Annotated in this window: 211 protein-coding genes, 2 pseudogenes and 1 riboswitch (2 of these 214 cut by a window edge); of the genes and pseudogenes, 53 read left to right on the top strand and 160 right to left on the bottom strand. The window is 71.6% G+C overall.

Annotation, left to right across the window (positions count from 1 at the left end):
* On the bottom strand, positions 1–412 hold the 5' end (the start) of the coding sequence (gene ade, locus caldi_RS13340; RefSeq protein ID WP_264842239.1) for an adenine deaminase. 1,364 nt of this gene lie to the left of the window's left edge; 412 of the gene's 1,776 nt are visible here — the first part of the coding sequence; the start codon lies at positions 410–412; the stop codon falls past the left edge of the window.
* A 711-nt stretch (positions 413–1,123) separates the two neighbouring features.
* Positions 1,124–3,667, bottom strand: coding sequence for a patatin-like protein (locus caldi_RS13345; RefSeq protein WP_264842240.1), 2,544 nt, complete (start codon positions 3,665–3,667; stop codon positions 1,124–1,126).
* 157 nt (positions 3,668–3,824) lie between these two features.
* Between caldi_RS13345 and caldi_RS13350 the strand changes: the two genes are divergently transcribed.
* From caldi_RS13350 to caldi_RS13360, 3 genes are all read left to right on the top strand, one after another.
* Positions 3,825–4,979, top strand: a complete 1,155-nt coding sequence (locus caldi_RS13350) for a cysteine desulfurase family protein (protein ID WP_264842241.1) — start codon at positions 3,825–3,827, stop codon at positions 4,977–4,979.
* 84 nt (positions 4,980–5,063) lie between these two features.
* Positions 5,064–6,332, top strand: coding sequence for a tRNA uracil 4-sulfurtransferase ThiI (gene thiI / locus caldi_RS13355; RefSeq protein WP_264842242.1), 1,269 nt, complete (start codon positions 5,064–5,066; stop codon positions 6,330–6,332).
* A gap of 94 nt (positions 6,333–6,426) precedes the next feature.
* The gene (locus caldi_RS13360) at positions 6,427–7,464 is read left to right on the top strand and encodes a GGDEF domain-containing protein (RefSeq protein WP_264842243.1); all 1,038 of its coding nucleotides are present in this window, start codon (positions 6,427–6,429) and stop codon (positions 7,462–7,464) included.
* 71 nt (positions 7,465–7,535) lie between these two features.
* On the opposite strand, the gene caldi_RS13365 is transcribed toward caldi_RS13360, so the two are convergent.
* From caldi_RS13365 to caldi_RS13405, 9 genes are all read right to left on the bottom strand, one after another.
* Positions 7,536–7,829, bottom strand: coding sequence for a DUF1294 domain-containing protein (locus tag caldi_RS13365; RefSeq protein WP_264842244.1), 294 nt, complete (start codon positions 7,827–7,829; stop codon positions 7,536–7,538).
* Entirely contained in the window at positions 7,829–8,719 is an 891-nt protein-coding gene (locus caldi_RS13370) for a hypothetical protein (protein WP_264842245.1), read from the bottom strand. Before caldi_RS13370 ends, caldi_RS13365 begins: the two co-directional genes overlap by 1 nt.
* Positions 8,697–10,010: a CaiB/BaiF CoA transferase family protein gene (locus tag caldi_RS13375; RefSeq protein ID WP_264842247.1), complete on the bottom strand. Its 1,314-nt coding sequence runs from the start codon at positions 10,008–10,010 to the stop codon at positions 8,697–8,699. The genes caldi_RS13370 and caldi_RS13375 overlap by 23 nt, the downstream gene beginning before the upstream one ends.
* Positions 9,991–11,163 (bottom strand): acyl-CoA dehydrogenase family protein, encoded by a 1,173-nt coding sequence (locus tag caldi_RS13380; RefSeq protein WP_406568131.1) that lies wholly within the window; start codon positions 11,161–11,163, stop codon positions 9,991–9,993. Before caldi_RS13380 ends, caldi_RS13375 begins: the two co-directional genes overlap by 20 nt.
* 214 nt (positions 11,164–11,377) lie before the next feature.
* Positions 11,378–13,081: a hypothetical protein gene (locus tag caldi_RS13385; RefSeq protein WP_264842250.1), complete on the bottom strand. Its 1,704-nt coding sequence runs from the start codon at positions 13,079–13,081 to the stop codon at positions 11,378–11,380.
* Between the two features lie 301 nt (positions 13,082–13,382).
* Positions 13,383–13,571 (bottom strand): hypothetical protein, encoded by a 189-nt coding sequence (locus caldi_RS13390; RefSeq protein ID WP_264842251.1) that lies wholly within the window; start codon positions 13,569–13,571, stop codon positions 13,383–13,385.
* A gap of 95 nt (positions 13,572–13,666) precedes the next feature.
* Entirely contained in the window at positions 13,667–14,599 is a 933-nt protein-coding gene (locus tag caldi_RS13395; protein ID WP_264842252.1) for a S1C family serine protease, read from the bottom strand.
* Positions 14,600–14,642: 43 nt separating this feature from the next.
* Positions 14,643–14,966 carry a cupin domain-containing protein gene (locus caldi_RS13400; RefSeq protein WP_264842253.1) on the bottom strand — a complete coding sequence of 108 codons (324 nt, stop codon included), beginning with the start codon at positions 14,964–14,966 and terminating at the stop codon, positions 14,643–14,645.
* Positions 14,967–15,105: 139 nt separating this feature from the next.
* Complete coding sequence (locus caldi_RS13405) at positions 15,106–15,816, bottom strand: helix-turn-helix transcriptional regulator (protein ID WP_264842254.1); 711 nt, start codon at positions 15,814–15,816, stop codon at positions 15,106–15,108.
* Between the two features lie 203 nt (positions 15,817–16,019).
* Between caldi_RS13405 and caldi_RS13410 the strand changes: the two genes are divergently transcribed.
* Positions 16,020–16,310, top strand: coding sequence for a hypothetical protein (locus caldi_RS13410; protein WP_264842255.1), 291 nt, complete (start codon positions 16,020–16,022; stop codon positions 16,308–16,310).
* A gap of 28 nt (positions 16,311–16,338) precedes the next feature.
* On the opposite strand, the gene lysS is transcribed toward caldi_RS13410, so the two are convergent.
* The 4 genes from lysS to caldi_RS13430 all read right to left on the bottom strand — a co-directional run bounded on the left by lysS (position 16,339) and on the right by caldi_RS13430 (position 21,378).
* Positions 16,339–17,862: a lysine--tRNA ligase gene (gene lysS, locus caldi_RS13415; RefSeq protein ID WP_264842256.1), complete on the bottom strand. Its 1,524-nt coding sequence runs from the start codon at positions 17,860–17,862 to the stop codon at positions 16,339–16,341.
* A gap of 66 nt (positions 17,863–17,928) precedes the next feature.
* Positions 17,929–19,866, bottom strand: a complete 1,938-nt coding sequence (locus caldi_RS13420) for a TRAP transporter permease (protein ID WP_264842257.1) — start codon at positions 19,864–19,866, stop codon at positions 17,929–17,931.
* Positions 19,821–20,369, bottom strand: coding sequence for a DUF1850 domain-containing protein (locus tag caldi_RS13425; protein ID WP_264842259.1), 549 nt, complete (start codon positions 20,367–20,369; stop codon positions 19,821–19,823). The genes caldi_RS13420 and caldi_RS13425 overlap by 46 nt, the downstream gene beginning before the upstream one ends.
* Positions 20,353–21,378 carry a TAXI family TRAP transporter solute-binding subunit gene (locus caldi_RS13430; RefSeq protein ID WP_264842261.1) on the bottom strand — a complete coding sequence of 342 codons (1,026 nt, stop codon included), beginning with the start codon at positions 21,376–21,378 and terminating at the stop codon, positions 20,353–20,355. The genes caldi_RS13425 and caldi_RS13430 overlap by 17 nt, the downstream gene beginning before the upstream one ends.
* 71 nt (positions 21,379–21,449) lie before the next feature.
* Here caldi_RS13430 and caldi_RS13435 point away from each other — a divergent pair, with 71 nt between their 5' ends.
* Positions 21,450–21,740: a hypothetical protein gene (locus tag caldi_RS13435; protein ID WP_264842262.1), complete on the top strand. Its 291-nt coding sequence runs from the start codon at positions 21,450–21,452 to the stop codon at positions 21,738–21,740.
* A 65-nt stretch (positions 21,741–21,805) separates the two neighbouring features.
* Positions 21,806–22,381: an RNA polymerase sigma factor gene (locus tag caldi_RS13440; protein WP_264842263.1), complete on the top strand. Its 576-nt coding sequence runs from the start codon at positions 21,806–21,808 to the stop codon at positions 22,379–22,381.
* Here the strand turns inward: caldi_RS13440 and caldi_RS13445 are convergent.
* The 4 genes from caldi_RS13445 to caldi_RS13460 all read right to left on the bottom strand — a co-directional run bounded on the left by caldi_RS13445 (position 22,371) and on the right by caldi_RS13460 (position 26,565).
* Positions 22,371–23,714: an alpha/beta hydrolase gene (locus caldi_RS13445; protein WP_264842264.1), complete on the bottom strand. Its 1,344-nt coding sequence runs from the start codon at positions 23,712–23,714 to the stop codon at positions 22,371–22,373. The two genes, caldi_RS13440 and caldi_RS13445, sit on opposite strands and share 11 nt — an antisense overlap.
* Before the next feature lie 72 nt (positions 23,715–23,786).
* Complete coding sequence (locus tag caldi_RS13450) at positions 23,787–25,067, bottom strand: M16 family metallopeptidase (RefSeq protein ID WP_264842265.1); 1,281 nt, start codon at positions 25,065–25,067, stop codon at positions 23,787–23,789.
* Between the two features lie 63 nt (positions 25,068–25,130).
* Positions 25,131–25,610 (bottom strand): transcription elongation factor GreA, encoded by a 480-nt coding sequence (greA, locus tag caldi_RS13455; protein WP_264842266.1) that lies wholly within the window; start codon positions 25,608–25,610, stop codon positions 25,131–25,133.
* 127 nt (positions 25,611–25,737) lie between these two features.
* On the bottom strand, positions 25,738–26,565 hold the full coding sequence (locus tag caldi_RS13460) for a metallophosphoesterase family protein (protein ID WP_264842267.1): 828 nt from the start codon (positions 26,563–26,565) through the stop codon (positions 25,738–25,740).
* A gap of 283 nt (positions 26,566–26,848) precedes the next feature.
* Between caldi_RS13460 and caldi_RS13465 the strand changes: the two genes are divergently transcribed.
* The 3 genes from caldi_RS13465 to ccsB are packed head-to-tail and all read left to right on the top strand — an operon-like array spanning position 26,849 to position 30,111.
* Positions 26,849–27,421 (top strand): TlpA family protein disulfide reductase, encoded by a 573-nt coding sequence (locus caldi_RS13465; protein ID WP_264842268.1) that lies wholly within the window; start codon positions 26,849–26,851, stop codon positions 27,419–27,421.
* Entirely contained in the window at positions 27,418–28,920 is a 1,503-nt protein-coding gene (locus caldi_RS13470; RefSeq protein WP_264842269.1) for a cytochrome c biogenesis protein ResB, read from the top strand. The genes caldi_RS13465 and caldi_RS13470 overlap by 4 nt, the downstream gene beginning before the upstream one ends.
* A 12-nt stretch (positions 28,921–28,932) precedes the next feature.
* Complete coding sequence (gene ccsB / locus caldi_RS13475; protein WP_264844810.1) at positions 28,933–30,111, top strand: c-type cytochrome biogenesis protein CcsB; 1,179 nt, start codon at positions 28,933–28,935, stop codon at positions 30,109–30,111.
* 118 nt (positions 30,112–30,229) lie between these two features.
* Here ccsB and caldi_RS13480 read toward each other — a convergent pair whose 3' ends face one another.
* Positions 30,230–30,442, bottom strand: a complete 213-nt coding sequence (locus tag caldi_RS13480; RefSeq protein WP_264842270.1) for an alpha/beta-type small acid-soluble spore protein — start codon at positions 30,440–30,442, stop codon at positions 30,230–30,232.
* A gap of 249 nt (positions 30,443–30,691) precedes the next feature.
* Here caldi_RS13480 and caldi_RS13485 point away from each other — a divergent pair, with 249 nt between their 5' ends.
* Both caldi_RS13485 and caldi_RS13490 read left to right on the top strand, forming a co-directional pair.
* Entirely contained in the window at positions 30,692–31,957 is a 1,266-nt protein-coding gene (locus caldi_RS13485) for a flagellar hook-length control protein FliK (protein WP_264842271.1), read from the top strand.
* A 41-nt stretch (positions 31,958–31,998) separates the two neighbouring features.
* Positions 31,999–32,346: an EscU/YscU/HrcU family type III secretion system export apparatus switch protein gene (locus caldi_RS13490; RefSeq protein WP_264842272.1), complete on the top strand. Its 348-nt coding sequence runs from the start codon at positions 31,999–32,001 to the stop codon at positions 32,344–32,346.
* A gap of 13 nt (positions 32,347–32,359) precedes the next feature.
* On the opposite strand, the gene caldi_RS13495 is transcribed toward caldi_RS13490, so the two are convergent.
* A complete protein-coding gene (locus caldi_RS13495) occupies positions 32,360–33,013 on the bottom strand; it encodes a hypothetical protein (protein WP_264842273.1) in 654 nt (217 codons plus the stop codon).
* Positions 33,014–33,256: 243 nt separating this feature from the next.
* Here caldi_RS13495 and caldi_RS13500 point away from each other — a divergent pair, with 243 nt between their 5' ends.
* The 3 genes from caldi_RS13500 (at position 33,257) to caldi_RS13510 (ending at position 34,552) form a co-directional block, all read left to right on the top strand.
* Positions 33,257–33,670: a DsrE/DsrF/DrsH-like family protein gene (locus caldi_RS13500; protein ID WP_264842274.1), complete on the top strand. Its 414-nt coding sequence runs from the start codon at positions 33,257–33,259 to the stop codon at positions 33,668–33,670.
* Between the two features lie 47 nt (positions 33,671–33,717).
* The gene (locus tag caldi_RS13505; protein ID WP_264842275.1) at positions 33,718–33,957 is read left to right on the top strand and encodes a sulfurtransferase TusA family protein; all 240 of its coding nucleotides are present in this window, start codon (positions 33,718–33,720) and stop codon (positions 33,955–33,957) included.
* A 163-nt stretch (positions 33,958–34,120) separates the two neighbouring features.
* The gene (locus tag caldi_RS13510; protein ID WP_264842276.1) at positions 34,121–34,552 is read left to right on the top strand and encodes a universal stress protein; all 432 of its coding nucleotides are present in this window, start codon (positions 34,121–34,123) and stop codon (positions 34,550–34,552) included.
* A gap of 69 nt (positions 34,553–34,621) precedes the next feature.
* Here the strand turns inward: caldi_RS13510 and caldi_RS13515 are convergent, their stop codons facing one another.
* From caldi_RS13515 to caldi_RS13530, 4 genes are all read right to left on the bottom strand, one after another.
* A complete protein-coding gene (locus caldi_RS13515; protein WP_264842277.1) occupies positions 34,622–35,530 on the bottom strand; it encodes an ABC transporter permease in 909 nt (302 codons plus the stop codon).
* Positions 35,530–36,489 carry an ABC transporter permease gene (locus tag caldi_RS13520; protein ID WP_264842278.1) on the bottom strand — a complete coding sequence of 320 codons (960 nt, stop codon included), beginning with the start codon at positions 36,487–36,489 and terminating at the stop codon, positions 35,530–35,532. Before caldi_RS13520 ends, caldi_RS13515 begins: the two co-directional genes overlap by 1 nt.
* A gap of 109 nt (positions 36,490–36,598) precedes the next feature.
* Positions 36,599–38,023, bottom strand: coding sequence for an ABC transporter substrate-binding protein (locus caldi_RS13525; protein ID WP_264842279.1), 1,425 nt, complete (start codon positions 38,021–38,023; stop codon positions 36,599–36,601).
* 208 nt (positions 38,024–38,231) lie between these two features.
* On the bottom strand, positions 38,232–38,894 hold the full coding sequence (locus caldi_RS13530) for a GntR family transcriptional regulator (RefSeq protein WP_264842280.1): 663 nt from the start codon (positions 38,892–38,894) through the stop codon (positions 38,232–38,234).
* A gap of 144 nt (positions 38,895–39,038) precedes the next feature.
* Between caldi_RS13530 and caldi_RS13535 the strand changes: the two genes are divergently transcribed.
* The 4 genes from caldi_RS13535 to caldi_RS13550 all read left to right on the top strand — a co-directional run bounded on the left by caldi_RS13535 (position 39,039) and on the right by caldi_RS13550 (position 42,889).
* A complete protein-coding gene (locus tag caldi_RS13535) occupies positions 39,039–39,593 on the top strand; it encodes a chromate transporter (protein ID WP_264842281.1) in 555 nt (184 codons plus the stop codon).
* A gap of 27 nt (positions 39,594–39,620) precedes the next feature.
* Positions 39,621–41,249 carry a gamma-glutamyltransferase gene (gene ggt, locus caldi_RS13540; RefSeq protein ID WP_264842282.1) on the top strand — a complete coding sequence of 543 codons (1,629 nt, stop codon included), beginning with the start codon at positions 39,621–39,623 and terminating at the stop codon, positions 41,247–41,249.
* A gap of 161 nt (positions 41,250–41,410) precedes the next feature.
* Entirely contained in the window at positions 41,411–41,926 is a 516-nt protein-coding gene (locus tag caldi_RS13545; RefSeq protein ID WP_264842283.1) for a hypothetical protein, read from the top strand.
* 33 nt (positions 41,927–41,959) lie between these two features.
* Positions 41,960–42,889, top strand: a complete 930-nt coding sequence (locus caldi_RS13550) for a hypothetical protein (RefSeq protein ID WP_264842284.1) — start codon at positions 41,960–41,962, stop codon at positions 42,887–42,889.
* 61 nt (positions 42,890–42,950) lie between these two features.
* Here caldi_RS13550 and glmS read toward each other — a convergent pair whose 3' ends face one another.
* Positions 42,951–44,801: a glutamine--fructose-6-phosphate transaminase (isomerizing) gene (gene glmS, locus caldi_RS13555; RefSeq protein ID WP_264842285.1), complete on the bottom strand. Its 1,851-nt coding sequence runs from the start codon at positions 44,799–44,801 to the stop codon at positions 42,951–42,953.
* 868 nt (positions 44,802–45,669) lie between these two features.
* Positions 45,670–47,619 (bottom strand): arginine--tRNA ligase, encoded by a 1,950-nt coding sequence (locus caldi_RS13560; protein WP_264842286.1) that lies wholly within the window; start codon positions 47,617–47,619, stop codon positions 45,670–45,672.
* Positions 47,620–47,850: 231 nt separating this feature from the next.
* Here caldi_RS13560 and caldi_RS13565 point away from each other — a divergent pair, with 231 nt between their 5' ends.
* Both caldi_RS13565 and caldi_RS13570 read left to right on the top strand, forming a co-directional pair.
* Positions 47,851–48,108 (top strand): YlcI/YnfO family protein, encoded by a 258-nt coding sequence (locus caldi_RS13565; RefSeq protein WP_264842287.1) that lies wholly within the window; start codon positions 47,851–47,853, stop codon positions 48,106–48,108.
* On the top strand, positions 48,101–48,553 hold the full coding sequence (locus caldi_RS13570) for a type II toxin-antitoxin system VapC family toxin (protein WP_264842288.1): 453 nt from the start codon (positions 48,101–48,103) through the stop codon (positions 48,551–48,553). The genes caldi_RS13565 and caldi_RS13570 overlap by 8 nt, the downstream gene beginning before the upstream one ends.
* A gap of 69 nt (positions 48,554–48,622) precedes the next feature.
* Here caldi_RS13570 and caldi_RS13575 read toward each other — a convergent pair whose 3' ends face one another.
* The 17 genes from caldi_RS13575 to caldi_RS13655 form a co-directional block, all read right to left on the bottom strand.
* Positions 48,623–50,695 carry a putative bifunctional diguanylate cyclase/phosphodiesterase gene (locus caldi_RS13575; RefSeq protein ID WP_264842289.1) on the bottom strand — a complete coding sequence of 691 codons (2,073 nt, stop codon included), beginning with the start codon at positions 50,693–50,695 and terminating at the stop codon, positions 48,623–48,625.
* Between the two features lie 108 nt (positions 50,696–50,803).
* A complete protein-coding gene (locus caldi_RS13580; protein WP_264844811.1) occupies positions 50,804–52,180 on the bottom strand; it encodes a sensor histidine kinase in 1,377 nt (458 codons plus the stop codon).
* 71 nt (positions 52,181–52,251) lie between these two features.
* Positions 52,252–52,914: a response regulator transcription factor gene (locus caldi_RS13585; RefSeq protein WP_264842290.1), complete on the bottom strand. Its 663-nt coding sequence runs from the start codon at positions 52,912–52,914 to the stop codon at positions 52,252–52,254.
* 29 nt (positions 52,915–52,943) lie between these two features.
* Positions 52,944–53,669 carry a ferric reductase-like transmembrane domain-containing protein gene (locus caldi_RS13590; RefSeq protein ID WP_264842291.1) on the bottom strand — a complete coding sequence of 242 codons (726 nt, stop codon included), beginning with the start codon at positions 53,667–53,669 and terminating at the stop codon, positions 52,944–52,946.
* Positions 53,656–54,657: an FAD:protein FMN transferase gene (locus caldi_RS13595; RefSeq protein ID WP_264842292.1), complete on the bottom strand. Its 1,002-nt coding sequence runs from the start codon at positions 54,655–54,657 to the stop codon at positions 53,656–53,658. Before caldi_RS13595 ends, caldi_RS13590 begins: the two co-directional genes overlap by 14 nt.
* Positions 54,654–55,166: a hypothetical protein gene (locus tag caldi_RS13600; protein WP_264842293.1), complete on the bottom strand. Its 513-nt coding sequence runs from the start codon at positions 55,164–55,166 to the stop codon at positions 54,654–54,656. The genes caldi_RS13595 and caldi_RS13600 overlap by 4 nt, the downstream gene beginning before the upstream one ends.
* A 153-nt stretch (positions 55,167–55,319) precedes the next feature.
* Positions 55,320–56,042, bottom strand: a complete 723-nt coding sequence (locus caldi_RS13605; protein ID WP_264842294.1) for a GerMN domain-containing protein — start codon at positions 56,040–56,042, stop codon at positions 55,320–55,322.
* Between the two features lie 85 nt (positions 56,043–56,127).
* Positions 56,128–57,483, bottom strand: coding sequence for a phosphoglucosamine mutase (gene glmM, locus caldi_RS13610; RefSeq protein WP_264842295.1), 1,356 nt, complete (start codon positions 57,481–57,483; stop codon positions 56,128–56,130).
* Between the two features lie 80 nt (positions 57,484–57,563).
* Positions 57,564–58,772, bottom strand: coding sequence for a CdaR family protein (locus caldi_RS13615; RefSeq protein WP_264842296.1), 1,209 nt, complete (start codon positions 58,770–58,772; stop codon positions 57,564–57,566).
* A 57-nt stretch (positions 58,773–58,829) separates the two neighbouring features.
* Positions 58,830–59,657, bottom strand: a complete 828-nt coding sequence (cdaA, locus tag caldi_RS13620) for a diadenylate cyclase CdaA (protein WP_264842297.1) — start codon at positions 59,655–59,657, stop codon at positions 58,830–58,832.
* Positions 59,658–59,745: 88 nt separating this feature from the next.
* On the bottom strand, positions 59,746–60,408 hold the full coding sequence (locus tag caldi_RS13625; RefSeq protein ID WP_264842298.1) for a redox-sensing transcriptional repressor Rex: 663 nt from the start codon (positions 60,406–60,408) through the stop codon (positions 59,746–59,748).
* Positions 60,409–60,495: 87 nt separating this feature from the next.
* A complete protein-coding gene (locus caldi_RS13630; RefSeq protein WP_264842299.1) occupies positions 60,496–61,491 on the bottom strand; it encodes a polyprenyl synthetase family protein in 996 nt (331 codons plus the stop codon).
* Between the two features lie 142 nt (positions 61,492–61,633).
* Positions 61,634–62,602, bottom strand: a complete 969-nt coding sequence (gene whiA, locus caldi_RS13635; RefSeq protein ID WP_264842300.1) for a DNA-binding protein WhiA — start codon at positions 62,600–62,602, stop codon at positions 61,634–61,636.
* Positions 62,599–64,059, bottom strand: coding sequence for a gluconeogenesis factor YvcK family protein (locus tag caldi_RS13640; RefSeq protein ID WP_264842301.1), 1,461 nt, complete (start codon positions 64,057–64,059; stop codon positions 62,599–62,601). The genes whiA and caldi_RS13640 overlap by 4 nt, the downstream gene beginning before the upstream one ends.
* Positions 64,056–64,949: an RNase adapter RapZ gene (rapZ, locus tag caldi_RS13645; RefSeq protein WP_264842302.1), complete on the bottom strand. Its 894-nt coding sequence runs from the start codon at positions 64,947–64,949 to the stop codon at positions 64,056–64,058. Before rapZ ends, caldi_RS13640 begins: the two co-directional genes overlap by 4 nt.
* Before the next feature lie 6 nt (positions 64,950–64,955).
* A complete protein-coding gene (locus tag caldi_RS13650) occupies positions 64,956–65,840 on the bottom strand; it encodes a PHP domain-containing protein (protein ID WP_264842303.1) in 885 nt (294 codons plus the stop codon).
* 26 nt (positions 65,841–65,866) lie between these two features.
* Positions 65,867–66,661 (bottom strand): glucose-6-phosphate isomerase family protein, encoded by a 795-nt coding sequence (locus caldi_RS13655; RefSeq protein ID WP_264842304.1) that lies wholly within the window; start codon positions 66,659–66,661, stop codon positions 65,867–65,869.
* A 376-nt stretch (positions 66,662–67,037) separates the two neighbouring features.
* On the opposite strand from caldi_RS13655, the gene caldi_RS13660 reads away from it, so the two are divergent.
* A complete protein-coding gene (locus tag caldi_RS13660) occupies positions 67,038–68,048 on the top strand; it encodes a CPBP family intramembrane glutamic endopeptidase (protein WP_264842305.1) in 1,011 nt (336 codons plus the stop codon).
* 27 nt (positions 68,049–68,075) lie between these two features.
* On the opposite strand, the gene caldi_RS13665 is transcribed toward caldi_RS13660, so the two are convergent.
* Positions 68,076–69,212, bottom strand: a complete 1,137-nt coding sequence (locus caldi_RS13665; protein WP_264842306.1) for a TIGR04053 family radical SAM/SPASM domain-containing protein — start codon at positions 69,210–69,212, stop codon at positions 68,076–68,078.
* A gap of 232 nt (positions 69,213–69,444) precedes the next feature.
* Here caldi_RS13665 and caldi_RS13670 point away from each other — a divergent pair, with 232 nt between their 5' ends.
* A complete protein-coding gene (locus caldi_RS13670) occupies positions 69,445–70,749 on the top strand; it encodes a TlpA family protein disulfide reductase (RefSeq protein ID WP_264842308.1) in 1,305 nt (434 codons plus the stop codon).
* On the opposite strand, the gene caldi_RS13675 is transcribed toward caldi_RS13670, so the two are convergent.
* The 3 genes from caldi_RS13675 to caldi_RS13685 form a co-directional block, all read right to left on the bottom strand.
* A complete protein-coding gene (locus tag caldi_RS13675; protein ID WP_264842309.1) occupies positions 70,722–71,651 on the bottom strand; it encodes a polysaccharide deacetylase family protein in 930 nt (309 codons plus the stop codon). The two genes, caldi_RS13670 and caldi_RS13675, sit on opposite strands and share 28 nt — an antisense overlap.
* A gap of 47 nt (positions 71,652–71,698) precedes the next feature.
* The gene (uvrC, locus tag caldi_RS13680) at positions 71,699–73,699 is read right to left on the bottom strand and encodes an excinuclease ABC subunit UvrC (protein WP_264842310.1); all 2,001 of its coding nucleotides are present in this window, start codon (positions 73,697–73,699) and stop codon (positions 71,699–71,701) included.
* 120 nt (positions 73,700–73,819) lie between these two features.
* On the bottom strand, positions 73,820–75,043 hold the full coding sequence (locus caldi_RS13685; RefSeq protein ID WP_264842311.1) for an MFS transporter: 1,224 nt from the start codon (positions 75,041–75,043) through the stop codon (positions 73,820–73,822).
* Between the two features lie 236 nt (positions 75,044–75,279).
* Between caldi_RS13685 and caldi_RS13690 the strand changes: the two genes are divergently transcribed.
* Both caldi_RS13690 and cimA read left to right on the top strand, forming a co-directional pair.
* Positions 75,280–76,743 (top strand): ISLre2 family transposase, encoded by a 1,464-nt coding sequence (locus tag caldi_RS13690; protein ID WP_264841566.1) that lies wholly within the window; start codon positions 75,280–75,282, stop codon positions 76,741–76,743.
* Between the two features lie 514 nt (positions 76,744–77,257).
* Positions 77,258–78,874: a citramalate synthase gene (gene cimA / locus caldi_RS13695; protein ID WP_264842312.1), complete on the top strand. Its 1,617-nt coding sequence runs from the start codon at positions 77,258–77,260 to the stop codon at positions 78,872–78,874.
* Positions 78,875–78,937: 63 nt separating this feature from the next.
* Here the strand turns inward: cimA and caldi_RS13700 are convergent, their stop codons facing one another.
* Both caldi_RS13700 and uvrA read right to left on the bottom strand, forming a co-directional pair.
* A complete protein-coding gene (locus caldi_RS13700) occupies positions 78,938–79,207 on the bottom strand; it encodes a 4Fe-4S dicluster domain-containing protein (RefSeq protein ID WP_264842313.1) in 270 nt (89 codons plus the stop codon).
* Between the two features lie 168 nt (positions 79,208–79,375).
* Entirely contained in the window at positions 79,376–82,255 is a 2,880-nt protein-coding gene (uvrA, locus tag caldi_RS13705) for an excinuclease ABC subunit UvrA (RefSeq protein WP_264844812.1), read from the bottom strand.
* A gap of 616 nt (positions 82,256–82,871) precedes the next feature.
* On the opposite strand from uvrA, the gene caldi_RS13710 reads away from it, so the two are divergent.
* The 3 genes from caldi_RS13710 to caldi_RS13720 all read left to right on the top strand — a co-directional run bounded on the left by caldi_RS13710 (position 82,872) and on the right by caldi_RS13720 (position 86,464).
* Positions 82,872–83,960 (top strand): AAA family ATPase, encoded by a 1,089-nt coding sequence (locus caldi_RS13710; RefSeq protein ID WP_264842314.1) that lies wholly within the window; start codon positions 82,872–82,874, stop codon positions 83,958–83,960.
* A gap of 234 nt (positions 83,961–84,194) precedes the next feature.
* Positions 84,195–85,799 (top strand): IS200/IS605 family accessory protein TnpB-related protein, encoded by a 1,605-nt coding sequence (locus tag caldi_RS13715; protein WP_264842315.1) that lies wholly within the window; start codon positions 84,195–84,197, stop codon positions 85,797–85,799.
* Positions 85,800–85,966: 167 nt separating this feature from the next.
* A complete protein-coding gene (locus caldi_RS13720; protein ID WP_264842316.1) occupies positions 85,967–86,464 on the top strand; it encodes an HNH endonuclease in 498 nt (165 codons plus the stop codon).
* Positions 86,465–86,471: 7 nt separating this feature from the next.
* Here caldi_RS13720 and uvrB read toward each other — a convergent pair whose 3' ends face one another.
* Complete coding sequence (gene uvrB, locus caldi_RS13725) at positions 86,472–88,454, bottom strand: excinuclease ABC subunit UvrB (RefSeq protein ID WP_264842317.1); 1,983 nt, start codon at positions 88,452–88,454, stop codon at positions 86,472–86,474.
* Positions 88,455–88,545: 91 nt separating this feature from the next.
* On the opposite strand from uvrB, the gene caldi_RS13730 reads away from it, so the two are divergent.
* On the top strand, positions 88,546–89,409 hold the full coding sequence (locus tag caldi_RS13730) for a heptaprenylglyceryl phosphate synthase (RefSeq protein ID WP_264842318.1): 864 nt from the start codon (positions 88,546–88,548) through the stop codon (positions 89,407–89,409).
* A gap of 49 nt (positions 89,410–89,458) precedes the next feature.
* Here caldi_RS13730 and caldi_RS13735 read toward each other — a convergent pair whose 3' ends face one another.
* A complete protein-coding gene (locus tag caldi_RS13735) occupies positions 89,459–89,710 on the bottom strand; it encodes a hypothetical protein (protein WP_264842319.1) in 252 nt (83 codons plus the stop codon).
* Between the two features lie 67 nt (positions 89,711–89,777).
* Complete coding sequence (locus caldi_RS13740) at positions 89,778–90,383, bottom strand: hypothetical protein (RefSeq protein WP_264842320.1); 606 nt, start codon at positions 90,381–90,383, stop codon at positions 89,778–89,780.
* 215 nt (positions 90,384–90,598) lie between these two features.
* Here caldi_RS13740 and caldi_RS13745 point away from each other — a divergent pair, with 215 nt between their 5' ends.
* Positions 90,599–92,092, top strand: a complete 1,494-nt coding sequence (locus caldi_RS13745; protein ID WP_264842321.1) for a hypothetical protein — start codon at positions 90,599–90,601, stop codon at positions 92,090–92,092.
* Positions 92,093–92,144: 52 nt separating this feature from the next.
* On the opposite strand, the gene caldi_RS13750 is transcribed toward caldi_RS13745, so the two are convergent.
* From caldi_RS13750 to prfB, 19 genes are all read right to left on the bottom strand, one after another.
* Entirely contained in the window at positions 92,145–93,008 is an 864-nt protein-coding gene (locus tag caldi_RS13750; RefSeq protein WP_264842322.1) for a protoheme IX farnesyltransferase, read from the bottom strand.
* 10 nt (positions 93,009–93,018) lie between these two features.
* The gene (locus caldi_RS13755; RefSeq protein WP_319951762.1) at positions 93,019–93,951 is read right to left on the bottom strand and encodes a formylglycine-generating enzyme family protein; all 933 of its coding nucleotides are present in this window, start codon (positions 93,949–93,951) and stop codon (positions 93,019–93,021) included.
* Positions 93,948–95,432 (bottom strand): hypothetical protein, encoded by a 1,485-nt coding sequence (locus tag caldi_RS13760; protein WP_264842325.1) that lies wholly within the window; start codon positions 95,430–95,432, stop codon positions 93,948–93,950. Before caldi_RS13760 ends, caldi_RS13755 begins: the two co-directional genes overlap by 4 nt.
* Positions 95,433–95,473: 41 nt before the next feature.
* The gene (locus caldi_RS13765) at positions 95,474–96,094 is read right to left on the bottom strand and encodes a hypothetical protein (RefSeq protein WP_264842326.1); all 621 of its coding nucleotides are present in this window, start codon (positions 96,092–96,094) and stop codon (positions 95,474–95,476) included.
* Positions 96,095–96,214: 120 nt separating this feature from the next.
* Positions 96,215–96,910: a Crp/Fnr family transcriptional regulator gene (locus caldi_RS13770; RefSeq protein ID WP_264842327.1), complete on the bottom strand. Its 696-nt coding sequence runs from the start codon at positions 96,908–96,910 to the stop codon at positions 96,215–96,217.
* 226 nt (positions 96,911–97,136) lie between these two features.
* The gene (locus caldi_RS13775; protein WP_264842328.1) at positions 97,137–98,435 is read right to left on the bottom strand and encodes a PDZ domain-containing protein; all 1,299 of its coding nucleotides are present in this window, start codon (positions 98,433–98,435) and stop codon (positions 97,137–97,139) included.
* An 18-nt stretch (positions 98,436–98,453) separates the two neighbouring features.
* Positions 98,454–99,689, bottom strand: coding sequence for a S41 family peptidase (locus caldi_RS13780; RefSeq protein ID WP_264842329.1), 1,236 nt, complete (start codon positions 99,687–99,689; stop codon positions 98,454–98,456).
* Between the two features lie 165 nt (positions 99,690–99,854).
* Positions 99,855–101,018: a peptidoglycan DD-metalloendopeptidase family protein gene (locus caldi_RS17675; protein ID WP_319951763.1), complete on the bottom strand. Its 1,164-nt coding sequence runs from the start codon at positions 101,016–101,018 to the stop codon at positions 99,855–99,857.
* Between the two features lie 44 nt (positions 101,019–101,062).
* Positions 101,063–101,941 carry a permease-like cell division protein FtsX gene (gene ftsX, locus caldi_RS13790; RefSeq protein ID WP_264842330.1) on the bottom strand — a complete coding sequence of 293 codons (879 nt, stop codon included), beginning with the start codon at positions 101,939–101,941 and terminating at the stop codon, positions 101,063–101,065.
* Positions 101,931–102,620, bottom strand: a complete 690-nt coding sequence (gene ftsE, locus caldi_RS13795; RefSeq protein WP_264842331.1) for a cell division ATP-binding protein FtsE — start codon at positions 102,618–102,620, stop codon at positions 101,931–101,933. Before ftsE ends, ftsX begins: the two co-directional genes overlap by 11 nt.
* A 216-nt stretch (positions 102,621–102,836) precedes the next feature.
* The gene (locus caldi_RS13800; protein ID WP_264842332.1) at positions 102,837–103,091 is read right to left on the bottom strand and encodes a DUF1657 domain-containing protein; all 255 of its coding nucleotides are present in this window, start codon (positions 103,089–103,091) and stop codon (positions 102,837–102,839) included.
* A gap of 113 nt (positions 103,092–103,204) precedes the next feature.
* A complete protein-coding gene (locus caldi_RS13805; RefSeq protein WP_264842333.1) occupies positions 103,205–104,173 on the bottom strand; it encodes a transketolase family protein in 969 nt (322 codons plus the stop codon).
* Positions 104,170–105,033, bottom strand: coding sequence for a transketolase (locus tag caldi_RS13810; protein WP_264842334.1), 864 nt, complete (start codon positions 105,031–105,033; stop codon positions 104,170–104,172). The genes caldi_RS13805 and caldi_RS13810 overlap by 4 nt, the downstream gene beginning before the upstream one ends.
* Complete coding sequence (locus caldi_RS13815; protein WP_264842335.1) at positions 105,009–105,830, bottom strand: WecB/TagA/CpsF family glycosyltransferase; 822 nt, start codon at positions 105,828–105,830, stop codon at positions 105,009–105,011. The genes caldi_RS13810 and caldi_RS13815 overlap by 25 nt, the downstream gene beginning before the upstream one ends.
* A 1-nt stretch (position 105,831) precedes the next feature.
* On the bottom strand, positions 105,832–106,986 hold the full coding sequence (gene csaB, locus caldi_RS13820) for a polysaccharide pyruvyl transferase CsaB (protein WP_264842336.1): 1,155 nt from the start codon (positions 106,984–106,986) through the stop codon (positions 105,832–105,834).
* Positions 106,983–109,097, bottom strand: a complete 2,115-nt coding sequence (locus caldi_RS13825; protein WP_264842337.1) for a DUF5693 family protein — start codon at positions 109,095–109,097, stop codon at positions 106,983–106,985. The genes csaB and caldi_RS13825 overlap by 4 nt, the downstream gene beginning before the upstream one ends.
* Positions 109,098–109,108: 11 nt before the next feature.
* Complete coding sequence (locus caldi_RS13830) at positions 109,109–111,247, bottom strand: DUF5693 family protein (RefSeq protein WP_264842338.1); 2,139 nt, start codon at positions 111,245–111,247, stop codon at positions 109,109–109,111.
* Positions 111,248–111,322: 75 nt separating this feature from the next.
* Entirely contained in the window at positions 111,323–111,847 is a 525-nt protein-coding gene (locus caldi_RS13835) for a hypothetical protein (RefSeq protein ID WP_264842339.1), read from the bottom strand.
* A gap of 16 nt (positions 111,848–111,863) precedes the next feature.
* Positions 111,864–112,977 (bottom strand): peptide chain release factor 2 gene (gene prfB, locus caldi_RS13840; protein WP_406568088.1). Its coding sequence is split into 2 segments (ribosomal slippage): positions 111,864–112,907 and positions 112,909–112,977, totalling 1,113 coding nucleotides; the frame shifts between segments, so codons are not numbered across the junction.
* A 668-nt stretch (positions 112,978–113,645) separates the two neighbouring features.
* Between prfB and caldi_RS13845 the strand changes: the two genes are divergently transcribed.
* From caldi_RS13845 to caldi_RS13875, 7 genes and pseudogenes are all read left to right on the top strand, one after another.
* Positions 113,646–114,350 carry an energy-coupling factor ABC transporter permease gene (locus tag caldi_RS13845; protein WP_264842340.1) on the top strand — a complete coding sequence of 235 codons (705 nt, stop codon included), beginning with the start codon at positions 113,646–113,648 and terminating at the stop codon, positions 114,348–114,350.
* A 12-nt stretch (positions 114,351–114,362) separates the two neighbouring features.
* Complete coding sequence (locus tag caldi_RS13850) at positions 114,363–115,073, top strand: energy-coupling factor transporter transmembrane component T family protein (protein WP_264842341.1); 711 nt, start codon at positions 114,363–114,365, stop codon at positions 115,071–115,073.
* A gap of 14 nt (positions 115,074–115,087) precedes the next feature.
* Complete coding sequence (locus caldi_RS13855) at positions 115,088–115,993, top strand: energy-coupling factor ABC transporter ATP-binding protein (RefSeq protein ID WP_264842343.1); 906 nt, start codon at positions 115,088–115,090, stop codon at positions 115,991–115,993.
* Positions 115,994–115,997: 4 nt separating this feature from the next.
* The gene (locus tag caldi_RS13860; protein WP_264842344.1) at positions 115,998–116,465 is read left to right on the top strand and encodes a Fur family transcriptional regulator; all 468 of its coding nucleotides are present in this window, start codon (positions 115,998–116,000) and stop codon (positions 116,463–116,465) included.
* 88 nt (positions 116,466–116,553) lie between these two features.
* Positions 116,554–117,363, top strand: a complete 810-nt coding sequence (locus tag caldi_RS13865; RefSeq protein ID WP_264842345.1) for a pyrroline-5-carboxylate reductase dimerization domain-containing protein — start codon at positions 116,554–116,556, stop codon at positions 117,361–117,363.
* A 175-nt stretch (positions 117,364–117,538) separates the two neighbouring features.
* A pseudogene (locus caldi_RS13870) lies at positions 117,539–117,760 on the top strand (SelT/SelW/SelH family protein); the annotation flags it as partial.
* Between the two features lie 4 nt (positions 117,761–117,764).
* A complete protein-coding gene (locus caldi_RS13875; RefSeq protein WP_264842346.1) occupies positions 117,765–118,382 on the top strand; it encodes a nucleotidyltransferase family protein in 618 nt (205 codons plus the stop codon).
* 786 nt (positions 118,383–119,168) lie between these two features.
* Here caldi_RS13875 and secA read toward each other — a convergent pair.
* From secA to pseC, 13 genes are all read right to left on the bottom strand, one after another.
* Positions 119,169–122,009, bottom strand: coding sequence for a preprotein translocase subunit SecA (gene secA, locus caldi_RS13880; RefSeq protein WP_319951765.1), 2,841 nt, complete (start codon positions 122,007–122,009; stop codon positions 119,169–119,171).
* A 268-nt stretch (positions 122,010–122,277) separates the two neighbouring features.
* The gene (locus caldi_RS13885) at positions 122,278–122,706 is read right to left on the bottom strand and encodes a coiled-coil domain-containing protein (protein WP_264842347.1); all 429 of its coding nucleotides are present in this window, start codon (positions 122,704–122,706) and stop codon (positions 122,278–122,280) included.
* Between the two features lie 161 nt (positions 122,707–122,867).
* Positions 122,868–123,992, bottom strand: coding sequence for a hypothetical protein (locus caldi_RS13890; protein WP_264842348.1), 1,125 nt, complete (start codon positions 123,990–123,992; stop codon positions 122,868–122,870).
* A gap of 9 nt (positions 123,993–124,001) precedes the next feature.
* On the bottom strand, positions 124,002–124,568 hold the full coding sequence (gene hpf / locus caldi_RS13895; protein ID WP_264842350.1) for a ribosome hibernation-promoting factor, HPF/YfiA family: 567 nt from the start codon (positions 124,566–124,568) through the stop codon (positions 124,002–124,004).
* Positions 124,569–124,682: 114 nt separating this feature from the next.
* The gene (locus caldi_RS13900; protein WP_264842351.1) at positions 124,683–125,003 is read right to left on the bottom strand and encodes a hypothetical protein; all 321 of its coding nucleotides are present in this window, start codon (positions 125,001–125,003) and stop codon (positions 124,683–124,685) included.
* 186 nt (positions 125,004–125,189) lie between these two features.
* Positions 125,190–126,131, bottom strand: coding sequence for a DUF4268 domain-containing protein (locus tag caldi_RS13905; RefSeq protein ID WP_264842352.1), 942 nt, complete (start codon positions 126,129–126,131; stop codon positions 125,190–125,192).
* A 6-nt stretch (positions 126,132–126,137) separates the two neighbouring features.
* Positions 126,138–127,217, bottom strand: coding sequence for a dTDP-glucose 4,6-dehydratase (rfbB, locus tag caldi_RS13910; protein ID WP_264842353.1), 1,080 nt, complete (start codon positions 127,215–127,217; stop codon positions 126,138–126,140).
* Between the two features lie 13 nt (positions 127,218–127,230).
* Positions 127,231–127,737 (bottom strand): dTDP-4-dehydrorhamnose 3,5-epimerase family protein, encoded by a 507-nt coding sequence (locus tag caldi_RS13915; RefSeq protein WP_264842354.1) that lies wholly within the window; start codon positions 127,735–127,737, stop codon positions 127,231–127,233.
* A 37-nt stretch (positions 127,738–127,774) separates the two neighbouring features.
* A complete protein-coding gene (locus tag caldi_RS13920) occupies positions 127,775–128,734 on the bottom strand; it encodes a glucose-1-phosphate thymidylyltransferase (protein WP_264842355.1) in 960 nt (319 codons plus the stop codon).
* A gap of 509 nt (positions 128,735–129,243) precedes the next feature.
* Positions 129,244–129,744 carry a GNAT family N-acetyltransferase gene (locus tag caldi_RS13925; protein ID WP_264842356.1) on the bottom strand — a complete coding sequence of 167 codons (501 nt, stop codon included), beginning with the start codon at positions 129,742–129,744 and terminating at the stop codon, positions 129,244–129,246.
* A complete protein-coding gene (locus tag caldi_RS13930) occupies positions 129,741–130,733 on the bottom strand; it encodes an N-acetylneuraminate synthase family protein (RefSeq protein ID WP_264842357.1) in 993 nt (330 codons plus the stop codon). The genes caldi_RS13925 and caldi_RS13930 overlap by 4 nt, the downstream gene beginning before the upstream one ends.
* 1,220 nt (positions 130,734–131,953) lie before the next feature.
* Positions 131,954–132,940 carry a glycosyltransferase family protein gene (locus caldi_RS13935; protein WP_319951766.1) on the bottom strand — a complete coding sequence of 329 codons (987 nt, stop codon included), beginning with the start codon at positions 132,938–132,940 and terminating at the stop codon, positions 131,954–131,956.
* Complete coding sequence (gene pseC / locus caldi_RS13940) at positions 132,844–133,983, bottom strand: UDP-4-amino-4,6-dideoxy-N-acetyl-beta-L-altrosamine transaminase (RefSeq protein ID WP_264844815.1); 1,140 nt, start codon at positions 133,981–133,983, stop codon at positions 132,844–132,846. The genes caldi_RS13935 and pseC overlap by 97 nt, the downstream gene beginning before the upstream one ends.
* A 185-nt stretch (positions 133,984–134,168) precedes the next feature.
* Here pseC and pseB point away from each other — a divergent pair, with 185 nt between their 5' ends.
* The 9 genes from pseB to caldi_RS13985 all read left to right on the top strand — a co-directional run bounded on the left by pseB (position 134,169) and on the right by caldi_RS13985 (position 142,944).
* Positions 134,169–135,161, top strand: a complete 993-nt coding sequence (gene pseB, locus caldi_RS13945) for a UDP-N-acetylglucosamine 4,6-dehydratase (inverting) (protein WP_264842359.1) — start codon at positions 134,169–134,171, stop codon at positions 135,159–135,161.
* 187 nt (positions 135,162–135,348) lie between these two features.
* Positions 135,349–136,185: a flagellin N-terminal helical domain-containing protein gene (locus caldi_RS13950; RefSeq protein ID WP_264842360.1), complete on the top strand. Its 837-nt coding sequence runs from the start codon at positions 135,349–135,351 to the stop codon at positions 136,183–136,185.
* Between the two features lie 134 nt (positions 136,186–136,319).
* The gene (locus caldi_RS13955; RefSeq protein WP_264842361.1) at positions 136,320–136,607 is read left to right on the top strand and encodes a flagellar protein FlaG; all 288 of its coding nucleotides are present in this window, start codon (positions 136,320–136,322) and stop codon (positions 136,605–136,607) included.
* Positions 136,608–136,626: 19 nt separating this feature from the next.
* On the top strand, positions 136,627–138,132 hold the full coding sequence (gene fliD, locus caldi_RS13960) for a flagellar filament capping protein FliD (protein ID WP_264842362.1): 1,506 nt from the start codon (positions 136,627–136,629) through the stop codon (positions 138,130–138,132).
* Positions 138,133–138,148: 16 nt separating this feature from the next.
* Positions 138,149–138,697, top strand: coding sequence for a hypothetical protein (locus tag caldi_RS13965; protein ID WP_264842363.1), 549 nt, complete (start codon positions 138,149–138,151; stop codon positions 138,695–138,697).
* Positions 138,698–138,706: 9 nt separating this feature from the next.
* Positions 138,707–140,044, top strand: a complete 1,338-nt coding sequence (locus caldi_RS13970; RefSeq protein WP_264842364.1) for a motility associated factor glycosyltransferase family protein — start codon at positions 138,707–138,709, stop codon at positions 140,042–140,044.
* Between the two features lies 1 nt (position 140,045).
* Positions 140,046–141,917: a motility associated factor glycosyltransferase family protein gene (locus tag caldi_RS13975; RefSeq protein WP_264842366.1), complete on the top strand. Its 1,872-nt coding sequence runs from the start codon at positions 140,046–140,048 to the stop codon at positions 141,915–141,917.
* A gap of 75 nt (positions 141,918–141,992) precedes the next feature.
* On the top strand, positions 141,993–142,424 hold the full coding sequence (gene fliS / locus caldi_RS13980) for a flagellar export chaperone FliS (RefSeq protein ID WP_264842367.1): 432 nt from the start codon (positions 141,993–141,995) through the stop codon (positions 142,422–142,424).
* Positions 142,425–142,509: 85 nt separating this feature from the next.
* On the top strand, positions 142,510–142,944 hold the full coding sequence (locus tag caldi_RS13985; RefSeq protein WP_264842368.1) for a hypothetical protein: 435 nt from the start codon (positions 142,510–142,512) through the stop codon (positions 142,942–142,944).
* On the opposite strand, the gene caldi_RS13990 is transcribed toward caldi_RS13985, so the two are convergent.
* The 13 genes from caldi_RS13990 to caldi_RS14050 form a co-directional block, all read right to left on the bottom strand.
* Positions 142,923–143,285 (bottom strand): carbon storage regulator, encoded by a 363-nt coding sequence (locus caldi_RS13990; RefSeq protein ID WP_264842369.1) that lies wholly within the window; start codon positions 143,283–143,285, stop codon positions 142,923–142,925. The genes caldi_RS13985 and caldi_RS13990 overlap by 22 nt on opposite strands.
* Positions 143,286–143,321: 36 nt before the next feature.
* Entirely contained in the window at positions 143,322–143,768 is a 447-nt protein-coding gene (gene fliW / locus caldi_RS13995) for a flagellar assembly protein FliW (RefSeq protein WP_264842370.1), read from the bottom strand.
* Between the two features lie 75 nt (positions 143,769–143,843).
* A complete protein-coding gene (gene flgL / locus caldi_RS14000; protein WP_264842371.1) occupies positions 143,844–144,740 on the bottom strand; it encodes a flagellar hook-associated protein FlgL in 897 nt (298 codons plus the stop codon).
* A 31-nt stretch (positions 144,741–144,771) separates the two neighbouring features.
* Entirely contained in the window at positions 144,772–146,217 is a 1,446-nt protein-coding gene (gene flgK, locus caldi_RS14005; RefSeq protein ID WP_264842372.1) for a flagellar hook-associated protein FlgK, read from the bottom strand.
* 48 nt (positions 146,218–146,265) lie between these two features.
* Positions 146,266–146,790, bottom strand: a complete 525-nt coding sequence (locus caldi_RS14010) for a flagellar protein FlgN (protein ID WP_264842373.1) — start codon at positions 146,788–146,790, stop codon at positions 146,266–146,268.
* 5 nt (positions 146,791–146,795) lie between these two features.
* Positions 146,796–147,089 (bottom strand): flagellar biosynthesis anti-sigma factor FlgM, encoded by a 294-nt coding sequence (flgM, locus tag caldi_RS14015; protein ID WP_264842374.1) that lies wholly within the window; start codon positions 147,087–147,089, stop codon positions 146,796–146,798.
* Positions 147,090–147,159: 70 nt separating this feature from the next.
* Positions 147,160–148,014 (bottom strand): ComF family protein, encoded by an 855-nt coding sequence (locus caldi_RS14020; protein ID WP_264842375.1) that lies wholly within the window; start codon positions 148,012–148,014, stop codon positions 147,160–147,162.
* A gap of 72 nt (positions 148,015–148,086) precedes the next feature.
* The gene (locus caldi_RS14025) at positions 148,087–148,590 is read right to left on the bottom strand and encodes a glycosyltransferase (protein ID WP_264842376.1); all 504 of its coding nucleotides are present in this window, start codon (positions 148,588–148,590) and stop codon (positions 148,087–148,089) included.
* Positions 148,591–148,753: 163 nt separating this feature from the next.
* Entirely contained in the window at positions 148,754–149,980 is a 1,227-nt protein-coding gene (metK, locus tag caldi_RS14030; protein ID WP_264842377.1) for a methionine adenosyltransferase, read from the bottom strand.
* 85 nt (positions 149,981–150,065) lie between these two features.
* Positions 150,066–150,200: riboswitch (SAM riboswitch) on the bottom strand.
* Positions 150,201–150,259: 59 nt separating this feature from the next.
* Positions 150,260–150,682: a 3-hydroxyacyl-ACP dehydratase FabZ gene (gene fabZ, locus caldi_RS14035; protein ID WP_264844816.1), complete on the bottom strand. Its 423-nt coding sequence runs from the start codon at positions 150,680–150,682 to the stop codon at positions 150,260–150,262.
* Between the two features lie 14 nt (positions 150,683–150,696).
* Positions 150,697–151,098 carry a rod-binding protein gene (locus caldi_RS14040; RefSeq protein WP_264842379.1) on the bottom strand — a complete coding sequence of 134 codons (402 nt, stop codon included), beginning with the start codon at positions 151,096–151,098 and terminating at the stop codon, positions 150,697–150,699.
* Positions 151,099–151,147: 49 nt separating this feature from the next.
* Positions 151,148–151,930 carry a flagellar basal-body rod protein FlgG gene (gene flgG / locus caldi_RS14045; protein ID WP_264842380.1) on the bottom strand — a complete coding sequence of 261 codons (783 nt, stop codon included), beginning with the start codon at positions 151,928–151,930 and terminating at the stop codon, positions 151,148–151,150.
* A 45-nt stretch (positions 151,931–151,975) separates the two neighbouring features.
* Positions 151,976–152,824, bottom strand: a complete 849-nt coding sequence (locus caldi_RS14050) for a flagellar hook-basal body protein (RefSeq protein WP_264842381.1) — start codon at positions 152,822–152,824, stop codon at positions 151,976–151,978.
* A 314-nt stretch (positions 152,825–153,138) separates the two neighbouring features.
* Here caldi_RS14050 and caldi_RS14055 point away from each other — a divergent pair, with 314 nt between their 5' ends.
* A complete protein-coding gene (locus caldi_RS14055; RefSeq protein WP_264842382.1) occupies positions 153,139–153,309 on the top strand; it encodes a hypothetical protein in 171 nt (56 codons plus the stop codon).
* Positions 153,309–153,821: a type II toxin-antitoxin system death-on-curing family toxin gene (locus caldi_RS14060; RefSeq protein ID WP_264842383.1), complete on the top strand. Its 513-nt coding sequence runs from the start codon at positions 153,309–153,311 to the stop codon at positions 153,819–153,821. Before caldi_RS14055 ends, caldi_RS14060 begins: the two co-directional genes overlap by 1 nt.
* 57 nt (positions 153,822–153,878) lie before the next feature.
* Here caldi_RS14060 and mreB read toward each other — a convergent pair whose 3' ends face one another.
* The 4 genes from mreB to spoIID all read right to left on the bottom strand — a co-directional run bounded on the left by mreB (position 153,879) and on the right by spoIID (position 157,336).
* Positions 153,879–154,898 carry a rod shape-determining protein MreB gene (gene mreB / locus caldi_RS14065; protein WP_264842384.1) on the bottom strand — a complete coding sequence of 340 codons (1,020 nt, stop codon included), beginning with the start codon at positions 154,896–154,898 and terminating at the stop codon, positions 153,879–153,881.
* A 151-nt stretch (positions 154,899–155,049) separates the two neighbouring features.
* Positions 155,050–155,298, bottom strand: a complete 249-nt coding sequence (gene spoIIID, locus caldi_RS14070; protein WP_264842385.1) for a sporulation transcriptional regulator SpoIIID — start codon at positions 155,296–155,298, stop codon at positions 155,050–155,052.
* Positions 155,299–155,390: 92 nt separating this feature from the next.
* A complete protein-coding gene (locus tag caldi_RS14075) occupies positions 155,391–156,278 on the bottom strand; it encodes a M23 family metallopeptidase (RefSeq protein ID WP_264842386.1) in 888 nt (295 codons plus the stop codon).
* Between the two features lie 80 nt (positions 156,279–156,358).
* The gene (spoIID, locus tag caldi_RS14080) at positions 156,359–157,336 is read right to left on the bottom strand and encodes a stage II sporulation protein D (protein WP_264842387.1); all 978 of its coding nucleotides are present in this window, start codon (positions 157,334–157,336) and stop codon (positions 156,359–156,361) included.
* A gap of 153 nt (positions 157,337–157,489) precedes the next feature.
* On the opposite strand from spoIID, the gene caldi_RS14085 reads away from it, so the two are divergent.
* Positions 157,490–158,530: an AAA family ATPase gene (locus caldi_RS14085; protein ID WP_264842388.1), complete on the top strand. Its 1,041-nt coding sequence runs from the start codon at positions 157,490–157,492 to the stop codon at positions 158,528–158,530.
* Entirely contained in the window at positions 158,500–159,861 is a 1,362-nt protein-coding gene (locus tag caldi_RS14090) for a VWA domain-containing protein (protein WP_264842389.1), read from the top strand. The genes caldi_RS14085 and caldi_RS14090 overlap by 31 nt, the downstream gene beginning before the upstream one ends.
* A gap of 15 nt (positions 159,862–159,876) precedes the next feature.
* Here the strand turns inward: caldi_RS14090 and caldi_RS14095 are convergent, their stop codons facing one another.
* The 46 genes and pseudogenes from caldi_RS14095 to caldi_RS14320 all read right to left on the bottom strand — a co-directional run bounded on the left by caldi_RS14095 (position 159,877) and on the right by caldi_RS14320 (position 206,441).
* The gene (locus tag caldi_RS14095) at positions 159,877–160,302 is read right to left on the bottom strand and encodes a F0F1 ATP synthase subunit epsilon (RefSeq protein WP_264842390.1); all 426 of its coding nucleotides are present in this window, start codon (positions 160,300–160,302) and stop codon (positions 159,877–159,879) included.
* 3 nt (positions 160,303–160,305) lie between these two features.
* Positions 160,306–161,712 carry a F0F1 ATP synthase subunit beta gene (atpD, locus tag caldi_RS14100; protein ID WP_264844817.1) on the bottom strand — a complete coding sequence of 469 codons (1,407 nt, stop codon included), beginning with the start codon at positions 161,710–161,712 and terminating at the stop codon, positions 160,306–160,308.
* A 39-nt stretch (positions 161,713–161,751) separates the two neighbouring features.
* Positions 161,752–162,627 (bottom strand): ATP synthase F1 subunit gamma, encoded by an 876-nt coding sequence (gene atpG, locus caldi_RS14105; RefSeq protein ID WP_264842391.1) that lies wholly within the window; start codon positions 162,625–162,627, stop codon positions 161,752–161,754.
* 13 nt (positions 162,628–162,640) lie between these two features.
* Entirely contained in the window at positions 162,641–164,185 is a 1,545-nt protein-coding gene (gene atpA, locus caldi_RS14110; protein WP_264842392.1) for a F0F1 ATP synthase subunit alpha, read from the bottom strand.
* A gap of 51 nt (positions 164,186–164,236) precedes the next feature.
* Positions 164,237–164,791, bottom strand: a complete 555-nt coding sequence (atpH, locus tag caldi_RS14115; RefSeq protein ID WP_264842393.1) for an ATP synthase F1 subunit delta — start codon at positions 164,789–164,791, stop codon at positions 164,237–164,239.
* Positions 164,791–165,351, bottom strand: a complete 561-nt coding sequence (gene atpF / locus caldi_RS14120; protein ID WP_264842394.1) for a F0F1 ATP synthase subunit B — start codon at positions 165,349–165,351, stop codon at positions 164,791–164,793. Before atpF ends, atpH begins: the two co-directional genes overlap by 1 nt.
* Before the next feature lie 72 nt (positions 165,352–165,423).
* Positions 165,424–165,660 (bottom strand): ATP synthase F0 subunit C, encoded by a 237-nt coding sequence (locus caldi_RS14125; RefSeq protein WP_264842395.1) that lies wholly within the window; start codon positions 165,658–165,660, stop codon positions 165,424–165,426.
* Positions 165,661–165,781: 121 nt separating this feature from the next.
* On the bottom strand, positions 165,782–166,579 hold the full coding sequence (gene atpB / locus caldi_RS14130) for a F0F1 ATP synthase subunit A (protein WP_264842396.1): 798 nt from the start codon (positions 166,577–166,579) through the stop codon (positions 165,782–165,784).
* Positions 166,576–166,902, bottom strand: coding sequence for a hypothetical protein (locus caldi_RS14135; protein ID WP_264842397.1), 327 nt, complete (start codon positions 166,900–166,902; stop codon positions 166,576–166,578). Before caldi_RS14135 ends, atpB begins: the two co-directional genes overlap by 4 nt.
* Entirely contained in the window at positions 166,877–167,167 is a 291-nt protein-coding gene (locus tag caldi_RS14140) for an AtpZ/AtpI family protein (RefSeq protein WP_264842398.1), read from the bottom strand. The genes caldi_RS14135 and caldi_RS14140 overlap by 26 nt, the downstream gene beginning before the upstream one ends.
* A gap of 199 nt (positions 167,168–167,366) precedes the next feature.
* On the bottom strand, positions 167,367–168,518 hold the full coding sequence (gene wecB, locus caldi_RS14145) for a non-hydrolyzing UDP-N-acetylglucosamine 2-epimerase (RefSeq protein ID WP_264842399.1): 1,152 nt from the start codon (positions 168,516–168,518) through the stop codon (positions 167,367–167,369).
* Positions 168,515–169,606, bottom strand: a complete 1,092-nt coding sequence (locus tag caldi_RS14150; protein WP_264842400.1) for an MraY family glycosyltransferase — start codon at positions 169,604–169,606, stop codon at positions 168,515–168,517. The genes wecB and caldi_RS14150 overlap by 4 nt, the downstream gene beginning before the upstream one ends.
* 83 nt (positions 169,607–169,689) lie before the next feature.
* Positions 169,690–170,076 (bottom strand): MazG nucleotide pyrophosphohydrolase domain-containing protein, encoded by a 387-nt coding sequence (locus tag caldi_RS14155; protein WP_319951767.1) that lies wholly within the window; start codon positions 170,074–170,076, stop codon positions 169,690–169,692.
* A gap of 18 nt (positions 170,077–170,094) precedes the next feature.
* A complete protein-coding gene (locus caldi_RS14160; protein WP_264842402.1) occupies positions 170,095–170,652 on the bottom strand; it encodes a deoxycytidylate deaminase in 558 nt (185 codons plus the stop codon).
* 17 nt (positions 170,653–170,669) lie between these two features.
* A complete protein-coding gene (upp, locus tag caldi_RS14165) occupies positions 170,670–171,299 on the bottom strand; it encodes a uracil phosphoribosyltransferase (RefSeq protein WP_264842403.1) in 630 nt (209 codons plus the stop codon).
* A 50-nt stretch (positions 171,300–171,349) separates the two neighbouring features.
* Entirely contained in the window at positions 171,350–171,937 is a 588-nt protein-coding gene (locus tag caldi_RS14170) for a TIGR01440 family protein (protein ID WP_264842404.1), read from the bottom strand.
* 5 nt (positions 171,938–171,942) lie between these two features.
* Complete coding sequence (gene rpiB, locus caldi_RS14175) at positions 171,943–172,422, bottom strand: ribose 5-phosphate isomerase B (RefSeq protein ID WP_264842405.1); 480 nt, start codon at positions 172,420–172,422, stop codon at positions 171,943–171,945.
* Entirely contained in the window at positions 172,419–172,901 is a 483-nt protein-coding gene (locus caldi_RS14180) for a low molecular weight protein arginine phosphatase (protein WP_264842407.1), read from the bottom strand. Before caldi_RS14180 ends, rpiB begins: the two co-directional genes overlap by 4 nt.
* Positions 172,898–173,947: an L-threonylcarbamoyladenylate synthase gene (locus caldi_RS14185; RefSeq protein WP_406568132.1), complete on the bottom strand. Its 1,050-nt coding sequence runs from the start codon at positions 173,945–173,947 to the stop codon at positions 172,898–172,900. Before caldi_RS14185 ends, caldi_RS14180 begins: the two co-directional genes overlap by 4 nt.
* A gap of 355 nt (positions 173,948–174,302) precedes the next feature.
* Positions 174,303–175,205 carry a peptide chain release factor N(5)-glutamine methyltransferase gene (gene prmC / locus caldi_RS14190; RefSeq protein WP_264842409.1) on the bottom strand — a complete coding sequence of 301 codons (903 nt, stop codon included), beginning with the start codon at positions 175,203–175,205 and terminating at the stop codon, positions 174,303–174,305.
* Positions 175,202–176,284 carry a peptide chain release factor 1 gene (gene prfA / locus caldi_RS14195; protein WP_264842410.1) on the bottom strand — a complete coding sequence of 361 codons (1,083 nt, stop codon included), beginning with the start codon at positions 176,282–176,284 and terminating at the stop codon, positions 175,202–175,204. Before prfA ends, prmC begins: the two co-directional genes overlap by 4 nt.
* 96 nt (positions 176,285–176,380) lie before the next feature.
* Positions 176,381–177,259: a DUF1385 domain-containing protein gene (locus tag caldi_RS14200; RefSeq protein ID WP_406568089.1), complete on the bottom strand. Its 879-nt coding sequence runs from the start codon at positions 177,257–177,259 to the stop codon at positions 176,381–176,383.
* A gap of 34 nt (positions 177,260–177,293) precedes the next feature.
* On the bottom strand, positions 177,294–177,500 hold the full coding sequence (gene rpmE, locus caldi_RS14205) for a 50S ribosomal protein L31 (RefSeq protein ID WP_264842412.1): 207 nt from the start codon (positions 177,498–177,500) through the stop codon (positions 177,294–177,296).
* Between the two features lie 209 nt (positions 177,501–177,709).
* Positions 177,710–179,173, bottom strand: coding sequence for an ISLre2 family transposase (locus tag caldi_RS14210; RefSeq protein WP_264841566.1), 1,464 nt, complete (start codon positions 179,171–179,173; stop codon positions 177,710–177,712).
* Positions 179,174–179,394: 221 nt separating this feature from the next.
* Positions 179,395–180,408 (bottom strand): peptidoglycan DD-metalloendopeptidase family protein, encoded by a 1,014-nt coding sequence (locus caldi_RS14215; RefSeq protein WP_264842413.1) that lies wholly within the window; start codon positions 180,406–180,408, stop codon positions 179,395–179,397.
* A gap of 121 nt (positions 180,409–180,529) precedes the next feature.
* Positions 180,530–181,774 carry a transcription termination factor Rho gene (rho, locus tag caldi_RS14220; protein WP_319951826.1) on the bottom strand — a complete coding sequence of 415 codons (1,245 nt, stop codon included), beginning with the start codon at positions 181,772–181,774 and terminating at the stop codon, positions 180,530–180,532.
* Positions 181,775–181,869: 95 nt separating this feature from the next.
* Positions 181,870–182,856, bottom strand: a complete 987-nt coding sequence (gene glpX / locus caldi_RS14225; protein WP_264842415.1) for a class II fructose-bisphosphatase — start codon at positions 182,854–182,856, stop codon at positions 181,870–181,872.
* A gap of 162 nt (positions 182,857–183,018) precedes the next feature.
* The gene (fsa, locus tag caldi_RS14230) at positions 183,019–183,696 is read right to left on the bottom strand and encodes a fructose-6-phosphate aldolase (RefSeq protein ID WP_264842416.1); all 678 of its coding nucleotides are present in this window, start codon (positions 183,694–183,696) and stop codon (positions 183,019–183,021) included.
* A gap of 46 nt (positions 183,697–183,742) precedes the next feature.
* A complete protein-coding gene (locus tag caldi_RS14235; protein WP_264842417.1) occupies positions 183,743–184,372 on the bottom strand; it encodes a hypothetical protein in 630 nt (209 codons plus the stop codon).
* A 138-nt stretch (positions 184,373–184,510) separates the two neighbouring features.
* A complete protein-coding gene (locus caldi_RS14240) occupies positions 184,511–188,080 on the bottom strand; it encodes a S8 family serine peptidase (protein WP_264842418.1) in 3,570 nt (1,189 codons plus the stop codon).
* 24 nt (positions 188,081–188,104) lie between these two features.
* Positions 188,105–189,433, bottom strand: a complete 1,329-nt coding sequence (locus tag caldi_RS14245; RefSeq protein WP_264842419.1) for an S-layer homology domain-containing protein — start codon at positions 189,431–189,433, stop codon at positions 188,105–188,107.
* A 168-nt stretch (positions 189,434–189,601) separates the two neighbouring features.
* Positions 189,602–191,311 carry an AAA family ATPase gene (locus caldi_RS14250; RefSeq protein WP_264842420.1) on the bottom strand — a complete coding sequence of 570 codons (1,710 nt, stop codon included), beginning with the start codon at positions 191,309–191,311 and terminating at the stop codon, positions 189,602–189,604.
* A gap of 168 nt (positions 191,312–191,479) precedes the next feature.
* The gene (locus caldi_RS14255) at positions 191,480–192,892 is read right to left on the bottom strand and encodes a S41 family peptidase (protein ID WP_264842422.1); all 1,413 of its coding nucleotides are present in this window, start codon (positions 192,890–192,892) and stop codon (positions 191,480–191,482) included.
* A gap of 36 nt (positions 192,893–192,928) precedes the next feature.
* Positions 192,929–193,483: a hypothetical protein gene (locus caldi_RS14260; RefSeq protein WP_264842423.1), complete on the bottom strand. Its 555-nt coding sequence runs from the start codon at positions 193,481–193,483 to the stop codon at positions 192,929–192,931.
* A gap of 201 nt (positions 193,484–193,684) precedes the next feature.
* Positions 193,685–194,485 (bottom strand): NYN domain-containing protein, encoded by an 801-nt coding sequence (locus tag caldi_RS14265; RefSeq protein ID WP_264842424.1) that lies wholly within the window; start codon positions 194,483–194,485, stop codon positions 193,685–193,687.
* A gap of 177 nt (positions 194,486–194,662) precedes the next feature.
* Positions 194,663–195,958, bottom strand: coding sequence for an HD domain-containing protein (locus caldi_RS14270; RefSeq protein WP_264842425.1), 1,296 nt, complete (start codon positions 195,956–195,958; stop codon positions 194,663–194,665).
* A 4-nt stretch (positions 195,959–195,962) separates the two neighbouring features.
* Positions 195,963–197,624: a CTP synthase gene (locus caldi_RS14275; RefSeq protein ID WP_264842426.1), complete on the bottom strand. Its 1,662-nt coding sequence runs from the start codon at positions 197,622–197,624 to the stop codon at positions 195,963–195,965.
* Between the two features lie 182 nt (positions 197,625–197,806).
* Positions 197,807–198,253, bottom strand: a complete 447-nt coding sequence (gene rpoE, locus caldi_RS14280; protein WP_264842427.1) for a DNA-directed RNA polymerase subunit delta — start codon at positions 198,251–198,253, stop codon at positions 197,807–197,809.
* 211 nt (positions 198,254–198,464) lie between these two features.
* Positions 198,465–199,277, bottom strand: coding sequence for a patatin-like phospholipase family protein (locus caldi_RS14285; RefSeq protein ID WP_264842428.1), 813 nt, complete (start codon positions 199,275–199,277; stop codon positions 198,465–198,467).
* Positions 199,278–199,446: 169 nt separating this feature from the next.
* On the bottom strand, positions 199,447–200,223 hold the full coding sequence (locus caldi_RS14290) for an anti-sigma factor family protein (protein WP_264842429.1): 777 nt from the start codon (positions 200,221–200,223) through the stop codon (positions 199,447–199,449).
* Positions 200,220–200,744 carry an RNA polymerase sigma factor gene (locus caldi_RS14295; protein WP_264842430.1) on the bottom strand — a complete coding sequence of 175 codons (525 nt, stop codon included), beginning with the start codon at positions 200,742–200,744 and terminating at the stop codon, positions 200,220–200,222. Before caldi_RS14295 ends, caldi_RS14290 begins: the two co-directional genes overlap by 4 nt.
* A 105-nt stretch (positions 200,745–200,849) precedes the next feature.
* Positions 200,850–201,734 (bottom strand): agmatinase, encoded by an 885-nt coding sequence (speB, locus tag caldi_RS14300; protein WP_264842431.1) that lies wholly within the window; start codon positions 201,732–201,734, stop codon positions 200,850–200,852.
* Positions 201,735–201,847: 113 nt separating this feature from the next.
* Positions 201,848–202,669: pseudogene (gene speE / locus caldi_RS14305) on the bottom strand (polyamine aminopropyltransferase); the annotation flags it as partial.
* Positions 202,670–202,779: 110 nt separating this feature from the next.
* Positions 202,780–203,673 carry a nickel transporter permease gene (gene nikC / locus caldi_RS14310; protein ID WP_264842432.1) on the bottom strand — a complete coding sequence of 298 codons (894 nt, stop codon included), beginning with the start codon at positions 203,671–203,673 and terminating at the stop codon, positions 202,780–202,782.
* 4 nt (positions 203,674–203,677) lie between these two features.
* Positions 203,678–204,682 (bottom strand): ABC transporter permease, encoded by a 1,005-nt coding sequence (locus caldi_RS14315; protein ID WP_264842433.1) that lies wholly within the window; start codon positions 204,680–204,682, stop codon positions 203,678–203,680.
* A 91-nt stretch (positions 204,683–204,773) separates the two neighbouring features.
* The gene (locus caldi_RS14320) at positions 204,774–206,441 is read right to left on the bottom strand and encodes an ABC transporter substrate-binding protein (protein ID WP_264842434.1); all 1,668 of its coding nucleotides are present in this window, start codon (positions 206,439–206,441) and stop codon (positions 204,774–204,776) included.
* Between the two features lie 1,407 nt (positions 206,442–207,848).
* Between caldi_RS14320 and aspS the strand changes: the two genes are divergently transcribed.
* Positions 207,849–209,159: an aspartate--tRNA(Asn) ligase gene (gene aspS / locus caldi_RS14325; RefSeq protein WP_264842435.1), complete on the top strand. Its 1,311-nt coding sequence runs from the start codon at positions 207,849–207,851 to the stop codon at positions 209,157–209,159.
* A 93-nt stretch (positions 209,160–209,252) separates the two neighbouring features.
* Positions 209,253–211,355 carry a transglycosylase domain-containing protein gene (locus caldi_RS14330; protein ID WP_264842436.1) on the top strand — a complete coding sequence of 701 codons (2,103 nt, stop codon included), beginning with the start codon at positions 209,253–209,255 and terminating at the stop codon, positions 211,353–211,355.
* 38 nt (positions 211,356–211,393) lie between these two features.
* Here caldi_RS14330 and caldi_RS14335 read toward each other — a convergent pair whose 3' ends face one another.
* The 5 genes from caldi_RS14335 to caldi_RS14355 form a co-directional block, all read right to left on the bottom strand.
* The gene (locus caldi_RS14335; protein ID WP_264842437.1) at positions 211,394–212,725 is read right to left on the bottom strand and encodes a germination protein YpeB; all 1,332 of its coding nucleotides are present in this window, start codon (positions 212,723–212,725) and stop codon (positions 211,394–211,396) included.
* Between the two features lie 14 nt (positions 212,726–212,739).
* Positions 212,740–213,198, bottom strand: coding sequence for a cell wall hydrolase (locus caldi_RS14340; protein ID WP_264842438.1), 459 nt, complete (start codon positions 213,196–213,198; stop codon positions 212,740–212,742).
* A 70-nt stretch (positions 213,199–213,268) separates the two neighbouring features.
* On the bottom strand, positions 213,269–214,654 hold the full coding sequence (locus tag caldi_RS14345; protein WP_264842439.1) for an outer membrane protein assembly factor BamB family protein: 1,386 nt from the start codon (positions 214,652–214,654) through the stop codon (positions 213,269–213,271).
* Positions 214,655–214,765: 111 nt separating this feature from the next.
* Positions 214,766–216,166: an RNA-guided endonuclease InsQ/TnpB family protein gene (locus caldi_RS14350; RefSeq protein WP_264842440.1), complete on the bottom strand. Its 1,401-nt coding sequence runs from the start codon at positions 216,164–216,166 to the stop codon at positions 214,766–214,768.
* Positions 216,138–216,776: an IS607 family transposase gene (locus caldi_RS14355; protein ID WP_264842441.1), complete on the bottom strand. Its 639-nt coding sequence runs from the start codon at positions 216,774–216,776 to the stop codon at positions 216,138–216,140. Before caldi_RS14355 ends, caldi_RS14350 begins: the two co-directional genes overlap by 29 nt.
* A 361-nt stretch (positions 216,777–217,137) precedes the next feature.
* Here caldi_RS14355 and caldi_RS14360 point away from each other — a divergent pair, with 361 nt between their 5' ends.
* The gene (locus caldi_RS14360) at positions 217,138–220,602 is read left to right on the top strand and encodes a pyruvate carboxylase (RefSeq protein WP_264842442.1); all 3,465 of its coding nucleotides are present in this window, start codon (positions 217,138–217,140) and stop codon (positions 220,600–220,602) included.
* Between the two features lie 10 nt (positions 220,603–220,612).
* Here the strand turns inward: caldi_RS14360 and caldi_RS14365 are convergent, their stop codons facing one another.
* From caldi_RS14365 to caldi_RS17680, 7 genes are all read right to left on the bottom strand, one after another.
* Positions 220,613–222,073, bottom strand: coding sequence for an aminotransferase class I/II-fold pyridoxal phosphate-dependent enzyme (locus caldi_RS14365; protein ID WP_264842443.1), 1,461 nt, complete (start codon positions 222,071–222,073; stop codon positions 220,613–220,615).
* A gap of 60 nt (positions 222,074–222,133) precedes the next feature.
* Positions 222,134–222,985 (bottom strand): hypothetical protein, encoded by an 852-nt coding sequence (locus caldi_RS14370; RefSeq protein ID WP_264842444.1) that lies wholly within the window; start codon positions 222,983–222,985, stop codon positions 222,134–222,136.
* Entirely contained in the window at positions 222,949–224,394 is a 1,446-nt protein-coding gene (locus tag caldi_RS14375) for a hypothetical protein (RefSeq protein WP_264842445.1), read from the bottom strand. Before caldi_RS14375 ends, caldi_RS14370 begins: the two co-directional genes overlap by 37 nt.
* Positions 224,391–226,262: a HAMP domain-containing sensor histidine kinase gene (locus caldi_RS14380; RefSeq protein WP_264842446.1), complete on the bottom strand. Its 1,872-nt coding sequence runs from the start codon at positions 226,260–226,262 to the stop codon at positions 224,391–224,393. The genes caldi_RS14375 and caldi_RS14380 overlap by 4 nt, the downstream gene beginning before the upstream one ends.
* Positions 226,263–226,298: 36 nt before the next feature.
* Positions 226,299–226,988: a response regulator transcription factor gene (locus caldi_RS14385; RefSeq protein WP_264842447.1), complete on the bottom strand. Its 690-nt coding sequence runs from the start codon at positions 226,986–226,988 to the stop codon at positions 226,299–226,301.
* A gap of 386 nt (positions 226,989–227,374) precedes the next feature.
* Positions 227,375–227,890 (bottom strand): YpiB family protein, encoded by a 516-nt coding sequence (locus caldi_RS14390; protein WP_264842448.1) that lies wholly within the window; start codon positions 227,888–227,890, stop codon positions 227,375–227,377.
* A 227-nt stretch (positions 227,891–228,117) separates the two neighbouring features.
* Positions 228,118–229,497: a M23 family metallopeptidase gene (locus caldi_RS17680; protein ID WP_319951768.1), complete on the bottom strand. Its 1,380-nt coding sequence runs from the start codon at positions 229,495–229,497 to the stop codon at positions 228,118–228,120.
* Positions 229,498–229,807: 310 nt separating this feature from the next.
* On the opposite strand from caldi_RS17680, the gene caldi_RS14405 reads away from it, so the two are divergent.
* Positions 229,808–230,686, top strand: the 5' portion of a protein-coding gene (locus tag caldi_RS14405; RefSeq protein WP_264842449.1) for a peptidoglycan DD-metalloendopeptidase family protein. It continues 141 nt past the right edge of the window; the window shows 879 of its 1,020 coding nt (coding positions 1–879); its start codon is at positions 229,808–229,810; the stop codon falls past the right edge of the window.

The raw sequence follows: 230,686 nt of genomic DNA on the forward strand, positions 1-230,686 counted from the left end.
GCAGGCCCCGCGTGGCGGCGAGGGCCGCCTCGAAGGCCACCGCCCCGACCACGTTCGCCCACTCGTGCGGGTCCCACACCACCGCCGTGACGCCCCGGGGGACCACCGCCCGGGCGTACTCGCGCGGCTCCACCAGGGACGACTCCAGGTGCACGTGGGCGTCCACGAAGCCGGGGACCACGAGGCCCCCGCCGAGGTCGAGCACTTCCCGGGCCTCCGCGCCCTCGACCGCCTCGCCGACCCCGGCGATCAGCCGCCCGGCCAGGAGCACGGGGCCGGGCAGGATCTCGCCGGTGAAGACGTTCACGACCCGCACCCCGCGCAGGAGCACCGTCCCGGGCTCCCGCCCCGCCGCCACCGCCACGGCGCGGCGGACCTCGTCGGGCTGAAGCGGTGTTCCGAAGTCGGCCATCGGCATGAGCCTCCCTGAGATAGCGATTGCGGGCGGTTCAGCCACGACGAGACCGTGTTCCGGCACCGGCAGCCCGCCGGCCTTCCCGCATCCGGTCCCTGGTGGCTCTTTCCGGTTCCACCAGTTCTACTTTACGCCTGCCGGCACGGAGTGCAAATGCCGGCCCCGGGCGCTTTTGCAAGGGGGTGCCCCAATCGGGTGCAGTCGATTCCTCCTGACGGGACGCCGTCGTCCCTGGTGGAACGAAACGCAGAACTTGACCGGGCAAGGTCTCTGTCGACTATCAATTTCTGCGCCGGACGGCCGGTATGGCGGCCGGAAAACACGGCGTTGGGCAAGAGAGCGAGGCCGAAGGTTACCGAAACTCCATATTCTGTCGACCGGAAGGGCAGTGGTCGCGGGCCGAAACGCAAAACTTGACAGGCAAACGCCCGTCTTGCCGCGCGAGTTGTGCGCCTTGGTGGCGCAGACGTCGTGCTCACGGCGTCACGCCCCTGGGCGGGCAGTCTTCTCCCCGGCCCTTGCGAGAAGCACCCGCGCGGTACCCCGGAGCGCCTCCGTGATGACGGCCCAGACGTACAGGATGGCGCAATCCGCCTTGTCCAGGGTGGCCACCCCATGAGCGCGTGGACGGCCGGACCCACGCCAGCCCCCGGCGCAACCGGAAGAGGAGCACGGTGTTGACGTCCGGCATCCGAGTCCGGACTCAGCTCAAGTCCGGGACCCACCTCCAGGCCGCATCGCCCTCCCGTCGCGCGCGACCTCCCCGGTACTGCCCCCCGAACCGGGATCCGCCCCCGGCGGACGCCGTCGTCCGAGCCACCGCGCTGCCCCCGCCGCCGCCAGGAGCCCCAGGCCGACGACCGGCCCGGCCAGCCAGAGGCCCAGTGCGACGGGGATCAGGAGGAACCGGCTTTGCCGCGGTCCCCCGCCCGCGGCGGCGACCGCCCGCGCCAGGTTGCGGATCGTGCGGTACCCGAGGCGGGCCAGCCGGGGGGCGGGCAGGTCGAGCACGCCTTCCTCCCCCACCCGGTGGTACCGCTCCAGGTACTCCCTCAGGACCTCGTAGGGCGCCCGGGCCACGAGGTCGGGCAGAGGGAGGCGATCGGCGTCCGGGGCGCAGAGCCCGCCCCCGGCCGGAAGCCGCCGCAGGAGCGCCCGGAGCGCCCGGCCGTCCAGCGCCTCCGCTTCCTCGACCAGGATCTCCCGGTGGGAGGCCGCGACGAGTTCCGGGACCTGCTGCGCCAGTGCGGCGGCCTCGGCGGGAGGCAGGTGCCTGGCGGCGGTCGCGGCGACCAGACGGATCAGGAGTTCGGCGGTGTCGAGGCGCCCCCACATGTGGTCGCTGCGCCGCCACCGCTCGTCCAGGAAGCCGCCGAAGTGGGCGAGGATCTCGCCGGCCAGCTTGCGCCGGGCCTGCACCCGGATGCTCGTGGGGGCGGCCGGAGACAGGCGGCCCACCTCGACCTCGTCCCACTCGCCGAGGCCCCCGTACTCGGCCAGCGGAAAGAGCAGGACATCCCGCTCGGCAAAGCCCGCCCAGGCCCGGACCAGGGTCGCCGCCAGCCCGTCCCGGGCGGCCGTGGCCCCACCCGGCAGCCCGGACGCGAACTGCCAGGCCTGCTCGAGCCGCTCCGCCGCCGCCCGCTCGCAGGCCTTGAGCCGGCGGCGCACTGCCGCGGCCAGTGCGCGGAGGGCCGGCACGCCGGACCCCGGCGAGGTGGCGGCAAGGGCCTCGAAGGCATCCCGGAGCGGGTCGCCGGGGGGCAGCGCGCCGGGGTGGAAGATCTCCCATTCCACCTGGCGCCAGAGTTCGTGGACCTCCCAGAGCATCGCCTCCAGCCTGCCGATGGCCGCCACGTCGCCGGGCGGGCCGCCGCGGGGATAGAAGGTCCCCACCAGGTGGATGAGGTACTGGAGCCGGCGCTGCTGGTACGGCGGATCGAGCCGGTCGAGGTCGGCGGGGGGTCCACCGTTCCGGTCCGTGCCGTCCAGCAGGGCGTCCAGGAAGGCCTCGGCGGGGACCAGGGCGGCCCCGAAGCCCGTCCGGTAGTACTCCTCCAGGCGCTGGCGCCGGAGCGCCCGGTAGGCGGTCATGCCGGCCGGGCCCGCCGCGGGTGGGCCACCGGCGGAGGCCTCCCCTTCGAGGAGCGCCCGGCGGTAGTGGCGGACGCGCCGGTTGTGCTCCCGTACCTCGGCGATGTACCGGCGGATGTCCTCGTTCCACGGCAGGCCGGCCACCGCCGCGAGCACGCGGTCGAGCCCCGGCCGTCCGCCGCGGGGCTCCGGCCCGGACGGTTCGGGATCCGGGTCGAGGTACAGGAGCACCCGCTCCACGGGCCGGTCCGCCACGCGTCCGAATACCGTGCGGATCACCGGAGGGAACGGCCGGTTCAGGAGCAGCCCGCCGTCGGTGAGCCAGCGCTCCCTCGGGCCGGCCGGGTCGTCCGGCCACAGGTCGGGCAGCCCGCCCCGCCGGACGGCGTCGCGCTGCAGCCGGACGGGCGGGAACGCCACCGGGAAGGCCGAGGTCGCTCGGCCGAGCCGGGCCAGGAGGCGGTCGCGGCGGCGCGCGAGGGCCGGCCTGGGGGCGGTGAAGTCGTTGCGCTCGTAGCCGAGGCGGGGCCCCCGGTCGTCCGGGAAGGCGCGGGGAAGCGGCGAGCGCTTGCGCAGGTGGAACAGGAGGAGGTTCTCGCGGCCCCGCACGGGCTGCCCGAAGACGTCCCGGACTCCGAGGTCGCGCCCCGCCTCCCAGCCGACCCCGCCGAGGTCGGTCGCGGTGAGGAACAGGTCGAGCACGGGCACCTGCATGGCCAGGCCGGGTTCGGCCCGCCGGTCCAGCCGGCGCAGCGCCCGCCAGAGCTGGCGCTCCAGGTACTCGCCGCGCAGGAGGGCCTCCGGGGAGGGCCGGTGCAGGAGCGCCTCCGCCCCGGCCTTCTCGATCCACAGCCGGCCGGCCTCCGCCAGGTCGGGCGCCCCGCAGGCCAGCGCCTTCGCCAGGATGAGGCCGTTCAGGCCGCCGGCCGATGTGCCGGCGATGATGTCGACCACCGGGCGCACGGAAGCCTGACGCAGGAGGGCGGCGTACGGCCCCTCACCGGCCCGGCCCGGCTCCGGCGCGGCAGCCGGCGGCCAGGACCGGACCAGCCGGAGGATCTCCTGCGCCGCGCCGGCCATGTAGATCGCCAGGGATACGCCCCCGTACAGGACGAGCCCGATCCGCAGCTCGCAGCGCGCCTCGCCGGTGCCCGCCACCTTCCCCACCCCCGCCCCGTCGCTGTCTTCTCTCTCGGCACACTCAACAGACGAATTCGCCCAACGTCCGGCCCGCCCCTGGCGCGGCTCGCACGCCCCCCGGGCTCATGCTACACTTGGGAGGGAGACCGACCACGCCGCAAAGGGGCGGGCCCGCGTGCACTATCTTGACAACGCCGCGACCACGCCCGTCCGGCCCGAGGCCGTGCGGGCCATCGAGGAAGCGCTGACGGAGAACTTCGGCAACCCGTCCTCCCTCCACGGACTGGGGGTGAAGGCCGAGCGCACCCTCAAGGCCGCCCGCGAGGCTGTGGCCCGCCTCGTGGAGGCGTCACCCGGGGAGATCGTCTTCACGTCGGGCGGGACGGAGGCCATCAACCTGGCGATCAAGGGGGCCGCGGGCCGGCCGGGCCGGCGCGGCAACCACATCGTCACCACCCGGGCGGAGCACCCGGCGACGCTCGAGGCCTGCCGGGCCCTCGAGGACGAGGGCTTCGAGGTCACCTACCTGCCCGTCACCCCGGCGGGCAACGTCGCCGTGGAGGCCGTGCAGGCGGCGCTGCGGCCCGACACCGTGCTCGTGACCCTGATGTACGTCAACAACGAGCTGGGCGCGGTGAACCCGGTCGCCGAGGTCGGCCGCCTCCTGCAGGGCCACCCCGCCCTCTTCCACGTCGACGCCGTGCAGGCCGCGGGGAAGCTGCCGGTGCGGGTGCGGGAGATCGGCTGCGATCTCCTGAGCGTGAGCGCCCACAAGATCCACGGCCCGAAGGGCGTGGGCGGCCTGTACATCCGCTCCGGGCTGAAGCTCCGGCCCCTCCTCCACGGGGGCGGGCAGGAAGGGGGCCTGCGCTCCGGCACCGAGAACCTGCCCGGCATCGCCGGGTTCGGCGCGGCGGCCGCCGCGGCGGCGGCCGAGCAGCCTGCCGGCCTGGAGCGCCTCCGGGAGTTGCGAGAGCGCCTCCTGGCGGGGCTGGCGGCCAGCGGCCTGGAATACTGGGTGAACGGCCCCGATCCGGCCGCCCCCGAGGCTGCGCCCCACATCCTGAACCTCAGCTTCCGCGGGGTGCCGCGGGGCGAGGTGCTGGTCCACGCGCTGGAGCAGCGGGGGATCTACGTCAGCACCGGCTCGGCTTGCCACAGCAGGCACCGGACCGTCAGCCACGTCCTCGAGGCCATCCGCCTCCCCCGGGAGCGGGCGGAGGGGGCCATCCGCGTCAGCCTCTCGCCCCTCAGCCGGCCGGAGGACGTGGACGCGTTCGTGGAGGCGGTGCGCCACATCGTCCCCGAACTCGGGGTCCTGTACCGCTGACGGGTCCCGACCGCCCTGCCGGGCCCCGGCGGCAGGGGCGCACCGGGGCGGGCGGCGGCGACGCGGGAGAGGGATGAGCAACGCGTGGAATCCGTGATCATCGTCCGGTACGGCGAGCTGAGCCTGAAGGGAAAGAACCGGCCGGAGTTCGAGGACCTGCTGGCCACGCGGCTGCGCCAGGCCCTGCGGGGCGATCCGGGCGTCCGGGTCCGCAAGGGATACGGCCGGTTCTTCGTCGAGCCGGCGCAGGACCCCGCAGCGGCCCTGGAGCGCGTGGTCCGCGTGTTCGGGGTCGTTTCGGCGAGCGCCGCCTGGCGGGTCCCGGCCGACCTCGACGCCATCCGCGCCGCGGCCCGGTCGGCCCTGGACGCCCGCCTCGGTCCGGGCGACGTCCCCGCGCGCTTCAGGGTCGACGCCCGCCGGGCGGACAAGCGCTTCCCCCTCAGCTCCCAGCAGCTCAACGAGACCCTGGGGGCAGACCTGCTCTCGGCCCGCCCGGGGCTGAAGGTCGACCTCCGTCATCCGGACGTGACGGTGTCGGTCGAGGTCCGGGAAGGGCAGGCCTACATCTTCACCGATACGCTGCCGGGCCCCGGCGGGCTCCCCTACGGCTCCGGCGGGCGCGCCCTCCTCCTCCTCTCGGGCGGCATCGACAGCCCGGTGGCCGGATGGCTCGCCATGCGGCGCGGGGTGGAGATCGAGCCCGTGCACTTCCACAGCTTCCCGTTCACCAGCCAGCGCTCCCAGGAGAAGGTCCTCGACCTCGCCCGCGTCCTGGCCGGCTGGGTCGGGCCGGTGCGGGTGCACATGGTCTCCGTCACCGAGGTCCAGAAGGCGATCCGGCTCCACTGCCCGGACAACCTTCACATCACGATCCTGCGGCGCTTCATGCTGCGGATCGCCGAGGCGATCGCCCGGAAACGGGGGGCGCTCGCGCTCGTCACCGGCGAGAGCGTGGGGCAGGTCGCCAGCCAGACGCTGGAGAGTCTCCGGACCATCGAGGCCGTGACCCGTCTGCCGGTGCTCAGGCCGGTGATCGCCATGGACAAGGCGGAGATCATCGCGCTGGCCCGGCGGATCGGCACTTACGACCTCTCGATCCTGCCCTACGAGGACTGCTGCAGCCTGTTCGTTCCCAAGAACCCGAAGACCCGCCCCAGACCGGAGCAGGCGGAGCGGGCCGAAGAGAAGCTGGACGTGGACGGGCTCGTGGCGGCCGCGGTGGAGGCGGCCGAGCTGGTCGAAGTGGACGCGCCGCAGGGAGGTCCGCCCGCCGGACCCGCCCCGGAACCGGCGGATGCGCCGTCCCGCGCTCCGGGCGTGTTCCTCCCCCTCACCCGCCTGGGCGAGTGAGTGGGGCGGGAAGCAGGAAGAGGCTGCCATGACGGAGAATTCCTTGCCGGAAGAAGTGTAACCGTCTGCCAACCCGGAGGAGGGGGGGATCCGGGTGCACGTGTTGCGCGTGGTGCGGGTCGCCGTACTGGCCGTGGCCGCGGGAGCGGTGGCGGTCGGGCTGGCGTCTCTCCCCTCCGCACCCTGGCACTGGCCGGCGGTCGCCCTGGCGGTCGCGGCCGTGGCCCTCGTCCCCCCGGTCCGGGTGCAGCGGATCTTGCCTGCCCTTCTGGCGGCGGCCCTCGCCGCGGTGGCCGCCGGCCTCCGGGCGACCCTGCGGGTCCCCCCGGCCCCCGGCCTGAGCGGATCGTCCCCTGGCGGCGCCCTCGGACCGGGGGCCTTGCACGTTCTGCTCTTTCACCTGCTCGCCGGTTACTCGGCGGCGGCCTTGCCGGCCTCCGTCTCCTGGGCGGCCGGTCCATTCGCCTTCCTCTTCCTCGCCGCTTCCATGGAGCGCTGGGGCCCCGGTCACGTCGACCTCTCCCCGGCCACCGCCCTCTACCTGGTGAGCCTGACGGCCCTGGCGCTCGGCGTGCGGTCCGCGGTGATCGCCGGCCAGCAGGTTCACCGCCACATGGAGCAGTTGCGGCGGCAGGCCGATACGGACTTCCTCACGGGGCTGGCCAACCACCGCAGCATCTACCGCCGCCTTCACAGTGAAGTCGAGCGGGCGCTGGCGTCCGGCCGGCCTCTGTCCGTGCTCCTCCTGGACCTCGACCGCTTCAAGTCCTACAACGACACGTACGGCCACCTGGCCGGGGACAGCGTGCTCCGCAGCGTCGGCCGGGCGCTGCGCGAGGCGTGCCGGGGCCCCGACGAGGTGCCCGGCCGCTACGGTGGGGACGAGTTCCTGGTCGTGCTCCCGGGCAAGGACGCGCAGGCCGCCCTGGAGGTCGCCGAGCGGATCGTCGCCCGGCTGGCTCAGGAGCGCCTGCCCACCGGCACCGGCCGCCTCGTGGCGCTGGGCGCCTCGGTGGGCGTGGCGGCCCTGCCGCGGGACGGCTCCACTGCCACGGAGCTCATCGCGGCCGCCGACGCGGCCATGTACGCGCAGAAGGCCCGCAGCCACGCCGGCGCGATCGCCCCGCCCTGACCGCTCCCCCAGGAGGCGCGAAGCAAGGCGGGACGGCGCGGCGCGCCGTCCCGCCTGCGCGAGACCCACTCTCACCAGCGAAGGAAGCGACCTGTAAGCCAGGCCTGGAGCAGCATGAGCGCCGGCAGGCCCCAGCCGAACAGCGCGTGCCGCGTCTTGTGCCGGAACAGGAGCATTCCCAGGACGACTCCGGGCGTGCCCCCGGCCAGCGCCACCGCCAGCAGCACCCGCTCCGGGACCCGCCGCCCCCCGCGCCGGGCCTGCCACTTGTCCCAGGCCATCAGGACGAGGCCGGCCAGACTGAACACGAGCACGACCCCGCCGAGCCGGTAGGGGGGTGGAACGATCCGGAGGGGCGGGCTCATCACAAGCCCTCGGACGCCACCCGGGCGTCACCGAGGTCCTCGTGGCCCAGGGCCCACGCCTGGACGAGGGCGGCCGCCTCCTCCGGACCGGGTGCCGCCTCCAGCGCTCGCACGAGCCGGTTCATCTCCTCTCCGACCCGCCGCACCCGGTCGCGGGCGCCAGCGTTCTTGCAGATGAACTGGATGGCGCTGTGGTATCCCTCGTCCTGGCCGTACTCGGCGTAGGCGAGGATCTCCACCTCCGCCGGCAACGCCCACACCGGGGTCTCCAGGCGCCCTCGGACCGTGATCGCCCGGGCGATCTCCTCCAGGGTGACGTCCGGACGCGCCGCGTAGAACCAGGTGCTGCGGACGGCGTTGTCGCGGCCCGTCCCCAGGGCGAGCTCCGCCAGCAGGTCCTCCCAGCGCGCCGGCGCCGCCAGGAGCACCTTCCCCGGCTGCCAGCGGGCCCGGCACGCCAGTGGCGTGCGGTCGGGCATCACCTGACCGGTCAGCTCGAAGGGGACCGTAAGCACCGGGAAACGGGACGCGATGCGCGCGATCTCCGCCGCCGGCCGTTGCCACACGGTGCCGTCGCCCAGCGGCCGTTCGGTATCCCACTCCTGGTGCTGCACGAACACGCGCCCGCCGGCCCGCAGCCGCCAGAGGAAGGCGTACCCCAGGCAGGCCTCCAGGGTGAAGGCGCCCCCGAGGTGAAGCACCTCCCTGAAGGGATCGGGGGGCTCCTCCGGGCGCCTGAGCCACGGGAGCGGCACCCGCTCCCGCACCCGCCCGTCCGGCCCCGGCTCGCCGGCGAAGTAGGGGCTGGAGCCCGGGGGGCCGTACATCTTCCACTCGAGCACGTGCGTCTTGCCCTTGCGGGTGATGTCAAGGGCCACGAAATCGGCCATCGATGTCCTCCAGCGCCTCAGGGTCGGGGGCGCGCGGCGCCTCCAGCGCACGCACGACCCCAGCGGCGACCAGCGCAGTCACCTCAGCGGGAGTATACCCGACCTCGGCGAGCACTTCCAGCGTGTGCTCGCCCAACCGGGGCGGGGGTCGCCGGACGCGTCCCGGGGTGTCGCCGAACTTGAACGGGATGCCCACGAGCTTGAGCGCTCCCGCCGCCGGGTGGTCCACCTCCACCAGCATCTCCCGGTGGCGCACCTGCGGGTCGTCGAAGACCTCCGGGATGGTCCGCACCGGACCGCCCGGGATGCCCATCTCCCGCATGCCTGCCAGCCAGTACCCTGCCGGCCGGGTTCGCAACACCTCGTCGAGGAGCGCAACCAGTTCGTCCCGGTGAAGCACCCGGGCCGCGTTGGTCGCGAAGCGGGGGTCGGAGGCGAGCTCCGGCCGCCCGAGCAGCATGACGAACCGCTCGAACTGCCGGTCGTTCCCCACGGCGACCACGAAGGGCCGGTCCTGCGCGTGCAGCACCTGGTAGGGGACGATGTTGGCGTGGGCGTTGCCGTAACGGCGCGGGGGCTTGCCCGTCACCAGGTAGTTCTGAGCCACGTTGGCCAGCCACCCGACCTGGGTCTCCAGAAGACTCAGGTCGACCCGCTGGCCCTGACCGGTGAGCTGGCGGCGCCAGAGGGCCGCCAGGATGGCGAAGGCGCAGAGCATGCCGGTGGTCAGGTCGCTCACGGCGACCCCGACCTTCATGGGCTCGCCGTCCGGCTCGCCGGTGATGCTCATCAGCCCTGCGGCCGCCTGGACCACGAAGTCGTAACCCGGAAGCTCCGCGTCGGGGCCGTCGCGGCCGAAGCCCGAGATGCTGGCGTACACGAGGCGGGGGTTGAGGGGCCGGAGGACGTCCTCGTACCCCAGCCCCCACCGCTCCATGGTCCCCAGCTTGAAGTTCTCGACCACCACGTCCGCCCGGGCGGCCAGGCGCCGGACGATCTCCTGGCCCTCGGGTGTGCGCAGGTCGACCGCGATCCCCCGCTTGTTGCGGTTGCAACTGGCGAAGTAGGCGCTGTCGCCGGGGTACCCCTCCCGGGGCTCACAGCCCGGCAAGTAGGGAGGTCCCCACGCGCGGGTGTCGTCCCCGGCCGGCGGTTCGACCTTGATCACGTCGGCCCCGGCGTCCGCAAGGAGCATGGTGCAGTAAGGACCCGCCAGCACCCGGGAGAGGTCCAGCACCCGGAGCCCGGTGAGCGGCCCCGCCGGGGCGGACTCACCACTTGAGGAGGCCATCCGCCAGGGCCCTCCCGATGATCGTCTTCTGGATCTGGCTCGTCCCCTCCACGATGGTCAGCTGCCGGGCGTCCCGGACGTACCGCGCCAGGGGATAGTCCTCCATGTACCCCACGGCGCCCATCATCTGGAGGCTGTCGTTGGCGGCCTTCACGGCGAGCTCCGTGGCCTTGAGCTTGGCCATGGAAAGGAAGTGCGCGTACTCCTTGCCGAACTTGCCCTCGTCCACCAGCGCCGCCGCCCGGTAGGTGAGCAGCCGGGCAGCCTCGATCTCGGCGGCCAGTTCGGCGGCCATCCACTGCAGCCCCTGGTGCTCGACGATGGGCCTGCCGAAGGTGTGCCGCTGGTGCGCGTAGTCCAGCCAGATCATGAGCGCCCCCTCGGCCAGGCCGATGCCGCGGGCGGCGACGACCGGCCGGACCGAGTTGAGGGTCTCCATGATGATCCGGAAGCCCTTGTTCTCCTCGCCCAGGCGGCTCGTGGCTGGCACCCGCGCCTCCTCGAAGATCACCTGGTTGACCGGCACGCCGCGGACGCCCATCTTCTTCTCCTTCCGGCCCACGGTCACGCCGGGGGTGTCGCGGTCGACCACGAAGACGCTGTACCCCTTCGAGCCGGGCGCCTCCGGGTCGGTCTTCGTCGCCACCACGAAGAAGTCGGCCACCGCGGCGCCGGAGATCCAGTTCTTCGTGCCGGTGATCACGTACTCGTCGCCCTTGCGGACCGCCCGGGTCCGGATGGCCTGGGTATCCGAGCCGGCGTCCGGCTCCGAAAGGCAGAAGGCCCCGCGGCGGCGGCCGGCGGCCGTTCCGCCCAGGTACTCCTTCTTCTGCTCCTCGGTCCCCGCCAGGAGGATGGACATGGTGGAGAGCCGGGTCAGGAGCAGCATGAGCCCGGCCGAGCAGTCGTACTTGGCGACCTCCTCGACAGCCAGGACCAGCCCCGTGCAGCCCAGCCCCGCCCCGCCGTACTGCTCCGGGATGGCGACGCCCAGGAGGCCCGTCTCCCGGAAGGCCTGGAAGTAGTCCTCGGGGTACTCGCCCTTCTCGTCGACCTCGGCGGCCCGGGGGGCGATGACATCCTTGGCGACCTGACGTGCGAGACCGATCAGCGCTTCCTGCTCCGGTGTGAAGTGAAAGTTCAACTGCCCCACCCCTTGTGACTGCATGGGCCGCAAGGCGGCCGGCCAGCCTCCTGCTGCCGGGCCGCGGCTTCTCCCTGGGCAATTCGCCAGACAGCGCGCCCGAACCTGCAAGGCAGCAGTTGGCCAGCCGCTGGGGAACGCCATGGGCCGGCAACACGGGAGGGGCACGGGACGGCCTTCCCGATCTCTAGGCGCAGACGGGCGGCGTGGGCTGCCGCGGGCCTCAGCGGCGGCGGCGGAGGCGCGCCCGCAGGCGCCGGGGGCCGGGCGGCGCGCTGCCGGGCTCGTCCTCGCCGGCCTGCGCGCGGCCCAGGGAGAGGATCTCCCCGGCTGCCCACGGGGAGTGTCCGAACAGCTCCCAGCGCGCGGTGTGGTTCCAGAGGTCCACCATCGCCTGCTTCAGGGTGTCGCCCATGGCCAGTCCCTGGTGGATCGCCTCCTCCAGCCACTGGCGGAAGGCCGTCAGGGCGTCTTCCGCGCCCCGCATGGCCATCTGCAGGCGGGCGATCCGCTCGGGCTGCGCCAGCGCCTCCGGGAGGAGCCCGAGGAGGCGGTCGGCTGCCTCCTCCTCCTGGGCCGTCCAGGCGAGGTGTGCCAGCCCGCGCGCGGCCAGCGCCATCGTACGCAGCGAGACGAGCGCGGGGGCCAGGCCCGTCTCCTCGCGGTGTTCGAGGATGAGATCGACGCGCTCCACCCCACTCAGCGCGCACACGCGCCCCGGGAACACCCGCAGCCGCGGGTCGGCCTCCAGCGCGGGCCACAGCTCCTCCTCCGGGGGCGGGGTCAGCCCGGCGAGAGCCAGCACCTGGCGCACCTCGCCGGCCCGCAGGGCGCCGTAGTAGTGGAGGGCCCCGTACGTGTAGTCGCGGTAGCGGGTCAGGCGGGGGCCGGTCCCGCGGCCGGAGAGCCTGTCGTCCAGTTCCAGCAGCTGCTCCCGGGCGTACCAGTCCACCGCGCCGGGGTCCGCACGCTCCTGGCGGGAGAGCGCCTCAAGCCCTTCCTGCACCCAGTCCGCGGCCTGCGCCTCCAGGCCCGCGCCCAGGAGCTCGCGGGCGCCCGCCGCCAGGTCGGCAGCCCACTCGGGGTCTTCCCGGGCGAGGGCCGGTGGGGCGGCAGTCCCGGCGGGCTGTCCCATCTGAAACAGGGCGATCCGGCACCGGGCCCAGGCCCGCCGGCCCGATGCGGCCGCGGCCTCCGCCCGCAGGAGCGGGGCGAACTCCGGGTCCCCGTAGGCGCCGAGGGCGCCGGCGAGCGGCCAGCGCGAGCCGGGCGGCAGCGCCTCCCAGGCGCTGCGCAGCGCCGCGGCGACGCCCGGGCCGCGGGGCGCGTGGGCCAGCGCCTCGGCCAGGGTGACGCGCAGGTCCGGGTCCTCCGTGCGGCGAAGCGCGCGGATGAGGGCGTCCGCGGCTGCCGCCCCCGAGCGGCCCAGAGCGATCCCCGCCTCCCGCCGGACCGCGGGCAGGTCGTGCACCAGGAGCGCCAGCAGGGCGGTGGCTGCCGCCGCGCCACCCCGGCCGGCGAGGAGGTCGATCACCGCCCGTGCTTCGGGCGGCACACCGCCGGACTCGTCCTCGGAGGCGGTGTCCCCCTGCAGCAGCTCGGCCGCCAGGGCCTGCGCGAGGGCCGCTCCGGCCGTGTCGGGGGCAGCCAGGCGGCGGTGCGCCTCCTCGACCACCAACCGTGCCGGGGCGCCGCCCCGCTCGCGCGCCGACTCGATGAGGAGCGCGGCCAGGTCCGGGTCGTCAAGCGCCCGGACGGCCTCCGCGGGGGCGGGTTCCGTCCCCGCAGCCGCCGTGTCCAGCGCCCAGCGGCGGTACAGGTCCTCGTCGCGCTCGGCAGCGGCCGGCTCGGCGTCCGGGCCCTCCCGGCCCGCGGCCAGGGCAGCCCGGTGCAGCGATTCGTCGAGGTCTCGTGCGCGGATGTCCACGCGAAACCGTTCTCCTTTCCATGGCCGAGTACCGTTCTGCAACTCATGGACAAATGTATCATCACACCTGCCCCGGTTGCTTCCTGCTTCATCCACCGGCACTGGCCTTGCGGCCTGTAACCCCCGATGTCCACAGGCGTCACGTCCCGACGAACTGGCGGTACCGACGCTCAGCCGGCCATCGCCAGGAGCTTCCTGGCGGCGTTCACGTCCCGGTCGTGCGGTGCGCCGCAGGCGGGCAATTCCCGCCCTGGACCACAGCCCACCGCCCCTGGGCCAGCAGGGCAGCCTCGACGCATGCCTACCGGCGCGGCACGGCCTGCTCCAGGAGGCGCCCGACCGCCCCGGTGAACCGGGACGGAAGCGACTTGTTCCCCCGCACCGCGCCGGTGAACCCCGCGAGGAGCACGACGACCAGGAGGCCGAGCGCCAGCCACTCCACGCTCTGGGCGCCCGCCTCACCCCCGAGCAGACGACGTTTCCCCGCCATGGGCAATCCCTCCCCGGCACCCCTTCTCCAGGGAGAGGAATTCTACCCGCGGGCGGGAATTCCTTGTTTTTCCTTGAAAGGATTTTTCGATCAGCTCAGCCGGATTTATTCAGCTTCGGGATCTCCTCGACCGGGAACCCCAGCTCCAGAAGCTCTCCGCCGCGGAGCACCGTGACCGGCACCCGTTCGCCGGGGCGGTGGGCCGCCAGCACCTGGCGCAACTGGCCCAGGTGGATCGCCGGCCGGTCGTCGATGCGGACGACCATGTCCATCGTCTCGAGGCCGGCGCGGGCCGCGGGCCCGTCGGGGTTCAGGGTCTGGACCACCACGCCCCGGTCGGCGGGCAGCTCGAGCGCCTGGACCACGGTGGGGTCGATCACCTCGGGCTGACCCGAAAACCCCAGCCAGGGATGGGTGGCGGACCCGTATTCGATGATCTGGTTGGCCAGGCGCGCGGCGACCGAGAAACGCACGGCCAGGCTCAGACCCTGCACCCAGGCCAGGCCGTTCAGTCCCACGATGCGGCCCTCCAGGTCGATGAGGGGACCGCCCACGTTGCCCGGGTGCACGGCGGCGTCGGTCACGATCAGCCCGTCCACCGGGAACCGCTCGGGCCGGTAGACCGTGTGGTCGCTGGCGCTGACGATGCCGGCGCTGGCCGTCAGTTCGACGCCGAGGGCGAAACCCACCGCCAGCACCACGCGGCCGACGACGATCTCGGAGTCGGGCGCCAGAGCCGGCGGTTCGACGGGAAGCCGCCCCTGCACCCGCAGGACCGAGACGAAGTAGAGCGGGTCGACCGCGATGCACTCGGCGCTGAACTTCCGCCCTTCGGGGGTGCGGACCGTGACCTCGTCTCCCATCCCGGCGATCTGCCCCGACGTCACCACGTGGTAGTTGTCGAGGATGACCCCCGTGCCCAGCGTCAGGCTCTTCTCCTGGGGGTCGAAGGCGGCCACGTGCATGACGGCGCTCCGCGCCCGCTCGAGCGCGCGGATGTGACTCTCCGACCACGCATCCATGGGCATAGACCTCAGCCCCGTCCCCAGTCACTTCATCGATTTTACCATTTTATCCGTACGCCTTCGGCGCCTGGAACACCAGGACGACGGCGGGCCCAGGCCCGTCGTTGGCAATCGCGTGCGGCACTCCGGGCCCGGCGAGGGCCGCCCAGCCGGGGCCCAGGACCCGTTCCTCCTCCCCGATCCGCACGCGCGCCTCTCCCTCCAGGATGACGTAGTACTTGTCCGTCTCCGCGTGGGTGTGTAGCCGCTGGCTCTGGCCGGGCAGGAGGCAGTAGACGTCGACGGCGCTGCGCTCGGTCGCCAGCAGCGTCACCTTCTGGTACTTGTCCGGGTCGAAGCGCCGGGCCGCGCGGCTGTCGGCGAAAGGCACGTGGGATCCCTCCCACCCGCATGGTACCGCGCCGGGTCCCCCAAACGCCAGAAGGAGAGGGCACCTCCCTCTCCTCCGCGGTGTGACGTTCATGCACCGGTGGCTCGCCGCCTGCCGTTTCGCGGATGGAAACCCGGCTTCAGTGGCCGTCTCGGGGGCCGGACTCCTCCGGGGTGGCCTCCGCAGCGTGCGGAGTGCGGATGACGTACTTGCAGGCGGGCTGGCCGTCGGCGATGCACTCGACACGCTCGACCTGATCGGTTCCGAGAACTGTCTTGAAGAACTTCAACTCATGCTTACACGCCTGTGGATACTTCCTTGAAACTGCGTGCACCGGGCAGTTGAATTCCCGTAGCACGAACTCCCCGGGGCCGTCGCCCTTCTCCCAGGAGGCGAGGTACCCGTTGGCCGCCTGGAGCTCGGCCAGCCGGGCTACCCGTTCCCGGACGTCCTTGCCCCGGGTCACCTGCGGCCCGTAGTTCTCCGTGAGGCGCTCCCAGCGGCGGGCGAAGAACTCGTCCACCATCCTCTGGTCCGGTGCCTGCTCCGCCATGAAGTCCACCATCTCCACGGCAAGGGTGCTGTACTTCTTGGGGAACAGGTCGTCCGCCGCCTCAGTGAGGGAGTAGAGCCGTGTGGGCCGGCCCATGGGCTGGCGCATCAGGGTGGACGTCACGAGATCGTCCCGCTCCAGGGCCGTCAGGTGGCGGCGTACGGCGACGTGGGTGATCCCGAGCCTCTCGCCCAGTTCGCTCACCGTAAGCGGACCGGCCGTCCGCAAAAGGTAGATGATCTCCCGCCGGGTGGAGCGGTCCTCGGAGGGTTCCACGTTGGAGACCACAGATCTCACGCTCCTTTCGCTACGTTGATTCTAACATAGTTAATCACTGGGGAAAGACCGCCACTTGAGCCATTTTGGCGGGTGCAGCATAGGTCATTCGTACTAGTACCGCCCTCCTCTCTCGCCCGGTGGGCGCCGGAGGCGCCCGCGCCTTGACGTGGCCTGAGCCCGCGGCTATCTTGAAGGCGAAATGCAACAGGGAGGCAAGCGGGATGTTCGTCTGCTCGGGCTGCGAACAGCAATACGAGGATCAGGAACTCAAGTATACGCTCTTACACCACAGCCGTGCGAGCCACCCGGCCCGGGAGATGTTTCTCCGCCGCTTCCACAGCGCTCGCTGTCTCGAGTCCTTCCTGCACCGTCTCGAACGCCACGCCGACCGGTACATCCTGACCGACCTGACCGGCCCGGAGCCGGTCACCCTGGGCCCGGCCCTGCCGGGCGACCTGCGTGAGCAGCTCTTCGGCCACCCCGCGGGGACCGGCGGACCCCGCGCCCGCTGAGCCGGGGGGAGGCCGATCCCTGCGAGGTTCAGCGGCCCGGCCGGGCCTGGTCGCGGGCCTGAGCGATGAGCTCGCGCACCCGGTCCTTCCCGATCAGCGTCACGAAGCCCCCGACCCGGGGGCCACTGTCACTCCCCAGGAGCACCCCGTACAGGATGCGGAACACGTCGCGCGCCGGCAATCCCCGGTCCCGGGCGATCTGGAACACGCCGCCCTGGATCCCGTCGGCGCTTTCTTCGCGGTCGAGGAGCGCCAGGAAGTCGTCCACCACGGCCCACTGCTCGGGCGTCAGGTCCGGCACCCGGCGGGTGGGCAGGACGAAGTCCTCGTGATAAGCGACGGCCTTCTCCAGGAGCTCCCGCACGTAGCCCCAGTGCTCCCCGACCTGCTTGTGGCCGAAGCTGCGCTCGAGATACGGGCGCAGGAGGTCGGGGTCGGTCACCCCGATCGCGTTCACCAGCCCGAGGAGGTCGCTGAAGCGCAGCCCGCCGAGGTCAGGGCGGTCGCCGTGGTAGTAGATGTAGCGGTACTGGGGGTCCTCCTTCGGCAGGGTGAGGACCTCGTCCATGTACCGGACCACCGTCTCCGGGCCCAGGCGCTTCTGCTCCCGCGGGTTCTTGAACATGAGGAGGTTCACCGCGTCCTGGGTGCCCCAGCGGTGGAAGTTCTCCAGGGAGATGCCCTCGCCCACGGACTTCGAGATCTTCCGGCCCTCTTCCGTGAGGAACATCTCGTAGAACATCTGCACGGGCGGCTCGCCGCCGGCCAGCCGCACGATCTCGCTGGAGATCCGGGCCGAGTCGATGAGGTCCTTCCCGTACATCTCGTAACGAACGGGGAAGTAGAGCCAGCGGGCCGCCCAGTCGATCTTCCATCCCAGCTTCCCCTTGCCGCCCAGGGCGTCCTGCTCGCCGGCGTACCCGCACCCCCGGACCCCCCGGAACGCCCCCGTGCAGGTGTAGCGCACGCGGGTGGTCTCCGGGTCCCACTCCCGGACGACCGTGGTGTTCACGCGCCCGCAGTTCTCGCACCGGGGCTGCCAGAAGAACCACCCTTCCCGGTTCTCCTCCCGGAGGGTCGGCAACATGAGGTCGAGGATCGCCTGGCCGTGGCGGAACAGGCGGCGGATCACGTCGTCGAAGTGGCCGCCCTGGTACATCGACGCCGAGGACACCAGGCGGTGGGGGATGCCCGTCCGGGCGAGCATCTCCGCCAGCTCGCGGTTCATGTGGGCCGAGTACGACGCGCAGCACCCGTACGGGTCCGGGATGCTGGAGACGGGCTTGCCCAGATGTTCCTCGAGCCACGGGGCGTCGATGTTCTTCGGGATCTTCCGGAGCCCATCCATGTCGTCCGAGAACACGACGATCTCCGGGTCCTTGCCGAGGTCCCGGAGCGCCATCGCCACGTAGTGCGTCCGGACGACCTCCCCCACCGTGCCCATGTGCGGGTGGCCGGACGGGCCGAACCCGGTCTCCAGCACCGGGCGCGCCTCGTCCGGCCAGCGCTCGACGATCCGTGCGGCCTCCCGTTCCGGCCACAGCGTTGCCATTCCCTATCCTCCCAGCGTCGCCCTCGCGGTTGCCTGCCGACAGTATAAGGATGCTGCCCGCCCGGTTCAAGCCGGCCGGGGCTGCCGCCGGGCCCGCAGGAACTGGACCGCGAACACCCCCACCACCACCGCGGCGCCGGCCAGGTCGGTCATCAGCCCGGGGTCGACAAGCAGGATACCCCCGACCGCCAGGGCCAGCCGTTCCAGGGCGCGCAGGGAGGTGCTCAGGTGGCCGGTCACCGCTGCCCCCAGGGCCGCCATCCCGGTGGTGGCGGTGAGAAGGATCAGCAGGATCTTGAGGGGCGTCGCCCCCACCAGCACGAGGCTCGGGGAGACGGCGAAGATGTAGGGCACCAGGAACGCTCCCAGGGCCAGCTTCACCGACTCGACGCCCGTCTTCATCGGGTTCGCCCCGGCGATCGCCGCCCCCGCGTAGGAGGCCAGCGCCACGGGCGGCGTGATGTCCGCGACGATCCCGAAGTAGAAGACGAAGAGATGGGCGGCGATGGGCGCCACCCCCAGCTTCTCCAGGGCCGGGGCGGCCATGGTGGCCAGCACGATGTACGTCGCTGTGGTGGGCAGCCCCATCCCCAGGACCAGCGAGGCGATCATGGTGAAGAAGAGCGCCACCCAGAGGTTCTGCCCCGCCAGGTCCAGCAGGTTGTTGGACAGCTTGAGGCCGATCCCGGTCAGGGTCACCACGCCGACGATGATGCCGGCGGTCGCGCAGGCCGCGATCACCCCGAGGGCGCTGCGGGCCGCTTCTTCCAGGGTCCGGAGGATCGCACGGATGCCCATCCGGGTCGCCGGCCGCAAGAGTCCGAAGACCCAGGCCAGGGCCATGCCGTAGACCGCGGCCCGGGCGGGGCTGAAGCCGGCGTCCATGAGCCAGAAGATCACCACCAGCGGGATCACCAGGTACCCCTGCTTCAGGACCACGTCCTTCAGCCGGGGCAACTGGTCGCGGGGAAGCCCCGTGAGACCGCTGCGCAGGGCCTCGAGGTGGACCATCAGGAAGACCCCGGTGAAGTAGAGGAGGGCGGGGATCGCCGCCGCCTTGGCGATCTCGATGTACGGGATGTTCAGGAACTCCACCATCACGAAGGCGGCGGCGCCCATGATCGGCGGCATCAGCTGCCCGCCCGTGGAGGCCGACGCCTCCACCGCCGCCGCGAACTCCGGCCGGTAGCCCAGTCGCTTCATCATCGGGATGGTGAAGGAGCCCGACCCCGCGGTGTTGGCGATCGAGGACCCCGAGATGGTCCCCTCCAGGGCGCTGGAGACCACGGCCACCTTGGCCGGCCCGCCCGGGCTCTGCCCCGTCAGCGCCATGGCAATGTCGACGAAGAACTGCCGGATGCCCGTCTTCTCCAGGAACTGGGCGAACAGCAGGTAGACGAAGATCACCGTGGCCGAGACGCCGAGAGGGATGCCGAAGATGCCCTCCAGGCCCAGGTAGGTGTGCTCCAGGAGCCTGGCCAGGGAGTAGCCGCGGTGGCGGAAGAGCCCGGGCAGCAGGTTGCCCCACAGGGCATAGGCCAGAAAGCCCAGGGCCACCAGCACCATCGGCCATCCGGCCACGCGCCGGGTGGCCTCCAGCACCAGGAGCGTCCCCACCGCCGCCACCGTCAGGTCGAGGGTCGTCACCAGCCCGGCCCGGGCCACCAGGTCCTCGTAGAACACGACCGGGTAGAAGCCCGCGGCCAGGCCGAGGATGGCCAGCAGCACGTCGTACCAGGGCACGCGGCCCTTGATGTCGCCCCTGCGGGCCGGGTAGAGCAGGAAGATCATGCCCAGCGCGATCGCCAGCTGGGTCGCCCGCTGCATCTGCGCCGGCAGCGGGAGCGTGGCGGCCGTGTACAGGTGGAAGAGGCCCAGGGCCACCCCCAGGAACGCGATGGCCACGGCCCACTTCCCGGTCAGCCGCCGGTACCCCGACTCCCGGTCGAGCTTCACCATCAGCTCCTCTTCGGCGTTCCGCGCAGGGGTCGGGTGTTGCGCCATTGCCACACCTCCGTCACGAGGATCCGGATGAAGGGCAGTCGCTCTGCGGCCAGCCGGACGGACCGGTCTGCCCCCGCCCCGGCGAGGAGGTCCCACTCCCGGCCCCCCACCTGCAGCCAGTGGCCGTAGGGCGCCACCCCCAGGTAGAGGCGGTCCAGCACCGTGTCGTAGCCGGTGACGACGATCCGGTCCCGCTCGATGCGCCAGGTCGTGCCCCCCTCGGGGCGATGGGGCAGGTTGGCGCCGAACTGGTCGAAGACCATCTCGACGAGGCGAAGGCGGCCGCCCGCGGTGACAGCGTAGGTTTCGGTGACCGGGCGCCGGGTGACGGTGTGGATCCAGGTGAGGCGGAACTCCTCGCCCGCCCGGACGGGCGCCGCCCAGATCAGGTCTCCGTCGCGGGCCCCTCGCACCGTCAGGGCCCGCGACGGGAACAGGAGGAGGGCGACGGCCGCCAGGGCCGCCGCCCCCACCGCGCAGCGACGCTTACTTGACGTCGACACCCTTCTCCTTCAGGTACTTCGCCGCGCCCGGGTGGAACGGAATGGTAACGCCGTCGGCTGCCTGCTTCACGTCGAACTCCTTCGCCTTGGCGTGGCCGATGTCGCCCGCCTTCTCGAAGAGCACCTTCGTCATCTGGTAGACCAGGTCCTCAGGCAGTTCGTCCCGGACCACCAGGGTCGCCTTGAGGGCGACCACGTCGGTGTCCTGGGTCATGCCCTTGTACGTGCCGGCCTTGACGGTGTACTTCACGAAGAACGGGTAGACCTGCTTCACCTTCTCCGCGTCGACCGGGAGGAGCCGGATGTTCGTCGCGGTCTCCAGGTCGGCCAGGGAGGCGGTGGGCACGCCGGAGACGATGACGAGGGCGTCGGCCTGCTTGTCCTTCATCGCCGCGGCGCCCTCGGCGAAGGAGAGGTAGAGCGGCTCGAGGTCCTTGCGGTCCTTGTAGTCCAGCCCGTAGGTACCGAAGATCTGGCGGGCGTTCAGCTCCGTGCCGGAACCGGCGGCGCCCACCACCACCCGCTTGCCCCTCAGGTCCTCGATCGTCTTGACGGGGCTGTCGGCCGGCACCACGATCTGGACGACCTCAGGATAGAGAGCGGCGACGGCGAGGTAGTTCGTGTACTTCTCGTTCTTCTCGGCGAAGGCTTCCTTGCCGCTCCTGCCGTAGTCCGCGGTGTCGTTCTGGATCAGGGCCAGGTCGGCTTCCTTCTTGCCCAGGGCCCGGATGTTGGCCACCGAAGCGCCGGTGGACTGGACCGTCACGTTCAGGCCGGGGATGTTGTCGGCCCACACCTTGGCCATGCCGCCGCCCAGAGGATAGTAAGTACCGCCGGTTCCGCCCGTGGCGAAGATGAGTTCGGTCTTCTGGGCCGGCTTCGAGGACTGCGCCTGGCTCGAGCCGCCGGCGCCGCCGGTCCCGCCCGTGCTCTGGGAGCCGCCGCAGCCCGCCAGCAGGCTGGCGCTCAGCAGGGCGGCGAGCAGGAGAACTCCGCTACGCTTGCGCAACAGAAAAGCCCCCTCTGTACGCGCTTCTGTCTGTCCGGCTAATAGTTCTGCGGTGAACCGGGCTTCCCCTCTTGGAAGGGAGCACCGCCTGTCCGGCGAATCGCGATCCGCACGGAGGTGACGGCCCATGCCGGTGGAACCGTTCCGTCCCCACCGGCTACAAGGTGATCGCCATCCCGTTCCGCGCCGGGCGGCCCGCAGGGCCCCCCGCCGACTTCCTCGCCGGGTTCCTCCGGGGCCGCGAGGCATGGGGGCGGCCGGTCGACGTGCTGGTGGCGCCGGACGGCGCTCTCCTGGTCACGGACGACCGCGCGGGGGCGATTTACCGGATCACCTGGGAAGGTTCGCCCGGCGCGCCGTAACCTTCCGGACGGCTCGGGCGTTCCGGATATGGAGTCACCGTTCGGGTACCGGGAGGGGAAGTCGGTTGGAGGTCGCCGAGCGGCCCAGCACGTCCGTCGACTTCGAGCACGAGGTCGCCCGCTGCGAGGGGCAGATGCTCCGCCTGGCCATGGGGCTGATGGGAAACGAGCCGGACGCCCTGGACGCCGTTCAGGAAGCGCTCATCCGCGCCTACACCCACCTCGGTCAGTTCCGGGGCGACTCCCAGTTCTCCACCTGGCTCTGCCGCATCGTCCACCGCACGTGCTATGATGAACTGCGCCGTCGCCGCCGGCGCCCGGTGCCCCTGGGCGATGGGGCGCCGGGCGCCGATCCGGTCGCGCCGGCCGCCGGCCCTGCGCCGGCCGTGCCGGTGCTGGCCGCCGAGTCACCCCCCGATCCGGCCGAGGTGGCGGAGCGCCGCGAGGTCCAGCGCTGCGTCCGCCGGGCCGTCAGCCTCCTGGAGCCGCCGTACCGGGAGGTCGTCATCCGCCGGGACCTGCGCGGGCAGTCGTACGTGGAGATCGCCCGGGCCCTGCGCGTCCCCGAGGGTACCGTCAAGTCCCGCCTCTTCCGGGCGCGCACTCGCCTGCGCCAGGAGATCGAGCGGGTCAGCGCCTAGCCCCCTCCGTGCTCCACGTCCACCGCAGGGCGGCGGGAAGGTCCCGCCGCCACATGGCCATCGTGTGTCCGGCCGGCCGCTCGCCGCCCGCCAGCGGGAAGCCCCCCACCCGGAGGTCGCGGTAGAGCCGGCGCGCGTCGGCGGCGATGTCCAGCCCGAAGATGTTCCGCTCGTAGCTGCCCCAGGTCAACCAGACCCGGGGGGGCGCTCCGCGAAGGCGCGCCACCGCCTCGGCGAGGACCGGGGGCAGGGAGGCCGGCGACTGCGCGATCACCCGGCCGAAGTCGTCCGGCCGGACGAGCGCGGCGTGGAGCATCCCCGCCGCCCCCGCCGAGAGGCCCAGCAGCGCCCGGTTCTCCCGGCCGCCGCGGACCGGGAGGCGGGTCTCCACGGCCGGAAGGAGCTCCTCGGCGAGAAACCGCGGCCAGGCGTCCCCCAGGACCCCCGGCAAGAGCTCGGCGGTGCGGCGGAAGGGGTCCGGGGGCGGGTCGATCGCCACCAGCACCAGCGCCGGCACCCGGCCTGCCGCCGCCTCGGCCGCCAGGATGGCGGGGAGGCGGCCTTCGCCGGTGTAATCGGGGCCGTCGGCCGCGTAGAGGACGGGACAGGGGGTGCGGCGGGAACACGCTCCGGGCACGTGGACGGCTGCCGTCACGGTGCGCTCCAGGTACCGGCTGCGAACTTCCAGGCGCGTGGCGGCGGTCCGTGCCGGAAGCCCCGCCGGGGGCTCCTCGCCGGGCGCGCGGGGGCCCATGATCACGGAGAAGTCGAGCCCCAGGCCGCGCGTGCGGCGGGGGTTCAGCGGATCGGCCTGGGAGCGGCCGTCCACGAGGAGGCGGTACGAGACGACCGCCGTGTCCGGCAGGTCCGCGCCGATGACCCAGAGGTCCGTGCCGGCAACGGGGCGGAGCGGGGCCGCGTGCCAGTCGGTGAAGTCGCCGGCGACCTCGACCTGCCGGGCCGTGCCGGCGAAGAACAGGTAGGCCCGCCCCGCCTCCCACACCGGGGTGCCGGCGCGGCGAAGATGCCCTGCCCAGGCGGCCGCCAGGGCGCGGCGGTCCTCCGGGGGGAGGGCTTCCAGTCGCGCGGCCACTCGGACCCAGGACCCGCCCGGGTCGGGGGAAGCGGGCGCCGCGGGCCGTTCGCCGGCCGACGCACCCGGCCCGGAAAGCGCGGGCGGATCCGGTCGGGCCCCGGACGGCCCCCGGACGGGCGCAGCGCCTGGGCCGAGCGTCACGGGGCCGCGCGGGACGGCGCCGTCCAGGCGAGGCCGCAAGACCAGGAAACCCACCGCCACCAGGGCGGCCAGGGCCAGGCCCTTGGGAAGGTGCAACGCCAGATCACCCGGGGAGCGCGGTTCGGTACCGATTCATCCTGCCCGGCAACCCCCGGTCCCATACCCCGGTCAGACGCCGGCGATGTCCGGCCGGCTCACCGGCCCCACGGCCGCCGTGACGAGCGGGCCCGCCCCCCAGATCGCCCGGGCGGCCGCCTGCACGTCTTCGGCGGTGACGGCGTCGATGCGCGCGATCAGCTCCTCCGGGTCCGTCACGCGCCCCAGGAGCAGGAGCTGCTCGCCCATGCGGTTCATCCGCTCGACCATCGACTCGAGGCCGAAGACCACGCTGCTCTTGAGCTGCATCCGGGCACGCTCGAGCTCCCCGGGATCGATCGGCCCCTGCGCGAGCCGCTCGAATTCCGCCCGGATGAGGGACGCAGCCCGGACGGCGCCGTCCGGGCGTACGGCCGCGTAGACGCCGGCCGCACCGCTGCCGCGGTACGCCTCGTGAAAGCTGTACACGGTGTACGCCAGCGCCTCGTCCTCGCGGATCCGCTGGAAGAGCCGGGAGCTCTGCCCGCCGCCGAGCAGGGTGCTGAGGACCAGGGCGGGGTACAGCTCCCGCGTGCCGAGCCCCGGCCCCGGCGAACCGAAGACCAGGTGGGCCTGGTCGAGGCGCCGGCGGCGCACCCCCACGCCGCCCACAGGCCTGGGCGGGCGCCCTGGCCGCCGGGCCCGGCGGCCGGTCCACCCGCCGAAGGCCGCGCGCACGGCCTCGACGGCGGCGTCCGGGTCGACGTTGCCGGCCAGGCTCACGACGGCGTTGTCCGGGGTGTACAGCTCTTCCTTGAGGCGCAGGAGCTGTTCCCGGGTCAGCCGCGAGGCGCTCCGCACCGTGCCGGCGATCGGCCGGCCGTAGGGATGCCGGCCCCAGAGCAGGCGGTCGAGGTCCATGAGGGCGCGGCTCTCGGGCGCCTCCTCCTCGCCCCGGATCTCCTCCAAGATGACCAGGCGCTCCTGCTCCACCGCCGCCGCGTCGATCCGGCTCTCCAGCAGGAGCTCGGCGAGGATCGAGACGGCGCGGGGCCACTGGTCGGCCAGGACCCAGCCGTAGTAGCACGTGGTCTCCCGGCCCGTGACCGCGTTGAACTCGCCGCCGGTGGCGTCCATCAGGTCGGCCAGGGCCCGGCCGCTCCGGCGGATGGTCCCCTTGAACAACATGTGCTCCAGGAAGTGGGCCGCGCCCGCCTCCCCGGGCCGTTCGTAGAGCGAGCCTGCTCCCAGCCACACCCCGACGGCCACCGACCGCGCGTGGTGCACACGTTCGACCGCCACCCGGAGCCCGTTGGGCAGGACCTCCACCCGGGGCCCGGCCGCCCTCGGTGGGTCGCGAAGCGTCTCCTGCACGTCGAGCCTCCTGTCGGCGCCGGCACGGGGCCCGCGGCGGCCGCCGCGGACCCCGGCGGGCGCTCAGTGCACGATTTCCACGATCTCGTACTTGATGGGGCCCATGGGCGCCTCGACGGTGACAACGGTGCCGGGCTTCTTGCCCAGGATCGCGCGCCCGACAGGCGACTCGTTGGAGATCCGCCTCTCCGCGGGACTGGCCTCGACCGAGCTGACGATGGTGTACTCCTCGATCTCGCCGAACTCCAGGTCACGCAGCTTGACCCGGGAGCCGAGGCGAACGACGTCCTCGCCGCCCTCCTCGGTGAGGGTCATCACCCGGGCGTTGCGCAGCGTCTTCTCCAGCTGCGCGATGCGGCCCTCGATGAAGCCCTGCTCGTTGCGGGCGTCGTCGTACTCGGCGTTCTCGCTGAGGTCGCCGAGCGACCGGGCCTCCTTGAGCCGCTGGGCGACTTCCTTCCGGCGAACGTTCTTGAGGTAGTCCAGCTCCTCCTGGATGCGGCGCAGGCCTTCCGGGGACAGGATGATCTCCCGTTCCTCCATCCGCGTGTCTCTCCCCAACCTTCCCGTGTGACAATGAAGCCGGAGCCCCTGCCGGTGCAGGTGCCCCGAGGCTCACATCATTTATACACCGCCACCCCGGGGCTGTCCAAGCCCCCGTCCCCGCCCGCTATCGTCGCTGCAGAAGGGTATGCTGCAGGGAACCTTCCGGGTCCTCGGTGTCCAGCAGCACCGCGTGCAGCGGCTCCCCCTGCCCCGGGTTGAGGCACAGCGTGCGGCCCACATGGTCCCAGTAACGCCCCGAGACCCACGGCGCCTCGTGGATGTGACCGAAGAGGGCGAGCGCGGGTTGCTCACGGGCCAGGAAGGCCCGCAGGGCCCGGCTCCCCACGGAGAGGCCGTCTCCCGTCCGGTCCAGGGCGGTCGCGTGGGGCGGGCCGTGCACGACGTACACCGACCGCGCCGGGTCGCGAGGGCGCGGGAGCGCCTCGAGCTCCTCGGCGATGCTGGGGAGCTCCCGCAGCCACCGGCGGGCGTCCACCTCCACCGCCCGGTTCGCACCGCTCACCCAGGCGCGGCCCTCGGGCAGGGCATCGTCCGGGAGGTCCCGCCGCTCGTGATCCTTCAGGGGGAACGGAGTCACCGGAACGCAGCTGTACCCGACCACCTGCCAGCCGTCGCCGAGGTCGGCGACGGCCCCGTCGATCAGCCGCAGGAGGCCCTGGCGCTCGAGCACGGCGAGGGCCGGCCGGGCGGCAGCCCAGTCGTGGTTGCCGAGGACGGCGAAGACCGGCACCCCGGCCTCGGCCTGGAAGGACGCCAGGAGCGAGCGGAACTCCCCCTGGACGTACTGGACCTGCCCCCACGGGCTGCGGGCCTGGGGGAGCAGGTCGCCGCCCAGGAGGACCGCTCCGGCCCGAGCCCTGCAGGCGAGCGTGAACATCGCCCGGTAGAGGGAGGTACGGCCGTGGAGATCGGTGGCAAAGAGGATCCGCATCCAGCCACCCCTCGCGGCGCCGCCGGGCCGCACTGGTCCGGCGGAATCACTTGTCGCTATTTCGAGGCGACGGAGACGGGATCCTCCACCGCACGAACAGTCTAACAGGGCTCCCGCCGCGTCCGCAGGCTTCTTTCGCGCGATTCCGGTCTAGACCGCCGCGTGGTTCGCCCGGGCACTAGACCTTTTTTTCATGGCGGAAAGAGCCGAATGGCGCATGGTGGCCCGCCGGGAGTTCCTGCTAGCGTGAAATCGGCGGACGTTTCACGGAGAGGTGGGATCGATGGCTCGCCCCAACCCGGCCATGACGGGTCCCGCCGTGCGGCCGCGGAGGCTGGCGGCTGCGGCGGCCCTCGCCCTCGGCCTGGCGGGGATCCTCTACCTGCTGGTGCGGCCGGCGCGCGCCCCGGGCCTGGGAAGCGGGTTGGCCGTGGGCAGCCCGGCCCCCGACTTCACGGCCACGACCCTGGACGGGAAGCCCGTCGCCCTGCGCCAGCTATCGGGCCGGCTCGTCGTGCTCAACTTCTGGGGCTCGTGGTGTCCCCCGTGCCGCGAGGAGATGCCGTACTTCGACGAGGCGTACCGCCGCTACCGCGACCGGGGACTCGTCATCCTGGGCGTCAACCTCGGCGAGAGCGAGGTGGCCGTCAAGGCCTTCCTGGAGCGGGTCGGGGTGAACTTCCCCGTGGTCATCGACCGCCGGGGCCAGCTCGCGCGCCTGTACGACGTGGTGCCGCTCCCGACCACGTACGTCATCGATGCGGAGGGGCGCATCCGGGCGCGGGTCGCCGGCATGGTCCCCCGGCAGCAGCTGGAGGCGTGGGTGGCACAGTACCTGGAGGCGGATCGGCCATGACGGTGAGCTGTATCTGCGGCCACGTGAGCGACGCCGGCGCGCGCTACTGCGCCAACTGCGGCCGGCCGCTGGCGGCCGCCCGGCCGGCGGAGAAGGCGCACGGCCCGAACGCGGCCCGCCGCCCGCGTGGGCTGCTGGACCGGGTGTGGGACTTCTTCGCCTCGGTACCGGTGGCCGTCGTGCTCCTGTTCCTCCTTGCGGCCGCGGCGGTGCTCGGCACCCTGATCGACCAGGAGGGGCAGTACAGCTCCTGGATGCCGCCGGACCAGTACTACCCGGCCCGGTACGGTCCGCTCTGGGGGCGGATCATCCTCGCCACCGGGCTGAGTCACGCCTACACGTCCTGGTGGTTCCTCACCCTGATGGGGATGCTGGGGCTGAGCCTCACGGTCTGCACCCTTCAGCGCGGCATCCCCCTGTACCGTGCGCTCCACCGCCCCACCGTCGCTCCGCCTCCGGGGTTCTTCCACCACGCGCCGCAGCGGTTCACCTTCCCGGCGGGCCCCGATCCGCTGGCCCCGCTGGCCGGCGCCCTCCGCCGCAGGCGCTACCGCGTGACGATCCTCGGTGACCGCCTCTTCGCCGAGCAGGGGCGGTGGGGGCGCTGGGGGCCGTACATCCTGCACGCCGGCCTCATCGTGGTCCTTCTCGGCGGGATGTCCCGGGCGATCCCCGGTTGGTACCGCGAGGACTTCCTCTGGGTGCGCGACGGGGAGACCGTCCCCGTGCCGGGCACGGGGTGGTCGGTCCACAGCCGGGGGTTCACCGCCGAGTTCTACCCCGACGGCCGCCCGAAGCTGTACGCCACCGACGCGGTGGTCATCGAGAACGGCCAGCCCGTCAAGGAGCACCGGATCCTCATGAACGAGCCGCTGGCCCACCGCGGGGTGGAGCTGTACCAGAGCAGCTACCGGACCGAACTCGACAAGGCGGTCATCCAGATCCGGGCCCGCGGGACCGAGAAGGTCCTCGGCGAGTTCTCCGTCGACCTCACCAATCCCGCCCCGCAGTACCGCGCCGGCGACCTCGAGGTGGCGGTGCTGGACTACTACCCGGACTTCGCCCTGGACGCCGCCAACCGTCCGACCACGCGCTCCCCCGACCCCCTCAACCCGGCCTTCGTCTTCCGGGTGACCGCGGCCGGCGGCACGGTGCACGGTCCTACCTGGTTCTTCCCCTTCTACCCCGACGTCCACTTCGACCAGAGCCTCCCCTTCGAGTTCGTGGTCCGCGAGCTCACCGAGGTGAACGTGACCGGCCTGCGCGTCAAGCAGGACCGGGGGGTACCCATCATCTACCTGGGCCTGGCGATCGCGACCGCGGGTGTGTTCCTGACCTTCTACCTGTCCCACCGGCGGATCTGGGCGATGGTCGACGGCTCCGAGGTGCACGTGGCCGGACAGGCCCACCGGGGCCGAGCGCTGTTCGCCCGCGAGTTCGCCCGCCTGGCCGCCAGCCTGGGGGCCACCCCCGCGGCGCCGGCCCCCGCAGGGAGGTGAGCGGCGGTGTCGATGCTCACGCTGAGCCGCACCCTGTTCCTCGTCGCCTTCGTGGCGTACGTGGTGTCCGCCGTGCTCTTCGTGTACCGGCTCGTCCGCCGGCGCGCCCGGGACAGCCGGCCGCTCGCCACCTGGGCGAACGGGTTCCTGGGAGCCGGGCTGGTGGCCCAGGCCGCGGGGATCGTCACCCGGTGGGTGGGCTCCGGCCAGGCCCCCCTCAGCAACATGTACGAGTACATGAGCTTCACCGGCTGGTCGGTGATGCTCTTCTACCTGCTCCTCAACGCCTGGTACCGGCTTCCGGCGCTGGGCGCCTTCGTGGCCCCGGTCGGCGTGATCGTGATCGCCTACGCCTCGGTGTTCCCCACCGACGTCCAGCCCCTGGTGCCCGCCCTCCAGAGCTACTGGCTCGTGCTCCACGTCAGCTTCGCCGCGCTGGGGGAAGGGGCGTTCGCGGTGTCCTTCGGGGCCGCGCTCATGTACCTCCTGCGGACCCGCAGCGAGGAGGAGCGGGCAGGCGAACGGGCGCTCGAGGCGATCCTCTTCTGCGGCCTCGTGCTCGTCGCCTTCATCGCCCTCGCCCTGGGCATGAAGCTGGCGGGCTACCGCGTGCCCGTGGCGGGCCCCTTCGGCGACGTGGTCGAGTACGGCCTGCCGCCCTTCGCCGGCCCGCAGGGCGTGGCGCCCGGGTCCCTGGGGACCTTCCTCGGGGTCCCGCTGCCCCTCTTCCAAACGCCAGCGTGGATGGCCGGGGCGAACGCGGCCCGCAAGCTCAACACCCTCCTGATCTCGCTGGCCGGGGGGCTGGTGCTGTACGGTGTCCTGCGCCTCGCCCTGCGGGTGCCGCTCCGGGTCGCCGCCGCGCGCACGGTCGCCACGCTCGACCCGGCGATCCTCGACGAGATCAGCTACCGCGGCGTGGCGGTCGGGTTCCCGCTCTTCACGCTCGGCGGGCTGGTGTTCGCCATGATCTGGGCGCAGAAGGCCTGGGGATCGTACTGGAGCTGGGACCCGAAGGAGACGTGGGCGCTCATCTCCTGGCTCTTCTACTCAGGGTACCTGCACATGCGGATCGTCCGGGGCTGGGAGGGCAGAAAGGCGGCCTGGGTCAACGCCCTCGGGTTCGTCGTCATCCTGTTCACCCTGGTGGGCGTCAACCTCCTCATCTCGGGCCTGCACGCGTACGTGTGAAGTGGGTATCGGACTCCACGGACGCGGGTTGCGGGTGCAAAAAGCCCGGCGGGTAGTTCCCCGCCGGGAATAGCCGGTTTCGGAGGGCGCCTGCCGGCGCCCGATGCCGCCGGGGAACTTACACGGTGCCGGTCCCGCCGGCGATCTGGGTCTCGGCCAGGCGGATCATCTTCCGCACCATGTTGCCCCCGACCGCACCGTTGATCTTCGAAGGCAGGTCGCCCTTGTAGCCCTGGTAGTTGGAGATCCCGAGCTCCTGGGCGGTCTCGAACTTCAGGTTCTCGAGGGCGCCCCGGGCCTGGGGAACCACGGCCTGATTCCGGTTCGGCATCGTTCGTCACCTCCTCGGCTGCTGCTGGCTATAGCATGGCGCGTTGACGGCGCGTTATGAAAACCAGTTGTTGGCGCCGCCGCGCGGCCGCTGGCGCCGGCGGGAGCGGATCCCTGCGCTGCCGCCGGCTTCGGCGCGCGTCGCGGCAGCAGGGCAGGGAGCGCAAGTCGCGAAGGAGAAATCTCCGTCGATTCCACAGCGCGCCGCCGTCACGGCGCCGCGCGCGCCGATCGGTCGTACGGGACGGGGGTGATCGCCACGCCGGTTCCTGGCGCCGGCCGGGCACCGCAGGCCGGCCTGACCCTGCTGCAAGACCTGCTGCCGGACCTGCCCTTGCAGGCGGGCGAGCGGGTCCGCGCCTGGGTCGCCGACGTGTCCGGCGACCTCGCGCTGCTCGTCCTCGGCGGCCGGCAGGTGCGCGCGCGGACCGAGGTGCCGCTCAGGCCCGGCCAGTCCCTCCTGCTCGAGGTGCGGCGGACGGAACCGCAGGTCCTCCTCCGGCCGGTCGCGGCCCGCCCGGCCGCTGACGTCGCGGCCGGACCTGCCTGGGGGCACGCCGAGCAGGCGGTTCGCCGTGCCCTGGTCTCACTTCGCCGTCCTCTGGACCCCCAGGCGGTCGGCGCCCTGACCGCGGTGGTCCGCCGGTTCCCGGCGGCACAGCAGGAGGCCGCCGCGGCGGCCGCCGCGTGGCTCCATGCGACCGGCGCCTCCGTCACGTTCGAGGAAGTGCTGAACCTCACCCGGGCGGGCGAACCGCCTGCCCCCTGGTCGCTGGCAGTGCGCCTGCGAGCCCTGGCGGACCGGCTCGCGGCGGCGGCCCGGGCGGCTGCGGGCCGGGGCGTCGGGGACAGCACGCCGCTCCTGGCCCTCGCCGGGCAGCTCCGGGCGTGGGGCTGGCGACCACCCGAAGACGGGCAACCACCCGGGCACGTGGGCGCGCAGAGAGGGGGCCCGGCGCCTGAACCCCTGCCCGGCGAGGCCCCTGCCGCCACCGATCTCCCGGCGGTGCTCGCCCGCGCGGAGGCACTTCTCTCCGGCGAGGCTGCCGGGGCGGCCGGCAGGCAGGCAAGCGAACTCCTCGGCGAGATCCGGGCCATCTTGCGGGCGGTCTCCGGCGGTGCCCGGGCGGACATCCCCGCGCCGCTGGTCGTCCCCCTGCCCGTGCTGCACCCTCACCTGGGGGACGAGGTCGTGGTGGTCCGCAAGCGGGATGGAAAGCGCAGGGTGTCCGCAGGAGAGAGCGAGGCGGAGGTCGAGCTGTTCCTGACCACCCCCAGTCTCGGGCCGCTCCGGATCCGGGTCCGGAGGGCAGACACGGTGTCCGTCACGGTGGTGGCAGCCGACCCTGGCGCCAGGGATTGGCTGGACGCCGCCCTGCCGGACCTGCGGCAGGGGCTCAGCGGCCGGGGGCTCCGCCCAGGCCGCCTCGAGGCCACCCTGGGCGACGCGGCGCCGCCATCCCTCGTCCCGGCCCCCGCTGCGGGCCTTCCCCCCGGGCTCGACCGGCGGGTATGAACCGGGCAGGACGGAGGGACCGGGGTAGCGAGGTGAGACGGGTGGCTGCACACCAGGACGCGGACCGGGAGCGAGGGAGCGAAGAACGCGCGGGTCACGGGGGAATGCCGCCGGCCAGGCGCGTGCGCGAGGCCGCCGCACTACGCTACGACCCGGGGCAGGAGGCGCCTCAGGTGGTCGCCGCGGGGCGGGGTCGTGTGGCCGATCGCATCGTGGAAACCGCGGCCGAGGCCGGGGTACCGATCCGCCGGGAGCCCGGCCTCGCGGCGGCGCTGGTAGCCCTCGGCGCGGGGGCGATCATCCCGCCGGCGCTCTACGAGGCGGTCGCCGAGGTGCTGCTGTGGGTCGCCCGGCAGGACGCCGAGCGCGCCCGGCGCTGGCTCGGCTGACCGTCACGACCTCTCAGCCTGCCGGCGTGAGCGAGCGGTACAGGTCTGCCCAGCGGAGCATCGCCTGGTCACCCACGTCGATGCCCCACCGCCACAGCACGAGGTCCACCTCGCGCCGGCGCTCGCCCACCAGGAGCCCGATCTCGTCGCACAGTTCCTCCGCGTCGTAACCGAAGAACTCCGCCAGGCGCACCACGGGCCCGCTGCGCGCGACCGTGTCCCAGCCCAGGTTCCGGGCCAGGTGGAAGGCGTTGGTCGGACCGATGAAGGGCCACTGCCGGAACCGTTCCAGCACCGGTGCCAGGGCGCCCTCGCGGGCCAGCGTGCCCATGATCCCGGGGCTTTCCGCCAAGACCCGGGCCAGCCACAGGATGGCCTCGACCTTCCTGCGGTTGCGGAGGACGGCGAGCGCAGGTTCCGGCCCGGCTTGCAGCGCGGCCTCCGGGTCCCAGCCGCCCAGGGCGGAGCCGAGCGCCTCCCAGCGGGGCTCGATCGCCCGCGCCGTCAGCCCGCACGTCGCCACGACCCAGCCGTACTCGCGCAGCAGGTCCCGGTCGTCCATCCGGTCCGGCGTCTCCCGGCGCCACCCCTCCAGCATGGCCTCCCCCTCCGGGTAACGGCGGAGGAGGTGCCCCTTCGCGTGCTCCCAGAGCCCCTCCAGATCCATGCCCTTCCGCAACCTCCTGCCCGGCCCCCGTCCGCCGCTGTCTCGGATCCCGGCGCTGGAGTGCCGGGGATTCCTGTTCATCCCATCTCTTACAACGAGGCCCTGCCCCCGCGGGTTCGGTCTCCCCGCGCCCGTACTAAGCGAAAAGTCTACGCCGGAATAGCCTCTATGTGGCTACCGGCCTAGATACCCATACCCGTATGATCAAGTTGTCACAAGGACATTCGAGGAGGGCATGGCGGCATGGCGAACCGGCTCTCGATGATCGTCTTCTCGGGCACGGTCGACAAGCTGTACCCCGTCGCGATCCTGGCGTCCGGCGCCGTCGCGATGGGGCAGGAGGTCCGCATCTTCCTGACCTTCTGGGGCCTCATGGCACTGAAGAAGGGGGCAGGCGCCCAGCTGCAGGTGAGTAAGGACTACGAGGCGATGGGCGCCGAGATGGCCCGGATCATGCAGGAGAAGAAGGTCCCGTCCTGGCTCGACACCCTCCGGACCGCCAAGGAACTCGGCGACGTCAAGGTGTACGCCTGTGGGATGACCATGGACCTGTTCCAGCTCAAGCTGGAGGACCTCGAGGACGTGGTCGACGGCGTCGCCGGGGTCGGCGAGTTCATCGAGGAGGCCCGGCAGGGCGAGATCAGCCTCTTCATCTGAACCCGGACCTGAACCCGGGCCACACGAGTAGCGGGGGTGTACCGGTAATGGCAGAAGTGAAGCCTGACATCGTCGTGGATGCCCGCGGCGCCTACTGCCCCGGCCCCATGATGGAGCTCATCCGGGCGGTGAAGAACGCCCAGGTGGGGCAGACGGTGGCTGTTCTCTCCTCCGATTCGGGATCGCTGAAGGACATCCCTCTCTGGGCCCAGAAGGCGGGCCACGAGTACATCGGGGCCTACCCGCGGGACGGCTACAACGAGATCATCGTCCGCAAGATGCGCTGACACTCCCTCCCTGTCCATAGATCCCTCCCTCCCTCCCACCCCGGGCCGGCCGCGGAGCCGGCCCGGGCCTCTTCCGGGCAGGTGACGGCGCCGCGCGGCGCCGTTGACTGCACATACCCATGGGGGTACATTGGGATCACAGACCGCCCCGGAGGTGGGTAGGATGCGGTGCATCCTGGGGACCGACGGATCGCCTGCCAGCCTCAAGGCCGCGCAGTGGATCGCCCGGTACCTGAACTTCAACGAGGCGTCCGAGCTGTTCCTCGTCTACGTCTTTCCGCTCCCCGCCGACGCATCGGCCTACGAGGGAATCTTCGACGTCCCCGCCTCCGGCAACGACCCGCGCGTGCAGAAGGTGGCCGCCCCCGTCCTGGCCCGCACCCGGGAGGCCCTCGGGGCGACGAAGGCCCGCGTCCACGACGTGAGCCTGGTGGGAGTGCCGGCCGAGTCCATCGTCCAGTTCGCGGCGGAGATGCGAGCCGACCTCGTCGTGGTCGGCAGCCGCGGCCGCAGCCCGCACCGGGAGATCCTCCTCGGCAGCGTGTCCGGTGCGGTGGCGAATCGGGCCCGTTGCCCTGTGCTGGTGGTGAGGTGATGCGCAGGTGCGGAGGCGGCCGTCCCGGCCCGGGACAGCCGCCTCCGCTTTCCCCGCTCCAGCGGCGCCTCAACCCCCGCGCAACCGGGGGTCCAACGCGTCCCGCAGCGCGTCGCCCAGGAGATTCAGGGAGAGTACCGTCGCGAAGATGGCCAGGCCCGGCCAGATGGCCATCCACGGAGCCATGGTGAGATACCCCTGCGCTTCGCGGAGCGCCGAGCCCCAGCTCGGAGCGGGCGGCTGGACGCCGAGCCCCAGGTAGCTGAGGCCCGCCTCGGCGATGATGGCCGACGCCACGGCGAGCGTTGTCTGCACGAGCACGGGCGCCAGACAGTTCGGCAGCACGTGCCGGAGCAGGATCCGCCCCGAGGTGGCACCAGCGGCTCGTGCGGCCTGAACGTAGTCTTGTTCACGGACCACCAACACCGCCCCGCGCACGATCCGGACGAAGGCTGGGGTGTATCCGAGACCGATGGCGACCATGGCGTTGGTGAAGCCCGGCCCCAGGGCGGCAGCCACCGCCAGGGCCAGAATGAGGAAAGGAAACGCCTGCAGGCCGTCCACCACCCGCATCACCACGTATTCGTCCCAGAATCCCCGGTAGTAGCCGGTGAGAAGCCCCACCGGGAGCCCCACGGACAGGGCGATGCCCACGGAGATGAGCCCCGCCAGCAAGGACACCCGTGCTCCGTAAACCACACGGGACAAAACGTCGCGCCCCAGGGCGTCGGTCCCGAAAGGGTGATTCGGGCCTGGCGGCCGCATCAGGGCGGAATAGTCCTGTTTCAGCGGGTCATGCGGCGCCAGGTACGGCGCCAGGACCGCAACCAGGACAAAGAACCCGACGGCCGACAGGGCGATCACCCCGGCCCGATTGCGACGGAACCGGACCCAGTAGTCGCGCAGCGGGGCCTTCGGGGCGCTGTGCGGGCTCATGTCCACCCGGAGCGATGCCGGGGACTGCGGTTCCGCCGCCATCACCGCTCACCCCCGCCGCCGAGTTTCACCCGGGGATCGACCAGGGAGTACACGACGTCCACGACGAGGTTCACGACCACGACCATGACGGCAGCCACGAGCACCGCTCCCTGGACAACCGTGATGTCCCGGCTGAAGATGGCGTCCACGATCAGCCGCCCGAAGCCAGGGATCACGAAGATGGTCTCCGTGATGACGAGACCGCCCAGCAGACCAGCGATCTGCAGCCCGCTGGCGGTGATCACGGGAACCAGCGCGTTCCGGATGGCATGGCGGTAGATCACGACGCGCTCCGACAACCCCTTGGCGCGGGCCGTCCGCACGTAGTCGCTGCGCAGCACCTCCAGGAGGCTGCTCCGCATGAAGCGGGCAACCACTCCGGACTCCCGCAGCCCGGTGGCCATAGCAGGGAGGGCCATCGCCATCAAGTTCGCCCGGAGGTCCTGCGTCAGCGGCACGTAGCCGGAGGCCGGCAGCCACTGGAGCTTGGCGGCGAACAGAAGGATCAGCATCATACCGAGCCAGAAGTGAGGGACCGAGAGCCCCACCAGGGCGACACCCGAGCTCAGATAGTCGACCACCGTGGCACGTCGCACGGCGGCGGCAACCCCCAGGGGAACGGCGATCAGCGTCGACACCGCGAACGTCAGAACAGTCAGTTCCAGGGTGGCCGGCAGGCGCTGGGCGATGAGCCCGGCCACCGGGCTACCGTCGACCAGGGATTCGCCGAGGTTTCCTTGCACCACCCTCGCCAGCCAACGGCCATACTGCACGTGGAGCGGAAGATTGAGGCCGAGTTTGACCCGCAGGGCCTCCTTGACCTCTCGCGGCGCTTCGGGACCCAGGATCACGTCGGCGGGGTCCCCGGGAAGGAAGTGAACGAGGCCGAAGGCCACAAATGACACCACGAAGAGTAGGGGGATGGTGAGGAGCAAGCGCCTGCCGAGGTAGGCGAGCACGCTCGAGCCCCCTTTCCAGACGAGATTCGCAAAGCCCGGGGCCGGCCGGGTTCTCCCCGTCCAGCCCCGGGCGTGGGGCAGCCACCGCCGGCTGTCAAGAGTTCGGTCGCTATTCCTTGGTGACGTTCTCGAGACGGATCATGCCGTCAGGGTGATTCGTCAGCCCCTTGACCTTCGGGCTGTAGGCGAGTTTCTGGGCCGGGTAGTACAGGTAGATGTACGGCACGTCGTCGCGCAGGATCTCCAGGACCTGCCGGAAGACCTGCTCTCGCTCGGTGCCCTGGGTAACCCGTGACTTGTCGAGCAGCTGGTCGACGACCGGGTTGCTGTAACCCGAGTTGTTGAAGCCGCCGCCGGTGTAGTGGAACGCGTAGATGTTCTGGTCGGGCTCTGCTCGCCCGCTCCAACCCACCGCACCGGCCTGGTGACGGAGGTTGTCGAGGTCGTCCAGCAGCTGGCCCCACTCGACCTGCTGGATGTTCATCCGGATCCCCGCCTCGGCCAGCATGCCCTGGATCACCTGGGCCATCTTCTGGGTCTCGGGGCTCGGGGCGATGCTGAGGGTGAACTCGAAGCCGTTCGGCTTCCCGCCCTTCTCGAGGAACTCCCGGGTCTTGGCCAGGTCACGCTTGGGCACCTGCCCGTCGTAGAGCGGGCTGGACGGCGGGAACGGCCCCCAACCCGGTTTCGCCGCGTCTCCGAAGACCACCTTCACGAGCGTTTCGCGGTCGATGGCGGCGTCCACCGCCTTGCGCAGCCACTTGTTGTCGAACGGGGGTTTCGTCACGTTCAACCACAGACCCTGATATCCCAGCCCGGAACGCACGTCGAGGACGACTCGCTTGTCCTGCCGCAGGGAGGGCAACTGCTGGTCGGGGATCGTGCGGGTATCCAGGATGTCGACCTGTCCGCTTTGAAGATTCACGACGGCCACGTTCTGATCCGTTATGACCTTGTAGATCACCTTATCGGCCTTGGGCAGGCCCTGTCGCCAGTACGACTCGTTTTTCACGAGAGTGATGCTGTCGCCCTTGATCCGGCTCTCGAACTTGAAGGGGCCGGTGCCGACCGGGTGGTTGAGAAAGCCGTCGTTCCCGTACTTCTGGACCGCCGCTGGCGACACCATCATACCGGCCCGGTCGGTCAGGATCCCCAGGAAGGGCGAGAACGGCTTCTGGAGCGTGATCGCCACCGTGTAGGGGTCGAGGACCTCCACCTTCTCGACCATGCTGACCTCGTTGCGGCGCGGCGACTTGAGCTCCGGGTTCAACATGCGCTCGAAGTTGAACTTCACGGCCTCGGCGTTGAAGTCCGTACCATCATGGAACTTCACGCCCTGCCGAAGCTTGAACGTGTACACCTTGCCGTCCTCCGAAATCTTCCACTCGGTGGCAAGCTCCGGCACGACGTTCAGCTTCTCGTCGAGCTCCACCAGCTTGTCAAAGATGTTGTTCTGCACCTGGCGGTCGATGGCCGACGACGACAGGTGCGGGTCCAGTTTCGGAGGATCCGCGTCCAGCGCGACCCGAAGCACGATGGGCTCCCGAGGTCCTTGCGCCGGGGCCGCCTGCCCTTCACCTGCGGCGGCAGGCGCCCCCGTCTGGCCGGCCGGTTGGGCACCTCTACCGCATCCGGTCCAGATGATACTGGAAATTACGAGAAAGACAAAAATGCGTGGCAACCGACCCCTCACTTCACAGGCCCCCCATCAAGCCAGATTGGCTGAGCCTATCCGGTCCGGCCTACCCTCCCTGTTCCCGGATCCGGCCCAAAAGCGCCTCTCGAACCATCGCCAGGTGCTCCCGCACCACATTCTCGGCCGCCAGGGCGTTGCCGGAACGAACCGCCTCCAGGATGCGCCGGTGCTGGTCCAGGACCGTCGCACCGTCGATCCGCAGGTCCCGGGCCATGTTCCGGAGCTGGGCGATGCGGTAGTGGATGTGCTCCATCAGCTCCGCCAGCGTCCGGTTGCCGGCCGCCGCGACCAGAAGGTCGTGGAACCGGGTGTCCAGATCGCGCACCGCACTGGCGTCCCCTCGCCGGTAGGCTTCCTCCATCCCGGCCAGACAGCGCTCCATCTCGTCGTGCTCGCTGACCGGCCCCCGCCGGGACGCAAGCTGAGCCGCCAGCACCTCGAGCGCGGTCCGGCACTCGTACAGCTCGACCACGTCCTGCGCCGTGGGCCTGTACACCCGGAAGCTGGAGCCGGACGGGACCACGAGCCGGTCCCTCTCCAGCCGGCGCAGGGCGTCCCGGACCGGGGTGCGGCTGACCCCCAGTTCCAGGGCCAGCACGGTCTCGCGCATGAGCTGGCCCGGCGGGTAGACCCCCCGGATGATCCCCTCCTTCAGGTAGGCGTAGACCTTTTGGTTGATGGGTTCGCTGCGAAAGTCCGGCAACTCCATTGCGGCAGGAATTCCACCTTCGTCGTGGAATGCGGTATTCCGTATTCTGCGATTCTGCGGTTCCGAGCGAATTCCTGCGGGTCGCCGTCGCCTTGTAAGGTAAAATGGAGTAACGGTGACGATTCACGGGAAGGAGCAACCGACTTGCCGTCTCTGCATGTACTGTGGGACCTGTTCGTGGGCTTCGGCAGGGCCACGCTCCTGGGCTACGGCGGCGGGCCGTCGATCATCCCCCTGTACGAGATGGAAGCCGTCGACACCTATCACTGGGTCACGAAGGAGGAGTTCGCCAGCGCTCTCGCCTTCGGCAATACGCTCCCCGGTCCGATCGCCACCAAGCTGACCGCTTACATCGGCTACCGGGTCGCCGGGGTGCCCGGGGCGCTCGTCGCCCTGGCCGCCGTCGTGCTCCCCACGGCGATCCTCATGATCGCCCTCTTCGCGGTGCTGTACAAGTTCCGCGAGCATACCGTCGTGAAGGGGATCGTCAAGGCGGCGCGGCCCGTCGTGTTCGTCATGCTGGCCTCCCTGGCGGCCGACTACGCCCAGTACGCCTTCAGCGGCACGTGGGCTGCCTTCGCCCTCGCCGCCCTGTTCTTCGTGGCGGTCCGTTACTTCGGCGTCCACCCGGGGCTGGCGGTGGCGGCCGCCCTCGTCCTCGGGATCCTCATCGAGTACGCGGCACCGCGAGCCCTCTGATCCCCAGATCCGAAAGGAGTGTCGTCCGTGAGCTCCCGGAGCGCAGCAGTCACCGGTCGCTCCCCCGTGCTCGCCCAAGGCGGGATGGTGGCCTCCTCGCATCCGCTGGCGACGCTGGCCGGCGTCGAGGTGCTGGCGGCGGGCGGGAACGCCGCCGACGCCGCGGTGGCCGCCGCGGCCGTCACCTGGGTCACCCTGCCGATGATGTGCGGCCCCGGCGGCGACGCGTTCATCCTCGTCTACGAGGCGCGCTCGGGAAAGCTCACGGGGATCGGCGGGAGCGGCATCGTCGGCGCCATGGCCACCCGGGAGTACTTCGTCGAACGCGGTTACAGGACCATGCCCCTCGACGGGGCGCCGGCCGTCTCCGTCCCCGGCGCCGTCGACGCCCTGGAGCAGCTGAGCCGGCGCTTCGGCACGAAGGGCTGGGACGAGCTGTTCGCCGCCGCCATCCGGTACGCCGAGGAGGGATTCCCGGTTTCGGCGAAGCTGGCCGAGTGGTTCCGGGAGGGCGCGCCCCGCATCGCCGGCGACCCGGAGAGCGCCCGCATCTACCTGCGGGAGGGGCGTCCGCCCCAGCACGGCGAGATCCTCGTGCAGCCGGACCTCGGCCGGACGCTCCGCATCCTCGCCCGGGGCGGCGCGGAGCGCTTCTACCGGGGCGACCTCGGCGAGGCGATCGCCCGCTTCATGGCCGAGCGGGGTGGCCTGTTCACCGCGGACGACCTTGCCGCCCACCGGAGCGACGTGTACACCCCCATCTCCACCACGTACCGGGGCTACGAGATCCACCAGACGGCGCCGCCGTCGCAGGGGCTCATCCACCTGGAGGCGATGAACATCGTCGAGGGCTTCGACCTGGGCGCCCTCGGGCCGGACAGCGACCTGGCCCAGCATCTCATGGTCGAGGCGAAGCGGCTGGCCTTCGCCGACCGCCTCCGCTACGCCGGCGACCCGCGGCTGGTCCCCTTCCCCCTCCGTGAGATCCTGTCGAAGGAGCACGCGGCGCGGCAGCGGTCCCGGATCGACCCCGACCGGGCCCTGGCCGGCGACCTCGCCGGCCACGCGGAAGGCGACACGACCTACCTGTGCGCGGTCGACCGCGACGGCAACGCAGTGTCGCTCATCCACAGCCTGTCGATGCTCTTCGGCGCCGGCGTCACCGTGCCGGGGACCGGCATCCTCCTCAACAACCGGGCCGGCCGCGGCTTCACGCTGGAAGAAGGTCACCCGAACTGCATCGCCCCCGGCAAGCGGACGATGCACACGCTGAACTGCTACATCGTGACCCGGGGCGGCCGGCCCGTGATCGTCGGCGGCACGCCGGGGGGCGACGGACAGCCCCAGTGGAACATGCAGGTGCTGGTCAACCTGATCGACTTCGGCATGGACCCCCAGGAGGCCGTCGAGGCCCCGCGCTGGACCCACACCCCCGGCACCGATCCCGCCACGCTGGGTGATCCGGTCACCCTGGCGATGGAAAGCCGGTTCCCCGCGTCCGTCGTGGAGGGCCTGCGGCGCCGCGGCCACCCGGTCCAGGTGATCGGCCCGTATGCCGCCGGGGGCTCGGCCCAGGTCATCCGGATCGACCACGAGCGCGGTGTCCTCTGGGGTGGCTCCGACCCCCGGGCCGACGGCTGCGCGCTGGGGCGGTGATCCGCCAGAGGATTAGCCCTTTTGGCACACCCGGATGGCCACTTTCGGCGGATGGTCGTTTCGGGTCCCGGTATGGTACCGTGGCGCCAGGGAGACCCTGTGCTCCTCGCCCGGCGCAGGCCCCGCCCGCCTCGTGGCGACCGGTCCGGGGGGTGGCGCCCGTGTACCGCCGGTGGTTCGTGGCCCTCTCCGTCGCCACCTACGCCCTGGTGCTCGCCGGGCTGGTCCGCGCCCGCCCGTCCCCCGCCGGGGCGCCGGGCGACTGCATCGCCGGGGGGTTTCCCCCGGTGTGGAACGGCATGACCCTCAAGGCCCACACGGCGGGCGACGCCGCACTGGCCGCCCTCGACAGCCACCACGGCCGCCCGCTCCAGCTCGCCGGCGCGCAGATGGCCAGGTACGAGGGCGAGGACGCGGACCTCACCGTCTGGGTCGCGGTGGCCGGCGACCCCGGCGAGGCGTGGGACCTGGTGGACCGGATGACCCGGAAGATCTCGTCCGCGGCGGGACGGCTGGGTCCCCCGGTGGCGCTGCACCTGGGCGACCTGGTGATCCACAAGGCCATCGGCGGTGAGTGGCAGCACTTCTATTACGTCCGCGGCGACCGCGTGTACTGGCTGGCGATCCGCTCTCCCGAGGCGGATCGACTGGCCCTTGAGGCCGCGCGCGCCTTCTGAGGGGGGACGACGGGCACGCTGGACCGAGGAGTCGTGACGACCGGCTTCGCCCTCCTGGCCGCCGGGGCCGTGGGTCTGACGGTGGCCGGTTACCTGGCGGAGCGCGCGCCCCGGGCTCCGGACCCCCGCGCGGGGCCGGAGCCGGCGACGCCTCTTGCCTGGCTCTTTCTCGCCCGGGCGTCCCTGGCCGCCGCGGCGGGCGCGCTCCTGGCCGTGCCCGCCTACCCGGTCCTGGCCGGCAACGGGAAACCTCCGCCGCCGTGCCTCGGGCTCAGCGCGCTCGCCCTGCTGCCGTTCGCCGTGGCGGCGGGTGGGCGGGCGCTGGCGCCGGCGCTCGGCCGTCCGTGCCGGCAGCCCGGCGGCGGATCCCCGCCTGCCCCCGCATCCGAGTGGCTCGAACCCGCCCTCTACACCGGTGTGATCGGCCTGGCGGCGACCGCAGCCGTCTTCGAGCTTCTCGTGCGGCCGCCGTGGCCGAGTTCGGTCCTGCTGACCAGCCTCGCCGCGACCGGCGCTCTCGCCGGGGGGCTGACCCTGATGCTCCTGACCCCGCCCGATCCCGACACCGTCTCCCCCTCGAGCCGGCCGGACGGCCGGCGCGCGCCGGCGCCCGTCCCGGCACCGGGGTCGGTGGCCAAGGCGGCCGTGCTGCCGCCGGTCGACCCCGGCCCGGCCATGGCCGCCGCGGGCGTCCTCCTCAGCACCCTTGCCCTGGCGCAGGTCGGCTGGGGGTGGCTATGCCTCGGCGCCTTCCGGATGCCCCCCGGACCGCTTCTGCTGTGGCTCGCCGGCTCGATCCCGCTGCCCGGCGTCGCGCTCCTGCTGGCCTGCCGGACGCCGTCCCGCCCCGCGCTCGCCCGGATGCTGGCCGGGCTCGCGCTCGCCGCAGCGCTGGCCGGCCAGGGGGCGGCACTCTCGGTGTCCCTGGGCTTCTCGCCGATCGTCCCGCCGCCCGGCGGCTAGCGGCCGTCGTGGCCGCCGGGTCGCGGCATATGCCGCGCGGGGCCCGGCGCTGCCGGCGCTCCTACTCGACCGTGACGCTCTTGGCCAGGTTGCGCGGCCTGTCCACGTCGTGCCCTCGCAGAACGGCGGCGTAGTAGGCGAGAAGCTGGAGCGGGATCACGGCCAGGGCGGGGGCGACGAGGGGGTCGGTGCGGGGGATGGTGAAGACGGTGTCGGCGTGGCGGGGGACCTGCTCGTCACCTTCGAGGGCCACCGCGATCACCGCCGCGCCCCGGGCCCGGACCTCCTGGATGTTCGAGAGCGTCTTCGGGGCCAGGGCCGGCTGGGTGCTGAGGGCGACCACCGGTACGCCCTTGGTGATGAGCGCCAGCGTGCCGTGCTTGAGCTCGCCGGCCGGGTACGCCTCCGCGTGGATGTAGGAGATCTCCTTGAGTTTCAGCTGCCCTTCCAGGGCCACGGCGTAGTCGAGGCCCCGGCCGATGAAGAACACGTCGTCGTGGCGGGCGAGGTCGGACGCCACCCGTTGGACCTCCGCCTCCTGTGCGAGGACCTGCTCCGCCTGGGCGGGCAGGTCGCGGAGCGCCGCCAGGATCCGGGCGGCGCCGTCCTCGTCAAGGCGACCCGCCGCCTGGCCCAACCAGACCGCCAGCAGCGTGACGGCCACGAGCTGGGTCGTGTACGCCTTCGTGGACGCCACGGCGATCTCCGGACCCGCCCAGGTGTGAAGCGCCCAGTCGGCCTCGCGGGCGATCGACGAGCCGACCACGTTCACGATCGCCAGGACCTTCGCGCCCTTGGCCCGGGCCTCGCGCAGGGCCGCCAGGGTGTCGGCGGTCTCGCCGGACTGGCTGATCGCCACGAAGAGACTGTCCGGGCCCAGCATCGGGTCCCGGTACCGGTACTCGGAGGCCACGTCCCACTCGACGGGGATGCCGGCCAGCCGCTCGATCAGGTACCGCCCGACCAGGCCGGCGTGCGACGCCGTGCCGCACGCCACCAGGGCGACCTTGCGCAGGCGGCGCACCTCCTCCGGCGTGAGGCCCACCTCCGGCAGCGTGACCCGGCGCCCGTCGGGGCTGAGGCGGCCGCGCAGGGTGTCCCTGAGCGCCTGCGGCTGCTCGTGGATCTCCTTCAGCATGAAGTGGGCGTAGCCGCCCTTCTCCGCCCGGGCGGCGTCCCAGGTGACCTCCATGGGCTCCCTCTCGACGGGCCCGCCTTGGAGGGTCAGGATCTGCACCCGGTCCCGGGTGAGGACGGCCATCTCGCCGTCGTTCAGGACCAGCACCCGGCGGGTGTACGGAAGGAGGGCCGGGATGTCGCTGGCCAGGAAGTTCTCCCCCTGCCCCAGCCCGATCACCACCGGTGAAGCCAGCCGCACGGCGACGATGCGGTCGGGCTCGTCCCGGCACAGCACCGCCAGGGCGTAGGCACCGTGCAGCTGCGAGGCGACCTTGCGCACGGCTTCGACGAGGTCGCCCTGGTAGTACGCCTCCAGCAGGTGGGGGATGACCTCCGTGTCGGTCTCCGACCGGAAGACGTGCCCGTGGGCCGTGAGGACCTCGCGGAGCTGCAGGTAGTTTTCGATGATCCCGTTGTGGATGACCACGAACCGGCCGGTGCAGTCGGTGTGGGGGTGCGAGTTGGTGTCCGAGGGGCGGCCGTGCGTTGCCCAGCGCGTGTGGCCGATGCCCACGGTCGCCCCGGTCCCGGACCGGATCGCAGACGCCTCGCCGCCGCTGAGCCGCTCCTCAAGCTGGGCGATCCGCCCGACAGCCTTCACCACGTGGGGCTGCCCGTCCACGAGCACCGCCACCCCGGCCGAGTCGTAGCCCCGGTACTCGAGGCGGCGCAGACCTTCCAGCAGAATCGGCAGGGCCGGCTCCTGCCCGACGTAGCCGACGATCCCGCACATCGCGCAGCAGTTCCTCCCTCGTGAGCTTCGCTGGACCGCCGCCGGCAGCCTGAAACTGGGGCGGCGGCGTGCCAAGAGATGCACGCAACGCGAAAAACCGTACCCTCTCCTTCCAACCCGGGTACGGCAAAGGAGGCCCCTGCGCCGGGCAGCCTGAACCGGGCAGGCTCCCGCCCGCGGGCAACGAACCGGACCCTCACGCGGAGCGCGCTCAGGCCCGCTCACCCGGCCCCCTTTGTCCCGGCGTCGCCGCCGGGGTTTGCTGAGCCTTTCACGGCCGTGAGCAGCCGGGGGTCACCCGCCGAATCCTCCGAGATCCCCCACCTCGTCAACTGGCGACCGCCGCCGCCAGTCCTGGCGCTACCCGTATGCTCCTTTGCCGGGCCGCGGCTGGACCGTTCCACCTCCGTTTCCTGCCAGACGTCAGGCCGATACCAGTATACACGAGCTTTCTTCGAATGGCCAGGATCGGACGTGCACGCGCCCGTCGTGTGCGGGTGCCAGATGCCCGGCCAACCCGTCCGACCCGACCGGCACGGGCGCGGGGCGGGAGTCCGCCCGTCGGGGTCCCGCCTCGCTGAACTTGGTTCCGTGCACCGGGACGTAGTGCAGAACAGGCACCGCTACCGTTCCGGTTGCGGTGCCGGAATTGCACAACTGCGCCCTCGTGGGACGCGAACGCATGGAGTTTGAGTCCTGTGGACGGCTTGATGTTGCCCAGAACGCCAGGTTCTGTCGACTCCATACGCCAGGCGGTCACGCTGCTGTGCAGAAGAGGTACCGCAAGGAATTCGCTTGCGGTACCTCTTCTGCACTGCGGACACCTGTCGAACCCTATCTGCCTGTAGCTGTAAATTCCCTTGGCCCCCTACATCCGTGTGGGCGCCGGCAGGCCGAGCACGTCCAGGACGTCGGCGAGGATGTGGCGGGAGGCGTCCACGAGCCAGAGCCGGAACGTCCGCTCGGGCTCCTCCGCCTTCAGCACGGGGGTCGACTCGTAGAACTGGTTAAACAGAGTGGCGAGCTGGTAGGCGTAGCCGGTGATGGGGGTCGGGTTGAGGTCGCGGGCGCTCTGCTCGAGCGTGTCCGGCCAGTCGGCAAGCTGGCGCAGGAGCAACCGCTCGGGCTCGGTCAGCTCCGGCGGGAAGGCGTCCGGCGGGGAGGCCGGGGCGCCGCCGGCCTTGCGCAGGATCGAGGCTGCCCGGGCGTGGGCGTACATGACGTAGGGCCCGGTGTTCCCCCGGATGTCGAGGGCCTGCTCGATGTCGAACACGATCTCGGTCATGAGGTGGAACCGCAGGAGGAAGTACCGCACCGCCCCGGCGGCGATGGCCCGGCTGCTGGCCCCGGCCTTCCGGGTGCGCTCCCGGTCGATCGTCTCCTCCATCTGCTCCAGGAGATCGGTGATCTTGATGCCGATCCCCTGCCGGCCCGACATGGGATAGCTCGAGCGCCCGTCGGAGACGTCGACGCCCAGCCGCGCGGCCGTGGCGGGGGACAGCGACACCACGCCGTAGCCGACGTGGTGCAACCCCCGGGCGGCGTCGGTGAAACCGAGGGTCTCCAGGGCGAGCCGGACCATGGACTGCGGGTACTCCTGGCGGCGGTCGATCACGTTGACCACCCGGTGCGCCCGTCCGAACGGCCGGGATACCCCCTCTGCCGCCGACGTCCACAGCCCCCGCCCGAACTGCCGGTACCGGAAGTCGCGGCCGAGCAGCCCGAACTTCCACAGGTGGTAGGCGATGTCCTTGGCCGTGTAGGTGAGGACGCCGTTCGAGCGAACGAGGACCTTGTCGGGGTTGTACGCCTCGGCGGCCTCGCCGTCGGCCGCGGCGGCGCCGGCCTGCGCGGCCCCGGCGTCCGCACCGGTGCCGGCCCCGGCGGCACCCGCGGTGCCCGCCGGGCCGCCCGAGCCGGCGCCGACCTCGGCCGGCTGCTTCAGCACCCAGCAGCCGGCGTACTTCCCCGTCTCCTCCTTGACGAAGAGCGGGGAGCGGCGCAGGAGGTCGAAGGCGGCGGCCCAGAAGCCCTGCCGGACGATGTCTCCCTCCCAGACGAGGAGGTCGTACGTGATCCCGAACTCGGCCATGTCCTCGAGGTGCTCGCGCACGATCCGCTCGGCCACCAGCCGCCCGAGCCACGCCGTGTTGTTGCCGCCTTCCTCCAGGGCGCGCAGGACTTCCGTGCGGCGGGCCGCAAGCGAGTGATCGTCCCGGTACGCCTGATTCACCCGGGCATAGACGTCCCAGCAGAAGTCGCCGAAGCGGTGGTGGTCGCCGTGCACGGGTACGTGCAGGAGCCCGACCACGGTGTCCGCGACCTGGTTGCCCAGGTCGTCGATGTAGTTGTGGACCTCGACCTTGTACCCGACCCGGCGCAAGAGCCGCGCCAGCGTGTCGCCGATGCAGGCGTTGCGCAGGTGGCCGATGTGGGCCGCCTTGTTCGGGTTGACCGAGGTGTGCTCGACCACGATCTTCGTCGCGGCGCGCTCGGCCGGCGGCGTGTACCGGGTCCCCCGACGGGCCCAGGCGCCCCAGTCGAGGAAGAAGTTCAGGAACCCCGGGGGCGCGATCTCCGCCCGGGCGACCAGCGGCACCTCGCCCAGCCGGTCCCGGATCGCCCCGGCGATCTGCATCGGGGGGCGGCGCAGCGTCCGGGCCAGCGCCATGGCGACGTTCGTGGCGTAGTCGCCGTGCTCGGGCCGGGCGGGCTGCTCGACCTGGACGGCGAGGCCGTCGGGCCACGGCTGGCCGGCGTCGGCCAGGACGGCGGCTGCGGCGGTACGGACGTGGCCGGCGAGGAGGCTGCGGATCATGCAGCGAGGCACCACCTTCGGGTCGGGGCGCGGACCTGCGGCCGCGAGCCGGCCGGTGGCAGGTGCGCGGTCCCCCGGGGTAGACGGTCAGCCGAAAGGTAGCACATCCGTGCGGACAGTTCAAGCACCGCCGCGCCCGGGGGTAGCCCGCCGCACGTGGTGGCCGCACTTGGTTGCATCGGTTGGTTGCGCGGGATAGAATGAATCAGAGACTCGCCCGGGGGGATCGACTTGGAAAGGCGTGAGGCCCTCACCGTGAGGTTTCCGGCGGGGCTTCTGTCCCGTGCCCGTGAGCTTCAGGCGGAAGGGGAATCCCTGAACGACCTGGTCGTCGAAGCCACGAGACGCGAGATCCGGCGCCGCCAGGCGCTTCAGGCTCACGAGCAGATCGTCCGACTGCGCAGGCAGATCAAGGCGCGGACGGGCGTCCATCCCGACCCGGTGCCGCTCATCCGCTCTCTCCGGGAGGGGAAGGCCCGGGATGAGTAACCGGACGTTGTGCCTCGACACCAGCGTCCTGATCAAGTACCTGACGCCCGACGAGCAGGAGGAAGCCGCGACGAGCCTGGTGCTCGGCGCGCTCCAGGACGGGTCCCGCCTGGTGGCACCGGCGTGGGCGTGGGCGGAAGTGGGCTCGGTCCTCCGGAAAAAAGTGCGGGTGGGGCTGCTCGAACTGGAAGAAGCCCACCAGCTCTGGACTGCTTTCCAGAACCTGCCCATCGAGTACGCCGAGACGCCGGAACTGCGAGCCCGTACCTGGGAGATCGCGGGTCGATACGGTCTGCCCACGCTGTACGACGCCGCGTTCCTGGCGTGCACCGAGACCGCGACCGCACCGGAAGGCGCCCCGGTGGAGTTCTGGACGGCGGACACCGTGCTCCTGCGCCAGCTGGGAGACCACAAGCCCGCCTACGTCAAGTCTCTCTCGGGTTAGCGGGTGTGGACCCTGCGTGCAGGACCTCGCTCCGGCGCGAAGCGTTCCTCGAGCCCCGGCGCGCCCCGCTCAGACGCACACGGTAGACAGGACCCGCTCCACCGGGACGGGGGGCCCGACGTGATAGCCCTGGGCGTAGTCGACCCCCAGATCCCGCAGGAGCGCCAGCGTCTCCCCGTCCCGCACGTACTCGGCGACGGTGCGGGCACCGACCCCGCGCGCCGCCTCCACGATGGCCCGGACCAGGTGCTGGTCGACCGGATGATGGGGCAGGGACTCGACGAACGCGCCGTCGATCTTGAGGTAGTCGACCGGCAGGTGCTTCAGGTGGAACAGCGAGGAGAAGCCCCGGCCGAAGTCGTCCAGCGCGAACTGACACCCGAGCTGCCGCAGGCCGAGGACCACGCCGGTCGCCTCGTCGAGGTCGGGGATGAGGGCCGTCTCCGTGATCTCGAAGATGAGCCGGCCGGGCTCGACCCCCGCCGCCTCCAGCTCGGCCCCCACGAACGCCACGAGGCCGCCGTCGGCGAACGACTTCCCGGACAGGTTGACCTCCAGGCACAGGTCGGGCAGGGCCGCCGGCGAGCGGGACAGGAGCCGGATCGCCTGCCGGATCACCCAGCGGTCGATGTCGTGGATGAGGCCGGACCGTTCGGCGACCGGGAGAAACGTGCCGGGGCCCACGAGCCGGTCTCCCTCGCCCTTCATCCGGAGGAGGAGCTCGTAGCGGGTCACCCGTCCCTGCCGCAGGTCGAGGATGGGCTGGCAGAAGAGGACGAAGCGCTCCTTCTCGAGCGCATCCCGCAGCTGCGCCTCACAGTTCAGCCAGGAGATCCCGCGGGCCCCGTCGCGCTCCGGGATGTACAGGCAGAAGCGGTTCCCGCAGCTCTTCGACTGGTACATGGCCAGGTCGGCGCGGGCGAGGAGCTCCTCGGTCGTCGTGCCGTGCTCCGGGTACAGGGCGATCCCCACGCTCGCCGTCATCACGAGGTCACGGCCAAGGGCCCGGAAGTGGTGCCGCCGGATGGACTCGACCAGCCGCTGGGCGACGGCCTGGGCCTCCTCGGCGCCGGTGCTCGGCAAGAAGACGGCGAACTCGTCGCCGCCGACGCGCGCCGGGATGTCGGTGGCCCGGACTGCAGCCCGGAGGAGACGGCCGACGCGGGCCAGGACCTCGTCGCCGGCGCGGTGGCCGAGGCTGTCGTTCACCTCCTTGAAGTCGTCCAGGTCGAGAAACAGGACGGCGGCGCCGGGGGCTTCGCCGCCGGACCGCTCGAGGCGCGCCTCGACCTCCTGCTGGAACCGCCGCCGGTTGTACAGGCCGGTCAGCGCGTCGTGGTCCGCCAGGTACCGGAGCTCCTTCTCGATGTGCCCGCGAGCCCGGAGTTCCCGTTCGATCTTCTCGGCCATCGCGTTGAAGGTGTCCGCCAGCTCGCCGAGCTCGTCTGCCGCCCGGGGCGTCAGCCGGTAGGAGAGGTCGCCCTCCCCGAAACGCCGGGCCGCCTCCTGCAGCGCCCGCACGGGGTTCAGCAGAATCCGGTCGACGTATCCGCCCACGACGAGCAGCATGCCGGGACCGACGCCGAGCACGAGGATCATCAGGAGCGCGATGCCCGTGCGTGCCGCTCGGACCAGCTCGAGCTGGCGGTCCATCTCCCGGCGCGCCAGGTCGTCGGCCTGTTCGAGGTTGGCGATCGTCCGGTCGAGATGTGCCTGGAACCGGCTCAGCTCGGTCTCCCGGTCCGCCGGGCCCGGGGAAAGCCCGGCGAGGAGGCGCTCTGCGGCGGCCCTGGCCGCCTGCCACTCGTCGCGGGCGGCTCGCACGAGATCGCGCTCCCGGGCCAGGGCGAACGGGGCGGCCAGGGCCTGATCGAACCCCTGGTCCAGCGCCCGCGCCAGCCCGGCGAACCGGTCCCGCGCGGCAGGCGTCCCGTGCTCGAGCGCCTCGTGCAGGGCGATGGCGACCTTGAGGCTGTCCTGCTGCAGGTGGATGAGCCAGCGGGCTTCGACGTTGACCTCCTCGACGCTGGCCTGGAGGGCGCTGGTGGTCCTCAGGACGGCGATCGACAGGCCGACGGCGAGAACGATGAGCGGCAGCGCCACGAGCGCGGTTCCCAGGATGACGCGGGTGCGGATCGACATGCGTCCGACGCTCCTCGCCGCCTGTGGTACGGATACGCATTCGCTCCTTCCTTTTTACACCAACGGGCTTTAGACCATCATGACCTCAAAGTCTCACGCCAAATGCGATTACCCATTTCCATCGTGATGGACCGCGGGCGCCCCGCCACCCGTCAGGAAGGACGCCGCCCGTCGAGGTAGCCACACGGTGAAGCGCGCGCCGCCCCCCGGCCGTGCCGAGGCCGTGATCCGCCCCCCGTGCGCCTCCACGACCGCCCGCGCGATCGCCAGCCCCAGGCCGGTGCCGCCCCGGCGGCGTGCGGCGTCCCCACGGTAGAAGCGGTCGAAGACGAACGGCAGGTCGGCCGGGGAGATCCCCGGGCCCTCGTCCTCGACGTGGACCTCGACCCCCGGCACCGCCGCGCCGCCGCCGGACCCGGCCGGGGCGGCCGGCCTTGCCCGGGCCGTCACCGTCACCACGCCGCCCGGAGGGCTGTGCTGCACCGCGTTGCGCAGCAGGTTGGCGAGCACCCGCTCGACGGCCACCGGGTCGCAGTCGAGGTCGAGCCCGGCGGGAACGTCCGTCACCACCGCCACCCCGGCCTCCTGGACCAGCCCGCTCACCTCGCGCTCGGCCCGGGCGACGAGGTCCCCCAGCGGGACGGCGGACTCGACGGGCAGCACGGCCCCCCTCTCGTGGCGGGCGAGGAGCAGGAGGTCGTCGGCCAGGCGGCTCAGACGCTCGACGTCCTCCAGGGCGCTCGCCAGCACCTGCCGGTAAGTCTCCGCGTCGCGGGGGTGGCGGAGGGCCACCTCGAGCTGGGTGCGCAGGGCTCCGAGGGGCGTGCGGAGCTCGTGGGCCGCGTCGTCCGCGAAGCGGGCCTGGGCGCGGAAGCCGGCCTGGAGCCTGTCGAGCATCCCGTTGAGGACGGCCACCAGGCTGGCCACGGTCTCGTCCTCGGCCGCCACCCGGGGGCGGATCCGGGTGTCCAGGGACGCGGGCCCGATCGCCGCGGCCGTGGCCGCCACCTCCCGCAGCGGGGCGAAGGCCCGCCGGGCCACCCAGAAGACGAGCGCGGCGGCCACCGGCACCGCGGCGGCTGCCACCCCGGCGAGCATGCGGACGACCTTCCCCATCTCCCGGGCGAGGGCGCCCGCCGGGGCGGCGACCACCCGCACCTGCCCGTCCGGCCGCGCCACGTACGCCACCCGCACCGCGTCCTCGTCGGGCAGGAGGAGCTGGAGCCAGTCGGGCCGGGGGTACGGGACGAGGTGGTACCCCCCGTGCTCGTCGCCCTCATCGTCCTCGTCGTGGCCACGTTGCTCGATCAGGGTGCGGAAGGCCGCCCCGGCGCGGCGGGCTCGCGCCTCGGCCTCCGCCTCCGGGATCATTCCGGGAGGCACCCTGTCCCGGCCCCCGTCCAGGAGCGCGTCGCGCACCAGCGACGCGTCGATGGCGCGGCCGACCGCCAGCGCCGCACTCACGTAGGCGCCGCCGAGCACCACCAAGAGGATCGCGGCCTGAAGCCCGGCCGCCACCAGGGCGATGCGCAGGGGGAAGTTCCGCCGCAGGATGCTCAGGAGCGATCACCTTCCAGGACGTAGCCGACTCCCCGCACGGTGCGCAGCCGGTAGCCGTCGCCGGCCACCAGCGCCAGCTTGCGCCGGAGGTTCTTCACGTGAGCCTCGATCAGGTTGTCCGACGCCTCCCAGGGCTCGTCCCAGGCGGCGGCCGCGATCTGGTCCCGGGTCATGACCTGGCCAGGGTGCCGGATGAAGAGCTCCATGAGCGCATACTCCCGCCCCGTCAGCGTGACGGCGCGGTCGCCGACCCGCAGCCGGCGCGTCGACGGCTCGAGGCGGAGCGCGCCGAACGTGAGGTCGGCCACCGGGGCGGCCGACCGGCGGGCCAGCGCCTCGACCCGGGCCAGCAACTCGGCGAAGGCGAAGGGCTTGCAGAGGTAGTCGTCGGCCCCGCCCCGCAGCCCGGCCACCCGATCCCCCACGCTGTCCAGCGCCGTGAGAAGGAGGACCGGGGTGGTCAGGCGCTGCTGGCGCCAACGGGCGAGCAGCTCGTCGCCGGAGACGCCCGGCAGCAGCCGGTCAAGGATGATCACGTCGTAGCGGCGATCGCGGACGAAGAGGTCGGCCTCGTGGCCGTCCTGCGCGTGGTCGACCAAGAGCCCCTCTTCCCGCAACCCCGCGACCAGCGCCGGGCCGAGCCTGGGGTCGTCCTCCACGACCAGGATCCGCAGCGGGCATCCTCCTCTCAGCGCGCCGTTGGCGCCGTCCCTTCTCCGTGACGGCCGCCGGGCGCCCCACCGCCTGCACGGGCCCCACGGGTGAGGAGCAGGCGGGCGAGGAGCAGGAACGCGAAGACACTTCCCGTCGACCAGTATAGCGCCTGGACCCACGGCTGGGCGGTGTCCGTACCGGCCCACACCCCGTGTGCGAGGGCCAGCACGTAGGCCGGCACGCTGAGCGCGTGGGCCAGCCGCCACGTGGCCACCCCCAGCCGCGCCCGCAGATACGAGGTGACCTGCACGCCCACGAGAGCGTACAGCGCATAGACGCCGAGGGCCACCGCGCCGGTGCGGTACGTGGAGGCGAAGGGGAGCAGGATATCCGGCCAGCGGAAGGACACCCAGTGGTCGTAGCGCAGGATCACGGCGTGCACGACCGTAGCGTAGAGGCTCCACGCCGCCCCCCACTGGTGCGCGGCGCCCAGGAGCGGCGGCGGAGCGGCCAGCCCCAGAAGGCGCGAGGAGAGCAGGAGGCCGGTCACGGCGGCGAGCCAGAGGAAGAGGTAGGCCATGATGCCTGCCGCCCGGGTGATGTGCCACGTGCTGGGCTCCACGAACAGACGGGAGACGGCGGGCAGGCCGGCCCGGACGGCAGGCACCGCCAGGGCGGCCGGGGGCAGCAGCCACCCGAGCGCCGCCAGTCGGAGACGGTAGGGCGGTGGCCCCGGATGACGATCGTCAGCCTTCCGCACGCAATGTCACCTCGCGCAGCTCCGAGCTCATGCGCACGAACCGGTTCTCCGTGACGACAAGCCCGGCGGCGCCGTGCTGCGCCAGCAGGGCGACGGCCTCCCCGGGGCCGGCCAGGATGCACGCCTTGGCCAGGGCCTCGGCCGCGGCTGCCGTTCTGGCGACGACCGTCGCCGCCACGACCCCCGTCCGGGCCGGACGTCCCGTTCGGGGGTCGACGATGTGGTGGTGCCACCCGCCCGCGACCCTCCATCTCCGCCCCAGGACATCCGAGGTCGCCACGGCTCCGCCGCGGAGGGCCAGCCGGAGCAGGGTGCGACCGGGGTCGAAGGGGTCGGCGACGGCCACCGGCCAGGGCTCCGTCGAGACGATCCGGACGTCGCCGCCGACGTCCGCCGCCGCCGGGCCGTGGCGGGCCAGCGCGCGGGCCGCCCGGTCGGCCGCCCAGCCCTTGGCGATGCCGCCCAGGTCGAAGCGGACGCCGGGAGGCCGGTCGACGAGCCACAGCGGGGTCCCCGGCACGGCCTCGACCCGGACGGCCGCCCAGCGGGACCCGGCCGGGTGCCCCGGGCCCCCGGCCGGGTCCACGGTGGGTGGGCCGGCGCCATCCATCTCCGGCGGAGGCAGCTCGCCGAACGGGCGGTCGTAGCCCGCCGCCTCCAGTTCGGGCAGCAGGGTGGGGTCGAAGAGGCCGCCCGTGCGTCCGGCCGCAACCAGGGCGGCGCGCAGGACGCGGCCCAGGAGGGGCGAGACCAGGGCGTACCGGCCGGGGTGGACGTTGAGGCGGCTCAGTTCGCTCTCCGGCCGGAAGCGGCTCAGGGCAGCCTCAACCGTGTGGAACCACGCCTCCAGCGCCTCCAAGCGGGCCGCTGCTGCCGCCTCCTCGCCCGGGCGGGGCCGCACGTGGAGCGCGACCACGGTCCCCATCGCCGCGAACCGGCTCGAGAGAACTGCCGGCGCGGCCTCACCGGTCGGACCCGGCCGGCTCACGACCGCCGCGCCCGGATCTCGGGCAGCACGCCCGGGGCCGGCAGCGCACCCGCCGTGCGCGGAGCCACACGGGACTCGGCGCTCGTCCGGGGGCTCAGGAACTGCGCCACCCCGCCTACCCTTCGGTCGTCTTCCCATCCGTCCTCGTCGTCCTCGTATTCGCGCCACTCGTGGCCGTCCTCGCCCTCGTAGCGCTCGTCCTCGTCATCGTGCTCGTACCGGTCGTCGTCCCAAAGCCGCCTGGCCGGCTGGCCGCCCTCCCGGCGCCCGGTCGCCGGCGGAGGCGGGGGCAGGGGGGCCAGGGCCGGCGGCCCGGCTTCGGCCTGCCGTGCCTCTGCGGAGACGCCCGGCACCACGGGGACCGGCCCTGCCGGCGAATCGGGCGGAGCCACAGGAAGCGGCTCCGGGGGCCCAGCCGGCGCCCGGGCGACCTGCCCCAGGACCGCCGTGCCCGCCGTGAGCCCCGCCACCGTGAGCACGAAGCGCACCAGCGGCGCGTTCACCTTCATGTCCGTCCCTCCCGTTTGCGCTGCCCGGGTCTCGTGCGGGCGCGTTCTGCGAGGCAGAGTATCCGGGTGGGCTGAAGTGAACCTGAACGCGCCTGGGACGTGTCAGGCCCCGGGCGCCTTCCACCGGCGCCCGGGGCCTTCTGCCCGGGATCTTCACTGCCCCGCCGGAGCGGCGGCGGGGTCGAACCGCACCCCGGCCACGACCCGCATGGTTCCCATTCGCTCCAGGTCGGCACGCCCGAGGGGCCTGTCCCAGGTCCAGCCGGCGAACCGGCCCGGGCGGCCGTCGACGTCCACCCGGACGGCCTGGACGCCGTCGACGCCCGTCAGCGTGTACACGAAGCTGTACAGGAAGGCGCTCGCCCAGCCCGGCCCCGCCCCCCGCTCGGCCGCCGCGGTGAGGTCCACCGTGAGGACCCCGGTGCGGTCGTCCAGCCGCACGCCACGGGCGCGGGTGCCCGCGGGGACCCCGGTCTCGAGCCCCAGGTCGGCGGGGGGCTCCAGGAGCAGGGGCAGCAGCGCCGCAGCCCGCTCGACGCCGCGCGCGGGGAGGGACCTCACCTTCACCTCGACGGGGATCAGCGCCTTGCCGCCGCTGTACCGGTCGGCGTAGAAGACCGTGGCCAGGACGGCCCCCGGATCCCCTCCGCTCCGGTCGATGTGCGACCGGGCCCGGGCGACGTCCGCGGGCACCGTGTACGCCGGCGAGGGCCCGGCGGCCTCACCGCCGGGCCCGCCGGGACCTGCCCCGCCGAGCGCGCCCGCACCCGGCCCGTCCGCTACCGGCGCCCGTGCAGCCGTCGGGCCGGGCGCCGTGAGGCGGCCGATCAGCGCCAGGGCGGCGATCAGCATCGCCGCCCAGAGCACGGGGCGCATCGGGTGGGGCGTGCGGCGCCGGCGCGCCTCCGCCAGCGTGCGGGCCGGACCCCAGCGCCGGGCGGCGATCCGCGGGCGCGGGCCCTTACCCCAGCTCAGCGGCGATCACCTCCCGGAGCCGCGCGGCGAGCTCCTCGAGCAGGACCGGATCGGGGCCCTCGAGCATGACCCGGATGAGCGGCTCGGTCCCGGACGGCCGCACGAGCACGCGGCCCCGCCCCTTGAGACGGGCCTCCGCCTCCTGCACCGCCTCCACGATGCGGGGCCGGTCTTGCCAGCCGTCCCTCTCGCGCACCCGCACGTTCTCCAGGATCTGGGGGAAACGCTCCACCTGACCGGCCATCTCCGAGAGCGGCCGCCCTGCGCGCACCATCGCCGAGAGGAGCTGGACGCCGGTCAGGATGCCGTCGCCGGTGGTGCCGAGGTGCCCGAAGATCACGTGGCCCGACTGCTCCCCGCCCAGGACGGCGCCGATCTCGAGCATCCGCTCGAGCACGTACCGGTCACCCACCCGGGTTCGCTCCAGGCGGATCCCGTGGCGCTTCAGGAGCAGCTCGAGCCCCAGGTTGCTCATGACGGTGGCCACCACCGTGTCCCCGGCGAGGAGCCCCCGGGCCTTCAGGTCGAGGCCGCAGATGGCCATGATCTGGTCGCCGTCGACGACCTGGCCGCGCTCGTCCACGGCGATGCACCGGTCGGCGTCCCCGTCGTGGGCGATACCCGCGTGGGCTCCGAGGCGGAGGACGGCCTCCTGGAGCGCCTCCGGGTGGGTCGACCCGCAGCGGTCGTTGATGTTGAGGCCGTCGGGTGCGTCGCCCAGGACGTGCACCTCGGCGCCGAGGCGGCGGAACACCGCCGGCGAAAGCCGGTAGGCCGCTCCGTGGCCGCAGTCGACGACGATCCGGAGGCCGGAGAGGTCGGCGGTGGCGGTGCCGGCCACGTACTCCACGTACCGGTCCGCCTCCCCGTGGGCGTCCCGCGCCTCTCCCACGCCGGCTCCTGTCGGCCGCAGCCCGGCAGGCTCCCCGGCGAGCCGCTCGAGCTCGTCCTCGATGGCGTCCGGCAGCTTGTACCCGTCGCGCGAGAAGAACTTGATGCCGTTGTACTCCGCCGGGTTGTGCGAGGCGGAGATGACCACGCCGAAATCCGCCCCCAGGGCACGGGTCAGGTACGCCACTGCCGGCGTGGTCACCACGCCGAGGTCCAGGACGTCCCCTCCGGCCGACTGCACCCCCGCCGCCAGGGCGTGGGCGAGCATCGGGCCGGAGCGCCGCGTGTCGCGGCCGATCAGGGCCACCGGCCGCCGTCCCGCCTGCCCGCCGAGCCGGCCCTGCGCCGCCAGCCGGGCGGCTGCGTGACCGAGGGCGAAGGCCAGCTCCGGCGGGAGCTCGGGGCTGTTGGCCACGCCGCGGACACCGTCGGTACCGAAAAGCCTTCCCATGGGCGCGCGAAGATCCTCCTCCTGAGGGGCTCCTAGCGTAGCGGCCGGCGGGGCCCGGCCCCGATGCCGCCTGCTCCGGCCTATTCGTTCGGGGACTTGGAGATGACCACTTCGACCGCGGAGGGGTTGACGGACACGACGGTGATGCCGGGAGGGGTGTCGTACCGAACCTCCAGCAGGTGCCGGCCGGGCCCGAGCCCCGCAGCGTCCACCCGCACGTCGAACAGGGCGGGGTCGAGCCGGTCGAGAGCCAGCTTGGGCCCTTGCAGGCGCACCGTCACGCCCTCGACGGCCGCGCGGGCCACCAGGCCGGGGCCGACGCCCCGGATCGCCAGCGGGTGGTCTGCCAGCACCCGCTCGGTGCGCAGCTCGGTGACGTTCACGGACACGGTCGCGGACTGGTAGTCCATGCTCTCGGCGCCGGGGGGCAGGATGAGCCCCACCTGGACCGCGAAGGGCCGTGTCTGGCCGGTGAGGTTGATGGGCTCGGTGGCCACTTCCTGCCACCCGTCGTGCCGCTCCCGCGGCCCCCGCACCTTCACCGTGCTGGGCGTGACGGACACGCTGAACGTGTACCCCTCCGGCAGGCTGCCGGCGAAGCGCGGGTGCACGGGCACGTCCCGTGCCGGCGGCAGGCGCACCACGGAGACCTCGACGGGCACCCGCGCCGGGTCGAGGGTCACACCCTGGACCTCCATCCCGGAGGCGTCGACGGCGCTGAGCGACGCCTCTCGCTGCCCGGCGCCGTCCAGGCTCGCCGGATCGACCACGGCTTCGACCCGGGCGACCCGGTCCACGTTGGGCCGCAGTCCGAGGATCTGGACCTGGTCCCGGAGGAGGCGGAGCACGTACTTCTGGTCGCCCCGGGCGATCTCCGGCTGGCCCAGCGTCACCCGCACGGGCCGGGAGACCCGCTGCTCGAGGAAGACGGAGACGACGTTCGGCTCGACCGTGTAGCTGACGGTGGGCGCCAGCCCCCGCACCTGGACCCGCACGGTATGCATCTGGCCGGGGCCGAGCCCGGCCAGGTCGATCACCGCGGCGAGGTCGTCCGGCCGGACCCGCTCCACGTCTCGCGCCGGACCCTGCAGGGTCACGTCGACCGGAGGCAGGGCCTGGGGGGCCTGCAGGACAAGATCGGGGCCGATGTGCTCGGCCCGCAGCGGGACGGCGGTGAGCCGCCGGGTCACGTCCGCGGAGCGCGCGTCGGTGATCTGCACCCACAGGATGAAGGCCAGAAGCAAGGAAAGCAGCCGGACCACGCCGTCCCGCTGCAAGAGCCGCTCCAACGGACGTCCCCCCTCTCCGATCCCGCGCCCGCCGGCCGCGCCCCGGCGGCCCCGTGCCTACCCGTCTCCCGGGCGGAACCGCCACGGCACCCGCACCGGTTGCGGCATCAGGAGGGCCGTGAGCGTTTCCCGCAGGGCCTTCTCGTCGAGGCCCCGGACCAGCCGGCCGCCGTGGGCCACGCTGACCTCCCCGGTCTCCTCGGATACGATCACGGAGACCGCATCGCTGTGCTCGGTCACCCCCACGCCCGCCCGGTGCCTGCTGCCCAGCCGGTGTTCGAGCTCCGTGGCCTCGGCGAGCGGCAGCCAGCAGGCGGCGGCCATGACGCGGCTGCCCCGCAGGATGACCGCGCCGTCGTGGAGCGGGGTGTTGGGGATGAAGATGTTGGTCAGGAGCTCCCAGCTGACATGGCCCTCGATCGGGATGCCGCTGTCGATGAGTTCCCCCAGCCGCGTCTCCCGCTCGATGACCATCAGTGCCCCGGTCTTGTTGCGGGCGAGGATCTCGACAGCCTTGCTCACCTGGTCGATCAGGCGGGGCGGGTCCTCGTCGCCCGGGTCGAGGAAGCCCTTCGTGGGGATCAGGCGCCCACGGCCGATCTGCTCCAGCGCCCGCCGCAGTTCCGGCTGGAAGACGATGGGCAGCGCCACGGACGCCCCGAGCACGACCTTCTCCAGCAGCCAGTTCAACGTGTACAACCTGAGGACCCGGCTGGCGGCCGTGGCGAGAAGCAGGATGAACAGGCCGTTGATGAGCTGGACGGCCCGGGTGCCCCGGATGAGGATGAAGAGCCGGTACAGGACATAGGCTACCAGACCGATGTCCACGAGGGCCAGGAAATACTCTCCCAGCGTGAACCGGGAGAAGTTGGGTATCAGGGGCAACCGGCCTCACCTCGGCCTTTCTCCGTCGCCTCTCATCTTACCACGGCGAGGGCGGTCGGGGCGGAGGTGCGGGCCCCGGACAGGCGCTCTACGGCTGTTCGACCCGGACCTCATCCTCCTCCACCTGGCTGGCGGACGTGTAGTAGGCCAGGCTCTGCAGCTCGATGGTCAGGTCGATGTTCTGGAGGAAGACCCCCTCGGGGACCTTCAGCTTGGCGGGTGCGAAGTTGAGGATCGCCTCCACGCCGGCGCTCACCAGCGCGTCGACCGTCCGCTGTGCCTCCGACGCCGGCACGGCGACGATCCCGATCTTCACGCCCTCCTGCCGGACGACCTGCTCGAGTTCGGACACGCTGCGCACCACCACGTCGCCGATGCGGGTGCCCACCTTCAGGGGGTCCACGTCGAAGATCGCGGCGATCTGCACGTCCTTGTGCTTGGACAGGCTGTAGCGCGCCAGCGCGTAGCCCAGGTGCCCGGCGCCTACCAGGGCGGCCTTCACGCCCTGGTGCAGCCCGAGGATCCGGCTGATCCGCCGCCGGAGGAGGGCGGTGTCGTACCCGACGCCCCGCGTCCCGAACGCCCCGAAGTAGGCCAGGTCCTTCCGGATCTGCTCCGGCGAGAACCCCGTGCGCTCGGCGAGTTCGGCGGAGGAGACAATCGGCACCTCCTGCTCCTGCATCTCCTCGAGCACCCGCAGGTAGACCGGCAACCGCTTGATGGCCGCCTCCGGAATCTTGGGCCTGCGCACGCCCCCCTACCTCCTTCAGCCCGCCCGGGAGATGAAGCGCGCCCGGGTAAGTCGCCAAACCGGGAGGGCATGACCTCCCGGCGTGGGTCAGAACTGGCGGTTCACGACGAACTCGGCGATCCGTTTCAGTGTGTGCCGGCTGGCCAGTTCAGGCACCTTCTCCAGCTGGGCGTACGCCCGGGCGAGGTACTCCTCGGCCCGGGAACGGGCGTACTGCAGCGATCCCGCCTCCTCCAGGATCGTCCGGACGCGCGCCAGGGCCTCGTCGTCGATGGAACGGGCGGCGATCACCCTGTGCAGCTCGGCGGCGCGCCCGCTGTGGGCGAGGGCGTGGAGGACGGGCAGGGTCAGGATCCCCTGCTTCAGGTCGCCCCCGACCGGCTTGCCGACCCGCTCGGCCGCACCGGTGAAGTCGAGGAGGTCGTCGGCGATCTGGAAGCTGATCCCCACGGCCAGGCCGTACTCGTAGAGCGCCTGCACCTGCTCCGGGGAGGCGCCCGCCACCAGCGCCCCGAGCCGGCAGGACTCGGCGATCAGGTACCCCGTCTTCCGGGCGATGCGCTCGAAGTAGTCGGCCTCCGTCTGCCCGGTGTCGAACGCCGTGGCGATCTGCATGAGCTCGCCCCGGCTCATCTCGAAGACCACGTCGGCCATGATCCGGACCACGCGGTTGTCGCCGGTCTGGGCGAGCAGGGAGAACGCCCGGGCGAAGAGGTAGTCTCCGGTTAGCACCGACACGGGGTTGGACCAGCGGACGTTCACGGTCGGCCGGCCGCGGCGGAGCTGGGAGTCGTCGACCACGTCGTCGTGCACGAGGGTGGCCATGTGGATGAGCTCGACCGCGACGGCCACCGGGATCAGGTCACCCAAGCGGCGGCCCGGGAAGCGCGACGCCAGCAAGAGAAGAGCCGGGCGGATGCGCTTGCCGCCGGCCCGCAAGAGATACGTCGAGACCTCCCCGACCAGCCCGTCCTGCGTCGCCAGAGAGGCCTCGATGGCCTCCTCCACCTGCTGCAGTTCGGACTCGATCTCCCCGAACAGCTCCAGCGTGCTCCCGCGGGACGGCAGGGCCTGGGAGTTCACCCGATCACCTGCTTCAATGGATTTGCGGCCCGCCAGCCCTCTCCTTGGCGGGAACCGGCTCGTGAATGCGCCTGTGGCGCCTTTCCGGCTTGCCTGGGCCCCATTGTAACGTATCTGCCGTGCACCGTAAATGGGCTCACGTTCACAAGGCCGGGCCCGAGCCTTCCGGGAAGAGGCCGGCCGCCAGCCGCAGGATCTGCCGCATCCGGTGGTTGGCCCCCGACTTGCCCACGGGCGGGTGACACAGCTCCCCGAGCTCGCGCAGGCTCAGGTCCGGGTGCTGCAGGCGCAGCTCCGCCATCTCCCGCAGCGCCGGGGAGAGCCTGCCCAGGAGCCCGGCCGCCGCCAGGCGGCGGATCGACTCCGCCTGCCGGGCGCCGGTCTCCACCGTCTTCTGCATGTTGGCCGCTTCCGCGTTCACTTCGCGGTTGATCCGGTTCTTGACCTCCTTGAGCACCCGCACGTCCTCGTACCGGAGGCGCTGCTGGTGCGCCCCCACGAGCCCCAGGAACCGCACCACGTGGGCGGCTTCCTTCACGTACACGACCACCGACTCCCGCCGCCGCGCCACCCGCGCCGGCAGGCCGAGTCGTCCGAGCAGCCGCGCCAGGTGCTCGGCCACCTCGGGCCCGGGGCTGGTGAGCTCGAGGTGGTGGCCGCGATCCGGCCGGCTGACCCACCCCGCGCCCAGGAAGAAGCCCCGCAGGAAGGCCCGGGCGTCGCAGTCCCGCTCCCACACGGAAGGCGGGAGTTCAGACCGGAGCTCGCCGCCCGGACCCAGGATGGAGGCCGCCTGCAGGAGCGCCACCAGCTCCGGCTGGGGCGGCACGCGCACCCGGAAGGTGAGACCCTTGCGGAGCCGCCGCCGGCGCTCGACCACCACCTCGGTCCGCACGCCGGCCTCCTCGCGCAGGAGCCGGAGCGCCTTGCGGGCAGTGGCGGCGTGGCCGGTCTCCAGGGTGAGGCCGACCTGTCCCCCGCCCCGCAGGCTCAGGATCCCCGCCGCGCGCACGAGGCCGGCGAGCTCCGCCCGCCGGTCGCAGGCGTCGGAGGGCCACACCCGCGACAGCTCGTCCCGCACGCCGGCGGAAAAGGGGGCCTGGTCGCTCATGGACGATCCCTGCGCGCCGCCCCGGGCGCCGCCTCCGGTTGCGGCCCCCCGCCGGCCGGGGCGCCGGACCGCGTGGGGGCCGGCGCCGCCTCGCCGGCGCGACGGGCCAGCAGGCGCTCCTGCTCGCGCAGGCGCTGGCGCAACCAGAGCTGGTCCCACGGCGGCCGGTCGGCCCGGGACGGGTGGACAAGCATGAGGCGGGCGATCACCGTCGCCAGCCGGCCGGGGTGGTGGCGTACCAGATCGGCGTCCGTGTCGGCGACGTCGGCGCGGACCACCTGGACGCCCAGGCGCTCGATCTCGGCCACGTCCACGGGTACCGGCCGCGCCCCCTGCGTGGCGTAGCGCTGCTCGACGTGCGCCGGCACCGGGGCGGTGTTGACGACCACCCAGTCGATCAGCCCCTGCCCGGCGTGGGCGAGGATCGCCCGGACGTGGTCGGCGGCCGTGTACGCGTCCGTCTCGCCGGGCTGGGTCATGACGTTGCAGACGTAGATCTTCACGGCGGGGGAACGACGGATGGCCTCGGCGATCCCGGGGACCAGGAGGTTGGGGAGGATGCTGGTGTAGAGGCTGCCCGGCCCCAGGACGATGGCGTCGGCCTCGGCGATGGCCTGCAGGGCGTCGGCCACGGGCGCGGCGTCGGGCGGGTCCAGGAAGACCCGCCGGACGGCCCCGCCCGCCCGGGCGATGGCCGACTCGCCGGCGACCACGCGCCCGTCGGCCAGCTCGGCGTGCAGGCGGACGTCGTCCAGGGTCGACGGGATCACGCGGCCCCGGACCGCCAGCACCTGGCTGGAGGCACGCACGGCCTCGTAGAAGTCGCCGGTGGCCTCGGTCATGGCGAGGATGAAGAGATTGCCGAAGCTGTGGCCGGAGAGCCCCTCGCCCTGCTCGAAGCGGTGCTGGAACAGCCGCTCCATGAGGGGCTCGGTGTCCGCCAGGGCGACCAGGCAGTTGCGGATGTCCCCCGGGGGCAGGATGCCGAACTCGCTGCGCAAGCGGCCGGAGGAGCCGCCGTCGTCCGCCACGGTGACGATGGCGGTCAGGTTCGCCGTGTACTCCTTCAGGCCGCGCAGGACGGCCGGCAGCCCCGTCCCGCCGCCGATGGCCACCACCCGCGGCCCCCGGAAGAGCTGCCGCCGCCGGTAGAACTTCTCCGCCATGCCCCGCTCGCCGGGGTTCAGGGTCTCGAGCACGCTGCGGACCAGGCCATACACCGACGCAGCCGCCAGGCCCACGCCGGCCAAGGCGAGCAGCCCGGCGACGAGCCCCGAGGGGACGGGCCCGCGGGCCGTGGCCCACCGGGTGAGAGCGCCCTCCAGGCGGGCGAAGAGGCGGCCCTGCTCGAGGACGACCGAAACGCTCAGGCCCAGCAGCGCGATGCCGGCCGCGAACAGGAGCAGCCAGCGCTTGAGGCCGAGGCCGGGTTGGAACCAGCGCCAGATCCGGTTCATTCTCGCTCCTCTGCCCGGACCGCCCGGGCGTCGCGGTGCTCGACCGTCACCCGGTAGCCGCGCTCGCCCAGCCACTGGGCCAGCTGGCGCGCGACCACCACCGACCGGTGCTGGCCTCCGGTGCACCCCACCGCGATGGTGAGCTGGGTCTTGCCCTCGGCCTCGTACTGCGGCAGGAGGAAGCCCAGGAGACCCTGCAGGCGCCGCAGGAACTTCCGGGTGACGGCCCAGCGGTTGACGTACTCCTCCACGGCCGGGTCCTCGCCCGTGCGGTCGCGGAGCGACTGCACGTAATGCGGGTTCGGAAGGAAGCGGACGTCGAAGACGAGGTCGGCATCCATGGGCAGGCCGTGCTTGAAGCCGAACGACACGACGTGGACCAGGAGGCCGGGGCGCCCGTTCTGCGAGTCCTGCCCGAGCAGTTTGACGATCTCCTGGCGAAGCTGGTTCACCGTCATGTTCGATGTGTCGACGATGTACCCGGCGCGACCCCTGAGCTCCTCGAGGAGGCGGCGCTCCCGGCGGATCGCCTCCTCAATGCGGCCTTCCGCCGCCAGCGGGTGGCGGTGCCGGGACTCCTTGTACCGGCGGACCAGGACGGCGTCGGACGCTTCCAGGAAGAGGATCGTGTAGGGATAGCCGGCACGCTCCAGCTCGTCGAGCGCGCTCAGGGTCTGGGAGAAGAACTCCCCGCCCCGGATGTCGATGCCCAGCGCCAGGCGGCTGATCTTCCCCTCGGATTGTACGCAGAGTTCCGCCATTTTAGGAATGAAGGCGGGGGGCAGGTTGTCGACGCAGAAGTAGCCAACGTCCTCCAGACTCTTGAGGGCCTCCGTCTTCCCGGCCCCGCTGAGGCCGGTGACGATGACCAGCCGCACGTTCGGCTGCACGTCGGATCACCTCGGGGCCGTGCCGGACCCGGGAGGCGACACGGTCACCTCGGAAGTTCGCCCCCGCTCTCCCCCTTCCTGCCGGATCTCGCTGCCACCCCGGCCGGCGGGGCGGCCGGTCGCGGCGGCCGCGCGGCGCGGCAGGTCGGGCCCGCCGCGTGCACCGACCACCTGCTCCGGGCCGACACCGGCCGCCCGGGCCAGCGCCACGGCCCGGTCCAGGTCCCCGACCCGCTCCGGGGCGTGGGCGTCGGAGCCGAGCGAGAAGAGCGCCCCCTCCCGGGCGGCGATGCGGCAGTATTCCACGGTCATGTGCTCGTGGCCGGCGCTCAGCTCCAGCGCCGTGCCCCGCCCGGCGCACGCCCGGGCCAGCTCCCGGGTGTCGACGTCGAAGCCCCATCCCGGGTGCGCGACGATGTCGACGGAGTGGCGCAGCACCGCCTGCACCAGGGCGCGGGTGGCGACCTCCCTGGCCCGGGCCCGGACGCGGGGGGAGGGCCACCCGCGCGCGGCGTAGTGGGGGCCGAGGAGCCGCCAGGCGTCCCGCAGGGTCGGCGGCAGGACGGTCGGGTGCAGCGCGACGATCACCAGGTCGAGGGAGGACAGGAGGTCCGCCGGGACGTCGAGGTCGCCCTCCGGGGTCACGACGTTGGCCTCCACCCCCGCCAGGACCCGCAGCCCGGGCACCCGCGCCCGCACGCGCGCCACGTCCCGCTGCATCGCCCGGAGGCCGTCCGCCGTCGCCCGGATCCAGGGCCAGCTGCGGGGGCCGTGGTCGGCGATGCCCACCGCCTCCAGCCCGCGCGCCAGGGCCGCCCGGACGTTGTCCTCCACCGTGCCGCGGCCGTGGCTGTAGCGTGTGTGGGTGTGGTAGTCGGCGACGATCTCCATCGGTCGTCGTGTGCGCCGGCCGCGGCCTACCCGGCAACCCCGCGCATCAGCGCCTCTCCCCGTTCCTGGGGTCGGACGAGGTACGCGTAGCGGGACGGATCGGCAGCCGCCGCCCGGTACAGCGGGACGGCGGGGTCCAGGCCCAGGTCCGGTTGCGGGGCGGCGGACACGACCCGGAGGGACGGCACGGCCCCGTAGAGGGGGTTGGGCACGAACCGCGGCTCGCCGCCGTCGCCGGTCACGCAGTAGTACGCGCCGCCCCGCCTCAGCCGGTAGGGTTCGTACAGGGAGCGGAAGTCCTTCTCGACCAGGTTGGACATGACGAGGACGTCCGGCCCGGGGTTGATCGTGATGTGGCCGTAACCGGGCGGGATCAGGACCTTGTCACCCGGGGTCGCCTTCACCAGCACCACGTCCGACACCCCGTCTCCGCTGCGGCGCTGGAGCAGGTACCAGGCCGTGCCGTGGAGCACCTCGTAGATCTCCGGGTAGGGCAGGTTCGCCCCGGGCACGTCCGGGTGGTAGTGGCCGGCCGTCTTGGCGAACTCCCGTCCCACCCGCACGGGGAGGATCACGGTGATGTCGTAGCGCAGGCCGTGCGCGTGCAGCCGCTCCCGGTCCTGCGGGAACCCGACGTCCCGATACATGTAGTAGAGCTCGTCCGGCCCCGACGCGGCCGGATCCTCCAGGACCTCCCGCATCTCGGCCAGCGTCCGTACCGCCGGGGTCACGGGCGGCAGGCCGCCCCTGAACTCGAGGCGCCCTGTCCCGGGGTCGACCGCCAGCGGCAGCGCGGCCTTGCCCTCCAGACTCGTGAGCACGCGACCACTCCTTCGCCCTTGCGGATCGGAGGCCGGGCACGCATGCGACCCCCGCTTCATTCTACCCCAGGACGGGAAGCTCATCGCTCGCGTGCGGCGCCCGCCGGTGCCGCCGGAGGCAGGCCCGGTGCGTTGGGACCAACCTGCGTCCGGCACGGGGCACGCCCGGGAAGCCACTTCGCCAGACGGGGTCGTAGGCGGCGACCGTTGTTCCATCGGGAGGGACACGAGTCCGCGCGGCAGGGCATCTGCAGTTTTTGCAGATCGGCGGCCCGTAAAGTGCGGGGCGGAGCGCGCGGTCCGGGCGGCTGGAACCTGGTAGAATGGAGGTGTACCGCCGGTTCCACCCACCCTTCCCGTGAAAGGTCGGCTCCGCTTGGCTCACTCTGGCGTCCGCAACCGTCCCGGGGGCCCGCCGTCCCTGGCCCGTGCGAACGCCTACTTCGCCGCCGCCGTGGCGGCGGGGTGGCTCACGGCCCCGCTCCAGCAGCGGCTGGGTCTGGCCGGGGTGACGGTGTCCCAGGTCCTCCTGTTCGTGGTCCTCCCCCTCCTCTTCAGCCGCGGCCACGCCGTGCGGGAGACGTTCCGGCTGCGGCCGGTGAGCACAGAGGTCGTGGCGCGCAGCCTCCTGGCGGGGGGACTGGCCTGGGTGGCGGCCCAGGGCGTCGCCGCCGCCATCGTCCTGGGCATGCTGGCCGTGGGCGCCCGGCCGCCCAACCCGTACGCGGTGCTCCTCGCCCCGGGAACCCCGGCATGGGTCCTGATCCTCTTCATGGCCGGGGTGCCGGCGCTCGCGGAGGAGTTCGCCTTCCGGGGGCTCGTCCTCTCCGGTTACCGCTCGCTGGGCCCGAGCGCCGCCTGGGTCGCCGCCGGCCTCCTCTTCGGCCTCATGCACATGTCCCTGCTCCGGCTGCCCAACCTCGCCGGGCTGGGCATGCTCTTCGCCTACGCGGTGCAGCGAACCGGCTCGCTGATCCCCGCCGTGGTCATGCACTTCACCAACAACGCCCTGACACTGGGGTTGTACCTCGCCGCCGGCCGGCCGGACAGCGTCCCGGAGACGGCGAGCGCCGCCGGCCCGGGGGCTCTCCTCTGGATCGTGCTCGGCGCCGCCACCCTCCCGGCGCTTCGGGCCGCCGTGCGCGGGCTGCACGGGCCCCGCGGCGTCCGGGCGCCCGCGGCCCTCGCGGATGGCGGGCCCCCGCCCTCGGGAGCCGAAACCGACGCCGCAGAGCCCGAGGCGCCGGTGGCAGTGGGGCCACGGACAGCCGCAGGCCCCGGACCGGTGGTCCGGGGCCTGGAGGACTGGCTGCCGCTCCTTCTGGCACTGCCGCTCATCCTGCCGATGATGGCGGCCGAGGTGCACCAAGCCTTCGCGAGCGGCTAGCCGGGCCGGCGCGCGGCGGCCGGCGTATCACCCCGCGGCGGCGCGCGCCGCCGGCGGGACGTAGACGCAGGAAGGATCGCTGGCAAGGTGGTCGCCCGTCAAGGCCCAGGCCCGGGCCCGGGACCCGCCGCAGACGAACCGGTACTCGCAGACCCCGCACTTGCCCTTGAGGAGGTCGGGGTTGCGCAGCTCCCGGAAGAGCGGGGACTCGCGGTAGATCTTCGCCAGCGGCTGCTCGCGCACGTTGCCGGCGACGAGGGGCAGGAACCCGCTGGGGCAGACCTCGCCGATGTGCGAGATGAACACGAAGCCGCGGGCGTCGTTCACGCCGTACGACCCGAACCGGCCCGGCAGGGGGATGTCCGGCGCGTACGTCGGGGCGCCGCCTGCAGCCCCGTCACCCCGCCCGGGCGCCACGCGGGCCGGCCCCGGCAGCTCGCCGCCCATCTGCAGGGCGACCCGCCGGTAGAACGGCGCCTCCGTGGTCTTCACGGCGAACGGCACGCGGCCGCTCAGTTCCCACGCCCAGCGCAGGACCCGCTCGTGTTCCTCCGGGCTCACGAGGTCCTCGGCGACCCCCCGGCCGACCGGCACCAGGAAGAACAAGCTCCACAGCACGGCCCCGAGCTCCTCGACCAGCCGGGCGATGTCTTCCAGCTCGCCGATGCTGTACCGGGAGATGGTGGTGTTGATCTGCACCTCCATCCCCGCCTCGCGCGCGTAGCGGATGCCGTTCATGGTCCAGTCGAACGAGCCGCGGACCTTGCGGAAGGCGTCGTGGGTCTCGGCGCTGGCGCCGTCGAGGCTGAACGAAACCCGCCGGAGCCCGGCCTCGGCGGCCTTGCGCATTGCCTCGCGCTTCACCAGGGCGGTGCCGCTGGGGCTCGACGAGACCCGCAGGCCGATCGAGGTACCGTAGCGGATGAGGTCATAGAAGTCCGGGCGCATGAGGGGATCGCCGCCCGTGAGGACGAAGACCGGGCTCCCCAGCTCCCGCACCTGGTCCATGAGCCGGTAACCCTCTTCGGTGGTGAGCTCCAGCGGGTTCCGGTGGGGGATCGCCTCTGCCCGGCAGTGCTTGCAGGCCAGGGCGCAGGCCCGGGTGATCTCCCAGATCACCACCAGGGGCCTCTCGTCGAAGTCCCAGGTCTTGGGCTGAAACACCGGTGCTCACTCCTCCGGGGTGACCGGCGCAGGGGCTGGCCCTGCCCGCCCCTAACGTAGCCGGGAAACGCGCTCCGGGCCGTGACGGACATCACGCACCGTGGGGGACTCTTTGCCGGGTGCCGTCTGCCTTCCTGCAAGGCCTCCGCCCCCGCATACTCCCGGGGGTACTTGAGCCCGGCAGGCCCGCACGGTAAAGTAAGGGCAGACCAACGTTCAGGGAGCGTCGTCCATGCAGCGCTGGCTCAACATCGCGGCAGGAGCCCTGGTGGCGCTCGCCCTTCTCGGCGGCGTGCTCCGCCCGTCCGCCCTGCCCGGCGGGGGGCAGGTGCGTCCCGAGCCGGGGTACCTGGCACCGGAGATCGCGGGCCAGTCGCCCGACGGGCAGCCCATGCGCCTGTCCGCCCTGCGGGGCAAGGCGGTCTTCGTCAACTTCTGGGCGAGCTGGTGCCCGCCGTGCCGGCTGGAGATGCCGGACATCGACCGCCTGGCGCAGGACCTGCCCGAAGGCACGGCCATCTTCACCGTGAACGCCACGGACACCGAGTCGTCCCCCGACATGGTCCGGCGCTTCCTCGAGGTGACCGGCTACCGCTTCCCGGTCGTCATGGACCCGCGGGGCGAGGCCATGGCGGCCTACCGGGTGAGCGGCCTGCCGACGAGCTTCTTCATCGACCCGGACGGAGTGATCACGCGCCGCGTCACCGGCCCCCTGACCCTGCAGGCGATGCAGGCCGAACTCCAGGCAGCCCTGCGGGGCGCGCCGGGGACCACCGGGGGCGGCGCCTGGACGCTGCCGCAGGTCCCGGAGACCGTGAGCGTGGGCGGGGCCCAGGTGCGGGTATCCATCCTCCTCCTGATCCTCGGCGCCGTGCTGGCCGCGGCGCTGTCGGCCCCCGCCCTGCGGCGGCGGGGCCTTCCCGCCGGGGCGGCGGACGACCTCCTGATCGGCCTCCTGCTGGGCGGCTTCCTGGGGAGCCGGGTGGCGGCGGTGGTCGCGGACCCTGTCACCTACCTGACCCACCCGGCAACCCTCCTCGCCGCCACCGGCGGGACCGCCGCGTGGGTCGGCAGCACGCTCGGCGTGGCGCTGGGAGCCGGGTGGGCGCTACGCCGGTTCGCCCGCGAGCCGTCCGGCCGCCGCGACCCGGAGCGCCCGCGGCGGGTGCTGGACACCCTGGCCGCGCCGCTCCTCGCCGGCGGGGCGGTGGCCGCTGCGGGCGCGGTCGGGCTCGGGGCGGCCGCCGGCCTGGCGCTCGCGGCGGCCGGCACGGCGCGCCTCGGCCGGAGCGGCCGGCCCGGCCACGCGGCCCTGGGCGCGGCCGTCTTCGCCAGCCTCGGCCTGGTGCTCGGCGACTTCTTCCGTCTGGCTCCCGTGGTCTGGGGTGGGCTCTCGGCCCTACAGATCACGGCGACGGTCGTGGGGCTGGCCGCCGCCTGGCTGGCCGGCCGGCTCGCCCGCCCGGCGGGCGGCGATCCCCCTGCGAGCCCGCTGGCGGGGGCCGCCGGTCACGGGTCCAGCAGGACGAACGCGTAACCCCGCTCCCTGAGCCCGGCGATGATGTCGGGCAGCGCCTGGGCCGTCCACGGCAGCGTGTCGTGCATCAGGATGACTGCGCCCGGGTGCAGCACGGTGGCACCGGGGGCAGGGGGCTTCTCGGCCAGCACGTACCGGACGACCTCGGCCGGGTCTTTCCGCGTGTTGGCGAGCACCCAGTCCTGCGAGCCGTGGCTCCAGTTGATCAGTTCCAGGCCGAGTTCCTTCACCACGGCCAGCACGTCCGCGTTGTACATCCCGTTGGGCGGGCGGAAGTACCGGACGCGCTGGCCGGTCACGCGCTCGACGACCTGGTTCACGGGCTCGATCTCGGCGCGGATGGCGTCCCGCCCCTGGAGCCGCGTCAGCAGCGTGTGGTTCACCGTGTGGGTGCCGATCCGATGCCCCTCCTCGTGGATCCGGCGCAGCAGGTCCTCGTTCTTGGCGCCGTACCCGGTGACGAAGAAGAGCGCCTTCACGTTTTCCCGCTTGAGCACGTCGAGGATGAGCGGGGTCGTCTCGGGCTTGGGGCCGTCGTCGAAGGTGAGCATGACGACCTTCTTGCCCTTGGCCCGGGGGTCGTCGGAGCGCAGGGGCGCGCCGATCGAGGGGACGTACCAGTGGATCGTCTCCTCGGAGGGCCCGGCCGGACGGGTCGGTCCGGGCGGCGCGGTGCCCGCGGGGGCCTGCCCGACGGGCGCGGCCGGGGCCGTGGCCTGACCGGGCGGGTTGCCACTGGGGGCGACCGGTGCGGGGGCCGGGGCGGAGGATCCGGTGCCCTGTGCGGGCGAGCCCGACGGTCCCGGCGCGGCCTTACCGGATCCGGGGGCGGAACGCACGCCGCAGGCGGCGAGGAGAAGGGCCGCCGCGACCGTGGCGGCGAGCCGCAAGGCGTCTCGCATGCTCTCCCTCTTTCGTGGTCGGGTGAGGGACCCGGGCACCGGACGGGCTACTCCGCCTCGCGCTGCTGCTCCAGGTACTCCACCAGCCGCTCGGCGGCCTCCCGCGTCATCCCGGGCACGGCGGCGAGCTCCTCGGCCGTCGCCTCCCGGATGCGGCGCAGCGACCCGAAGGCCCGCAGGAGCGCCCGCTTGCGCTTGGGCCCGATGCCCGGGGCGCCGTCCAGCACGGACCGGCTCATCCCCTTGCGGTGCAGCTGGCGGTGGTACGTCACGGCGAAGCGGTGGGTCTCGTCACGCACGCGCTGGAGGAGGTGCAGGCCCGCCGACCCCCGGGGGAGGACGATCGGCTCCCGGCGCCCCTCGGCGAAGAGGAGTTCCTCCTCCTTCGCCAGTCCGAACGTGGGGATGGACTCGAGCCCCAGCTCCCGCAGCGCCTCCCGGGCGGCGGACAGCTGGCCCTTGCCGCCGTCGATGATGAGAAGGTCCGGGAAGGCCGCGAACTTCGGCTCTTCCGGGATCCGCCGGGCCAGCCCGTCCCGGCGCCGGCGGGCACGGCCGGCCCCATGGGTCCCGTCCGCAGCGGCCACGCCGGCAGCAGCCCCGGCGTCCGCAGCCGCGCCGTCTCCCGCCGCGACCACGGCGGCGGCCGCCTGCGCCTCCGCCCGGGCCCGGGCCAGCGCCTCCCGCTCGGCCAGGCCCCGCTTGAAGCGCCGGGTGATCGCCTCGGCCATGTTGGCGAAGTCGTCGTTGCGGTCGACGCGCATCTTGAACTTGCGGTAGTCGGACTTCTTGGGCTCGCCGTCCTCGAAGACCACCATGGCGGCGACCACGTCGGCTCCCTGGACGTGCGAGACGTCGAAGCACTCGATCCGCCGCGGCGGCGCGGGCAGGCTCAGCGCCGCCTGCAGCTCGGCCAGCGCTCCCTCCGTCGCCCGGCGCTCATGCTCGCGCGCCTGCTGGCGCTCGGCCATCGACTCCTCGGCGTTCTGGATGACGAGCTCGACCAGCCGGCGCTTCTCGCCCCGCTGCGGGCAGGCGATGCTCACCCTGGCGCCCCGCTTCTCGCTGAGCCACCGGGCGAGGAGGTCTTCCTCCTCCAGCGGGTCGGAGACGAGGATCTCCGGCGGGATGAAGTTCGTGCGGTTGTAGTGCTGCTGGATGAAGGCGGAGAGGATCTCGCCGCCCGATAGCCCATCGGTGTTGGCGAGGAAGAACTGGTCCCGTCCGACCAGCTTGCCCTGGCGGACGAAGAAGACCTGGACGCAGGCCTCGTCCTGGTCGCGGGCGTAGGCGATGACGTCCCGGTCCGCCATCTCGCTCGAGATGATCTTCTGGCGCTCGGCCACCTTCTCGACGGCCCGGATGCGATCCCGGATCTCCGCCGCCCGCTCGAACTCGAGGTTCTCCGCCGCCCGCTCCATGTCGGCGCGCAGGCGCTGGAGGACGTCGTCCACCTTTCCATCCAGGAAGGCCGCGACGTCCCGGACGGCCTGCTCGTACGCCGCGTGCTGCTCGAAGTCCGGAAGGCACGGGCCCAGGCAACGGCCGATGTGAAGCTGCAGGCACCCCCGCGGGTACCGGGAGGGATCGCTGCAGGTGCGCAGCGGGAAGAGACGCCGGAGCAGCTTGAGCGTCTCGTGCACGGCGCCGGAGGTCGTGTACGGGCCGAAGTACCGGGAGCCGTCCCGGCGCATCTGCCGGGCGATGAGCACCCGGGGCCACTTCTCGTGCAGGGTCAGCCGCAGGTAGGGGTAGTGCTTGTCGTCCCGCAGCTTGACGTTGTACTTCGGCTTGTGGCGCTTGATGAGGTTCGACTCGAGGATGAGCGCCTCGACCTCGTTGTCGGTGACGATGTGCTCGATCGAGGCGATCTGCCCGACCATCCGCTGCACCTTGGGCGGCAGGTTCCGGCTGGCCTGGAAGTACTGCCGCACCCGGTGCCGGAGGCTGCGGGCCTTGCCCACGTACAGGATCCGGCCCTCGCCGTCCCGGTAGATGTACACCCCGGGCCGGTCCGGCAGCGCCTGCAGCTGTGCCTCCAGGTCCATCCGTCCACCTCGCTCCCGCCCGGCGCCACGTGCAGGCACCTCTATTCTACTGTATGCCGCGGCCGGCCCCCCTCGCCGGGTGCCGCCCGCCTGCCGGCTGCCGGCCTCTCGCCTCGCGACCTACGCCTTGCGGCCGGCGACCGCCGGCGCCGGCGGGACGGCCTCCGGGACCGCCCGCTGCACCCACAGGATGTTGAGGGCGATGGCCGCGGCGGTGACCCAGAACACCATCCGCTGGCCCAGGAACCCGGCCACGAGGCCACCGGCCAGGGGCCCCACCGTATTTCCGAGGAACACGGCGCTGTTCACGACCCCGAACGCCCGACCCTGGAACTCGCTGCCCGCCGCCTGGGCGACCAGGGCGCTGGCCGCCGGCTGAATGCCGCCCAGGGCGAGGCCGACCAGGAACCGCAGGACGAGCAGCTGCCACGCCTGCGTCACGAACGACTGCAGCGCGTAGAGAACCGTCGCGGCGCCAAGACTCCAGAGGAGGACGCGGCGGTGGCCCAGGCGGTCGCCCGTGCGACCCAGGATCGGGGCGGAGATCACGGTGGCGATGCCCGCGGCCGAGAACACCGCACCCGCCATGATGTCGACCCAGTGCTCCGGGGTTTCCAGGTTCTTCAGGAAGAGCGTGAGGATCGGTTCCACGGTGAGGAGGCCGAAGAAGTTCAGGAAGTAGACCACGGTCATCGCCAGGAGCACGGGGTTCTGGACGACGTGGCGGAGGTCGGCCGCCAGGGTCGCCCGCGCCCTGGCCGGCGGCGGCTCGAACCGCTCGCGGACGAAGACCAGCACCGCGGTCGCCGCCGTCACGCAGGCGGCGGCAGTGAGGAAGAAGATCGGCCGGTAGCTGCCGATCGCCTTCGCCAGCACCCCGCCGATCAGCGGCCCGATGATGTTGCCGGCCCCGCTGGCCGTCTGCAGGATCCCCAGGGCGTAGCCGGTATGCTCCGCCGGCGTGTTGGCCGCCGCGAAGGCGACCGCAGCCGGGATGAAGCCGGAGAACACGCCCTGCAGGAGGCGCAGGCCGAACAGGTGCCACACGCTCGTGGCCAGGCCCATGAGCAGGACGGCGACGGACATCCCGTACCCCGAGCGGAGCATCTGGAGCTTGCGGCCGGTGCGGTCGGCGATGGCGCCCCAGATCGGCGAGAAGATGGCCATCATGGCGAAGTTCGCCGCGAACACCACGCCCGACCACAGCTGCACCTGCGCCGGATCCCTGACCCCGAGCTCCTCCTGGATGTACAGCGGGAGGAACGGGATCACGAGGCTGAACCCGGCCGAGACCACGAAGTTCGCCGCCCAGAGGACGTACAGGTTCCGGCGCCAGCCCTGCAAGTCGTACACTTCCCGACCCGAAACGTGAGATGCGCTTAACGTCTTAGCACATCCGCGGGCGGTTGTCCACCGCCGGCCGGGCACCGCAGCCCATGATCCGCACGCCGCCCATCATCCGCCCATCATCCGCCGCCCATCATGGCCGGATAACATTTCGGGAGGAGATGGTGGGGACAACAAAGAATGAGACCTCACCTGGTAGGTTGCGGTAGCAACCATCCCGACAAGGCCTGGTAATGGGTGAGGTCTCGATGTGGCTAGTTCGTGAGATCATGGACCTAATCCTGCTGCTGGTGCATGGGATCTCGGAGTTGCTGCGGACCCGCCACGACTTCATGGAACTGGAGAAGGGGATCTTCCGGCTGGTGCAGGAGGTGGCGCGACGGGCGCTGGTGCTGGCGTTGCACCGGCTGGACGACGAGCTGATGCGCCGGCGGGACGCGGCGCGATATGAGTTGGTGCACAGCAAGCCGCGGACGATCGTGACGCCGTTTGGGAAGGTGCAGGTGCGGCGGCGGTACTACCGGGACCGTCAGAGCGGGGAAGGCCATTTCCTGCTGGACGAGGCGCTGGGGTGGACAGCCCGCCAGCGGCTGTCGCCGTGGGCCACAGAACTGGCGGTGGCGATGGCCGCGGAGATGCCGTACCACCGGGCGGCGGCGGTGCTGGCGAAGCTCACGCTGGGGGGCATGGATGTCCGAGCGATGAGCGTCTGGCGTGAGGTCCAGGAGGTGGGCGCTGTACGGGTGGAGCAAGCCGAAGCGCAGCGCCGTGCAGTGTTCGACCGTGGCGAGGTGCCGGCGGGGCAGCGGCGGACCGAGCGGTTGCGGATTGAGGTGGACGAGGTGGTGGTCCAAGGCCGTGGTCCCCGGGGAGCCCACAGGCACCTGGGGCTGAAGCTGGCGGTCGGCTATGAGGGCAAAGAGCAAGTCGGGCAAAACCGGTGGCAACTGGTAGAGCGCCGGGTGACCGCAGGCTTGGCCAGTGCGGAGGTCTTCTCGGAGCAGACGTATGCGGATTTCGGCAGCAAGTGGGATCTGAGTGCGGTACAGGACGTGGTGGTGGGCGGCGACGGTGCCCCGTGGGTGAAGCAGTGGGCGGGGACGTTTGCCGGAGCGAGGTACCAGCTGGACCCGTTCCACCTCCGCCGGGCGCTGCTGGAGGGTCTGTCGCATGACGAGGAGGCCTACCGGAAGGCGGTGGAGGCCCTGAAGGTCAAGGACTGGAGCCAGGTGGAGCAGGTGCTGGCGACGGCCGAGCGGGCCAGTCGTGGGGCGCAGCGCAAGCGTGTGGCAGGGCTGCGGAAGTACCTGCAGGAGAACTGGGACGGCATCTGCCGTTCCGGGGCCGCAGACAGTTTGGGCACCATTGAGGGGCAGGTGTTCCACCATGTCGCCCGACGGATGAAGCGCCATGGAGCGCAGTGGAGTGACAGGGGAGCGGACCATCTGGTGCGGCTGCTGGCGGCCCGGGCGAACGGGGAATTGGCGGTGATGGGGCGGCAGGCCTGGCCGATGCAGTCGGAGGTGTTGCGCCAGGCAACCGGCTCGACGGCGATTCGGGTGCAGCCCGGGGAACTGAATGATCCGGAGGCATGGCTGCGGGTGAACCTGCCGGCGCTCAGCGGACCAGCTGCCGGCTCGCCGTGGGTCAAGTACGTGCTACGTGAGCTTGTGAGGGCGCTGCCGCGGAGTGCATAACGAACCAAAAAATTCGGGCCTTGTCGGGTCACCTACCGAAGCTTGACACGGCCGCCCATCATCCGCCGCTTGACAGGCAGGAGGGCCGTGCCATAAACTCATGCTCAAATCCAGCTCCGGAAAAGACGCACCAGAAGGTCGAGTACCCGGGCGCCGGGCGGCGCCAGAGAGCGGGGCCGTCGGCTGAAAGCCCCGCCCGCAGGGTCCGGGGAAAATCCCCTTCGAGTCGCCACCCGAACGGCGCGCGGCGCCCGCCCGGTGCCGGGCCCAGTAGGCGTGGACGGGACTCCCCCGTTACCGGGAGGCGGTATAAGCCGCCGTCCGCCCCGCCGGGCGGACGGCCGGGAGCCCGGTCCGACCGGGCGACGGCGGGCGGCCGTACCGACGAGCGGGCCGCTTCCGGCGGGCGGTCAATCAGGGTGGTACCACGGGAGGCGTCGCCTCTCGCCCCTGCGGGCGAGAGGCGATTTCCTTTTTCGCCGCCCGGGGGCGGCAGATCGGGAGCAGGGAGGTCATGCGCGTGCAGCCTTCGGTCGTGCTCTACGACACCACACTGCGGGACGGGAGCCAGCGGGCCGGGATCAGCTTCACGGTGGCCGACAAGGTCCGGATCGCCCGGCGGCTCGACGAGTTCGGCATGCACTACGTCGAGGGCGGCTGGCCGGGATCGAACCCCAAGGACGCGGAGTTCTTCCGCCTCATGCAGGACGAGCCGCTGCGGCGGGCCCGGCTCGTCGCCTTCTCCTCCACCCGCCGTCCGGGCGTCCGCTGCGAGGACGACATCATCCTGCGCCAGCTCCTGGACGCCGGAACGCAGGCCACGTGCATCGTGGGCAAGTCGTGGGACTTCCACGTGACCGGGGCGCTGGGGACCACGCTGGAGGAGAACCTCGCGATGATCGGCGAGACCGTCGCCTTCCTGCGCGCCCGCGGCCGGGAGGTCATCTACGACGCGGAGCACTTCTTCGACGGGTTCAAGGCGAACCCGGAGTACGCCCTCGCCACCCTGCGGGCGGCCGCGGACGCCGGCGCCGACTGGGTCGTCCTGTGCGATACGAACGGCGGCACGCTGCCGCACGAGGTGGAAGACATCGTCGCGATGGTGCGGGAGGCGCTGCCGGGCGTGCGGCTGGGCATCCACACGCATGACGACAGCGGCGTGGCCGTCGCCAACACCCTCGCCGCCGTCCGGGCCGGCTGCACCATGGTGCAGGGCACCGTCAACGGCTACGGCGAGCGCTGCGGCAACGCGAACCTGTGCGCGGTGATCCCGAACCTGCAGCTCAAGCTCGGCTACGCATGCGTGGAGCCAGAGGCTCTCAAGGGGCTCACCGCCCTCGCCGGCTTCGTCAGCGAGGCGGCGAACCTCCCGCCGTGGGACGCCCAGCCGTACGTCGGCCGCAACGCGTTCACCCACAAGGCGGGCATCCACGTGAGCGCCCTCCTGAAGTCGACGGCCATGTACGAGCACGTGCCGCCGGAGAGCGTCGGCAACGAGCGGCGCGTGCTCGTCTCCGAGCTGAGCGGCCGGTCGAACCTCCAGTACGCCTTCGGCGGGGACAGCCTCGACCCGGAGCAGTCGAAGGCCCTGCTGGACCGCATCAAGGCGCTGGAGCACGAGGGGTACCAGTTCGAGGGCGCCGAGGCCTCGCTCGAGCTCCTCCTCCGCGACGAGGGCCAGCCCCGACCCTTCGAGCTCGAGAGCTTCCGGGTGATCATCGAGCGGCGGGGCGGCGAGGTGCCGCGCGCCGAGGCGTCGATCAAGGTCCGGGTGGGCGATCGGACCGTCCACACGGCGGCCGAGGGCAACGGTCCGGTCAACGCCCTCGACGTCGCGCTGCGCAAGGCCCTTTCCGAGATCTATCCGTCCCTCAGTCGCGTTCGCCTCACCGACTACAAGGTGCGGGTGCTCGAGGGCTCGGAGGGGACCGGCGCCCGGGTCCGGGTGCTGGTGGAGTCCACCGACGGCTCCCGCCGCTGGGGCACCGTCGGCGTCTCCACCAACGTCATCGAGGCGTCGTGGCAGGCCCTGGCCGACAGCCTGGAGTGGCACCTCCTGCGGGAGGCCCGGGACACCGCCCGCGGCGCCACCGCGACGGCGGGCGACGCCTCCCGGGCGGCGGCCGGCTGATGCACGCCGAGGCCCGGCGCCCCCGCGCCGGGCCTCTGCCGAACCGGTACCGTGCCGGCCTGGTTACTTCTTGTAGTAGTCGGCGTTCTTCTGAATATACTCCCGCATGTTCTCCGGCACTTCGTCCATCGGGAAGATCGCCGAGACCGGGCACACCGGGACGCAGGCACCGCAGTCGATGCAGGTGTCGGGGTCGATGTAGAGCTGCTCCGCCGCGTCGAACGCCTCCTGGCCGTCGCTCTCCGGATAGGGATGGATGCAGTCGACCGGGCAGGCTTCGACGCAAGCACGGTCCTTGGTGCCGATGCAGGGCTCCGTGATCACGTGGGCCATTGCCGCCACGATCCCCCTTCGGATTCGGTCTCAACCAAACCTTTTTCGCACCGGGGGCGGGAACTCCTCCTTCGCCCCCGGAATGGCGCCCATGCGCTCCGCGAATGCAGCAGGGGCGCGTGACCGGTAGTGTCCCCACCCGCCCGGCACGGCAACCCGGGGCCCGGGTCAGTCGCCGGCCATCCGGGAGGCCGCGTCGAGGCCTGCCGCGCGGGCCCCGGCCGCCACCGCGGCCCCGCCCCCGAGGATCCGCCGCAGGAACTGCCCCGTGTACGACTCCGGCACCCGGGCCACCTGCTCCGGCGTCCCCTCGGCGACGATCCGCCCGCCCCGGTCGCCCCCCTCCGGCCCCAGGTCGATGATCCAGTCCGCCTGCTTGATCACGTCCAGGTTGTGCTCGATCACCAGGACCGTGTCCCCGGCGTCCACCAGACGCTGCAGCACGTCCAGGAGCCGGTGCACGTCGGCCATGTGCAGGCCCGTGGTGGGTTCGTCCAGGATGTAGAGCGTGCGGCCGTTCGAGCGCCGGCTCAGTTCGGTGGCGAGCTTCACCCGCTGCGCCTCGCCGCCGGAGAGCTCGGTGGCCGGCTGGCCCAGCCGGATGTAGCCCAGGCCCACGTCCTGCAGCGTGAGGAGCTTGCGGTGGATCCGGGGCATGGGGGCGAAGAACTCCACCGCCTCGTCGACGGTCATGTTGAGCACGTCGGCGATGTTCTTCCCCTTGTAGCGCACCTCCAGCGTCTCCCGGTTGTACCGGGCGCCCTTGCAGACCTCGCAGGGCACGTAGACGTCAGGCAGGAAGTGCATCTCGATCCGGATGATCCCGTCGCCCTTGCACGCCTCGCAGCGGCCGCCCCGGACGTTGAAGCTGAAGCGGCCCTTCTTGTAACCCCGCATGCGGGCCTCCGGCGTGGAGGCGAAGAGGTCGCGGATGAGGTCGAACGTGCCCGTGTACGTGGCCGGGTTGGAGCGCGGCGTGCGGCCGATGGGGCTCTGGTCGATGCCGATCACCTTGTCCAGGTGCTCGAGCCCCTCGATGCCGTCGTGAGCGCCGGGCCGCACCCGGGCCCCGTTCAGGCGGGCGGCCAGCGCCTTGTAGAGGATCTCGTTCACCAGGGTCGACTTCCCCGACCCCGACACGCCCGTCACGCACACGAACATGCCGAGGGGGATGCGGACGTCGATCCCCTTCAGGTTGTGCTCCCGCGCGCCCTTCACGACCAGGACGTTCCCGTTCCCCGGCCGGCGGACCTCCGGCACCGGGATCCGCTTCCGCCCGCTCAGGTAGGCGCCGGTGATCGAGCGGGGCTCGGCCAGCACGGCCTCGACCGGCCCGCTCACCACCACCTCGCCGCCGTGGGCGCCAGCCCCGGGGCCGATGTCCACGACCCAGTCGGCGGCGCGGATGGTGTCCTCGTCGTGCTCGACCACGATCAGGGTGTTGCCCTGGTCCCGCAGGCGCCTGAGGGTGTCGATCAGCTTCTGGTTGTCCCGCTGGTGCAGGCCGATGGACGGCTCGTCGAGGATGTAGAGCACCCCAACCAGGTGCGAGCCGATCTGCGTGGCCAGCCGGATCCGCTGCGCCTCGCCGCCGGAGAGGGTCCCGGCCGCCCGGTCGAGCGTGAGGTAGTCGAGCCCCACGCTGACCAGGAAGCCGAGGCGGTCCTGGATCTCCTTCAGGATCTGGTGGGCGATCATCCGCTCCCGCTGCGTGAGGTCGAGGTTCCCGAAGAACTCCCGGGCTTCCAGGACGGTGAGCCGTGTGGCCTCGGCGATCGACTTGCCGCCTACCTTCACCGCCAGGCTCTCCGGCTTCAGCCGGGCCCCGCCGCAGGCGGCGCAGGGACGGGCGGTCATGAACTCCTCCAGGTACTCCCGGGCGGCGTCCGACTGCGCCTCCCGGTACCAGCGCTCGAGGACGCGCACGACCCCCTCGAAGTACGCCTCGTACGTCTTCAGGTGGCCGTACATGTTCTCGTAGCGGAAGCGGACCTTGCGGTCGGGCAGGCCGTAGAGGAGCACCCGCTCGAGCTGCGGGTCCTGGTCCTGCAGGGGCTCCGTCAGCGAGTAGCCGAGCTGCTCCACGAGCGCCTCCACCATCGCCTGGTGGTATTGCGAGTGGGCGCCGGCCCAGGGGACGATCGCCCCGTCCTCGATGGACTTCGTCCGGTCGATGACGAGCTCGGGGTCGATCTCCATGTGCGCCCCCAGGCCCGAGCACGCCGGGCAGGCACCGTACGGGCTGTTGAAGGAGAACATCCGCGGTTCGGGCTCGGGGATCGACACGCCGCAGTCCGGGCAAGCGAAGTTCTGGCTGAAGAGCATCTCCTCGCCGCCCACGACGTCGACGGTCACCAGGCCGCCGGAGAGGTTCAGGGCGGTCTCGAGCGAGTCCGCCAGGCGCTGCCGGCTTCCCGGCCGCACCACGACCCGGTCGACGACCACCTCGATGGTGTGCTTCTTCTTCTTGTCGAGCTCGATCCGCTCGGTGACCTCGTGCACCTCGCCGTCGACCCGGACCCGCACGTACCCCTGCTTGCGGATGTCCTCGAGGATGCCGGCGTGCTCGCCCTTGCGGCCCCGCACCAGCGGGGCGAGGATCTGGAGGCGGCTCCCCTCCGGCAGCGCCTCCAGGCGGTCCACCATCTGCTCGACGGTCTGCTGGCTGATCGGCCGCCCGCAGTTCGGGCAGTGCGGCCGGCCGACCCGCGCCCACAGGAGGCGCAGGTAGTCGTAGATCTCCGTCACCGTGCCGACCGTCGAGCGGGGGTTGCGGCTCGTCGTCTTCTGGTCGATCGAGATGGCCGGCGACAGCCCCTCGATCAGGTCGACGTCGGGCTTGTCCATCTGGCCGAGGAACTGCCGCGCGTAGGCAGAGAGCGACTCCACGTAGCGCCGCTGGCCTTCGGCGTAGATGGTGTCGAAGGCGAGCGACGACTTGCCGCTCCCGGACAGGCCCGTGAACACGATGAGGCGGTCCCGCGGCAGCTCCAGGTCGATGTTCTTCAGGTTGTGCTGCCGCGCCCCGCGGATGACGATCTTGTCCAGCGGCGCGACCCCCCTCGGGTGCGCACTTATTATAGCACTTACTGGCGCATGGGCTCCCGCCGGCGGCGATCGCGTGCGCGAGGGCCGCGCGGCCCGCCTGCGGCGGGAGTTCGACTTCTGGCTGGAGGTCCTGGAGGATCACGCCGAGTTCATCCGGTCGCACCTGGACCCGGCGGAGGAGCGGGCGGAAGCCGCCCCGGCCGTCACCGGTACCGTGACCGCCCTCGCCCGCCCGGGAAGTCGAGGCGGAGGCGAGGTGAGGCGGCCTCCCACCGCGGCGCGCTTCGCCGGCGGTGGCGCGTGCGGTGCGTTCGCCGGCCGCGCCGGTTCCGCGTGGCGGTGTCCCGTGCGCCCGGGCGGGACGACGTGCACTTTCTGCACTGGGGATAGCGTGCAGAAACCGCACCTTGAGACCCCCACAGCGCTTGAGAACCCGACGCCTGGAGGTGCACCCCACCGCCCGTGCAGTTCTTGCACGTTGGCCCGGGGCCCGGGGGCCGGCAAGGCCCGCTTGCCTGATCTCACGCAGGCGTGATAAAGTTATCACGCTGAGGTGAGATCCATCGTGATGGGTCCCTTCTTCCCGGTGGGCGTCCCTGCCCCCGAAGGGGACGTCGTGGACCGAGAAGACTTCATCCCGACTGTCGCAGCGCGCCTCGCCGACGGGCAGAGTCTGGTGCTGAGCGGGCCGCGGCGGACGGGCAAGACTTCCGTCGCCAGGGAAATCCTGCGCAGGCTCCGACGTGATGGGCTTTACGTGGCGCAGATCGACCTCTTCGCCGTGTCGGATGTGTTGGCGTTTGCCTACGCTCTCATCGACTCATGCCTGGAGAACGTCGGACTGCGAGGGGTCCTCGCCCGGGCCGGTGACAAGCTTGGCCGCCTCACGGGCACTGCCCGCTTCGAGCTCGCACTCGCAGGGCTCAAGCTCAGTGCCGGCACCCGCGCACGCAAGGAGAACCCGGAGGATCTACTGGCGAACGCCCTCGAGCTGCCGGAGCGCTTGGCGGCCCGGGACGGGCGCCGGATGGTGGTCCTCTTCGACGAGTTCCAGGAAGTCACCCGTCTGGGCGGCCCGGACCTTCTCAAGCGGCTGCGAGCACATTTCCAGGATCAGCCGCACGTCGCCTACTTCTTCCTGGGCTCGAAGTACGGGCTGCTGAAGACGCTCTTCGCCTCCAACCGGGAAGCGTTCTATCGTTTTGCTGCCTGGATCAACCTTCCGCCCATCCCGCAGGCGGCTTGGACGGAGTACCTCACGAGAAAATTCACAGAGCGAAACATCCGCTTGCTTCCAGATGCGGCCGACACCCTCGTTTCGTTGACGGAAGGGCACCCCTACGACACGATGAGCGTTGCGTCCGCGGCCTACTACGCGGCCCGGGAACTGGGACTGTCGGAGATCGACACGACCACCGTCCGCCTTGCGTACGAGCGAGCGATGCTGGAACTGGAGCCCGTATTCACCGAGACCCTCGAGGCGGCGGCCCGGACCCCCGTCGCCCGGAGTATCCTGTTCCGGCTCGCCGCCGGGCAGGGGCCCTACGCCAAGGGTGGGACAGGTGCTGACCACAGCCAGCGAGTACGCCGTGCGCTCAAGGAACTCGTGGATGCGGGTATCCTGGTCCAGTTGGGAAGGGGACAGTATCGCTTCACTGAGCCGGCGTTCCGGGATTTCCTCTCACGCCTCGTGGCCGGAACATGAGCACCGCGCCGCCAGTGCTTGTGTGCCGGTCACGCCCCCAGGAGGGGTTTCTACCAGTTCGCTGTTTTCATGAGGAAAGCTCGGTATGGGTGAGTTTTCGGAGGGGATCCCCCGCAGAGGTTGAACCGGGCCGCAGTTGAACCGGGCCCCCTCTTGACCAAACACGTGTTCTATGGTAAGCTATGCCGTGTCTGACGCACACTACCATTCTGCCCCCCAGGAGCGTGGTGCCACGTGCAGGTCACGTTCCAGACCCGCCTGCGGGACGAGGCCCTGTACCCGCTCCTGGACGCCATCGCCGCCCTCTACCAGCGCCTGCAGCGGCGGCTGTTCGTGGACCTCTACGTCCGCCGCCGCCCCGTGGAGGAATGCAAGCGGGAGTACATCGCCCGGCATGGCCTCACGGCCCGCCAGTTCAACGCCATCACCTACGAACTGAAGGGCAAGGTCCGGGCCGCCGAGGAGACCCGGCAGCAGCGGAGCCGCACCCTGCAAGGCCAGATCGAGGCCACGGAGAAGGCCATCCGCAAGCTGCAGCGGGAGGATGCGGCCCTGGCCAAGGGGAGCGGGCAGGCGCGCAAGCTGCCGCCCCACGAGCGGGTAGAGCGCCGCCAGCGGGTCCGGTTCCGCCTGCACCAAAAGAACCGGCGCCTGGCCATGCTCCGGGCCCGGCTGGAGGCGGCGGAAAACCACCAGGGACCGTCTTCCCTTTGCTTCGGCTCCCGCAAGCTGTTCCGTGCCCAGTTCCACCTGGCGGAGAATGGCTATGCCTCCCACGACGAGTGGCTTCAGGCCTGGCGGGAGGCCCGCAGCGACTCGTTCTTCTGCCTGGGCTCGAAGGACGAGACCGGCGGCAACCAGACCTGCACCCTCCTACCGGGCGGCACCCTGCGGCTGCGGGTCCCGAACGCCCTGGCCGGCGAGTATGGCACCCACGTCCTGATCCGGGGCGTGCGCTTCGCCTACGGCCAGGACGTGCTGGGCGCCGCCCTGGCGGCCGGGCAGGCCATCTCGTACCGGTTCGTGCGCAAGGACGGCACTTGGTACCTGCACGCCACCACGGAGCGGATGCCTGCACCGGCGGTGACGCACCGGCAGGCGGGGGCCGTCGGGGTGGACCTGAACCCGGGCCTGGTGGCGGTGGCGGAGATCGACCGCTCCGGCAACCCGGTGGGGACCCGGCACATCCCGGTGCCGATCCAGGGCCGGCGCAAGGAGCAGGTCCTGGCCACACTGGGAGAGGCCGTGGCGGACGTGGTGGCCTGGGCGAAGGCCGCCGGAAAGCCCGTGGTGGTGGAGCGCCTGGACTTCCGGGCGAAGAAGGCCCGGCTGCGGGAGGTCTCCGACCGGCACGCCCGGCGGTTGTCGCACTTCGCCTACGCCTCTTTCCACGCCCTGCTCATCGCCCGTGCGGAACGGGAAGGCGTGGAAGTGATCACCGTCAACCCAGCGTTCACCAGCGTGATCGGGAAGTTCATGGCCCGGTACGGGCTGTCGCCGCACGCTGCGGCGGCGGTGGGCGATCGCCCGGCGGGGCCTGAGGTTTGGGGAGCGGCTCCGGTCCGGAAACGCCCGTCCGCTACCTGCGAGGAATCGCGGGCGGCACGCCTGGGGCGACTGGCGCCGGGTTCTCCCCGGCGTGCGTGGGCGGAAGCTGACGCATGCTTTATACGAGTGTCCCTCCGAGGGAGGCCCAGGCAGGGGGGTACCCCTATCCGCTCCGGCACCGGCGGGTGCAGGCTCGCACGGCCCGGAGCGGGATGGTCTGGCTTGGGTCCCGGGGTGCGATCCCCCGGCGCGAATCGTCGGGAGCACCGTTCGCCCGGCGTCGTAAGCTGAGGTTTACTTGTCAACGCTTGCGTTTAGGAACGGTACGTTGCGCGGACCGGACATCCGAGGTACAATTGGCCCGGTGTGCTTCATTTATCAGGAGGTTTTCGCGACTGGGGGAACTCGTCCAGGTCATCGACCGCCGCGGCCGGACCCTGACGCCCTGCCGCCGGCAGGTGGCCGAGCGTGAGGTCCGCCTGGCCAGGGCCAAGTGGGTCGGGAAGGACAAGATCCGGCTCCGCTTCGACCCGTTCGCCGAGCGCCACATCCGCCTGAAGGTACTGGCCCGGGACAACTACACGTGCTACTGGTGCGGGCGACCGGGGGATACGGTCGACCACATCATCCCGTGGTCCCGGGGCGGCCGCACCACGATGACGAACCTCGTCACGGCGTGCCGTGAGTGTAACGGCGAGCGGGGCGACCTGCCTGCCGATGTGTTCGCGCGCCGCAAGGGCGTGCCGGTCCCGCACTTCACGGGCAACGAGCCGGTCCCGCCCTTCGACCCGGCTCGGCTTGCCGCGGCGCGGGCAACTGCCCGCACGGCAGAAGCTGCCGGCGAGCCTCGTACGCCGGATGACGGCGGGCCGTCCGCCCAGGGCCGGGCCGACCGGATCATCCGGCTGAGCCTGCTTCTCCAGGGCACCATGCCGCTGCGGCGCAGCTTTCTCTGATCGCGCCCTAGCTTGCCCGGCGCTTCTCGAGCTCGATGATGAGGTCCCGGAGTTCCGCCGCCCGCTCGAACTCGAGCTTCCGGGCGGCGTCCTTCATCTCCTTGCGCAGGCGGTCGATGACCGGCCCGAGCGCGTGCTTCGGGAGCGACAGGAAGTCGAGCGGCTGGTCGCCGGCGGCGTCGGCCGGCCGGGTCGCCTGGATGACATCCCGGACCGGCTTGACCACGGTCCTGGGCACGATGCCGTGCTTGCGGTTGAACTCGGCCTGGATCGCACGGCGGCGGTTCGTCTCGTCGATGGCCCTCTGCATCGACTCCGTGATCCGGTCGGCGTACATGATGACCTTCCCGTGCTCGTTGCGGGCGGCGCGGCCGATCGTCTGGATGAGGGACCGCTCGGAGCGCAGGTAGCCCTCCTTGTCCGCGTCGAGGATGGCCACCAGCGAGCACTCGGGGATGTCCAGGCCCTCCCGCAGCAGGTTGATCCCCACGAGCACGTCGAACTCCCCGAGGCGCAGCCCGCGGACGATCTGCATCCGCTCGAGGGTCTCGACGTCCGAGTGCATGTACCGGACCCGGATGCCGACTTCCTTGAGGTAGTCGGTGAGGTCCTCCGCCATCTTCTTGGTGAGCGTGGTGATGAGGACCCGCTCGCCCCGCTGGACGCGGGCCCGGATCTCGGCGATGAGGTCGTCGATCTGTCCCTTCGTCGGCCGGACCTCGACCTCGGGGTCGAGGAGCCCCGTCGGCCGGACGATCTGCTCGACGATGTGGTGCTTCGGTACCCGCCGCAGCTCGTACGGCCCCGGGGTCGCGGAGACGTAGACGACCTGGTTCAGCCGCTCCTCGAACTCGTGGAACTTGAGCGGGCGGTTGTCGGCAGCCGAGGGAAGCCGGAAGCCGTACTCGATCAGGGTGTCCTTCCGGGACTTGTCGCCGTTGTACATGGCGGCGACCTGGGGGATCGTCTGGTGGGACTCGTCGATCACCACCAGGAAGTCGTCCGGGAAGAAGTCCAGCAGGGTGTACGGCGGCTCGCCCGGCGCCCGGCCCGTGAGGTGCCGGGAGTAGTTCTCGATGCCGGGGCAGTAGCCGAACTCCCGCAGCATCTCCAGATCCTGCCGGGTGCGCATCTCGAGCCGCTGCGCCTCGAGGAGCTTGCCCCGGCTGCGCAGGAAGCGGAGCTGCTCCTCCAGTTCCTCCTCGATGCTCACCAGGGCCCGCTTGAGCTTGTCCTCCGCCACGACGTAGTGGCTGGCCGGGTAGATGGCGACGTGGTCGCGCTCGGCCAGGATCTCCCCCGTGAGCGGGTCGAACTCCGAGATGCGCTCGATCTCGTCCCCCCACCACTCCACCCGGACGGCGCGCTCGGACATGCCGGCCGGGAAGATCTCGACCACGTCCCCCCGCACCCGGAACTTCGTGCGGACGAAGTTCACGTCGTTGCGCTCGTACTGGATGTCGACCAGCCGGCGCAGGACGAAGTCCCGGTCGACGGTCATGCCGCGGCGCAGGGACACCGACAGGTCCCGGTAGTCGGCCGGCGAGCCGAGGCCGTAGATGCACGAGACCGACGCCACCACGATCACGTCGCGCCGCTCGAAGATCGCCATCGTGGCGCTGTGCCGCAGCTTGTCGATCTCGTCGTTGATGGTCGCGTCCTTCTCGATGTACGTATCGGTCTGGGGGATGTAGGCCTCGGGCTGGTAGTAGTCGTAGTAGCTCACGAAGTACTCGACCGCGTTGTTGGGGAAGAACTCCTTGAACTCGCTCGTGAGCTGGGCGGCCAGGATCTTGTTGTGCGCGATGACCAGGGTCGGCCGCTGGACCTTCTCGATCACCCCGGCGATCGTGAAGGTCTTGCCCGACCCGGTCACGCCGAGCAGGACCTGCTCCCGGACGCCCTTCTCGATGCCGTCCGCCAGGGCCTCGATGGCCCTGGGCTGGTCGCCGCGAGGCTTGAAGTCGGTCACGAGCTCGAACGCCGGCATGGGCTCTCCCCCCGCTCCCCCATTATACCGCAGCGGCGCGCGGGCCCCGCGGCCCGGCCAGGGCCGCCGCGGACACGGAGGAATCGCGCCCGTGGAGCCGGACAGGCCCCGAACGCCGGGTGCGCCCCACCCGGCCCTCGCCCCCGCCGGAGGGTGGCTGCGACTTGTCCGCGAGGTTCCCTGGCTCGTCCGGACCCGCCTGACGGGAGCGCGGCGCGCCCCCGCCGGGAGCGCGCCGCCGCCCTGGTGGCGCTGGCGCCTGGTGATCAAGCTCGACCCCGACCGGGCGCTCAGCGCCCGGGCCCTGGAGCTCGTCCTGGCCACGGGTGCCGACGCGCTCCTGGTCGGCGGGACTCAGGGGATCACCGCGGAGAAGGTGCTCGGGCTCCTCGGCCGCCTCGAGGCCGCTTTGCGCCGCCCGCCGGTGTGGCTGGAGGTGTCATCTCCCGCTGCAGCCGTGCCGGGGGCGCCGGGGTACCTCGTCCCGTTCGTCCTCAACGCCGGCGACCCGACCTGGACCGGGCGTGCCCAGGCGGAAGCCCTGGGAGCGATGCTCCCCCGCCTGGGGGCGATTCTCCCCTGGGAGCGCCTCTGGCCCGCCGCCTACCTCATCCTCAACCCCGACTCGGCTGCCGCGCGGCTGACGGCCGCCGAGGCGCCCCCGCCCGAGACCGCGGTCGGGTACGCCGCGCTCGCCGGCCGGCTCCTGCGGCTGCCCCTGCTGTACGTGGAGTACAGCGGCCGCTTCGGAGACACGCAGCTGCTGGACCGGCTCCGCCGCGCCGCCGGCCCTTCGTGCCGGGTGTGGTACGGGGGCGGGGTCGACTCCGGGGCCCGCGCGGCCGCGGCGGCCCGGGCGGCGCATGCGGTGGTGGTCGGCAACGCGGCCCACGAGGTGCCGGACCGGCTCAGCGAGATCGCCGCGGCGGTGCGGGCCACCCCGCCTCCTCCCTGACGGCCTGTGCGCCGGTCACTGTCCCGCCGGCCCCGTCCGGGCGGGCTTCCTAGAGCACCTGCGCGCCCGGGAAGCCGGCCTCCGCCAGTGCCGCCACGAACTCGGCGGACCGCCTAGCGCCCGGCAGGAAGGTGACCGTGACCAGGGCCGGGGTTCCCGGGACCGCGGCTGGGGGTGGGGGGTCGACCCGCACCCGCAGCACCCCCGGCAAGCCCTGGAGGACCGCCCGGACCCGATCCCGGGCCCCGGGCAGCCCGGCGCCGGGAACACGCAGGCGGACCTTGCAGGGCTCACCGGTCACCGGCCCCCACCCCCTGCCGTCCCACGGGCGGGACCGGCTCCGGCTCCGGAGGCCACCACCGGGCGGGTCACTCCTCGCAGCCCGCAGGATGTCCTTGAGGGCGCGAGCAGGGCGCGTCCCTGCACGGTCCCGGGGCGCAGAATCCGTAGCTGGGCACGAGGAGCCGGACGCGGGCCGTGGTGTGGAGCACCACGCAGAGGTTGGCGACGCAGCACAGCTCCTCGGAGCGCTCGTCGGCGTTGGCGTCGATCAGGTCGCAGAAGCACGTCCCTGTGACCTCGCAACCAAGGCGCGTCCCCTCGGGGATGCAGAGCTGCAGGCTCCGGAAGACCGGGAAGGTGATCGTGAACTCGTGGCACTCGCCGACCCGCACGGTGGCAGGGACTGTCACCACCACGTTGACGTTCGCCATCCCGCCGTCCGTGTATTCCGGGTTTCCCACGATCCGGCAGGTGGCTTCCTGTGTACGCAACGCGCACGAGACCGGGGTGCCGTGGGGCTGCCCCTCGAGGGGGATGCAGCGGGTCACCGTGGTCTCGTCGAAGCAGTAATCGAAGACCTTGTCGACGGCAATGCAGACGATCTCGTCCGGATCGTGGCGCGACTCTGGGCGAACAGGCCCCGGGCGGATCTCCTGCTGGCCGCCGGCCGGCCCGGAGCGATCCGCGTCCATGGGCGGCCGACCCCTCCTTCTTCCTCTCGCTGCCGGCCCGCCGGTGCCGACGGGCCGTCGTGCCTGGTGGCAGGTTATGAGGGGATGCCGCCGCGGGTTCCTGGCCCTCGACATGCGCCGTGCTCCTCCCCCGCGGCCGGTGAATATCCTATGGCGACCCACGGTGTCGGAGGAGGGAGCCGTCCCCGGTACGGCCGCCGGGGGCGGCACGGCACATGAAGGAGATCTCCGTGTATCTGGGCTGGCACCACCTCACGGACACGAGCCCCGCCGGGGCGGCGGCGATCGAGCTTCTGTGCCGCGCCCTGGGCGTCGACACCTTCCGGGAGCCCGACGCCTGCCGCCTCTACCTGCGCTCCCCGGTGCGCGGCCACACGCTCATCCTCGGCGGCGAACCCGACTTCGCCGGCGCCATCCGGGGCGCCGCCGCCCTCCTGCGCGGCGCCGGCGCCCGGGTGTACACCACCTCGGCGGACGAGCCCCTGGCCGGCCAGCTCGACCGCCTCCGCCAGGTTGCCCCCGCCGCCCTCGCCTACCTCCGCCGGGCGGATGCCCGGCTCGTCCGGTGCACCGTCTACGGTCCCCTGTCGCGGAGCAGCCGCGACCTGGCCGAGCACCTCGGGGCCGCGATCGCCGGCGAGGCGGACCTGCCGCTCCTGCCCGCCCGCCCGGCCTGGCGGGAGGAGCTGCCGCTGCGCCGCGCCGGCGGCTGCGCCGTCCTGGTCGAGCTCCCCGCCTCCGACCCGGAGCTCCTCGCCCGGGGGCTCTTCGCCGGGATCACGCGCGCCTTCGCGCCGCCGGACCTGGCCCGGTTCCTGGACCAGTTCGCCCAGACCCGGCGGCTGGCGGCCCTGCTCCACTCGCTGGCGAAAGCCCTGCGGAGCAAGTCCGGGCAGGACGCTCCCGGCGCGCCCCACCCCGGTCCCCAGGGCGAGCCCGGTGCCGGTGACACGCCCGTGGCCGGCGCGGTGCCCGACGGCCTCCCCGAGGACGGCGAAGCGCCCGCCCTGCTCACCGCTCCAGCCGGGACCGGAGAACCGGGCCCCGACGCGCGTGCCGGCGGCCCCGATCCCGGGGATCGCGCCGCCCCCGACGAGAGCCCGCCCGCCAGCGGGACCGACCAGGATGGCACCCGTGCCGCCCCCGCGGACGAGCCTGCGCCTGCCCCGTCCCCCGCGCAACCGGCGACCCCCGCCGGGCGTTCGGGACCCCGGAGCACGCCGGGCCTGCCGCCCTGGCCCGGGCGGGTCTACACGTTCCGGGCCATGCCGGGGGGCGCGGCGTTCCTCCCCCTGAGCCCGCAGCACGGCGGGGCGCTCACGCCGCCCGTGAACGCGACCCTGGCCCGGTCCGGCATTCCGTTCCGCCCGCCACCGACCTCGGCCCCGGAGCCCGAACCGGCCCCCGATCGCCCCTCCGGCGCCCTGCCGCCGGAGCCGGGCGTCGCCCCGGCGCCGGAGGCGGCCCCGGAGCCGGGACCCGTGACCCCGCCGGCGGCCGATGCTGCCGGTGACATGACGGAGGAGCCGGCGACGCAGTCCGCGGCGAGCAGCGGGGTTTCCCCACCTCCGGTCGTTCCCCCCCTGGCCGGGGGGGAGGACGATCACCCGCGGAACACGGCGGACGGCCCCCGGCCAGCGCAACCGGGCCCGCCCGCCCGGGCGCCGAGGACCGTCCGCCACCTGCACTGGGTGTCCTCGCGGTGTTGAGCCGAATCGGGGAAGGGGTCGCGGCCGGACCGCCGGCGCGACCCTGCCATCCTCAAGCTCTAGCCAGGAGGACCAGGCCCATGCTCCCCAGCATGTAGACCGAGGCGAACCGGAAGAGCCGGATGTTTCGCTGAACGTCCGGCGACACGAGGGCGTTAGCGGCGAGACCGATCAGTACCGCAGAGAGGGCGGCTCCGGCCCCGAGATAGCCCAGGGGTACGGAAAGTAGCCACGTGACCGTGAGCATCAACTGGGCGGCGAGAAGTGTCGAGAGCCCGACCACGTACTGCGTGGCCTTCACCCCGTAGCGGTTGGGGAAGACCGGGATCCCGGCGGCCCGGTAGTCCGCGGCGTATTTCACGCTGAATGTCATGATGTGGGTCGGGATCCAGACCACCACGGAAAAGGCCAGGAGGACGCCGAGCACATCGACCCGGCCGGCGGCCAGCACGCGTCCGGCCAAAACGGGCATCCCGCCAGCCAGCCCGCCGACGACAACCGCCCAGACGGTGCGCCGCTTGAGCCACATGGTGTACACGGCCACATCGAGCACCCAGCCGAGCAGGACGACCGCCCCATACAGCGGGGCCAGCGCGAAAGCCCACCCGATCCCCAGCCAGCTTGACCAGAGGCCGGCGAGGGCGGCTCGTGCCGGATCCACCCGGCCCTCCGCCAGGGGTCGGTGGCGGGTGCGCCTCATCACCGCGTCCACGTCGCGGTCGTACACCATGTTCAGAATGGTCGCCCCGGCGATGGCCGCAACGAGGCTGCCGGCCAGGGAGAGCCAGGCACAAGCGCCGGGGCGCGCTATCGGCGCGCTCGCGCTGGCGTGGCCGACAAGGCCGGTGAACACCAACAGCGCCGTCTGCCTCGGCTTAACGAGTTGCCACCAGTCCGCCACACGATCCCACCTCATCGCCGCTCACCTACCTCGCCGGATTCCGCACGCACCGGAAGCCCACGTTCGGGCTGGCGTACTCCGGCACCGCGCTGTTGCGACTCCAGGTCCTCAGATCGTATCCGTGGTCGGCCTTGCTGCCGCCCCGCAAGAACCGGTAATGAATGCCCGGCGTCCGATCCGCCACCCACTGACTGACGTTTCCGGCCATGTCGTACAGGCCGTAGGGGCTGACGGCGCGCGCGGTCTGGAACTCGCCGTACCGCTGGCCGTTGTAGAAGCCGACCGGCGTGGTGTCGCTGTACCCGTCCTCCGTCTCGAAGGGGTCACCGCTGTGGTAGAAGTTGGCGTGTGCCCCTGAGATCGAGTCGCCCCACGGGAAAGGGCGCCGGTCCGTCCCCCTGGCGGCCTTCTCCCACTCGGCCTCCGCAGGCAGGCGGCCTCCGTTGAACTCGCAGTAGGCTCGGGCCCCGAACCACGTCACCATGGTCACCGGGTGGTTCTCGTAGCCGGGTTTCACCCCGAACCGCCGGCCATCAAAGGTGATTCGGGTGGCCGGGTCCGCCAGCGGCATGTGGAGGTAGTCGCCGGCTGGGTACGCTTTCTCGTGCTTACCTCCCCCGAAGGGGTCGCCGGGGTAAGGGCCCACGACCCGGCCTCCCTGCACGCGCACGCGGCTCGCCGCCAGCGCCTCTTCGAGGTACCGCGCGTACTGCGCGTTGGTCACGGGAGTGACCATGATCTCGTAGTCCTGCGGGATCACCGTCTCCACACCGTCACGGCCCATCGGGAAGGGACCCGCAGGAACGAGAGCCCACGCCTCGGGGTCGGCACCCGCGGAGGTGAACTGCTGAACAGCGCGAGAGGGCACCGGTGGTCGGCCACAGCCGGCCAGCAAGGATGCGCCACACGCAGCGGCCAGTACTACGCTCGCAACGCGTCTGCCGAAGCGCGCCTTCACCGGTACCCCCCCTCTCCCGGCTCTTGCGCCTCCAGCTCACCGGCCCACATCCCCCGCCGCCGGAAGAGGTCCTGCAGCCGCCAGATCAGGAAGGCTGCCAGGGCCACCAGAACGGCCGCCAGGCCGATGTCGGCGAGGAGCAGGGTCGCGGCGACAAGGCGCTGCTGTTCGTATTCGCTGACGAAGAGCCGCTTGAGACCGAACACGGTGACGGCGCCGAACGCGAGGTTGGAACCCAGGACGATCGTCCAGCCGTACACCTGTCTGGCAACCCCCCGGACGCCCATCATGTCCGCAAAGTACAAGAGCAGGATGGTTGCGATCAGGGCGGAGAGGATGTGCCAGTGGCCGGTGAGGAGGATCCGCTCCTCCCGGTGGGGCCAGACCCGGAAGATCTCGTCGAGCTTGATGGCCATGAAGATGCCGACCCCGCTGACCGTGAAGTTCATGTAGACCATCTGCCACAGCGCCCCGAAGCGCAGAGGGTCGTGGATCAGGGCCCATAGGCGCTGCCCTGGCCGGGGTCTACCGGCGCGGGGCCCGACCCGGGCCAGACCTTCCTGTACCAGCTTCGACCAGCCGAAGATCACCAGCATCAGCGCTGCCAGCATGACGAGGACCGAACCGACATAGATGATCGCGTGCGCGTGCGGCGTGATCACCACGGACCACGCCCCCAGAGTCACCACCACCGTCCCGAGGATCATGAGCGGCATGGCGATGCGGTGAAAGACCCCGCGGAAGCCGAACCAGCGGCCGATGAGCAGGGCGGTGGCGATGGCGATGAGCGTCAACATGATGTGGAGATGGCCGATCACGGCCTTCTGGAGGAACGTCTTGACCGGCTCCCGAACGAGGTCCTCGGCCAGGAAGCTCTTGAACCCGTTGCCGAAGTGGGAGCCGGCCACAGCGCCGAGGGCGGCGGACCCCAAGGTTGCCACCGTCATGGTGAAGAAGGCCACCCGCTCCAGATCCACACCGCCCCGCGTACGGGCACGGGCCGGGTCCGTCACGCGGTAGCACGGCTGCCAGGGCCACAGAGCCAGGGCGAGCAGCACCCCCGCGTAGAAGATGAGCGCCTGCCCCGCCACGAAGAGGCCGTGCAGCACCCAGTTGCGGCCGAAGTACGCAAAGATCATCCCGGATACCGAGGCGGTGAGGTACCCGGCCGTGATGGTGCCGTTGATCGTGGCCGCCTGCTGCGGGCGCATGGGCAGGCTGTCGGTCATCAGGTACACCAGGACGGCGACCACCGGAAACGCGATGGCGTGGTAAAGGGTGATGATCCGGCCTTCGCGTTCCGCCTCCACCAGCCTCATCCCCAGCACGCGGACGACGAAGTCCTTGACCCCCCACTCCACCATGGGTCCCGAGAGGGTGGACCAGACCACCGTCACGAGGGCGACGAAGCCGATGGCCAGCAGCACCAGCCCCCGGGTCGAGAGCAAGAGGTAGCGGAGACGGCCGGCGAGCCCCCTCATTCCGTTCACCTCGCGCCTTCAGTGTCACAAGCCCGGCGGCCTCACCGCCTGGGCGTGGAGAGGAAGCCCTGGGCGAAGCAGGCGGTCATGAACAACAGGAGCGGGGCAAGGATGGAGAAGATGAAGCTGGCCGGCAGGATGGGCAGGCCTGCCTTCAGGAAGGCGAGCGCGATGCCGCCGATGCCGATCAGCACCCCGCCGAGCCCCACCCAGAGGAAGCCGCGTGGGGCCCTGCCCGTGAGCCCTGCAAGGACCGGGAGAGCGACGATCAGGAGGCCGGCGACCGCGTGAACCACCGCAAGCACCAGGGTGGCCAGCCCGCTCGGCCCGGAGACGCGGGTGAGGGCGATGCCCAGCAGTCCGACGATCGCGAAGGCGGCGTAGGGCTTCTCATATCTGGGAAAGAACTCCGTGACGAGCCCGAGGGACAGCGTCGCCGGGATGAGACTGGCCACGACGACCACGAGCGGGTTGCCCAGAACGCCGTAGCCGAGGCCGATGAGCAGCAACCCGGCCGCCAGGAGGACCGCGAAACTCGCCAAGTAGTACACGGGTGCGCGTCCGGCGCGCAGACCGCTCCTGAGATCCCGGTACAATCGCCAGATGACGTAGATGGCGATCAGTCCCGTCCCCAGGAGCACGACCTTGTCCAGAACGTTCATGGACTCTCCCTCCTTGTTCGCACGTTCACACAGTTGCCGGCGAGGGCGCGCAAGAGGGGAACCGGCTGCCACCCTCAACGTAGCAGCCGGTTCCCTGTCAGGTGTTGACTTTTGTCAAACCTACGCCAGGAAGCTCGGTCCTCCCTCGCCTTCGATCCCCTCGGCGACCCCGTGCAGCCGGCACGGATCGAGGAGCTCGATGCGGAAGTGCCCCTCGTCCCGAATCAGGCCTTGCCGCCGGAACTCGCCGAGGATGCGGACGGCGGTCTCCAGCCGCACGCCGATGATGTTCGCCATCTCCCTGCGTGACAGCGCCACGACGTACCGCCCGTCCGGCGTCCGTTCCGCCATCGAGAGGAGGAGGCGGGCGGCGGAAACCCGGGCGGGGACGGTGACAAGGCCATGCAGACGTAGGTACGCGCGCCGCAACTCCTCCGCCATGCCAGCGAGCAGGCATCTGCCGAGCTCCGGATCCTCCGAGACGAGCCGAAGCGCCTCATCCCGACCCACGTAGCAGACCTCCGCGCCCGTGTGACCGGCCCGCGCGGTCGCCCAGTGCTCACTCCACGGGCCGAAGCCACAGATGCCCGCGATGCCGCCGGCGGCAGCGATCCGCACGATGTGCTCCCGCCCCGCCTCGTCGACGATGAACTCGACGACCCGCCCCTGCCGCACGATCCACCAGCCGGTCGCTTCGTCCCCCTGGCGGTACAGGACGTCCCCGCGTCGCAGCCGCCTGACGTGGCTGACCTGGCCAAGGCTCACCATCCGCTCGTAGAGGTCCTTCCAGCAAAACGGTGCCCCTTGCGTCCGCACCGGGCACAACTGGCACTTCTCAGGGAGGGTCTTCGCGACGGTGGCACACACGCCGGCCACCCCCGGCCACCCGGGCGGTGGTGTGGTAAGGCACCAGCTACACCCGGACGGTTCGTGCAGCCCTAAGGCTACCGGAAGGGCCGAAGACAGTCAATGACACGGAGAGTCTACGGACTTTCCCCCGGGACTAGTTCTGTGGTCTCATCTCCGCGCGATCGCAGACGCCTCACGCCGCCCCCCTGTCCCTCCGCCCCCGCCACCATCGGCCCGCGGCGCCGGCCAGGCGGGCGAGCCGGCCGGGAACCGGATTGACGAGGGGCTGGTCGCCGGCCTCCGGGATCAGGATGAGCCCGAGCCCGTCGAGCCCCGTGGGGGGCCGGGGGATGCGGCGGGTCTCGACCTCCTGTCCCTGCCGGAAGGTGAGCCAGAACCAGGCGGGAGACTCGGCAACGGCCTGCTCCAGGTCGGCCCGGCTGCTGACCGGGCGGCCCGAGACCTGGAGGATCACGTCGCCGGTCCGGAGCCCGGCCAGGGCGGCGGGGCTGCCGGGCAGCACGTCCAGCACGCCGACCCCCCGCCACGGCCGGGTGAAGGCGGGCGCGCCCCGCAGTTCCCGCCGGGCCATCCCGACCGCCAGGTACTCGTGCCCGAGCCCCGCGAACAGCGCCGCGGCCCAGAGGAGGACCCGGCTGCGGGACGCGAGGGCGGCCAGCCCGAGGAGCACCAGGCTGTACACGGCGAGCCAGCCGGCCGACCGCCGGGCCCGGGCGGGCGGCAGCGCGGTCACGGCCAGGTCGCTGTAGCCCATCGCCACCACGATGGGGACCAGGTCGAGGGCGAGGGTCGCGGTGGAAGGCGCCAGGGCGGGGTCGGGCTGGATGAGGGGCCACCAGGACGGCAGGTGAAGCGGCGCGGCGTCCGGCGGGAGGCTGCTCATCAGCACCCCGACCGGCAGCACGAGCGGGACCGGCCAGAACCGCTGCAGCTGGAAGGCGCCGACGACCTCCCCGCTCCGGTTCCGGAGCGTCACCGGCGTGGCCGCGCCGGCTCCGCCCGTCCAGATCAGGAGCGCCTCGGCCAGGTGAAGGAGCCCCACCAGGGCCGCCAGGCTCGGGATGTCGACCCGGGGCCAGCCGAAGAGGAGCGATGAGACGCCGATCAGGGTCGTCGCGTACGAAAAGCAGAGAAACCGGGGGTGCAAGAGGCCCAGCGCCAGGGCGACGGGCCACAGGAGCAGCCACGCCGGCGTGCCGGCCTCGGGCTGGATGACGACCACCCCCGCCCACAGGCCGGCCAGGCTCACGGTGGCGCCGGCGAGCACCCCGTGGACGAGGGAGTCGCCCAGAAGCCGCAGCGGCGCGTTCTTCGGCGCCCCGTAGAGGTGCGCCTCGACCGCGGCAGTCCGCCGGTACTGCGCCCAGACGAGCCACAGCACGGCCAGGAGCAACCCGCCCGCCACGGGGTTGAACAGGAACATGCCGAGGCGGGCGAACAGCAGGCGGGTGAGGTCGAGGTAGGAACCCAACGGCCTTCGCTCCTCCGGCTACGTGTTCTTCTGTCCCATCCTTTGCCGCAGGACCTCCACCGCCTTCTCGACCTGCGGGTCCCGCCCGCCGTCGCGGGCGATGGCCTGACCTTCCGGCATCGGCACGAGCACGTCGGGCTCGATGCCCCGGCCGTGGATCATGTGGCCGCCCGCGGTCAGGTAGCGCGCGGTGGTGAGCTTGAGGGCGGCGCCGCCCTGCAGGTCGATGAAGGACTGGACCGACCCCTTGCCGAACGTCCGCGTCCCCACCAGGGTGCCGGCGGACCGGTCCTTGATGGCTCCGGCCACGATCTCGGAGGCCGATGCGCTCCCCCCGTCCACCAGCACGGCCAGCGGGAGGCCCAGCGGCGACCCCTTCGCGTACAGCGTCTCCTTTCGCCCGTCGCGCGAAACCACGTAGGCGACCGGCCCCCGGGGGACAAAGAGGGAGGCCACGTCCACCGCCTCGCCCAGGAGGCCGCCCGGGTTCTGGCGCAGGTCGAGGACCAGGGCCCGCATGCCCTGCCGGCGGAGTTCGCCCAGCTTCTCGGCCACCCGGCCGGCGATCCCGGTGTTGAACTCCTCGATCCGGATGTAACCGACCCCGGGCGCCCAGGACAGCATGGTGCCCTCCATCTGGGGCACCTCGATGCGCGCGCGCTCGACGTCGACGTCGAACTGCTCCCGGTACGGCCAGCGGGAGATCGTGAGCCGCACGCGGGTGCCGGCAGGGCCGCGGATGAGGTTGACCACCTCGTCGATGCTCATCCGGGTCACGTCGCGGCCGTCGACGGCCATGATGCGGTCGCCGGTGCGCAGGCCGGCCTTCTCGCCCGGCGTGCCCCGCAGGGGCCGGACCACGGTGATGTAGTCGTCCTTCAATTCGACCTGGATGCCGATCCCGGCGAAGCTGCCCTCGAAGTGCCGCAGGTAGCTGCGGTACTCCTCGGGCGTCAGGTAGAGCGAGTAGCGGTCGCCGGTCGCCTCGACCAGGCCCCGCAGGGCGCCGGTGAGCAGGTCCTTCTCCGGCACGGGGTCGACGTAGTTCTCCAGGACCTTCCGCCGCGCTTCCTCGAGGACCCGCCACTCCGCCGCCAGACCCTGGGCGGCTGCCCCGGGTCCGGAGAGGGAGACGCCCAGCCGCGCCAGGAGGGGCCCGGCGACGAACCGGGCCTGCCCGGCCGCAAAACCCGCGGTACCGGCGAAAACGGCGATCAGCAGCGCACCGACGAGTGCCCTGCGCCGCTCCAGCAAATCCCTTCACCCTCTCGCCACGCCCGCGTGGCGACGGCTCGTAATGTCCCAGAAATGTATGCCGGCACTCAACACTATACCACGAGCCGGCCCGCGTGTCCGGCGAGGGGGGACCGCGCGGCCGGCCCGGGGAGACGCCCGAACGTCCGGGTGCGCGAAGGCCGGCTACCTCGGCAGGTACGGGAGCGGGTCGACGGCCTTGCCGTTCGCCCAGATCTCGAGGTGCACGTGCGGGCCCGTCGAGTACCCGCTGCTACCGGCGTAGGCGATGACCTGGCCCGCCTTCACCTCGTCACCGGCGCTGACCGCCAGCCGGGAGTTGTGACCGTACAGGGTCGCGTAGGTGACCCCGCCCACCGTCCCGTGCAGGATGATCACCGTGTTCCCGTAACCGCCCCGCCAGCCTGCCGAGACCACCCGGCCGGACTCAGCCGCCCGCACCGGCTGCCCGTAGCTTGCCGCAAGATCGATGCCCCAGTGCATCCGCCGCTGCTGGGCGATGGGGTGCCACCGCTCGCCGAAGGGGCTCGTGACCCGCACCGGCGAGACCGGCCACTGGAAGACGATCTGCCCCCGGGCCCGGGCCAGCTGGCGGCTCCACTCGGCGATCTGCTTGGCGATCAGGGCGTTCTGGCGGTCGATCTCGTCAAGCTCGGCCCGCACCCTCGCTCGCGCCGCCTCCAGGTCGGCCTTGTACTGGTTCGCCTTGACCTCCTGGATGCGGGCTTCCTCCCGCCGGCGGGCGGCCTGGTCCCGCAGCGCGGCCACCCGGTTGCGCCGGGTTTCCATCGCCTGGCGCCGGGCGGCGGCTTCGGCCTGCATCTGGCGGACGTCGGCGACCAGACGGCTGTCCTGCTCGGCCATGAGCTGCAGGAACTCGAAGCGGCTGAGGAAGTCGGAGAAGCTCGTGGCCCCGAAGAGGACCTCCAGGTACTCCACCTGGCCGTCCACGTATGCCACCCGGACCCGCTTGCCAAGGGCCTCCTGCTTCTTCGCCAGTTCGGCCGTGACGCGCTCGAGCTCGGCCTCGGCGGCGGCAAGGTCGGCCTCGGCGGCCTCGAGCTCCCGGCTCAGCCGGGCGACCTCGGCCTGAGTGGCCCGGAGCTCGTCGAGGGCGCGCCGGTACGCCAGGGTCGCGTCCTGCACCTTGCGGTCCAGCTCGTTCAGCCGGGCCCTGGCGGCACGCCGCTCCGCCTCGAGCTGCGCCTGCTGCTCCCGGGCCTGGCGGATCTGGTCCTCCAGCGAATCGGCCCGGACCGTGGCAGGCAGCGCGAGGGCAGCGGCGGTCAGGATCAGGGCAACGGCGCGGCGAAGGGGCGCGGCTCGCAAGGCGCGGGACACCTCCGTGCGTCCGGGCCCGGGGCCCGGGATGTCTACACCTTCAGGAAGCGGCGCAGGCTCAGGAAGCTCCCGGCAGCCCCCAGGAGGGCACCGAGGGCGAGAAGCCCCAGGGACAGGTCGAGGGCGATGGCGCCGGGGGGTACGACCGGCAGGAAGGGCATGTTCACGTAAAGGGTGCGCACCACGTAGTCGTAGCCGAAGTAGGTGACGAGCACCGCCACCCCCGCGCCGAGCGTCCCGAGGAGGATCCCCTCCAGGACGAAGGGGCGCCGGATGAACCAGTCGGTGGCGCCGACGAGCTTCATGATGGCGATCTCGCGCCGACGGGCGAAGACCGCCAGGCGGATGGTGTTGGAGAGGATCAGCACCGTGGCGAAAGCGAGGAGGACCACCAGCGCGATCCCCGCCGCCCGGACCATCCGGGTGACGGCCAGGACCTTCTCCACGACCCCCTGCCCGTAGCGGACGCGCCACACGCCGGGCAACTGGGCGGCCGCCTCGCCCACGGAGGCGATGGCGTCGGCGCGCTCGAGGCGCAGATCGACGGCGTCCGGCAGCGGGTTCGCCTCCAGCGCCTGGACGACGTTGGGGCCGAGGCGCTGGCGCATCAGCTCGAGGCCCTGCTCCTTCGGCACGTAGGTGGCGGACTCCACCCCGGGCAGGCGGCGCAGGCGCTCGACCAGCGCCGCCTTCTCCCCCTCGGTCAGGTCGGTGTCGAGGTACACCTTGATCTGAAGCTGCGACTCCACGCTGCCGGCCATTAAGCTGACGTTCACGGCCAGCAGGACCACCACGGCCAGCACGAGCAGGGAGATCGCCACCGTGGAGATCGACGCCAGGCTCATGAGGCCGCTGCGCCCGAGGCTGGCGACCGCCTGGCGGAGGGACCAGGCCCACGGGCTAAATGGCATAGCCGTAAGATCCCTTCTGGTCGTCGCGGACCAGGACACCGTCCTCAAGCGCCACCACCCTTCGCTGCAGGGCGTCCACGATCTCCCGGGCGTGGGTCGCCACGATCACGGTGGTACCCATGCGGTTGATCTCGAGGAGGAGCTTCATGATCTGCCACGAGTTGTCGGGGTCGAGGTTGCCCGTCGGCTCGTCGGCCAGCACGAGGCTGGGGCTACGGACGATCGCCCGGGCGACCGCGACCCGCTGCTGCTCGCCGCCGGACAGCTCCTGGGCGCGCTGGTGCGCCTTGTCGAGGAGCCCGACGAGCTCGAGCGCGGCCGGCACCCGGCGCTGGATCTCCCGGTAGGAGGCCTCCGTCACCTGGAGCGCGAAGGCCACGTTCTCGTACACCGTCCGCTCCGGCAGGAGCTTGAAATCCTGAAAGATCACCCCGATGTTCCGGCGCAGGTACGGCACCTGGGAGGGGCGAAGCCGGGTGACGTTGACCCCGCCCACGATCACCTGCCCGCTCGTCGGCAGTTCTTCCCGGTAGATCAGGCGGGTGAGGGTGGACTTGCCGGCCCCGCTGGGACCGACGATGAAGACGAATTCCCCCCGCTCCACGTTGAGGGTGATGTCACGCAGTGAAGGGCGGGACTGCCCGGGGTACTGTTTGCTGACGCGGACAAACCGGACCACGGGTTTCCCACTCCCGGATGTGGTTGGTGTTGAAGGGTTCCACGTGGAAAAGATACATTATCCGTCAACATTTACCTGGGTGATCTTCGACAAGCAAACCTTCGCTTCCTGCTACGGGTTTGCAGTCGAATTCTGGTTCGCACCAAGGCCAGAGGCCGGGGCACGTACCCCGGCCTCTGGCCTCGTGCTGCGGCGGCAGATCCCGGCGCCCGCACCCTAGCCCCGCACCGGAGGCCGGGCCCCGGCCTGCTGCGCCGCCTGCTGCCTGACCTTGTACTGGGGCTCCTGCGACTCCACGTGGTTCACGCGGCTCCGCAGGCTGCCGATCACGTGCTGCTCCATCGCCTGGGCCATCTGGTAGAACTGCGTCTTGACCTTCGGGTCCTGCGTGTCGTGCCCGAAGGTCTCCAGCTGGGCCTTCAGGCTCTCCGCCTGCGACAGGGCCTGGTGCAGCTTGGAACCCACCGTCACGCCCGCTCACCCCCGGCCCGGCGTGTCGCGCAGAACCGGGCCGCCAACTAGTTTGACCGGGCGGCTGGCCGCGGCCGGGGCGCCGTGGGCGGGAATTCGCGGCGCGCCTGCCGCTAGCGCGCCGCCGCCCGAGCGCGCCGCGCGATCGCGGCCCGCGCGGCCTCCGCGATGTCCTCTGCGGTGAGGCCGTACTTCTTCAGGAGCTCGTCCGGCCTGCCGGACTCGCCGAACACGTCCCGGACGCCGACCCGCTTCACCGGGACGGGCGCCTGGTCGGCGACGACCTCGGCCACCGCGCCGCCGAGTCCGCCCAGGACGTTGTGCTCCTCGGCCGTCACGATGGCACCGCACTCCTCGGCGGCCCGGATCACGGCGCCGACGTCGAGGGGCTTGATGGTCGACATGTTGATGACCCGCGCCCCGATGCCCTCCGCGGCGAGCGCCTCGGCCGCCTCCAGGGCCGGCGCGACCATCACCCCGCAGGCGATGATCGCCACGTCCCGGCCTTCCCGCAGGGTGGCCGCCCGGCCGATCCGGAACTCGTAGTCCTCGGGGAGCACGACCGGGACCGCCGGCCGGCCGAGGCGGACGTAGCACGGACCCGGATGCTCCGCCACGGCGAAGGTGGCGGCGCGGGCTTCCACGGCGTCGGCCGGGACGATCACGGTCATGTTCGGGATGGCCCGCATGAGCGCGAGGTCCTCGATCATCTGGTGCGAGGCGCCGTCCTCGCCGAGCGTGATGCCGCCGTGGCTCACGCAGATCTTCACGTTGACGGCCGAGTACCCGATCGCGTTGCGCACCTGGTCGTAGGCCCGGCCGGCGCCGAAGATCGCGAAGGTGCTGGCGAACGGGATCTTCCCCGCCAGCGCCAGCCCGGCGGCGATGCCCATCATGTTCGCCTCGGCGATGCCCACGTTGAAGAAGCGCTCGGGGAAGCGCTCCGCAAACTTGTACGTGTAGGTGGACTTGGAGAGGTCGGCGTCGAGCACGACCACGTCGGGGTTGCGCTCCCCGAGCTCGACGAGGGCCTCCCCGTACGCCTGCCGGGTGGCGATCTTCTTCTGGCTCACGACGCTCACCGTGCACGCACCTCCTGCGGGGACGGCGCAGAAGGCGCGTCCTCCCGGTCGATCTCGCCGTACAGGTCCTCGAGTTCCTCCACCTTCGGGTACCAGCTGTGGGACTTCACCGTGCCCTCCACGGCGGCGATGCCCCGGCCCTTGCGGGTGCGGGCGACGATGCAGGTCGGCCGCTCCCGGGTGGCCCGGGCCTCGGCCAGCGCGGCGAAGATCTGGCGGTAGTCGTGCCCGTCGATCTCGACCGCATGCCAGCCGAACGCCCGGAACTTGCCGGCAACGGGCGCCGGGTCGTTGATCTCGCTCACGGGCCCGTCGATCTGCAGGCCGTTGTAGTCCACGATCGCGCACAGGTTGTCCAGGCGCCGGTTGCCGGCGAACATCGCCGCCTCCCAGACCTGGCCCTCCTGCAGCTCGCCGTCTCCCAGGAGGGCGTAGACACGGTAGCCCTTGCCGTCGAGCTTCCCGGCCAGCGCCATGCCGATCGCCTGGCTCAGGCCCTGACCCAGGGAGCCCGCCGAGATCTCCACCCCGGGCAGCTTGTGCCTCGCCGGGTGGCCCTGCAGCCGGCTGTCGATGCGCCGGAACGTGTCCAGCTCCTCCGGCGGGAAGTAGCCCCGGCGGGCCAGGAGCGCGTACAGGAGCGGCGATGCGTGCCCCTTGGAGAGGCAGAAGCGGTCCCGGTCCGGCCAGTCGGGGCGGGACGGGTCGAGCCGCATCTCCCGCCAGTACAGCGCCACCCCGATCTCGACCGCCGACAGCGAGCTGCCCGCATGCCCGGACTGCGCCCCGGCGACCTGCCGGACGATGTCCTTCCGGATCTGCCGGGCGATCGCCCTCAGTTCCCTGTAGTCTTCCTCCATGGCGGTTCCTCCTGCTGGGCTGCGTCACCGCCCCCGCCTCCGGGGCCCAGGCCGAGCCGCTCGGCCAGGACCCGAAGCGCGAACCCGATGAGAGGCGGCAAGGAACGGCGATAGCGGCCGAAGCGGACGATGCGGTAGACCCACTCGAGGTTCAGGCGGATCATCCAGTCGGGGGCACGCCGGGCCTTCCCGGCCCAGAGGTCAATGCCGCCGCCGATGCCCATCGCCAGCGGCACCGCCAGCTCCGTCAGGTGGCGGGCGAGCCACTTCTCCTGAAGCGGCGCCCCCATGCCCGTCAGGAGCACGTGCGGCCTGGCGGCGCGGATCGCCGCCACGACTTCCCGGTCCGCCTGCGGTTCGAAGTGGGCCCAGTACCCATCGCGCCGGCCGCAGACCGTGATGTTCGGGTACCGCGCCTGGAGCCGCCGGGCTGCCTCCGCGACCGTGTCCGGCGTGGAGCCCAGGAGGAACACCCGCGTGCCGGGCGGCGCGCCGGCCAGCACGCCGGCCGCCAGATCCACGCCCGCCACCCGCTCCGGCACGGGCCTCCCGAGGAGGCGGGCGGCCAGCACCACGCCGGCGCCGTCCGGGACCACGAGGTCGGCCTGGCGCAGGACCTGCCGCAGCTCGGGGTCCCTGCGGGCAGCCATCACGATCTCCGCGTTGGGGGTCACGACCAGGTGGGGCGCACCGCTCGCCACGAAGTCCAGACAGCGGCGGACGGCTTCGGCCAGGGTGACCCGGTCGACCGCGACCCCCAGGATCACGCTCCGACCCCGGTCGGATGCTTTTTTCATGCTAGCTCCTCCGCCGGACGAAATCAAGGGCGAGCCGGGCGGCCTGCATGGCATCGGCTGCCAGTCGCGCCGTGACGGCCCGGAGGCGCCGCCCTTCCACCGCCCGGCCCTTGAGCGCCGCCAGGCCGGCCTCCACCAGCGCCTGCGGGTCCAGGTCCTGCACGCTGCCCGCCGTCACCGCGCCCACCTGGCGCAGGAAGGCGTCGATCTTCGGGTCATAGGAGACGCCCACCGGCGGCACCCCGGCCATGGCGGCGAAGACCAGGGCGTGGTAGCGCATGCCGACGAGGAGGTCGCAGGCGGCCACCGCGTCGAGGGCGTCGCGGTACGTCCAACCGTCCGCGTGCGGCACGGCGGCGGGCTCGGCCATCGCTTCGGCGACGGCCCGGGCGACCTGGAGGTCGGCGGGGGGCTGCAGGGGAAGGAAGACCACCGTGCCCCCCGTCCGGCGGGCCAGGCCGTCAAGGGCCTCGGCCAGGCGGTGCCAGCCCGGCTCCCCCCGACCCGGCCAGGGCCGCACCGATACCCCGATGAGCGGCCCGCCGGAGTCGCGGGGCGGCAGCGACACGCCGGCCGCGGCGAGAAGCCGCCGCCCCCGCGCCGGATCGCCGGGCTCGAGGGCCAGGGCGGCGTCGGCCGCCACGAAGAGGCGGGGGTGGCGCACCCCGAGGCGGTACAGGAACTCGCCCGACTCGGGGTCCCGTACCGTGATGAGCGCCACCCGGGACGCCACCAGCCGGGTCAGGAGGCGCCCGGGCCAGCGGCGGATCGGCCCGACGCCCTGGGCGTGGAACACGACCGGCCGCCCCCTGAGCATCGCCATCACGGCCAGGCCGAGATAGAAGGGGATGGAGCGGAGGCCCGTCACGTCCTGGAGGAGGCTCCCGCCGCCGGCCAGCACGAGGTCGGCCCGGCCCATCTCCTGCCAGATGCGCCGGATGCGGTTGCGGGAGACGGCCTCGACGCCGTGCACCCGGCGGGTCTCGGCCGCCTTGCCGGAGACCACCACGAACTCGGTCCCCGGCTCCACCTTCCGGAAGGCGCGGACGATGCCGGCGAGGATCGCCTCGTCGCCGGCGTTGCGGAAACCGTAGTACCCGTAGACCAGGACCCGGGGCGGAGCGCCGCCGGCCGCCGGCCGCCCCGAGGGGCTCACGGGCGACCCTCCCGGCCCAGGGCTCCCTCCACCCACCGCAGCACCAGGGCGGCGAGTCCCGCGGCCGCCGCCCCGGCGAGCGCCCCCAGCCAGAGGCCGTGCACGGAGCGGACGAGGGACACGAGGAGCGGCGTGCGCAGGTGCGAGAAGGAGTTGACCACGGAGACGGCGCCGGTCACGGCGGCCAGGACGAACGGCAGCGCCCAGGCCCGCAGCCCCCGGTGCACGAAGACCACCGCCAGGGCCAGGGCCGGGTAGGCGATGGCGAACTCCTTGGTGCGCGGGCGCACCACCAGCGCCCGCTCCAGCGCCGACCGCAGGGCCAGCTCCCACTCCGGCACCGGCACCAGCGGGAAGTTACCCGAGCGCTGGATGTACCAGAAGGCCGCCACCGCGGCGAGGAGCCCGAGGGCCACGTGCCGCCAGCGCACGACGGCGCCCGACCAGCCGGCGATCTCCCGCGCCGCCGAACGGGCGATCTCGCCGGGCCGGCCGGTGTGGCCGGCCAGCACGTAGCCCAGCGCGACCAGGGCCAGGGGCGCCGCGAAGGCGAGCTTGACCCCGCGGAAGTAGCGAAACTCGAGGGCGTAGGTGACGTCGCCCAGGAGTCCCGCGACCAGCAGGCCGCCCAGGAGCGCGAAGCCGAACAGGGCCACGAAGGCAACCGCTCCCTCGCGCAGGAGGTTCACCGGGGCGGCGGGCTTCGCCGGTCCGCCCTCCGGGGCCTGGCCGAGGTCACGGCGCGCCGAGGCGCCCCACCGCGCGAGAACCCACAGGCCGCCGAGCGCGGGGAACACGACGGCCGTCGCCAGGGCCAGGGCCTGCGGGCCGGTGACCGGCGCCACGCGGGTGAGCCCCAGGGCGCCACCGATCCCGAGCGCCGCGAGCAGGCCCGCGGTGCTCGCGCGCAGCGGCCACAGGAGCGCGAGCGCGTAGAGGCCCGCACCCACCGCGCCCAGCCCCACCAGGCCCCGCTGCCACCAGGGCGTCCAGAAGGGGGCGATGCGGCCCGGAGCGCCCGGCGGGTAACCGTGCCCGGCGAGGCGGCGAGACAACAGGGAGAAGTACTGGAGGTTCGTCTCGACCACGCTCCGCCCGGGCTCCTGCCAGCCCAGGAACGGGCGCAGGTAGAGGATACGGATGTTCCGCTCCTGCACCGAGCGAAGCCACTTCTCCACCGTGACCTCCGGCCGGAACTTCTCGATCTCCGCCTGCCCCATGGAGTACACCCGGGCGACGGGATAGCCGGCGGCGCGCGCGACCGCTTCGGCGCCCTCCTGCGGGGCGAATCCGAGCTGTGAGGCGTGCTCGATCATGCCGATCAACAGGCCGCGGCGCCGCACCTCCTCCGCCACGGCGGCGAGCGCGTCCGCGCCGCGCCCGTCACGGCGGAAGCCGAGCACCTCGCGCCCCCAGAAGAGGACGGCCCGGGCCTCCGGCGCCAGCCGGTCGAGGTCGGCGAAGACGTCCCGGACGAGGGCCGGCGTCGCCGCCGGTGCGGGCCGCGGCCGGGGAAACGCCTCGAGGCCGGCGCGGTGGACGAGGTCGAAGTCGGCCGGGTCCCACCCGGCGCCGTACTGCTCCAGGTCCGCCGGGGAGACGTCCAGCTCGATCACCCCGCTGCCGCCCTCGCCGGGCCCGGGCCGGTGCCAGACGGCCCGCTCCGGCCCGAGTCGGGCGGCCAGCGCGCGGTGAAGATCGCCGGCGTCGGTGCCGGGAGCCGGGACCACGTACGTGTGGGAGGCGACCAGGCGGCCCTCCCGCGCCAGCCGGCGCAGGGTGGGGGTGGCCCGGTCGGTCGCCGCGAGCTCCGCCAGGACCTCGGCGCCCGTGAAGACGGCGGCGGCGCCGTTGCGCGCGAGGTCGGGCACGCTGCGCTCCGGAACCGCCACGGCGGTGACCCCCGCCTGCTTGAGCTGCGCCAGCAGGCGATCGAGCGGGTACCCCTGCTCGGCCGCGAAGTCGCGGAAGGCCGGCAGGTCCACCGCCAGCATCACGCTGCGCGAGCCCTCCTCGCTCCGGTGCCGCACCACCAGGACCGGCAGGGCCGCCACGAGCGAGACCAGCATCAGCGCCCCGCCGAACCGCCGGGCGAAGGCATCCTTACGCATCGCTGCCCCCCTCATGTCGCCGCCCTCCGGCGGTCCGCCCCTGCCCGCCGGCGCAGGGCATCCTGCACCGCCAGCCCGGCCGCCGTCCCCAGCACCAGACCCGCTGCCTCCCGCAGGGCCTCGCGCCCGAGCGGCGACCACGGCCCGGCGAGGGCCGTCGCCAGCGTGCCAGCCGCCAGCCCGCCCAAGGCGACTGCCCAGAGCCCGGGCCGGCTGCGGCCGCGCCGCAAGAGCCACCCCGCCGCGCCCAGCGCCGGGTAGGCGAGAAGGACCTCCACCGGTCGGGGAGCCCACAGGCCGAACGCGCCCGCCACGCCCGGGGGCGAGGGCACCGGCTCCGGGGTCACCGGCGCCCCGGGAGCGGTGGGCGGCGGGGCCGTGTCGGCCAGCCGGGCTGCCTCCGCCGAGCGCTGGGCCGTCAGGAGCGCGTCCAGCGCCACCACCCCCGCCAGCGCTACCGCTGCGGCGAGCACGAGGAGGGGGCCGGCCCGGACCGGGCGGTCGCCGGCCCGGGCCAGGTCCCGCACCGCCCGCGGTCCCCGCAGCCACGCCCAGTGCACCAGGTAGAGGATGACCGGCAGGAGCGCGAGCCCGGCCCCGGGGCGGGCGACAGGCTCCGGGAGGCTGCCCGCCAGCGCCCGCGCCGCCAGGCCCCCGGCGGCGGCGTACGGCACGAGCCGCAGGAGCATCTGCCCGAGGACGATCCGGTCCCCCAGCGGCCCCGGGTCGAACGCCCGGGCGCCCTGGCGCGCGACCAGGGCCGCGGTCTTCACCTGGGCGTCGAGCCCCAGCGACGCGGCCCCCATCACCCCGAGGGCCGGCCAGGTGACGAGCGGAAGGCGCGCCGCGAGTTCCCGGGCATCCGGGGGGCCGGCCGCGGCCAGCCAGGTGCCCCACGCCACCACACCGAGGGCCGCCGCGGTCACCGCCGCGTAGGCCGCCACGCCGTGGTCCGGCCCCGGCGTCCAGAAGCGCAGGAGAAGATGTACGAAGGAGGCCGCGGCCCCCGCCCCGGCCAGCGCCAGGAGGACCCCGCCGGCAGTCCCGGCCGCCCGCGGGTCTCCCGGCCTCCCGTGGCCCTGCCCGGGGCCCAGCACCCCCGGCCGTAGGCCCGCGCGGGGAAGCGCGGCGCGCAGGGACCGCAGCGCCGCCGTCTGGCGCGCCAGATCCGCTTCCGGCTCGGCTGACTCGGGCCAGAGGCCGAAGACGAACAGCCGCACCCCGTCCTGGGCCGCCAGCCGCAGCCAGTCCGCGGGGCCTTCACCGTGCACGGTGCGGTGCGCCCGCACGGCGGAGAGCCCCGGGGTGCCAGCGAGGTCACGCAGCCCGAGCGGCCCGCCGGGAGCCGCGGCGAGCGTGCCCCCGGGTCCGACCGGCAGCGCGGCGCCCACCGGCACCGCCAGGATCGCGCCGCGGCCGGCCAGGGCCGCGCCGAATTCGACTGCCCGGCCGGGGTAGCCGGGAACCTCGGCACCCTCCGGGTACACGGGCCGTCCCGGCTCCAGCGCCGATGCGGGCGCGGCCGGGTCGGCCGGGCGCAGCGGGGCGCGGACGAGGCTCGGGAACGGGTTTCCGACCCCGTAGGCGACCGCCAGGCCGTGGCGCCGGACCAGGTCGGCGTCGGCGGGCAGGTGCCCGAGGGGCATCACGAGGAGCGCCGACGCCCACGGCCGGTCCGGGTCGCCGATCGGCGCCTGCACGGCCAGGACGGCGAGAGACGGGTCGCCCCGGGCGGCCGTGCGGCGGACGCGCTCCGCCCCGAGCCGCGCGCGGAGGGCGGACTCGAGCCAGGCCGCCAGCTCCGGATTGTCCCGGACGAAAACGTAGGTCTCGTCCGCCCGGACCTCTTCCGGCGGCAGCGCGAAGGCGGGGTCGAGCCGTGCTCGCGCCGCGGCCTCCCCGCCGCCGATCACCTGGACGCTCACCCGGAAGGCCGGGGGATAACCGGCCTGGCCCTGCTGGAGGAGGTCGTACAGGGTCTTCTCCCCCACCAGGGCCGAGGTCGCGCCGGCCTCCCGGAAGCGATCGAGGATCCGCCCCGGGTCGAGGTTCCGGATGGCCGCGAAGCGGCGGACCGCCCCCAGGTCGACGGCCAGCTCGACCGCCGGGCCGGGACCGGGCTGCCGTGCCAGCAGGAGGACCGCCGCCACGAGACCGAGCATTTCCAGGATGACGAGAAAGCGCTTGAGGACCAGCCGCAGCGCCTCCCTGCCGATGGCTCCGTGCTACTGCACCGCGAACGCACCGCGGACGAGGAGGATCGCCGCGGTGGTGGCCACCACGCCACGCCCGTCGGAGCGGGGGACGAGCAGGAGGTGGTTCGCCGCCACGTCCTGCCCGTTGGCCACGTCCCTGCCCGCCGTGAGGTCGCTCAGGCCGCCCAGGCTCGTGGGCTCCGTCGCCACCTTGACCCGGCCGGTACGCAGGATGATCTCCGTGCCGCCCTCGGCCACCAGCCGCTGGCCGGGGGCCAGCTGGACGACCTCGAGGGTCGGGGCGGCCGCCGGGACGCCCGGACCGACCGGTGCAGCGCCTGACCCGCCCGCGCCTCCGGAACCCAGGCCCTGGAGCGCCCGGGTGACGTACTCCTCGACGAAGCTCCGGGTCACCACGGGGTCGTCCGCCGAGCCCGGCTCCGGCGCGGGCCGGGCCGCAGCCCGGGCGCGGACGGCGAGAAACCCTGCGGCCGTCACTGCGGCGAGGGCCGCCGCACCTGCGGCGGTAGCCCAGCTGCGTCTCCACCGGCTCACCGAATCGCCTCCGCTGCTACCGGACCAGCTCGCCCGCCGCCCGCTTCTGAAGGTAGGCGTAGATGAACCCGTCGATCTCGCCGTCCATGACGGCCTGGATGTTGCCGACCTCGTACCCGGTGCGGTGGTCCTTGACGAGCGTGTACGGCTGGAACACGTAAGACCGGATCTGGCTGCCCCACTCGATCTCCATCTTCGGGCCCTTCAGCTGGCCCAGTTCCCGCTCCATCTGCTCCAGCTTGAGCTGCGCCAGACGGGAGCGGAGCATGCGCATGGCCACCTCGCGGTTCTGGATCTGGGACCGCTCCTGCTGGCAGGAGACCACGATCCCCGTGGGCAGGTGGGTGATGCGGACCGCCGACTCCGTCTTGTTCACGTGCTGGCCGCCGGCGCCGCTGGAGCGGAACGTGTCGATCCGCAGGTCCTCCGGCCGGATCTCGACCTCGCCGTCGTCCTCGACCTCCGGAGTCACTTCCACGGCCGCGAAGCTCGTGTGCCGGCGGGCCGCCGCGTCGAACGGGGAGATCCGGACGAGGCGGTGCACGCCCATCTCGGGGCGCAGGAAGCCGTAGGCGTGAGGGCCACGGATGGCGACGGTCGCGCTCTTGAGCCCCGCCTCCTCGCCCGGCAGGGTGTCGAGGATCTCGACCTTGTACCCCCGGGCCTCGGCCCAGCGGGTGTACATCCGGAGGAGCATCTCGGTCCAGTCCTGCGCCTCCGTGCCGCCCGCGCCGGCGTGCAGGGTCAGGATCGCGTTGTGGTCGTCATAGCGGCCGGTGAGGAGCCGCTCCAGCTCGAACTTGCGGACGTCCTCCTCCAGCGCCGACGCTTCCCGGGCGGCCTCCTGGCCGAGTTCCGGGTCCGCGGCCTCCTCGGCCAGCTCCACCATGACCTCCAGGTCCTCCGCGCGCCGGCTGAGGGCCTCCCAGCGCTCCAGCGGCTCCCGCAGGCTGCCCAGTTCCTTCAGGACCTTCTGCGCCTGCGCCGGGTCATCCCAGAAATCCGGACGGGCGCTCCGGGCTTCGAGTTCCCCGATCCGCCGCTGCCGGCCGTCCCAGTCAAAGAGACCCCCTGAGTTCGGCCAGACGGGCCTTGATGCGCTCGGCGCGGCGGGCGATGTCTTCCAGCATGCACGAGACCCCCATTTCCGCCGCATCGCCCCGCCCGGAGGCGGGGCTGCGCTCGCACCCTATTGTAACATGGGCCGGACGGGGGTCACAACGCGGCCATGACCCGGCCGGCTGCAGGGGCACCGCCGGCGGGCGGCCGCTGCCGGGCAACGCACGAGTCCGTGCGGCGTGGAACGACCGCAACCGTACGGCGCCGGCACAAAACGTGAGCCGGCAGTACCGGGAGGGTTGGCACAACCCTTGTGCCGGTGAACCCGGGAAGGCGCATTCCACCGTCGGGGGATCGGCCGGAATGCCGGAGCCGTGTTCCATAACACAACTTATGTGTCGCCTTGACGGCCGGCAAGCCCCCTTCGCACCCGAACGAGGACACGTTCTGTGCCACCTACTCCGGGGGTTTGCGGGTCAAATCCTGTACCGGTACCGCCGTTGTCGCCCAAGCGGCCGCGTCCCCGCTACCCGCCAGCGGGTGCCGGACACTGCTGGCCGGGCGCCGGTGCCGGCCGGCCGCGCCCGGCGGGGGGCTCAGCCTGGGATGGCATCGGGAGGTACCACACGGAACCCGACGCCCAGATAGGAACGACTTGCATTAGGAACGACTTGCAGGTAGAATGGGCATCGGCGGGTGACGCGCCGCGAAACCTGATGGTGGCAAAGGAGGGCGCCCGGTGACCCACCTCGAGATCCCGGACGGTGTGATCCCCTGGCCGTACCTGCTTCTGGGATTCGTGGTGACCGGCCTGATCGTGCTTTGGGCCAGCAGGCAGGTACCGAGGGCCGAAGCTGCGGCGCGGGTGCCCCGCGTCGCGGCGCTGGCCGCTCTCATGGTCCTCGGCCAGTCGGTCCCGCTGGGCTTCATCCCCTTTCACCTCAACCTGACCGTGCTGGCGGGCATCCTCCTCGGCCCCGCGCTGGGAGTGCTGGCGGCGGTAACGGTCAACATCGTGCTGGCCCTCATGGGGCATGGCGGCGTGACCGTGATCGGCCTGAACAGCCTGGTGCTGGTGACGGAGACGGTGCTGGGCAGCGTGGCGTTCACGGGGCTCCGGCGGCGGTTGGCGCCCGGGTTGGCGGCCGCCGCGGCTGCCGGCGTCACCCTTGCGCTGTCCCTGGCCCTCATCCTCGGTGTGGCACGTCTGGCCGGCGCCCAGCCCTGGCAGGTCATTCACGTGGAAGAGGCCGGCGAAGAGCACGGGGAGGCAACTCCGGAACCGGCGGCCGGGGAGCCCGGGCAGAGCATCCGGACCTTCCTGGCGGCGACCGTGCCCGTGTTCCTGATCGGGGCGGGGATCGAGTCGGCCGTCACCGGGGCCGTGACCGGCTACATCGCCCGGGTGCGGCCGGATCTTCTCGGCCTCCCGGGCCTCCGGTAGGGGGTAAGCGCGGTGCACCACCTCGACTTCCTCGACCGGGCCGCGGCCCTGGGCCACAGCCCCCTGCACCGGGCGTCCGCACTGTCCAAGCTCGTCCTCGTGGCTGCCGTGATCGGCGCGATGCTCAGCGGGGCGGCGCCTTCCTTTTATGTTGCGGCGATGGCGCTCCTCCTCGGGCTGGTGTGGGTCGCCAGGCTGCCCTTGAAGGAGTTCCTGGAGCTCCTCGCCTACCCCGTGGTCTTCGCCGGCGTCTTCGCGGTGAGCGGCCTCGTGCCGGCCGGCGAAGCCCGGTGGGTGGTCGTCGCCCGCTCGGCGACCGTGGCGCTGGCCGTGCTCCTCCTGTTCGCCACGACGTTCTACGGGGACGTCTTCGCCGCGCTGCGCCTGTTCATGCCGGGGGTGCTGGGAGACGTGCTGCTCCTCACGTACCGGTCGTTCTTCATCCTCGCCCGGGAAGTGCAGCGCACCCTGACGGCGATCCGCCTCAAGGGCGCCGGCCGCGGCCTCGCCCTGGCCCACCACGTGCGCACCGTGGGCGCCGTGATGGGGCTCGCCGCCGTCCACGCCCTGGAGATGGCCGAGCGCGTGCACCGGATCCTGGCCCTGCGGGGCTACCGGGGCGTCATCCCGGCCGGGCGGGCCTGGTGGCGGCCCACCCCCGACGACTGGCTGCCGATCCTGGCGGCGGCGGCCGTCGTCGCGCTGGCGGCCGCCTTGCGGTAAGGAGGGAATCCGGCGTGACCGACGTGGTCCGCGTCTGCGAACTCCACCACGTGTACCCCGGCGGGGGCGAGGTCACCCTCTCCGGTCAGGACTTCGTCGTGGGTCCGGGGGAACGGGTGGCCATCCTGGGGCCCAACGGGTCGGGGAAAACGACGCTCCTCCTCCACATGGTCGGCCTCCTCACCGCGACCTCGTGCCAGCACTGCACGGTGCTGGGGCTGGACCCCAAGCGCGATTTCGGGCAGCTCATCCGGCGGGTGGGGGTGGTGCTGCAGCACGTCGACGAGCAGATCATCGGCCCCACCGTCTGGGACGACGTCGCCTTCGGCCCCAAGAGCCACGGCCTGCCCCCCGCCGAGGTGCGGGCCCGCGCCGAGGAGGCGCTCGACCTGGTCGGCATCCGGCACCTCGCCGGCCGGGTCCCGCACTACCTGAGCGGCGGCGAGCGCAAGAAGGTCGCCATCGCAGGAGCGCTGGCGATGCGCCCCGAACTCCTCATCCTCGACGAGCCCTTCGACAATCTCGATCCCCGCTCCCGGGCGGACCTCATCGAGATCCTCAACCGTCTCAACCGTGAGCGGGGCATGGCGCTGGTGGTGACGACGCACGACGTCAACCTGGTGCCCCGCATCGCCGACGTGGTGTACGTGTTCAGCCGCGGCCGGATCCTGGCACGGGGGACACCGCTGGAGGTGTTCCGCCGGCCCGAGCTGCTGAGCGAGGCAAACCTCGAGCCGCCCGCGCTGATCCAGCTCTTCGCGGCGCTCGAGCGCCGGGGCGTGCCCGTGTCGCCCCCGGCGAGCGTCGAGGACGCGGCCGAGCAGATCTGGCGCCTCCTGGGCAGGAGCGGGCAGGGAGATCACAGCGATGGCCCGCCGCCGGCCTTGCCCCGCGCGCGGGTCGCGGGCCAGGGGGGATAGTTCCGTGGAACCCGGGGACCTCGAGCGGCAGGGACTCCGCCTGACCCGCCAGCGGCGGGAGCTTCTCGAAGTCCTGCGGCGGAGCCCCGGCATGCTGACCGCCGAGGAGCTGCACCGGCGGGTGGCCCAGCGCCAGCCCGCGGTGAGCCTCTCCACCATCTACCGCAACCTGGACATCCTCACCGAGGCCGGGCTGGTGTGCAAGGTCGAGATCGGCGACGGGTTCGCCCGGTACGAACTGCGCCGCACCGAGGGCCACCACCACCACCTCGTCTGCGTCCGCTGCGGGCGGTCGGAAAGCATCCACTGCCCGGTGACCGGCATCGAGGAGCTCTTTGGCCGCCGGGGGTTCCAGGTGACCGGCCACCGCTTCGTCGTCTACGGGTACTGTCCGGCCTGCCGGGATTCGGCCGGTACCGGGCCGGCCTCGGACGGGCCTCCCGGTACCCGGGCACCGGACCGGGACGGCTGACGGCTCCTGCCACCCGTGCCCTCTCCCGGCACCACGCTTTTCCGCCCGAATAGACTGGAACTGGAAGGCGGAGCGGGAGGGTACGGAAATGGATGTCGGCTTCATCGGCACCGGCAGCATGGGCAGCCTTCTCATCCGCTCGCTCGTCCGCTACGGCGCGCTCCGCCCCGGCGCGGTGTGGGCGGCCAACCGGACCCCGGCCAAGCTCGAGCGCCTGGCGAGCGAGGTCCCGGGCGTCCACCCGGCGCCGGCCCGCGAGGTGGTCCGGCGCTGCCCGCTCGTGTTCCTGTGCGTCAAGCCGGGCGAGACCGGTGCGGCGCTCGAGGAGGTCGGGGACGACCTCACCCCGGACCACCTCCTCGTGATCCTGAGCAACATGCTCCCCCTCGAGGCGGTCGAGGCGCGCACCGCCGCCCGGGTCGCCAAGGTGATCCCTTCCCTCGCCCACCAGGTGGGCGGGGGCGTCGCGCTGATCATGTACGGGAACCGGGTGCGCCCTGCCGACCGGCAGCGCCTGGAGCGGCTCCTCGCCCCCATCGCCCGGCCCCTCGTCATCCGGGAGCACCAGGGCCGGACAGCGGCCGACATCACCTCGTGCGGCCCCGCCTTCCTGGCCTGCGTCCTGCAGGCGATGGCCCGGGCCGCTGCCGAGGCCCAGCCCGACCTCCCCCTGCCGGTGGCGGAGGCCCTGGTCCGCGAGACCGCCCTGGCCACGGCCCGCCTCCTGGCCGAGGACGGCATGACCTTCGACGAGGTGATCGCCCGCATCTCCGTGCCGGGCGGCATCACCGCCGAGGCCGTCCGGCTCCTCGCCGAGCAGGTCCCGGCTGCCTGGGAGGCGGTGTTCCGCACGACCCGGGAGGTCGAGGAGGAGAAGCGCCGGCGGCTGCGGCTGTGAAGAAGCCCCGTGCCCGACCGCCCTGGGCGGGAGGACGTGGTACACGGTCCCCGTTTGCGGTAGTGTAGAGGGAGGCGGGGCGGGCCCTGCGCGGCCCACCTCGCCAGACCGCAGACGAGGAGGCCTCTCCATGCGCATCCGGATCGAGTTCTGCACCGTCTGAAAGTACTTCCCCCGCGCCGCCCGTGTGGCGGAGGAACTGGTGGGGCGCTTCGGCACCGAGATCGCCGAGATCGCCCTGATCCCCGGCAGCGGCGGGGTCTTCAAGGTGGAGTGCAACGGCACCCTCCTCTTCTCGAAGAAAGAGGAAGGGAACCGGTTCCCCGAGTACGGCGAGATCTCGGCCCGCATCGCCGAGCGGCGGGGCGAGTGGGAACGGCAGGCGGGCGGGGCCTAGCGCCATGGGCTACGCCGCCGTCGTCCTGGCCGCCGGCTCCGCCACCCGGATGGGCCGGCCCAAGCAGCTGGAGCCCGTCGGGGGCCGCCCCCTCGTGCGCTGGGCGGTGGAGGCGGCGCTCGCCGCCGGCCTGGGCCCGGTCGTGGTCGTCACCGGGGCGGCGGCGGAGGCCGTCGCCGCGGCGGTTGCGGACCTGCCCGTCCGCACGGTGCACAATCCCGACCACCCGGCCGGCATGGGCAGGTCGGTGGCCGCCGGGGTGGCGGCGCTCGGGCCGGAGGTGCGGGCGGCCGTCGTCCTGCTGGGCGACCAGCCCCTGGTCCCGCCGGAGCTGCTCGGGGCGCTCGTGCGCGCCCACGACCCGCCCGGGGCGACCATCGTCCGGCCGGGCTACCCCTCCGGCCGGCTGGCGCCCCCGGCGCTCTTCGACCGGCGCCACTTCCCCGAGCTGGCCGCCCTCACCGGCGACCGGGGGGCATCGGCGGTGATCGCCCGTCACCCGGACTGCACCCGGGTGGTCCCCTGGCCCGACGACCTCCCCCTCCTCGACGTGGACACACCCGAGGATCTGGAAACCGTTCGGAGGTACGTGAGCGACGTTGGATTCACCTCGTCCTGGTGAAATCAGAAGCGTCGCTGATTTGAAAGGGTAGGCTTTGACCTTCGCAGATCTCGGTTCCCCAGCGATGGTGCCGGGCCAGCTTCAGGTTGGCAGGTCCGTAGCATCCCCGGGCAGATGCGGTCGGCGCGGGTGACGATGGCCATGTGCCGCCCCGTGTCGGGGTCAAGCAGGCACAGAATGTATGTACACCGGGCCGTGGTAACCCCGTAACCCCGTATGGACAGGACGCGGACCTAGTAGCGCAGCGTGCGCGGTTGGCCCAACGAAGGCCAGAGGGTCCCGAAGCAGGCCGGGGACATGCCCCGGCCTGCGCTTTTGCAGGGCTTCGGTGCAGTGCAGCCTGGCTCGAGATGGTAGGGCGATTGCGATAGAATTCCAACTGCGGGGCTTTCCCCACCCAGCCCGCCGCCCCCTTTCGGCGCGTGGGGCACGCGCCCGGCACAAGCCAGCCTCTGGCTGGTGCCGGAAGGGGGTGGGACGGTGGAACTCAGCCTCACGCTGGCACCGGCAGTTGCGTTGGCCCTCATTGCCCTGGCCAACGCATACCTGCTCACCAGCCGCCGCCGGAAGCCTTCCAAGAAAGGCTGAGGGGCGCTGACGCCACCAGCGCCCCTCCCCGGTAGGTAGGGTATCCACTCGCGTTGGCCGGGCTGCGTGCCCCGGCAGGAGGCCGCCTCTCACGGCGGTCCTTCTGCTCTGAGGATACTGCCCTAACCTTGTGCCGTCAATTCCCGCCTGGGTACCGCCTGCGTGCCTGGGTAGCCTGCTCTTCTGTATAGGCAGCGATCACGCCCCCTGGGCGGCGGTGCGCCCGCAGCACTTCTTGTACTTCTTCCCGCTCCCGCACGGGCAGGGGTCGTTGCGGCCGACCGCCTTGGCCGCCCGCGCCGGCGCCTGCGGCCGGGCCTCCGCGCCGGGCCCCGACTCGAACGTGACCCGCCGCTTGAACTCGAGGGCCGGCGGCAACGCCACGGGCCGGCCCGGCCGGCCTCCGGCCGGCAGCCCGGGCCCGGCAGCCTCTCCAGGAGCCCCCGTGGCAACGCCGCCGGCGCCGGGTACGGCTCCCGGCGCGCCGCCCGGCGCCACGGAAGGCGCGGGGTGGACCTCCTGCCGCACGATCTCCAGCCGGAACAGGTGCTGCGCCACCGTCTCCTGGATGGACTCGATCATGGCGTTGAACATGTCCATGCCCTCGAGCTTGTACTCGATGAGCGGATCGCGCTGCGCGTACGCCCGCAGGCCGATGCCCTCGCGGAGGTCGTCCATGGCGGTGAGGTGCTCGATCCACTTCTCGTCGACCGTCCGCAGGAACACCGCCCGCTCCAGCTCCCGCATGAGCTCGGGCCCGATGCGGGCCTCCTTGGCGGCGTACAGCTCCTCGGCCACGGCCTTGAGCCGCTCCGCCAGCTCCGGCTTGCGCAGGCCGCGGAGGTCCTCCGGCTTCAGCACGCCCGCCGGGAAGAAGGCCTCGTGGGCGGCGTCGATGAGCGGCTGGGGGTCCCATTCCTCCGGGTGCGTCTCGGGCCCGTAGTGCTGCACCAGGCGCTCGCACACCTTGTGGATCGCGTCGAGCGCGGACTCCCGCAGGTTCTCCCCCCGCAGCACCTGCCGGCGCTGCTTGTAGATGAGGTCGCGCTGCTCGTTGAGGACCTGGTCGTACTGGAGCACGTGCTTGCGGATCTCGAAGTTCCGCGCCTCCACCTTCTTCTGCGCGTTCTCGATGGCCCGGGAGACCATCGGGTGGTCGATCGGCACGTCCTCCTCCAGGCCGAGCTTCTCCATGAGGCTGGCGACCATCTCGCCGCCGAAGAGGCGCATGAGGTCGTCCTCCAGGGCCACGTAGAAGCGGCTCGACCCGGGGTCCCCCTGGCGGCCCGCCCGGCCGCGCAGCTGATTGTCGATCCGCCGCGCTTCGTGCCGCTCCGTGCCGATGATGTGCAGCCCGCCGGCGGCCTTCACCTTCTCGGCCTCGGCGTCGCACTGCTTCTTGAACTCCTCGTAGTAGCTGCGGTAGAGCTCCTGGAGCTTGCGGATCTCAGGGTCGTCGGAAGGTAGACCCTCCGTCGCCCGGGCGATCAGCCCCGCGTCGTATCCCTCGCGCCGCAGCCGGTCCCGGGCCATGAACGCCGGGTTGCCGCCGAGGAGGATGTCCGTGCCGCGGCCGGCCATGTTCGTGGCGATCGTCACGGCCCCGAACCGCCCGGCCTGGGCCACGATCTCGGCTTCCTTCTCGTGGTACTTGGCGTTCAGCACCTGGTGGGGGATGCCCCGGCGCTTGAGCATCTCGGAGAGCATCTCCGACTTCTCGATGGACACCGTGCCCACCAGGACGGGCTGGCCGGTCTTGTGCCGCTCGACGATCTCCTCCACCACGGCGTTGAACTTCGCCCGGACGGTCTTGTACACGACGTCCGGCAGGTCCTTGCGGATCATCGGCTTGTTGGTCGGCACGACGATGACGTCCATGCCGTAGATCTGCCGGAACTCCTGCTCCTCCGTCTTCGCCGTGCCGGTCATGCCGGCCAGCTTCCGGTACATGCGGAAGTAGTTCTGGATCGTGATCGTGGCCAGGGTCAGGGTCTCCCGCTCGATCTTGACCCCTTCCTTGGCCTCCACCGCCTGGTGCAGGCCGTCCGACCAGCGCCGGCCGAACATCAGGCGGCCGGTGAACTCGTCGACGATGATGACCTGCCCGTCCTTGACGACGTAGTCCCGGTCGCGGTGGAACAGCTCCTTCGCCTTCAGGGCGTTCAGGAAGTAGTGGTAGAGTTCGGCGTTCTCGTCGACGAGGTTCTTCACGTTGAGCATCTTCTCGACCTTGGCGATGCCCTCTTCCGTGGGCGCCACCCGGCGCTCCTTCTCGTCGACAGTGTAGTCGACGTCCCGCTGCAGCCTCGTGACGAGCTTGGCGAAGGTGTAATACAGCTCGGTCGGCTTCTCCGCCGGGCCCGAGATGATGAGGGGGGTGCGCGCCTCGTCGATCAGGATGGAGTCCGCCTCGTCGACGATCGCGTAGTTCAGCGGCCGCTGCACGAGGTCGTTCAGGCTGATCGCCATGTTGTCGCGCAGGTAGTCGAAGCCGAACTCGTTGTTCGTGCCGTAGGTGATGTCGGCCTGGTACGACTCCCGCCGCTGGGCGGGGTTGAGCCCGTGGACGATCAGCCCGACCCTGAGGCCCAGGAACTTGTAGATCTGACCCATCCACTCGGCGTCGCGGCGGGCCAGGTAGTCGTTCACGGTGACGACGTGCACGCCCTGGCCCGGGAGCGCGTTGAGGTACGCCGGCAGCGTGGCCACCAGCGTCTTGCCCTCGCCGGTCTTCATCTCGGCGACGTTGCCCTCGTGGAGCACCATGCCGCCGACGAGCTGCACGTCGAAGTGGCGCTGCCCGAGCGTCCGCTTGGCGGCCTCCCGGACGGCGGCGAACGCCTCGGGGAGGAGGTCGTCCAGGCTCTCGCCGCTCTCCAGGCGCTGGCGGAACTCGACGGTCTTGTGCGCCAGCTGGGCGTCCGTGAGCCGCTCGAACTCCGGCTCCAGGGCGTTGATCCGGGCGACCGTCTGCATGTGCCGCCGGACGGTCTTCTCGCTCACGTCCCCCACGATGAGCTTCTTCAGGGTGGCGAACATCCGGCTCCCACCTTTTTTCCCGCATCCCGGGCGCCGGGCCGGCACCCGGCCCCCGGCAAACGGAACCGGGGCGGGAACCCCCGAACGGGCTTCCCGTCTCCCGGTTGCGCCATCGTACAATGTCCGACCACAGGACGGATGGCCCGATCTCCGGGTTCGCACTCCCGCCGGGCCGCCGTGCGTCCCCGTTATTGTACCATGCGGACCCCGGGGGAACAACGCGGCCGGACGAGTGGGCCGGGGCACCGGCCACCCTGCGGCGTGCCGCTCAGATGGCACCCTTCAGCCATACGGACACGACGGTCACCAGGATACCGACGGCGAGGCCCCAGATCTGCCTCGACAGAGCCCGGATCTCTCCGCGCAGGACGGAGACCTCGGTCTTCAGGTCCGTCCGGACGCCGGAGACCTCGTCCTGGAGCTCCGTACGCACGCCGGAGATCTCGCTCCTCAGGCCGGACATCTCGGCCTTCAGCTCCGCCCGCTGGCTGGACATCTCGGCCTTCAGCTCCGCCCGCAGGCCGGACATCTCGTCCCTGAGCTCGGTACGCAGCCCCGCGATGTCGGTCCTCAGCTCCGCGCGCAGAGCCGACAACGCCGCACGAAGTTCCTCCTGGCCGCGATCGAGGCTATCGAGCCGCGCCTGGATCTGGTCCAGATACCGCTCCTCCCAATTGATTCCAGGCGAATCCGCCACCTGCATCCCTCCGCCCCCCGTAGCCGGAGCCGCTATCCCCACCCTGGACCGAGGTGCTCGCTTTTACCAGATTACACCATTCAGAAGGTGCCGTCAACGAGTTAGCGGCGATCTTGCGGCGATCTGCGGCGCACCTGGGGCGGCGAGGACCCCGATGCCCGTTACCGGTACGTCACGCCGGTGGCTCCCCGGACGAGGACGGCCTGCTCGGCCAGCACCCACAGGCCCCCCGCCACCACCGAGTGGCCGCCGAGGACGACCGGCACCGGCGCCTCGAGCGCGGCCGCCGTGAATTCCCGCACCCAGGGGTCCCCGATCGCTCCGACCCGGCCCAGGTCGGACAGGAACCGGTCCTGCTCGCTCACCCGCCGGCCGCCGTGGGCGAAGAAGACCCGGCTGTCGAGGAAGACGGCACCGACCACCTCGCCGAGGAGCTCGAAGAACCGGCGCGGGCCCAGCTCGGCCAGAGCGGCGGCCAGGAACGAGCGCACCAGGCCCTCCTCCTCCCGGCCGAGGGCCTTCATCCCGCGCTCCTCCGAGAAGATCCGCACCCGCAGGCGCAGGTACCGGTTCAGGTACTCGACCACCGCGGTCCCGACCCGCCCGATCAGCGCCACCTCCGCCAGGTCCCGCTGCAGCTCGGCCGCGGCGGCCCGCAGCCGGCTCCGGTCCCAGTCGATCCCCTCCAGGGCCGCCCGCGCCCGGGGCCCCGCCCGGCCCGACTCGGCGAGGATCAGGTAATCGGTCGGGGTGTCGAGGTCGAAATGCACGGCTGCCGAGTTGGGGATCAGGTGGCGCGTGAGACCGGCCTCGTGGCGCAGGAGATAGCCCAGCAGGTTGTCCCGGGGCTGCGCCGGGATGCGCCCCAGGGCATCGGCCGGAGCCCAGGCGACGAGGTCGGCCGACTGCGGGTTGTTCACGACGACGCACGGCGCCAGGACGGACAGCGCCTCGAGGACCCAGCGCCACTCCGCCTCCGAGAGCAGCGGGGCGGCGGCGCCGCTCAGGTAGACCACTCCCTCCGCCCCGCTCCCGGCCACCGCCGCCGCCAGCTCCCGGTGAAAGTGGAACGAACGCTCCGTCGGATGCACCCGCACGCCCAGGCGCACGGCTTCGGCGGCCAGGTCCGGGAAGTTCGTGGCGAGGACGACCTCGGCGAGCCCCCGCAGCCCCACGAGCCGCTCAAGCGTGTCGAGGACGACCGCCCGCCTGAGGCGCGACAACGTGAGCCCCAGGTCCCCCCGGGGCTCCGTCCCTCCCTCGAAGACTACGGCGACGATTCGCACCGCACGTGCCTACCGTTCCGGCTCGATGAGCCCGTAGTTCCCGTCCTTGCGCCGGTACACCACGCTGAACCGGTCCGTCTCCGCGTTCGCGAAGACGTAGAAGTCGTGGCCCAGCAGGTTCATCTGCATGATGGCCTCCGCCACCGTCTGCGGCTTCATGGCGAAGCGCTTCACCCGCACGATGCGGTCCTCGTCGGGCGACGCCCACTCGTCGCCGGCCGCCTCGGCGCCCGCCGGCCCGGCCTCGGCCCCGGCCATCGCGGCCAGGTCGGCGGACGGCTCCGCCCGCTTGCGGTCCCACCGGGCCTTGTAGCGCTTCACCTGCTTCTCCAGCTTCTCCAGGACCAGGTCGATGGAGGCGTACATGCTGTCGGACGCTTCTTCACCCCGGAGCAGGAAACCTTCCTTCACCGGGATGGTGACCTCGACGATGTGCCGGCCGCGCTCGACACTCATCGCGACCTTGGCGCCCTGGGGTGCGGTGATGAGCTTGTCGAGCTTGCTCAGCTTCTTCGTCACGTAGTCCCGCAGGGCGGCCGTAACCTCGATGTTCCGGCCGTACACGGCGACGTCCATGCACGCCCCAGCTCCTTTCCCTTCGGGCGGATGGTGCCGCCCAGGGCCGTCGAGCCCCGGGGGAGTTACTATTCACCTTCCCGCCGGGAACTCCTGCATGCCAGGTCGAGTGCGTCACGCCAGGTCTTTCAGCCAGACCGAGATCACCGCCAGGACGATCCCGGCGGCCAGGCCCCAGATCTGCCGGTGCAGTGCTCGCAGCTCCTGCCGCATCTCCGACCGGAATGCGCCGATCTCCCCCTTCACCTCCGCCCGCAGGGCACCGGCGTCCTGCTTCACCTCTGCCCGCAGGGCACCGATGTCCTGCTTCACCTCCGCCCGCAGCGCGACGACCTCCGCGCGCAGGGCGGCCTGCCCCTGCTCGAGAGACCCCAGGCGGGCCTCGATCGCATCGAGATACCGGGCCTCCCAGTTCACGTCCCGGGATTCCGTCATGTGCATCCCTCCGCCCCCCGCCGGCTCCGTCGCCCGGGCCGCCCACTGAACGGGTGTCCGTCCACATCGCTGGTTTCCAGATTACACCATACACCGACGGGGGTCAAGCTGGTCGCGCGGCCGGCGCGCGCGGCCACGCCCGAGCCCACTCGGGCCGCCGGGCAAGATCGGCCGGGGGCACGGGCCCTACCCGGCGATGTCCTTCAGCAGGGGACCGAAGACACGCTTGAGGTCCGCCAGGGTGGCGACCGCCCACTCCCGGATGCCTGCGAGCGTGGCCTCGTCGGCGTCGATGCTTCCGGCACGGTACGCGGCGATCCGGCACGCCCGCCGCCCTTCGAGCGGCTCCCACTCCAGCGGCCGGCCCAACTGCCGCTCCACCTCGTCTCTTCGCGCCCGCAACGCCTCAAATACCCGGGTATTCCACTCCGCATCGCCCCGGTCGATGTACACGTCGGCGCGCACCCGGTCGCCCCACGCGAAGCTGAGACCGTACGACACGCCCGCCACACCCGAGGAGAAAGCGACCCAGCTCTGCGGGAGGGCCGTCCGGATGCCGGTGAACCCGTGGCGGCGCCGGAGATCGTCGATCACCGCCTGGAAGAACCGCTGGTACCGGGCCCCCCGCTCCGTCGGGGCGGGCCGGGCGGACCGGGTTGCCTTCTGCCACTCGTTCGGGAAGGCGACGGGGCGGAACTGCGGCGCCGGCCGGGAGTCGTCGATCCGCAGCACCTCGACGATCACGCCGAAGAACTCCACGTTTTCGTCCGTCCGCTGGTTCAACCAGTCTAGCGCCTGCCGGTGCTCCTCGCGGATCTCCTCGGCGATCCAGATGACCGTGGCCGCGTCGTAGCCGGCGGCGTACGTCAGCAACTTCCCCAGGTGGTCGTGATTCGTGACCCCGAACTGGTTCTCGATCACGACCATCCGATTCCGGGACACGTCGCGGGCCAGGATGTCCGCCGAGAAGCCACCGACCGGTGCCTCCCGCTGCTCGAGCTCAAGCTCCATGCCGAGTACGGCGCCGAGCTCGGACAGGTTCTCCGCCAGCCAGGGGGTGAAGTCCGCAGCCTCCCCCGGCCACACCTCGCGCGGGTTCACCTTCTTGATGACGCCGAATTCCGGCACGGCTCCTCACTCCCTGCTGGCGACCTGACGCCTCTGAAGGGGCTCCCACCACTCCCGGTGGGTCAGGTACCACTCGATCGTCCGCCGGAGCCCCTCCTCGAACCCGTGCCGGGGCTCCCACCCCAGCTCCCGCCGGATCTTCGTCGTGTCCATCGCATACCGCCGGTCGTGCCCCGGGCGGTCGGGGACGAACCGGATCAGCGACTCCGGCTTGCCCAGCTCCGCCAGGATCCGCCGGGTGATCTCCAGGTTCGTCCGCTCGTTCCCACCCCCGATGTTGTAGACCTCCCCCGGCCGGCCGTGCAGCAGCACGAGCTCCAGCGCCGCACAGTGGTCCTCCACGTACAGCCAGTCCCGCACGTTCAGACCGTCCCCGTACACCGGCAGGTACTCGTCCGCCAGCGCCCGGGTGATGAAGAACGGGATCAGCTTCTCCGGGTACTGGTACGGCCCGTAGTTGTTCGAGCAGCGGGTGATGATCGCCGGCAGCCCGTACGTGTGGTGGTAGGCCCGCACCAGCAAGTCCGCCCCCGCCTTGCTGGCCGAGTACGGGCTGTTCGGCGCCAGCGGCGTCTCCTCCGTGAAGAGGCCCGTCGGGCCCAGCGACCCGTACACCTCGTCCGTCGACACCTGGACGAAGAGCAGCCCCGGCCGGCCGCCGTCCGGGGCTGCACCCCGGGCCGCCCGTGGCCCCGCCGGCCCCACCGCCGGGCCGGCCGCCTCCCGCCGGGCGATCTCCTGCCGCACCGCCTCCAGCAGCACCTGCGTCCCCAGCACGTTGGTGCGCACGAACACCTCCGGCCCGGCGATGCTCCGGTCCACGTGCGACTCGGCGGCGAAGTGCACCACCGCGTCGGGCGCCTCCTCCGCCAGGAGCGCCCGCACCAGGCCCATGTCGCCGATGTCCCCGTGCACGAACCGGTACCCCGGATGGCCCTCCACGTCCCGCAGGTTCGCCGGGTTGCCGGCGTAGGTCAGGAGGTCGAGGTTCACCACCCGCCAGTCCGGGTGACGGTCCAGCACGTACCGGATGAAGTTGCTGCCGATGAACCCCGCCCCGCCCGTCACCAGGATGCGCCGCGCCATCTGCCCCTCCGCCTCACCCGTCCCGCCGCGCCCAGTCGTACGGGATGTCGTTCTCGTGCGGGTCCACCCGGTACTCGTCGGGGTCGGCGTGGTTGTACGGCTCCGTGGTGACGTTGATGCAGATGGCCTCCGTCTCGCCGATGCACTTGAAGCCGTGGTACACCAGGGGCGGGATCTGGAGCAGCACCGGGTTGTGCTCGCCCAGGAAGAACTCGTTCACCACGCCCCGCGTGGGCGAGCCCTCGCGGTCGTCGTAGAGCACGACCTTCATCATGCCCTTGACCACCACGAAGTGGTCCCACTGCTTGCGGTGATAGTGCCAGGCCTTGACCACGCCGGGGTAGGCCGTGGTCATGTAGACCTGGCCGAACCGGATGAAGATCTCGTCGTCCGCCCGCAGCATCTCCATGAGCCGTCCCCGCTCGTCGGGGATCACCCGGAGCGGCTTCACCTTCACGCCGTCGATCCGCTCCCGGCTCACGGCGCGGAACTTCCGGGGCTCCACGGGTTTCGGCTCCAACGCTGAACCCTCCACCGTGACGCGTTCCCGAACCATCCTACACGATCCGGGCCCGGCTCTGGTCCCCCAGGACCAGGCTGATCGCCCGCGGCCGGTCCGGCGCCCGCTCCAGCACCACGCCCCGGCCCAGGAGGCTGCCGTCGATCCGCACCCCCACGCGGTCGATCACGCAGCCCTCCAGGATCACGCTGTTCTCCACCTCGCTGCCCCGCACCCTGCACCGGTCCCCGATCGACGTGAACGGGCCGATGTACGCGTCCTCGATCTCGCACCCCTCGCCGATCACCACGGGTCCCCGCACCACGCTCCGCACCACCCGGGTTCCCGCGCCGATCCGCACGCGCCCCGACAGCTCCGAAGCGTCGACCTCCCCCTCCACCCGGGGCTCGATCGTGTCCAGCAGCAGCCGGTTCGCCTCCAGCACGTCCTCCGGCTTGCCCGTGTCCTTCCACCAGCCCTCGACCAGGTGCGGCTCCACCGTGTAGCCCCAGTCCACCAGCTGCTGGATGGCGTCCGTGATCTCCAGCTCCCCCCGCCAAGAGGGTTTGATGACCCGGACGGCCTCGAAGATGCGGTGGTTGAAGAGGTACACCCCCACCAGGGCGAGGTCGCTCGGCGGCACCTCCGGCTTCTCCACCAGCCGCACCACCCGGCCGTCCCGGAGCTCGGCCACCCCGAACCGCTGCGCGTCCGGCACCCGGCTGAGGAGGATGAGGGCGTCGGGCCGGGTCTCCCGGAACCGGCGCACGAAGTCCGCCACGCCGCCCTTCAGCACGTTGTCGCCCAGGAACATGACGAAGGGCTCGCCGGCCATGAAGTCCTCGGCGATGTGCACGGCATGCGCCAGCCCCCGGGGCGCGTCCTGGCGGAGGTAGGTGACCCGGATGCCCCAGCGGGATCCGTCGCCGACCGCCGCCATGACCTCCGGGGCCGTGTCCCCGACGACGATCCGGAAGTCGGTGATGCCGGCCTCCCGCAGCGCTTCGATGGAGTACAAGACGGCCGGCCCCCGGTGCCGACGCTCAGGATGAGGGCTTTCACCGGCAGACCTCCCTCACGAAGTTCGCGATGGCGGCAGGCTCCACCAGCGGCAGGCCGCAGGCCGTGACCTGGCGGATATAGCGCCGCGCTTCACTGCCCTTCGCAGGGATGAACAGGCTGACCTCAATGAGCAGATGAACCAGACCGGGAGGGTGACTCCCGGTTCAAGCGGCTACCTGATGGAATAGAACATCCGGATCATTTCTGTCGAAGCGCCCGTGCCACAACTCCGACGGGTTCGTTCGCCCGGCCTGGTGCGGGTCCCTAGTCGGTTGCTGACGGGGCTGTACCAAAAGATATCTCTGCCATGCCAGCGGCGGTGAAGCCACAACCGGGCGCGGTTTTGGCGAGCTCGGCACAGCGGGGGATGACTACCACGGTCCTGGAGCCAAGGAAGGGCCGGTGGTCAGGTACTCGAAGATTTCCCCGACACTCCCCTGCCGCAAACGTGACCCCGGCAACCTGTCATCCCGCAGGGCACACCCCAGTCAATTCAGCCTCATAGAGACAGGCTACATGGTCTTGGTCGATCAACTGAAAGCCCGCCTTTTCGAAAGCACGACGGGATGGTATATTCTCTACCTTCACCCTGGCGAACAATCGTTTGTACCCCAAAGTCGCGGCCAATTTCTGTGCTTGTTTCAAAACTGCAGCCCCAACTCCCATACCACGAAACCCCGAGGCGATCACAATACTGATCTCGGCCTCACCCTCACCCTTCGCGTCGAACCGCAAACTACCTGCTGGCGCGCTATCGACTTCGATCACGTAGAGTTGGCGATGGGGAGACCGAAGCGATTGTGTAAACCATCTCTCGTGGATGGACAGCGAAATGGGTTCAGGATGAAACGAGTAGCGGCGCACATCCGGGTCGTTTCGCCACTCCCAGAAGCGATCGCGATCTTCCGGTCGGGCCGGGCGAAGCCGGCATACGCTGGCCGGCGGGCGAAAAGACTCCGGGCTCACTGGAACATGCTCCATTCCAGTACCTCATCCGCCTCAACGTTGACGGCAAGTCGCCTTCCCACCACTTTGGAGATGTCCCGTGGCGGAATCCCATAGCCGGGGCGCTTCACAGTCAACATCTCCCGCGTGAGAACTGTTCCTGCCGGCAGGTCCCTTGCGGCGACCAAGCTCCTCCTGGCAAGACGATGCATCTCAGCCTCTTCAGGGGCCGGACCTTCTTTGCGACCGTGGCCCAGGGCTTTCTCCACTTGGCGGATTGCGCTAACCATGGCACGGAGTTCGTCCGGTTCCAGGGCAAACGGGTGGTCAGGCCCTGGTAGTCGGCGATCAAGCGTGAAGTGTTTTTCAATCACTACAGCTCCCAGCGCTGCTGCCGCGGTAGCAACCGCTACACCCTCCGTGTGGTCCGAGAAGCCTGTCGGCACACCGAACGCCCGCCGCATGGTGACCATGGCCCTCAGGTTGGCAAGATGAGCGGGAGCCGGGTAAAGGGATGCGCACTGCAACAGGATGACATTCCCGTTTCCGACCTCACGGCAAGCAGCCAACGCTTCCTCAATCTCGCCATACGTGGCCATGCCGGTGGAGAGGATCATTGGGCGCCCCTTGGCGGCCGCGTACTGGATTAGAGGAAGGTCTACTAGCTCAAACGATGCAATCTTGAATGCAGGCACTCCCAGGGCATCCAGTTCGTCCACTGCGGCGTAATCAAACGGTGTTGACAGAAAGTCAATTCCCCGGGTCCGCGCGTACTCTGCCAGCTCGGCTTGCCACTCACGAGGAAGCTCGATCTCCTTGATCAGCTCCCACGTCTCCTTGTGACTCACCTTTTCGAGGTACTTAAACCTAGGGGTTTTCTTCGAATACAAGGTCTCCGCGGAGTACGTCTGGAACTTGACGGCATCAGCCCCCGCCTCCGCGGCCACGTCAATCAGTTTGAACGCGATGCCTTTGTCGCGGTTGTGGTTAGCGCCCGCTTCTGCGATCACATAGCAGTAATCATTTTGTCCTAAAACCTTATTACCTATCCGAACGGTTGGATTCACTGCTATACCCCCCGTGCACCGATATGCCTCTGTAAGATCGAGCTCGCCACACGCAGGGCACCTTTTCCATCGACCGTTTCTTGGCCTCGTCGCGCCATCGCAGCCCGTGCAGCCCAATCGCTCCGAAGACGGATATACTCCTCGACGACACGCTGCACGGTCCCATCTGCACCGGCGGGACCCGCATATACGATGGATCCGAGCGCCACGAATCCCTGTATGTTCGTAGCTTGATTTTCCGCAACTTGCACGACAATGCAAGGGACGCCCGCAGCCGCCATCTCGTATAGGGACTGCCCCCCTCCGCTGATCGCCATGTCTGCGCTGGTTAAGAGGGCGGCCAACTCCGCAGGCGAGGGATTCTCCACGATTTCGATCCGCTGATCACGGTGCAGCATTCTCAGGAATTCACTGGACGACGCAAAGGGCCCTACCACCACGTGAAGCCGTTCGCCGGTACCCAAGACATGGCGCAGGCCCGACACCAGGCGCGGGAGGAAACCCCAGGGGTCCGTCCCACCCAGTGTCACCACCGAGGACTGCACGCGTGCGCTTGGCACCCTTCTCGGCAGGCTCCGATAGGGAGAGCCGAGCAACGCATATTCTGGACCTCTCAATACCTGCCGTCCTCGTGGCGCCAGCACTGCAGTCCCGGTGCTGGAGCTACTGCTCAGAGGGCGGATTTGAAGAACCAGATCCGCTTCCTCCGGTGGCTCGTCCGTGTCATCGATGGCCACCAGGGTTCGAGCCCGGTCTCTTGCCTCCTTCCAGCGATCGGGGGTCATGCGGTAGGAGTCGACCACCAGAATGTCCCACACAGTGTCGTCATTTCCCCAAAACCCCGTGCCTCGTACGGTCGCTCTCCCTATCGTCTGTGCTGCATCGGAAGGCTCCGACGCAGGGATGTAGGAAAAGCCTTGATCCGTCACGATCGCCCGGACAAAGGGATCCTCCTCAGTGGCAACAGCACAGGTCACACCCCTCTCCATCAGAACGGTCCCCAGAGCCAACGAGCGCCTGAGGTGGCCGAGCCCGAACGACGCCCCTGCATCCGGACGCAGCAATGCGCGCAACCCTTTGCGCACCATGAAAAACCACTTCCCGAAACGGGAACCGTGAGCTTCAAGGGGACTCCTGGCCCCGGGCTGCCGTTCAATGGGGTCCTAACGGGTCTTGTCCATCCTCCTTTCTGCCTCGGCCCGCAAGAGCGCTGCTACGCGGTGGAGATCTTGCCGCTCGGCCCAACGGGCCGCCTCGAGACACTCCTGAGCGAGAGCCCGGTCAGGGTCCCGCTCCGTGATCACGACCTTCTGCGTGACGTGCCGGTTGATGTATGGCAGCCACGGATAACGGTCAAACAACATGATCACGTCGACAAGGGAGAAGCGATTCGACCCCAGGGTTTCGTAGACCGCACGGGCCAGCATGTAATCTTCCTCAGTATCCACCGTGATGCGGTATTCGGGATGATCGAGCGGTGGGGTCGCCACCACGTTATGAAGATGAAACCGCTCGGGGCGTGTCCAGAGGAATGGCGTGACGTGCTCCCGCTCCCAAGGCCGATTGGCCTCGGCGGCAGCTGTCTCGAGAGCCTGGCGTGTGAAGACCTCCACGTCAGCCCCGTGAGGAAAGGAACGGGATAACGTATTGGACGTGTAATCGGCAAGCGAACGCAAGTGCTCCTCGATCAACCGATCCACAACGTCAGGGTCAACAAACGGGCAGTCTCCTGTGATCCGCACAACGTGCTGGGCATCGGCACACCGGGCCGCCTCCACGTACCGATCGAGAACGTCCTCTTCGCTCCCGCGAACGCACGGGACTCCGTGATCCAGTGCGAGAGCGGCAATCGGCTCGTCCGCCGGAGCCCGTGATGTAGCAACCACGATTGCATCGAGGAATGCCGACCTCTGTAGCCGCTGCACGATGTGACTCAATATCGGTTCGCCGAGGAGAGGGAGAAGCACTTTACCAGGCAAGCGCGTAGACCCCATCCGTGCCTGCACGATGGCGATGATGCGCCTTCGTGGCCCCCCGGGGGGGCGTTCCGTTCTCACTTGCGATGGGCCTCCAAGACACTGCGGACGGAACGGATCACGTACTGCACCTCGGACTCGTCGAGAGCGGGATAGAGTGGGATGGAAATGCACCGGCGGTAGTAGTCCTCGGCAACCGGACACAGTCCACGGGCGTAACCCAGGCTGCGATAGTACGGGTGCCAGTACACGGGGATGTAGTGCACCTGCACCCCGAGCCCACGCTCCCGGAGCGCCTCGAACACCGCGCGCCGGTCGTACAAGTCCGGGTCCAGCCGCAACACGTAGAGGTGCCACGCAGGCTGCACGTCCGGCATCACAGCGGGCACTGTGACCCCCTCGATACGCTCGAACGCCTCCGTGTACCGCGCGGCGATTTCCCTTCGCCGATCGAGAAAGCGCGGAAGCTTCGCCAGCTGACTCCTCCCCAAAGCACACTGGATGTCGGTGAGGCGATAGTTGAAGCCGAGCAGTTGCATCTCGTGGTACCACGGCCCGTGGTAATCCGCCATGAATTCCGGATCCCGTTCGATCCCGTGGTTGCGGAACTGAACCAGGCGGCGGTAGAACACCCGGTCATCCGTCACGACCGCCCCGCCTTCGCCGGTGGTAATGCCCTTGACGGGGTGAAAGCTGAACACGGTCATGTCGGCCAGCATCCCGACGGGCCGCCCCCGGTACGTCGCCCCAAGCGAGTGACAGGCGTCGGAGATCAGCACCGAACCTGTGTCCGAGGCGAGCTGCCGAAACGCGTCCATATCGGCGGGGTGGCCTGCAAAGTCCACGGGGACGATCGCCTTCACCCTGCGGTCGAGCCTTTCTCTGGCAGAGGCCGGGTCGAGGTTCACGGTGTTTCGGTCCACGTCGGCAAACACAACGTCTGCTCCCAGAAATCGCGCCGCGTTGGCTGTCGCCGCGAAGGTGACAGGCGACGTCAAGATGGCGTCACCAGGGCCAATTCCCGCGGCGAAGTACGCGCCGTGAAGCGCGGCGGTTCCCGAACTGAAGACCACGGCGTACCGCGCACCCGTATACTCAGCCAGGTCTCTCTCGAAGGCCTCAACTTCCGGGCCTGTGGTGAGCCAGTCCGACCGGAGCGCCCGCGCAACCGCCTCGATGTCGTCCTCGTCGATCCACTGGCGACCATAAGGGATCATCACGTGCGTTCACGTCCCAACCTACGAGTCCAGCACCAACTGATCATGTGGTAGGGAACTACCTGAGTGAAGTGTTCTGCGCGCCGTGCGGTCCTTCCTGTGACTCGTGGTCCTGGGGACTTCACTCCGCGGACTCGTTCTCCGATGAAATGTACAGGGCCGATACTCACGAGGAGAGCCGCGATATGCTGGATGGAAAGGTTATCCTGATCACCGGCGGTACTGGTTCCTTCGGACGGCGTTTCGTCGAGACCGTTCTGCGGGAGCACCAGCCGAAGAAAGTGATCGTTTTCAGCCGGGACGAACTTAAGCAGTACGAGATGGCAAGGGAGTTCGCGGACCCCCGTCTGCGCTTCTTCATCGGCGACGTGCGGGACCGGGACCGCCTTTATCGGGCTTTTCAGGGCGTGGACTACGTGGTGCACGCCGCAGCGCTGAAGCAGGTTCCGGCGTGCGAGTACAATCCCTTTGAGGCGATCAAGACGAACGTGCTCGGCGCGCAGAACGTGATCGACGCCGCCATCGACAGCGGCGTCCAGCGCGTGATTGCACTCAGCAGCGACAAGGCAGCCAATCCAATTAATCTTTATGGCGCCACGAAGCTCTGCTCGGACAAGCTGTTCGTCGCGGGAAACGCATATGTGGGCGACCGCCCAACCCGGTTCAGCGTTGTCCGCTACGGAAACGTGGTCGGAAGCCGGGGTAGTGTGGTACCACTCTTCCTCAAGCTACGGGAGACAGGAAGGATCCCCATCACCGACCCGAGGATGACGCGCTTCTGGATCACACTCGACCAAGGGGTTCGCTTTGTCATCGCCAGCCTGGAACGAATGCACGGCGGCGAGATCTTCGTACCCAAGCTGCCGAGCATGAACATCATGGATCTTGCGCGGGCCATCGCACCGGGCTGTGACTACGAGTTCACCGGGATCCGGCCCGGCGAAAAGCTGCATGAAGTCATGATCCCGGAAGACGACGCGCGTCATGCGGTCGAGTTGGACGATTTCTACGTGATCTTGCCTGAACTGAGCTTCTGGTCGAGCGGGAACTGGCGGGAAGGACGCCCGCTGCCGGAAGGATTCGTGTACGCGAGCAACACCAACTCGTGGTGGCTCTCGGAGGACGCTCTGAAACAACTGCTTAGCTCGTCTGCCGACACGGTAGTGCAGTCCACGTGAACCGGGGGGCCGCGCGCAGCACACAAGCGGCGGAACGAAGCTCGACACCTCTTAATTGCGGGGCCACGCGCGTCGATAAGTCAGTATGAGGTCACCGGATGCCCCTCGAACCGGCCGTCGCGGGGCTTGTCCGGTAGCCGCCAACCGCACGGACGCGGGATGGAACACTTCACGGAGGAGGAATAGCATGCGGATCCAGAACAACATCAGCGCCCTGTTCGCCCAGAACCGGCTCGCCCAGACGAACGCGGCTCTGGACAAGAACCTGGAGCGCCTCTCGTCGGGCTACCGAATCAACCGGGCAGGGGACGACGCCGCCGGGCTGGCGATCTCCGAGAAGATGCGGGGCCAGATCCGGGGCCTGCAGATGGCTCAGAAGAACGCGCTCGATGGAATCTCGCTGATCCAAACCGCTGAGGGCGCCCTCAACGTGACCCACAGCATCCTCCAGCGCATGCGGGAACTGGCCGTACAGGCAGCCAACGATACCAACACAACGGCAGATCGGACAAAGATTGAGGATGAACTCAGGCAGTTGCAGGCAGAACTCACCCGGATTGCGAATCAGACGGAGTTCAACACGCAAAAGCTGTTAAACGGTAACTTCAAGAACAAGCTGTTCCACATCGGAGCCAACTCGGGTCAAGCCATCACTCTGAACATCAACACGATGACTGCGACGGCGCTGGGTATCACGACCACGAAACTTGACATTGATGCTGGTACGGCCGGCGCCCAGCAGGCCCGGGCGGATGACCTGATCACCACTGTCGAGAACGCCATCAACAAGGTTTCTACGGAGCGTTCGAGCCTCGGCGCGGTGCAGAACCGCCTCGAGCACACGATCTCCAACCTGCAGACCGCAGCCGAGAACCTGACCGCCGCCGAGTCCCGCATCCGCGACGTCGACGTGGCGGCGGAGATGGTCCAGTTCACCAAGAACCAGATCCTGCAGCAGGCGGGCACCGCGATGCTGGCCCAGGCCAACCTGCGGCCGCAGTCCATCCTCCAGCTCCTGCAGTAAGGAGGTGACCGTGACGGGGTCGCGCACGGCCGGCGCGACCCCGTCACGCACTCTCGATGGGGTGATCTCGTTCCATGGACATCCGTCGCGTATCCCCGCAGTTACCGCCGCCGCCCTCGGACGCGAGGCCGACGGTGCCGCGGCCGCTGGAAGGGGCGGCCGTCGCCGTCGAAGGGTCCGTAGCGGCCGAGTCTGAATCCGGGGTTGCTCTGGAAAGCGCGGTCTCCCGCCTCAACGAGACGGCGCGGATCTTTGACCGCACGTTCCGGTTTCACGTCGATGAGGACTCAGGGCGCATCGTGGTGCGGGTCTTCAACTCGGTGACCGGCGAGCTCATCGGCCAGATCCCTCCCGAAGAAGTGCTGCGCGTGGCGGCAGGCATCCGCGAGTTCCTGGGGCTCTTGCTCGACCGGTACGCCTAATAGAGGGGAGGGGGAGAGCATGAGCCTGCGGATCTCCGGCCTGTACTCGGGCCTGGACACGGAGACCATGATCTCGGAGCTGATGAAGATCGAACGCCGGCCGCTGGACCTGATGGAACAGCGCCAGCATACCTACGAGCTTCGGCAGGAGCTCTGGAACGAGATCCAGAGCAGGCTGCTGTCGCTCAAGGGAAAGGTGGACCCCCTCGCCCAGGCCTCCGCCGTCACGCCGGTCAAGGCCACAAGCACGGATGAGGGTGTGGTCAGGGTCCAGGTGGCGGACGCCGCTCTGGCTGTAACCGGCACCTACGCCTTCGAGGTGTACCAACTCGCCACCGCCCACCGGGTGTGGAGCGACGCCAAACCAGGCTGGACGGCAACGTCTACTGGTTCCTTTACGATCTCCGACGGCGTGAACACTGCCACCATCACGGTGAACGCCGGTGCCACGTTGGCGGACGTTGCCCGGGCAATCAACGGAGCGGTCGACACGACGACGGGGAATCCCTTGCGGATCAAGGCGACCGTCGTCGACAACATCCTCTACCTCGAGCATGAACTCACGGGCACAGGTACAGATCGGCAAATCAGTTTCAGCGGCGACCTGACGATTCCCGCGGACCTTGGCCTGACGGTCAGCTCCACGGATGGCACGCCCAAGTACCAGGCAGCGAGCCAGGATGCCTACTTCCGCATCAACGGCCTGCCCGACCCCGCGGACCCGTCCAAGCGCTTCTCCAGGAAGAGCAACACCGGCCTGACGGACGTCATCGCCGGCCTGTCCATCGACCTGGTGAAGGCGGGCGCTCCCGCCACGGCCACGGTCACCGTCGCCAGGGACGTGGATGCGGCCGTGGCGACCATCCGCGCGTGGGTCGACGAGTACAACGCCACCCTGGACCTCATCAACACTCGCCTTTCGGAACAGCCGGTCGCAGACGCCGCAACGGATACAGACCGGAAGAAGGGACTCTTGCGCGGCGACTTCTTGCTGACCCGCCTCAAGGGGAAGCTCCGGGAAGTGGTCTCCGACCCGGTGACGCGCAGCCCTGCCACCGCCACGGACCGGCTGGCGGCGATCGGCATCACCACCACGGCCGACGACTTCGGCAAGTCCGGCAAGCTCCAGATCGACGAGACCCGGTTGCGGGCCGCCCTGGAGTCGAATCCGGCCGACGTGGCCGCCCTGTTCAGCCAGAGCACGGATGTCAACGGCGACGGGAAGGTCACGTCCGACGAGCAAGGGGCTGCGGTTCGGCTCAGCAGCCTCCTGGACTCCTACACGACCTCCGCCACCCGGTCCGTCAACGGGATCACGGTCAAGACCGGCATCATCCCGGCCCAGCTGGACGAACTACAGCGGGTGATCGACGACTACGACAGGCGCATGGAAGCCTTCCAGCAGCTCCTGGGCAGGAAAGAAGAGACCCTCCGCCGGCAGTTTCTGGCGATGGAGACAGCCCTGGCCACACTGCAGAACCAGGCCACGTACCTGGCTCAGCAGCTCGCCAGCCTGACGCGGTGAAGGGGGGGGGACTGCAGTGGTCGTGACGGTGAACGGCAAGCGGCTCGATGGCCTGCCTGATGATCAGTTGCAGGCCCTGGAGGCGCTTGCAGGGGCTCTTGCCCGGTCGGGCCTTGCGGTGCACTCGATCCGGGTGGATGGCGTGCAGGGGCCTGCGACCCTTCAGGACCTCCTGTCGTATCCCCGCCCGATCCGGGAGCTGGCCCTCGAACTCAGCACCCTCGAGGCGCTCATCGAAGAGGTGCGAGAGACCGCCCGGACCTATCTTCCCCGGCTGCAGGCCGCGCTGGAGTCGTGTGCCCACGACCTCCAGCAGGGCCGGGAGGCCGCGGCGCTGGCCCGCCTCGTGGAGGCGACGGACGGACTCGAGTGGTACGCCGGCGTGACCGCACCGCTGCGCGCGCTGGCAGAAGGCGGCCATGTTATGCCGGACGTGCACCGGCAGCTGGTCGATCTCAACGCAGCTCTGCAGAACCAGGACCTGGTCCTCGTGGCGGACATCCTCGCCTATGATCTGGTCCCCGGGATCCAGCGCTGGCTGGAGTTTCTGTCTTCGCCGGAGTGACGGGCGGTCATGGGGGGCGAGCCTGACCTCGTGGTGGAAGGGTCTGCAGCGGGCCCGGCGACCGTCCGGGTGGTAACGCCCGACGGCGGATGGTACCTGCACAGCCGCTACGACCCGGTCGCCGCCAGCCGGCAGTGGGCCGCCGGCCTCGGGCTCAGGTCGAAGAGCGTCCTGGTGGTCTACGGGCTGGGCCTCGGCTACCATGTGGAGGCGCTATGGGAGATCGCTTCCCCCCTCTCGGTTACCGTCCTGGAGCAGAGTCCGGCCGTCGCCCGGCTGGCCGGACAGCACGGTGTTCTCGAGCGGCTAAGGGCACTGGGTACCACCGTCGTCGTCGAGCCGGACCCTCAGCGGCTGGCACGGCGGCTAGAAGAAGAAGTCGGGCGATGTCACGCGCTCGACGGCCACCTCGTGGTCCACGAACCGTCGGTGCGCCTCCTGCCGCCTCCGTGCGCGGGACTGCGGGCCGCCCTGGAGAAGTGGGTTCTGTTCGACAAGACCCGGCGCGCCTCCGCCCCCGCGCTGGCCGCGAACCTGCAGGCGAACGCGACACGGATGCAAGAGCTACCCGGGATCGGGCTATTGAAGGGCCTCGGCACCGGCATCCCGGGCTTCCTCGTGGCCGGCGGTCCATCCCTGGACGAGGCCCTGCCGCACCTGGGCGGAGCTCTGGAGCGCGGACTGGTCTTGGCGGTCGGAACGGCACTGCGTCCTCTCGCCACGGTGGGCCTTACGCCCCACCTAGCCATCCTGACCGATCCCTCGCCCAAACTGGTGCGGCACTTCGAAGGCGTCGAAGATCAGCCGTCGCTCGTCGTCTTCCCCACGGTCCACCCGGCCGTGCTCCAGGCGTACCGCGGGCCGCTCCTGGCGGCCTTTCAGGCCGGGGTCGAGGAGGCGGAGCGGCTCGCGGCGCTACGGGGCGAGCCCGTGGTGGAATCCGGCGGCTCTGTGTCGACGGCGGCCTTCTCGGTGCTGGAACTTCTCGGCTGCGAGCCCATCGTGTTCGTGGGACTCGACCTCGGCTGGCCGGGCGGTCGGACCCACGCCCGCGCGGCCCCCGGGTTTCGCAGCGGGGTAACGGGTACTCGCCAGGTGCTGTCCAACGCCGGTGAGCCCATCCCCACAACAGCCAACCTCGATGCGTATCGCACGTGGTTCGAGAACCGCCTGCTCGCCCGCCCGGATCGGACCGTCTTCAACACCGCGCTGCGCGGGGCCCGGATCCGGGGCGCGCCGTTCCGCCCGCTGAGCGACCTCCTCGCTTCGCTTCCCCCCTTGCCGGAGGCGACGCGCCAGCGCCTGAAGTACCGCCTGCAGGTGACCGGGCACACGAGGAGTGAATGAGTTGTCTCCCTGGGAAGAGTGGTACCGCGCCAACGTCGACCGTCTGGCCCAAGAAGCCCCCGCGGTGTGGGAGCGAATCGCGCCGCTCCTGGACGGCGCACGGCCTGACGGGCGGCTGGAGCTCCTGCTGGCCCGGTCCGGGCAGCTCACTGGCCGGATCGGCGTCGCAGGAAGGCCGGTTTACCTCCACAGCTCCGTCGACCCCTCGCTCGAGGCCGCGCGCTGGGCGGCGGAACAGGGGATCGTCCCGGAGGGCTGCACCGTACTGCTGGGACTCGGCCTGGGCTATCCGGCCCAGGCCCTGCGCGCCCGCATGACCACCGGTCAGCTCGTGATCCTCGAGCCTTCGCCGGAAGTCCTCTGGGGGGCCCTTCACAACCCGGCGCTGGCGGACCTGCTTGCCGACCCGGCTGTCCATCTCCTGGCAGGCCCGTGGACGCAGCACACCGCCGCCCGGCTGTGGCAACTCCTCTTCCCGTTTCCGCAGGGGAAGATCCGGGTCGTGGACTTCCCGGCCCGCTGGCGCGGCGATCCGGACGGGTTCTCCCGGCTGGCGCAGGCCGTGGTCCACACGGTGACCTCCCAGATCGTGAACGCCAACACGCTGCGGCTCTTCGCGGCGCGGTGGACCGGGAACTTCTTCGCCAACCTGCCCGTGGCTCTAAACCATCCTCCGGCCTCCCGCCTCTTCGGCCAGTTCCACGGGGTTCCGGCAGTGGTGGTGGCGGCCGGACCTTCTCTCTCAAAGAACGTGGAGGCTCTGCGGGCGGTGCGGGACAACGTCCTCATCGTGGCCGTGGGCACCGCCCTCAAGCCCCTGCTCAGGGCCGGGGTGCGCCCCCATCTTGTCATCACTGTGGACGGCGCGGAGGCCAACGACGCGCACTTTCGAGACGCCGACGCGGACGGGGCGTGGCTCCTTTACGACATGACCTGTTTTCCGTCGATCCCGGCGCGGTGGTCCGGCGGCGCCTTCGTCCTCGGCTCAAGCGGCAACCTCGCGAGCTGGGCGAACAATATCCTCGGGGAACTGGCGACGCCCTACGCCAGCGGTCCCTCGGTGTCGAACTGCGCCCTCGACGTCGTCACCCGCATGGGCTGCGATCCTGTCCTGTACGTCGGACTCGACCTGGCCTATACGGACGGCCGGTCGCATGCCCGGGGGACCGTCTACGAGTCGATCACGCTCGACGAGATCCGACGCACGCGCCGGCTGGTGGAGGTCGAGGGCTGGGACGGGCAGCCGGTGTGGACGGATACGAGCCTCCTGGCCATGCTCACATGGTTCGAGCGGCGCCTCGCCACCGGCGGCCCCCATCCCCTTGTGATCGACGCGACGGAGGGAGGCGCCCGAAAGCCAGGGATGATCGCCATGCCGCTCCGCGCCGCCCTGGAGCAGTATGCCCGGAAAGCGGTCAACCCAGAAGAAAGGCTTCGCGAACTCGCCGCCACGTGGCAGCCGCGCGGCGCGGACGATGTGCGTCCACTGCTCCGGGCGATGGAAGAGGCGGAGCGGGCCCTCAAGCGCCTCGTTCGCCAGGCCCTCGTGGGCAGCCGCCTGAGCGCCCGGCTCGAGGGGGCCGTCACGTCGGATGGGGAGGCGGAAGTACCGTCTGTGCTCCGGCGCCTGGACCGCGTGGATCGCGGCATCCGGGCGCTCTCGAATGTTCACGGCATCCTGGCCCTGGCGTTTCAACCGGTCGCCGAGTTCTTGAGTAACGCGGATATCAAGCCTGAGGAAGAGGGATGGGAGGTCCAGACCGCGCGCAAGTCCAGGGTGCTGTACGAGGGTCTGGCCGCCTGTGCCCGGGACCTCGCCCGCTGGATGGAGGAAAGCCGGCTGGCGATCGCAGACCGCCTCGCCGCCGGCTGAAAATTAATGCAGGCAACGAAACGGCTCGGCGCGGAGAGACTCCCGAATGGCCATCGAGGGGGAGGCATGGTACACGTGAACGACCCGTACGCCCAGTACCGCACGCTATCGGTCTCCACGGCGCCGCAGTCCAAACTCATCGTCCTCCTGTTCGAGGCGGCCGTGCGCAACCTCCGCCAGGCCGAGGCTGAGATCGCAGCCCGCCACGTGGAGAAAGCGCACCACCACCTCACGCGCGTGCAGGATATCCTTACCGAACTCATCGGCGCCCTCGACTTCAACGCCGGTGAGATCGCCCGGATCCTTCACGCCACGTACTGGAAGCTGTACCACTTGGCGGTCGAGGCAGACGTCCGCAAGGATCTGGCCCTGGTTCAGGAGCTCATTGGTCACGTGTCCGAACTGCGCGACGCGTGGCAGCAGGCGGGGGGCGCGGGGGCCGCGTCTCCGGCGCCCCGGTCGGGAAGCAACGCGCCTTCCAGCGCGAGATCCGGGTTGCACGCATGAAGGCCGCGCTCGCAGGCCCGGCACGGAGCTGCGCCAGCAGCCGGCGTTACTTAGTCTTACTTCCACAGGAGCGAGGCGTTGCACGTTGCCACAGCCCGGTCGTGACTGCCCGGAGACGGCTCCGCCCGAACTGGCCGCCGCCCTTGACGCCGTCGAGACCTCTACACGGGAGTTGGCGGGCTTCCTCGACTGCCTCGACCCGGCGCGCTGGGCCTTCGCGCCGCCCGAACTGCCGGACCGGCTCCTCGAACTGGTAGCCGGCAGGCAGCGAGCCCTGGAGCACCTGGCTGCTGTCCTGGCGGAGCGCTCAGGAACGCTACCCGACGCCGGACGGGAAGCGGTTGCGGCCCGCATCCGGGCGATTCAGGACCTCGAGCGCGACGCCCTGGCACGCCTGAAGCACCTGCGCGATCGCACCGGTCTGGCGCTACGGGCCCTGCCCCACGAGCAGGCCAGCATCCGCGGCTATGTTCCAGTCAACCCCGCCCGTCTCTCGCCTCACTTCTCACGGAAAGGCTGAGGCTCCGGGCTCGTGGGGGGTTCCCGGTCCGGCTGGTCGGGCCGCTCATGCCGGAGCCGCGATTCCACGCGGGTTGCCGGCGTGCCTTCACGGGCCCCCAGAAGTGCGAGCAGTACACCGTGGAGGTCCGGCCCCACTGCGCCGCTGGTCCTGGCGGCCACGGCGTTCTCGGCGCGGACGGCGTCCACCACCTCTGAGCGGAGGACCTTGACGTCGGGCGGAGCCGTGATCCCGACGCGCACGACGGCAGAGGCCCCGGCCCCGCGCACCTGCAAGATCCGCACCTCGATCCCTTCACCGATGAGGATGCTCTCGTCCACGCGCCGTGACAGTACCAGCACCGGCCCCGACCTCCCTGTCAGGCTTCGGTGTGCCGCTTACCTCAGCCCCCCGGGGACCGCCTCCGTGCGGAAGACCGGGGCGCGAATCGCGTATTCATCCGAGGGCAGGATCACCTGACGTCCAAGGCCCCGGGTTACGTTGAGAACGACCGGCGCCCGGAGGTTGGCCGTCATCTGACGAAAATCGTCCGGAACAGTCGCAATGACCAGGATAGCCGCATCCGCTTGCGACGGTAGTTCCAGGAGCTCGAGGTCCGACTTGGGGATCACGGGTCTGTAATTCGGGAAGAACGGCGCCGGATTCAGCAGCAGGAACTCGAAGCTCGCCCCGGCCCCGTCACTGCCCCGGAGATACCATGCCACTCCTGCCAGGCCGGCAAAGACCTCTAGCCGGAACTCCCGCAGGTCCGGCAGGCCCACGAGTCCGTGCCGAAATACAAAGTGCTTGACGGTCGGATACGCGGCGGACGGCAGCAGTTCCATGACCCGGAGTCCACCCTCACGCGATGCTTCCATGCGACCGCGGTCGCCGCTGGCTATTGCAGCGAGCGGTAGCGATCACTGCAGAAAGTCAATCAGAGTTGGGGGGAGGATTCTCGCTCCCATGGCGAGTGCCACCTGGTACGCGCGTTGGATCTGATTGAAGTTGATGATCGTTGCTTCCATGTCGGTACCGCGCGTCCCTTCCAATTGTCCCTCGACCGTGATTTCCAGATCCTTCATTCTGGCCTCGTTAAGCTCGAGGGTGCGTTGCCTGGCACCGAGTTCTGCCTGGACACCCAGCAGCCGGTCGAGAATGTTCTCCAGCTGCCCGATTGCCGGTTCCAAATCTGCACTACTGCCGGTGCTGAGAGAATTGGCGATTGCGCCCAACACAACGAATACGTCGTTAGGGTCTGCAGGGTCACCCCCGATTCGAGAACCTAGAATATTCACTCTCATACGCTGCCCGAACCCGATGTCCCGTTCGATTGCTTGAGTGTCACCCTTGTACACCACGTTGCCAGAGCCGTCTACCTGAAACGGCGGCACATCTGTGGCAAAGCCGCTGAAGACATACTGACCGTTGTACGTCGCGTTCCCCACCTGGATGGCGTAGTCGCGGAGCTGCAGGATCTCCTGTCGAATGCTCTCCCGTGACTGGACCGAACTCGTGTCGGAAGCGCCCTGAATGGTGAGCTCCCGGGCGCGGTGGACAATCTCGATGAGGTCACTCACCGCCTTCTCGCTGGTCGTCATCCACGCCCGGGCATCGCCCATGTTCGTCTGGTATCGTCTAATGCGCGCGAGGATCTCCTGGTAGTGCATCACACTGGTGGCCTCGGGCGGCCCGTCGGAAGGCCGGTGAAGCCACACGCCGGTGGAGATGTCGGTCTCCAGCCGGTACATCCGCTCGCGCACTCGGTCCAGGTCGTCCAGCAACCCGCCCGCCATCATCCGGTTGGTGATTCGCATGGATACTCCTTCTCCTGTAGTCGGTCCCGCTTTACCGGCCCACCGCGCCCGTGCCGTTGATCAGCTTGTCCAGCATCTCATCCACGGTAGTGATCAGCCGGGCCGCCGCACCGAACGCCTGCTGGTACTGGATCATACGGGCAACTTCCTCGTCCAGCGTCACCCCGCTGGTGGAATCCCGCAGGGTCCGGACCTGCTGCACCTGGATTCGAAGCGTCTCCTCGACGCTGCGCTCCTTCCGGGCCCGGACGCCCAGGTCGGCTTCCGTGGCCCGGTAGTATTCGCCGACCGTGCTATTGTCAAGGCCGCTGAGAGCCGCGTCGAACAGGGCAGCCATCTTGCGCGCGTTTTCGCCGTCAGACTCCGTTATGGTAGGACCGCTGGCCGCCGCGGCAATCTGCCACGGATCCGATTCGATGTCAGGGTCCACGTCAAACAAGTTCCAGTCCAGGGTAAACTCCTCAGGAGGGGAAGCGTTGGGGTCCTTCGGATTTACCCCACGGAAGAAGTCCCCACTCTGCGGCCACCCCTGGCTGTGTTGCCAGTTGATCTTGCCCGCGACCACGCTGACTAACGTATCCAATTTGGACGAAAAGTATGGAAGCAAAACATTCCTGGCCTCAAGCGTGGCGGCCAGTTCTCCACTTGTCAGCGTAATGGCCGAAGAATCCGACGACCACTTCAGCACGTACTGAGCCCCTGTGGCGTCACCCACGACCTCATCGACAGGATCGGGCACCGCGGCCGCTCCGTTGACGAGGCGGTGCGTTCCGATGTACACCGTCACCCGACCCGCGGGCGTGAGCTCCCAGCGGACACCGGCCATGGCGGCCATCTGGTCGAGGAGCAGGTCCCGCTTGTCCTCCAGGTCGTGGGCCGTCTGGCCCTGGGCCTGGACACGGGCGATCTGCTCGTTGAGCTGGGCCACGTCGTTGGCCATGCGGTTGAGTTCCGTGACATCGGCCTGGATGCGGTCCTCGAGGGACTTGCCGAGGTCCTCCATCTGCTGGTGCAGTGACTTGGCCACCTGGACCAGCGCCTTGCCGGACTCGATGACCGTCACCCGGGCGTCGTAGGCGCCGGGGCGGTTGGCCAGGTCCTGCAGGGCATCCCAGAAGCGGTCGAGGTGGGCGCGCAGGTTGTAGTCGCTCGGCTCCTGCCAGACGCCCTCGAGCTGGTCGTAGAAATCGACGAGGGTCTTGGAGTACCCGTAGTTTGCCGAATGCTTGCGGTACTGGAGGTCCAGGAACATCTCCCGGTAGCGGTTGGTCCGGGCGATGTGGACACCGGTGCCAATCTGCCCGGGCTCGGAGGCGACGGGATAGTCGAGAGCAGGTGTGGTCTCGAATACAGGCGATTGCCGCGAGTACCCCTCCGTGTGGACGTTGGCGATGTTGTGCCCGGTGATCTCCAGAGCCCGCTGGTTGGCCCGGAGGCCGCCCAGGCCGATCTCGATCCCGAGCCACGGGGATGGCACCGGCATCCCTCCTAAAGAGCTTTCGGCCGATGGTGGGGCACCCGCTGTCTAGGTACGCCCATCAAGCCGGGGGCGGCGCACAGACGGGCGGACGACCGCCGACCTCCGCCGCCCGTCCGGCGTGTACGTGTCGCCCTGCGGCGGCGGCCCCTGCAGCAGGCTGAGGGCGAAGTCGACGTACGCCAGGGCGTTCTGGATCAGGTCGTGGTTGAGGCTGTTGCACTTCTGCAACTCCGTGACGGTGCGGGCGTAGCGGTCCTGGATCGCCTCCAGGGGCTGGCGCAGGTCGGCGCCGGCCTCCTCGACGAGGCGGCGCAGGGTGAGTTCCTGCGGGGGGATCCCCAGCGCCCCGGCCAGGGCCTCCTGGAGGTGCTGGCGGCGCTCCTCCGCGCGCGCCAGGCGCCAGATGAGGACCTGCTCGCCCCGGACGAGGACCTCGAGCTCGTCCGCCCGGCCCGCGACCAGGACGTCGGTCTTCTTGCGCTGGATGGCCAGGAGGTCGTCGAGGATGCTCAGCTGAGCCTCCATCGCCTCCATGAGCTCGCGGACGTGGGTGGAGGTCTCCGCCGGCATCGCCCTCACTCCTGCGGCACGGCCTTGGAACGAAGCAGGTCGGCGGCGACGGCGCGGGCGTCGGGCCCGTACGTTCCGGCGCCGATCTGCCGGCGGAGGGCCTCCACGCGCTCCTCCCGCACCTCGGGCAGCCGCGCCAGCTGCTCCCGCAGCTTCAGCGCCTCCTGGGCGCGGGCGGAGAAGCGGACCTGGTCGGCCTGGCCGGTGCGCTCGACCCGGGGGGGCCGGGCCGGCTTCTTGGGCCCCTCGACGCCGCCGGCGGAGCCGGCGGGCGGGAGGCCGGGGAACTGGATCGGCACGCGACATCCCTGCCCTTCTGCTGATGGATATATCGGGGGCAGAAGGGCCGGCGTTAACCCCCTGTCACACCTACCACACCGGCCGGGGGCTGACCGCGAGGACGGCGACGTCGACCCGGGCGGCGCCGGCCGCCCGGAGCGCGCGGGCGCAGGCGCCGGCGGTGCCGCCGGTGGTGAGGACGTCGTCGACGAGGAGGACGCGCGCCCCGGCTGGGACCGCCCGCGCGGCGAAGGCGTCGCGCAGGTTCTGCGCCCGGGCCTGCCGGGAGGAGTGCGCCTGGGACGGCGTGGCCACCGGCCGGCGCAGCCACCCCGGCCGCAGCGGCACGCGCAGGGTGCGCGCCAGCGCGGCCGCCACCTCCTCGGCCTGGTTGTAGCCCCGTTGCCGGCGGCGGGCAGGGTGGAGCGGCACCGGGACGACGGCGGCGAACCGGGCCCCCGGCCAGCGCGCCGCCACCCGGGCGGCGAGGGCCCGCCCGAGCGGCGCGGCGAGGCCCGGGCGGCCGTGGTACTTGAGCAGCACGACCGCCCGGTCCAGGGGCGGCCGGTAGAGCCCGAGGGCCGCCACCTCGGCGAAACCGGTGCCCCCGGCGGCGCAGTCGGGGCACAGGGCCCAGGGTCCGTCGACCGGGCGGCTGCACACCGGGCAGAGGGGAACGCCGTCAGGGAGGGCCATCCGGGCAAGGCAGCTGGGGCAGATGGGGTCGGGGTCGAGCGGGTCGAGGAAGACGCCGTGGGCGAGGGAGGCCAGCGCCGTGGCGGAGAGGGACTCCCCGGCCTCCGGGGCGGCAAGGGGACCGCCGCAGAGCGTGCAGGCGGAAGCCGCCGGCCAGAGGAGGCCCGCCAGGCCGGCCCAGAGCAGGCGGAGGACCCGGGCCGCGCCCGGCCCCGGAGGCACGCGAGGAGGCGAACCTGGCAGCTCCATGCGGATACACCTCATTCTGTCAGATTCGCCACCTGACGACTGATTCCTTCCCTGGATGTAACTGGTGCGGGATCAAACCGCCGCCTTCTCGTCCCGCTCCGGCGGGCGGCCGCCGACCAGGACGTTGAGGGCGCGCAGGAGGGGGCGGGCCTCGGTGGCGCGGATGAGGTCGAGCACCACGACCACCCGGCTCTGGCACGCGGAGAGGCCGACCTCGCAGGCCGACTGCCCCGGGTAGTTCCGGTCGTCGACCCGCAGGAGGCGGAGGCCGCGCAGGTGCCGGGCCAGGCGCTCGGCGATCTGCGGGGTCTGGTCGGTGGAGTCGAAGTCGACCACCACGACGTCACATCGCTGCAGCATCCGGCTCGTGCGCACGAGGCCGGCGATCGCCCGCAGGACGCCCTCCACCTGGACCTCCTGGTTGCGCAGCAGCACGAGGAGGCTGAGCGCGGGCGGGCGTGCCGCCCGCGCCCGCCAGGCGCTGAGCGCCCCCCACAGGCGCCAGAGCAGGACCACCGCCCCGTACGTGGCGAGGGCGAGCACCAGCCCGTCCAGGACCGCGCCCGGCAGGACCACGGCCGACCACCTCGCGGGAGCGCGACTGCCACCGCCATGCTATGCACGGGGCGGCGGAGGGGGGCGGGGCGCCGTGGGGGCACGGGCACGAGAAGGCCCGGGCCGCGAGAGGGCCCGAGCCGTGGAGTTGCCGCTGCGGCAGGGCCGCGGCGCAACCGGGACGCTATGCCCCGACGAGGCCGGCGGCGTGCTTGAGCTCGGCGGCCCGGTCGGTGCGCTCCCAGGCGACGTTCAGGTCCGTCCGCCCGAAGTGCCCGTAAGCGGCGACCTGCCGGTACTGGGGCCTGCGCAGGTCCAGGTCCCGGATGATGGCCGCCGGCCGGAGGTCGAAGTGGTGCTGGACGAGGCGGGCCAGCTCCTCGTCGGGCAGCTCGCCGGTGCCGGCGGTGTCGACCATCACGGAGACCGGGCGCGCCACGCCGATCGCGTACGCGAGCTGCACCTCGCACCGCTTCGCCAGCCCGGCGGCGACGATGTTCTTCGCCACCCAGCGGGCGGCGTAGGCGGCGGAGCGGTCGACCTTCGTGGGGTCCTTGCCGGAGAAGGCGCCGCCCCCGTGGCGGGCGTACCCGCCGTAGGTGTCGACGATGATCTTCCGGCCCGTCAGGCCGGTGTCGGCGGAAGGGCCGCCCAGGACGAAGCGGCCGGTGGGGTTGATGAGGTAGCGGGTGCGGTCGTCGAGGAGATCCGGGCTCACCACCGGCCGGATCACGTGCTCGATGATGTCCTTGCGGATCTGCTCCTGCGTGGTGTCGGGGTCGTGCTGGGCGGAGACCACGATGGTGTCGACCCGCACCGGCCGCCCGTCCTCGTACTCGACGGTGACCTGGGTCTTGCCGTCCGGCCGGAGGTAGGGCAGGGTGCCGTTCTTGCGGACGGTGGCCAGCCGGCGGGCCAGCCGGTGCGCCAGGGCGATCGGCAGGGGCATGAGCTCGGGGGTCTCGTCCACGGCGAACCCGAACATCATGCCCTGGTCGCCGGCGCCCAGCTCCTCCGGCAGGGCGCCGGGCGCGGCCTCCCGGTCCCCGCCTCCCTCTCGGACCTCCAGGGCAGTGTTGACGCCGATGGCGATGTCGGGCGACTGCTCGTCGATCGCCGTCACCACGCCGCACGTCGACCCGTCGAAGCCGTACTTCGCCCGGGTGTACCCGATGTCGAGGATGGTCTCGCGGGCGATGCGGGCGATGTCGACGTAGGCCCGGGTGCTGATCTCTCCGGCCACCACGACCAGGCCCGTGGTCAGAAGGCACTCGCACGCCACCCGGGCCCCGGGGTCCTGAGCCAGGATCGCGTCCAGGATCGCGTCCGAGATCTGGTCCGCCACCTTGTCCGGGTGCCCCTCGGTCACGGACTCCGAGGTGAACAGGTAGCGGCCGCGCGGCTTCGTCATGAGGTCGTGCGCCCCCTCCGTCGAGTTTCTGCTCGCCACACAAGAAAAAACCCCTTCGGAGCCGAAGAGGTCAGTCTTCTGGCTCCTCTTATCGGCCGGGGCCGGACGCCACGCCGCACCCCGCTGGCGTTGGCACCCTCCCGGACGGGCCACCCTCGGCGCCGGCCGGCGGGTTGCCGAGACTTCATCGGGCCAGTCCCTCCGTCTCTCTGGATAAGAGGCCGATCCTATGCGGTTTGGGTGTAATTGTAGCATAACGCCGGACGCGCGTAAACGGCCCTACGGCCGCACCTCCCCGGGATCGGCCAGGGCGAAGGTGAGCTCGCACTCGGCCGTCACCTGGCCGCCGACCGTCGCCGTGCCGCGTCCCTTCCCCACCGTGCCGCGCAGCCGGATGATCTCGACCTCCAGCCGCAGGGTGTCCCCCGGGCGGACGGGCCGCCGGAACCGGGCACCGTCGATCCCCGCGAAGAGCGGCACCTTGTCCCGGAACTCGGGCTGGCTCAGGAGCGCCACGGCGCCGGTCTGCGCGAGCGCCTCGATCTGCAGCACCCCCGGCAGGATCGGGTTGCCGGGGTAGTGGCCGGGGACCCAGAACTCGTCCGCCCGGACGTGCTTGAGCCCGACCGCCCGGCGGCCGGGCTCGATCTCCACCACCTCGTCGATGAGGAGCATGGGCGGACGGTGGGGGATGACTGCCATGATCTCGTCCCGGTTCACGGGGGAGAGGACCCCTCCTCTCGATCCTCCGGCGGCGCGGCGGCGCCGTCCGGGTGCGCTGCGCCGGCGGCGCCGTCCGGGTGCGCTGCGCCGGGGGCGGCCGGCCGGGCCGCGCCGGCGAGCGAGCGGTACAGCACCTCGCCGAGGCCCAGGCCCTTCCCCGCCGCCAGCGCCCGGGCCAGCTCCCGGTCCATCCAGCTGGCGTACACGCCGTGCACCACCCCGCGGTCCTCGCCGCCGAGCGCCTCGGCGGTCTCCCGCATCTGGCGCAGGACCGTCTCCAACAGGATGGCCTCGAACTCCCGGGCCGCCGCGCGCAGGGGGTCCTCGCCCGGGCTGGCCGGGATGTCCGGGGGGAGCGGCGGGGTAGGCCGCCCGACGGGAGCCGGGCCTGCCATGCGCATCGCCTCCCGCACAGGGGTGCCGGCCCGGGGGGCCGGTCAGGGGCTAGCCGCGGCGGAGGTTGTTCGCCAGGCCGATCGCCTCGTCGGCAGCCTGGATGGCCTTGGCGTTCAGCTCGTACGCCCGCTGGGCCACGATGAGGTTCACCATCTCCGTCGCGACCTCGACGTTCGAGCCCTCGAGGAAGCCGGAGAGCACCCGGCCGAGGCCCTCGCTGCCCGGGGTCCCCTCCGTGGGCTGCCCGGAGGCGTCCGTCTCCTTCAGGAGCGATCCACCCATGGCCAGGAGCCCGGAGGGGTTGGGGAACCGGGCCAGGCCGACCTGGCCGAGTTCCTTGGGATCGGTGTCCCCGTCCACATAGGCATAGACCGTCCCGTCCGCGGAAACCGACAGGGAGACAGTGTTCTCGGGGACGGAATCAAGAGGGTTTCCCCCGTCGTCGAGCAGCTTGTAGCCCTCGGCGTTGACGATGTTGCCCTCGGCGTCCACCCGGAAGGACCCGGACCGCGTGTAGAACCGGTTGCCGTCGCCGTCTTCGACCATGAAGAAGCCGTCGCCCTCGATGGCGAGATCGAGGGGCTGCCCGGTGGGGTTGAGCGGCCCACCGGTGAAGATCCGGGTGGTGGCGACGGGCCGGACGCCGGCGCCGACCTCGATCCGCGCCCCGGTTGCCCGCGGGTAGAGGGCCTGGTAGAACAGATCGGCGAACTCGGCCCTGCTCTTCTTGAAGCCGGTGGTGTTCACGTTGGCCAGGTTGTTGGCCACCACGTCGAGCTGGATCTGCTGCGCCAGCATGCCGCCGGCCGCGCTGTACAGGGCTCGGATCACGGATCTCGCCTCCGTGGGGAATTCGGGTCCGCCCGGCCGGGTGCGTCACCCGACCCGGCCGACGTCGTTGGCCGCCCGGCCCAGGGCCTCGTCCTGCATCCTCAGCGCCCGCTGGTTCGCCTCGTAGGCCCGCATGGTGGCGATGAGATCGGCCATCTCGAGGACGGGCTCGACGCCGGAACCCTCGAGGTAGCCCACGAGGAGGGTCCACGGCCGGGCGCCGCCGGCCGGTGCACCGCCCGCCGGTTCGGACCGGGCCACACGGGCCAGGAGCACGGAGCCTTCACCTTGCGCCCACAGGTTGGCCCCGACCTTGCGGAGGCCGGGCACCTCCTGGCTGGAGACGATGGCCAGCCGGCCCAGGGCCTCGCCGCCGGCCCGGACGGTGCCGTCGGAGTCGACCTGGATGGCCTCCTCGCCCCCGGGCCGCCGGCCCGCGCCGGCTCCGCCGGCGGCGACGGGCTGGCCGCTCTCGAGCAGCACCCGGTGGCCGGATGCGGTGACGAGGTAACCCTCGGCGTCCAGGCGGAAGGCACCGTCTCGCGTGTAGAAGCGCTGTCCCCGGGCGTCCTCCACCGTGAAAAAGCCGTCGCCCTGCAGCGCAAGGTCCAGGGCGCGGCCGGTGAAGCGCAGGGGGCCGTCGGCAAGGACGGTCACGGTCTCCGGGGTCTGCACGCCCATGCCGAGCCGCCCCACCGGTGCCGGCGGGGCGATCCGGCCGGTGCCGTCGCGGTCGTCAAGGCGTTGGACGAGGACGTCCGCGAAGGGGCGGGCGCGCACGGCGTCCGGCTTGTAGCCCGTGGTGGCGGCGTTCGCCACGTTGTTGGTGATCACGTCGAGCCGGCGGGCCTCGGCAATCATTCCGGTCGCCGATGCGTAGATGCCGCGGAGCAAGCGGGTGCCCCCCAGTGCAAGCGAGCTTTCCACCACTTACAGTATCGACGGGGATGCGCCCGCCATTAAGGATGTTCGGGCGGGAAACGGCGGCCCGGCCGGCAGTCCGTGATTTGCCGGTCCCCGTGAGTGCCCAAACTCGACTTGACACGGTGTCGTCGTCGCAAGCTGACAGAGTAGCTTAGTCTGAGGCGTGCCAGAGGGAACCGGAGTTCTGTTCGCCCGTTGCCAAGTAGGGCAAGAAGGTGGTAATGTTGTCCTGCCGGAAACACGCATACCATCGTGGCACATGTGCGAGGGAGGGTGAGCAGATCATGGCCGAGGTGATGGAGAGGCTCGAAAGGGTTCAACTCCCTCCCCATGTCCGTGAGCAGCTTGGACTGGACAAGGATTGGCAGCGAAAAGTCCCCCGTGACTTCCTTGAGCGGGTATTGAAGACAGCTTCCAAGTATGAACACGTTCTGAGGGAGTTGTCCAAGCGGTAGTGAAAATACGCTACCTTGATCCACTTGAAGTGCTGGTAATCCATTACGTTGTAGTGGACCAGCACTTCAGTGATTTATATGATGCCGAAGAGGAACGGGGCGTCAAGAACCCCGGGGCCCTCGTCTCGGCGCTTCATGCGCCCCAGCATACGTTCGGGGGCGAGGACCTGGTCCCGGACGTGCTTATGAAGGCGGCCGTCCTGATGCGCTCCCTGATCCAGAACCATCCGTTCCATAACGGAAACAAGCGGACAGCCGTTATTGCAACGATTTTGTTTCTTGAAGACAACGGCTACGAACTACGGGTTCCGGACAAGAAACTCATCAAGCTGGCAGTTCAAATAGCGACACCGGACAGCATTCCCGTGCCTCGAATACGGAAGTGGCTCGCAAAGTACACCAAGAAAGTGCACCGGGGTGCGAACAAGACCGCCCCCGTGCGAGCCGGGTGGGGCGACATAATCCATGAGGTGAAGAGGCTTTTCACCTCTCGCCTGAATAAAGAGTCGTGACGGGATCCATGCGGAGCGGGGCATGCGGCCGCACACGGGCCGGCGGTGGCCGGCCCGTTACAGTACGCGCTTCAGCACCACCAGGTGGTCTTCCATCGTCTCGTACCGCTCCAGGGCGATCCCCGTCCCCTTCGCGACGCAGGAGGCGGGGTCGTCGGCGACGTGGGCGGGGATGCCCGTCTCCCGGGTGATGAGCTCGTCCAGCCCGTGCAGGAGAGCACCCCCGCCGGTGAGCACGATGCCGCGCTCGTGGATGTCGGCCGTGAGTTCGGGCGGCGTCTGCTCCAGGACGGTCTTGACCGTCTGCACGATGGCGGTGACGGGTTCCTCGAGTGCGATGCGGGTCTCCGCCGAGGTGAGCCGGATGGTCTTGGGCAGGCCGGTCATGAGGTCCCGGCCACGGACCTCCATCGCCTCGTTGCGGCTGCCGGAGGCCGTGGCGATGCTGATCTTGATCTCCTCGGCCGTGCGCTCGCCGATGAGGAGATTGTGCTCTCGCTTCACGTAGCGCATGATGGCTTCGTCGAACTTGTCGCCGGCGACGCGGATGGACTGGCTCTGCACCACTCCCCCGAGCGACAGGACGGCGACGTCGGTCGTGCCGCCGCCGATGTCGACGACCATGTGCCCGGCCGGCTTGGTGACGTCGAGCCCGGCGCCGAGGGCCGCGGCGAGCGGCTCCTCGATGAGGGAGGCGTGGCGGGCCCCGACCTCCATCGCGGCCTCGAGGACGGCCCGCTTCTCGACGGTCGTCACGACGGCGGGGATGCAGATCATCACCCGCGGGCGGGCGAAGAACCGGGGGCCGGTCACCCGGTCGAGAAAGTGCTTGAGCATCGCCCGCGTCACCTCGTAGTCGGCGATGACCCCGTTCCGCAGCGGCCGCGTCGCGACGATGTTGCCCGGGGTCCGCCCCAGCATCCGCCGGGCCTCGGCCCCCACGGCCAGGATCTTGCCGCTGTGCCGTTCCAGGGCGACCACCGACGGCTCCCGCAGGACGATGCCCTTTCCCCGGATGTGGATCAGTACCGTGGCCGTGCCGAGATCGATACCCACGTCCCTGCCAAGGCCGAACACGAATTCCGCCCCCCGCCCCGCGCAGCCGTGCGTGACGCGCGCCCGCGACGTCCTTCAGGCTTGATTCGCCGGGGTGGGCGAGATTCCCTGTTCAGGGTCTGGCAAGGCTGGAACACAGCTGCAACAGACGGCCAGGAGGCGATCTTCCGGCTCAGCGCTCGAGGTACTTCTGGCGGGTGGCCTGTCCTCCCCGGATGTGGCGTTCGGCCTTGTTGAAGTCCAGGACCCGCTTCACCTTCGCTGCGAGTTCCGGGTTGATCCGGGGCAGCCGCTCGGTCACGTCCTTGTGCACGGTGCTCTTCGACACGCCGTAGATCTGGGCGGTCTCGCGCACCGTGTTGCGGGTGCGGAAGATGTGATTGCCCACGTCAAGGACCCTTTTCCAGATGTAGTCCTTCACCTCAGGCCCCCCTCCCGCCCGTGGGCTGCTACATGCCTATTCGGGCGGGAAGGGGAAGATGCAGCGGGCCCGGAGGCCGGGAGAGAGGGGGTTCAGCGGGCGCGGAGGACGGTGACGGGGTCGACGGGGCGCCCGTCCCGGCGGGCCTCGAAGTGCAGGTGCGGGCCCTGGTCGGCTTCCAGGGGCCCGGGGCGGCCGACGTTCCCGATCACCTGCCCGCGCCGCACCGGGTCGCCCCTGCGCACGGCCACGGTCCCGAGGCCGGCGTAGCGCGTGGTCCTCCCGTCGCCGTGGTCGATCGTGACGGTCATGCCCAGGAGCGGGTCCGCGCCGGTCGAGGCCACGGTGCCGGCCGCGGCGGCGCGCACCGGGTCGCCCTCGGCGGCCGCCAGGTCGACCCCCGCGTGCAGCCGCCACTCGCCGGCATCCGGCACGAGCGCCCAGCCGAAGGCGGCGACGGTCCTCCCCCCGACCGGCAGGTCCAGCGGCGCCCGGTCGACCGGCAAGGGCGGCAGAGCCGCTCGCCCCGCGCCGGGCGCCGCGGCCGGGACGGCCTCACGCGCGGGCGGCCGGGCCGTCGCGTCCGTCGCGGGCTGCGGGGAGGCACCCGAGGACGCCGGGCGGGGGCCGGAGGATGAGGCCGGGGACGCCGGGAGCGCTGCGGCGTCCGGCGGGGCGACGGCGCCGGGGGCGCCGGAGAGCCCCGGCAGGGAGAGGCGGACCGAAGCGGGCCGGTCGTACGCCACCAGGGCGGCGAGCAGCAGCGAGAGGAGCGCGACGGAGCCGATGGCCGAGCGCCGGTCCGCGGGAAGCCGCCGCCAGGCGGCCCGCAGGGTCTCGCCGGTGAAGGCCGCCCGCATCCGGGCCACGGCGCCGCGGCCCCGGGCGGCCGCCCGGACGACGGCGCGGGCGGTCCGGCCCATCGCCCGCCAGAGGCGGGAGCCGAGGGATCGCAGCGAATGCAGGGATCGGCGAAGCACCGCGGTCACCTCCGGGCCTAATATGCCCGAAGGTCCCGACGGTTAACCCAGCAATTCCCGCTGCCCGGGCGCGGCTGCCATCACCCTTCGAAGATCGGTTCCACCTCCGTCCCCGGGTAGTAGTGGGCGAGGATCTCCCGGAACGTCTTCCCGGCCCGCGCCATGCCGTTGGCGCCCCACTGGCTGAGGCCGACCCCGTGGCCGTAGCCCCGCGTGGTGATCACCACCCTGCCGCGCTCCGTGCGCACGGTGAAGTCGGCCGAGCGGAGCCCCAGGCGGGTGCGGAACTCGGTGCCGGCCAGGGTCAGGCCGCCCACCCGGACCTGGGCCACCCGCCCGCCGGGCGTGCGGCCGAGAATGACCACGGGTGGGTCGGACCCGCCTGCCAGGCGGCGGGGGTCGATCCCGAGGGCGCGGGCGAGGTCAGCGGTGGCGAACGCCACCTCCTCGACGTAGTTCGGGGCATCCTTTCCGTAAGGGTCGGGCACCGGCCTGAGGTAGGGGACCGGACGTCCCCAGACGGCGGCGGCGTCCTCCGTCATCACGCCCGAGGTGGCGTGGTACACGGCGTCGATCGGCTGCCCCCGGTAGGTGACGAGAAGGCCGCGGGTGGCACGGGCCTGCTCCTGCAGCCGGGTCCAGTAACGGCGGGCGGCCCAGTAGCCGAGCTTCTGCCGCAGGGCGTCGAAGTCCGTGTAGGCCTGTCCAGCGCCCGGGGACGCGCAGACGTCGGCCCGGGGCTCGAGGCTGCACCCGCCCCCGCCGAAGCGCCGCATGTGCTTGACGGTGTACGTCCGGGCCACCACGAACTGGGCGCGCAGCGCTTCGTCGGCGAAGCGGGGCGGCATCTCGGCGGCCACCACCCCCACGAGGTACTCGTCGAGCGGCAGGGTGCGGATCTGGCCGGTGTCAGGGAAGTAGACGGACACGGTGAGCCCGCCCTCCGGGCTTGCCTGCGGCGGGGGCGTGCGGGCCGTGCACCCCCGGCCCAGGAGCGACGGGAGCACGACCAGCACCAGGGCCGCCAGACCGGCCCAGGTGGTCAAGAGCCTTCGCACGGGGCGCCCCTCCCTGTCCACTCCATGCCTATGGGGAAGGCCAGGAGCGTATGCCCCGGGAGGAGGTTACACGCAGATAGCGAAGTCCCAATCGAACCGTTCTCGCTGGAATCGCATGTGGTGACGGAAAACTCGGTCGGAAGGTGCCGATCGTTGCCTGTACCTGCACTGCTCCTCATTCTGCTGGCTCTTCTGGCGACAGCCCTCGGCCTGGCCGCTCGCCGGGGCGGGTGGGGAGTGCTCGTCCGCCGGGAGGTCGAGAACCGGCAGGCGCTGGCCGCCGCCCGGGTGCAGGTGCGGGAGGAGGGAAACCGGATGCTGGACCTCTCGCCGGAGCAGCTGCAGCAGGTCCTGCGCGAGCAGGGGTACTTCCTGGACCGCCTGCAGACCCAGCGCCTCTGGGTCTACCTGCGTCAGGGCAAGCCCGTGGGCATCCGGGGCGAGCCGGGGATCGGCAAGTCGCTGCTCCCGGAGGCGCTGGCGAAGGGCCTCGGTTTCGGCTTCATCGACATGGCGTGTCACAGCCACCTGGAAGCGGAGGAGATCGGGATCTCGTGGAACGGGTTCAAGCAGATCGTCGACGCCCAGGCGTACCGGGGCTCGGGGCCGCCCCCCGACCTCTACACGCTCGAGTACCTGACCCCGACCCCTCTCCTCCAGAGCCTCCTCGCCGACCGGCCCACGGTCGTGCGCGTCGACGAGGTCGACAAGCTCAACGAGCACACCACGAACTTCTTCCTGCGCTACCTCGACCGCAAGGAGCTCGTGGTGCACAACATGTCCGGCGGCACCCGGACGCTGCGGGCGTCGGCGCCGCTCTACATCTTCCTCACCTCGAACGAGTACAAGAAGCTGGACCCGGCCTTCATGCGGCGGACGGTGTGGCTCGACCTCACCTTCCCGGACGAGGGCGTGCTGGCCGAGATCCTGCGCCACGGGGCGGGGGTCCCGCTGGACTTCGCGGCCCGGGTGGCACGGATCGTCCACCAGGTGCGGCAGCTGAACCTCGAGAAGAAGCCGTCGATCGCCGAGGCGCTGGAGTGGTGCCGGGCCCTGGTGGACGTCGCCGGCGGCCAGATCACCCCGCAGTCCGTCGACCTCACCATCGGCTTCCTGGCCAAGTGGCCGGAGGACGTGGCCATGGTGAAGGAGGCGCTTCGCCGGTGGTACGACACCTTTCACAAGGCGGGGTGATCGCCGCCTGGCCGGGCCGGATCGCGGCCTCGTGGGCGCGCCTCCGGGAGCTCCTCGCCCTGCTGGCGCTCTACCTCGGCTCGGCCCTCCGCCTCCTCCGCTTCCTCCTGCGGCCCGCCGATCCGAACAACCTGTTCCTCGTGGCCGCGCCGGGCCGGCCGTCTGCCGGGGCCGCGGCGGCGGACGCGACCGGCCGGACGGCCGGGCCCGGCGGCGGGGAGTCCCCTCACGCCGACAGCCCGCACGGGGCCGCCCACCGGGCCGTGCCGGGTGAGCGAACCCTGGTGCCCATGAGCGTCGGGACGCGCCGGCGAACCCTCCTCTGGGCCGGCCCCGGGCATGCGCGTGCGGATCGACCCGCGGCCGCCCCCGGCTCCCGGGCCAGCCCAGGGTCACGGGTCGAGACCGTGGTGCAGGAGGTCAACCGCCGGTTCTCGCTGCAGGAGGTGCTGGAGCAGGAGCTCCGCCGCCTGCGGCCGCTCCAGGCGGAGGAGCTGCCGCGGCTCGTCGAGCGCCTGGCCCGCCGCTGGCTCTCCCCCGGCGAGACGTTCCGCCCGGTCGAGCGGCGCACCCGGCTCGACGTGCAGGAGACGCTGCGCCGCAACATCCCCCGGTACGGTGGACACGTCCTCACCTTCTACTGGGCCCGGCGGGAGCTGCCCGTCCCCCGCCGGGTGCACCCGGCGCGCGTGCTCGTGATCGGGGACGTCAGCCACTCCATGCACCGCTACACGTCGGTGGCCCTGTACTTCTTCCACCTGCTCGGGTTCTGGTTCGACGTCGACAGCTACGTCTTCTCCGAGCACGCCACCCGGGCAACGCCCTTCCTGCGGCGTGCGGGCACGTTCGAGGAGCGCGTGTCGGCCCTCGCCCGGGCGGCGACCTCCTGGAACGCCGGCACCCGCCTCGGCACCTCCCTGGAGGAGATCCGGGCGCAGGCGACGGTGGACCCGCACACGCACGTGGTGATCGCCACCGACGGCAAGGTGTCCCTGGGGCGCGGCGAGTACGAGAAGATCGAGACCCAGATGGCGTGGCTCAGGGCCCGCGCCCGGGAAATCGTGATCATGACGCCCGACCCCGCGCTGGGCGCCCGGGGCCGGGCCTCCCGCGCGGCCACCGGGCCCCCGCGCGCGGCGCAGGCCCCCCTCCGTGCGGTGGGGAGCCTGCGCTCGGGGCTGATCGAGCTGCCGATCTACGACCTGGGCGAGGTGTGGCAGACCGTGGTCGGGCGTTACGCCGGCCGGATCTACCACGTCCGCACCGTCCAGGACCTGGTGGACATGTGCGAAGACCTCTACCGGAGCACGGCGGCCCCGGCGGAGGTGTGAGGCCGTGGCGGGCGCCTACTCGCCCCGCCGCACGCCGGCCTCCTCGGCCACCCGCAGGCGCACGAGCGCCCGCTGCAGGGCCGCCCGCGCCCGGGCCTCGTCGATGTCGGCGCCGCGCTGGCGGAGCCGGGCTTCGGCGCGCTCCCGGGCCGCCTTCGCCCGGAGGACGTCGATCTCGTCCGCCTGCTCGGCGGCCTCCGCCAGCACGGTCACCTTCTGCCCGGTGACCTCGGCGAAGCCGCCGGCGACGGCGACGGGCTCGTACCGGCCGCTGGCGGTCCGGTACTTCAGCACGCCGATGCGGAGCGCCGCCACCATCGGGGCGTGGCGGGGCAGGATGCCCATCGACCCGTCCACCACGGGCAGCACCACCGCGCCCGTCTCGACCTGGCGCAGCACGGTGCGCTCGGGGGTGATGACCGTCAGCTGGAGCGCCGCCATGCGCTAGCCCACCTCGGCCAGGAGCTTCTTGCCCTTCTCCACGGCCTCGTCGATGGTGCCGCAGTAGAGGAAGGCCTGCTCCGGCAGGTCGTCGTGCTTGCCCTCGAGGATCTCCTTGAAGCCCCGGACGGTCTCCTTGATCGGCACGTACTTGCCGGGGAAGCCGGTGAACTGCTCGGCCACGTGGAACGGCTGGGAGAGGAACCGCTGGATCTTCCGGGCCCGGGCGACGATGAGCTTGTCCTCGTCCGACAGCTCGTCGATGCCCAGGATGGCGATGATGTCCTGCAGCTCCTTGTACCGCTGCAGCACCGTCTGGACGCCGCGCGCGACCTCGTAGTGCTCCTGGCCCACGATGTTCGGGTCGAGGATCCGGGAGCTCGAGTCGAGCGGGTCCACCGCCGGGTAGATGCCCAGCTCGGCGATCTGGCGGCTCAGAACCAGGGTCGCGTCCAGGTGCGCGAAGGTCGTGGCCGGCGCGGGGTCGGTCAGGTCGTCCGCCGGCACGTACACGGCCTGCACCGAGGTGATCGAGCCGGTCTTCGTCGACACGATGCGCTCCTGCAGCGCGCCCATCTCGGTGCCGAGGGTGGGCTGGTAGCCGACGGCGCTGGGCATGCGGCCGAGGAGCGCCGACACCTCGGAACCGGCCTGCGTGAAGCGGAAGATGTTGTCGATGAACAGGAGCACGTCCTGGCCCTCTTCGTCCCGGAAGTACTCGGCCATGGTGAGGCCCGTCAGGCCCACGCGCAGGCGGGCGCCCGGCGGCTCGTTCATCTGGCCGAAGATCATGGCCACCTTGTCCAGGACACCGGCGTGCTTCATCTCGTGGTAGAGGTCGTTGCCCTCGCGGGTCCGCTCGCCGACCCCGCAGAACACGGAGAAGCCGCCGTGGGCGAAGGCGATGTTGTGGATGAGCTCCTGCAGGATGACGGTCTTGCCCACTCCGGCGCCGCCGAACAGCCCGATCTTGCCGCCCTTGGCGAACGGGATCACCAGGTCGATGACCTTGATGCCCGTCTCCAGGATCTCGGTCGCCGGGTTGACCTCGGCGACCCCGGGCGGCTTCTTGTGGATGGGCTCGCGCCGGGCGGTGACGACCGGCGGGCCGCCGTCGATGGGCTCGCCCAGCACGTTGAAGATGCGGCCCAGCACCTCACGGCCGACCGGCACGGCGATGGGCTGGCCGGTGTTGCGGACCGGCGTGCCGCGCTGCAGGCCGTCGGTCGAGGACATGGCCACGCAGCGGACCACGTTGTTGCCCAGGTGCTGCGCGACCTCCATCGTCAGGTTGATGTCGCCCTTCTCGCCGCCGCCCTCGATGACCAGGGCGTCATAGAGCTTGGGGAGCTGGCCCTCGGGGAACTCGACGTCCACCACGACGCCCATGATCGACAGGATCTTCCCCATCGCCTCGCTCAACCGATCTCCCTCCTCGCGGCCCGGGGGCTACTTGAGCGCCTCCGCGCCACCCACGATCTCGGCGATCTCCTTGGTGATGGCCGCCTGCCGCGCCCGGTTGTACTGCAGCGTGAGGCGCGCGATGAGCTCCGTGGCGTTGTCCGTCGCGTTGCCCATCGCCGTCATCCGGGCGCCGTGCTCCGAGGCCTTGGCCTCCAGGAGCGTCTGGAAGAACACGGTCTCCACGTAGCGGGGCACCAGCTGGCCCAGGACGTGCTCGGCGTTCGGCTCGTAGAAGTACTCGACGGCGGCCTGCTCGTGGTCCCCCGGCGGCTGGGCGCCGGGCGGGGTCACCGGCAGGAGCACGATCTCCCGCGGCCGCTGCTGCACCGCGTTGATGAACTCGGTGTAGATGATGCGGACCTCGTCGACCTCGCCCTTCAGGTAGAGGTCGATCAGCTCTCGCACCATCTCCTGCGCCAGCGGCCAGCGCGCCTCCTCGCCGATGCCGACCCACTCCCGGATCGGCTTCAGGCCGCGCTTCGTGAAAAAGTCCCGGCCCTTGCGGCCGATGGTCACCAGCCGCACCGGCCGCACCTCCGCACGCAGGGCCGCCTGCGCCGCGCGCAGGACGTTCACGTTGTACGAGCCCGCCAGGCCCCGGTCCGCGGTGATCACCACGTAGGCCACCTGGGGGCTCGGGGATTCCCGGCGGGTGAGGAGCGGGTTCTGAGCCCCGGCTCCCGCCGCGACCAGGTGCTGCAGCAGGCGGGCCAGCTCCCGGGCGTACGGCCGGGCCGCCAGGGCCCGCTCCTGGGCCCGGCGGAGCTTGGCCGCCGCCACGAGCTTCATCGCCCGGGTGATCTTGCGGGTCGCCTCCACGGCCCGGCGTCGCCGGAGGATGGCCTTCTTGTTCTCCGCCACCGCTCACTACCCCTCAGGCGCTCGCCGCCGCGGCCTCACGGCCGGCCTGGCCGCCCTTCGTGAAGCCCGCCTTGAAGTCGGCGATCGCCTGCTTCAGCCGGGCCTCCAGGTCGTCCACGAAGTCCTTCTTCTCCGCCAGCTCCCTGAGGAGCGTGGTGTTCGCCCGCAGGTGGCGGATGAGGCCGGTCTCGAAGGCCCGCACCTGGTCGAGCGGGATGTCGTCCAGGAAACCGTTCGTGCCCGCGAAGATGGCCACCACCTGCTCCTCGAAGGGCAGGGGCTGGTACTGCGGCTGCTTGAGGAGCTCGACCATCCGCTGCCCCCGGATCAGGCGGGCCTGCGTCGCCTTGTCGAGGTCGGAGCCGAACTGGGCGAAGGCGGCCAGCTCTCGGTACTGCGCCAGGTCGAGGCGCAGGCTGCCGGCGACCTTCTTCATCGCCTTGATCTGCGCCGCGCCGCCCACCCGCGACACGGAGAGGCCGGTGTTCATGGCCGGGCGCACGCCGGCGAAGAACAGGTCGGTCTCGAGGTAGATCTGGCCGTCGGTGATGGAGATGACGTTCGTCGGGATGTACGCCGAGACGTCGCCGGCCTGCGTCTCGATGATCGGCAGCGCCGTAAGCGAGCCCGCGCCGAGCTCGTCGTTCAGCTTGGCGGCCCGCTCCAGCAGGCGGCTGTGCAGGTAGAACACGTCGCCCGGGTACGCCTCGCGACCCGGCGGGCGCCGGATCAGGAGGGACATCTCGCGGTAGGCGACGGCGTGCTTGGACAGGTCGTCGTAGATCACCAGGGCGTGCTGGCCGCGGTCGCGGAAGTACTCGCCCATGGTGCACCCGGCGTAGGGCGCCAGGTACTGCAGCGGCGCCGGGTCGGAGGCGGTGGCGCTGACCACGATGGTGTAGTCCATCGCCCCCCGCTCCTCGAGCACCTTCACCACGCCGGCGACGGTGGACGCCTTCTGGCCGATCGCCACGTAGATGCAGACCACGCCCTCGCCCTTCTGGGCCAGGATCGCGTCGACGGCGATGGCCGTCTTGCCGGTGCCGCGGTCGCCGATGATGAGCTCGCGCTGGCCCCGGCCGATCGGGGTCATGGCGTCGATGGCCTTGATGCCCGTCCGCAGGGGCTCGTGCACCGACTTGCGGGTGATGACGCCGGGGGCGATCTTCTCGACCCGGTCGTACAGCTTCGCCTGGATCGGGCCCTTCCCGTCCAGGGGCTGACCGAGGGAGTTCACCACCCGGCCGATGAGCTCCGGACCCACCGGGACCTCGACGACGCGGCCCGTACGCCGGACCTCGTCGCCCTCCTTGATGTGGCTGTAGGGGCCCAGGATGACGACGCCGATGTTGTCCTCTTCCAGGTTGAAGGCCATGCCCAGGACGCCGCCGGGGAACTCCAGCAGCTCGTTGGCCATGGCGCTCTCCAGGCCGTACACGCGGGCGATGCCGTCGCCGACCTGGATCACCCGGCCCACGTTGCTGACCTCGATCTCCGTGGAGAACTTCTCGATTTCCTGCTTCAGGATCGAGGAGATCTCTTCAGGACGGATGCTCACGCTCTACCTCACCCCTGTCTTCCCGCTTGGGGCGATCACGGATCGGGGCGGTCACGACGGCGGGGCGCCGGCCCGGGCGAGCCGCTCCCGCATCCGGGCCAGCCGGGTGCGGACGGAGCCGTCGTAGAGCACGTCGCCCACGCGGACCACGAGCCCGCCCATGAGCTCCGGCTCGACCCGGACCCGGAACCGGACCTGCTTGCCCAGCCTCCGGCCCAGGCGGTCCTCCAGGGCGCCCAGGACGTCGGCGGTCGGGGGCACGGCGGACCGCACCTCGACCTCCACCCGGCCAAGGGCCTCGTCCGCCAGTCGCTCGTACTCGCCGCGGATGGCCTCCAGCCAGCGCTCCCGGCGCCGGGTGACCAGGACAGAAAGGAAGTTCCGGACCAGGGCGGGGGCCTCGGCTGCCAGCACCTCTTCGACCAGCGACCGCTTCACCCGCGCCGAAACCTCCTGGTGCTCCCACAGAGCCCGGAGGTCCCGTCGCTCCGCCAGGGTCTGGAGAACCCGGTCCAGCGCCTCGCCGACCTCCTCCACCTGCCCGGCTTCCCGAGCCAGGTCGAAGAGGGCCCGGGCGTATCGCCTCGCCAGGGAGGCACCCAGCATCAGTTCTTCCCTACCTCTTCCACGAACTTCTGGGCCAGCCGGGTGTGATCCTCGTCGGTGAGGGAGCGCTCGATGACCCGGCCCGCCACCGCCACGGCGAGCGAGGCGACCTCGGCGCGGAGCTCGGCCAGGGCCCGCTCCTTCTCGACCTGGATGGCCTCCTGTGCCCGGCTCAGTTCCGCCGCCGCCTTCTCCCGCGCCTCGTTCAGGATCCGGTCGGCCTCGGCCTGAGCCCCCCGGGTGGCCTCGGCGATGATCGCCTGGGCCTGCCGCTGGGCGCCCTGTACCTGCTCGGCGAACTCGTGCCGCAGCCGCTCGGCCTCCGCCCGGTCGGCCGCGGCACGCTTGAGGTTGTTCTCGATTTCCTGTTCGCGGTCGGCGACGACCTTCAGCAGGGGCTTGTACAGATATTTGTTCAGCAGCCAGAGAAGGACGAGGAAGTTGACGACGGTCCAGATCAGGTGGTTCAGCTGAGGAAACGGGTTCAGCCCGCCTGCTCCGTGGCCGGCCTCGGCCGCGGTCTCCGCGGCGAGCGTGAACAGGAAGTCTGCGGGAGCCAAAGGTGGTTCCCCCCCTCTCCAGTCGGGGGCGACCAGGGAGAGTCCCGGTCGCCCCACCCCCGGACACGAAGACTAGGCCGCGGGAATGCGCAGCCAGAGCAGGATCCCCACGAGCAGGCCGTAGATGGCGACGGCCTCCATGAGGGCGAGGGCGATGATCAGGGCCCCCCGGACGTCACCTGCGGCCTCCGGCTGCCGCCAGATCGCATCCATGGCGGCCGCGGTCGCCTTGCCCTGGGCAAAGGTCGCACCGAGGGCCGCGAGGGCGATGGAGAGGGCAGCTGCGAACGCAATCCAGGCTCCGACCATCTTGTTTCATGTACCTCCTCATGATGGCTTGGGGCACGCGGGCTTCTCGCCCTTGATGCTTCACGTCCTCCCGGGGAAGGGCCGGGGCCTTCCTAGAGGGGGAGGAAATCCGGACACGCGGTCAGTGGGCGGCGGCCGCGTGGGCCTCGTGGGCGCCGTGGCCGTGGTCGCCGTGCGCCAGGTGCGCCCTGGCCTCGATGACGCCGCCGATGTAGATGGCGGTGAGCGTGGTGAACACCACCGCCTGGATCGCCCCGAAGAGCAGGCTCAGGCCCATGATCGGGATCGGGGCGAGGTAGGGCGCCAGGGTCGAGATGATGAGGAGGAGGACCTCCTCGGCGAAGATGTTGCCGAAGAGTCGGAGGCTCAGCGAGAAGGGACGCACGAACTCCTCGAGGATGCGGAGCGGGCCCATCAGGATGGCCAGGGGGCCCTGGTGCAGCTCCAGGACGTGCGTGATCCAGCCGCCGAAGCCGAGCTCGCGGATCGAGATCACCTGGACGGCGATCATCACCACGACGCCCAGGCCGGCGGTGGTGCCCCACTTGCCGGTGGGCGGGTAGAAGGACCACGTCTGCCCGGCCGTGGGGATGAGGCCCGAGTAGTTGCTGAGCAAGATGAACAAGAAGAAGGTGGCCAGGAGCGGCAGGTACTTGCGGGCCTCCTTGCGGCCTCCGATAAACCCGGCGAGCCAGCCCTCCAGGAAGTCCAGCGCGTACTCGAAGAAGCCCTGGATCCGGGTGCGCGGGACGGGGCGGATCGCCCGGTTCACGAGGACGGCCAGGAGCACCAGCACGCCCATGACCAGCCACTCGCCGACCACCAGGTTGTCGATCCCCAGGGCGGGAACCAACATGTGCGGTTCGTGAAACTCGATCGCCGGACCTGCGGCCTCCCCCAGGGTCCAGAGTCCGGTCAATCAAACCTCCCCCCTTTCCGCGTGTAGACGATAAAAAGAGAAATCTTCACTGCGACCGTGAGGCTGAGTGCGGCAGCGATCAGGCCGGACGCGCTGCGGGTCAGCACCCAGAACAGAACCAGCAGCAGGATGTCAAAGACGTACCGCGCAAAGAACATGCCGCCCAGTATCCGGACCGGCTCCTTCCCGGCCCGGCGGACGCGGTCCATCGCCCGGAACAGGAGGGCGTTCTCCAGGAAGCCGGCTGCTGCCCCGAATGTGATGCCGAGAACAACTCCTAGCACGAAAGAAGTCCCCCTAGCGGGGTCCCTCTTCGGGACCACCCCGGGAGGGCTCCCTGGCCTTCGCCCTCCTCTCCCGCTCCGCGCGCTCCAGGCGGGCAAGCCCGCGGAAGAGGCTCTGGAAGGATACGGCCAGCGCGAGCAGCACGCCGGTCAGGCCAAACCAGGGGACTTCGGCTCCCCGGGCCCGATCCACCCAGTACCCGCCGCCCCCCAGGAGAACCACCGCTGCCAGGAGCATGTAGCCGAAATCGGCCGCCAGGCTGAGGTACGGGGACCAGTTGGAGCGTCGGGGGCGTTCGGGCAACGGCTCGGGCCTCCTTCGTGCCAGCGGGCCGCCGACTCCCAACGGGCATTATACAACCCTGGCCATCGTTACACAACGGGAATGGACCCTAAGAGAAATTCCAACATGGAAACCACATGATTCCCGTCCGGGTGGGCCGTTCACGCCGCCACCCCGCCCGGGCGGGCGCCGGGCTTGCCCTCCCCGGCCGGGCCGGCGGTCACGGCGCGAACTCGGACGGAAGCGCCGGAGCCAGGCCGAAGTGGTGGGCCAGGATGCCGGCGATGCGCTCGGAAGCCCGCCCGTCCCCGAACGGGTTGCGGGCCCGTGCCATGGCCGCGTAGGCCTCCGCGTCCGAGAGAAGCCGGTGCGCGTGGGCGTAGACGGCCTCGCGGCTCGTGCCCGCCAGCACCACGGTGCCCGCCGCCACCGCCTCGGGCCGCTCCGTGGTGTCCCGCATGAGCACCAGAGGCCGGCCGAAGACGGGGGTCTCCTCCTGCAGGCCGCCCGAGTCGCTGAGCACCAGGTACGACCGGGCGAGCAGGTTGATCATGTCCGGGTAGTCGATGGGATCCAGCAGGAGGATCCGAGGGTGCCCGGAGAGGATGGGGAAGGCCACCTCCCGGACCGCCGGCCCCAGGTGCACCGGGTAGACCAGGAGCACGTCCGGGTGGGTCTCTACGAGCTCCCGCATGGCGGTGAACATCTGGCGCATGGGCTCGCCCCAGTTCTCCCGCCGGTGGGCGGTGACGGCGACCACGCGCCAGCGCCCGAAGTCGACTTCCCGCAGGCGGGGCTCGTGGAACCGGTAGTCCTCCCGGTACGTGATGAGCGTGGCGTCCACGCCCGTCTGCCCGGTCACGAAGATGCGGGACGGGTCGATCCCCTCCCGCAGCAGGTTCTCCCGGTTCGCCGGCGTGGGTGCGAAGAGGAGGTCCGCCACCGCGTCGGTGAGGCGGCGGTTCATCTCCTCCGGGAACGGCGAGTACTTGTTGTAGGTCCGCAGCCCGGCCTCGACGTGCCCGACCGGCACCTGGTTGTAATACGCCGCCAGGGTCCCGGCCAGGGTCGTGTGGGTGTCGCCGTGGACGAGCACCATGTCCGGGCGCTCGCCCCGGATGACCTCTTCCAGCCCCACGAGCGCCGCGGTCACGATGTAGCTCAGCGTCTGGCGGGGTTGCATGATGTCCAGGTCGTGGTCGGGGACGATGCCGAAGTGGGCCAGCACCTGGTCGAGCTGCTCCCGGTGCTGGCCGGTCACGGCCACCCGCACGTCGAACCATTCGGGGCGCCGCCGGAGCGCCTGCACCACGGGCGCCATCTTCGTGGCCTCCGGGCGGGTCCCGAAGATCGTCAGGACCTTGCGCCTCACCGCCCCGCCTCCCGGCGTCCCTCCCCGCCGGCGGAGCGGTGCGTCCCGCCGCCGAGCGTGAGAAGGCCGGTCCGCGCGCCGCCGTACAGGAGGCCCAGGCTCACGGCGGCCATGACCGCGAGGGCCCGGTCCTGGGCGAGTTCCGAGGCGGTCACGGCGGTGAGCGCCAGGGCCCCGGAGACCGTCCACAGCAGGAGGACCGCCGCGCGCTGGCTCAGGCCGAGCCGCAGGAGCCGGTGGTGCAGGTGGTCCCGGTCAGGCTCCCCGACGGGCCGGTGCCCCAGGACCCGGCGCAGGATCGCCAGCGCCGTGTCGGCGATGGGCAGGCCCAGGGCGACGATCGGCACCAGCACCCCCACGGCGAGCGCGCTCTTGAGCACCCCGTACACGGCGACGGCGCCGAGGGTGAAGCCCAGGAACATGGCGCCGGCGTCGCCCATGAAGATGCGGGCCGGGTTGAAGTTGTAGCGCAGGAACCCCACGGCTGCCCCCGCCAGTGCGGCGGCGAGGAGGGTCGCCTCCCGCTGGCCCTGCCCCAGCGCCACCGCCACCAGCGTGAGGGCGCCGATCGTCGAGATGCCCGCGGCAAGCCCGTCCAGCCCGTCCGCAAGGTTGATGACGTTCGTGAAGCTCACGAGCCAGAGCACCGTGAGGGGCACGGCCAGCCAGCCGAAGAAGATGTAGTCTCCCGGCCGGGAGGTGAAGAAGTTCTGGATCCAGTCGATCCGCAGGTCAAAACCCACCACCGTGACCGCCGCTGCCGCAATCTGGAGGAGGAACTTCACCCGGGCGCTCAGGCCGCCGGCGCGCCGGCGAAGGTCGTCCACGAGGCCGACGGCGAAGGCGAGGCTCCCACCGACCAGGATGCCCAGTTCCCCGCGGTCGAGCGGCCGGGCCACTGCCAGGACCGCGAGCACGAATGCGGCGAAGATCGCCAGGCCGCCCAGGTAGGGCGTGGGCTCCCGGTGGACGCTGCGGGACACCACCGGGTCGAGGCAACCCGTGCGCAGGGCCAGCTTGCGGGCGAGCGGCGTCAGGACGAGAGCGAGGACCGTGGCGAGAAGAAAGCCGAGAAGGCCACCGTGCATCTTGACAGGTCATCTCCCGGATCGCGCCGGGGACGGGACACCCCGGACATCGGGGGCATTGTACCCCTCATCTCCCCGTGACGTCAAAGCGCACCCCGCGGTTCCCGGTCCCGCTGCCCGCCGGCCGGGTCGGCCTGCCGGGGAAGCGGGGTCAGATAGCCCTTGCGGGTGAGCTTCTCGATGTGCTCGGCGAGCACCGAGCGCGTGTCCAGGCCGTACTCGTCCTCCAGGACGAACATCATGGTGACGGCGGTCTGCGCCACGTCCAGGAGCTCCAGGGCGACCTCGCGCAGGAGGTCCTGGGGCGTGGCGCCGGGGGGCGTCTGGATGCCGGCGGCACCCCTCAGCCGGCTGATGGCGGCCCCCAGCTCGCCGGCCTCCTCCATGAGCTTGAGGGCCGTGGACTCGACGGTGACGTTCTTCAGGATTCGGTCGAGCTTGGGGAGGGACAGGGACTTCGACTCGGACAAGCGATCCGCCCCCATCTCTCAGGCTCCGCGGGGGTCGCGGACCAGCCGGTAGCCGGCCCGTGCCGGGACGAAACGGGCGAAGGGGAGGTCGCCGTCATCCAGCACGACGCGGGTCGCGGCGGCCTCGGCATCGCCCGGAGGCTCCTCCACCGGGACCGCCCGGTACAGCTCGACCCCGCCGGCCCGCAGGACGCCGGCGGAGTTCGGGTCGGGGTAATCGGCCAGGTAGATGACCCGCTCCACGCCGGCCTGCACCAGGGCCTTGGCGCAGTCCACGCAGGGGAAGTCGGTGGTGTAGAGGGTGCTGCCCCGGCTGCTGACGCCGTTCAGGGCGCACTGGAGAAGGGCGTTCAGCTCGGCGTGGACGGTGCGCTTGCAGTGACCGTTGTCGAGAAGGCAGCCCACGTCGTCGCAGTGCGGCGCCCCCCGCACGGCGCCGTTGTAGCCCGTGGCGATCACGCGCGCGTCACGCACGAGCACCGCGCCGACACGCCGGCGCGGGCAGGTCGCCCGGGTGGCGGCCAGCCGGGCCATCTCCACGAAGTACTCGTCCCACGTGGGGCGGCGGTGCGACATCGCCGGTCACCCCTGGGCTACTTCGTGCCGTACAGCCGGTCCCCGGCGTCTCCGAGGCCCGGCACGATGTAGGCGTGCTCGTCCAGGTGGGAGTCGATCGCGGCCACGTAGATGTCCACGTCCGCGTGGCGCTCCTGCACCCGCCGGACGCCCTCCGGCGCGGCCACCAGCGCCATCAGCTTGATCTGCCGCGCCCCCCGCTCCTTGAGGAAGTCGATGGCCGCCACGGCGCTGCCGCCCGTCGCCAGCATGGGGTCGAGCACGATGATCTCGCGCTCGTTCACGTCCGGCGGGAGCTTGCAGTAGTACTCGACGGGAAGGTGCGTCTCCGGATCGCGGTACAGGCCCACGTGCCCCACCCGGGCCGCCGGGATCAGGCGCAGGACCCCGTTCACCATCCCGAGCCCCGCCCGGAGGATCGGGACGAGGCCGATCTTCTTCCCGGCCAGCATCCGGAACCGGCCCCGCGCGAGGGGAGTGGTCACCTCCACCTCCTCGGTGGGGAGGTCGCGGGTGATCTCGTAGGCCATGAGCATCGAGATCTCCTCGAGCAGTTCCCGGAAGTCCTTCGGACCCGTGTTCACGTCCCGCATGATGGTCAGCTTGTGCTGGACCAGCGGGTGATCGATGACGACGACCCGTCCCAAGTTCCGGCCTCCCGTCGGTACCTTGTCGTGAGCGGCGGGCTGGACCGGGGTCACCCCTCGCGGCGGTACACGGCGCGTTCGCCGCCGATCAGCTTGGGCCGCGTGCGCGCCGCGGTCAGCACGGCCTCGCCGATCGTGCGCAGGCTGAGCCGCACCGGAACCGCCACCCGCCTCAGGTGCATCCCGATGAGCGTCTGCCCGATGTCAAGCCCGGCGTGCCCCTGGCCGCGCAGGTCCTCGACCACCACGGCGTCGGGCTCGGCGAATGCCCGGGCGGCGAAGGCACCCCCCGCCCGGGGGACGGGGACCACCGTGACCTCCTCCAGGCCGTAGCGCTCCGCGCACGCCCGGCTCACCACCAGCGCCCGGTTCAGGTGCTCGCACGCCTGGCAGGCGAGGAAGATCCCGCGTGCACCCGTCACCTCGGCGAGGGGGCCGTACACGGCGTCGGCGATCGCGCGGGAGCCTGCCGTGCCGATGCGCCGGCCGGCCACCTCGCTGGTGGAACACCCCACCACCAGGATCTGGCCGCTCCGGAGCCCCGCCACGTCGACCAGCTCCAGGGCGGCCTGCCGGACCTGCTCCCGCACGGTCGCGAGAAGCTCCTCCGGAGGCAGGTCGGTGCGTTCCTCGGACACCGCGCTCACCCCCCGGTGACCCGGCCACCCGGAGGCGGGGGGGCGAACTCGAGCTCGATCGCCCGGATCTTGCCCACGCGCCGGGCGTGGCGGCCGCCCTCGAAACGCGCGGTCAGGAAGGCCCGGACGATGTCCTGCGCCAGCCCGGGCCCCACCACGCGGGCCCCCATGCAGAGCACGTTGGCGTCGTTGTGCTGGCGCGCCATGCGGGCGGAGTAAGGCTCGGCGCACAGGGCGGCGCGAATCCCCGGGACCTTGTTGGCCGTGATCGACACGCCGATCCCGGTGCCGCACATGAGCACGCCCAGATCGGCTTCCCCGGCCGCGACCGCGGCGGCCACGGCGCGGGCGAAGTCCGGGTAGTCGACCGACTCCCGGCTCATGGTCCCGAAGTCGCGCACCTCGTGCCCTTCCTGGCGCAGGACCTCGATCACCGCCTCCTTCAGGTCGAAACCGCCGTGGTCGCACCCCACCGCGATGATCATGACGGGCGGCCCCTTTCCTGCAGGTAACGGTCGAGTGCAGCTTCCACCAGTCGCTCCAGCACCTGGGCCGTCTCCCGGTAGCGTTCGAGCCCCGCTCCGAGGGGATCGGGGATGTCCGACGCCTCGCCGGTCGCATACTCGGACAGCGTGTGCACCCGGTCCCGGGCGCCGGGCGCCAGCTCCAGCACCCTGTCGCGGTGCGCCGCGGTCATGGTCAGCACCAGGTCGGCCGCCTCCACGTCCGGCGCCTCCAGGCGGCGGGCGCGGTGGGAGGAGAGGTCGACCCCCTTCTCGAGCAGCGCCGCCACGGCCTCGGGAGCCGCAGGGGCGTCGGGGGCGGCCGCGGTGCCGGCGGAGGCGACCTCGAGCTCGATCCCACGCCGTTCGGCGGCCCGCCGCATGAGCCCGGCGGCCATCGGACTGCGGCAGGTGTTCCCGGTGCACACCAGGAGGATGCGCGGGGGCCGGTCCGCACTCACAGCTCGATCACCCGCCCCGCTGCCGCACGGCGCAGGCGGTTCATGATCGCCAGGCCGAGCCCTTCCTCCGGGAACCCCTCGGCCAGCACCACGTCGACCCCGTGGCGGTCGAACGCCCGTAGGGTGGCGAAAAGGCTGCTGGCCACCATCTCCAGGTTCTTGCGGCTCCCGACCTCGAGCACGACGGGCACCTGGTAGGTCCCGCGGCTCTCCGCGGTCGCCAGCACCCCCACCGTGCGCCCCTCCTGCATGAACTCGTAGGCCAGATCGTTGATCTTCCGCTGGACGTCCCGCAGCGGGCCGTCGACCACGATCACCTGGGCCCGGGGCGCGTAGTGCGCGTACTTCTGTCCGGGCGAGCGGGGCGCCTCGCCAGCCTCGGCCCCGTGGACCGACGGGTCGATCTGGATCGGGCCGATGACGGCGCAGATCGCGCCGGGGGTCACCCCGCCGGGGCGGTACAGCACCGGCGGGTCGACGGAAAGATCGAGGAAGGTGGACTCCACCCCGACTCCGGTTTCGCCCGCGTCCAGGACCAGGTCGATGCGGCCGCCCAGGTCCTCGATCACGTGCTCGGCCCGGGTCGGGCTCGGGCGGCCCGAGAGGTTGGCCGACGGGGCGGCGATCGGCACCCCCGCGGCCCGGATGAGGCCGAGCGCGACCGGGTGGTCGGGCATCCGCACCCCGACGGTCGGCAGCCCCGCCGTCACCACGTCCGGAACGTGAGGCCGGCGGGGCAGGGCCAGCGTGAGCGGACCCGGCCAGAACCGCTGCATGAGCTCCCGCGCGGCCGGGGTGACCTCGGCCCACAGCGCCTCGGCCTCAGCCGGGGACGCCACGTGGACGATGAGCGGGTTGTCGGCCGGCCGGCCCTTCGCGCGGAAGACGCGCTCCACCGCGGCGGGGTCGAGGGCGCTGGCGCCGAGGCCGTACACGGTCTCGGTGGGGAAGGCCACCAGCCCGCCCCGCCGGATGACGTCGCCGGCCTCACGGAGGGCGTCCGGATCCGGCTGCCGCGGGTCCAGCCTGAGCACGCGCGTCTCCAGAGCCCCCCTTTCGGTTGTCCGTTGGGAGTGATGCGTGGTGAGCGTCGCGCGCACACGGGCACTCGCAGTCCGCCCGTCCGCCGGCCCGCGCGTGTGCCGTCCTTCCGGCCCGCACCCCGCCGGACCGCACGCCGTTGGCCTGCTGGTGTGCCTCCGGCCCGCCGGTCCTGCCCTACGGGACGCACCGGACGGGCTGCGGGGCGCTCACAACTCACAGCCCACTACCCACAACTGGATTCGCCCATGCGGCCCCAAGTCCTTCCCCCGGTGAGGTCCCCCGAAGATGTTGCTACGGGGAGGCAGAGCTTATGATGACCGACCCGGGGCGGCCGGCCTCGGGCTCCGCCCGACGGCCTCAGCCGCCGCCCGGCTGCGGGCCACGGCGGGGCCACCCGGTTAGGCGGCCGATCACGGCCCGGAGGTGGCCGGCCGGGTCACGGCGTGCCGCCGCCTCCAGACCCCGGGCGCGCAGGAGCGCCAGCACGGCCTCCGCCTGCCGGTATCCCACCTCGAGGGCCAGGACGCCGCCGGGCTCGAGGCGCTCCGGCGCCCCGGCCACGAGGCGGCGGATCACGGCGAGACCGTCCGGGCCGGCCAGGAGCGCCTGGCGCGGCTCGTACTCGCGGACCTCGGGCATGAGCCCGGGCCACTCGTCCTCCGCCACGTAGGGCGGGTTGGACACGATCGCGTGCAGGCGCAGGGCGGGCGGCAGCGGGTCCAGGAGGTCGCCCTCCAGGAAGGTCACCCGGCCGGCGCACCCCACCGAGGCGGCGTTTTCCCGCGCGACGGCCAGGGCGGCGGGAGCGACGTCGGTCGCCCAGACGCGGGCCTGGGGGAGGAGCCGGCAGATCGCCACGGCGATGCACCCCGAGCCCGTCCCCACGTCGGCCACCCGCAGCTCGGTCGCCCCGGGGAAGGCTTCCCGGAGGGCCTCCACGGCGGCCTCGACCAGGACGGCGGTATCCGCCCGGGGGACGAGGACGTCCCGGGTCACCCGGAGCGTGAGCCCCATGAACTCCTGCGTCCCCAGGATGTAGGCGAGGGGCTCCCGCGCTGCCCGCCGCTCGACGGCGCGCCAGAACGCCCCGGCCACCTCCTCCGGCAGGGGCCGGTCGGGCAGGAGGGCCGGGTCGGACAGCGGCACGCCGAGGGCGTGGGCGAGCAGCCAGCGCGCCTCCCGCGCGGGGTCCCCGACCCCGGCCGCTGCAAGGCGCGCCGAGGCCGCCCGGAGGGCGTCCCGGACACGCACGGGCGTCACACCGCGGCGTCCCGGAGCCGGGCGGCCTGGTCGTTCATGATCAGGGCGTCGATGACCTCGTCCATGTCCCCGTCCAGGAACTGGTCCAGCTTGTACAGGGTCAGCTTGATCCGGTGGTCGCTCACCCGGTTCTCGGGGAAATTGTAAGTGCGGATGCGCTCGGCCCGCTCGCCCGTGCCCACCTGCGCCCGGCGAGCCGCCTCCTCCTGGCTGCGGGCCTGCTCGCTGTAATGGTCGTAGAGACGCGCCCGCAGGATCCGCATGGCCTTGTCGCGGTTCTGGTGCTGGGAGCGCTCGTCCTGTACCAGCACCACGATCCCGGTGGGCAGGTGCGTGATCCGTACCGCCGACTCGGTCTTGTTGACGTGCTGGCCGCCGGCCCCGCCCGACCGCAAGGTATCGATGCGGAGATCCTTCGGGTCGATCTCCACGTCCACCTCCTCGGCCTCCGGCAGCACCGCCACCGTGCACGTCGACGTGTGGATCCGCCCCTGCGCCTCGGTCTCCGGCACCCGCTGGACGCGGTGCACCCCCGCCTCGAACTTCAGCCGGCTGTACGCGCCGTCGCCGGAGATCTGGAACACGACCTCCTTGTAGCCCCCCAGTTCGGTCGGGTTCGCGTCGAGGATCTCCACCCGCCAGCGCCGGCGCTCGGCGTAGCGGGTGTACATGCGCAGGAGGTCGGCGGCGAAGAGCGCCGCCTCCTCGCCGCCGGTGCCCTGGCGGATCTCCATGATCACGTTGCGCTCGTCGTTGGGGTCGCGGGGCAGGAGCAGGATGCGGAGCTCCCGGTCCAGCGACTCCTCCCGGGCGCTCAGCGACTCCAGCTCGGCGCGCGCCAGCGCCCGCAGCTCCTCGTCGCCCGCGTCGAGGAGGTGGCGGACCTCTTCGAGGTCGGTCAGGACCTTCCGGTACTCGCGATACTTCTCCACGATGGGACCCAGCCGGCGGTGCTCCCGGCCCAGCCGCTGCAGCTCCCGCGGGTCGGCGAGGGCCGCCGGGCTGGCCATCTGCTCCTCCAGCTCCCGGAAGCGCTTCTCCACTTCGTCGAGCTTGCTCAGAACCGCTGTCTCGAGCATCGTCACCCCTCCTCCCGGGGCGCCGGCCCCGCGGGCCCCGGGCGCACACGCGCGGACGACCGGCGCCCCCCGGGGCGCGCCGGTCGTCCGAGGGCGCTAGCCGGGGAGGCCGAACCCGCGCGCCGCCTGCAGGGCGGCGATGGACACTTCCAGCTGGGCGTCGTCCGGTTCCCTCGTCGTCAGCCCCTGAAGCCACATGCCGGGCCGGCTGAGCAGGTGCACCAGAGGATGCTTCGACCGGCCGGCGAAGCGGATGAACTCGTAGGCCAGGCCCGCGATCACCGGCACCAGCGCCAGGCGGGTCAGGACCCGCAGCCAGAGCGCCTGCCAGCCGAGGAAGGCGTAGACCAGGATCGAGATCACCACGACGTACAGGAGGAAGCTGGTGCCGCAGCGCTTGTGCTCCCGGGAGTGCCGGCGGGCGTTCTCCACCGTCAGCTCCTCGCCGGCCTCCAGCGTGTTGATCACCTTGTGCTCGGCCCCGTGGTACTGGAACACCCGCTCGATGTCCGGGATGAGGGCCACGGCCTTGAGGTAGCCGATGAGAAGCGCCAGCCGCACCAGGCCCTCGAACAGGTTGGCCGCGAAGGGGCTCCACGCGTGGACCCGGACGGCCCCGGTCAGCCAGGTGGGCAGCGCGACAAACAGGGCGAGGCCGCCGACCACCCCGACGACGGTCGTGGCCGTCAGCTCGCCCCGGGTCAGGTTCTGCTCCTCCGGCGCGGCCTCGTTGGCCGAGTACAGGAGCGCCGAGACACCGAGCACGGTGGTCTCCACCAGGGCGACCACCCCACGCACGACGGGCCAGCCGAGCGGCGGGTAGCGCCGCACGATGGACTCGATCCGTTCCACGCGCAGGCCGATCTCGCCGTCCGGCCGCCGGACGGCGATGGCCATCCGGTCCGGGCCGCGCATCATCACGCCCTCGATCACGGCCTGCCCGCCGTACAGGACCGCTTCCGGCAACCTTCCCACCGTTCCTTCGCTCGTGCAGCCCGCCCCGTCCGGTTCACGCCATGCCGTACTTCTTGCGGAAGCGCTCGATGCGGCCGCCGGTGGTCTCGACCCGGGCCGAACGGTTGCCGCTGTAGAACGGATGGCAGTTGGCGCAGACTTCCACGCGGATGTTCTTCTTCGTCGACCCCACGTGGTACACCGCGCCACAGGCGCACGTGATCGTCGTCAGCTCGTACTTCGGGTGGATCCCGGGCTTCATGCTGCTCACTCCCAGACGCCCCCCGGTTCGCCGGGGAGGGCGAAGCGAACTCACGGCCGGGCGACGCCGGGGACGGCGACGAAAAGCCGGCACCCCGGCTCGCACCGGTCGATTATATCACGGGCCCTCCCAGGGCGCAATCGCACCCTCTGTAACGGCCGTGTCAAGCTTCGGTAGGTGACCCGACAAGGCCCGAATTTTTTGGTTCGTTATGCACTCCGCGGCAGCGCCCTCACAAGCTCACGTAGCACGTACTTGACCCACGGCGAGCCGGCAGCTGGTCCGCTGAGCGCCGGCAGGTTCACCCGCAGCCATGCCTCCGGATCATTCAGTTCCCCGGGCTGCACCCGAATCGCCGTCGAGCCGGTTGCCTGGCGCAACACCTCCGACTGCATCGGCCAGGCCTGCCGCCCCATCACCGCCAATTCCCCGTTCGCCCGGGCCGCCAGCAGCCGCACCAGATGGTCCGCTCCCCTGTCACTCCACTGCGCTCCATGGCGCTTCATCCGTCGGGCGACATGGTGGAACACCTGCCCCTCAATGGTGCCCAAACTGTCTGCGGCCCCGGAACGGCAGATGCCGTCCCAGTTCTCCTGCAGGTACTTCCGCAGCCCTGCCACACGCTTGCGCTGCGCCCCACGACTGGCCCGCTCGGCCGTCGCCAGCACCTGCTCCACCTGGCTCCAGTCCTTGACCTTCAGGGCCTCCACCGCCTTCCGGTAGGCCTCCTCGTCATGCGACAGACCCTCCAGCAGCGCCCGGCGGAGGTGGAACGGGTCCAGCTGGTACCTCGCTCCGGCAAACGTCCCCGCCCACTGCTTCACCCACGGGGCACCGTCGCCGCCCACCACCACGTCCTGTACCGCACTCAGATCCCACTTGCTGCCGAAATCCGCATACGTCTGCTCCGAGAAGACCTCCGCACTGGCCAAGCCTGCGGTCACCCGGCGCTCTACCAGTTGCCACCGGTTTTGCCCGACTTGCTCTTTGCCCTCATAGCCGACCGCCAGCTTCAGCCCCAGGTGCCTGTGGGCTCCCCGGGGACCACGGCCTTGGACCACCACCTCGTCCACCTCAATCCGCAACCGCTCGGTCCGCCGCTGCCCCGCCGGCACCTCGCCACGGTCGAACACTGCACGGCGCTGCGCTTCGGCTTGCTCCACCCGTACAGCGCCCACCTCCTGGACCTCACGCCAGACGCTCATCGCTCGGACATCCATGCCCCCCAGCGTGAGCTTCGCCAGCACCGCCGCCGCCCGGTGGTACGGCATCTCCGCGGCCATCGCCACCGCCAGTTCTGTGGCCCACGGCGACAGCCGCTGGCGGGCTGTCCACCCCAGCGCCTCGTCCAGCAGGAAATGGCCTTCCCCGCTCTGACGGTCCCGGTAGTACCGCCGCCGCACCTGCACCTTCCCAAACGGCGTCACGATCGTCCGCGGCTTGCTGTGCACCAACTCATATCGCGCCGCGTCCCGCCGGCGCATCAGCTCGTCGTCCAGCCGGTGCAACGCCAGCACCAGCGCCCGTCGCGCCACCTCCTGCACCAGCCGGAAGATCCCCTTCTCCAGTTCCATGAAGTCGTGGCGGGTCCGCAGCAACTCCGAGATCCCATGCACCAGCAGCAGGATTAGGTCCATGATCTCACGAACTAGCCACATCGAGACCTCACCCATTACCAGGCCTTGTCGGGATGGTTGCTACCGCAACCTACCAGGTGAGGTCTCATTCTTTGTTGTCCCCACCATCTCCTCCCGAAATGTTATCCGGCCCTCTGTAACGCTTTTGCACCGAACCGGTGGGGGGTTCGCACCGGTCACAGGCGGCAAAATTTATTGACATCCCCCTGTGGATATTGTGGACAACTCGGGGCGCGACCGTTCAGGTCACGCCCGGCTCACCCGCCGCGGCGGGGCAGGTAGCGCATGGGGTCGACGGGGCGCCCGGCAATGAGCTCGAAGTGCAGGTGCGGCCCGGTGCTGCGGCCGGTCGACCCCACCCGGGCGATCACCTGGCCCTGACGGACCCGGTCGCCCGGCCGGACCAGGACGCGCGAGGAATGGGCGTAGAGGGTACGGGACCCGTCGGCATGGCGCAGGATGACCGTGTTCCCGTACCCTCCCACCCAGCCAGCCAGGTCGACCACACCGGCCCGTGCGGCCAGGATGGGGTCCCCGGCGTTGGCGGCGATGTCGATGCCCGAGTGGAATCGGCCCCAGCGCGGGCCGTAGGGGGAGGAGATGGGGCCGGAGGCGGGCCACACGAACCGGGCGTCCGGAGCGATCCGGACGTCCGGGGCGGCCTCCTCGCCCTGCCACCGCGCCCCGGCAGGAAGGCGCAGGGCCTGTCCGACCTGGAGGAGGCCCAGGTCCTCCAGGTCGGGGTTCACGGCGGCGAGTTCCTCCAGCGTGATGCCGTAGAGCCGGGCGATGTCCCAGGCGGTGTCCCCGGCGCGGACCACGTGCTCGGTGGGGCGTTCGCCGGGAACCGTGAGCACCTGTCCCGGGAAGATCGTGTCGCCGGTCAGGCCGTTCGCGACCCGGAGGGCTTCGACCTTCACCCCGAGGCGGCGGGCGATCGCGCCCAGCGTGTCGCCCGTCCGGACCGTGTAGGTGGCCGGACGGCCGGGAGGGGGCCCGTCGCCGGGGACGCCGGCGCCCGCGGCAGCCGCCGCAGGGCCCTGGCCACCTGCCCCGCCGCCGGCGGGACCCGTGGGCGCCTCCGCCCCCCCGCTCCTCTGCGGCCCGACGTCGGGTCCCCCGACCCCGAGGGGAAGGGGCGCCAGGGCGGCGGCGGCCGGTTCGCCCGGGAAGGCGCGGTCGGCGGCGGCCTGCCGGCGCCAGCCCAGAGTGAAACTCAGCATGCACCCGAGCGCCAGGAGCCCGAGCCGCTTCCAGGCTTCCCGATCCACCCGGTCTCACCGCCCCCCGGGAGGCGCCGCGCCGGCCCGGCAGAGACAGGCCGGGGGCCGCCGCGCCGGCGCCGGAACGCCTCCCGCCCGAAGGTATGCGGCGAGGGGGGACGAGTATGCCCTACTGGAGCTCGGCGCCGGTCACCTGCAGGAACTCGCGGTTGTCCCTGGTCTTGCTCATGCGGGTGAGGAGCCACTCCGCGGCCTCGACGTTGCCGAGGGGGGCCAGCGCCCGCCGAAGCTGCCACATCACCTCGAGCTCGTCGGGCTCCAGGAGGAGCTCCTCCTTGCGGGTGCCGGAGCGCTTGATGTCGATGGCCGGGAAGAGCCGGCGCTCGGCGAGCTTGCGGTCCAGGTGCACCTCCATGTTGCCGGTGCCCTTGAACTCCTCGTACACCACGTCGTCGAGCCGGCTGCCGGTGTCCACCAGCGCCGTCGCCAGGATGGTCAGGCTGCCGCCTTCCTCCAGAGCCCGGGCCGCCCCGAAGAACCGCTTGGGCCGGTGGAAGGCGGTCGGGTCCATGCCGCCGGAGAGCGTGCGCCCGCTCGGGGGCAGGACCAGGTTGTAGGCGCGCGCAAGGCGCGTGATGCTGTCGAGAAGGATGACCACGTCCTTCTTCTGCTCCACGAGGCGCTTGGCGCGCTCCAGCACCAGTTCGGCCACCCGGGTGTGCATCTCGGGGTGCTCGTCGAAGGTGGAGCTGACCACCTCCCCCTTCACCGAGCGCTGCATGTCGGTGACCTCTTCCGGCCGCTCGTCGATGAGCAGGACCATGAGGTGCACGTCCGGGTGGTTGCGCGTGATGGCGCTGGCGATCTGCTTGAGCAGGATGGTCTTGCCGGCCTTGGGCGGGGACACGATGAGCCCACGCTGGCCCAGGCCGATGGGGGCGAAGAGGTCCAGGATCCGCGTCGAGACCTCGGTGGGGCCGCCCTCCAGGCGTAGCCGCCGGCGCGGGAAGACCGGGGTCAGGTTGTCGAAGGGGACCCGCTCGCAGCAGCTTTCCGGCGGCGCGCCGTTCACGCTCTCGACCCGCAGGAGGGCGTAGTTCCGCTCCCCCTCCCGGGGGAGGCGGGCCGTGCCGGAGACGAGGTCGCCGGTGCGCAGATCGAAGCGCCGGATCTGGGAGGGGGAGACGTAGATGTCCTCGGAGCTCGGCAAGTAACCCAGCGGGCGCAGGAAGCCGTACCCCTCGGCCAGGATCTCCAGGGTGCCCTCGACGAAGGCCAGGCCTTCCCGCTGCGCGCGGGCCTTCATGATCTCCCAGATGAGCTCCCGCTTCCGGAGCGTGTGGGACCGGGCGATCGACAGCCCGCGGGCCACGTTCTGGAGCTCCTCGAGCGGCATGGCCGCCAGTTCGGACATGCTCAAGGACCGGTCACCTCTCGAAGGAGTGGCGGCTCTGGAGGCGCCGCCCTACTCTTCGAGATTGGCCAGCCGGGCTGCTGCGTATCCGCCCTTCACTCCGCCGGCCGCACGGCCCCCCGCGCGTACACGGGCTTGCGGTCCAGCCGGTGGACCGCCTCGATGAAGCGGATCGTGCCCGTCCGCGACCGCATGACCACGGAGTGCGTCCGGGCCCGGAGCCCCTCGCCGTAGTAGCGCACGCCCCGCAGCAGGTCGCCGTCCGTGATGCCGGTGGCGGCGAAGATCACGTCGTCGCCCCTCACGAGGTCGTTCAGGGTCAGGACCCGCGTCGGGTCGTCGAGCCCCATCTGCCGGACCCGTTCCCACTCCTCCTCGTTGGAAGGGACCAGGCGGGCCTGCATGTCGCCGCCCATCGCCTTGACCGCCGCGGCCGCCAGCACGCCCTCGGGCGCGCCGCCGATGCCCAGCAGCATGTCGACGCCGGTGTTCTCGATGCAGGCCGCCACCGCCGGCGCCACGTCGCCGTCCGAGATGAGCTTGATCCGCGCGCCCGCCTCCCGGACCTCCTGGATGATCTTCCGGTGCCGGTCGCGGTCGAGGATCACCACGGTGAGGTCCGACACGTCCATGCCCTTGGCCCGGGCCACCCACTTGAGGTTCGCGGACACCGAGGCCGTGATGTCGATGCACCCGGCCGCCTGCGGGCCCACGGCGATCTTCTCCATGTACATGTCCGGCGCATGCAGGAGCTGGCCCCGGGGCGCGGCCGCCACCACGGCGATCGATCCGTTCAGGCCCTTCGCCACCAGGTTCGTGCCCTCCACGGGGTCGACCGCGACGTCGAGTTCGACCCCGCCCGCCCCCACGTGCTCCCCGATGTAGAGCATCGGGGCCTCGTCCATCTCGCCCTCGCCGATGACGACCACGCCGCTGATGGAGACGGTGTCGAAGGCCGCCCGCATGGCGTCGACCGCCAGCTGGTCGGCCCGGTTCTTGTCCCCGCGCCCCATCCAGCGGGCACAGGCGATGGCCGCCGCCTCGGTCACCCGCACGAACTCCAGGGCCAGCTCCCGCTCCACGTGGCCTCGCCCCCCGGGGGAGTTTACCGGTTCCACTTCATTTTAGCACCGGTCGCACCCGGGGGAGCGCCCCCTGCGGCGAAAGCAGACAGCCGGTGCCCTGCCGGCCTGACCGGCAGGGCACCGGCTTGCGGCTTGTACGACCCCTCCCGGGGGGAACGGTCAGGTCCGGGCGGGAGCCGCGCCCCCGGCGACGGCCTCGCGGGCCGCCTCCCAGTCCTTCAGGAACCGCTCGAGGCCCTTGTCGGTGAGCGGGTGCTGGAGCGCCGCCTGCAACACCTTGTACGGGCTGGTGGCGATGTGGGCACCCGCCCGGGCGGCCTCCACCAGGTGCATGGGGTGGCGGATCGAGGCGGCGATGACCTCGGTCGCGATCCCGTGCTTCCGGAAGATCTCCACCGTGTCGCGGACCACCTGCACGCCGTCGTGGCCCACGTCGTCCAGCCGCCCCACGAAGGGGCTCACGAACGCGGCCCCGGCCCGGGCGGCCAGGAGGGCCTGATTCGGGTTGAAGACGAGGGTGACGTTCGTCCGGATGCCGCGGCGGGCCAGTTCGTGGGTGGCCTTGAGCCCCTCGGCCGTCACCGGCACCTTGATCACGATGTTCGGGTGGATGGCCGCCAGGGGCAGGGCCTCCTCGACCATCTCCGCCGCGCGGGTGCTCACGACCTCGGCGCTGACGGGGCCGTCCACGATCGACACGATCTCCCGCAGCACCGAGCGGAAGTCCCGGCCCTCCCGGGCGACCAGCGAGGGGTTCGTCGTCACCCCGGCCAGCACGCCCCAGGAGGCGACCTCCCGGATCTCGTCCACGTTGGCGGTGTCGATGAAGAGCTTCACCCGGACCCTTCACTCCCTTCGTTCGGCCCCGCCCGGCCCCGGCGCCTCAGGGGCGCCCGTCGCCCGGGCGGGAGCTCGGCGCCCCCACCTCCAGCCGGCGGGCGCGGCGCGCCCGGGACACGTCGGCCTCGGTGGCGGCGCCCAGGCTGCGGCGGGAGCCGCAACGGGGACAGACCAGGTCGAGGCGGTCAGGCTGCAGCTCGTAGTCGATGTGGGCGTTGCCGCACCGGCACCGCAGCCGCCCCGCCTCGTCGAGTTCGTGCACGGCGGCGAGGACCTCGTACATGACCTCGGGGTTGACGAAGTAGTCGCCGAGCACGCCCGGGTCGACGGAGCCGTACGCCGGGGCCGGATCGGCGAACTCCCTGGCGAGCTCCGGCGAGCCCACCGTCCCCAGGTGCAGCCCGGTCTCCTGGCAGACGACGGCCTGCGGCGCGCCCTGCCAGAACCGCCCCGGGCGGAACGGGAGGTGGTGGAGCCCGTCGCAGAGGAAGCACGGGACCTGCAGCACCAGCCGCCCCCTCCGCCGGGAAAGGGTGGCCTGGTGCTGGCCGCACGAGCAGTCGAGCCGGACCGAGGGATTGCCCGACAGCTCGAACAGGGACAGCTCGTGAACGGCGGTCTTCCCGCACCGCGGACAGCGGAGGGCCAGCCCGACCCGGGCCGGAACCAGCATGGGCGCGACCTCCTCCGGGCGGCCGATCCTGAGGCCGTGCGCCGCGCGTTGTGGAACAGGAAGTTCTCGGCCCGGACGGCGATCTCCTCCTCCCCGGCGGCGGCCGGCGCGAATTGCGGCCCGCGCCTACTACCGAGCTTACCCTCTCAGGCCCAGGAGATGCTTCACCTTCTCCCGCCAGAGGTCGTGCACGGGTCCGGGCGGCCCCGCCGGCACCCCGCCCGGGCGGCCCTGCGCCCACAGGCGGTACGTGGCCCGGAAGGGCCGGAAGCCCGGCAGGTCGACCGCCACGTCCACGTCGAACGCCCGGTCCGGCGCCGTGAACGGGACCCGGACCTCGCCCGCCCGGGTCCGGTACAGCACGCCGTCGACCCGCACGGGGCCGTCGGGCACCTCGCCCCCCTCGGGGGCGATCAGGTCGAAGGCGATGAAGCCGGGCCGGCCGGCCACCAGGTCCGGGCTGCGGGGCCGCACGGCCAGCGGGCGCTCGCCCACCGAGACCTCGACCGGCAGCCAGGCGAGGGTGCGCCCCGCCGGGACGTCACGCAGGAGGAGATGGCCCACGTAGCGCCCGGGCTCGGCAGGGAGCGTCAGCTCCACGTTCACGGACCACGTCTCGCCCGGCCCGTGCGGCCGGGGCGGATCGGCCGCCGAGGCACCGGGGCCGGGGTAGAAGAAGGCCCGTCCGTACTCGAACCGCGGGTCGCCGCCGTCCGCGTCGACGTACACCTCGTAGCGGCCCGGCGGCAGGTCGTGCGCCTCCAGCACCCGCACGTCCGTCTCCGCCACCGGGGCCACCCGGAAGTCCTCGAAGCGCTGGGTCGCCTCGTTGTACACCCGGAGGCGGAGCCCGTAACGGGCGCCCACCGGACGGGTGGACTGCACCTGCAGCCGCGCCAGCGGCACCGGGGCGTCCAGGGTGAAGGCGTCCACCCGCCCGGTGCGGGTGTACACCCGGGGCGGTCGGGAATCGTCCACGGGCCGGAGATCGGAGATCACCGCCTGTCCGGTGAAGGAGCCGAGGGTGGAGCGGACCGTGAGCGGCACCGTCACCTTCTCGCCGCCCCGGGGGAAGGCGAGCACCAGGGGCCCCGGGCGGAGCTGGCCGTCCCCGCCCGCCTCGACCGGGGCCGCCGCCATCACGCCCTCCACCGCGACCCGCACGGCGTAGTCCACCCGGGCGTCGGGCCGGTCGCGGGCCAGCTCCGGGTCGGCGATCACCAGGAGCTCCCAGACGCCCGGCAGCGGCGCCTCGACAGCCACCTCGGCCCCGGCCGGCCTGCCCGGCGCGGCACCGGCTGTCCCGGTTGCCCGCGCGGCGGCCGCGGTGCCCACGCCCGGCTCCAGCGCGAAGAGCTGCCCGTCGGGGCGGTACAGGTAGGCGTTCACCCGCCCGGGCTGCGCGCCCTCGGGCACCTCGACCCGGACCCGGAGGCGTGCGGTTCCCGGCGGTACCTCGAAGAAGTCCCGGCGGTGCTCACCCGGCAGGAGCCCCGTCCGCCGGAGCTCGACCGGCTGGCCATCCCCGAAGGTGAAGGGCACGACGAACGTGCTGAGGATCTCCTGCTCGAACCCGTAGCGGCCGGGAACCCGGAGCTGGACCAGGGCGCTGTGCACCCCGGGCTCCCGGGGGACGGCGTAGCGCACGCGGAGGGTCCGGTAGGCGCCGGCGGGCAGGACGAGGCTCCGCGCCTCCGGCTGCACCCACGGGGCCCCCGCCACCACGTCCACCCGGGCGCCGGCGCCCCGGTTGACGATCTCGAACTCGGCCGTCCCCAGCCGCTGGGCGCGGGCCAGGAGCCCGGGGCCGCCCTGGGGGCCGGCGACCACCAGCGGCAGGGCGGGCTCGAGGCGCTCGAGGGCCCGCCACGCCAGCATGACGTTCAGGACCCCGTGGCCCTGCTCGAAGGGGGCGTACCCGTCCAGCGGCCGGGCGCCGACCTCGAGCGCGCGCTGGATCGTGAGGTAGTCCGCCGGACGCCCGTGGCGGCGGGCCGCCTCGAGCAGGAGCGCCGCCGCGCCGGACACGTGCGGGACCGCCATGCTGCTGCCGGTATCGATCCCGTAACCGGAGGGGGAGCGCCAGGCCGGCACCGTCGACGGCGCCCCGTGGGGCGCGAGCAGGGACGGCGCCAGGCTGCCGTCGTACCGCGGCCCGACCCCGCCTTCCAGCCACACGCCCTCCCGGGGCAGGCGGTAGCCGTGATCCCGCTGCCACATCTCCGGGGAGTAGTAGCCGCCCACGGTGAGAACCCGGTTCGGGTCTCCCGGCGCGCTGACGCTGGCGGCCGAGAGCCCCGGGCCGCCGTTGCCGGTGGCCAGGGTGACCAGCACCTTGTACTGCTCGACGAAGTCGTTGAGCCAGCCCGTACCCGTGCCCGCCGCGGCCAGGTCCACGTCGCGCAGGCTCAGGTTGATCACCTGGGCGCCAGCTTCCGCCGCGTAGATCATGGCGTAGGCAAGGGTGTACCACGTGCCCCCGCCGGCCGAGTTCTGGGTCTTGATGACCAGGAGTCGTGCACCGGGGGCGATCCCCTCCATGCCCCCGGGGCCCCACGCGGCAGCGATCCCGGCCACGTGCGTGCCGTGGCCGTTGCCGTCGAAGCCGAGCGTCACCTTCTGGCCGTCCGCCGCCACGTAAGCCACCACGAAGGGCGTGCGCACGTCGGCCGCCCCCGGCGGCAGCGGCGGGCCGAAGCGGGCGACCTGGCGGCCGGCGCGGTAGAGCCGGAGCGGGACCTCGTCCGTGAAGTCGTGGTCCCGGTCCGTGTCCACGTAGACGGTGTCGTACCGGCCCGCCGTGACGGGGTCAGCGACGAGCACCCCGTAACGGTCGGTCGCCTGGCCGTTGTGGTCCAGGTCGGCGCCCTGGACCTGGCTTTCCTGCATGTAGCCGAACCACAGCCGGCCGCTCAGGGAGCGGATGCCGGCGATGCCGAACTCCTCGTCCCCGACCCTGGCCCGGGGCCCCGGCCGGAGTTCGGTGCGGGTCCAGACGTCTCCCTCGCCGGTGAGGTCGACCCAGTCGACGATCTTCGGCGCCCCGGACGGGGTCGTCTGCAGGTCCGGGTGGGAGGGGTCAACGCCGGTATCGATGATGGCGATGGTGACGCCCTCGCCCGTCGCCCCGGTCTCGCTCCGCAGCGCCGGCAGCGAGATGGCGCGCCGGTTCAGCTCGAAGCCGCGCAGGGCCTGGTCCGGCAGGACGTCCCGAACGGCGCCGGTGCGCACCTGCAGGGCCACGTCGGTGCCCATGCGCTCGACCGCCGCGACGCGCAGGAGCCGCTCGGCCCCCCCCGGTGGCAGCTCGGCCTGGAGGTACCGCATCCGCTCGCTGCGGTAGCGCACCTCGCCCCCGAGCGCCCGGATCTCGGCCTCGAGCCGCCCGAGGTCCTCGCCGGACCGGAGGATGACGTCCACGGGGACCCGCTCTTTGCCCGTCCTGACCGCTTCGGCCTCCGCGGCCGCCACGGGCGGCGGGACCGCCAGGAGGCGGCCTCCGCCGGCGCCGCCGGCCTCGGGTGCCGCGGCCGGCGCGCGGGACGCCTGCACCTCCTGCCCGGGAAAGGCCGGCAGGGGGGAGGCGGCGGGGGCCCGCGCGAATGGCTCCGTCCCCGCCCCGAGACCCGGGGCAGGTCGCTGCGGCAGGCATCCGGCCGCCAGGAACGCCAGGCTGAGGCCCAGGGCCACCGCAGAGCGCACCCGCACGCGTCCTCCCCCCTCCTGCCGCTTCTACTGTCTCTCCGCTCCGGCCCCGCTGCCCTCCGCCGGCGCATTCCCGGCAGGCGGCTCCACCTGGAGGAAGCGGAGGAGATCGCCTTCCGCCAAGGCCACGGCCGTCTCGCCGATGTGAAGACGCTCCAGCTGTACCGGACGGCCGTCCTGGTAGAGGAGGGCGTCCGGCGGCACCCGCAGGGCCACCGGTCCCTCCTCGAGCAGCCACACGCGCTGCGTCGCCCGGTCGACCCGGGCGATGCGCCCGCGGTGGTTGTAGCGCACCGCGTCGACCACCCGGGCCTCGCCGCTCGCCGGGTCGAGCACCACGTACACGAGCTGCGCCCCGTCCACCTGCGCCGCCTCGGCGGGGCGGCCGTTGACGAAGACCCGGGTGCCTGGCCCGACCGGCACCTGCCGCACCCGGCCCGCCCCTTCCTCGGCGATCTGGACGGCCCCGTCCCGGAAGACGGCCTGCGTGCCGAGGAGGTCCTCGTAGCGCGCCTCCGCGAACCCGACCCGGCCGGCGGGATCGAGCAGCACCCAGACCTGGTCGAGCGTCCGGAAGTCGGAGGCCGGCTCGCCGTTGCGGAAGATCCAGGCGTCCGGGGCCACCTCGAGCCGGCGGGTCTCGTCCGCCGGCGTCCGCAGGGTCAGGGTCCGGGTCCGGGCGTCCCAGCCGCGCACCTCGCCGGTGAGGTCGTACAGCCCCCCGGCGCGGGCCGCCACCCGGGCGGTCAGCACCGCGGCCTCGGCCCGCGTGGCGGGGCGCAGGGGGTCGAGGCGCTCCCCGACGAGGCCGCGCAGGAGCCCGGCCGCCTCCGCCGCCGCGATGGGGCCGCGGGCCCATTCGGCGACCCCGGCCGAGTCCGGGAACGGCAGGGCCCGATCCCCGGGCGCCTCCAGGCCCAGCGCCCGCGCCGCGACGACGATGGCCTCCTGGCGGGTGATCCGCCCGTCCGGACGGAACAGGCCGTCCGAGTAGCCCATGACCAGCCCTGACTCGGCCGCCGCCTCGACGTAGCCCTGTGCCCAGTGGCCGCGCACGTCCGGGAAGCGCGAGAAGGGCGGCTGCCCGGCCGGCAGCCCGGCCCCCGCCCCCGTCGCCAGCACGAGGAGCTTCGTGAACTCGGCCCGGGTCACGGGCGCCTCGGGCCGGAAGGTGCCGTCCGGGAATCCGCTGACCTGCCCGCGGGCCGCCAGCGCGGTGACGGCAGGGCGCGCCCAGTGGCCGTCGAGGTCCGGGAACGTCCTGACGCCCGCGCCGGCGGCGAGCGCGGTCGCCGCCGCGATCACGCCGCCCAGGACCCGGAGCCCCGGCGCGTGCCGTCCGTCCCGGCCTGACAAGCCTGTTCCCCCTCTCCGGTGGCGCTGTTCCCGTGCGGATCGGAGAAAACCCATGCTGTTTGACGGGCGGGCGGGGGGGACCGGTTCCAGCGCCCGGCCCGCGCAAGGAGGCCGGCCCGGGAGCTGCCCCGGACCGGTCCCCGCGATCCCTGCCCAGGCGGCTCCGGTTCAGGCAAGCCCGGAGCCGGCCGGCGACCCCCGGAACGCCGCCTCGCGCGCCGGCACCCGCGGCGCGTGGCTCTCGATGAGGTCCCGGATCTCGTCCCGGTCCAGTTCCTCGCGCTCCAGGAGGCCGCGGGCGATCGCCTCGACGGCGTCGCGGTGCTCCTGGAGGAGCCGGGCGACCTTCTCGTACTGCTCGTTCAGCAGCTTGTCGATCTGCTCCCGCAGCTGGGCGTCCGGCACCGTCTGGCCGAAGGTGGCGTACGAGTAGAAGCTGCCGCCCATGCCGAACCACCCGAGGTAGGCGGCGGCCGCCGCGGTCGCCTGCTGGAGGTCGCCGTAGACCCCGGTCATCTCCGTACCGAGGAACAGGCGCTCGGCGGCCCGGCTGGCCAGGGAGATCTGGATGTCCGCCAGGAGCTCCTCGCGCGTCTGGGTGTGCCGCTCCTGCAGGGGCTTGGCCTGGACGGCCCCCAGGAACCGCTCGTGGCGGATGATGGTCGCCTTGATCGGGGGCTTGTCGGGCTGCAGGAGGTACATCGCCACGGCGTGGCCGGCCTCGTGGTAGGCGAGGCGCCGCTTGTCCTCGGGCGACATGCTCCGGATCGGCTGCCGGAGCCCCCACTCCTCCACCTCCCGGGCCCGCGCGAAGTCCTGGTACGTGATGGCGTCCCGCCCGTCGAAGTGGGCGATCACGACGGCCTCGTTGATCACGTGCTTGATCTGGACGGGGGAGTAGCCGATGGTGTCGGACGCCATGCGGTCGATCGGCATGTCCGGGACGTGCTTGACCTTGGACAGGTAGTACTCGATGATCTCCTTCCGCCCGTCGAAGTCCGGCCGGTCGACGATCACCTTCCAGTCGAAGCGGCCGGGCCGCAGGAGCGCGGGGTCGAGGACCTCCGGGATGTTCGTGGCCGCGATGGTGAAGACGACCGGCCGCTCACTCGGCCGGGGCCGCAGCCCCAGCTTGCGCAGGAACTTGCGGAAGAGGCTGCGGTCCGTGTTGGGCGGGTCCATCTGGAGGAGCAGCTCGTTCAGCAGGCCCATACCGCCCCAGAAGAACCCGCCGCCCGCGCCGGCCAGGCCTCCCGGGCCCTGGCGCCGCATGCCGATCGCGTCGATCTCGTCGATGAACACGATCGCCGCGCCGTACTTCGCCGCCTTCTTGCGGGCGACCCGGTAGACGTTCATCACGATCAGGTTCGACACGCCGAAGAACATGTTCTGGAAGCTCGGCGCGCTGGCATAGCAGAACGGCACCCCGGCCTCCGTGGCGATGCACTGGGCCAGGTAGCTCTTCCCGGTCCCTGGCGGGCCGATCAGGAGCATGCCCCGGGAAACCTCGCCCCCCATCTGCTTGAACTGCTTGACGCCCCGCAGCAGGGTGACGATGCGGCGGGCGAGCTCGAGGACTTCCTTGTTGCCCTTGTAGTCGTCGAAGGTGACCCCCGTCTCCCCCGGGTCGATCCAGTACACTCGGCCGTGGCCGAGGAACCAGAAGATGGCCACGAACTGGATCACCATGAGGAACATGACGTAGAAGATCTGGAGGAGGATCATCAGGATACGGAGCAGCGTATCCTGGCGCTCCACCACCCAGTCCTGCCAGTTCCAGAGGACGAGCGCCACCGCCAGGGTCCAGAACACGATGGCGCGCCAGTTCTGGCTCACGGTCCGCAGCAGCTGCTTGAATCCCTTCTGCCGTCTGTCCACTGGCTCGCCCCCTTTTCCCCAGCATACGCCAGGCGCCCGCCCCCCTGCCCGGTTTCCGGGCGCGGCCGCGGCGGCCGCGAGGAAGAAGCGGAGGGTACGCCCCGGACCCGCAGGGATACGGGGAAATTCGGTATCCTCCGCTATGACTCCTTTTCGAAACCCGGTCCCTCAGGCGGCCGACCCGGCGATCTTCTGGCGCAGGATCTCCACGGCCTTCTCCTTCTGCACGTCCCGGGCGGCCAGGTCGTGGGCGTACTGGGCCACGCGGCCCTCCAGGGCCCGGAGTGTCGCCTCGTCGACCGTACCGGTCACGGGCAGGCCGGCTGCCTGCTGGAAGGCCCGCACCGCCGCCTCCGTCGCCGGCCCGTACACGCCGTCCTCGGCGATCCGGGGGAAACCGAGGTCGTTCAGGCGCTGCTGCACCGCCAGCACGTCGAGGCCCACGACCCGGCGGCCGAGCACCCGGGTGAAGGTGAGCGGCCGGGTGCGCTCCGGATCAGGCTGCAGGGGTTTCACCTCGACGTCGGGCACGAGCCCCTGCCCGTCGACCACCCGGCCCTTCGGGGTGCGGTACTCGGCCACGGTGAGCTTCAGGACCCCGCCCCCCGGAACGTCGAAGAGCCGCTGGATGCTGCCCTTGCCGAAGGTGCGCGTACCCACGAGGGTGGCGATCCCGTAGTCCTGGAGGGCCCCGGCGAAGATCTCCGAGGCCGAGGCCGACCCCTCGTTCACCAGCACCACCACCGGCACCCGGACGGGCTCGCGGGCGCCCCGGGATCGCAGCACCTCCTGGCGGCCGTCCTGGCCGACCTCCCGGACGACCGGTTCGCCCTGCCGGATGAAGCGGCCTGCCAGTTCGACCGCCGAGTCCAGGAGCCCGCCGGGGTTGTTGCGCAGGTCGACGATCAGGCCCCGCAGGCCGGCGGCCGCCAGCTCCCGGTACGCCTCGTCGAAGCGCTCCGGCATGACCTCGCTGAACGAATGAATGCGGATCAGTCCGATCCCGCCCCCGAGCGGCTCCGCCTCGACCGCCGGTATCTGGACGGGCGCCCGGGTCACCGTCACCTCGAAGACGCGCCCCTCCGACGGCCGCTCGATCTTGAGGGTGACGCGGGTGCCCGCCTCGCCCCGGATCCGGTCGGCCGCCTCCGACGGGGAGACGCCCACGAGGCTCTCGCCGTCGGCCTCGAGGATCCGGTCGCCCGCCTTCAGTCCCGCCTTCTCCGCCGGTGAGCCCTTGATGGGCGAGACGACCGTGATGTACCGCCCCACGGCCTCGATCGTTATCCCGATGCCGACCAGCCGGCCCTCGAGGTCGTCCTGGAACGCCTTGAACTCGTCCGGTTCCATGTACGACGTGTACGGGTCGCCCAGCTCCTCCAGGGCGCCCCGGATGGCGCCGCGCCACAGGTCATCCGCCGCCACGGGTCGCCGGTAGTACGATTCGACGAGTCCGATGATCGCTTGGAGCGTGGCGGCCGGCGCCGGCAACCCCGCCGCCCGCAGGTTCGTCGCAAAGCCGAGGCTGAGGATCACCAACAGGGTGACGGCGGCCCACCGAACGGCAGAACGGCGCTGCATCGCATGGCCCCCACTCATCGACTCACAACTCACAACTCATAACTGGGTGCTCACGAGGTCTCTCGCCTCTTCGTACGCCCTGTCCGGCGAAAGACCGCGGGCCAGGATGACGTTGAGGAAGTGCGCGATCTGGTCGGTGCGCCACGCCTCCCCCGGCGTGGTGCCCTCCTGCTCGAAGAGCAGGTCCCCCCCCACCATGGGCACGCTGATCACGGCGTGGACGGCACCGGTGATACGGTTCTCCACGCGCACCGTCCCGTCCTCCACCCAGAACCTCAGGGCCGACTGTCCCTGGCGGTGGCGCTTGGCGGCCGTGTACAGCTTCTCGGCGTCGGCCCGCTTGAGCCGCGCCGCCACCTGCCCGAACGGGACCGGCTTGACGATCCCCTCCTTGAGCTTCTTGTCCTCCCAGACGCGGTAGTAGCGGACCCCCTCGCGCATCCAGGTGAAGAAGCAGTAGCTGGCCGGGTCGAGCCCCTGCTCAAGGAGGCGCCGCCGGGCTTCTTCCAGGGACAGCACGGTGAAGAGCTGTTCTTCCTCCGGGTAGGACTGCACCTCCTGTGCGTCGATCTTGCGCAGGGAACGCCGCACTCGAAATGCCCCCTTTTTTGCCCGCAACTGGCCTGCTGGTGAACTGCTGCCTACGTGGATATTATCTGGTAAAAACGGTCTAGTGTAAAGCGGATGGTTTCCGCCCTGAAGCAACGCTGCCAAATCCAGACGCGCGGGGGCGGCGGGGCTCATCGGCCCCGCCGCCCCCGCGCGGCTCCCGCACCCGGCCTGGCCGGCCCGTCAGGCCGTGGCGCTGCTCTTGGCGCCGGCCGGCGCCACGCTCCCCAGCACCCGCCGGACGAGTTCGTGCGACCGGTTCAGGCGGCAGGCGGTGGTGGGGAACAGCTCATCCTTGGGGTTGGGAACCTTATACGTTTCGATGATTCCCTCGGAAATCGCCTGGTTGACGAGCTCGTACGTCTTGCGGTCGACGATCTCCGACCCGGACAGCGTCCGCAGGAAGTACTTCAGCCCGACGAACGGCTTGCCGTACTCGGCCGAGTCGAGGCGCCGGATCATCATCTCCATGTCGTGCATCTGCGGCGGCACGAGGCCGAGCACCGTCTCGATGGTGGTGAAGTGGTTGACGAACGACATGACGTCCTTGGACATCGTGCGCTCGACGGCGACCACGTGCACCAGCTTGCCCCGGGAGCGCAGCTTGCGGATCACCTGGATCATGTCCCGGTCCCCGCACACGAGCAGGAAGACCTCGATGTCGGGCCGGGTGTACATGAGCTCCAGGGCGTCCAGGCTCATCTCGATGTCGGCGGCGTTCTTGCGGGTACCATCCTCGTAGTTCTTGGAAAACACGTGCCGGGGCTCGACGCTGCGGCGCTGCAGGTCGGACAGGAGGCCGCGGAACTCCTCGTGGTCGAAGTCGGCGTACGCCTGCATGAGACACACGGGTCCGCCCCCGTGCTTGTGCTCCGCCAGGTCGCGAACCCCGGCGATGAAGCGGTCGACATCCGGTCCGGAGCCGTACTGCTGCTTCATGCTCCAGTAGATATTCTCGTAGTCCATAAACACAGCGGTCTTCATGCACACCCTCCTTCGCACCCTCGGCCCCGCCGGCCGGGCTGCCGGTTGGGAACCGGCGGGAGGCCGTCAGTAGGTAGCATGGACGGGCCCTGCGCGGCCCATTCCACGCGGCACCGGTACCAGGGTACGACGGAGGAGCCGGCCCCGTGCGGGCCGGCTCTTGCGGGAGAGGGCGCCTCACAGGTCGAAGAGGAGCTGCCGCTGGACGAGAGGGAGCACGGCCTCCCGGGCCTCGGCGGGAACGAAGAGGACGTGCCGGGTCACGGCGCGCTCCGTGATGCCCTGGAGCACCACGCTGCGCGCGGAGATCTCCTCCACCCGGAGCCTGCCCCGCTCCTCGCTGGCGATCCAGATGGGCTGCGCGCCCCCGGCCGCCGGGCTCAGGTAATAGCTGTAGGCCACGTTGTCCGCGCGGTCGACCTGGACGTAGTACTCCGGGTCCGGGAAGCCCAGGCTCGCCACCCGCTCGCGCACCGCCCGGAGCTGGTCGGGGTCGGGGGCCGCGCGCAGGGGGAGAGCCTTGAGGAGACGGCGCTCCAGCACGCGGCGGCTGAGGTCGGCCAGGGTCCGGTCGGGGGCGCGGGTCCAGGCCTTGACCGCGGCCAGCACGTCCACCTCGTCGAGGGCCAGGTAATCGGCCAGATCCGGCTCCCGCCCGGCCAGGAGCGCGGCCAGGGCCCCGGGCAGCGGGTCGGGCGCGGCCCCGGCCCGCACCAGGTCCGACGCCCGGCGCAGGAGGCCGTACAGGATCACCTCGGCCGCCCGGGTGGCCTTGTGGAAATACACGTTCCAGTACATGAAGTAGCGGGCCAGGATGAACGACTCGGCGGCCCCCTGGCCCTTGGCGGTCACGGCGAGGCGGGGGCCGCCCTCGCCCGGCACCGCGGTGAGGCACGACAGCAGGCGGTCGAGGTCGAAGCGCCCGTAGCTCACCCCGCACATGAGCGAGTCCCGCAGGAGGTAGTCCATGCGGTCGACGTCCAGCTGGCTGGACAGGAGGTCGTGCAGGAGCGGGGGGCCGCCGCGGCCCGCCAGCAGGTCAGCGATGGCGGCCGGCCAGGTGGGATCCCGGTCCCGCAGCACCTGGTGGACGGTCGTGGAGGGCGAGGTGAGGATCCGCTCCGTCCACGCCTCGTGACTCCGGCCGGTGAGCCGCTCGAAGAGATGCGAGAAGGGGCCGTGCCCGGCGTCGTGCAGCAGGGCGGCGCACACGCCCAGGGCCCGTTCCTCCGGCTCGAGGGCGACGCCCGCCCGGGCCTGCAGGAGGTCGAGAGCCCGGCCCATCAGGTGGTACACGCCGAGGGAGTGGGCAAAGCGGGTGTGCTCGGCCCCGGGATACGAGATGAAGGACGTGCCCAGCTGCCGGATGCGGCGCAGCCGCTGCATCTCCGGCGCGTCCACCAGGGCCAGGACCGTGGGGTCCCGGACCGGGATGTCCCCGTGGACCGGGTCCCGGAAGACGTACTCCTTCATCGCTTCAGCCGTCACCCCGGGCCGGGCCCGCCACCACCGACCGGGCGAGGCGGGCCTCCCGGTAGGCCAGCGCGGCGCCCACGAAGTCCCGGAAGAGCGGGTGGGGTCGTTCGGGGCGGGACTTCAGCTCGGGGTGGAACTGCACGCCCACGAACCACGGGTGACCCTCCAGCTCGACGACCTCCACCAGGTTGCCCTCCCGCCAGAGCCCGACGGGGCGCAGGCCCGCGGCCCGGAGGCGGTCGACGTACGCGTTGTTGACCTCCCAGCGGTGGCGGTGCCGTTCCCACACCTCCAGCGTGCCGTACGCCCGGTGGGCGAGGGAGCCGGGCTCGAGCGTGCACAGGTACTGGCCGAGCCGCATGGTCCCGCCCAGGTTCGTGACTTCTTTCTGGGCGGCCATGAGGTCGATCACCGGCTCGGGGCAGTCGGGGATGAATTCCGTGGAGTTCGCCTTGCGGATACCCAGGACGTTCCGGGCGAACTCGATGACCGCGCTCTGCAGCCCCATGCAGATGCCGAAGAAGGGTACCCGGTTCTCCCGTGCGTACTGGATCGCCCGGATCTTCCCCTCGATGCCGCGGTAGCCGAACCCGCCCGGGACCAGGACCCCGTCGACCCCGGCGAGGACCCGGTCCCGCACCTCGAGCCCCTCGCCGTTCTCCAGCTGCTCGGAGTCGACCCAGTGGATCCGCACGCGGGCGCTGTGGGCCGCGCCGGCGTGGGCGAGGGCCTCGGCCACGCTCAGGTACGCGTCCTCGAGGGCGACGTACTTGCCGACGAGCGCGATGTCGACCTCCCGGCTGGGCCGGGTGGCCCGCTCCACGAGGTCGCGCCAGCCGTCCAGGTCGGGGGTGCGGTCGGGGAGGTTGAGCCGGCGCAGGACGATCCGCGCCAGCCCCTCTTCCTCCAGCACCAGGGGCACGCGGTAGATGCTGTCCAGGTCGACGTTCGGGATGACCGCCTCGACGGGCACGTCGGTGAACAGGGCGATCTTCTCGCGGAGCTCCCGGGGGATCGGCCGCTCGGAGCGGCAGATCAGGACGTCCGGCTGGATGCCGATGCTGCGCAGCGTGGCCACGCTGTGCTGCGTGGGCTTCGTCTTCAGCTCGCCTGCCGCGTCGATGTACGGCACCAGCGTCACGTGGAGAAAGCACGTGTCTTCCCGTGGCACGTCGTGGCGGAACTGGCGGGCCGCCTCGAGGAACGGCAGGCTCTCGATGTCGCCCACCGTGCCGCCGATCTCGATGATGACCACGTCGGCGGCGAGCTCCTCCGCCACCCGGTGGATGTGGGACTTGATCTCGTTCGTGATGTGGGGGATCACCTGCACGGTGCTGCCCAGGTAGTCGCCGCGCCGCTCCTTGGCGATCACCGCCTGGTAGACCTTCCCCGTGGTCACGTTGTTGATCTTGCTCAGCGAGACATCCATGAAGCGTTCGTAGTGGCCCAGGTCCAGATCCGTCTCCGCGCCGTCGTCGGTGACGAAGACCTCGCCGTGCTGCAGGGGGTTCATGGTCCCCGGGTCCACGTTGATGTAGGGGTCGAACTTGAGCGCCGTGACCCGGTACCCGCGCGCCTTCAGGAGCCGTCCGAGCGAGGCCGCCGTGATGCCCTTGCCGAGACCCGAAACCACGCCACCTGTCACGAACACGAACTTGGCCATACGAGATCCTCCCGTCCGGCGCCTGGCCCATACCCGGTACTCAGGTTTTGCAACGTCCCGCACCTGCTCGCGCGCCGGGACCCTGCCTGTAACGCAAACGACCGGTGGGGGATCCCCACCGGTCGGGTCTTCAACAGGGTGCCCCTCCCATTATAGCGGCGGGTCGGGGACCGGGCAACGGCTCACATCTCTTCGTCCTCGTCGGTATCGTAATCCTCCGCGTCGTAGTCCAGCAGGCCCTCGTCCTCGCTCTCCTCGTCCTCGTCCTCCTGCAGCCCGTTCTCGTCGTCCTCCAGGCCCAGTTCGTCGTCCTCCGGGATCAGTTCCCGGCGCGGCCGCGGCGGAGCCGGAGATCCGGAGCGGATGCGGATGATCTTGGTTCCGCCCTTCGGCTGCCAGTCCCGCAGGCCCCATTCTCCGTTGCCCTGGTGGATGAAGCGCGAGTCGAGGTTGATCTCGGTGTGGATCTGGGCGATGACCCGGCCGGGGTTGTCGAGCGGGATCGCCTTCACCTTGAGGATCTCCTGGATGAGCTCCTTGAAGTGGATGGCACGGCCCCGGTTCTTGAGGATGTGGTACGCCAGGTCGGTGACGGACATGTCCGCGCGCAGCTCGTCCGGGACACCCATCGCTCGATCACGCTCCTGGGAGACGTGGGCCTGGAGGCTGGCGAACCGCCAATAGATTCGTCCCGGTGGCGGAATTTCCTTCTCCGCACCAACGAATGCCGCCAGTCCAGCGAGCCTCGTGCCCGCGCTCTGCTTCCGTGTGGCCGCGGGGCGCGGTCCGGCCGCACCCGGCTACCCAGTAGACGTATTGTGAGGCGCGCACGGCCGGGTGTCAAGAGAGCGTGCGCGTGGCGGCCCGTCCGGCGCGGAGGCGCTCCAGGTCGGCGCGGATGCGCGGGACCGCGGCGAAGGTGGCCCTGCGTCCGGCCTCCACCATCTCGGACACACGCTCGAGCTCGACCACGCTGAACTCGCTGAGGTCGGGGCGGATCGCCACGTCCGCCTGCGCGAGACTGGCCTCGATCTGCGGCCGCTGCAGGAGCGCCAGGGTGTACAGGAGGATGTGGAGCAGGTTCCGGGGGGGCCTCAGCCGGTCACGGGGCCTGTTCAGGTCGACGCCGATCACGTAGTCGGCGCCCATGGCCCGGCAGACCGAGACGGGCACGTTGTTGACGATGCCCCCGTCCACCAGGAGCCGCGCCCCCATGCGCACCGGCAGGAACACCCCGGGCATGGAGGCGCTGGCCCGCACCGCCGGGGCCACCCGGCCCTCGCGGAAGACCACCTCTTCCCCGGTGAGGAGGTCGCACGCGACCGCCGCGAAGGGGATGCGAAGCTGCGAGAACTCGAGGTCGCCGATGTTGCCGCGCAGGAGCTGTTCCAGGCCCTCGGCGTCCAGGAGGCCGTCGCGGCGGAGCCGGAGGCGGACGAGCCCCCGCCAGTTCAGCTCCCGCGCCACCCGCTCCAGCAGCCACGGGTCGAGGCCGGCGGCGTAGAGGGCTCCCACGATGCTTCCCGCCGAGGTCCCTGCGACGATGTGGATGGGGATGCCGGACTCCTCCAGGGCCTGCAGCACCCCCACGTGGGCGATGCCCCGGGCGACCCCTCCGCCGAGCGCCAGCCCCACCTTGACTTCCTGGGACACGGCCCACCACCTCGCCTCGCGGCCGGCACCCGGCCAGCCCCGGGCGTCCCGGGGGCCGGGTGGCCCACTTCCTATTCTAGCCACCGCCGGGCGCGAAAGTACCGGGGCGCAGGGACCCCGGCGACACACTTTCTCTGGCTGGAACCCGCCGGGCGGGACCTGCGGAGCGCTAGCGCCGGGCGGCGGCCGGGAACTCCACCTCCAGCGCGTGCTCGCCCTCACCCAGGCGGAGGACCAGCGGGGCCCCCGCCGGCGCCGCCTCGTACGTGGCCACCACGCGCACGGGTCCGCCGCCCTCGCCCGTCACCTCGGCCCGGCGCAGGGTCAGGGCGCGCCCGCCGGCGTACAGCGCCGCCAGGCCCGGTCGGGCCCCGGCCCCCGCCCCCTCGCCGTCCAGGCTGTAGACGACGACCGTCGCCGCCGGGCCGTGGGTCACCGTGTGCACGGTCAGCGTCACCCCGCCGGCGGTGGCCGACCGGTCCACCCGCACGGGCACTCCGCCCTGCGGCCGCAGGAGCCCCACGAGGCTCCCCACGACCGGCAGCTCGCCGGGCCGCACGGCCGGCGTGCTCACCAGCAGGAGCCCGGCGACCGTCGCGGCCGCCAGCGCCATGGCCAGCGTCATCCGCCGCCCGGCGCGGCCGGCCATCACCGGCCGCGCCCCGGGGCTCGCCAGCGCCAGCACCTCCTCGAGGTCGACCGGACGTGGGCCGGCCTGTCGGACCGCGTCGCGCAGGACGGCCTCGAGGCCGGCCGGCGCCGGGCCGGTCTCCACCCACGCCCGCAGCTCCCGGGCGACGAAGCCTGCTACCGATCGCATGCCCGCCAGCTCCCCCGCGCACTCGGGGCAGGCGGCGATGTGGTCGATGAGGGGCTGCGCCGCCGCGGGGTCGAGGGCTCCGACCGCCAGCGCCGCCAGATCGCCCCGGTACCGTTCGCAGCTCATACCGCCCCTGCCCCCCTCGCCTCGGCCCCGGGCCCGGCCAGCATCTCCCGGAGGCGCCGCAGCGCCACGTGCAACCGGGATTTCACCGTCCCCACGGGGATGTCGAGCGCTCGCCCGATCTCCTCGAGGGACATGTCCTCGAGGAACCGCAGCACGACCACGGCCCGGTAGCGGTCGTCAAGGCGCCGCACGGCGTCCCAGACATCGCCCTGGAGCTCAGGCGGCGGGCCCTCGGGATCCGGGTGGAGCGCCTCGGGCCGCTCCACCGGGATCACCCGCAGCCGCCGGCGCAGGATCTGGGTGGCGCTGTTCACCACGATGCGCCGCATCCACGTGGGGAAGGCAGCCTGGCCGCCGCGCAGCTGCGGGTACGCCCGGAATGCCCGGATCACGGCGTCCTGGAGCGCGTCGCGCGCGTCGGCGTCGCTGCCCAGGATGGCCAGCGCCAGGCGGTAGAGCTTCCCCTGCTCCGGCTCCAGGAGGCGGAAGAACTCGTCTTCCAGCGTCTGTGACCGGCCCATGGTCGGCGGACTCCCTCCCCGAGGGGCTCCCGGGACCGCCCGGCCGCAGGGCCGGGGGTGTGTTCCTACGGTTGAGAGCGCTCAAGCCCCTGCAAGGGTTCGCGCTCAGCGCCCGAACGCGAGCAGGGCCTCCCGGACGATGAGAGCCCCCACAACGGCGGTGCGGCCGGTGGGGTCGAGGTCGGGTGCGGCCTCCACGAGGTCGAAGCCCACGACGCGCAGGTCGCCGAGCACGCGCAGCGCCTCGAGGAGCTCCCGCACGTCGATCCCTCCCGGTTCCGGGGTGCCCGTCCCCGGGGCGAACGCCGGGTCCAGGACGTCCAGGTCGAGGGTGACGTAGACGGGCCGGCCGCGCAGGTCCCCGACCGCCGCGCGCAGCGGCTCCAGCACCCGGTGGGGCCAGAGGTGGGCGTGCCGCCGGGCGTACTCGTACTCTTCGCGGGTGCCGGACCGGATGCCGAACTGGTAGAGCCTGTCCGGCGCCACGTGCTCCAGGCAGCGGCGGATCACCGTCGCGTGGGACAGCCGGTTGCCGAGGTACTCCTCGCGCAGGTCCGCGTGCGCGTCGAGGTGGACGAGCGCGAGGTCGGGGTGGCGGCGCGCCACGGCCTCGAGCACCGGCAGCGTGGACAGGTGCTCGCCCCCGACCATGAAGGGGATCTTGCCGTCGGACACGACCCGGTCGGCGACCCGGCCGACGGCGGCCAGGGACGCCTCCAGCTGCCCGATCGGCAGTGCGACGTCGCCCAGGTCGCACGATGCCACCTCGTCCAGGCCGGCCTCCTGGTGGTAGCTCCAGTCCTCGAGGCCGTACGACGCCTCCCGCAGCCTGGCCGGGCCGAAGCGGGCGCCGGGGCGGTACGAGGTGGTGAGGTCGAGCGGCACCCCGAAGATGGCCACCCGGGCCGACGCGTAGTCGTCCGAAGTGCCGAGGAACCGGTCGAGCCGCTCGAGGGGCAGGCCCTGCAGGGCCCGGTCCGCCAGGCCCATCAGCCCTCCGCCCCCCCGTCCGGCTCGGCCCGCCAGCGCTCCGGCGCCATCCCCGGCAGCCCCGCCGGCAGCACGATGCCCTTCTCGCGGGCCGCCTTCTGCGCCTCCCAGGTGAGGTGGCGGGCGAAGGGGGGCAGCACGAACGCCGCCCGGTGCATGTCGGGGTCGTAGTAGCGAGTCTCCATGTCCCGGAACCGGTCGCCGAACTCGACCTTGCGGGGGTCGTGCCGCTTGGACCCCAGCGTGATGCTCCACATGCCCGTGGGGTAGGTGGGCACGGCGGCGAAGTAGAAGGTGGTGATCGGGAAGATCTCGCCCACCCGGCGCTGGATGTCGCGCAGGAAGACGGGGTTCACGAAGGGCGATTCGGTCTGCGCCACGAACACGCCGTCGTCGGTCAGGCACTCGTGCACGCTCCGGTAGAACTCCCGGGAGAACAGGCCCACGGCGGGCCCCACGGGGTCGGTGCTGTCGACGATCACGACGTCGAACGCGTTCTTGTGCTCCGCCACGTAGCGGATGCCGTCGCCGACCTCGATGCGGCAGCGGGGATCGTCGAGGGCCCGGCTGATCGTCGGGAAGTACCGGCGCGACACCTCGATGACCCGCTCGTCGATCTCGGCCAAGACGGCCTCCTCCACCGTGGGGTGCTTGAGCACCTCGCGGATCACGCCGCCGTCCCCGCCGCCCACCACCAGGACCCGCCGCGGGTTGGGGTGGGTGAAGAGGGGCACGTGCGCCATCATCTCGTGGTAGACGAACTCGTCCGCCTCCGTGGTCATGATGAACCCATCGAGGACGAGCATTCGCCCGAACTGGTGGGTGTCCACCACCAGCAGCTCCTGGTACGGCGTCGTCTCCCGGTGGAGGGTCGACCGCACCCGCAGCGAGAACGCCATGTGGTCCGTCTGCTTCTCCGTGAACCACAGCTCCAACCCGCCAAGCCCCCCTGTGCCGGCCGGCGCGCCCTTTCCGCCGCCGCCGCCTCGTGACCATCCGGAAGGAGTATAGCACCGACGGGCCGGCGTGTCTCGCCAGACACGTGTCAGCCGCGGTGGCGGAGGCGGGGGTCGAGAAGGTCGCGCAGGCCGTCGCCCAGGAGGTTGAAGCCCAGGACGGCCAGCATGATCGCCATCCCCGGGAAGGTCACCACCCAGGGGGCGGTCTGGAGGAACTCGCGGGCCCGGGACAGCATGGCGCCCCACTCGGCGGCCGGCGGGGCGGCACCGAGGCCGAGGAAGCTGAGGCCCGCCACCTCCAGGATCGCCGAGCCGATGCTCATGGTCGACTGCACGATGAGAGGTGCCAGAGCCCCCGGCAGGACGTGACGCCAGATGACCCGCGCCGTCGGCATCCCGGCGGCCCGGGCGGCCTCCACGTACTCCAGCTCGCGGATCGACAGCACGGAGGACCGGACCAGGCGGGCGTAGATGGGGACGTTCACGATCGCGACCGCGACCACCGCGTTGGTCAGGCTGGGCCCGAGGATCGCCGTGATGGCGATTGCCAGGAGGGTGCTCGGGAAGGCGAGCATGATGTCGATGACCCGCATGGTGAGCAGGTCCAGCCACCCGCCCAGGTAGCCGGAGACCGCGCCGACCGCGGTGCCGGCGACCAGCGCCAGGCCCACTGAGGTGACCCCGACCAGGAGCGAGAGGCGCGCCCCGTACATGAGGCGGGTCAGCATGTCGCGCCCCAGCTCGTCCGTCCCCAGGAGGTGACCGGGTCCGGGCGGCCGGGCGATCCGGGCCAGGTCGTTCTTGTACGGGTCATAGGGGGAGAGGACCGGCGCCAGGAGGGCGACCAGCACCAGAGCGAGCACGATCGTCCCGCCGACCATGGCCCCCCGGTGCCGGAGCACGCGCCGCAGGCCCCGCCACAGGGCGCCCTGCTGCGTGGGGTCGGCGGCGGGGGCGCCCCCGGCCTGCCCGGCGCGCACCGCCTCACGCATAGCGGATCCGGGGGTCGATGACGGCGTAGAGCAGGTCGACCACCAGGTTCACCACCACGAACGCCAGGGCGATCAGGAGGATGCCGCCCTGCACCACCGGGTAGTCGCGGGCGTAGATCGCCAGCACGATGTACCGGCCGATGCCGGGCCAGGAGAACACGGTCTCGGTCAGCACGGCCCCGCCGAGGAGGAGTCCCACCTCCAGGCCCGTGATGGTCACCACGGGCAGGAGAGCGTTGCGCAGGACGTGCTTGAAGATCACCACCCGCTCGGAGAGGCCCTTCGCCCGGGCGGTCCGTACGTAGTCGAGCCCGAGCACCTCCAGGATGGTCGAGCGGGTCATCCGGGCGATGATCGAGAGCGGGATGCTGGCCAGCGCCACCGCCGGGAGGACGAGGTGGCGGAAGGCGTCCACGAAGACGGTCCACTGGCCGCGCAGGAGCATCTCGAAGAACACGAAGTCGGTCGCCCCCCGCCAGCCGAGGCGGGGGTCGACCCGTCCGGCCGCGGGCAGCCAGCGCAGGTCGACGGCGAACACCATGAGGAGGACGAGCCCCAGCCAGAAGACGGGCATCGAGACGCCGAGGAGCGCCAGGGTCATCGAGCCCCAGTCGAGGAGGGTGTTGCGGTAGACGGCTGAGATGATCCCGACGAGGACTCCGACCACGGTGGCCAGGAGCATCGCCGCCAGGGTCAACTCGATGGTGGCGGGGTAGCGGTCCAGTAGCTCTTCCACCACCGGCACCTTGCTCTGGATCGACTTGCCCAGGTCGCCCTGCAGGACCCCGCCGAGGAAGCGCCAGAACTGCACGGGCAGCGGCTGGTCGAGGCCCAGCTCGTGCCGGATGGCCTCCACCTGCTCCGTCGTCGCCCGCTCGCCGGCGATCACGCGCGCCGGGTCCCCGGGGATGAGCCGGATGAGGAAGAACACGGCGACCAGAATGCCCAGCGCGGTGGGGATCACGAGCCCCACCCGCCGGGCGACGTAACGCCACATGCGACCTCACTCCGGAGACAGGATCGGGCCGCCCGGCCGGGCCGGTCCGGCGCCGGTCCGGCCGGGCGCTGCCCGCTGGAGACCGCTCACGCTACGGCAGCGTGATCTGGTAGAGGGGCTCCGAACCGGTGGGGTTCGGGACGTAACCCTGAATGCCCTTCTTCATCACGATGGGCTCCTGGGCGTGAGCCAGCACCACCCACGGCGCGTCCTCGGCGATGATCTTCTGCGCCCGGACGTAGAGCTCCGCCCGCCTGGACTGGTCGGGGATCTCCTGGGCCTGCACCAGCAGCTCGTGCAGCTGGTCGTTGCGGTAGAAGGCGATGTTGCCGGCGTCCGGACCCTTCGCGTTGTCCTTGTCGAGGAGCACGTAAAGGAAGTTGTCCGGGTCGCCGTTGTCGCCGACCCAGCCGAGGAGCGCCATGGTGTGCTCGCCCATGCCGGTCTTCTCGAGGTACGTGGCCCACTCGTAGGTGACGATCTCCGCCTCGATGCCCACTTCCTTGAGGTAGCCCTGGATCGCCTGGGCGATCTTCTCCGGCTGCGGCATGTACGGCCGCGGCACGGGCATGGCCCACAGCTGGGTCTTGAAGCCGTTCGGGAAGCCCGCCTGCGCCAGCAGCTGCTTGGCCTTCTGCGGGTCGTACGGGTACTGCGTCACGTCGTCCGTCCAGCCCCACATCGACGGCGGCAGCGGGGTGACCGCCACCTGGCCGAGCCCGGCGTACAGAGTCTCGACGATGGCCTTCTTGTCGATGGCGTGGTTGATGGCCTTGCGCACCAGCGGGTTGTCGAAGGGCTTCTTGTCCATGTTGAAAGCCAGGTAGCCGACGTTCATGGCCGGCCGGAGCGCCACCTGGAACCGGTCGTCGGACTGGATCACCTGCAGCTGGTTCGGCTCGACGCCGTCCATCACGTCGATGTCACCGGACTGCAGGGCCAGGAGGCGGGCGTTGTTGTCCGGAATCGACCGGTAGATGATCCGGTCGATCTTCGGCTTGCCGCCCCAGTAGTCCGGGTTGGCCTCCAGGGTGATGGACTCGCCCTTCTTCCAGTCGACGAACTTGTAAGCGCCGGTGCCGACCGGTTTCTGGCCCAGGGCCTCCGGGTCCGCCTTGATGGCCGTCGGGCTGGCGATGCTGAACATCGGCATGGCGAGGTTCTGGAGGAAGTAGGCCAACGGCCGCTTGAGGGTGAACTTCACCTTGTACTTGTCGACGACCTGGACGTCCTGGATCACCGACTTGTCGTCGAAGCCGCCGAACATGTACGAGTAATAGGCGAACTCCCCGCCCTTGTGGTAGGGGTTCTTGGTGTCCCGCCAGCGGTCGAAGTTGAACTTGACGGCCTCGGCGTCGAACTCGGTGCCGTCGTGGAACTTCACGCCCTGGCGGAGCGAGAAGGTCCACTCCTTCGCGTCGGGGCTCGCCTGCCAGTCGGTGGCCAGCGCCGGTTCGACCTCGGTCTTGCCGGCCTTGTAGCGGACCAGCGTGTCGTAGATCTGGTTGATCACCTTGAACGACTCGCCATCGGTGGGCTGGATCGGGTCGAGGCTGACGGTGTCCCCGCCCCGGCCCCAGACGAGCGTCTTCGGGCCGGCCGGCTTCGCCTGCTCCTGCTGCGCCGCCTGCTGACCGCCTTGCTGCGCCGGGGGCGTCTGGGGCTGCTTGGCCCCGCCGCACGCACTGACGAGCAGCCCCAGTGCCACGGCGCCCGCGGTGAGCCAGCCGACCCGGCTCCTACGGTGGAACAAACTCACCCTGTGTTCCCCCTCTGCATCGAATATGCTTACCAAACCTTACGTTACTCGGATTTTCCATGTCACCCTACTTCATGCAGACCACGCATAAGGGTTTGACAGGTCGCGCACGATTCCTGCTGGAACTTCCGGCAGGCGCCGGGGCATGGACGCTGTCCCCCCTGGCACTGCTCCGGCGCGGGTCCACGTCCCCGCAGCCACTGTGCCGGCCCGGGCCGGATGTGCGGCCGCCCTGTCGGGGCGGTGCGCGCCGTGTAATGGAGTCTCGTCTGGTGAGGCGTGAGGCAATCCGTGACTGGCAATCGTTTCCGTCGTGTCGCATTTTTTGTCCCATAATCAGCCTGTCCCTGGAAAAGTACCCCTGAAAGCAGCGTGACGTTTACCGGAACATAGACTTATGTCTGCTTGCGGGCCGGTTCGCCCGCGGCCCGGGCCACGGTGGGGCAAAGAATGCGAGTCAAACGCTCAGCTCAACTCACACATGTTGCCTCTTGGAGGTACAGAAGCCCATTTATGGCACTTTCCGTAATCTAATCGCGGACCGCGTACCGCCCTGCCCCCCGTGTCCTGCCCTGGCCCATGCCTCGCCCCGGGGCTCCATCGCCCGGTAGTCACCCCACGGGGCGGCGCACCTCCACGCCGACCCTCCCACCCGGCCCGAACTAACAGCGGAACTCGGCGCCATGCCTCACCCGAAGGCCGTCCTCCAACCCCCCGTCCTCACCTCACGAGCCGCCGTAGGTGTCTACCCGGATGCAGCGGGGGGTACGGTCCTGGCCCCAGTGGACACCAGGTGCCTGGTGCACCCCGGCCGGCTCGCGCGCACACCGCACGGCCGCGGTCTGCGGCCGCCGTTGCACGGCGGGTCTGCGGATGGTAGAATCGATGCCAACGCGAGGCGCAAAGTGATGAGCAGGAGGAGTACCCGGGCGCGGACCTGCCAGAGAGCCGGCGGTGGGTGCGAGCCGGTGGGAGGGCCCGGCGAAGAACACCTGCGAGCGCCGGCGTGAACGGTGCGGTCGGGATGCGTGCCGTCCCGCCGTCCCAGTAGCGCCGGACGGCCCCGGCCGTTATCCCGGGCGCTGTCGAGGGGCCGGCCCGCGACGGGCCGGCAAGAAGGGTGGCACCGCGAGCCGGCGGCTCGTCCCTTTGCGGGACGGGCCGCCTTCTTTGGTTGCATGGCCGGCAAACGCGACGCAGGAAGTTTCGTGGCGTTGGAGCGGTCTCCCGGGGGTCGAGGGGCGGTTTCTGCACGCCACCCGGGGTGCAGGATCTGCACGGCGTCCCGCCCGGCGACGACTCGTGCCGCCACGTGAAACACCGGCCTGCGGCGCCGGGCGCCCCGGCCCGGCCTGGACCGGTCCGGCCGGCCCCGGCGCAACCGTTCCGGACGGGAGGTCCTCCGCGATGTCGTCTTCGCTCACCACCACACGGGTTCTGGCAAGAGACCTCGCACGGCACACCGGGCAGACGGTCACGTTGAAGGGATGGGTGCAAAGCTGCCGCCACCTCGGCGGCCTAGCCTTCGTGATCCTGCGGGACCGGTCCGGCGTGGCCCAGGTCGTGCTCGAAGGGGAGCTGGCCGCACGGCCGCTTCCCGAGGAGGCGGTCGTCGCGGTGACCGGCGAGGTGGCGGCCGATCCCCGGGCGGTGGGCGGCGCCGAGGTGCGGGCCTCGGCCCTGGAGGTGCTGTCCGCCCCCACCCGGGTGCCGCCCTTCGAGATCAACAAGAAGACCCTCAAGGCGAGCCTGGAGACCATCCTCGAGCACCGCGCCTTCGCCCTGCGGCACCCCCGGATCGGCGCCGCGCTGCGGGTGCAGGCGGCCCTGATCGAGGGGTTCCGCAACTACCTGGCAGGGCAGGGGTTCCTGGAGGTGCGGACGCCGAAGATCGTCGCCACCGGCACGGAGGGCGGGGCGAACCTCTTCCCGGTCCAGTACTTCGAGCAGCGGGCCTTCCTGGCGCAGTCGCCGCAGCTGTACAAGCAGATGCTCGTCGGGGCCGGCTACGAGCGGGTGTTCGAGGTGGGACCCGCCTACCGGGCCGAGGATCACAACACCTCCCGCCACCTCTCCGAGTTCACGAGCCTCGACGTCGAAATGGGCTTCATCGACTCCGAGGAGGACCTCATGGACCTGGAGACGGAGCTCCTCCGGTCGATGTTCGCCCACGTGGCGGAGCGGAGCGCCGCCGAACTGGACCTGCTCGGGGCCAGGGTGCCGGAGGTGCCCGGGCGCATCGAGCGCATCCCGGTCCACGAGGCGCACGAGATCCTGCGGCGTCGCTACCGCAAGGTCTCGCCGGAGGGGGACCTCGACACCGAGGGGGAGCGCCTCATCTGCCAGTACGTCGCCGGGGAGGGGCGGCCGCCCCTGGTCTTCATCACCCGCTACCCGGCGTCCGTCCGTCCGTTCTACTCCTTCCCGGACCCCGACCGCCCCGGGCTCACCCGCACCTTCGACCTCCTCCTGGCCGGGCAGGAGATCACCTCGGGCGGCCAGCGGATCCACGACCCGGAAGTGCTCCGGGAGAGCCTCCGCCGGCGGGGCCTCGACCCGGCGGGGTTCCAGCACTATCTCGAGATCTTCGAACTCGGGATGCCTCCCCACGGCGGGTTCGCCATCGGGGCGGAGCGGCTGACCGCCCTGGTCCTGGGGCTCGGGAACGCCCGCGAGGCCGCTGCCTTCCCGCGGGACCGCACGCGGCTCGTCCCGTAGGGGCCGCTGCGGCTAGGCCCGGCCACGCGCGGCCACAATGCGAGGTGACGGAAGTGGCCGCGCGGTCGCCGGGCCGCGCGCGGGGGGATGGCGTTGGGCGGACCGGCAGGGCACAAGCGAAGACGGTGGGGCCGCCTGGGGGTGGCGGCCCTCGTCCTGCTGCTCCTCGTCCTGGCCGTGCTGGCGGCCGGCGCGGTGACGGTCGCGGCGGCGGTGGCGCTCACCCCGCTCCCCCCGCCGGAACTCCCCCGGGCCACCGAGTTCTACGATGTGAAGGGCCGCCTGATCGGCCGCCGCTTCCACCAGAACCGGGTCGAGGTCCCCCTGACCGAACTGCCGCCCTACCTGGTCCAGGCCGTCCTGGCCGCGGAGGACGAACGCTTCTACCAGCACCGGGGGATCGACGTCCGGGGGCTTCTGCGCGCCGCCTACCGCAACCTGCGCGCCCGCCGCGTGGTGGAGGGCGGCAGCACGATCACCCAGCAGCTGGCCCGCAACCTCTACCTCGGCCGGGAGCGCACCGTGGCCCGCAAGCTGCGGGAGGCCGTCTACGCCCTCAAGCTGGAGACCGTCTACTCCAAGGACGAGATCCTGGAGCTCTACCTGAACACGATCTACCTGGGTCAGGGGGCGTACGGGGTCGAGGTGGCGGCCCAGACGTACTTCTCGAAGCACGCCCGGGAGCTCACGTTGCCGGAGGCGGCGCTTCTCGCCGGCCTGCCCCGGGGGCCGGAGCTCTACAACCCGATCCTCCACCCGGAGGCGGCAGAGGCCCGGCGCGCCGAGGTGCTCGACCGGATGGTCGCCACCGGTGTGCTACCGCCCGCCCAGGCGACGGCCGCCCGGCAGGCGCCGCTCGGGGTGCGGCCGCCTCCCCCTGCTCCGGCGGGGGTGGACTTCTTCCTCGACCACGTGATCGACGAGATCCGCCGGAGCTACCCGGCGATCGCCGACCGCCTGCCGCAGGGCGGCTACCGGATCGACACCACCTTGGACCTCGACGTCCAGGCCGCGGCCGCGCGCGCCCTCGCCGACGGCTTGCCGGCGCCCGTGCCGGACGCGCGCGGGGTGCCCCAGCCCCAGGCCGCGCTGGTGGCGCTTGACCCGCGCACCGGGGCGATCCGGGCCATGATCGGCGGCCGCGACTACCGCACCTCCAGCTTCAACCGGGCGGTGCAGGCGCCCCGCCAGCCGGGCTCGGCCTTCAAGCCCTTCCTCTACGCCACGCTGCTGTCGACCCGCTACTACACGGCCGCCTCGACCCAGGTCTGCGAGCCCGTGCAGTTCCCGGGCGGCGCGGGCCGGCCTCCCTGGGAACCGGCCGACTTCGACCCCCGGCAGCCCTACCACAACCGGCCGCTCGGGGTGCGGGAGGCCATCCGGGTCTCGGACAACGTGGTCGCCGCCCGGTGGATGGATGCGCTCGGTCCGGAGCGGGTGATCGACACCGCCCGGCGCCTCGGGATCACGAGCCCGCTGCGGCCGGACCTGACGCTGGCGCTCGGCACCTCCGAGGTGACCGTGCTCGAGATGGCCCGGGCCTTCGCCGCCTTCGCCAACGGGGGCCTGCGGGTTGACCCCCACGCGGTGGTGCGGATCACGGACCCGACGGGCCGGGTCCTGGCGGAACCGAGCCATCCCCCCGCGCGGGTCCTGGAGGAGGGCGTCGCCTACATCCTCACCGACCTGATGCGCGAGGTCGTGCGGCCCGGCGGCACCGCCGGGCACGTGGCCCCGATCCTGGGCGGGCGCCCCGCCGCCGGCAAGACCGGCACCACCGACGAGGCCCGGGACGCCTGGATGGTGGGCTACACGCCCGACCTGGTGGCGGCCGTGTGGGTGGGGAGCGACGACCCCGGCGCCGCCCCGGGTCGCCTCACGGGGCCCCGCGTGGCCGCCCCGATCTGGGCGAACTTCCTGAGCCGGGCCCTCGCCGGCCGGCCCCCCACCCCCTTCGTCCCGCCGGAGGGGGTTGTCACGGCCCGCATCTGCGCCGACTCGGGCCTTCTGGCCGTGCCCGGGTGCCCGGCGGCGGACGAGCTGTTCCTCTCGGGCACCGAGCCCACCACCTACGACCCGCGCTGGCTGGGCACCCCCCCGCCCATGCCGGGCGAGCCGGTCGTACCGGGCGAGCCCATCGTGCCGCCCGAGCCGGTCCCGCCGGGCCGGCCGGGAGCGCCGGAGCCGGTCCCGTGAGGGACCGGCTCCCCCCGTTCGGGCGGCGGCGTGCGGGTCTAGCTCCGGTCCACGCGGTCGACCCGCACCTCCTCGCCCGTGCTGGCGTCGACGTAGATGTCGTACCGCAGGTCGTCCAGGCGGGCCCGCAGGCGGTAGGCCAGGACCTCCCGGTCCCGGTCCGCCTCGACGACGCCGAGCTGCACGTCCTCGACCGTGACCCCCGGCTCCAGGTGCTCGGCGGCCTCGCCGGGGGTGATCGCCGGCCGGGCCAGCGTGCGGTCGCGCCGGTAGACCCAGTAGTCCCGCCCGTCAAAGCCGACGATCTCCCCGTTGTCCCGGGCCACCCGCACCTTCAGGCGCTGGGGGAAGAGCGCGACTCCGTCCTGCATCGGCACGAAGGTGACGACCGCGATGCCGCCGGCGTCGCCGTACTCGTCGTAGTCCGTCTCGAGAAGGGCCGGGAAGCCGTTCTTCTCGAGGAACTGCCGGGCCCTGGCCACCACCTGCTCCCGGCCGAGCTTGATCTGGGTGACCTCCCGCCCGTCGAGCATCTGCAGGACGTGCCCGCCCTGCTCCGTGACGGCGATGGTCACCGGGACCCCGCTGGTCTTCGTGTAGCTGACCAGGAAGACCGGGAGGGCGCCGTCGGCCCGGCCGGCCAGCTGGGGCCGGGTGGCCGGCGGCAGGTCGGCGAACCGGGCTGCGATCGCCAGCGCCTGGTCCTGCCCGATGCGCGGGCCCAGGTCCGACTTCGGCTTCTCGTGCGGTCCCGGCTGCGGCTGCGTGGCGGCCTCCTCGCCGGGCGGAGGCCGCAGCCCCGCCTCGATGCCGGAGATGCCCTGGAGGATCGGGGTCACGCCGGCGCCGTCGGCGCTCGCCGCGGTCATCCGCTCAGTGTCGGCCCAGCGGATGCGGCCGCCGGCGAGAAGGCCCGACAGCTTGGTGAGCTCGCCGGTGAGGAACCGCGCCTGCTGGTGCAGCTCCCGGAGCCGCGCCTTCTGCTCGGGAGTGAGCGGCTGGTTGCGGTCGAGCTGCACCAGGCCGGCGTCGGAAACCTCGAACACGTCGTTCAGGAACTTCTGGGTCCGCTCCAGCTTGACGTGGAGGAGCGGGAGCCCCGCCAGGGACTCCACCGCCGCGCTGCTGAACACCCGCAGGTCACCCAGCGTGCGGCGCTGAAGCGGCACGCTGCGGGCCACCAGGGCGGTGGACAGGCTCTCCTCGATGTTCACCACCGCCTGCTCGAGCCGCTGGAAGGCCTGCTGGTAGGCGTTCTCGCTCCGGATCGCCAGCTGGGCCCGGGCCCGGTTCTGGTTGTAGCCCCAGGCGAGGGCGGCCACGAGGGCCACCCCGAGCACCAGGACGGGCCACCACTGCCGCTGCCGCATGTCCGCGACCCCCTCTATCGGGCGAAGATGTGCTTGCCGATCCGCCGTACCTGCGGGCGCGACCAGATGAAGCGGTTGCGCGTCTTGGCGGGGTTGAAGAAGTACAGCGAGCCGTAGCTCGGATCCCACCCGTTCAGGGCGTCGCGGGCCGCGCGCCAGCACTCGGCCGTGACGTTGCGGTAGATCTGCCCGTTCGCCACGGATTCGAACGCCAGCGGCTCGTACACCACGCCGGCGATGGTGTTCGGGAAGCGGCGGCTGTCCACCCGGTTCAGGATCACCGCGGCGACGGCCACCTTGCCCTCGTACGGCTCCCCCCGTGCCTCGCCGCAGACCGCCATGGCCAGGAGCCGCAGGTTGTTGTGGCGCCACCGCCCGCGGGCCTCGGCCGGCTCGCCGGCCGGTGGGGCCAGGGTGACGGCCGCGACGACCAGGAGCCCGAGGGCGGCTGCCAGGCGCCATCGCCTCCGCAACAGAACCAACTCCTCCAGCCGTGGGTTTGGCTGGAGGTAGTCTGCCGCCACGAGGGCTCGGGCTATTCGGTCAGCCTGCGCTCGCGCCGGTAGCGCGGGCACAGGCGCTCTCCCGCTCCAGCTTGAGGGTGACGAGCCGGCCGTCGGCGAGGGTGAGCGCCACGAAGCCGGGCACCACGGCGGGCTGGGCGGCGGGCGGTGCCGGCAGCGGGTGCTCCCAGACCGGAGCGCCGCCGGCCAGTGAGCGGGCGACGAGGCAGGGTCCGGGCCCCGCGCCCAGCGCAAGCGTGCCCGCCACCGCCACCGGCAAGGGGTCCGGGGGCGCTGAATCGTCCCCGTGCGGCCCGGCCACCTGCCAGCGGTACTCGCCGGTCCTGAGGTCGACCGCCCCGCCCGGGTAGACGGCCACCTCGCCCGCCACGGCGGGGGGCGCCGGCTCCGCCACCGACCAGCGCAGGACGCCGTCGGCGGCGCGCCGCGCCTGGCCGCCGATCAGGAGGAGATCGCCGGCGCATGCCGGCGGCACGTGGGGTGCGGCGGCGTGCCGCCACAGCACTTCGCCCGTCTGCGGCGCCAGGGCCACGACCTCGTCCCCCAGGACGGCATACACGCCGGCCTCGGTCGCCGCCGGCGCCAGGGCGATCCCTTCCTTCGCCTCGTGGCGCCACACGCGGGCGCCGGTCTTCACCTCCAGCGCCCACAGGACCTGGCCGGCGGCCACGAGGAGGAGCCCCTCGGCGACCGCCGGGGCCTGCGCGGGCCCGTCACCGGCCCGGGTCCGCCAGACGATGCCGCCCCGGAAGGCGTCGACCGCGAGGACGAGCCCGTCCGGCGCCGCCAGGTAGACGAGGCCGTCGAAGACGGCCGGGGCCGCCAGGGCAGTGCCGGGCGCAGGGTCCAGGTCCAGCCGCCAGCGGGCACGGCCGGTGGCCAGATCCCAGCAGGCATACGCCCCGTCGCCGAGGCCGGCGTAGACGCGGCCGTACCGCACCACCGGCGGGGAGGGCCGAACCCTCCCCGGGACCCGGGGCCCGGCCTCCCAGGCCGGAGCCGCCCGCGCGGGGGAGGGGCCGGCCCCCGCCGACCGGCGGTCGGGGGTGCGCCCCCAGAAAGGCCACTCGTCGCCCGCTCCGGGACGCTCGGGGATCACGAGCTGCTGGCCGGGCAGGATGAACTCCGGGTGGGCCAGGTGGTTGGCGCGCACGATCTCGGCCGGGGTGGAACCGAACCGCCGCGCCAGGTGAAAGACGGTCTCCCCGGGCCGCACGAGATGCGTGATGCCGCCCGGCGGCGGCACCGGCACCTCGGCGGGTCCGGGGATGATCAGGGCCTGCCCGGGGGCGACGGCGTTGGGGTCCTCGATCCCGTTCGCGGCGACGATGGCGTGCACGGTGGTGCGGTACCTGCGGGCGATGCTGTAGAGCGTCTCCCCCCTCTGGACGAAGACGAACACCATCCGGCGGAGCCCCCCTGAGCCCGTTCTGCACCATCGTACGTCGGGGGGATGCAAGCGGCCGCTCTCCCAAACCCACACAAACCTCAACACGCAGGTTTGGGTTTGGAGCTGTCATGCTCCGCATTTGATTTCCTGGCGGCTGGCGGCGTGATCATCCACCCGCCCGCCGGCGGCCCTCGGCATCTCCCGGATGCCTAGGCCGTCGAACCGCCAGGCCCGCCTGGTCCGGACGGCCACATGACCTCCCAGGTGGCCCGAGCAGGGCACCCCAAACTTTGCCAGCACCCGCGCCAGGCCGTTCAGGGCGGCGTTCTCGTCCCGGATGTGGCGCGTCCCGCAGTCTGGGCAGGTCCACTGCCGCACTTCGGGAGGAATCCCGTCCGGCGCCGCGCTGCCGCACGCGCCGCACGTCCGCGTCGTGCCGCGTTCCTCCCAGACGCCGTAGACCTTCCCCGACCGCGCCGCCGTCCACGCCAGGGTCTCCTTGAACCGCCCGATCAGCGACTGGTTGTTCATGGCCCGGCGCATCTTGGTGCTGATTCCGCCGCCGTGCGGCGTGTAGTCCCCCACGAACACCCCGTCGTACTCCCGGTACAGCCGGTTGGCCACCGTGCGCAGGTACACCTTCGTCTGCTCTCGGCGCACCCGCCACAATTCATCCAACACAGCGTTCAGCCTCTGCCACCGCCGGGACGGCCGCCAGGACACCGACCCGCCGGGGCGGACCACCCGGACCGACTTCCGCCGGCACCGGTCCCGCAGCGACTTCACCTCGTCGATCCGCCGGTCCAGCGCCTTCAGGAACCACGGGTTGGCGATCTCCGTCGCCACGCCTTCCGTGTCCACCCCGTACCCCAGGTTCCTGTGGTTCGGGTCGATGGCGATGATCCGGCCTGCGGGCCGCGTGTCCGGAAGCACCCGCTCCACGGTGAAGACGGCATAGTAGATCCTCCCCTCCTTGGTGATGCGAAGCTGCCGCACCATGTCGTGACGGAACCAGTCCGGCGGCGGCTCGGCCAGCCGGACGGTGACGTGGACCCGCCGCCGCCGGCCCGATTCGGGGTCCAGCGACTGTCCCAGGGACAGTTCCAGCATCCGGCCGTGCAGGGCATAGCCCTTCCAGGGCTCGTCGTACAGGAGCGAGAACCATTTCCGCTTCCACGGCCGGAACCGCGGCCAGCGCACCCCACGGACCCGTCGTCCGTGGCGGCCCTTCTGGTGTTCCCGGATCGCCCAGCTCAGCCGCAGGGCCGCGTTCTTCAGCACCGACGAGTGGACCGTCCGAAGGAAGGGGAATTCCTGCTTCAAAGCGGGAATCCGATCCCGCAGGCCCCGCTCGGTGTACAGGACACGCGCCGCATCCGGGTCCCGGGTCTCCCGGAACCGCTGCCGCAGCGCGTTTGCCTCTTCCAGCAGGCGGTTGTAGAGCCAGTTGGCGATCCGGGACTGCCCGTCCAGCACCGCCGCGGTGTGCCCGTCCACTTCAAGCCGCATCTTCAGGGCGGATCGCATCGGCCGCCTCCTTCAGCCGCTGCATGACCTCCCGGTTCTTCCGGCTGCGGCTGCCGTACAGCCGGGCGGAGAAGACCGTGATGATCTCCAGCACGTCCTGCACCAGCTCCTCCTCGAAGGACGCCTCCTCGGACGCGCCCAGGATCACCACCTCCGTGCCGAAGTGCTCGCGCAGGGAGAAGACCAGCTCCGATCCGAAGCGCAGCAGGCGGTCCTTGTGGGTGACCACGAGCCGGCCCACCCGTCCGGTGCAGATCCGGCGGATCCGCTCCCGCAGGCCCCGCTTGTGGCAGTTGAGGCCGGACCCCAGATCCCGGATGACCTCATACCGCCAGCCGTTGGCGGCACAGAAGGCTTCCAGGAGGGCGACCTGGCGGTCCAGGTCGGCCTTCTGATCGTGGCTGGACACGCGGGCGTAGGCGATGGTGATCCGGTCCTGCTGCTGCGGGGCCCGCGGAACCAGGCCGCGCAGCACGGCCAGGTCGTACCGGCGATGCCCGCCCGGCGTCCGTTCCGCCCGGATCTTGCCTGCCGCCTCCCACCGGCGCAGGGTCTCGGCGGAGACACCAAGTTCTCTGGCAGCCTTTCCGATTGAGACCTGCATATCCAAATCCTACATGCTGTGAGTGGATATGTCAAGACATGTTGAGGATTTATGGAGCAGTTATGAGCCCCCCACTTCACGACCTCGCACTCCGCCTCCGAGCAGCCCATCTCCCTTGCGACGGCCTCTGCGAGTTCCGCCAGGTGCTCGCCGTGCCCCCCGGTGTACGTATGCTTGGCATCGATCGCGTTCGACAGCGCCAGGATCATCTGGAGGTACGACTCCTCCATCTCCTGGTGCAGGACTGCCCGCCGGATCGCGTTGCCCGCCATGTCGGCGATGGTGCTCATCAGCCGTTGACAGTCCGCCGGCACGCTGACTATGATGCAGACAACTTGAACATGGCGTCCGGCTGGGAGGTGCGCCTGTGGCCCACCGGCGGGAGTTCCGGCGGGTGCTCGTGGCGAATCGGGGCGAGATCGCGACCCGGATCTTCCAGGCGTGCACGGAACTCGGCAAGCAGACCGTCGCCATCTACAGCGAGGCGGACACCCTGTCCCTGCACCGGTACAAGGCGGACGAGGCGTACCTCGTCGGGGAGGGCCAGTCGCCCGTCGCTGCCTACCTCGACATCGACGGCATCCTGCGGCTCGCGCGCCAGAAGCAGGTGGACGCCATCCACCCGGGTTACGGCTTCCTGGCGGAGAACCCGGTTTTCGCCCGCCGCTGCGAGGAGGCGGGGATCGCCTTCATCGGCCCCGAGCCGCGCCACCTGGAACTCTTCGGCGACAAGGTGGCCGCCCGCCGCCTCGCCCGGGAGGCCGGCCTGCCCGTCGTCCCCGGCACCGACGAGCCCGTGGCGTCGGAGGCGGAAGCGCTCGCCTTCGCCCGGGAGCACGGGTACCCGGTCATCGTCAAGGCGGTGGCCGGGGGCGGCGGCCGGGGGATGCGGGTGGTCCGGGGCGAAGCGGAACTCCTCCTTGCCCTGGAGAGCGCCCGCTCCGAGGCCCGGGCCGCCTTCGGCGACGGCTCGGTGTACCTGGAGCGCCTGGTGCAGAGCCCCCGGCACATCGAGGTGCAGGTCCTGGGGGACCGGTCGGGCCGGGTCATCCACCTGTGGGAGCGGGACTGCTCGGTCCAGCGCCGCCATCAGAAGGTGGTGGAGGTGGCGCCGGCCGTCCGCCTGGACCCCGGGCTCCGGGAGGCCATCTGCCAGGCCGCCGTGGCCCTCATGACCCGGGCGGGGTACGTGAACGCGGGCACCGTGGAGTTCCTCGTCGACCGCGAGGGGCGCTTCTACTTCATCGAGGTCAACCCCCGCATCCAGGTCGAGCACACCATCACCGAGCTGATCCTCGGGGTCGACATCGTCCAGGCGCAGATCCGCCTGGCGGAGGGCTACCTCCTCTCGGAGCTCGGGCCGATCCTGCCCGACCCGGAGCGATTGGTCCCCCGGGGGTACGCCATCCAGTGCCGGGTCACGACGGAGGACCCCGAGAACGCCTTCCTCCCGGACACCGGCCGCATCACGGCCTTCCGCGCCCCCGGCGGGTTCGGCGTGCGCCTCGACGTGGGGGGCGGCCACGCCGGCGCCGAGATCACCCCACACTACGACTCCCTCCTGGTCAAGCTCAGCACCTGGGCCCTCACCTTCGAGCAGGCGGCCCGCAAGATGCACCGGGCGCTGCAGGAGTTCCGGGTGCGCGGGGTCAAGACGAACATCCCCTTCCTGGAGAACGTCGTCACCCACCCCGACTTCCTGGCCGGGCGGGTGGACACCGGGTTCATCGACTCCCACCCCGAACTCCTCCAGTTCCCGCCCCGGCGGGACCGGGGGACCCGGCTCCTGCGCTACATCGCCCACGTGGTGGTGAACGGCTCCGAGGGGGTCCGGCCCGGCACCCGCAAGCCGAACCTCCGTCCCGCACCGGTGCCGCCCCCGGACCCCGACTGGACCCCGCCCCCCACGGCCAAGGCGATCCTGGACCGGGACGGGCCGGAAGCCCTGGCCGGCTGGGTGCGGGCGCAGAAGCGGCTCCTCCTCTGCGACACGACCATGCGGGACGCCCACCAGTCCCTGCTCGCCACGCGGGTGCGCTCCCACGACATCCTCCGCATCGCCGAGGCCACCGGCCGCCTGGCCCCCGACCTCTTCGCGCTGGAGTGCTGGGGCGGCGCCACCTTCGACACGGCGTACCGCTTCCTCAAGGAAGACCCGTGGGAACGCCTGGCGGCCCTTCGCCGCCGGATCCCCCACGTCCTCTTCATGATGCTTCTGCGCGGCCAGAGCGTGGTGGGGTACGGCAGCTACCCCGACAACGTCGTGCGGGCCTTCGTGCGCGAGGCCGCCGCGGCGGGCATCGACATCTTCCGCATCTTCGACAGCCTCAACTACCTGCCGAACATGGAGGTCGCCATCGACGCCGTCCGGGCGGCGAGCAAGGTGGCAGAGGTGGCCCTGTGTTACACCGGCGACATCCTGGACCCGCACCGCACCCGCTACGACCTCCGCTACTACGTGCGGCTGGCGAAGGAGATCGAGCGGGCCGGCGCGCACATGCTGGCCATCAAGGACATGGCCGGGCTCCTCAAGCCCCAGGCGGCCTACCGGCTGGTGAAAGCGCTGAAGGAGGAGGTGGGCCTCCCCGTCCACCTGCACACCCACGACACGGCCGGCGCCGGAGTGGCGGCGGTGCTCAAGGCCGCCGAGGCGGGGGTGGACATCGCCGACGCGGCCCTCGGCGCCATGGCGGGCGGCACGTCCCAGCCGAGCCTGAACGCTGTGGTCGCCGCCCTGGAGGGTACCGACCGGGCCACGGGAATCGACCTGGACCGCCTCCAGGCCCTGTCCGACTACTGGGAGGTCGTGCGGACCTACTACTTCCCGTTCGAGGGCGGCTCGAACGCCCCGAACGCCTCCGTGTACCGCCACCAGGTCCCCGGCGGGCAGTTCACCAACCTGCGGCAGCAGGCCGAGGCGCTGGGGCTCGGGGACCGGTGGCCGGAGGTCGTCCGGGCCTATGCGCAGGTGGACGAACTCCTCGGCGAGCTCATCAAGGTCACCCCGTCCTCGAAGATGGTGGGCGACTTCGCCCTCTTCCTGGTGCAACAGGGCCTGACGCCGGCAGAGCTCGTGCGCCGGGCGCCCGAGCTCGACTTCCCGCAGTCGGTGGTCGACTTCTTCCGCGGCCTCCTGGGCCAGCCCCCGTACGGGTTCCCCGAAGAGCTGCAGCGGGCCGTGCTCCGGGGCGAGGAGCCCATCCGGGGGCGGCCGGGGGCGCTCCTGCCGCCGGCCGACTTCGACGCGGCGCGGGCGGCGCTGGCCGCCCGCACAGGCCGGCCGCCCGCCGAGCGGGAGGTCGTCTCCTACCTCCTCTTCCCCCAGGTCGTGCTCGACTACCTCCGCCACCACGAAGAGTACGGGGACACGTCCGTCCTCGACACCCCCACCTTCCTGTACGGCCTGCGCCACGGCGAGCAGGTGGCGGTGGAGATCGAACCGGGGAAGACCCTCATCATCAAGCTCACCGCCGTGGGCGAGCCCATGCCGGACGGCACCCGGATCGTCTACTTCGAGCTGAACGGGACGCCGCGGGAGGTGCGGATCCGGGACCGGCAGGCGGCCTCGGCCCTGCCGGTGCGCCCCCGGGCCGAGCGGGGCAACCCCCGCCACGTGGGCGCCTCGATGCCGGGCAAGATTCTCAAGGTGCTGGTCGAGCCCGGCGACGAGGTGCGGAAGGGCGAGCAGCTGGTCGTGATCGAGGCGATGAAGATGGAGACCGTCATCACCTCGCCGGCCGACGGGCGCGTGGAGGCCGTGCTCGTGCACCCCGGCGAGGCCGTGGAGGCCGGCGACCTGCTCATCCGGCTGGCAGGCGGCGCCGGAACCTGATCGCCCGGCGTCAGCCCCGGCGGACCACGCGGATCTCGCGCAGCGTCTCGTCCTCCGGCCCCTGCACGGGGTACCCGGCCGCCAGGTGGTCGAGGATGTAGGCGATGTTGCCGGAGGTGATGATCTCCCCCGGGGCCAGGATCGGGATGCCGGGCGGGTAGACCATCACGAACTCGGCGGAGATCCGGCCCTCCGACTCGGCCAGGGGCACCGCCTCGCTGGGGGCGTAGAACGCCTCCCGGGGCGTCATGACGAGCTCGGGTAGCTCGGGCAGACGGACCCGCACGTGGTTGGCCGGGCGGCGGCGGTAGTGGCGCTCGGCGATCGCCCGCAGCGCGTCCACCAGGGCCCGGATCTCGAACTCGGTATCGCCAATCGACACCACGCAGAGGATGTTGTAGAGGTCGCTCAGCTCGATCTCGATGTTGAACTCCTCACGGAGGGTCTGCTCGACCTCCGCGCCCGTCACACCCAGCTCCTTCACGGAGATGCAGAGCTTGGTGGGGTCGTAGTCGAACCGGGCCGAGGTGAGGCCGATCGCATCGGGCCCCAGGCAGTACAGCCCCGGGATGCGGCCGATCTCCGCCCGGGCCTGGTCGGCCAGGGCGATGGCCCGGCTGAGGAGGTCCCGCCCCCGGGTCGCCAGGTGCTTGCGGGCGACGTCCAGGGAGGCGAGGAGCAGGTAGGACGTGCTCGTCGTGTGGAGAAGCGAGAGCACCGCCTGCACCCGGGAGGCCGTGACGAGCCCTTCCCGCACGTTCAGGACCGAGGCCTGCGTCAGCGCCCCGCCGAGCTTGTGGACGCTGGTCGCCGACATGTCGGCGCCCGCCTGCATGGCCGACAGCGGCAGCCGCTCGTGGAAGTGCACGTGCACGCCGTGGGCCTCGTCGACCAGCACCGGGACCCCGTGGGCGTGGGCGACCTCGACGATCGACTTGAGGTCGGCCGCCACCCCGTAGTACGTGGGGTTGATCACCAGCACGGCGCGGGCGTCCGGGTGGGCGGCGAGCGTGTCGCGCACGGTCTCGACGCTCACCCCGTGGGCGATGCCGAGGCGCGTGTCGAGGTCCGGCGCCATGTAGACCGGCCGGGCGCCGGTCAGGAGGATCGCGCTCATCACGCTCTTGTGGACGTTGCGGGGGACCAGGATCTTCTCCCCCGGCCCCACGGTGGCCATGATCATGGCCATGATCGCGCCGCTCGTGCCCTGCACGGAGAAGAAGGTCGCGTCGGCCCCGAAGGCCTCGGCGGCGATAGCCTGGGCCTCCTTGATGATCCCGTGCGGGTTGTGGAGGTCGTCCAGCGGGGCGATGTTGATCAGGTCGATGCTCAGGGCGTTCTCGCCGATGAACCGGCGGAACTCCGGCGCCATCCCGGCCCCCTTCTTGTGGCCGGGGATGTGGAACTGGATCGGGTTTCTCGCCGCGTGGGCGAGGAGCCCCGTGAAGAGCGGCGTGTCGAACTGATTCAACCCATCGTGCCCCCTGAGCACGGAAGTGTACCAGAACGGGAACGGGGACACCATCCCGATCTAACTTGCGGCTTCTTGCGCCGTCATCAGCTCACCGGTGAACGCGTTGACGTAGTACGCGTCTCCCCCATCGGTGAGGACCCGCCACACCGCGACGGCATCCCAGGCCCGCGCGCCGGGGGGCCGCGGCGCGTAGTACCCGAGCCGCACGTCCGTGAAGGTGACGGTGCCGTCCGCGCCCCGACCGGCGCTGCCGGCGGCGAGCTGCCCGGCGAGGCGCAGGAGTGCCTCCGTCGGGGCGATCACGCCCTTGGGGTCGCCCCGGAGGTCGTCCAGGCCGGGCAGGAACGCCCGGGCCTCAACGACCCCCGCCGGGCCGACGGACACCCGGACCCAGCCCGAGTACACCGGAAAGCCGGAGCGGAGCGGCACGAACTCGACCTCGGCGAGCCCGGGTTCCGGCGTCCGGACCCGAGAGGGGGCCAGGTCGACGAACGAGGCCAGGCCGGTCGCCCGCAGGAACGCCTCGGCGGCCTCCCGGGCTCCCCGGTCGCCGGGGCGCGGTGCCCTCCCCCACGGCAGGGCGGGCCGGTAGACCACCACGCCGCCCGCCTCCGCCCGGGCCGTGCCCGGCCCCGGGCTGGCAAGGCGGGCAGCCACGGCCTCGACCGACCGCGGGTCCGGCGGGCTCAGGCGCAGGAGCGGGCGGACCGGCGGATGCGCCTCGAGGCGGGCGGTCAGGCGGAAGCCCTGTTCCGCCAGGCGGGCACGCACCTCGGAGAGCTGGAGCGACGCCAGGCCGGGGTCGGCCCCGGGCTGACGCCGGCCCGAGGCCCACAGGCGCACCCCGAGGAGCAGGTTCACCAGCGTGAAGGTCACGAGGAGGATCGCCCGGGCCCGCGGCCAGTCCACAGGACCACCTCCCCCGTGCGGGCGTCCACCCACACCTGGCGCCCGCTGCCGAAATCGGCCACCCAGACCGGCACGGTGGCCCCGACCGGGTCTCCGGTCCGCCACTCGTGGAGGCCGAAGGCGAAGAGGCGCGGCTGCGGGTCGGCCAGTGCCGCCCGGACAGCTGCCAGGGCGGCCTCGGGGCCGATCAGGTGCTCTTCGTCCCCGACCTCACGCACGATGAGCTCCGGCGCCCGGAAGAAGGACACCACCGTGCCCCCCGCCACGCGCGCCTCCAGGAGCGGCGTACGGCTCACGGTGGGCAGCACCGGCCCGGGGATGGTGAACACGAGGCGGGTGACCTCCTCGCCGGCACTGAACGAGGACAGCCGGGCGCCGGCCGGCCACAGCCCCCGCGGGGTGGCGAAGGCGCGCACCGCCTCCAGGGCACGGGCGGGATCGCGCGGGCCGCGCGCGTCCTCCTGGCGGGGCGCCGTGTACTCGAGGGCCCCGCTGCGGTACAGCCGGAGGGCGCGCCCGCCGTCCGTGTACACCGTGGCGTCGGTTTCCTGGATCTCCTGGACCACCGAGGGATCGGGGAAAAGCCGGGGAAGCAGGTCCGCCGGATCGGGCCGCCGGGCCTCGTAGCGCCGGCGGAGCAGGTAAGGCGGCTCGACCGGCACCAGCACCCAGGGGTCGGCGGCCAGGGGCACCTCGCCGACGGAGCGCTCCTCGGGGGCCCTGCCGGGGCCGGGCCGCCCGGCGTCGCGGGCGGGAGAGCGGGGCGGGGTCACGGGCAGCGGCCGGTAGGCCGGGTAGCTGCCCGCTCCCGCTGCCTGCACCAGCGGCTCCAGCACGTCGCCGGCCCGCGGACCGAGCGGGAAGCGGAGCGCGCCCCCGGACCCGACCAGGTAGACGGCTCCGGCCTCGCCGAGGGTCACGGCCACGCGCTGCACCGGAGTGTCCCAGGCGTCGGACACCCCGCGCACGAACCCGAGCCCGGGTGACCCGCCCTGCACGAGGAACTGAGCCCACGCCGAGGCGGGCAGCTCGACGGGCAGGTCGGCTCCGGCGAAGCCCTCCGCCGGGTCGGTCTCCACCTGAAGGGGGTCGACGGGCTCCGGAAAGGGCGAGCGGTCCAGGGTGCGCGCGGTCGCCTCCCGCAGCGCCTCCCACAGGCGGTCGAAGAGAGGCACCTGCGGGCCGAGCACGGCGTAGCTGCCCCCGGGCGCGTGCGCCCAGACGCGGGTCGGGGCCAGGAGGTCCGGCTCGCTGCCGGGCGGCGGGGGCGGGGCGACCCGGGCCCGCTCGGCCAGGAGCGGAGCCCGGGCGGAGGCCGAAGCCGCCAGGACGGTCAGCGCCACGCTCAGCGCCACCTCGGCGGCCAGGAGGAGGCTCAGCAGGCGCTCCTTCCACACCCGGGCGCTCATCCGGCGGTCGCCCCCCGTTCGGTCTCCGCCGGGCCTTCCTCGTCGGCCGCCTCCTCGGCCACCGGCAGGAGGACGGTGACCTCCGTGCCCTTGCCCACCTCGGAGGCGATGCGGATGTCGCCGCCGAGGGCTTCGACGATCTGCTTGGCGATCGCCAGCCCGAGTCCGGTGCCGCCCAGGGTCCGGGCCCGCGCCTTGTCGACCCGGTAGAAGCGCTCGAAGATGCGGGGCAGGTCCTCGGCCGGTATGCCGATGCCGGTGTCCTTGACGGTCAGCCGCACGTAGGAGCCCGGGCTGCCCGGAGCGCCGCCAGGGTCCGGCCCCGCCCACAGGCGGATGCTTCCGCCCTCCGGGGTGAACTCGACCGCGTTGGCGACGATGTTCAGCACCACCTGCTCGAGCCGGTCCCGGTCGGCCAGGCACAGGGGAAGGTCGGGCGCCCACTCCCACTCGACGGCCAGGCGCCGCCGCGACCAGGCGGGGCTCAGCCGGGCCAGCACCCCCTCGACGAGCTCCGGCAGGCTGACCGGCTGCAGGTCCAGCTGCAGCGTCCCCTGGTCGAGCTGGCTCAGCTGCAGGAGGTCCCGTACGAGCCGGACCATGCGGTCCGTCTCGGCCTCGACCACCCCGAGGAACCGGGTGCGCAGCTCCGGGTCCTCCGCGGCCCCGTCCAGGAGGGTCTCCACGTAGCTCTTGACCGTGGTGAGCGGGGTCTTCAGCTCGTGCGAGACGTTGGCCACGAAGTCCCGGCGCATCTGGTCCAGGCGCTGCAGCTCCGTGATGTCGTGCAGGACCAGCACGGCGCCGGCCGGGGCGTCCCCCTCGCCCCGCAGGGGGGTGGCCTCCGCGACGAGCACGGGGCCGCGCTCGCCCTGCGGGCGCAGCTCGAGGCTGCCCGACTCACCCTGCGTGCGGGCGCGCTCGAGGAGCTCGGCGACCGGGGAGTCCGGCCACGCCTCGGCCGGGCGGAGGCCGGTGAGCGTGCCCGGGTCGGCGCCCAGGAGGCGGGCGGCGGCGGGGTTCACCTTGATGATCCGGCCCTCCCGGTCCAGGGCGACGAGGCCGTCGGCCATGTAGGCCAGGATGGTCTCGAGCTTCTGGCGCTCGCCGGAGATCTCGGCGAGCGTCTCCTTCAGGCGCCCGGCCAGGAAGTTGAAGGTCTCGGCGAGGCGGCCGACCTCGTCCCCGGAACGGACGGGGATCGACTGGTCGAACTGGCCCTGGGCCATCGCGGTGGCCTTCGCGGTGAGCTCCCGCACCGGCCCGGTGATGGTGCGGGCGAGCGCGGTGCCGAGGACGGCGGACACGGCCAGGGCGATGCCCGTCGCAACCAGGACCAGGCGCCGGATGTTGCGCAGGACCTCGTCGCTGCGCTCGAGCGAGCCCTTGAGGTAGACGACCCCGACCACCCGGCCGCCGCTGAAGAGCGGCGTGGCCCGCACCATGGTGCGCTCGCCCGTCTCGGGGTCGCGCGCCACCAGCTCCCCCACCGATCCACCCAGGGCGTGGGAGATCTCATCGGTCTGGAGGCGCTGCCCCACCAGCGCCGCCTGCCGGCGCGAGGCGCCGAGCACCTCGCCGTCGGAGCCGAGGATCGCCACGGAGATGCCCGTCTCGGCGGGCCAGTTCGCGACGAGGTTGGCGATCGCCTGCCGGTCCGGCCCCACCCCGCCCGCCGGCGCCAGGTGGGCGATCGCCATGCCGCCCAGCAGCTGCGCCTGGGCGCTCAGCGTGGTGCGGAAGGAGTTGAGGTAGTACGACTCCAGGGAGCCCAGCAGGAACACGCCCGTGAGCTCCATCGCCACGAGCACCAGCAGGAGGTACGCCAGCACGAGGCGCGCCTGCAGCGACCGGAACAAACGGGACATGGGTGCACCCCCCGGCGTGGGGGCGGGCGGTACCCGTCAGAAGCGCTGGAAGTAGTACCCCACCCCGCGCCGGGTCCGGATGTACGCCGGCTGGGCGGGGTTCGGCTCGATCTTCTCGCGCAGGCGGCGCACGGTCACGTCGACCGTCCGCACGTCGCCGAAGTAGTCGTAACCCCACACCTGGCGCAGGAGGGCCTCCCGGGTGAAGACCTGGCCCGGGTGGGTGGCGAGGAACCGGAGCAGGTCGAACTCCCGGGGGCTCAGCTCGATCCGCTTGTCCCCCCGCCAGACCTCGTAGCTCTGCAGGTCGATCGTGAGGTCACCGCCCCGGATCACGGCCGGCTGCTGCCCGCCGGCCTGCGGCTGGGTGCGCCGCAGCACGGCACGGACCCGGGCGAGCAGCTCGCGGGGGCTGAACGGCTTCGTGACGTAGTCGTCCGCCCCCAGCTCGAGCCCCACGACCTTGTCGATCTCGGCCTCCTTGGCCGTCAGCATGAGGATGGGTACCGAGCTGAACGAGCGCACCTCGCGGCAGACCTGGAACCCGTCCATCCCCGGCAGCATGATGTCGAGGATGATCAGGTCCGGGGCCAGGCGTCGCGCCTTGTCGAGGGCCTCGGGCCCGCCCGTGGCCACCTCCACCTCGTAGCCCTCGCGCTCGAGGTTGAATCGGAGGATGTCGGCGATGGGGCGCTCGTCCTCCACGACCAGGATCCGCTGCGGCATCCGGAAACCCCCCCGGTCCTTCCCGGTTCGATTCCCCGGCGGCGGCCCGGTCTCCTGCCGGCGCGCGCCGCCCTCCGGCGCGCGCGATGTGGGCCTCGAGGCCGGCCATGCTCGGGCGGCACACCGCCCGCAGCCGCACCGGGCGACCGTTCACGGCCGGACGGGGACCCCCGTCTCGCCCGCCCGCCGGCGGCCAGGCGTGGTGGCGTGCATGCCGGCACCTCAAAAAAAGACGCCCACGCTTTCGTGGGCGGAGGGCGTGGCCTGGGCCGGCCACCTTGATCAGAGGGGGTCCATCAGAGCGAAGTGTCCCGTCGGTTCCGATGGTACCGCACGTACGTTACAGACCGGTGACAGGGGCCTGAGCGTTTCGTTACAACCGCTCTTCAGTGCCAGCTGGACTCCAGCCGGCGGAGCTCGCCGCTCCAGTGCAGGAAGCTGTCCTGGTCACCCTGGTCGAGCGCCCGGTCGATCCGCGCCAGGATGTCCTGGCGGCGGTTCACCCGCGCGATCTCCTCGGCGAAAACCTCCTCGCGCCAGCGCGCCAGCATCTCCAGGAACTCCTGCCGCTCCGGGGACCAGGGCGGCGCGCCCGTCTCCAGGCACACGCAAAGGGGCTGGGGCACGAAGCGCATCAGGTCCACCACGGCCTGAGACGTCTTGAAGAAGTACCGGTCCCCCCGGCGGTAGAAGAAGGGCCAGCCGCCCGAGCCCTTGGCGGACACCAGGATCGCGTTCGCGCAGCCTTCCAGGTCCGACACGATCTCGAGCTTGCGGAGGATCTCCTCCTTGGCCAGCAGGAACTGGAGGAACCCGCGCGCCTCGGGGAGCTTCGGCTGGTACTCGGCCAGGAAGGAGCGGATCACATCCGCCTTGCTCCGGGCTTCCCTCGACTTTTCCACACTGCCCCCTCCTTTGCACGGGCCTGTTGGGGGTCAGGCGAAAGGACGGTTCGGGGCGCCTTCTGTTTTACAGACTTCGTCAAACACTCTGGAGCTCCTGCAGCGAGTTCTTGGCAGCGGCGCCGGCCGGGAGAGCGAAAGCCCGCCGCCGGGGCGGGCTTCACGGACACCGGGATTGCGGCCGGGATCCCAGATTCTGGACACCGCGGCGGGCCGGGGCGCCGGAGTCACGGGTAGAAGTCGAGGGGGTTGGCAGGCCGTCCTTCCAGGCGGACCTCGAAGTGCAGATGCGGCCCGGTGCTCCGGCCGGTGCTGCCCACCTGGCCGATCACCTGTCCCCGCTCGACGGTCTCCCCCACCCTGACGGCGGCCGAGGACAGGTGCGCGTACACGGTCACGATGTTCCCCCCGCCGTGGTCGACCCGCACCGTCAGCCCGTACCCGGCGTCCCAGCCGACGAAGGTGACGGTGCCGGCGTCGGCCGCGTGCACGGGCGTCCCCTTCGGCGCCGCGATGTCGATGCCCGGGTGCCAGTCCCGGCGGCGGTAGCCGAACCCGGATGTAATTTGCCCGTTCACGGGGAAGCACAGCTTGCCGGTTCCGAGCTTGGGGGCCTGGCGGGTGCCCCGGGCGACCCGCGCCGGCCGGGGCTCGGCCAGGAGCCGGGTGGAGACGATCTCGCGGCGCACCACCTGACCGTCACGCCGCTCCACCCGCGCGGTGACCTCGCGCCGCCCCGGCCGCCCGGGCTCGATGACGCGGCTCTCCCACGGCCACAGGTCGGGGTCCTTCACGACGTGCTCGGGGAACGGGATCTCCTCTTCGTAGACCTGGGTCTCCGTGCTCTCGATGTGGATGTAGGGCTCTCGGACGGTCAGGCTGATCTGCTGGCCGGGCTGGAGGCGGTCCGGGTCGATCTCCGGGTTGGCTGTCACCAGATCGTCCACGGACACGCCCCGGGTCCGGGCGATGTCCCACAGCGTGTCGCCGCGGCTGACGGTGTAGAAGATCTTCCGGTCGGTGCCGAAGCGCAGCACCTCGGCCGCCTGCTCGGGGGTGCGCACCGCGCTGGCGGGGACCCACCGCTCCACGAAGCCGATCGAGCCGACGATCCGGACCTGGTCCACGCGCGACGCCTCGCGCAGCACCCGCTGCAGGTAGTCGTCCCGGATGGTGGCGAGCACGCGTTCGGCGTCCTCCCGGGTCCGGACGGGCACCACCTCACGCCCGTCGACGGTCAGCATCCAGGCCTTCGTCACGTCCGGCACGAAGGCCCGCAGGGCGGCCGCCAGGCCGGCGGAGTCGAGCACCGGCGTCGAGGCCGGCGCCGCTTCCGCCTCCGTGCGAAGGCGCGGGCGGGGGTCGACCGGCGCGCGCCCCTCCGGGGGAATCCCGGCCAGGAGAGCCGAAACGGCCTCGTCGACCACGGTCCGGTCGGCGACGTACCCGACCGGTTCGCCGCCGTACTCCACCCGGATGAGGGAGCGGGTCGGGGGAGGCGACGGCTCAGCGGACGGCGCCCCGCGCGCCAGGGACAGGCCCCAGGCGGCAAGGGCCAGGGCGGCCGCGGCAGCGGTCGCCCCCAGCACGGCGGGCCGGGGTTTCACAGGCACACCTCCGGCACGGGCACGAGGTTGGCGCAGGCAGTATTCGCCTGCCGAAGTGGTTTATCCTGCTACCGTACAGGTCTATACGGAAGTGCCTCCGCATCCCGCCCGTCCCCTCCGGCGGTGCGCCGCCCGTCCGGCCCTGGAGAGGGCCGGCATCCTTTACTTTGCCCTCCAGGCCCGCTGGCTTAAACTTCCAGGACCTTGAAGGTGACTCGCCAACCGACAACCGCATACCGGTACACAGCAGTCGGCGCCTGTGCTATACTACTGGACGTGTTGACGTTTGTCACGTAGGAGAGATGCCGCCTTGGACCGCGCGCAGCCCCTCCAACGCCCGACCGGACGGCCGGTCTTCTACGCCGCCGGGGTCGTCCTGGTGGCGGGGGCACTGGCCCTGACCTCCGGCCGCGGCGTACCGGAAGGGCTGCGCGCGTCCCCGCCCGCCGCGCCCGGCGCCCCCGCCGCGGCCGCCGACGGGCGTCCGTCCCTTGCCGCCGGGTGGCTGGATTGGCTGGCCGCCGGGCCGGACGGGCAGGCTGCCGAGGTCCCGGCGCGGTTCCCGGGTCGACCGGGGCGTGCCGGGGACGAGGCGGAGGCGGCCCCTCCGCCGCGGCTCCTGACGTACACCGTCCGGCCGGGCGACACCCTCTGGGACCTGGCGCGGCGGTTCGGCACCGACACCGACACGCTGCTCGCCGCCAACCCGAACCTGGCGTCGGAACGGATCCAGCCCGGACAGGAGCTCCGGGTCATCGCCCACGTCTCCAGGGCGGTGCACAAGGTCCAGCGCGGCGAGACCCTCGCGGGGATCGCCCGCCAGTACGGGGTCCCCGCGGACAAGGTGGCCGCCGCCAACGGGCTCGACGTCCAGAGCGCCATCGTCCCCGGGCAGGAGCTGATCATCCCCGGCGCCCGGCCCCGGATCCAGCTCGCCAGCCGCGGCGAGGTCCGCGGGGCGGGCGGCGGCTGGATCTGGCCCGTCCGGGGGCGGCTCACCTCGGGCTTCGGCCCCCGCTGGGGCTCGGTGCACCCCGGGATCGACATCGGGGCGCCGGCCGGCACGACCGCCGTCGCCGCCCGGGCGGGGCGGGTGGTCGAGGCCGGGTGGGACGGCGGGTACGGCCTCAGCGTCGTGATCGACCACGGCGGCGGGGTGAAGTCCCGGTACGGCCACGCCTCCGCCCTC

Source organism: Caldinitratiruptor microaerophilus (assembly GCF_025999835.1).
Taxonomy (GTDB): domain Bacteria; phylum Bacillota; class Sulfobacillia; order Symbiobacteriales; family ZC4RG38; genus Caldinitratiruptor; species Caldinitratiruptor microaerophilus.

Coding starts and splice junctions, on each gene's coding strand:
- caldi_RS13600 (WP_264842293.1), bottom strand. CDS start 55,166: ATGAAGGTGAACGCGCCGCTGGTGCGCTTCGTGCTCACGGTGGCGGGG.
- caldi_RS13970 (WP_264842364.1), top strand. CDS start 138,707: ATGGGGGGCGAGCCTGACCTCGTGGTGGAAGGGTCTGCAGCGGGCCCG.
- caldi_RS13900 (WP_264842351.1), bottom strand. CDS start 125,003: ATGACGGAATCCCGGGACGTGAACTGGGAGGCCCGGTATCTCGATGCG.
- caldi_RS13510 (WP_264842276.1), top strand. CDS start 34,121: ATGCGGTGCATCCTGGGGACCGACGGATCGCCTGCCAGCCTCAAGGCC.
- caldi_RS13470 (WP_264842269.1), top strand. CDS start 27,418: ATGACGGTGAGCTGTATCTGCGGCCACGTGAGCGACGCCGGCGCGCGC.
- caldi_RS13365 (WP_264842244.1), bottom strand. CDS start 7,829: ATGAGCCCGCCCCTCCGGATCGTTCCACCCCCCTACCGGCTCGGCGGG.
- speB (WP_264842431.1), bottom strand. CDS start 201,734: ATGGGCCTGGCGGACCGGGCCCTGCAGGGCCTGCCCCTCGAGCGGCTC.
- caldi_RS13765 (WP_264842326.1), bottom strand. CDS start 96,094: ATGAACGTTCTGGACAAGGTCGTGCTCCTGGGGACGGGACTGATCGCC.
- glmM (WP_264842295.1), bottom strand. CDS start 57,483: ATGGGAAGGCTTTTCGGTACCGACGGTGTCCGCGGCGTGGCCAACAGC.
- caldi_RS13640 (WP_264842301.1), bottom strand. CDS start 64,059: ATGAACCGGATCTGGCGCTGGTTCCAACCCGGCCTCGGCCTCAAGCGC.
- ftsX (WP_264842330.1), bottom strand. CDS start 101,941: ATGCCATTTAGCCCGTGGGCCTGGTCCCTCCGCCAGGCGGTCGCCAGC.
- caldi_RS14315 (WP_264842433.1), bottom strand. CDS start 204,682: ATGTGGCGTTACGTCGCCCGGCGGGTGGGGCTCGTGATCCCCACCGCG.
- atpH (WP_264842393.1), bottom strand. CDS start 164,791: ATGCTGGGTGCCTCCCTGGCGAGGCGATACGCCCGGGCCCTCTTCGAC.
- caldi_RS14010 (WP_264842373.1), bottom strand. CDS start 146,790: ATGCCGGCGGAGACCTCCACCCACGTCCGCGAGCTCATGGAGGCGATG.
- fliD (WP_264842362.1), top strand. CDS start 136,627: ATGAGCCTGCGGATCTCCGGCCTGTACTCGGGCCTGGACACGGAGACC.
- caldi_RS13865 (WP_264842345.1), top strand. CDS start 116,554: ATGGATGTCGGCTTCATCGGCACCGGCAGCATGGGCAGCCTTCTCATC.
- secA (WP_319951765.1), bottom strand. CDS start 122,009: ATGTTCGCCACCCTGAAGAAGCTCATCGTGGGGGACGTGAGCGAGAAG.
- uvrC (WP_264842310.1), bottom strand. CDS start 73,699: ATGGACCTGGAGGCACAGCTGCAGGCGCTGCCGGACCGGCCCGGGGTG.
- rpmE (WP_264842412.1), bottom strand. CDS start 177,500: ATGAAGCCCGGGATCCACCCGAAGTACGAGCTGACGACGATCACGTGC.
- caldi_RS13570 (WP_264842288.1), top strand. CDS start 48,101: ATGAGTAACCGGACGTTGTGCCTCGACACCAGCGTCCTGATCAAGTAC.
- caldi_RS14385 (WP_264842447.1), bottom strand. CDS start 226,988: ATGCCGCAGCGGATCCTGGTCGTGGAGGACGAGCGCCCCATCGCCGAC.
- caldi_RS14095 (WP_264842390.1), bottom strand. CDS start 160,302: ATGGCGGCGCTCCAGCTGACGGTCATCACCCCCGAGCGCACCGTGCTG.
- caldi_RS13575 (WP_264842289.1), bottom strand. CDS start 50,695: ATGTCGATCCGCACCCGCGTCATCCTGGGAACCGCGCTCGTGGCGCTG.
- caldi_RS13395 (WP_264842252.1), bottom strand. CDS start 14,599: ATGCCCATGGATGCGTGGTCGGAGAGTCACATCCGCGCGCTCGAGCGG.
- glmS (WP_264842285.1), bottom strand. CDS start 44,801: ATGTGCGGGATCGTCGGCTACGTCGGGCAGGAGCCGGCCCTGCCGATT.
- caldi_RS14380 (WP_264842446.1), bottom strand. CDS start 226,262: ATGTCCCGTTTGTTCCGGTCGCTGCAGGCGCGCCTCGTGCTGGCGTAC.
- caldi_RS13750 (WP_264842322.1), bottom strand. CDS start 93,008: ATGAGGTGGGATCGTGTGGCGGACTGGTGGCAACTCGTTAAGCCGAGG.
- metK (WP_264842377.1), bottom strand. CDS start 149,980: ATGACGAAGCCGCGCGGCCGCTACCTGTTCACCTCGGAGTCCGTGACC.
- caldi_RS13815 (WP_264842335.1), bottom strand. CDS start 105,830: ATGAAAAAAGCATCCGACCGGGGTCGGAGCGTGATCCTGGGGGTCGCG.
- caldi_RS14125 (WP_264842395.1), bottom strand. CDS start 165,660: ATGGTCGGAGCCTGGATTGCGTTCGCAGCTGCCCTCTCCATCGCCCTC.
- caldi_RS14275 (WP_264842426.1), bottom strand. CDS start 197,624: ATGGCCAAGTTCGTGTTCGTGACAGGTGGCGTGGTTTCGGGTCTCGGC.
- caldi_RS14255 (WP_264842422.1), bottom strand. CDS start 192,892: ATGCAGCGCCGTTCTGCCGTTCGGTGGGCCGCCGTCACCCTGTTGGTG.
- caldi_RS13875 (WP_264842346.1), top strand. CDS start 117,765: ATGGGCTACGCCGCCGTCGTCCTGGCCGCCGGCTCCGCCACCCGGATG.
- caldi_RS14290 (WP_264842429.1), bottom strand. CDS start 200,223: ATGAGCTGCGAACGGTACCGGGGCGATCTGGCGGCGCTGGCGGTCGGA.
- caldi_RS14150 (WP_264842400.1), bottom strand. CDS start 169,606: ATGCACGGTGGCCTTCTCGGCTTTCTTCTCGCCACGGTCCTCGCTCTC.
- caldi_RS13420 (WP_264842257.1), bottom strand. CDS start 19,866: ATGGCGCAACACCCGACCCCTGCGCGGAACGCCGAAGAGGAGCTGATG.
- caldi_RS14055 (WP_264842382.1), top strand. CDS start 153,139: ATGGCCGAGGTGATGGAGAGGCTCGAAAGGGTTCAACTCCCTCCCCAT.
- rho (WP_319951826.1), bottom strand. CDS start 181,774: ATGTCCGAACTGGCGGCCATGCCGCTCGAGGAGCTCCAGAACGTGGCC.
- caldi_RS14235 (WP_264842417.1), bottom strand. CDS start 184,372: ATGCTGGTTCCGGCCCGGGTCGGGCTGGCCCTCCGCTGTCCGCGGTGC.
- flgL (WP_264842371.1), bottom strand. CDS start 144,740: ATGCGAATCACCAACCGGATGATGGCGGGCGGGTTGCTGGACGACCTG.
- caldi_RS13740 (WP_264842320.1), bottom strand. CDS start 90,383: ATGGACGCGGATCGCTCCGGGCCGGCCGGCGGCCAGCAGGAGATCCGC.
- ccsB (WP_264844810.1), top strand. CDS start 28,933: ATGCTCACGCTGAGCCGCACCCTGTTCCTCGTCGCCTTCGTGGCGTAC.
- caldi_RS14265 (WP_264842424.1), bottom strand. CDS start 194,485: ATGAAGACCGCTGTGTTTATGGACTACGAGAATATCTACTGGAGCATG.
- caldi_RS14295 (WP_264842430.1), bottom strand. CDS start 200,744: ATGGGCCGGTCACAGACGCTGGAAGACGAGTTCTTCCGCCTCCTGGAG.
- caldi_RS14210 (WP_264841566.1), bottom strand. CDS start 179,173: ATGGGTGAGGTCTCGATGTGGCTAGTTCGTGAGATCATGGACCTAATC.
- caldi_RS13670 (WP_264842308.1), top strand. CDS start 69,445: ATGCAGCGCTGGCTCAACATCGCGGCAGGAGCCCTGGTGGCGCTCGCC.
- whiA (WP_264842300.1), bottom strand. CDS start 62,602: ATGAGCGACCAGGCCCCCTTTTCCGCCGGCGTGCGGGACGAGCTGTCG.
- caldi_RS14270 (WP_264842425.1), bottom strand. CDS start 195,958: ATGAAGGAGTACGTCTTCCGGGACCCGGTCCACGGGGACATCCCGGTC.
- caldi_RS13375 (WP_264842247.1), bottom strand. CDS start 10,010: ATGGCCTCCTCAAGTGGTGAGTCCGCCCCGGCGGGGCCGCTCACCGGG.
- caldi_RS13650 (WP_264842303.1), bottom strand. CDS start 65,840: ATGGAGATCGTCGCCGACTACCACACCCACACACGCTACAGCCACGGC.
- caldi_RS14160 (WP_264842402.1), bottom strand. CDS start 170,652: ATGTCGCACCGCCGCCCCACGTGGGACGAGTACTTCGTGGAGATGGCC.
- fliW (WP_264842370.1), bottom strand. CDS start 143,768: ATGGAACTGCTGCCGTCCGCCGCGTATCCGACCGTCAAGCACTTTGTA.
- caldi_RS13690 (WP_264841566.1), top strand. CDS start 75,280: ATGGGTGAGGTCTCGATGTGGCTAGTTCGTGAGATCATGGACCTAATC.
- caldi_RS13810 (WP_264842334.1), bottom strand. CDS start 105,033: ATGGAGGAAGACTACAGGGAACTGAGGGCGATCGCCCGGCAGATCCGG.
- rfbB (WP_264842353.1), bottom strand. CDS start 127,217: ATGGCGCGGCGCATCCTGGTGACGGGCGGGGCGGGGTTCATCGGCAGC.
- caldi_RS13700 (WP_264842313.1), bottom strand. CDS start 79,207: ATGGCCCACGTGATCACGGAGCCCTGCATCGGCACCAAGGACCGTGCT.
- caldi_RS14335 (WP_264842437.1), bottom strand. CDS start 212,725: ATGCGGCAGCGGCAGTGGTGGCCCGTCCTGGTGCTCGGGGTGGCCCTC.
- uvrB (WP_264842317.1), bottom strand. CDS start 88,454: ATGCCGGCGTTCGAGCTCGTGACCGACTTCAAGCCTCGCGGCGACCAG.
- caldi_RS13390 (WP_264842251.1), bottom strand. CDS start 13,571: ATGGCGGGGAAACGTCGTCTGCTCGGGGGTGAGGCGGGCGCCCAGAGC.
- caldi_RS14350 (WP_264842440.1), bottom strand. CDS start 216,166: ATGCGATCCGCCCTGAAGATGCGGCTTGAAGTGGACGGGCACACCGCG.
- caldi_RS13560 (WP_264842286.1), bottom strand. CDS start 47,619: ATGATCCGCAGCCTCCTCGCCGGCCACGTCCGTACCGCCGCAGCCGCC.
- rpoE (WP_264842427.1), bottom strand. CDS start 198,253: ATGGGTGTCCCGGACGAGCTGCGCGCGGACATGTCCGTCACCGACCTG.
- caldi_RS13370 (WP_264842245.1), bottom strand. CDS start 8,719: ATGGCCGATTTCGTGGCCCTTGACATCACCCGCAAGGGCAAGACGCAC.
- prfA (WP_264842410.1), bottom strand. CDS start 176,284: ATGCTCGAGACAGCGGTTCTGAGCAAGCTCGACGAAGTGGAGAAGCGC.
- caldi_RS14375 (WP_264842445.1), bottom strand. CDS start 224,394: ATGAGCGCCCGGGTGTGGAAGGAGCGCCTGCTGAGCCTCCTCCTGGCC.
- caldi_RS13480 (WP_264842270.1), bottom strand. CDS start 30,442: ATGCCGAACCGGAATCAGGCCGTGGTTCCCCAGGCCCGGGGCGCCCTC.
- caldi_RS13500 (WP_264842274.1), top strand. CDS start 33,257: ATGGCGAACCGGCTCTCGATGATCGTCTTCTCGGGCACGGTCGACAAG.
- caldi_RS14345 (WP_264842439.1), bottom strand. CDS start 214,654: ATGGTGTTCGTCTTCGTCCAGAGGGGGGAGACGCTCTACAGCATCGCC.
- caldi_RS13530 (WP_264842280.1), bottom strand. CDS start 38,894: ATGGAGTTGCCGGACTTTCGCAGCGAACCCATCAACCAAAAGGTCTAC.
- cimA (WP_264842312.1), top strand. CDS start 77,258: ATGCGCGTGCAGCCTTCGGTCGTGCTCTACGACACCACACTGCGGGAC.
- caldi_RS13675 (WP_264842309.1), bottom strand. CDS start 71,651: ATGCGAGACGCCTTGCGGCTCGCCGCCACGGTCGCGGCGGCCCTTCTC.
- aspS (WP_264842435.1), top strand. CDS start 207,849: ATGTCGTCTTCGCTCACCACCACACGGGTTCTGGCAAGAGACCTCGCA.
- caldi_RS13950 (WP_264842360.1), top strand. CDS start 135,349: ATGCGGATCCAGAACAACATCAGCGCCCTGTTCGCCCAGAACCGGCTC.
- lysS (WP_264842256.1), bottom strand. CDS start 17,862: ATGGCAACGCTGTGGCCGGAACGGGAGGCCGCACGGATCGTCGAGCGC.
- atpD (WP_264844817.1), bottom strand. CDS start 161,712: ATGGGGAAGATCCTGTCGATCATGGGCGTCGTGGTGGACGTCGAGTTC.
- caldi_RS13505 (WP_264842275.1), top strand. CDS start 33,718: ATGGCAGAAGTGAAGCCTGACATCGTCGTGGATGCCCGCGGCGCCTAC.
- caldi_RS13760 (WP_264842325.1), bottom strand. CDS start 95,432: ATGAGGGGGCTCGCCGGCCGTCTCCGCTACCTCTTGCTCTCGACCCGG.
- hpf (WP_264842350.1), bottom strand. CDS start 124,568: ATGGACGTCGCCGTGTACGGCCGGAACATCGAGGTTACGGCCGCCCTG.
- caldi_RS13495 (WP_264842273.1), bottom strand. CDS start 33,013: ATGGATCTGGAGGGGCTCTGGGAGCACGCGAAGGGGCACCTCCTCCGC.
- caldi_RS13465 (WP_264842268.1), top strand. CDS start 26,849: ATGGCTCGCCCCAACCCGGCCATGACGGGTCCCGCCGTGCGGCCGCGG.
- caldi_RS13825 (WP_264842337.1), bottom strand. CDS start 109,097: ATGCGTAAGGATGCCTTCGCCCGGCGGTTCGGCGGGGCGCTGATGCTG.
- caldi_RS13410 (WP_264842255.1), top strand. CDS start 16,020: ATGTTCGTCTGCTCGGGCTGCGAACAGCAATACGAGGATCAGGAACTC.
- rpiB (WP_264842405.1), bottom strand. CDS start 172,422: ATGATCATCGCGGTGGGGTGCGACCACGGCGGTTTCGACCTGAAGGAG.
- pseB (WP_264842359.1), top strand. CDS start 134,169: ATGCTGGATGGAAAGGTTATCCTGATCACCGGCGGTACTGGTTCCTTC.
- caldi_RS14020 (WP_264842375.1), bottom strand. CDS start 148,014: ATGGAGCTGCCAGGTTCGCCTCCTCGCGTGCCTCCGGGGCCGGGCGCG.
- greA (WP_264842266.1), bottom strand. CDS start 25,610: ATGGAGGAACGGGAGATCATCCTGTCCCCGGAAGGCCTGCGCCGCATC.
- caldi_RS13745 (WP_264842321.1), top strand. CDS start 90,599: ATGAAGGAGATCTCCGTGTATCTGGGCTGGCACCACCTCACGGACACG.
- caldi_RS13515 (WP_264842277.1), bottom strand. CDS start 35,530: ATGGCGGCGGAACCGCAGTCCCCGGCATCGCTCCGGGTGGACATGAGC.
- caldi_RS14040 (WP_264842379.1), bottom strand. CDS start 151,098: ATGGCAGGCCCGGCTCCCGTCGGGCGGCCTACCCCGCCGCTCCCCCCG.
- caldi_RS13460 (WP_264842267.1), bottom strand. CDS start 26,565: ATGCGGATCCTCTTTGCCACCGATCTCCACGGCCGTACCTCCCTCTAC.
- caldi_RS13605 (WP_264842294.1), bottom strand. CDS start 56,042: ATGCGCCCCGTGCTCTGGGCGGCGATGCTGATCGCCGCCCTGGCGCTG.
- pseC (WP_264844815.1), bottom strand. CDS start 133,983: ATGATCCCTTATGGTCGCCAGTGGATCGACGAGGACGACATCGAGGCG.
- fabZ (WP_264844816.1), bottom strand. CDS start 150,682: ATGGCAGTCATCCCCCACCGTCCGCCCATGCTCCTCATCGACGAGGTG.